Source organism: Cardiobacterium hominis (assembly GCF_900637305.1).
Taxonomy (GTDB): Bacteria; Pseudomonadota; Gammaproteobacteria; order Cardiobacteriales; family Cardiobacteriaceae; genus Cardiobacterium; species Cardiobacterium hominis.
The window spans coordinates 1,598,688-1,824,667 of record NZ_LR134365.1; the positions used below are offsets into that span (position 1 = coordinate 1,598,688).

221 protein-coding genes, 1 other RNA gene and 5 pseudogenes (2 of these 227 cut by a window edge) are annotated in these 225,980 nt (G+C 59.3%); 105 read left to right on the plus strand and 122 right to left on the minus strand.

What is annotated here, in order from left to right; genetic code table 11:
* From EL199_RS12995 to EL199_RS07840, 7 genes are all read right to left on the minus strand, one after another.
* On the minus strand, nt 1-1,653 hold the 5' portion of the coding sequence (locus EL199_RS12995) for a site-specific DNA-methyltransferase (RefSeq protein WP_345921392.1). 168 nt of this gene lie to the left of the window's left edge; only the first 1,653 of its 1,821 coding nucleotides appear in the window; it begins with the start codon at nt 1,651-1,653; the stop codon falls past the left edge of the window.
* Nucleotides 1,592-2,776, minus strand: coding sequence for a hypothetical protein (locus tag EL199_RS13000; RefSeq protein WP_004142556.1), 1,185 nt, complete (start codon nt 2,774-2,776; stop codon nt 1,592-1,594). Before EL199_RS13000 ends, EL199_RS12995 begins: the two co-directional genes overlap by 62 nt.
* Before the next feature lie 98 nt (nt 2,777-2,874).
* Nucleotides 2,875-4,728, minus strand: a complete 1,854-nt coding sequence (gene rpoD / locus EL199_RS07820; protein WP_004142554.1) for an RNA polymerase sigma factor RpoD — start codon at nt 4,726-4,728, stop codon at nt 2,875-2,877.
* Between the two features lie 30 nt (nt 4,729-4,758).
* Nucleotides 4,759-6,453 (minus strand): DNA primase, encoded by a 1,695-nt coding sequence (gene dnaG, locus EL199_RS07825; protein WP_004142552.1) that lies wholly within the window; start codon nt 6,451-6,453, stop codon nt 4,759-4,761.
* A gap of 24 nt (nt 6,454-6,477) precedes the next feature.
* Nucleotides 6,478-6,930, minus strand: coding sequence for a GatB/YqeY domain-containing protein (locus EL199_RS07830; protein WP_004142551.1), 453 nt, complete (start codon nt 6,928-6,930; stop codon nt 6,478-6,480).
* Nucleotides 6,931-6,935: 5 nt separating this feature from the next.
* Nucleotides 6,936-7,151, minus strand: coding sequence for a 30S ribosomal protein S21 (rpsU, locus tag EL199_RS07835; protein WP_004142550.1), 216 nt, complete (start codon nt 7,149-7,151; stop codon nt 6,936-6,938).
* Between the two features lie 67 nt (nt 7,152-7,218).
* Entirely contained in the window at nt 7,219-7,599 is a 381-nt protein-coding gene (locus EL199_RS07840; RefSeq protein ID WP_004142549.1) for a hypothetical protein, read from the minus strand.
* A 73-nt stretch (nt 7,600-7,672) separates the two neighbouring features.
* On the opposite strand from EL199_RS07840, the gene EL199_RS07845 reads away from it, so the two are divergent.
* The 8 genes from EL199_RS07845 to EL199_RS07880 all read left to right on the plus strand — a co-directional run bounded on the left by EL199_RS07845 (nt 7,673) and on the right by EL199_RS07880 (nt 14,489).
* Entirely contained in the window at nt 7,673-7,915 is a 243-nt protein-coding gene (locus EL199_RS07845; RefSeq protein ID WP_004142548.1) for a hypothetical protein, read from the plus strand.
* Nucleotides 7,912-8,361, plus strand: coding sequence for a SoxR reducing system RseC family protein (locus EL199_RS07850; protein ID WP_004142544.1), 450 nt, complete (start codon nt 7,912-7,914; stop codon nt 8,359-8,361). The genes EL199_RS07845 and EL199_RS07850 overlap by 4 nt, the downstream gene beginning before the upstream one ends.
* A gap of 46 nt (nt 8,362-8,407) precedes the next feature.
* Nucleotides 8,408-9,664 (plus strand): NAD(P)/FAD-dependent oxidoreductase, encoded by a 1,257-nt coding sequence (locus EL199_RS07855; RefSeq protein ID WP_004142542.1) that lies wholly within the window; start codon nt 8,408-8,410, stop codon nt 9,662-9,664.
* A gap of 115 nt (nt 9,665-9,779) precedes the next feature.
* A complete protein-coding gene (gene kdsB, locus EL199_RS07860; RefSeq protein ID WP_126316045.1) occupies nt 9,780-10,535 on the plus strand; it encodes a 3-deoxy-manno-octulosonate cytidylyltransferase in 756 nt (251 codons plus the stop codon).
* Nucleotides 10,536-10,809: 274 nt separating this feature from the next.
* A complete protein-coding gene (gene uvrC / locus EL199_RS07865) occupies nt 10,810-12,633 on the plus strand; it encodes an excinuclease ABC subunit UvrC (RefSeq protein ID WP_004142536.1) in 1,824 nt (607 codons plus the stop codon).
* Nucleotides 12,634-13,239 carry a CDP-diacylglycerol--glycerol-3-phosphate 3-phosphatidyltransferase gene (pgsA, locus tag EL199_RS07870; protein WP_004142534.1) on the plus strand — a complete coding sequence of 202 codons (606 nt, stop codon included), beginning with the start codon at nt 12,634-12,636 and terminating at the stop codon, nt 13,237-13,239.
* Between the two features lie 39 nt (nt 13,240-13,278).
* Nucleotides 13,279-13,917 (plus strand): ribonuclease T, encoded by a 639-nt coding sequence (gene rnt, locus EL199_RS07875; protein ID WP_004142532.1) that lies wholly within the window; start codon nt 13,279-13,281, stop codon nt 13,915-13,917.
* A complete protein-coding gene (locus tag EL199_RS07880) occupies nt 13,914-14,489 on the plus strand; it encodes a DUF2167 domain-containing protein (RefSeq protein WP_004142530.1) in 576 nt (191 codons plus the stop codon). The genes rnt and EL199_RS07880 overlap by 4 nt, the downstream gene beginning before the upstream one ends.
* Nucleotides 14,490-14,552: 63 nt before the next feature.
* Here EL199_RS07880 and EL199_RS07885 read toward each other — a convergent pair whose 3' ends face one another.
* Nucleotides 14,553-15,689 carry an acyltransferase family protein gene (locus EL199_RS07885; protein WP_004142528.1) on the minus strand — a complete coding sequence of 379 codons (1,137 nt, stop codon included), beginning with the start codon at nt 15,687-15,689 and terminating at the stop codon, nt 14,553-14,555.
* Nucleotides 15,690-15,810: 121 nt separating this feature from the next.
* On the opposite strand from EL199_RS07885, the gene EL199_RS07890 reads away from it, so the two are divergent.
* Entirely contained in the window at nt 15,811-16,041 is a 231-nt protein-coding gene (locus EL199_RS07890; protein WP_004142526.1) for a YdcH family protein, read from the plus strand.
* A gap of 53 nt (nt 16,042-16,094) precedes the next feature.
* Nucleotides 16,095-17,387: a 23S rRNA (uracil(1939)-C(5))-methyltransferase RlmD gene (gene rlmD, locus EL199_RS07895; protein ID WP_004142524.1), complete on the plus strand. Its 1,293-nt coding sequence runs from the start codon at nt 16,095-16,097 to the stop codon at nt 17,385-17,387.
* Between the two features lie 113 nt (nt 17,388-17,500).
* On the opposite strand, the gene EL199_RS07900 is transcribed toward rlmD, so the two are convergent.
* Nucleotides 17,501-18,418, minus strand: a complete 918-nt coding sequence (locus EL199_RS07900; protein ID WP_126316046.1) for a cupin domain-containing protein — start codon at nt 18,416-18,418, stop codon at nt 17,501-17,503.
* Nucleotides 18,419-18,608: 190 nt separating this feature from the next.
* On the opposite strand from EL199_RS07900, the gene EL199_RS07905 reads away from it, so the two are divergent.
* Nucleotides 18,609-18,944 (plus strand): carboxymuconolactone decarboxylase family protein, encoded by a 336-nt coding sequence (locus tag EL199_RS07905; RefSeq protein WP_004142521.1) that lies wholly within the window; start codon nt 18,609-18,611, stop codon nt 18,942-18,944.
* Nucleotides 18,945-19,062: 118 nt separating this feature from the next.
* On the opposite strand, the gene EL199_RS07910 is transcribed toward EL199_RS07905, so the two are convergent.
* A complete protein-coding gene (locus tag EL199_RS07910; protein WP_004142519.1) occupies nt 19,063-19,773 on the minus strand; it encodes a DUF4198 domain-containing protein in 711 nt (236 codons plus the stop codon).
* Between the two features lie 173 nt (nt 19,774-19,946).
* Nucleotides 19,947-21,512 (minus strand): bifunctional phosphoribosylaminoimidazolecarboxamide formyltransferase/IMP cyclohydrolase, encoded by a 1,566-nt coding sequence (purH, locus tag EL199_RS07915; protein WP_004142517.1) that lies wholly within the window; start codon nt 21,510-21,512, stop codon nt 19,947-19,949.
* Nucleotides 21,513-21,702: 190 nt separating this feature from the next.
* Between purH and EL199_RS07920 the strand changes: the two genes are divergently transcribed.
* The 9 genes and pseudogenes from EL199_RS07920 (at nt 21,703) to EL199_RS07960 (ending at nt 32,845) form a co-directional block, all read left to right on the plus strand.
* Nucleotides 21,703-23,871, plus strand: coding sequence for an LPS-assembly protein LptD (locus tag EL199_RS07920; protein ID WP_232008274.1), 2,169 nt, complete (start codon nt 21,703-21,705; stop codon nt 23,869-23,871).
* Complete coding sequence (locus tag EL199_RS07925; RefSeq protein ID WP_004142512.1) at nt 23,868-25,169, plus strand: peptidylprolyl isomerase; 1,302 nt, start codon at nt 23,868-23,870, stop codon at nt 25,167-25,169. The genes EL199_RS07920 and EL199_RS07925 overlap by 4 nt, the downstream gene beginning before the upstream one ends.
* Entirely contained in the window at nt 25,166-26,239 is a 1,074-nt protein-coding gene (locus EL199_RS07930; protein WP_126316047.1) for a ribosomal RNA small subunit methyltransferase A, read from the plus strand. The genes EL199_RS07925 and EL199_RS07930 overlap by 4 nt, the downstream gene beginning before the upstream one ends.
* Nucleotides 26,236-26,955: an SDR family NAD(P)-dependent oxidoreductase gene (locus EL199_RS07935; protein ID WP_004142506.1), complete on the plus strand. Its 720-nt coding sequence runs from the start codon at nt 26,236-26,238 to the stop codon at nt 26,953-26,955. The genes EL199_RS07930 and EL199_RS07935 overlap by 4 nt, the downstream gene beginning before the upstream one ends.
* 136 nt (nt 26,956-27,091) lie before the next feature.
* A pseudogene (locus EL199_RS07940) lies at nt 27,092-27,331 on the plus strand (hypothetical protein); the annotation flags it as partial.
* Between the two features lie 703 nt (nt 27,332-28,034).
* Complete coding sequence (locus tag EL199_RS07945; protein ID WP_169306939.1) at nt 28,035-29,774, plus strand: ATP-binding protein; 1,740 nt, start codon at nt 28,035-28,037, stop codon at nt 29,772-29,774.
* 274 nt (nt 29,775-30,048) lie between these two features.
* Nucleotides 30,049-30,459: pseudogene (locus EL199_RS07950) on the plus strand (substrate-binding domain-containing protein); the annotation flags it as partial.
* Nucleotides 30,460-30,791: 332 nt separating this feature from the next.
* Nucleotides 30,792-31,709, plus strand: a complete 918-nt coding sequence (gene rbsK, locus EL199_RS07955; protein WP_004142498.1) for a ribokinase — start codon at nt 30,792-30,794, stop codon at nt 31,707-31,709.
* Between the two features lie 92 nt (nt 31,710-31,801).
* Nucleotides 31,802-32,845 carry an NAD(P)H-dependent flavin oxidoreductase gene (locus tag EL199_RS07960; protein ID WP_004142497.1) on the plus strand — a complete coding sequence of 348 codons (1,044 nt, stop codon included), beginning with the start codon at nt 31,802-31,804 and terminating at the stop codon, nt 32,843-32,845.
* Between the two features lie 168 nt (nt 32,846-33,013).
* Here the strand turns inward: EL199_RS07960 and EL199_RS07965 are convergent, their stop codons facing one another.
* Together EL199_RS07965 and EL199_RS07970 are read right to left on the minus strand one after the other, a co-directional pair.
* Nucleotides 33,014-33,925, minus strand: coding sequence for a hypothetical protein (locus tag EL199_RS07965; protein WP_040355659.1), 912 nt, complete (start codon nt 33,923-33,925; stop codon nt 33,014-33,016).
* 188 nt (nt 33,926-34,113) lie between these two features.
* A complete protein-coding gene (locus EL199_RS07970) occupies nt 34,114-37,869 on the minus strand; it encodes an exodeoxyribonuclease V subunit gamma (RefSeq protein WP_004142495.1) in 3,756 nt (1,251 codons plus the stop codon).
* A gap of 95 nt (nt 37,870-37,964) precedes the next feature.
* On the opposite strand from EL199_RS07970, the gene EL199_RS07975 reads away from it, so the two are divergent.
* Nucleotides 37,965-38,900: an AEC family transporter gene (locus tag EL199_RS07975; RefSeq protein WP_004142494.1), complete on the plus strand. Its 936-nt coding sequence runs from the start codon at nt 37,965-37,967 to the stop codon at nt 38,898-38,900.
* A 52-nt stretch (nt 38,901-38,952) separates the two neighbouring features.
* Here the strand turns inward: EL199_RS07975 and EL199_RS07980 are convergent, their stop codons facing one another.
* Both EL199_RS07980 and EL199_RS07985 read right to left on the minus strand, forming a co-directional pair.
* Nucleotides 38,953-40,749, minus strand: coding sequence for an aminopeptidase P family protein (locus EL199_RS07980; RefSeq protein ID WP_004142493.1), 1,797 nt, complete (start codon nt 40,747-40,749; stop codon nt 38,953-38,955).
* A gap of 121 nt (nt 40,750-40,870) precedes the next feature.
* Nucleotides 40,871-42,451 carry a peptide MFS transporter gene (locus tag EL199_RS07985; RefSeq protein ID WP_004142492.1) on the minus strand — a complete coding sequence of 527 codons (1,581 nt, stop codon included), beginning with the start codon at nt 42,449-42,451 and terminating at the stop codon, nt 40,871-40,873.
* A 385-nt stretch (nt 42,452-42,836) separates the two neighbouring features.
* Here EL199_RS07985 and EL199_RS07990 point away from each other — a divergent pair, with 385 nt between their 5' ends.
* The 4 genes from EL199_RS07990 (at nt 42,837) to fbpC (ending at nt 48,398) form a co-directional block, all read left to right on the plus strand.
* Nucleotides 42,837-43,871, plus strand: coding sequence for an ABC transporter substrate-binding protein (locus EL199_RS07990; RefSeq protein WP_004142488.1), 1,035 nt, complete (start codon nt 42,837-42,839; stop codon nt 43,869-43,871).
* A gap of 262 nt (nt 43,872-44,133) precedes the next feature.
* Nucleotides 44,134-45,165, plus strand: a complete 1,032-nt coding sequence (locus EL199_RS07995) for an ABC transporter substrate-binding protein (RefSeq protein WP_004142486.1) — start codon at nt 44,134-44,136, stop codon at nt 45,163-45,165.
* 105 nt (nt 45,166-45,270) lie between these two features.
* On the plus strand, nt 45,271-47,310 hold the full coding sequence (locus tag EL199_RS08000) for an ABC transporter permease (protein WP_004142485.1): 2,040 nt from the start codon (nt 45,271-45,273) through the stop codon (nt 47,308-47,310).
* A 17-nt stretch (nt 47,311-47,327) separates the two neighbouring features.
* Nucleotides 47,328-48,398, plus strand: coding sequence for a ferric ABC transporter ATP-binding protein (gene fbpC / locus EL199_RS08005; protein ID WP_004142484.1), 1,071 nt, complete (start codon nt 47,328-47,330; stop codon nt 48,396-48,398).
* Between the two features lie 63 nt (nt 48,399-48,461).
* Here the strand turns inward: fbpC and EL199_RS08010 are convergent, their stop codons facing one another.
* The 3 genes from EL199_RS08010 to EL199_RS08020 all read right to left on the minus strand — a co-directional run bounded on the left by EL199_RS08010 (nt 48,462) and on the right by EL199_RS08020 (nt 54,591).
* Nucleotides 48,462-49,373, minus strand: a complete 912-nt coding sequence (locus EL199_RS08010; RefSeq protein ID WP_004142483.1) for a peptidylprolyl isomerase — start codon at nt 49,371-49,373, stop codon at nt 48,462-48,464.
* Nucleotides 49,374-49,635: 262 nt separating this feature from the next.
* Complete coding sequence (glnE, locus tag EL199_RS08015; protein ID WP_004142482.1) at nt 49,636-52,440, minus strand: bifunctional [glutamate--ammonia ligase]-adenylyl-L-tyrosine phosphorylase/[glutamate--ammonia-ligase] adenylyltransferase; 2,805 nt, start codon at nt 52,438-52,440, stop codon at nt 49,636-49,638.
* Nucleotides 52,441-52,548: 108 nt separating this feature from the next.
* Complete coding sequence (locus EL199_RS08020) at nt 52,549-54,591, minus strand: OPT family oligopeptide transporter (RefSeq protein WP_004142481.1); 2,043 nt, start codon at nt 54,589-54,591, stop codon at nt 52,549-52,551.
* A gap of 125 nt (nt 54,592-54,716) precedes the next feature.
* Here EL199_RS08020 and EL199_RS08025 point away from each other — a divergent pair, with 125 nt between their 5' ends.
* The 5 genes from EL199_RS08025 to EL199_RS08045 all read left to right on the plus strand — a co-directional run bounded on the left by EL199_RS08025 (nt 54,717) and on the right by EL199_RS08045 (nt 59,031).
* The gene (locus tag EL199_RS08025) at nt 54,717-55,607 is read left to right on the plus strand and encodes a M48 family metallopeptidase (RefSeq protein ID WP_004142479.1); all 891 of its coding nucleotides are present in this window, start codon (nt 54,717-54,719) and stop codon (nt 55,605-55,607) included.
* A 281-nt stretch (nt 55,608-55,888) separates the two neighbouring features.
* Entirely contained in the window at nt 55,889-56,353 is a 465-nt protein-coding gene (bfr, locus tag EL199_RS08030) for a bacterioferritin (RefSeq protein WP_004142476.1), read from the plus strand.
* A gap of 9 nt (nt 56,354-56,362) precedes the next feature.
* On the plus strand, nt 56,363-56,842 hold the full coding sequence (gene bfr / locus EL199_RS08035) for a bacterioferritin (RefSeq protein ID WP_004142475.1): 480 nt from the start codon (nt 56,363-56,365) through the stop codon (nt 56,840-56,842).
* 156 nt (nt 56,843-56,998) lie between these two features.
* Nucleotides 56,999-58,228: a uracil-xanthine permease family protein gene (locus tag EL199_RS08040; RefSeq protein ID WP_004142474.1), complete on the plus strand. Its 1,230-nt coding sequence runs from the start codon at nt 56,999-57,001 to the stop codon at nt 58,226-58,228.
* A gap of 80 nt (nt 58,229-58,308) precedes the next feature.
* The gene (locus EL199_RS08045; RefSeq protein WP_004142472.1) at nt 58,309-59,031 is read left to right on the plus strand and encodes a nitroreductase family protein; all 723 of its coding nucleotides are present in this window, start codon (nt 58,309-58,311) and stop codon (nt 59,029-59,031) included.
* Between the two features lie 136 nt (nt 59,032-59,167).
* Here EL199_RS08045 and EL199_RS08050 read toward each other — a convergent pair whose 3' ends face one another.
* From EL199_RS08050 to EL199_RS08065, 4 genes are all read right to left on the minus strand, one after another.
* Nucleotides 59,168-60,448: an ATP-binding protein gene (locus EL199_RS08050; protein ID WP_004142471.1), complete on the minus strand. Its 1,281-nt coding sequence runs from the start codon at nt 60,446-60,448 to the stop codon at nt 59,168-59,170.
* Nucleotides 60,445-61,122: a response regulator transcription factor gene (locus tag EL199_RS08055; protein WP_004142470.1), complete on the minus strand. Its 678-nt coding sequence runs from the start codon at nt 61,120-61,122 to the stop codon at nt 60,445-60,447. The genes EL199_RS08050 and EL199_RS08055 overlap by 4 nt, the downstream gene beginning before the upstream one ends.
* Nucleotides 61,123-61,352: 230 nt before the next feature.
* The gene (locus EL199_RS08060) at nt 61,353-61,988 is read right to left on the minus strand and encodes a PepSY domain-containing protein (protein WP_004142469.1); all 636 of its coding nucleotides are present in this window, start codon (nt 61,986-61,988) and stop codon (nt 61,353-61,355) included.
* An 89-nt stretch (nt 61,989-62,077) separates the two neighbouring features.
* Nucleotides 62,078-63,445: a chloride channel protein gene (locus EL199_RS08065; protein ID WP_004142461.1), complete on the minus strand. Its 1,368-nt coding sequence runs from the start codon at nt 63,443-63,445 to the stop codon at nt 62,078-62,080.
* Nucleotides 63,446-63,618: 173 nt separating this feature from the next.
* On the opposite strand from EL199_RS08065, the gene EL199_RS08075 reads away from it, so the two are divergent.
* Nucleotides 63,619-71,871, plus strand: coding sequence for a family 16 glycosylhydrolase (locus tag EL199_RS08075; protein ID WP_170166205.1), 8,253 nt, complete (start codon nt 63,619-63,621; stop codon nt 71,869-71,871).
* A gap of 176 nt (nt 71,872-72,047) precedes the next feature.
* On the opposite strand, the gene EL199_RS08080 is transcribed toward EL199_RS08075, so the two are convergent.
* The 5 genes from EL199_RS08080 to arsC form a co-directional block, all read right to left on the minus strand.
* On the minus strand, nt 72,048-72,371 hold the full coding sequence (locus EL199_RS08080) for a hypothetical protein (protein WP_004142446.1): 324 nt from the start codon (nt 72,369-72,371) through the stop codon (nt 72,048-72,050).
* A 393-nt stretch (nt 72,372-72,764) separates the two neighbouring features.
* The gene (locus EL199_RS08085; protein WP_315861902.1) at nt 72,765-73,802 is read right to left on the minus strand and encodes a TonB-dependent siderophore receptor; all 1,038 of its coding nucleotides are present in this window, start codon (nt 73,800-73,802) and stop codon (nt 72,765-72,767) included.
* Between the two features lie 369 nt (nt 73,803-74,171).
* Nucleotides 74,172-74,705: a hypothetical protein gene (locus EL199_RS08090; RefSeq protein ID WP_004142441.1), complete on the minus strand. Its 534-nt coding sequence runs from the start codon at nt 74,703-74,705 to the stop codon at nt 74,172-74,174.
* A gap of 11 nt (nt 74,706-74,716) precedes the next feature.
* The gene (locus tag EL199_RS08095; RefSeq protein ID WP_004142438.1) at nt 74,717-75,256 is read right to left on the minus strand and encodes a DUF924 family protein; all 540 of its coding nucleotides are present in this window, start codon (nt 75,254-75,256) and stop codon (nt 74,717-74,719) included.
* Nucleotides 75,253-75,606, minus strand: a complete 354-nt coding sequence (gene arsC, locus EL199_RS08100; protein WP_004142436.1) for an arsenate reductase (glutaredoxin) — start codon at nt 75,604-75,606, stop codon at nt 75,253-75,255. Before arsC ends, EL199_RS08095 begins: the two co-directional genes overlap by 4 nt.
* A 99-nt stretch (nt 75,607-75,705) precedes the next feature.
* Between arsC and nfsA the strand changes: the two genes are divergently transcribed.
* The 5 genes from nfsA to EL199_RS08125 are packed head-to-tail and all read left to right on the plus strand — an operon-like array spanning nt 75,706 to nt 78,920.
* Complete coding sequence (gene nfsA, locus EL199_RS08105; protein WP_040355874.1) at nt 75,706-76,428, plus strand: oxygen-insensitive NADPH nitroreductase; 723 nt, start codon at nt 75,706-75,708, stop codon at nt 76,426-76,428.
* Nucleotides 76,425-76,700 carry a hypothetical protein gene (locus EL199_RS08110; RefSeq protein ID WP_004142431.1) on the plus strand — a complete coding sequence of 92 codons (276 nt, stop codon included), beginning with the start codon at nt 76,425-76,427 and terminating at the stop codon, nt 76,698-76,700. Before nfsA ends, EL199_RS08110 begins: the two co-directional genes overlap by 4 nt.
* A 53-nt stretch (nt 76,701-76,753) precedes the next feature.
* The gene (dhaK, locus tag EL199_RS08115) at nt 76,754-77,830 is read left to right on the plus strand and encodes a dihydroxyacetone kinase subunit DhaK (RefSeq protein ID WP_004142430.1); all 1,077 of its coding nucleotides are present in this window, start codon (nt 76,754-76,756) and stop codon (nt 77,828-77,830) included.
* Entirely contained in the window at nt 77,827-78,453 is a 627-nt protein-coding gene (dhaL, locus tag EL199_RS08120; protein WP_004142429.1) for a dihydroxyacetone kinase subunit DhaL, read from the plus strand. Before dhaK ends, dhaL begins: the two co-directional genes overlap by 4 nt.
* Nucleotides 78,453-78,920: a hypothetical protein gene (locus tag EL199_RS08125; RefSeq protein WP_004142427.1), complete on the plus strand. Its 468-nt coding sequence runs from the start codon at nt 78,453-78,455 to the stop codon at nt 78,918-78,920. Before dhaL ends, EL199_RS08125 begins: the two co-directional genes overlap by 1 nt.
* A 27-nt stretch (nt 78,921-78,947) precedes the next feature.
* Here EL199_RS08125 and EL199_RS08130 read toward each other — a convergent pair whose 3' ends face one another.
* A complete protein-coding gene (locus EL199_RS08130; RefSeq protein ID WP_004142425.1) occupies nt 78,948-80,561 on the minus strand; it encodes a SulP family inorganic anion transporter in 1,614 nt (537 codons plus the stop codon).
* 109 nt (nt 80,562-80,670) lie between these two features.
* Between EL199_RS08130 and ssrA the strand changes: the two genes are divergently transcribed.
* Nucleotides 80,671-81,019: a transfer-messenger RNA gene (ssrA, locus tag EL199_RS08135) on the plus strand.
* A 157-nt stretch (nt 81,020-81,176) separates the two neighbouring features.
* Complete coding sequence (locus EL199_RS08140) at nt 81,177-82,382, plus strand: tyrosine-type recombinase/integrase (RefSeq protein ID WP_004142423.1); 1,206 nt, start codon at nt 81,177-81,179, stop codon at nt 82,380-82,382.
* On the opposite strand, the gene EL199_RS13005 is transcribed toward EL199_RS08140, so the two are convergent.
* The 11 genes from EL199_RS13005 to EL199_RS08195 all read right to left on the minus strand — a co-directional run bounded on the left by EL199_RS13005 (nt 82,375) and on the right by EL199_RS08195 (nt 88,570).
* On the minus strand, nt 82,375-82,518 hold the full coding sequence (locus EL199_RS13005; RefSeq protein WP_197719323.1) for a helix-turn-helix transcriptional regulator: 144 nt from the start codon (nt 82,516-82,518) through the stop codon (nt 82,375-82,377). The two genes, EL199_RS08140 and EL199_RS13005, sit on opposite strands and share 8 nt — an antisense overlap.
* 120 nt (nt 82,519-82,638) lie before the next feature.
* Nucleotides 82,639-83,181, minus strand: a complete 543-nt coding sequence (locus tag EL199_RS08150) for a hypothetical protein (RefSeq protein ID WP_004142420.1) — start codon at nt 83,179-83,181, stop codon at nt 82,639-82,641.
* Nucleotides 83,182-83,341: 160 nt separating this feature from the next.
* Nucleotides 83,342-83,578 carry a hypothetical protein gene (locus EL199_RS08155; protein WP_004142418.1) on the minus strand — a complete coding sequence of 79 codons (237 nt, stop codon included), beginning with the start codon at nt 83,576-83,578 and terminating at the stop codon, nt 83,342-83,344.
* A gap of 10 nt (nt 83,579-83,588) precedes the next feature.
* Nucleotides 83,589-83,918 carry a hypothetical protein gene (locus EL199_RS08160; protein ID WP_004142415.1) on the minus strand — a complete coding sequence of 110 codons (330 nt, stop codon included), beginning with the start codon at nt 83,916-83,918 and terminating at the stop codon, nt 83,589-83,591.
* A gap of 172 nt (nt 83,919-84,090) precedes the next feature.
* A complete protein-coding gene (locus tag EL199_RS08165) occupies nt 84,091-84,276 on the minus strand; it encodes a hypothetical protein (RefSeq protein ID WP_004142411.1) in 186 nt (61 codons plus the stop codon).
* Nucleotides 84,277-84,292: 16 nt separating this feature from the next.
* Nucleotides 84,293-86,971, minus strand: a complete 2,679-nt coding sequence (locus tag EL199_RS08170; protein ID WP_040355872.1) for a toprim domain-containing protein — start codon at nt 86,969-86,971, stop codon at nt 84,293-84,295.
* 20 nt (nt 86,972-86,991) lie between these two features.
* Entirely contained in the window at nt 86,992-87,549 is a 558-nt protein-coding gene (locus EL199_RS08175) for an ogr/Delta-like zinc finger family protein (protein ID WP_081447848.1), read from the minus strand.
* The gene (locus EL199_RS08180) at nt 87,546-87,833 is read right to left on the minus strand and encodes a hypothetical protein (protein ID WP_004142406.1); all 288 of its coding nucleotides are present in this window, start codon (nt 87,831-87,833) and stop codon (nt 87,546-87,548) included. The genes EL199_RS08175 and EL199_RS08180 overlap by 4 nt, the downstream gene beginning before the upstream one ends.
* Complete coding sequence (locus EL199_RS08185; protein WP_004142403.1) at nt 87,826-88,092, minus strand: hypothetical protein; 267 nt, start codon at nt 88,090-88,092, stop codon at nt 87,826-87,828. Before EL199_RS08185 ends, EL199_RS08180 begins: the two co-directional genes overlap by 8 nt.
* A complete protein-coding gene (locus EL199_RS08190) occupies nt 88,089-88,394 on the minus strand; it encodes a hypothetical protein (RefSeq protein ID WP_004142401.1) in 306 nt (101 codons plus the stop codon). The genes EL199_RS08185 and EL199_RS08190 overlap by 4 nt, the downstream gene beginning before the upstream one ends.
* Nucleotides 88,391-88,570, minus strand: a complete 180-nt coding sequence (locus EL199_RS08195; RefSeq protein WP_004142400.1) for a hypothetical protein — start codon at nt 88,568-88,570, stop codon at nt 88,391-88,393. Before EL199_RS08195 ends, EL199_RS08190 begins: the two co-directional genes overlap by 4 nt.
* 196 nt (nt 88,571-88,766) lie before the next feature.
* On the opposite strand from EL199_RS08195, the gene EL199_RS08200 reads away from it, so the two are divergent.
* Genes EL199_RS08200 through EL199_RS08220 form a run of 5 tightly spaced genes read left to right on the plus strand, consistent with a single transcriptional unit; the run spans nt 88,767 to nt 92,035 of the window.
* On the plus strand, nt 88,767-89,231 hold the full coding sequence (locus EL199_RS08200; RefSeq protein WP_115612106.1) for a helix-turn-helix domain-containing protein: 465 nt from the start codon (nt 88,767-88,769) through the stop codon (nt 89,229-89,231).
* Entirely contained in the window at nt 89,232-89,801 is a 570-nt protein-coding gene (locus EL199_RS08205) for a hypothetical protein (protein ID WP_004142396.1), read from the plus strand.
* 2 nt (nt 89,802-89,803) lie between these two features.
* Nucleotides 89,804-90,553 (plus strand): hypothetical protein, encoded by a 750-nt coding sequence (locus EL199_RS08210; RefSeq protein ID WP_126316053.1) that lies wholly within the window; start codon nt 89,804-89,806, stop codon nt 90,551-90,553.
* A gap of 47 nt (nt 90,554-90,600) precedes the next feature.
* A complete protein-coding gene (locus EL199_RS08215) occupies nt 90,601-91,686 on the plus strand; it encodes a GNAT family N-acetyltransferase (protein ID WP_004142392.1) in 1,086 nt (361 codons plus the stop codon).
* Complete coding sequence (locus tag EL199_RS08220; RefSeq protein WP_081447847.1) at nt 91,664-92,035, plus strand: ASCH domain-containing protein; 372 nt, start codon at nt 91,664-91,666, stop codon at nt 92,033-92,035. The genes EL199_RS08215 and EL199_RS08220 overlap by 23 nt, the downstream gene beginning before the upstream one ends.
* Before the next feature lie 77 nt (nt 92,036-92,112).
* On the opposite strand, the gene EL199_RS08225 is transcribed toward EL199_RS08220, so the two are convergent.
* From EL199_RS08225 to EL199_RS08235, 3 genes are read right to left on the minus strand one after another with little or no spacing between them, the layout of a single operon-like run.
* The gene (locus tag EL199_RS08225) at nt 92,113-93,084 is read right to left on the minus strand and encodes a contractile injection system protein, VgrG/Pvc8 family (RefSeq protein ID WP_004142388.1); all 972 of its coding nucleotides are present in this window, start codon (nt 93,082-93,084) and stop codon (nt 92,113-92,115) included.
* Nucleotides 93,084-93,518 carry a phage tail protein gene (locus EL199_RS08230; RefSeq protein ID WP_004142385.1) on the minus strand — a complete coding sequence of 145 codons (435 nt, stop codon included), beginning with the start codon at nt 93,516-93,518 and terminating at the stop codon, nt 93,084-93,086. Before EL199_RS08230 ends, EL199_RS08225 begins: the two co-directional genes overlap by 1 nt.
* Before the next feature lie 12 nt (nt 93,519-93,530).
* Nucleotides 93,531-96,230, minus strand: a complete 2,700-nt coding sequence (locus tag EL199_RS08235; RefSeq protein ID WP_004142384.1) for a phage tail tape measure protein — start codon at nt 96,228-96,230, stop codon at nt 93,531-93,533.
* A gap of 59 nt (nt 96,231-96,289) precedes the next feature.
* On the opposite strand from EL199_RS08235, the gene EL199_RS08240 reads away from it, so the two are divergent.
* The gene (locus EL199_RS08240; RefSeq protein ID WP_004142383.1) at nt 96,290-96,541 is read left to right on the plus strand and encodes a hypothetical protein; all 252 of its coding nucleotides are present in this window, start codon (nt 96,290-96,292) and stop codon (nt 96,539-96,541) included.
* A gap of 48 nt (nt 96,542-96,589) precedes the next feature.
* Here EL199_RS08240 and EL199_RS13325 read toward each other — a convergent pair whose 3' ends face one another.
* From EL199_RS13325 to EL199_RS08370, 27 genes are all read right to left on the minus strand, one after another.
* A complete protein-coding gene (locus EL199_RS13325; RefSeq protein ID WP_126316054.1) occupies nt 96,590-96,760 on the minus strand; it encodes a GpE family phage tail protein in 171 nt (56 codons plus the stop codon).
* The gene (locus EL199_RS08250) at nt 96,751-97,056 is read right to left on the minus strand and encodes a phage tail assembly protein (RefSeq protein ID WP_004142382.1); all 306 of its coding nucleotides are present in this window, start codon (nt 97,054-97,056) and stop codon (nt 96,751-96,753) included. The genes EL199_RS13325 and EL199_RS08250 overlap by 10 nt, the downstream gene beginning before the upstream one ends.
* 15 nt (nt 97,057-97,071) lie before the next feature.
* Nucleotides 97,072-97,578 carry a phage major tail tube protein gene (locus EL199_RS08255; RefSeq protein WP_004142381.1) on the minus strand — a complete coding sequence of 169 codons (507 nt, stop codon included), beginning with the start codon at nt 97,576-97,578 and terminating at the stop codon, nt 97,072-97,074.
* Between the two features lie 9 nt (nt 97,579-97,587).
* The gene (locus EL199_RS08260) at nt 97,588-98,772 is read right to left on the minus strand and encodes a phage tail sheath protein (RefSeq protein ID WP_004142380.1); all 1,185 of its coding nucleotides are present in this window, start codon (nt 98,770-98,772) and stop codon (nt 97,588-97,590) included.
* Entirely contained in the window at nt 98,769-99,287 is a 519-nt protein-coding gene (locus EL199_RS08265; RefSeq protein WP_004142379.1) for a hypothetical protein, read from the minus strand. The genes EL199_RS08260 and EL199_RS08265 overlap by 4 nt, the downstream gene beginning before the upstream one ends.
* The gene (locus EL199_RS08270; protein ID WP_004142377.1) at nt 99,284-99,808 is read right to left on the minus strand and encodes a hypothetical protein; all 525 of its coding nucleotides are present in this window, start codon (nt 99,806-99,808) and stop codon (nt 99,284-99,286) included. The genes EL199_RS08265 and EL199_RS08270 overlap by 4 nt, the downstream gene beginning before the upstream one ends.
* An 8-nt stretch (nt 99,809-99,816) precedes the next feature.
* On the minus strand, nt 99,817-101,178 hold the full coding sequence (locus EL199_RS08275; RefSeq protein WP_004142376.1) for a hypothetical protein: 1,362 nt from the start codon (nt 101,176-101,178) through the stop codon (nt 99,817-99,819).
* Between the two features lies 1 nt (nt 101,179).
* Entirely contained in the window at nt 101,180-101,449 is a 270-nt protein-coding gene (locus tag EL199_RS08280) for a hypothetical protein (protein WP_004142374.1), read from the minus strand.
* Nucleotides 101,450-101,456: 7 nt separating this feature from the next.
* On the minus strand, nt 101,457-102,641 hold the full coding sequence (locus EL199_RS08285) for a hypothetical protein (RefSeq protein WP_004142372.1): 1,185 nt from the start codon (nt 102,639-102,641) through the stop codon (nt 101,457-101,459).
* Nucleotides 102,638-104,569, minus strand: a complete 1,932-nt coding sequence (locus EL199_RS08290; protein WP_004142370.1) for a DUF4815 domain-containing protein — start codon at nt 104,567-104,569, stop codon at nt 102,638-102,640. Before EL199_RS08290 ends, EL199_RS08285 begins: the two co-directional genes overlap by 4 nt.
* A 5-nt stretch (nt 104,570-104,574) precedes the next feature.
* Complete coding sequence (locus EL199_RS08295) at nt 104,575-105,057, minus strand: hypothetical protein (protein ID WP_004142367.1); 483 nt, start codon at nt 105,055-105,057, stop codon at nt 104,575-104,577.
* On the minus strand, nt 105,057-105,941 hold the full coding sequence (locus tag EL199_RS08300) for a phage tail protein (RefSeq protein WP_004142366.1): 885 nt from the start codon (nt 105,939-105,941) through the stop codon (nt 105,057-105,059). Before EL199_RS08300 ends, EL199_RS08295 begins: the two co-directional genes overlap by 1 nt.
* The gene (locus tag EL199_RS08305) at nt 105,941-106,780 is read right to left on the minus strand and encodes a baseplate assembly protein (protein WP_040355643.1); all 840 of its coding nucleotides are present in this window, start codon (nt 106,778-106,780) and stop codon (nt 105,941-105,943) included. Before EL199_RS08305 ends, EL199_RS08300 begins: the two co-directional genes overlap by 1 nt.
* A 69-nt stretch (nt 106,781-106,849) precedes the next feature.
* Nucleotides 106,850-107,215: a GPW/gp25 family protein gene (locus EL199_RS08310; protein WP_004142364.1), complete on the minus strand. Its 366-nt coding sequence runs from the start codon at nt 107,213-107,215 to the stop codon at nt 106,850-106,852.
* A 35-nt stretch (nt 107,216-107,250) separates the two neighbouring features.
* Nucleotides 107,251-107,763: a phage baseplate assembly protein V gene (locus EL199_RS08315; protein ID WP_004142361.1), complete on the minus strand. Its 513-nt coding sequence runs from the start codon at nt 107,761-107,763 to the stop codon at nt 107,251-107,253.
* Nucleotides 107,760-108,221 carry a phage virion morphogenesis protein gene (locus EL199_RS08320; RefSeq protein ID WP_004142359.1) on the minus strand — a complete coding sequence of 154 codons (462 nt, stop codon included), beginning with the start codon at nt 108,219-108,221 and terminating at the stop codon, nt 107,760-107,762. Before EL199_RS08320 ends, EL199_RS08315 begins: the two co-directional genes overlap by 4 nt.
* Nucleotides 108,218-108,646 carry a phage tail protein gene (locus EL199_RS08325; protein ID WP_081447845.1) on the minus strand — a complete coding sequence of 143 codons (429 nt, stop codon included), beginning with the start codon at nt 108,644-108,646 and terminating at the stop codon, nt 108,218-108,220. Before EL199_RS08325 ends, EL199_RS08320 begins: the two co-directional genes overlap by 4 nt.
* Nucleotides 108,597-108,833, minus strand: a complete 237-nt coding sequence (locus EL199_RS08330) for a TraR/DksA C4-type zinc finger protein (protein ID WP_040355639.1) — start codon at nt 108,831-108,833, stop codon at nt 108,597-108,599. The genes EL199_RS08325 and EL199_RS08330 overlap by 50 nt, the downstream gene beginning before the upstream one ends.
* On the minus strand, nt 108,794-109,009 hold the full coding sequence (locus EL199_RS13745) for a hypothetical protein (protein WP_425594050.1): 216 nt from the start codon (nt 109,007-109,009) through the stop codon (nt 108,794-108,796). Before EL199_RS13745 ends, EL199_RS08330 begins: the two co-directional genes overlap by 40 nt.
* Nucleotides 108,945-109,370: a hypothetical protein gene (locus EL199_RS08335; protein WP_004142355.1), complete on the minus strand. Its 426-nt coding sequence runs from the start codon at nt 109,368-109,370 to the stop codon at nt 108,945-108,947. The genes EL199_RS13745 and EL199_RS08335 overlap by 65 nt, the downstream gene beginning before the upstream one ends.
* Nucleotides 109,360-109,851 carry a lysozyme gene (locus EL199_RS08340; protein WP_004142354.1) on the minus strand — a complete coding sequence of 164 codons (492 nt, stop codon included), beginning with the start codon at nt 109,849-109,851 and terminating at the stop codon, nt 109,360-109,362. Before EL199_RS08340 ends, EL199_RS08335 begins: the two co-directional genes overlap by 11 nt.
* Nucleotides 109,848-110,240, minus strand: a complete 393-nt coding sequence (locus tag EL199_RS08345) for a hypothetical protein (RefSeq protein WP_004142352.1) — start codon at nt 110,238-110,240, stop codon at nt 109,848-109,850. The genes EL199_RS08340 and EL199_RS08345 overlap by 4 nt, the downstream gene beginning before the upstream one ends.
* 2 nt (nt 110,241-110,242) lie before the next feature.
* Nucleotides 110,243-110,452 carry a tail protein X gene (locus tag EL199_RS08350; RefSeq protein ID WP_040355637.1) on the minus strand — a complete coding sequence of 70 codons (210 nt, stop codon included), beginning with the start codon at nt 110,450-110,452 and terminating at the stop codon, nt 110,243-110,245.
* Nucleotides 110,453-110,466: 14 nt separating this feature from the next.
* Nucleotides 110,467-110,901: a head completion/stabilization protein gene (locus EL199_RS08355; RefSeq protein WP_004142350.1), complete on the minus strand. Its 435-nt coding sequence runs from the start codon at nt 110,899-110,901 to the stop codon at nt 110,467-110,469.
* A gap of 167 nt (nt 110,902-111,068) precedes the next feature.
* Nucleotides 111,069-111,740: a phage terminase small subunit gene (gene gpM, locus EL199_RS08360; RefSeq protein ID WP_004142349.1), complete on the minus strand. Its 672-nt coding sequence runs from the start codon at nt 111,738-111,740 to the stop codon at nt 111,069-111,071.
* Between the two features lie 3 nt (nt 111,741-111,743).
* A complete protein-coding gene (locus tag EL199_RS08365; protein WP_004142348.1) occupies nt 111,744-112,760 on the minus strand; it encodes a phage major capsid protein, P2 family in 1,017 nt (338 codons plus the stop codon).
* 12 nt (nt 112,761-112,772) lie between these two features.
* Entirely contained in the window at nt 112,773-113,549 is a 777-nt protein-coding gene (locus EL199_RS08370; protein WP_004142347.1) for a GPO family capsid scaffolding protein, read from the minus strand.
* A 134-nt stretch (nt 113,550-113,683) separates the two neighbouring features.
* Between EL199_RS08370 and EL199_RS08375 the strand changes: the two genes are divergently transcribed.
* Together EL199_RS08375 and EL199_RS08380 are read left to right on the plus strand one after the other, a co-directional pair.
* Nucleotides 113,684-115,471, plus strand: a complete 1,788-nt coding sequence (locus EL199_RS08375; protein WP_004142346.1) for a terminase large subunit domain-containing protein — start codon at nt 113,684-113,686, stop codon at nt 115,469-115,471.
* Between the two features lie 8 nt (nt 115,472-115,479).
* Nucleotides 115,480-116,478, plus strand: coding sequence for a phage portal protein (locus tag EL199_RS08380; RefSeq protein ID WP_004142344.1), 999 nt, complete (start codon nt 115,480-115,482; stop codon nt 116,476-116,478).
* Between the two features lie 27 nt (nt 116,479-116,505).
* Here the strand turns inward: EL199_RS08380 and EL199_RS08385 are convergent, their stop codons facing one another.
* From EL199_RS08385 to trmA, 14 genes and pseudogenes are all read right to left on the minus strand, one after another.
* Entirely contained in the window at nt 116,506-117,363 is an 858-nt protein-coding gene (locus EL199_RS08385; protein WP_004142343.1) for a phage antirepressor N-terminal domain-containing protein, read from the minus strand.
* 13 nt (nt 117,364-117,376) lie between these two features.
* Nucleotides 117,377-117,604, minus strand: coding sequence for a hypothetical protein (locus EL199_RS08390; RefSeq protein WP_040355635.1), 228 nt, complete (start codon nt 117,602-117,604; stop codon nt 117,377-117,379).
* A gap of 1,612 nt (nt 117,605-119,216) precedes the next feature.
* Nucleotides 119,217-120,164: a COG2958 family protein gene (locus EL199_RS08395; RefSeq protein ID WP_004142335.1), complete on the minus strand. Its 948-nt coding sequence runs from the start codon at nt 120,162-120,164 to the stop codon at nt 119,217-119,219.
* Between the two features lie 9 nt (nt 120,165-120,173).
* Nucleotides 120,174-120,950: an SMODS domain-containing nucleotidyltransferase gene (locus EL199_RS08400; RefSeq protein ID WP_004142334.1), complete on the minus strand. Its 777-nt coding sequence runs from the start codon at nt 120,948-120,950 to the stop codon at nt 120,174-120,176.
* A gap of 4 nt (nt 120,951-120,954) precedes the next feature.
* Nucleotides 120,955-121,476 (minus strand): SLATT domain-containing protein, encoded by a 522-nt coding sequence (locus EL199_RS08405; protein ID WP_004142331.1) that lies wholly within the window; start codon nt 121,474-121,476, stop codon nt 120,955-120,957.
* A gap of 25 nt (nt 121,477-121,501) precedes the next feature.
* Nucleotides 121,502-124,573, minus strand: coding sequence for a type I restriction endonuclease subunit R (locus EL199_RS08410; protein ID WP_126316055.1), 3,072 nt, complete (start codon nt 124,571-124,573; stop codon nt 121,502-121,504).
* The gene (locus EL199_RS08415; RefSeq protein WP_004142327.1) at nt 124,560-125,957 is read right to left on the minus strand and encodes a restriction endonuclease subunit S; all 1,398 of its coding nucleotides are present in this window, start codon (nt 125,955-125,957) and stop codon (nt 124,560-124,562) included. Before EL199_RS08415 ends, EL199_RS08410 begins: the two co-directional genes overlap by 14 nt.
* Entirely contained in the window at nt 125,957-128,338 is a 2,382-nt protein-coding gene (locus EL199_RS08420) for a type I restriction-modification system subunit M (protein ID WP_004142325.1), read from the minus strand. The genes EL199_RS08415 and EL199_RS08420 overlap by 1 nt, the downstream gene beginning before the upstream one ends.
* Nucleotides 128,339-128,349: 11 nt before the next feature.
* Entirely contained in the window at nt 128,350-130,083 is a 1,734-nt protein-coding gene (locus tag EL199_RS08425) for a DUF262 domain-containing protein (RefSeq protein WP_004142324.1), read from the minus strand.
* A gap of 15 nt (nt 130,084-130,098) precedes the next feature.
* A pseudogene (locus tag EL199_RS13680) lies at nt 130,099-130,224 on the minus strand (WYL domain-containing protein); the annotation flags it as partial.
* Between the two features lie 20 nt (nt 130,225-130,244).
* Nucleotides 130,245-130,706, minus strand: a pseudogene (locus EL199_RS08435) (aminotransferase class V-fold PLP-dependent enzyme); the annotation flags it as partial.
* Between the two features lie 48 nt (nt 130,707-130,754).
* Nucleotides 130,755-131,390, minus strand: a complete 636-nt coding sequence (locus EL199_RS08440; RefSeq protein ID WP_004142322.1) for an FABP family protein — start codon at nt 131,388-131,390, stop codon at nt 130,755-130,757.
* On the minus strand, nt 131,387-132,169 hold the full coding sequence (locus tag EL199_RS08445; RefSeq protein ID WP_004142321.1) for a BUD32 family EKC/KEOPS complex subunit: 783 nt from the start codon (nt 132,167-132,169) through the stop codon (nt 131,387-131,389). The genes EL199_RS08440 and EL199_RS08445 overlap by 4 nt, the downstream gene beginning before the upstream one ends.
* Nucleotides 132,170-132,188: 19 nt before the next feature.
* Nucleotides 132,189-133,253, minus strand: a complete 1,065-nt coding sequence (trmA, locus tag EL199_RS08450) for a tRNA (uridine(54)-C5)-methyltransferase TrmA (RefSeq protein ID WP_004142320.1) — start codon at nt 133,251-133,253, stop codon at nt 132,189-132,191.
* A gap of 22 nt (nt 133,254-133,275) precedes the next feature.
* Between trmA and EL199_RS08455 the strand changes: the two genes are divergently transcribed.
* A complete protein-coding gene (locus tag EL199_RS08455; protein ID WP_004142319.1) occupies nt 133,276-133,788 on the plus strand; it encodes a hypothetical protein in 513 nt (170 codons plus the stop codon).
* Between the two features lie 48 nt (nt 133,789-133,836).
* Here the strand turns inward: EL199_RS08455 and dapE are convergent, their stop codons facing one another.
* Nucleotides 133,837-134,985: a succinyl-diaminopimelate desuccinylase gene (gene dapE / locus EL199_RS08460; protein ID WP_004142318.1), complete on the minus strand. Its 1,149-nt coding sequence runs from the start codon at nt 134,983-134,985 to the stop codon at nt 133,837-133,839.
* A gap of 120 nt (nt 134,986-135,105) precedes the next feature.
* On the opposite strand from dapE, the gene EL199_RS08465 reads away from it, so the two are divergent.
* The 13 genes from EL199_RS08465 (at nt 135,106) to EL199_RS08525 (ending at nt 145,125) form a co-directional block, all read left to right on the plus strand.
* Nucleotides 135,106-135,882, plus strand: coding sequence for an ABC transporter ATP-binding protein (locus EL199_RS08465; RefSeq protein WP_004142317.1), 777 nt, complete (start codon nt 135,106-135,108; stop codon nt 135,880-135,882).
* Between the two features lie 12 nt (nt 135,883-135,894).
* Nucleotides 135,895-136,662, plus strand: coding sequence for a transporter substrate-binding domain-containing protein (locus EL199_RS08470; protein ID WP_004142316.1), 768 nt, complete (start codon nt 135,895-135,897; stop codon nt 136,660-136,662).
* A gap of 18 nt (nt 136,663-136,680) precedes the next feature.
* On the plus strand, nt 136,681-137,451 hold the full coding sequence (locus EL199_RS08475) for a transporter substrate-binding domain-containing protein (RefSeq protein ID WP_004142314.1): 771 nt from the start codon (nt 136,681-136,683) through the stop codon (nt 137,449-137,451).
* Between the two features lie 3 nt (nt 137,452-137,454).
* Complete coding sequence (locus tag EL199_RS08480; RefSeq protein WP_004142313.1) at nt 137,455-138,171, plus strand: ABC transporter permease; 717 nt, start codon at nt 137,455-137,457, stop codon at nt 138,169-138,171.
* Entirely contained in the window at nt 138,172-138,867 is a 696-nt protein-coding gene (locus tag EL199_RS08485; protein WP_004142310.1) for an ABC transporter permease, read from the plus strand. It begins immediately after the preceding gene.
* 163 nt (nt 138,868-139,030) lie between these two features.
* The gene (guaB, locus tag EL199_RS08490; protein WP_004142309.1) at nt 139,031-140,482 is read left to right on the plus strand and encodes an IMP dehydrogenase; all 1,452 of its coding nucleotides are present in this window, start codon (nt 139,031-139,033) and stop codon (nt 140,480-140,482) included.
* A 235-nt stretch (nt 140,483-140,717) separates the two neighbouring features.
* Nucleotides 140,718-141,116 (plus strand): DUF6404 family protein, encoded by a 399-nt coding sequence (locus tag EL199_RS08495; RefSeq protein WP_004142308.1) that lies wholly within the window; start codon nt 140,718-140,720, stop codon nt 141,114-141,116.
* Between the two features lie 138 nt (nt 141,117-141,254).
* Entirely contained in the window at nt 141,255-141,641 is a 387-nt protein-coding gene (locus EL199_RS08500; protein WP_004142306.1) for a DUF6404 family protein, read from the plus strand.
* On the plus strand, nt 141,634-142,041 hold the full coding sequence (locus EL199_RS08505) for a DUF6404 family protein (protein WP_004142305.1): 408 nt from the start codon (nt 141,634-141,636) through the stop codon (nt 142,039-142,041). The genes EL199_RS08500 and EL199_RS08505 overlap by 8 nt, the downstream gene beginning before the upstream one ends.
* Nucleotides 142,034-142,564: a hypothetical protein gene (locus tag EL199_RS08510; protein ID WP_004142304.1), complete on the plus strand. Its 531-nt coding sequence runs from the start codon at nt 142,034-142,036 to the stop codon at nt 142,562-142,564. Before EL199_RS08505 ends, EL199_RS08510 begins: the two co-directional genes overlap by 8 nt.
* A complete protein-coding gene (locus tag EL199_RS08515) occupies nt 142,551-142,928 on the plus strand; it encodes an MmcQ/YjbR family DNA-binding protein (RefSeq protein ID WP_197719325.1) in 378 nt (125 codons plus the stop codon). The genes EL199_RS08510 and EL199_RS08515 overlap by 14 nt, the downstream gene beginning before the upstream one ends.
* Nucleotides 142,912-144,489, plus strand: coding sequence for a glutamine-hydrolyzing GMP synthase (gene guaA, locus EL199_RS08520; protein ID WP_004142302.1), 1,578 nt, complete (start codon nt 142,912-142,914; stop codon nt 144,487-144,489). Before EL199_RS08515 ends, guaA begins: the two co-directional genes overlap by 17 nt.
* Nucleotides 144,490-144,750: 261 nt before the next feature.
* Nucleotides 144,751-145,125, plus strand: coding sequence for a hypothetical protein (locus EL199_RS08525; RefSeq protein ID WP_040355626.1), 375 nt, complete (start codon nt 144,751-144,753; stop codon nt 145,123-145,125).
* A 109-nt stretch (nt 145,126-145,234) separates the two neighbouring features.
* On the opposite strand, the gene EL199_RS08530 is transcribed toward EL199_RS08525, so the two are convergent.
* Entirely contained in the window at nt 145,235-146,209 is a 975-nt protein-coding gene (locus EL199_RS08530; protein WP_126316056.1) for an IS30 family transposase, read from the minus strand.
* Between the two features lie 277 nt (nt 146,210-146,486).
* On the opposite strand from EL199_RS08530, the gene EL199_RS08535 reads away from it, so the two are divergent.
* Nucleotides 146,487-152,780 (plus strand): transglycosylase SLT domain-containing protein, encoded by a 6,294-nt coding sequence (locus tag EL199_RS08535; protein ID WP_126316057.1) that lies wholly within the window; start codon nt 146,487-146,489, stop codon nt 152,778-152,780.
* Nucleotides 152,781-152,864: 84 nt separating this feature from the next.
* Here the strand turns inward: EL199_RS08535 and EL199_RS08540 are convergent, their stop codons facing one another.
* The 6 genes from EL199_RS08540 to EL199_RS08565 all read right to left on the minus strand — a co-directional run bounded on the left by EL199_RS08540 (nt 152,865) and on the right by EL199_RS08565 (nt 156,944).
* Nucleotides 152,865-153,410, minus strand: coding sequence for an NMCC_0638 family (lipo)protein (locus tag EL199_RS08540; protein WP_004142299.1), 546 nt, complete (start codon nt 153,408-153,410; stop codon nt 152,865-152,867).
* Between the two features lie 27 nt (nt 153,411-153,437).
* Entirely contained in the window at nt 153,438-154,502 is a 1,065-nt protein-coding gene (aroC, locus tag EL199_RS08545; RefSeq protein ID WP_004142298.1) for a chorismate synthase, read from the minus strand.
* A 24-nt stretch (nt 154,503-154,526) separates the two neighbouring features.
* On the minus strand, nt 154,527-154,955 hold the full coding sequence (locus EL199_RS08550; protein WP_004142297.1) for a hypothetical protein: 429 nt from the start codon (nt 154,953-154,955) through the stop codon (nt 154,527-154,529).
* Nucleotides 154,956-154,999: 44 nt separating this feature from the next.
* Nucleotides 155,000-155,977, minus strand: a complete 978-nt coding sequence (locus tag EL199_RS08555; protein WP_004142296.1) for a tetratricopeptide repeat protein — start codon at nt 155,975-155,977, stop codon at nt 155,000-155,002.
* 92 nt (nt 155,978-156,069) lie between these two features.
* Nucleotides 156,070-156,396, minus strand: a complete 327-nt coding sequence (locus EL199_RS08560; RefSeq protein ID WP_004142295.1) for a DUF5713 family protein — start codon at nt 156,394-156,396, stop codon at nt 156,070-156,072.
* An 11-nt stretch (nt 156,397-156,407) separates the two neighbouring features.
* A complete protein-coding gene (locus EL199_RS08565) occupies nt 156,408-156,944 on the minus strand; it encodes an adenylate kinase (protein WP_004142294.1) in 537 nt (178 codons plus the stop codon).
* Between the two features lie 118 nt (nt 156,945-157,062).
* Between EL199_RS08565 and gcvH the strand changes: the two genes are divergently transcribed.
* Both gcvH and gcvP read left to right on the plus strand, forming a co-directional pair.
* On the plus strand, nt 157,063-157,428 hold the full coding sequence (gene gcvH, locus EL199_RS08570; RefSeq protein ID WP_004142293.1) for a glycine cleavage system protein GcvH: 366 nt from the start codon (nt 157,063-157,065) through the stop codon (nt 157,426-157,428).
* Between the two features lie 63 nt (nt 157,429-157,491).
* Nucleotides 157,492-160,332, plus strand: coding sequence for an aminomethyl-transferring glycine dehydrogenase (gcvP, locus tag EL199_RS08575; RefSeq protein ID WP_040355616.1), 2,841 nt, complete (start codon nt 157,492-157,494; stop codon nt 160,330-160,332).
* Between the two features lie 448 nt (nt 160,333-160,780).
* On the opposite strand, the gene EL199_RS08580 is transcribed toward gcvP, so the two are convergent.
* The 5 genes from EL199_RS08580 to EL199_RS08600 form a co-directional block, all read right to left on the minus strand.
* Entirely contained in the window at nt 160,781-161,959 is a 1,179-nt protein-coding gene (locus EL199_RS08580) for an efflux RND transporter periplasmic adaptor subunit (protein WP_004142291.1), read from the minus strand.
* A 3-nt stretch (nt 161,960-161,962) separates the two neighbouring features.
* Entirely contained in the window at nt 161,963-164,323 is a 2,361-nt protein-coding gene (locus EL199_RS08585; RefSeq protein WP_004142289.1) for an ABC transporter permease, read from the minus strand.
* A 1-nt stretch (nt 164,324) separates the two neighbouring features.
* Entirely contained in the window at nt 164,325-165,047 is a 723-nt protein-coding gene (locus EL199_RS08590) for an ABC transporter ATP-binding protein (protein ID WP_004142285.1), read from the minus strand.
* 271 nt (nt 165,048-165,318) lie between these two features.
* Complete coding sequence (ppc, locus tag EL199_RS08595; protein WP_004142282.1) at nt 165,319-168,093, minus strand: phosphoenolpyruvate carboxylase; 2,775 nt, start codon at nt 168,091-168,093, stop codon at nt 165,319-165,321.
* A gap of 97 nt (nt 168,094-168,190) precedes the next feature.
* Nucleotides 168,191-168,622, minus strand: coding sequence for a cytochrome b (locus EL199_RS08600; protein WP_004142280.1), 432 nt, complete (start codon nt 168,620-168,622; stop codon nt 168,191-168,193).
* A 126-nt stretch (nt 168,623-168,748) separates the two neighbouring features.
* Between EL199_RS08600 and EL199_RS08605 the strand changes: the two genes are divergently transcribed.
* Both EL199_RS08605 and EL199_RS08610 read left to right on the plus strand, forming a co-directional pair.
* Complete coding sequence (locus tag EL199_RS08605) at nt 168,749-169,204, plus strand: MarR family winged helix-turn-helix transcriptional regulator (protein WP_004142278.1); 456 nt, start codon at nt 168,749-168,751, stop codon at nt 169,202-169,204.
* Nucleotides 169,201-169,638, plus strand: coding sequence for a tetratricopeptide repeat protein (locus EL199_RS08610; protein WP_004142277.1), 438 nt, complete (start codon nt 169,201-169,203; stop codon nt 169,636-169,638). The genes EL199_RS08605 and EL199_RS08610 overlap by 4 nt, the downstream gene beginning before the upstream one ends.
* Before the next feature lie 219 nt (nt 169,639-169,857).
* On the opposite strand, the gene EL199_RS08615 is transcribed toward EL199_RS08610, so the two are convergent.
* Nucleotides 169,858-170,148, minus strand: coding sequence for a hypothetical protein (locus tag EL199_RS08615; protein ID WP_004142275.1), 291 nt, complete (start codon nt 170,146-170,148; stop codon nt 169,858-169,860).
* Nucleotides 170,149-170,210: 62 nt separating this feature from the next.
* The gene (locus EL199_RS08620) at nt 170,211-171,140 is read right to left on the minus strand and encodes a cation diffusion facilitator family transporter (protein WP_004142273.1); all 930 of its coding nucleotides are present in this window, start codon (nt 171,138-171,140) and stop codon (nt 170,211-170,213) included.
* Nucleotides 171,141-171,265: 125 nt separating this feature from the next.
* Here EL199_RS08620 and EL199_RS08625 point away from each other — a divergent pair, with 125 nt between their 5' ends.
* Nucleotides 171,266-172,315 (plus strand): NAD(P)-dependent alcohol dehydrogenase, encoded by a 1,050-nt coding sequence (locus EL199_RS08625; RefSeq protein WP_004142271.1) that lies wholly within the window; start codon nt 171,266-171,268, stop codon nt 172,313-172,315.
* Nucleotides 172,316-172,570: 255 nt separating this feature from the next.
* Here EL199_RS08625 and EL199_RS08630 read toward each other — a convergent pair whose 3' ends face one another.
* Together EL199_RS08630 and EL199_RS08635 are read right to left on the minus strand one after the other, a co-directional pair.
* On the minus strand, nt 172,571-172,996 hold the full coding sequence (locus EL199_RS08630) for a VOC family protein (RefSeq protein ID WP_004142268.1): 426 nt from the start codon (nt 172,994-172,996) through the stop codon (nt 172,571-172,573).
* 175 nt (nt 172,997-173,171) lie between these two features.
* Nucleotides 173,172-173,522 carry a DUF1801 domain-containing protein gene (locus tag EL199_RS08635; RefSeq protein WP_004142267.1) on the minus strand — a complete coding sequence of 117 codons (351 nt, stop codon included), beginning with the start codon at nt 173,520-173,522 and terminating at the stop codon, nt 173,172-173,174.
* A 243-nt stretch (nt 173,523-173,765) separates the two neighbouring features.
* On the opposite strand from EL199_RS08635, the pseudogene EL199_RS08640 reads away from it, so the two are divergent.
* The 7 genes and pseudogenes from EL199_RS08640 to EL199_RS08670 form a co-directional block, all read left to right on the plus strand.
* Nucleotides 173,766-173,921, plus strand: a pseudogene (locus EL199_RS08640) (SDR family NAD(P)-dependent oxidoreductase); the annotation flags it as partial.
* Nucleotides 173,922-174,198: 277 nt separating this feature from the next.
* A complete protein-coding gene (phnD, locus tag EL199_RS08645; protein ID WP_040355608.1) occupies nt 174,199-175,188 on the plus strand; it encodes a phosphate/phosphite/phosphonate ABC transporter substrate-binding protein in 990 nt (329 codons plus the stop codon).
* Nucleotides 175,189-175,227: 39 nt separating this feature from the next.
* Nucleotides 175,228-175,986, plus strand: coding sequence for a phosphonate ABC transporter ATP-binding protein (gene phnC, locus EL199_RS08650; protein WP_004142261.1), 759 nt, complete (start codon nt 175,228-175,230; stop codon nt 175,984-175,986).
* Nucleotides 175,983-176,795, plus strand: coding sequence for a phosphonate ABC transporter, permease protein PhnE (phnE, locus tag EL199_RS08655; protein WP_004142259.1), 813 nt, complete (start codon nt 175,983-175,985; stop codon nt 176,793-176,795). Before phnC ends, phnE (EL199_RS08655) begins: the two co-directional genes overlap by 4 nt.
* Nucleotides 176,788-177,609, plus strand: a complete 822-nt coding sequence (gene phnE / locus EL199_RS08660; protein WP_004142258.1) for a phosphonate ABC transporter, permease protein PhnE — start codon at nt 176,788-176,790, stop codon at nt 177,607-177,609. Before phnE (EL199_RS08655) ends, phnE (EL199_RS08660) begins: the two co-directional genes overlap by 8 nt.
* A gap of 298 nt (nt 177,610-177,907) precedes the next feature.
* Nucleotides 177,908-178,975, plus strand: coding sequence for an MBL fold metallo-hydrolase (locus tag EL199_RS08665; RefSeq protein WP_004142253.1), 1,068 nt, complete (start codon nt 177,908-177,910; stop codon nt 178,973-178,975).
* Between the two features lie 102 nt (nt 178,976-179,077).
* The gene (locus EL199_RS08670) at nt 179,078-180,826 is read left to right on the plus strand and encodes a potassium/proton antiporter (RefSeq protein ID WP_004142252.1); all 1,749 of its coding nucleotides are present in this window, start codon (nt 179,078-179,080) and stop codon (nt 180,824-180,826) included.
* Between the two features lie 305 nt (nt 180,827-181,131).
* Here the strand turns inward: EL199_RS08670 and EL199_RS08675 are convergent, their stop codons facing one another.
* The 5 genes from EL199_RS08675 to EL199_RS08695 form a co-directional block, all read right to left on the minus strand.
* Complete coding sequence (locus EL199_RS08675) at nt 181,132-182,052, minus strand: transferrin-binding protein-like solute binding protein (RefSeq protein WP_004142251.1); 921 nt, start codon at nt 182,050-182,052, stop codon at nt 181,132-181,134.
* Between the two features lie 162 nt (nt 182,053-182,214).
* The gene (locus tag EL199_RS08680; protein WP_004142250.1) at nt 182,215-182,865 is read right to left on the minus strand and encodes an ABC transporter ATP-binding protein; all 651 of its coding nucleotides are present in this window, start codon (nt 182,863-182,865) and stop codon (nt 182,215-182,217) included.
* A gap of 4 nt (nt 182,866-182,869) precedes the next feature.
* On the minus strand, nt 182,870-184,000 hold the full coding sequence (locus EL199_RS08685) for an ABC transporter permease (RefSeq protein ID WP_004142249.1): 1,131 nt from the start codon (nt 183,998-184,000) through the stop codon (nt 182,870-182,872).
* A complete protein-coding gene (locus EL199_RS08690) occupies nt 183,990-185,270 on the minus strand; it encodes an ABC transporter permease (protein ID WP_004142247.1) in 1,281 nt (426 codons plus the stop codon). Before EL199_RS08690 ends, EL199_RS08685 begins: the two co-directional genes overlap by 11 nt.
* 4 nt (nt 185,271-185,274) lie before the next feature.
* Entirely contained in the window at nt 185,275-186,666 is a 1,392-nt protein-coding gene (locus EL199_RS08695; protein ID WP_004142244.1) for a Fe-S-containing protein, read from the minus strand.
* Between the two features lie 107 nt (nt 186,667-186,773).
* Between EL199_RS08695 and EL199_RS08700 the strand changes: the two genes are divergently transcribed.
* Together EL199_RS08700 and EL199_RS08705 are read left to right on the plus strand one after the other, a co-directional pair.
* Nucleotides 186,774-187,052, plus strand: coding sequence for a type II toxin-antitoxin system RelE/ParE family toxin (locus tag EL199_RS08700; RefSeq protein ID WP_081447840.1), 279 nt, complete (start codon nt 186,774-186,776; stop codon nt 187,050-187,052).
* 9 nt (nt 187,053-187,061) lie between these two features.
* Nucleotides 187,062-187,376, plus strand: a complete 315-nt coding sequence (locus tag EL199_RS08705; RefSeq protein WP_004142238.1) for a HigA family addiction module antitoxin — start codon at nt 187,062-187,064, stop codon at nt 187,374-187,376.
* Nucleotides 187,377-187,427: 51 nt separating this feature from the next.
* On the opposite strand, the gene EL199_RS08710 is transcribed toward EL199_RS08705, so the two are convergent.
* From EL199_RS08710 to EL199_RS08725, 4 genes are read right to left on the minus strand one after another with little or no spacing between them, the layout of a single operon-like run.
* Entirely contained in the window at nt 187,428-188,177 is a 750-nt protein-coding gene (locus EL199_RS08710; RefSeq protein WP_004142236.1) for an SDR family NAD(P)-dependent oxidoreductase, read from the minus strand.
* Entirely contained in the window at nt 188,174-189,118 is a 945-nt protein-coding gene (locus EL199_RS08715) for a biotin--[acetyl-CoA-carboxylase] ligase (protein WP_126316058.1), read from the minus strand. The genes EL199_RS08710 and EL199_RS08715 overlap by 4 nt, the downstream gene beginning before the upstream one ends.
* Before the next feature lie 38 nt (nt 189,119-189,156).
* Entirely contained in the window at nt 189,157-189,429 is a 273-nt protein-coding gene (locus tag EL199_RS08720; protein WP_004142231.1) for a type II toxin-antitoxin system YafQ family toxin, read from the minus strand.
* Nucleotides 189,422-189,721 carry a type II toxin-antitoxin system RelB/DinJ family antitoxin gene (locus EL199_RS08725; RefSeq protein WP_004142230.1) on the minus strand — a complete coding sequence of 100 codons (300 nt, stop codon included), beginning with the start codon at nt 189,719-189,721 and terminating at the stop codon, nt 189,422-189,424. The genes EL199_RS08720 and EL199_RS08725 overlap by 8 nt, the downstream gene beginning before the upstream one ends.
* Before the next feature lie 158 nt (nt 189,722-189,879).
* Between EL199_RS08725 and EL199_RS08730 the strand changes: the two genes are divergently transcribed.
* Nucleotides 189,880-191,175, plus strand: a complete 1,296-nt coding sequence (locus tag EL199_RS08730) for an NCS2 family permease (protein WP_004142227.1) — start codon at nt 189,880-189,882, stop codon at nt 191,173-191,175.
* 12 nt (nt 191,176-191,187) lie between these two features.
* Here EL199_RS08730 and arfA read toward each other — a convergent pair whose 3' ends face one another.
* A complete protein-coding gene (gene arfA / locus EL199_RS08735; protein WP_197719326.1) occupies nt 191,188-191,343 on the minus strand; it encodes an alternative ribosome rescue factor ArfA in 156 nt (51 codons plus the stop codon).
* A 195-nt stretch (nt 191,344-191,538) separates the two neighbouring features.
* On the opposite strand from arfA, the gene rsxA reads away from it, so the two are divergent.
* From rsxA to EL199_RS08770, 7 genes are read left to right on the plus strand one after another with little or no spacing between them, the layout of a single operon-like run.
* Nucleotides 191,539-192,117, plus strand: a complete 579-nt coding sequence (gene rsxA, locus EL199_RS08740) for an electron transport complex subunit RsxA (protein ID WP_040355599.1) — start codon at nt 191,539-191,541, stop codon at nt 192,115-192,117.
* Nucleotides 192,108-192,668 (plus strand): electron transport complex subunit RsxB, encoded by a 561-nt coding sequence (gene rsxB, locus EL199_RS08745; RefSeq protein ID WP_004142224.1) that lies wholly within the window; start codon nt 192,108-192,110, stop codon nt 192,666-192,668. Before rsxA ends, rsxB begins: the two co-directional genes overlap by 10 nt.
* The gene (gene rsxC, locus EL199_RS08750) at nt 192,665-196,738 is read left to right on the plus strand and encodes an electron transport complex subunit RsxC (protein ID WP_170166215.1); all 4,074 of its coding nucleotides are present in this window, start codon (nt 192,665-192,667) and stop codon (nt 196,736-196,738) included. Before rsxB ends, rsxC begins: the two co-directional genes overlap by 4 nt.
* Nucleotides 196,735-197,655 (plus strand): RnfABCDGE type electron transport complex subunit D, encoded by a 921-nt coding sequence (locus EL199_RS08755; RefSeq protein ID WP_040355595.1) that lies wholly within the window; start codon nt 196,735-196,737, stop codon nt 197,653-197,655. Before rsxC ends, EL199_RS08755 begins: the two co-directional genes overlap by 4 nt.
* Nucleotides 197,652-198,200: an RnfABCDGE type electron transport complex subunit G gene (locus EL199_RS08760; RefSeq protein WP_004142220.1), complete on the plus strand. Its 549-nt coding sequence runs from the start codon at nt 197,652-197,654 to the stop codon at nt 198,198-198,200. Before EL199_RS08755 ends, EL199_RS08760 begins: the two co-directional genes overlap by 4 nt.
* A 12-nt stretch (nt 198,201-198,212) precedes the next feature.
* Nucleotides 198,213-198,893: an electron transport complex subunit E gene (locus tag EL199_RS08765; protein WP_004142219.1), complete on the plus strand. Its 681-nt coding sequence runs from the start codon at nt 198,213-198,215 to the stop codon at nt 198,891-198,893.
* Between the two features lie 2 nt (nt 198,894-198,895).
* Complete coding sequence (locus EL199_RS08770) at nt 198,896-199,519, plus strand: alpha-ketoglutarate-dependent dioxygenase AlkB family protein (RefSeq protein WP_004142218.1); 624 nt, start codon at nt 198,896-198,898, stop codon at nt 199,517-199,519.
* Nucleotides 199,520-199,531: 12 nt separating this feature from the next.
* Here EL199_RS08770 and EL199_RS08775 read toward each other — a convergent pair whose 3' ends face one another.
* The 3 genes from EL199_RS08775 to creB form a co-directional block, all read right to left on the minus strand.
* A complete protein-coding gene (locus tag EL199_RS08775) occupies nt 199,532-200,215 on the minus strand; it encodes a DedA family protein (RefSeq protein ID WP_004142217.1) in 684 nt (227 codons plus the stop codon).
* A 90-nt stretch (nt 200,216-200,305) separates the two neighbouring features.
* Nucleotides 200,306-201,271 carry a tRNA dihydrouridine(20/20a) synthase DusA gene (gene dusA, locus EL199_RS08780; protein WP_050768102.1) on the minus strand — a complete coding sequence of 322 codons (966 nt, stop codon included), beginning with the start codon at nt 201,269-201,271 and terminating at the stop codon, nt 200,306-200,308.
* 2 nt (nt 201,272-201,273) lie between these two features.
* On the minus strand, nt 201,274-201,933 hold the full coding sequence (gene creB / locus EL199_RS08785) for a two-component system response regulator CreB (protein ID WP_004142213.1): 660 nt from the start codon (nt 201,931-201,933) through the stop codon (nt 201,274-201,276).
* A gap of 104 nt (nt 201,934-202,037) precedes the next feature.
* Between creB and EL199_RS08790 the strand changes: the two genes are divergently transcribed.
* Nucleotides 202,038-202,544: a hypothetical protein gene (locus EL199_RS08790; RefSeq protein ID WP_004142212.1), complete on the plus strand. Its 507-nt coding sequence runs from the start codon at nt 202,038-202,040 to the stop codon at nt 202,542-202,544.
* 138 nt (nt 202,545-202,682) lie between these two features.
* On the opposite strand, the gene EL199_RS08795 is transcribed toward EL199_RS08790, so the two are convergent.
* The 7 genes from EL199_RS08795 to EL199_RS08825 all read right to left on the minus strand — a co-directional run bounded on the left by EL199_RS08795 (nt 202,683) and on the right by EL199_RS08825 (nt 209,012).
* Nucleotides 202,683-203,036, minus strand: a complete 354-nt coding sequence (locus tag EL199_RS08795; protein ID WP_040355587.1) for a hypothetical protein — start codon at nt 203,034-203,036, stop codon at nt 202,683-202,685.
* Nucleotides 203,037-203,333: 297 nt separating this feature from the next.
* Nucleotides 203,334-203,591 (minus strand): SemiSWEET family transporter, encoded by a 258-nt coding sequence (locus EL199_RS08800; protein ID WP_004142208.1) that lies wholly within the window; start codon nt 203,589-203,591, stop codon nt 203,334-203,336.
* Between the two features lie 123 nt (nt 203,592-203,714).
* Nucleotides 203,715-203,921: a hypothetical protein gene (locus EL199_RS08805; RefSeq protein ID WP_004142206.1), complete on the minus strand. Its 207-nt coding sequence runs from the start codon at nt 203,919-203,921 to the stop codon at nt 203,715-203,717.
* 114 nt (nt 203,922-204,035) lie between these two features.
* Entirely contained in the window at nt 204,036-205,976 is a 1,941-nt protein-coding gene (locus EL199_RS08810; RefSeq protein ID WP_004142205.1) for a sucrose-specific PTS transporter subunit IIBC, read from the minus strand.
* Nucleotides 205,969-206,940, minus strand: coding sequence for a carbohydrate kinase family protein (locus EL199_RS08815; protein ID WP_004142203.1), 972 nt, complete (start codon nt 206,938-206,940; stop codon nt 205,969-205,971). The genes EL199_RS08810 and EL199_RS08815 overlap by 8 nt, the downstream gene beginning before the upstream one ends.
* Nucleotides 206,941-207,081: 141 nt before the next feature.
* Nucleotides 207,082-208,503 (minus strand): glycoside hydrolase family 32 protein, encoded by a 1,422-nt coding sequence (locus tag EL199_RS08820; protein WP_004142202.1) that lies wholly within the window; start codon nt 208,501-208,503, stop codon nt 207,082-207,084.
* Entirely contained in the window at nt 208,500-209,012 is a 513-nt protein-coding gene (locus EL199_RS08825; protein ID WP_004142200.1) for a UPF0149 family protein, read from the minus strand. Before EL199_RS08825 ends, EL199_RS08820 begins: the two co-directional genes overlap by 4 nt.
* Nucleotides 209,013-209,105: 93 nt before the next feature.
* On the opposite strand from EL199_RS08825, the gene EL199_RS08830 reads away from it, so the two are divergent.
* The 5 genes from EL199_RS08830 (at nt 209,106) to gmk (ending at nt 212,378) form a co-directional block, all read left to right on the plus strand.
* The gene (locus EL199_RS08830; protein WP_004142198.1) at nt 209,106-209,528 is read left to right on the plus strand and encodes a hypothetical protein; all 423 of its coding nucleotides are present in this window, start codon (nt 209,106-209,108) and stop codon (nt 209,526-209,528) included.
* Nucleotides 209,525-209,839: a cell division protein ZapA gene (locus EL199_RS08835; RefSeq protein WP_004142196.1), complete on the plus strand. Its 315-nt coding sequence runs from the start codon at nt 209,525-209,527 to the stop codon at nt 209,837-209,839. The genes EL199_RS08830 and EL199_RS08835 overlap by 4 nt, the downstream gene beginning before the upstream one ends.
* Before the next feature lie 53 nt (nt 209,840-209,892).
* Nucleotides 209,893-210,420, plus strand: a complete 528-nt coding sequence (locus EL199_RS08840; protein WP_004142195.1) for a cupin domain-containing protein — start codon at nt 209,893-209,895, stop codon at nt 210,418-210,420.
* Nucleotides 210,421-210,506: 86 nt separating this feature from the next.
* Nucleotides 210,507-211,652 (plus strand): methionine adenosyltransferase, encoded by a 1,146-nt coding sequence (gene metK, locus EL199_RS08845; RefSeq protein ID WP_004142193.1) that lies wholly within the window; start codon nt 210,507-210,509, stop codon nt 211,650-211,652.
* 111 nt (nt 211,653-211,763) lie between these two features.
* Nucleotides 211,764-212,378 (plus strand): guanylate kinase, encoded by a 615-nt coding sequence (gmk, locus tag EL199_RS08850; protein ID WP_004142192.1) that lies wholly within the window; start codon nt 211,764-211,766, stop codon nt 212,376-212,378.
* A gap of 53 nt (nt 212,379-212,431) precedes the next feature.
* Here gmk and dctP read toward each other — a convergent pair whose 3' ends face one another.
* Both dctP and EL199_RS08860 read right to left on the minus strand, forming a co-directional pair.
* The gene (dctP, locus tag EL199_RS08855) at nt 212,432-213,412 is read right to left on the minus strand and encodes a TRAP transporter substrate-binding protein DctP (RefSeq protein ID WP_004142191.1); all 981 of its coding nucleotides are present in this window, start codon (nt 213,410-213,412) and stop codon (nt 212,432-212,434) included.
* Between the two features lie 12 nt (nt 213,413-213,424).
* On the minus strand, nt 213,425-214,621 hold the full coding sequence (locus EL199_RS08860; RefSeq protein WP_004142190.1) for a PstS family phosphate ABC transporter substrate-binding protein: 1,197 nt from the start codon (nt 214,619-214,621) through the stop codon (nt 213,425-213,427).
* 182 nt (nt 214,622-214,803) lie between these two features.
* Between EL199_RS08860 and EL199_RS08865 the strand changes: the two genes are divergently transcribed.
* The 16 genes from EL199_RS08865 to EL199_RS08930 all read left to right on the plus strand — a co-directional run.
* Nucleotides 214,804-215,199, plus strand: coding sequence for a DMT family transporter (locus tag EL199_RS08865; protein WP_004142189.1), 396 nt, complete (start codon nt 214,804-214,806; stop codon nt 215,197-215,199).
* A gap of 27 nt (nt 215,200-215,226) precedes the next feature.
* A complete protein-coding gene (locus EL199_RS13010) occupies nt 215,227-215,385 on the plus strand; it encodes a hypothetical protein (RefSeq protein WP_004142188.1) in 159 nt (52 codons plus the stop codon).
* A gap of 45 nt (nt 215,386-215,430) precedes the next feature.
* On the plus strand, nt 215,431-216,165 hold the full coding sequence (locus tag EL199_RS08870) for a YebC/PmpR family DNA-binding transcriptional regulator (RefSeq protein ID WP_004142187.1): 735 nt from the start codon (nt 215,431-215,433) through the stop codon (nt 216,163-216,165).
* A gap of 4 nt (nt 216,166-216,169) precedes the next feature.
* Entirely contained in the window at nt 216,170-216,694 is a 525-nt protein-coding gene (ruvC, locus tag EL199_RS08875) for a crossover junction endodeoxyribonuclease RuvC (protein ID WP_004142186.1), read from the plus strand.
* On the plus strand, nt 216,695-217,288 hold the full coding sequence (gene ruvA / locus EL199_RS08880; protein ID WP_004142185.1) for a Holliday junction branch migration protein RuvA: 594 nt from the start codon (nt 216,695-216,697) through the stop codon (nt 217,286-217,288).
* Nucleotides 217,285-218,295, plus strand: coding sequence for a Holliday junction branch migration DNA helicase RuvB (gene ruvB / locus EL199_RS08885; RefSeq protein ID WP_004142184.1), 1,011 nt, complete (start codon nt 217,285-217,287; stop codon nt 218,293-218,295). Before ruvA ends, ruvB begins: the two co-directional genes overlap by 4 nt.
* A 61-nt stretch (nt 218,296-218,356) precedes the next feature.
* Nucleotides 218,357-219,088, plus strand: a complete 732-nt coding sequence (tolQ, locus tag EL199_RS08890; protein ID WP_004142182.1) for a protein TolQ — start codon at nt 218,357-218,359, stop codon at nt 219,086-219,088.
* Nucleotides 219,085-219,549, plus strand: a complete 465-nt coding sequence (locus EL199_RS08895) for an ExbD/TolR family protein (RefSeq protein ID WP_004142181.1) — start codon at nt 219,085-219,087, stop codon at nt 219,547-219,549. Before tolQ ends, EL199_RS08895 begins: the two co-directional genes overlap by 4 nt.
* Complete coding sequence (gene tolA / locus EL199_RS08900) at nt 219,546-221,147, plus strand: cell envelope integrity protein TolA (RefSeq protein WP_004142179.1); 1,602 nt, start codon at nt 219,546-219,548, stop codon at nt 221,145-221,147. Before EL199_RS08895 ends, tolA begins: the two co-directional genes overlap by 4 nt.
* 101 nt (nt 221,148-221,248) lie before the next feature.
* Complete coding sequence (gene tolB / locus EL199_RS08905; RefSeq protein WP_004142177.1) at nt 221,249-222,526, plus strand: Tol-Pal system beta propeller repeat protein TolB; 1,278 nt, start codon at nt 221,249-221,251, stop codon at nt 222,524-222,526.
* 44 nt (nt 222,527-222,570) lie between these two features.
* Nucleotides 222,571-223,140 carry a peptidoglycan-associated lipoprotein Pal gene (gene pal / locus EL199_RS08910; protein WP_004142175.1) on the plus strand — a complete coding sequence of 190 codons (570 nt, stop codon included), beginning with the start codon at nt 222,571-222,573 and terminating at the stop codon, nt 223,138-223,140.
* Between the two features lie 9 nt (nt 223,141-223,149).
* Nucleotides 223,150-223,731 carry a tetratricopeptide repeat protein gene (locus EL199_RS08915; RefSeq protein WP_004142174.1) on the plus strand — a complete coding sequence of 194 codons (582 nt, stop codon included), beginning with the start codon at nt 223,150-223,152 and terminating at the stop codon, nt 223,729-223,731.
* Nucleotides 223,732-223,797: 66 nt separating this feature from the next.
* The gene (locus EL199_RS08920; RefSeq protein WP_004142173.1) at nt 223,798-224,547 is read left to right on the plus strand and encodes a TatD family hydrolase; all 750 of its coding nucleotides are present in this window, start codon (nt 223,798-223,800) and stop codon (nt 224,545-224,547) included.
* A gap of 7 nt (nt 224,548-224,554) precedes the next feature.
* On the plus strand, nt 224,555-225,298 hold the full coding sequence (locus EL199_RS08925) for a tRNA threonylcarbamoyladenosine dehydratase (RefSeq protein WP_004142172.1): 744 nt from the start codon (nt 224,555-224,557) through the stop codon (nt 225,296-225,298).
* 257 nt (nt 225,299-225,555) lie between these two features.
* Entirely contained in the window at nt 225,556-225,687 is a 132-nt protein-coding gene (locus EL199_RS13535; RefSeq protein WP_004142171.1) for a hypothetical protein, read from the plus strand.
* A 234-nt stretch (nt 225,688-225,921) separates the two neighbouring features.
* Nucleotides 225,922-225,980, plus strand: partial view of a hypothetical protein gene (locus EL199_RS08930; protein WP_004142170.1) — the 5' portion only. Its footprint extends 652 nt past the window's final position; 59 of the gene's 711 nt are visible here — the first part of the coding sequence; it begins with the start codon at nt 225,922-225,924; the stop codon falls past the right edge of the window.

The window sequence follows — 225,980 nt, forward strand, 5'->3', positions numbered from 1 at the left end:
CTTTTTCTCGAGCAATTGTGGCAGGCTGTCATCATGCCAACGCTCGCAATCGCGCCACACCAGCAATATCCGTTCGCCATCAAGATGCCCTTCGACAAAGACATAACCCTTGTCAAAGCGGCGGTCTTCCACGGCATCTACCCGCAGCCCCAAGAGGTAATTAAAGGTTTCTACCAAATCAATTACCTGTGGCGTGTAAGCCCCGGCGGAATCGCTGGCAATATTGAGGCGGTAATCGAAGGGCTTGCGGAAATCGTCGCTAGAAAGCAGAGAATCGCGGCTTTCAATATCGAGCATATAGTGCAGCAGATAATCCTGCGCGCTTTGGTCATTCAAGGTACGCGCGAGCAAATCCGGTTTTTTCAGTTGCAAGTTGTTGAGCGTGTCTTCATAGCTTTCCAGCTTCAGTACTTTGACGATTTGCGACACGCCATGGAAATTGCCGTCGCTATCCGCCTGCGGTTTGCCGTCTTTCCATTCCTTGCTGTAAATCACCTTCTGCACGCGCGGCTTGAGAACAGTATTAAAGTATTCCGCCTGCTCCACCAGAATATATTTGCGCTTGCCGTCGTCCTCGCGATTAAGGTTAATCACCGCATGGGCGGTAGTGCCGGAACCGGCGAAGTAGTCGAGGATAGTATCGTATTTTTTTGAGGATAATAGGATAGAATCTAATACGGTGTACAATGATTTAGGGAAATCAAACTTTTTAGAACCAATTATGTTGTTTAGAATTTTAGATCCGTAATCGCCTGCTATATATTTACTATCATCCCACACTGTTTTATATCTTTCTTTATCTCTGGTTTTTTTGATTTCGTAGTTTCCATTTTTTAGCTTTTCAACTTTTAATAAATGGGATATATTTTCTACAGACTGGCGAGCGTATGTCCATTTTCTTTCAATTCCATTGCCATCTATAGGATAAATGGCAATTAAATTGTCATCTAGTATTTCGTTATGATTGGGATGTATGTTGTCTGGTAATACATCACCAAATCCAACAATTTCCATATTTTTTATGATAATGGGATAAAAACAATTTTTGGCTGTATTCCTCTCTGATTCTCCTCCCCAGTTTCTAAAATTACTCCATTCTCTATTTTCTTCAGGAATATTTTTCCCTTCCGATTTGCTTCCGAATTTTGATATAACTAGGGCAAACTCATTGTTTATAGATAAGTATCCTCCTTGTATTCCTTTGGTATTATGTCTAACTACAATTGTATTATGTTCATAGTAATCACTACTAAATATTTGTCTAAATAATAGATTTAGTCTTACATGTTCATTCTCATCAATGGCGCAAATTAAACTGCCATCACTTTTCATTAGACGAGCGGCGCAAATTATTCGATTCTCCATTAAAGATAGCCAAGAAGAATGCTTGAAACTATTCTTGTATAGTATCTCACTAGATGGTGAATTATACGGCGGATCTATATAGATACATTTCACCTGCTCACGATAGCGTGCCTGTAGCAGGTTTAATGCCTGGAAATTGTCAGAATGGATAAGTAATCCGTCGGTGGCGGCGTCGAGGCCGTCGGGAAGGTCTACAGATAGGCGGGTGAGCAGGGCGGCCTGGAATTCAGGCGGGTAGAGCGAGGTATCGACGACGAGATAAGGATCTGTTTTTACAAGTGAAAAAATGTCGAGGGGGGGGGGGTAACTGTTTGAAAGAAAATAAGTTTTCCCACGCTGCGAGCTGTTTTTCGTTGGCGGCGACGGCTGGCAGTAACGCTTCGGGGATATGGTTCAGGGTGATTAGCCAGTGGCTGGCGGCGACGAATTTCTTTTTCAGCCACAATTTTTTCTGGAAGTTTTCCAGCTGGGCGAGGAAGTCGATGATTTTATGGGCGATGGCGAGCAGGGTTTGGATGAGGCGCAGGTCGCGCTCCAGCGGGGCAAAATCGGCGGCGCTTTGCAGGTTGTCGAGGTTCATCACTTCGTTTTTGATGTAGAAATCCAACTCGCGCCGCAGGAAGCCGCCGAGGTCTTTATGGATAAAGTAGTCGGCGCTGTTTTTCTGGGTATAGGCGGCAAGGTGTTTTTCCAGCAGGGTGCGCTCAGGCTGTTTTTCGGTCGGTGCGCGGCTGAAGAGTTCCGTCCAGTCTTGCTGAACGCTGTCGGCGGCCGCGACAGCTTTTTTCACGGCGCTCAAATAGGCGTCCTGTTTTTCGCCTTTGGGGCGCGGCTGGTAGCTGAAGTGGATGGTGAGGGTTTGTCCGTCGGCGGCGGTTTCTACTGGGGCAAGGGCAGGGCGGATTTCTGCGCCTTCGTCGTCGTACTGCGCTTCCTGTTTTTCAGCCAGCACAAAGAGGCGGGTGTGGTTCAGGTCTTTTTGGTTGTCCTTGGCGGTGTCGGCGGCGACCAGCTTGAAGTGAACGCGGCGGCCATCGCTGAGGGTAAAGCGATAGTCGCTGAAGTTTTCGCCGGATTTGGTGTAATACTGGTCTTTGTTTGCCCAGTGCAGCATCACTTCTTCGCCGTTGTAGGGGATGGCGTAGGTGTTGCCCTTGTAGCGGCGCTGGCTGATGAAGTCGCCTTCGTCGTAGTAGCGTGCGAAGAAGGTGAGCAGGTGGTTGTAGACGGCGGCTTCTTGCGCTTTGTCAGCAAGCGCCGCCTTGACCTGCGCGGGCAGTTCCCGGCTGAGGTAGTGGTTGATTTCCGCGCTGCGGCTGTTCAGGATGCGGTAGATGCCGAAATCGAGGTCGGCGCGGTCGGTTTGGAAGATTTCTTTGAGTTTGGTGATGAGTTCGTCAAGGCTTGCCATGGTTGCTCCGGGTGGGAAAGGGAAAAGAGGCAGTATTGTAACGTTGCGGGGTTATTTGGGCAGAAAAAAGAACCCCGCCGGAGCGGGGTTCTTGTTTGTCAGTCGTTGAGGAAACTTTTCAGCAGTTCCGAGCGGTTGGGATGGCGCAGTTTGCGCAGCGCTTTCGCCTCTATCTGGCGGATGCGCTCGCGGGTGACGTCAAACTGGCGGCCGACTTCTTCCAGGGTGTGGTCGGTGTTCATGTCGATGCCGAAGCGCATGCGCAGCACGCGCTCTTCGCGCGGGGTGAGCGAGGCCAAGACTTCGTTGGTGGCTTCCGACAGTCCGCGCGTGGTCGCGGCTTCCAGCGGCGACATGACGTTGGAGTCTTCGATGAAGTCGCCCAGATGCGAGTCTTCGTCGTCGCCAATCGGGGTTTCCATCGAGATGGGCTCTTTGGCGATTTTCAGCACTTTGCGGATTTTTTCTTCCGGCATGTCCATCGCTTCTGCCAGTTCTTCCGGCGTCGGTTCGCGTCCGTTTTTTTGTACCAGGGTGCGCGAGATGCGGTTCAGTTTGTTGATGGTTTCGATCATGTGCACCGGGATGCGGATGGTGCGCGCCTGGTCAGCAATGGAACGGGTAATCGCCTGCCGTATCCACCAGGTGGCGTAGGTGGAGAATTTGAAGCCGCGACGGTATTCGAATTTGTCCACCGCTTTCATCAGGCCGATGTTGCCTTCCTGGATGAGGTCGAGGAATTGCAGGCCGCGGTTGGTGTATTTTTTCGCAATGGAGATGACCAGACGCAGGTTGGCCTCGACCATTTCTTCTTTGGCGCGCTTGGCCTGGTTTTTGCCCATGGAGAGGCGTTTCTGGATTTCTTTGAGCTGCAAAATGCTCATGTGGTAGCGTTTTTCGATTTCCAGGTATTTTTCTTGTTCGACCTGGATTTCGGTGATCATCCCTTTCAGTTTTTCGGCGTATTTGCGCCGCTGTTTGCTCTGGCCGACGATCCAGTCCGGGTTGGTTTCGTTACCCGGAAATTCCTGGATGAAGAGTTTGCGCGGCATGCCGGCGCGCTCGATGACGAGGCGCATCAGGCGGCGTTCGATGTCGCGGATTTCTTCGGCGGCGACGTTCAGCTGCGCTTCCATCAGGTCGATGGTTTTTTGCGGGAAGGAGAAGGCGGCGATGTATTCTTTGATTTCGCCGTGGAGTTTCTGGTTTTTTTTGTCGTCCAGGCTTTTGCCTTTGTTGAGCGCGGTCATCAGTTTTTTGTGGATGGCCGCGAGTTCGTGCAATTTTTCTTTGGCTTCGAGCAGGGCGTCCTGGTTGTTCGGCGCTTCTTCCAGCGGGGCGGCGCTGTCGTCGTCTTCGTCGTCATCGCCTGCGCTGATGAGAGTTTCGCTGTCTTCGTCGTCGCTGCTTTCCAGCAGGGTTTCTTCTTCTTTGTTGGCGTAGGGGTCGCCGTAGCCGTTGACGAGGTCGCTCAGACGGCCTTCACCCGCCTCGATTTTGGCAAATTCTTCGAGCAGGGCGGAGACGGCGAACGGGAATTCGGCCAGTGTCTGCTGCACGGTATTCAGCCCCGCTTCGATGCGCTTGGCGATGGCGATTTCGCCTTCGCGGGTGAGGAGATCGACCGCGCCCATTTCGCGCATGTACATGCGTACCGGGTCGGTGGTACGGCCGATTTCGGCTTCGTTCAGCGCGGCCGCGCTGGGGACTTCTTCTTCGTCGTCGGTGGCGATGACGCCGCCGTCTTCTTGCGCGCTTTCGACGACGTCAATGCCCATTTCAACGATGAGCGCGATCATTTCGTCGTATTTGTCGCCTTCCAGGGCGTGTTCCGGCAGCGCTTCGTGGATTTCTTCGTAGGTCAGGAATCCTTGTTCGCGCCCGCGGGCGAGGAGTTCTTTGACTTCGTCCTGGACGTCATATTCTTCTGGCTCTTGCTCAAAATCACTCATGGTTTATCCCGTTGTTGTAAAAGTCGAAAGTTAGTCCTGCTTTATGCGGGCGACGGAGAATTTTTCAAGTCGCGCCTGCTGGCTGACGTAGTTTTTTTGCAGGTTGGCGAGCATGTCGGTGAATTCGTCGCGTTGTTGTTGCGCGTCCAGCCGCGCCAGCAGTTTGGCGGCAGATGCCACCGCTTCGTACACGCCATGCTGGTGCAGGAAAGCCTCGGCGTGGGCGCTGTCGGCACCGCTGCTTTGCAGGGCGTAGCAGTAGAGCCAGAACAGTTGTAGTTCGGCGTCTTCCGGCGGGTATTCCCAACGGCGCAAGGGCAGGGCGCATTGTGGTTGCAGGAGCAGGCGCGCCATCAGCTGGATGCCTTTGTCTTTGGGTTTGACCACGACCATTTCGCGCGGCGGTCGCCAGGCGGGGGAAGCCGTGTGCGTGGCAGTGGCAGCATTGCCGGAAAGCGTCAGCACTGGCAGGTCAAAGCGCTTCATCACTTGCGCACGCAGGATTTCGCGGAAGTCAGCATCGGGCAGGAGTTCCAGCCAGCGCTGGGCTTCGCCCGCCAGTTCTGCCTGTGCCTCGGCGCTGCGTTGCGCGCCTGCGCCGTCGTCCAGCGTTTGTAGGAAGAAGGCCGAGGCGGGCAGGCTGGCGTCCATCACTTGCTGGAAGGCGGCGATACCCGCTTTTTCAACGAGCGAGTCGGGGTCTTCACCTGCGGGCATGAACATGAAGCGCCATTCGTGCTGTTTGTCATGCTGGCTGAAGACGGCTTCCAGCGCCTTGCGTGCTGCTTTTTGTCCGGCGGTGTCGCCATCGAAGGAGAAATAGACTTTCTCCGCGCGCTTTCTCAGTTGGCTGATATGGCTGTCGCCAATGGCGGTGCCGAGGGCGGCAACGGCGTTTTTCACGCCGTGCTGCCACAGTTTGATGACGTCCATATAGCCTTCGGTGACGAGCAAGGTACGTTCGCGCGTCTGCATGGCTTGGTGCAGGCCGTACAGCTCAAAGCGCTTGTTAAACCAGGTTGTCTCCGGCGAGTTCAGGTATTTCGGCTGCGCTTCACCCATTGCCCGCGCACCAAAGGCGATGGTTTTGCCTTTGATGTTGTGGATGGGGAAGATGACGCGCTCACGGAACCAGTCGTAATGGTGGTCGTCTTTGACGCCGACCAATCCCACATCCTGCAACAGTTGCAGCGGGTATTTGCTGCCAAGGTGGGCAAGCAGGGCATTGCCGGGCGGGGCATAGCCGAGCAGGAAGGTATCAACGGTTGCTTTTTTTAGCCGTCGCTGGCGCAGGTAATCGCGCGCCGCCTTGCCGCTCTCGCCGTAAAACGCTTCGTGGAAAAATGCCGCCGCATCGGCAAGGCATTCCAGCCCAAGGTCGTAGCGGTCTTTTTCCTGCGGATCAACCTGCCGTCCGTCGTCTTCGTAGGGAACGCTCAGGCCGTTAAATTCGGCGAGCCGCTCGATGGCTTCCGGGAAGGGCAGGTTGTCGTAATCCATCAGGAAGCGGATGGCATCACCGCTGACACCGCAGCCAAAGCAGTGGTAAAACCCTTTTTGCGTATTGACGCTGAATGATGGCGTTTTTTCGTCATGAAACGGGCAGCAAGCCCAGTGGTTGCTGCCCGATTTCTTGGTGAAGGTGATACGAGACGACAACAGCGCGAGCAAATCGGTTCGCGCTGTCAATTCGTCGATGAAGGGTTTGGGGATGCGTTTTGCCATCGGCAGCCGTCGGCCCGCCTTGGATTAAGAGTTTTGTAACAGGGTGCGCAGATACTGGCTGACAAAAGCCATGTCAGCGCGGCCTTCCAGCGCGGGTTTGAGCGTTGCCATCAGCGGCTTCATGGAAGCCATTTCACGCGGCAGACCGGAGGCGGCCAGCGCTTTTTCGACTTCGGCGCGGATTTCATCTTCGCTCAGCGCCTGCGGCAGGAATTGCTGGATGATGGCAATTTCTGTTTCCTCATGCTCCGCCAGGTCAATGCGGCTGGCGTCGCGGAACTGCCTGGCGGCGTCCTGACGCTGTTTGACCTGGCGCACCAGTTCGCGCAGCGCGATTTCATCGGTAATCTCGATACGCTGATCAACTTCGATTTGCTTGAACGCCGCGCTCACCATGCGCAGCGTCTGCAAAGTCGCTTTTTCTTTGTTGATCATCGCCGCCTTGATGGCGGCATTGACGTTATCGCGGATGCTCATTGTGCTTAGTAGAGACGTTCGAAGCGGCTACGTTCTTTTTTCAGGCGGCGGGTGTTGCGCTTGACGGCAGCAGCGAGCTTGCGCTTGCGCTCCTGGGTCGGTTTTTCGTAGAACTCGCGGCTGCGGACTTCGGCCAGCACGCCGGCTTTTTCCACAGAGCGCTTGAAACGGCGCAGGGCGATATCGAACGGTTCGTTGTCACGTACTTTTACACTTGGCATCAGATTCCTCGTTGGTTAAATAAAGGGTTTAAAGAAGGCGCGCATTATAGTCGCGCAGTCCTAAAAATCAACGGGATTTTTTCGCGGCGCGCGCGGCTTTTCGTGCGGCGCGGCGTGAGCCGTCGTAATTGTGCATGATGGTTCCGGTTTGCAGGAAAACAGAAAGAAAACAAATGGGAATGCCCCACAGCGGATAACCCCACAGCCAAATCACCCCGCCAAAAAACAAATGCAGCGGCGCGAGCAGGGCAAGGGCGGCATAAGGCTTGCCTTGTCGCCGCCAAACGCCGGGGAGGAAATAGAGAAGCGGCATTAGTGTCAGCATAAATCCGAGCGCCATTTGTTTGGGATTGCCGGTCCAATGGAAAACAAATGCCGCCAGATAAATCAGGATAAGCGTCAATTGCGCCACCAGGGTGAGATAGAAGCCTTTTTTCTGCCGTGTCATGCGATTCCCCGCGATAGAAAGCGGCGCATTATAGCGACTATAATGCGCGCCCCGATGTATTCCTTATTTTTTGATGCTTACTGCTCCCGCTCCCGCTGGTTATATTGGCGCGCAACTGCTCTGCCGCCTGAAACCGGCAACGGTTTCCGCGCGCGCCTGGTCGCTTTACGGCATAGCGGGCGGCCTCCTGCCGGATATTGATATGCTCTGGTTCTACCTCGTCGATCACGTTCATCACTACCGCTATCCGACACACTGGCCGCTGCTGTGGCTATTGGCGCTCGTTGGCGCGCTTTATGCGGAGGCAAGCGCATGAGCGATAACGCTATCCGTGTCCGCATCCTTGCCGCTGATGCCGTCACCATTCACATCGTGCCGGTGGACGATGTTCGTGAATGCCGTCGCTGTGCCGAGGGCAACGGCTGCGGCAGTCGCCCGTGGTTTCGCGGATTCTTCCGCCATGGCAGCATCGTCCTGCCCAACCGCGACGGCTGGCGCGCGGGCGAAACCGCCGAACTGCATCTCTCCGCCGCCGGGCTCAATTACAGCGCGCTGCTCACTTACGGCTTGCCGCTTGCCGCCTTTCTCCTCGCGCTTGTCGCCACACAAGCGCTCGCCGAACCGCTGCAACTGCTCATCGCCTGCGCCGCGCTGGCCGCCGCTATCGTCGCCGCGCGCCCGTTATGTCACGCCATTATCCGCCGCCATTTGCGTCTGCAACGCCGCCATGCGCGCGCAGACGTGGTGAAAATCGCGCCATAGCGGGCGTATAATCCGCGCCCGTTTTCCCTACAGCACAAGGACAGACATGAAGAAAGTCGTCATCCTCGGCGGCGGTTTTGCCGGTGTGAATCTCGCGCGCGATCTCGGCCGCAATCCGCAATACAGCATCACCCTGATTGACAAGAACAATTACAACTTTTTCCCGCCGCTGATTTATCAGGTCGCGGCGGGCTTCATGTCGCCCTCGGATATCAGTTACCCTTTCCGCAAGCTGTTCAACCGCCACCCGCGCGCCCGCTACCGCAAAGGCACGGTAACGCGCGTGGATACTGGCGCCAAGCGCGTTTTTCTTGAGCAGGGTGACAGTGTCGCCTACGACATGCTCATCATCGCCCTCGGCGCGCAGCCCAATTATTTTGGCAACCGCGAAGTGGAGCAGAACGCCTATACGATGAAAACGCTCGGCGACGCGCTCGCCATCCGCAACAATATCCTCGCGCAACTGGAAGCCGCCTGCGCCCAGCCGCGCGAAGCGCGCGCGCCGTATTTGCATCTCGTGGTCGCCGGTGGCGGCGCGAGCGGGGTGGAGCTGACCGGCATTCTCGCCGAAATGCGGCGCGATATTTTCGACAAGGACTACCCCGAGCTGGAAGGCGAACACGGCCAGCTCACGCTCGTTACCGCCGACCCGGTGTTGCTGCCGCCGATGCGCGAGGTCTCGCAGCGCTACACCGCCGCCGCCCTGCAAAAACTGGGGGTGGACATTATTTATAACGACCCTGTCACCGCCTACGATGGCCAGACCATTACCCTGAAAAGCGGCACCACCATCGCCGCGAAAAGTCTGATTTGGACGGCGGGGGTGACGGCGGTGAAACTCGCGGGCATTGCCGACAGCAGCTATGGCCGTGGCAACCGCCTGCGTGTGGATCGTCAACTGCGCGTTATCGGTCTGGACGATGTTTATGCCATCGGCGACTGCGCCATCGTCGAAGGCGATTCCGCCTATCCCAACGGCCACCCGCAACTGGGGCAGGTCGCCAAGGCGCAAGGCAAATATCTCGGCAAAGCGCTTGGCCGCAGCGACAAAGCCTTTGTTTATAAACACCGTGGCGACATGGCGATGATTGGCCGTCTTTCGGCGGTGGCCGACATGCCGGGCGGCCGCAGTTTGCAGGGCATGATTGCCTGGTTTATCTGGGTGGTGGTGCATATTCTCGCGCTCGTTACTTTCAAAAACCGCATTGCCGCCACCTACAACTGGAGCATCGCCTTCCTCACCAAAAACCAGGCGATGCGGATGAACATCCAGCCCAGTCCGCCGCGCGGTAGGCGGGAATGAGGGCATATTTTTCTGCCGCCTGTCCGCCGCGCTTCGCCCTAACTTTCTTGCCCTTCATGCGGGCGACCCCGCGCCTGCGCTGCGGGCTTCTTGTTTTTCAACCGGAGCTTTTGTCATGAACACCGTCGTCGTCATTCCCGCTCGTTATGGTTCGACCCGTCTGCCCGCCAAACCGCTGCGGCTGATTGCCGGAGTGCCGATGGTCGTGCGCACCGCGCGGCAGGCGGTCGCCAGCGGTTTTCCGGTGTGGGTCGCCTTTGATGACGCGCGCATTGGCGCATTGTTGGAAGGTGAGGCGGCGGTGCAGGGGATTTTGACCCGCACCGACCACGAGAACGGCACCGAGCGGCTGTGCGAGGTGGTGGAGCGTCTTGGCTGGGCGGATGACACCATCGTCGTCAATGTGCAGGGCGATGAGCCGCTGTTGCCGCCCGCGCTGATTGGCGAGGTGGCGGCGGCGCTGGCGGCGCGACCGGAGGCGGCGGTGGCGACCCTTGCCGCACCGTTTGACGCGCAGCATTCGCCGGCGGCGGCGACCACGGTCAAGGTGGTCTGCGACCAGGGCGGGCTGGCGCTGTATTTCAGCCGCGCGGCGATTCCTTATGTGCGCGATGCCGACGGCGTTTCCGGCGCGTTTCCGTATCTGCGCCATATCGGCATTTATGCTTACCGCGTCGCTGCGCTGAAGCGTTATCCGCAGTTGGCAGCGACGCCGCTGGAGCAGGCGGAGAAACTGGAGCAGTTGCGCTTTTTGGAACATGGCCTGCGCATTGCGGTTGGCGTGGTCAATGAGGCACCGCCGCCGGGGGTGGACTGCGAGGAAGATTTGCAGCGGGTGGAAGCGTTTTTGCGCGGCGCGGGAGCGGTTTGACGATTTACATACAGTTGAGCGCTCGATGTGTATGTAAATGAGGTAGGGCTTGCCCCACCGTGGCGAGAGAGGGGTTGGGGTGAGGGCAGCAATCAATGGAAAAACAGGAATTTTGGTTCATCAATAACATTGCTCACCCCCTCCCCGACCCTCCCCCGCTCTGCGGGGGAGGGATTCAAATGGCAAACACGCCCTAAAACCTCATGCGGTGGCGGTTTCGGTTGTTTGACGGTGGGGCAAGCCCCACCCTACGTTATTTATTCAGTCAATTTTTATGAGTGAGCAGCAATCCCGGCAATTCGACCCGAAGACTTTTTTGAGTCATGTGGCAACGTTGCCGGGGGTTTATCAGATGCGCGATGCCGAGGGCAAGGTGCTTTATGTCGGCAAGGCGAAGAATTTGCGCAACCGCCTGTCCAGTTATTTCCGCGACAGCGGCATGAGCGCCAAGACGCGCGCCTTGATGCGGCAGGTGGTCGATATTGATACGACGATTACCCATACGGAAACGGAAGCGCTGATTCTGGAGAACAATCTCATCAAAGCGCATCTGCCGAAGTTCAATATTCTGCTGCGCGATGACAAGTCCTATCCGTATATCGTGTTGTCGGCGCATGCGTTTCCGCGCCTGTCGCTGCATCGCGGCGCGCGCAAGCAGGGCGAGTTTTTCGGCCCGTTTCCCAATGTGCAGGCGGCGCGCTATTCGCTGGAGGTACTCGCCAAGGTCTTCCGCGTGCGCCAATGCGAGGACAGTTTTTTTGCCGCGCGCAGCCGCCCCTGTTTGCAATATCAGATTGAGCGCTGCTATGCGCCGTGCGTGGGGTTTATTGATGAGAAGGCGTATGCGGAGACGGTTGCCCATACCCGCGATTTTTTGAATGGCCGCAGCGAGGTGCTGTTGCAGGAGCTGACCGCGAAGATGGAAGTGGCGGCGGAGGCGCGCGCGTATGAGCAGGCGGCGCTGTTGCGCGATCAGCTGGTGCAGTTGCGCAAGATTACGGAGAAACAGCATATGGTCGCGGGCGAGGCGGATGCGGATGTGCTGGCGGTGGCAACCGCTTACGGCGAGGCCTGTGTGCAGGTATTGTTTTACCGCGACGGGCATAGCGTGAGTTCGCAGGCGTTTTTCCCACGCCTGCCGGAGGAGACGCCGGAGGCGGAGGTGCTCGCCGCCTTTATTACGCAGTTTTATCATGAGCGCAACGTGCCGCCGCAGCTGGTGATTAGTCATGCGCTGGAAGGGGGCGAGACGATTGCCGCCTGGCTCGGCGAGAAAAGCGGGCGCAAGGTGTCGCTCAATGCGAAACCGCGCGAGGCGCGGCGCAAATGGCTGGAGTTGGCGGAGGAAAACGCGCGCTTGAGCCTCGGGCTGCGCCTCTCTGGCAAATTGACCATGCAGCAGCGCTTTGCCGCGCTGGCGGAAGCCTTTGCCTGGCCGGACGTGCCGGAGCGGCTGGAATGCATCGACATCAGCCACACCCAAGGCGAGGCGACGGTGGCGTCGTGCGTGGTCTTTGACCGCCGTGGCGCGCTGAAAAGCGATTACCGCCGCTATAACATCCGCGAAGTGACGGCGGGCGATGATTATGCCGCCATCCGCCAGACGGTCAGCCGCCGCTTTGAGCGCATCCAGAAAGGCGAAGGCGTGCTGCCCGATGTGCTGTTTATTGACGGCGGCAAGGGGCAGTTGCGGCAGGCGGTGGAAGTGTTCAACGAGCTTAGCATCAGCGGCGTGCATCTCGTCGGCGTCGCCAAGGGGCAGGGGCGCAAGGCGGGGTTGGAGCAGTTCTGGTTTCCGCATGAAGACGCACCGCGCTATCTGCCGTCGGACAGCCAGGCGATGCAGCTCATCGTGCAAATCCGCGACGAGGCGCACCGCTTCGCCATCACCGGACACCGCGCTGGGCGGGCAAAAAACAGCAAGCGCTCCCTCCTCGAACAAATCCCCGGCGTGGGTGCCAAACGCCGGCAGGCGCTGCTAAAATACTTTGGCGGCTTGGCGCAAATCCGCCGCGCCGGAGTCGAGGATCTGGCAAAAGTGCCGGGCGTCAGCGAGACGCTGGCAAAAGAAATTTATGCGGTATTACACGAGGGATAAATGATGAACGCCACACTCAAAAAATTCTTCAGCGGCTGGGCCATGAAGCTCACCATCCTGCGCGTCGCGCTCATCCCCCTCTTCATCATCACCTACTACTTCCACCCGGAAAGCTGGCAGCAATGGCTGTCGCTCTGGGTTTACACCATCGCCTGCATCAGCGACTTCCTCGACGGTTGGCTGGCGCGGCACCTCAAAGAAGAAAGCGCCTTCGGCGCGTTTCTCGATCCGGTGGCGGACAAACTGATGGTTGCCGCCGTGCTGATTGTCCTTGTCCAGCAAAACCCGGAAATCTGGTTGATGCTGTGCGCGCTCATCGTTATCGGTCGCGAAATCTGGATCTCCGCACTGCGCGAATGGATGAGCGGCATCGGTCACCGTGGCGTGGTCGCGGTCGCCAAAATCGGCAAATGGAAAACCACCGTGCAAATGTTCTCCATGGGCTTCCTCATCTTCCGCGAGCCGTGGCTCGGCCTGCCCATCTGGCGCATCGGCCAGGTGCTGATGCTCGTCGCCGCCGTCCTCACCCTCCTTTCCATGTGGCAATACACCGCCGCCGCTTACCGCTACTTCCGCGAAGCGATGACGACAGCGACGCCGCACTGAAACGTGTAGAATGCCGCGCGAATTTCCCCGGAACCCTACATGAACCCCACCCTCATCAGCCAACGCTTCCGTGGCTTCCTGCCGGTCGTCATTGACGTCGAGACCGGCGGCTTTGACGCCAAAAAAGACGCGCTGCTCGAACTCGCCGCCGTGCTGGTCAACTTTGACGAAAACCAGCGCCTTTGCCGCACCCACACCATCCACTACCACATCCACCCCTTTCCCGGCGCCAACATCGACCCCGAAGCGCTGAAAATCACCGGCATCGACCCCTACCACCCGCTGCGCCCGGCCTATCACGAAGACAAGGCGGCAGAGCGCTTCTTCGACGAAATCCGCGCCTACCAAAAACAACAAGAATGCACGCGCTCGATTCTCGTCGGCCACAACGCCACCTTCGACCTCGGCTTCATCAACGCGCTGGCCGAACGCACCGACTACAAACGCAACCCCTTTCACCCCTTCAGCGTCCTTGACACCGTATCCCTAGGCGCGCTCGCCTACGGCCAAACCGTGCTGGCGCGCATCGCCCGCCAGGGCGGCTTCGAATACGACAGCAGCAAAGCGCACGGCGCCAAATACGACGCAGAACTCACCGCCGACATCTTCTGCCACATCGTCAACACCTGGGCAGAAAAAGTCGGCTATAGCTGGCCTGCCAGCGAGGAGCAACCATGAACGACATCGCCACCCTGACCCCGCCGCAAGGCTGGAAACTGCTGAATGGCAGCCAAAAACAGCGCTTCATCAACGAACACCTGAGCGGTGCCGAAGACATCATCGCCATCGCCCTGCCGGATGGCGGCGACGGCAGCGTCTTCGCCCAACTCAGCTACCGCCCGGCGGGCTACGTCGATGAAAACATCCAGATAGACCCGACCCGCGTCCGCCAGGGCATCAGCGAAGACCTCGACATGCTCAACCAGGAAAGCGGACTCTCCGGCAACGACGCCGTGCGCTGGAAAACCTTTTCCCCCGCGCCCAAATACGACAGCGCCAACCACTGCGTCGAATACGGCGTTGAACTCACCATCGGCCAGGACAGCGTACTCAACCGCTACAAAATGTGCCTGGTGCGTAACGGCGCGGTCGTCCTCACCCTCGTCGGCACGCCTGCCGATAACCTCAACCTGCAAGAATGGCGCGTTACCCCGAAAGACAGCCTGCGCTACGAACGCTTCGACCCGCACAGCGACCCGCGCGCCGAAGGCACACTCATCAACCTGCTTTTGATGAACCGCTTTATCTGAAGCCGTCGCAAGCTATAAAAAAAGCCGGATAAACTCCGGCTTTCTTTTTGACATAATGCGGCCTTATTGAGCCTTTAAGCCAAATGCTATCCTTAACCAGCCAACCCGCCGCACACCTTCATAACACAAATAAGAAAAGACAAAGGTCAGCGTCAGCAGCAACAAATAATACTGCGTATTGGAAAGCGCCGGATCATCCAGTATCCAGCCGAGCATAATCACCAGCGGATGATGCACCAAATAAATGACAATCGCGGAATTGATAAGATAGCGCACGGTGCGGCTTGCCTCGCGTTGCACATGATAAAAATACCAGAACAACAAAAAGGCAATCGTGCCGGAAGATATCATTTGGTTGAGTCGCTGCAAAATCATGCCTTCCGTGTCTGCTGGAAAAAAATCATAAAAATACAATCCATTAAAATAACTCAGCGTGGTTGTCATGAGTGCCAACAGCGATAACAAAATTAAAGTGCGACGGCTTACGCGCTCCAGAATATCCTGATGATAATAAAGCAAGGCACCGGCGAAATAGAACGGATAATACTGCACGCCGTGGAGAATAAAAAAGTTGAATAACGTACTGATATCGCCGCCCAAATGCCATGATTCGCCATTCCAGTAAATGAGCGCGGCATAGCCAAGCCAGCCAATTGTCGCTACCAGAATACAAGGCAGCATGCCCATGCGTGCAAAAACACCACGCGGCAGCAGCATATCGACTCCGGCGAAAGTCATTAAACAAATCAGGAACCAGCCATGCATCACCCAGCGCCAAAAATCATAATGCGCCCACTGGTATTCCATGAAAATGCTACCGAATACCTGCAAAATAAAATTCACACCGAGGCAACCCAAAAGCAGCGGCAATAATACCCGCCGCAGGCGCGCCTGCCAGAAGATGCGCTTGTCCTTGCGCGCAAGCGTCATCTGCGCAAGAAAACCGGAGACAAGAAAAAACGCCTCCATACGGAAAAGGTGTTCGGGGTAAATCGTCGCGTAGAGCGGCATACTCTGGTGGTACGGGCTGGCATAGACAAAAGCGGCAAATGGCGACAGTACCGCTGCCGCATGCCAGAACACGCCGATAAGCATCAGTGCCGCGCGCAACTCGTCCAGCCCGTGAAAATAGCGCGGCGGAGGGGCGATTACAGTCTTGATAACAAGCTCCGGTAGCCAGAAAAGGGCGCCATTATTCACAATCGGCAAACAAATGGAAACTTACCTTTTCAAAACCCGCTACGCCGCGCCGTTGCTATATCCAAAGCAGGGCAAATAGGCTAAAATTGCAGCCAGGCCCAACAACATAAAGGAAACCCACATGTTACATGAATACCGCGACTTGATTGCCGAACTGCGCCAGAGTGACAACCACTTTGCCCGCCTGTTCAATGAGCACAACGCGCTCGATGAAGAAATCAACCGCATGGAGAGCGACCCTGCCATCTCGGCGAACAGTCATCAGGACATCGAACGCAAAAAACGGGAAAAACTGGCGCTGAAAGACAAAATCTACGATTACCTGCGCAAAGTAGAAGCCGAACGCGGCTAAACGCGCATGCAGCGAAGCCCCGTGCGAACGGGGCTTTAATTTTGCCCAAACTCATGAAAACCCTCACCTTAACCATCGACGGTTTTGATTACAACGCCCGTGGCGTTGCGCGACATGACGGCAAAACCGTCTTTGTCAGCGGCGCCTTGCCCGGCGAGCGCGTCGTTGCCCGCATCACCGCCGACAAAAAACGCTTCCTCGAAACAGACGCCGTACAAATCCTCGAACCCTCGCCCGCGCGCATCACCCCCGCCTGCGCCTACTACGACGACTGCGGCGGCTGCGCCCTGCAACACGCGGATGACGCCGCGCAACACCGGCTCAAAGAAACCGTCTGGCTGGAACAACTCGCACGCATCGGCAAAATCGCCCCCGAAACCGTCCTGCCTGCAATCAGCGGCGAGCCCTGGCATTACCGCTCGCGCGCCCGCCTCGCCTGGGACGACGCGCAACAAGCCCTCGGTTTCCGTGGTCGCGCCTCATCGCGCGTGGTGAACCTTGAACGCTGTCTCACCCTGCCAGCAGCTATCTCCGCCCGCCTGCCGGACATCCGCGCACTCTGCGCCCGCCTCGCACAACAAACCACCCTCCACGGTGTCGATATCAGCGAAGGCGACAGCGTCACCGTACTGCGCATCCGCCTGCAAAAAGCCGTCGGCGACCGCTTGGCCGCGGAAACCGTCGCCCGCTGGAACGAAAGCGCCGCACAACCGTGGCAAATCTGGCTGCAAAACGGGCGCGAAACCCGCAAACATCCGGCGGACGCACCCGCGCTCGCCTACACCCTGCCCGCTTACGACCTCACCATGCCCTACGCGCCGGACGACTTCACCCAGGTAAACAAGGCGCTCAACCGTGAACTGGTCACGCAGGCGCTCGCCGCCCTGCAAGTGCCGCCGGGCGCGCGCGTTCTCGACTTCTTCTGCGGGCTTGGCAACTTCACCCTGCCGCTGGCGCGTAGCGGTGCGGACGTACTTGGCCTTGAAGGCGTCGAAGAAATGGTGGTGCGCGCGACTGCCAACGCCGCCGCGCACGGCCTCGCTGCGCGCTGCCAATTCCGCCGCGCCGACCTCTTTACCGTCACCGCGAAACAACTGAAAGCCTGGGGCAAAGCGGAGCGCTGGCTGCTGGACCCGCCACGCGCCGGAGCGCAGGCGCTGTGCGAAGCGCTGGACGGCAAACACGCGCCCGCGCGCATCGTGTACGTCTCCTGTAACCCCGGCACCCTCGCCCGTGACGCCGGCATCCTCGCGCAAAAAGGCTACCGCATGGCAAGCGGCCGCCTGCTGCACATGTTCGCGCAGACGGCGCATGTGGAAAGTTTGGCGGTATTCGTGCGGAAATAATGTTGCTTCCCTGGTTTTCATGCGTCCGCAATATGCGATAAAAATCGCCGCAGTCAGTAACTGCGGCGACTTTGTAGGAATAATCCCATTCGGCATGGCGTCGCGCCAATGCATCAAGCATCCATGCTTTCATCGTTTTCACTTTGCCGCCGGTAACGTGCCGGGGTAATGCCAAATTGGGCTTTGAAGGCATTAATAAAAGCGGCTTCGGACTGGTAACCGGTTTCCTCGGCGACGCGGCTCACGGCATGGTTGCTGTCGCGCAGCATTTGCGCCGCCGCCGACATTTTCAGGGTACGGATGAAGGTTTGTACGCCGCTGCCCGCTGCCTGTTGGAATTTGCGCGCAAAGGTGGCGCGCGACATGCAGGCGATTTCCGCCAGCCCTTCAGTCGTGTAGGGCGCGAACGGGTCGGCGAGGATGCGGGCGAGGGCGCGGGCAAGGCCGGGGTCGGAAAAGAGCGCGGTCAGGCGGTGCTTTTCCGGCAATTCGCTGATGTGGCGCAGCGCGAGCAGCAGCAGGATTTCGCAGAGTGCGCGGATGATGGTGAGGCTGCCTTCATGCCGCGTCAGCGCTTCGTGATGAATGAGGGTGCAGAGTGCGGGCAGTTGTGGAATGTCGCCAAGCGAGACAAGTAGCGGCTCGGGCAAGATGCCGAGCAGGCTGACAGCCGCGCGGTTACGCACTTGGTAGAAACCGCAGAGCATCCGCAGCGGTTCGCCGCCGCTGTCGTTGCACAGTTGCAGCAGGCCGTTGCGCGTGTCTTCGCGAAAGCTGCCGTTACCTTCGCCAGCGTAGATGGTGTGCTGGCTGCCCGCAGTGAGCATGAAGAAATCACCGGCTTGCAGCGCGTATTGATGTCCGCCGGTGGCGATGGTGCAACTGCCTTCGAGCAGAAGGTGAAACCAGGCGGTGCCGGGGGTGTCCGGTTCGTGCACCATATGGAAGGGCGCTTGCAGGTGGCAGTACACTTCGATGCGGGTTTGCAGGTCGAGCAGCTCAAGCAGGCGGTCAATGCTGTCCAATGTCATTCTCCGTATTGTGTCCTGCCGCATTATAACGGCGCGTTTTTTGGGCTTTTATGACAACACTCTAAGGCGTTTTCCGGCTATGCGTGGCGAGAATGACGGAGACGGCAGACGATAAAGCAGTTTCTTGCGACGATGCGTCAGTCCATCCGCGCTAAAATTACATCCTCTTTTATGTAACCCGGAGTAAACCATGCTGGACTGGAAAAATTACCGTCTGAAATTAAAGAACCGCATTGGCGCTTTTGGCAAATTGCAGCCGAAAACCTTGCAAGGCTATCAGGCATTAAGCCAGGCGGGGGAAGATAGCCCGCTCGATTTGAAAACGCGCGAATTGATTGCGCTCGCCGTTGCCGTCACGACGCATTGCGATGGCTGTATTACCGTGCATGTGGAAGCGGCAATCAAAGCGGGCTGCACGCGCGAGGAAATTGCCGGGGCATTGGGTGTTGCAGTTGCCATGAATGCCGGTGCGGCAATGGTTTATTCGGCGCGTGTACTTGATGCTTATGAGGCAAGCCAAGATTAAAGAGATTCCTTAAAGAAATTCCTTGATGAGTTGACAGGATTGCCACGGTTCGCCGTGGCTTTTTTATTATTCCATTAAAAAACGCCACGAATGCGTGGCGTTTTTGCGGTATGGCAATTTATTTTTTCTTGGCCGATTTGAAAGAAAGGGTGGCGACGTTGCGTTGCAGATGGGCGTGCGCGTCGTCCGGGGTGGGATGGTTCACCAGCGCGGCGACAACGTTGTGGCCGTTGTTGCGCACGGTGAGTTCGGCCTGGCCTTTGGCATCGGTTTTGACGCGGTTGCCGAAGTCGTTGATGTAATCGGCGGTGATTTCCACGTCTGCCTGTGGCTTACCGGCAACATACACGGTGACGTTCAGCTTGTCGCCCTGCTTCAGGGTGGAAGGGTCAGTCGCCGGAATGATTTGTGCGGGCAGGTCAAAGGGCTTCATCTCGCCCTGGTAGGGTTTCAGCAGGCTGATGTTGTATTTGAGCGAGGTGGAGGTGTCCGCCGGTTTGCTGATGGCGCTTTTTTCCACCGCTTTCCATTTGCCGTTTTCGTCTTTCTCCCAGTAGCCGTTGTCAAAGAAGGCGGTGAGGACGGCGGCATCATCGGCAACTTCCACGCTGCTGTGGTGGTCGTGCGTTTTCACTTCCGCCTTGGTCTCTTTGAAATCAGCGGTGTAGGCCTTGACGAAGCGGACGTTTTCCGGCTTGTAGGAATCGTCGGCATAACCCATGCCATAGACGACGCCAAGTTCGCCATAGTGCGGGGCAATCCAGACGCCGTGGGCGAGGGCAGCGGTTGCGGGCGCCAGTAGGGCGGCGGCGAGTAGCAGTTTTTTCATGTGTACTCCGGTTGGTTTTGCAGGATGCCCGCACAGCGGGTGGCGTGATGGTATCGCAGTTTTACGGACAAGTCTCGTTTTTTATTGGGGTTTATGGAATCTGAAAGGGCGCGTGCGGCATGAAAAAACGCCGCAACGGCGGCGTTTTGATGGGATGCTGAAGGGCAGGGCGCTTAGTGACGGAAATGGCGCATGCCGGTGAAAATCATGGCGATGCCGTGTTCGTTGGCGGCGGTGATGACTTCTTCGTCGCGTACTGAACCGCCGGGCTGGATGATGGCGCGCACGCCCGCGGCAGCGGCAGCGTCCACGCCGTCGCGGAAGGGGAAGAAGGCATCGCTCGCCAGTACGCTGCCGTGGGTGTCCAGGCCTTCGTTTTGGGCTTTTAGGACGGCGATTTGTGAGGCGAAGACGCGGCTGGTCTGCCCGGCGCCGATGCCGATGGTGGCACGGTTTTTGGCAAGCACGATGGCGTTGGACTTGACGGTTTTGGCGATTTTCCAGGCAAAGAGCAGGTCGTGCAGTTCTTCCGGCGCGGGTTCGCGCGCGCTGACGGTTTTCAGGTTTTCGCTGTTGATGATGCCGCTGTCCCATTCCTGGACGAGCAGGCCGCCGTGGATGCTGGTCAGTTGCCATTCCTGGGCGAGGTGGCCGTCGCTTTTGATTTCAAGGACGCGGATGTTCGGTTTTTGCGCGAGCACTTGTAGCGCTTCGTCGTCGTAGGCGGGCGCGAGCAGCACTTCAACGAACTGGCGGCTGATGATTTCGCGCGCGGTCGCGCCGTCCAGGCCGCGGTTGAAGGCGATGATGCCGCCAAAGGCCGAGGTGCTGTCGCAGCGGTGCGCGGCGTCGTAGGCGGCGAGGATGTTGTCGCCCAGCGCGGCGCCGCAGGGGTTGGCATGTTTGACGATGATGCAGGCGGGGTGTTCGGGGAAGCGCAGCACGGTTTGCAGGGCGGCGTCGGCGTCGGCGAGGTTGTTGTAGGAGAGTTCTTTGCCCTGGATTTGTTTGGCGGTGGCGAGCGTCGCGCCTGCCGCCTTGCGGCTGGTGTAGAAGGCCGCCTGTTGGTGCGGGTTTTCGCCGTAGCGCAGGACGCTGTGCAGTTGGTAGTCGGCGTGGTAGTGCTGCGGGAAGCCGTCCGCCTGCGCGCCAAAGCGCGGGGTGAAGTGGTTGGCGATGGCACGGTCGTAGTCGGCGGTGTGGTCGAAGGCTTTGGCCATCAGGCGCTGGCGCAGTTCGAGGTCAAAGGCGCCGCGCTCAATGGCGGTGATGACTTCGGGGTAGTCGGCCGGGCTGACGACGACGCCGACGGATTCGTAGTTTTTCGCCGCCGCGCGCACGAGTGCCGGGCCGCCGATGTCGATGTTTTCCACCGCTTCTTCCAGGGTAACGCCCGGCTTGTCGATGGTTTCGCGGAAGGGGTAGAGGTTGACGATGACGAGGTCAATCGGCGCGATGTCGTGTTCGTGCATCACCGCGTCGTCGGTGCCGCGGCGGCCGAGGATGCCGCCGTGGATTTTCGGATGCAGGGTTTTGACGCGCCCGGCCATGATTTCGGGGAAGGCGGTGTGCTCGCTGACGTCTTTGACGGCAATGCCGGCATCGCGCAGCGCCTGCGCCGTGCCGCCGGTGGAGAGGATTTCGACGCCACAGGCGATGAGGCGGGTGGCAAATTCGACGAGGCCGCTTTTGTCGGATACGCTGATGAGCGCGCGGCGCGGGGTTACGGGATGGGTCATGGCGGGCTCCGGTAAGTTGCAAAACGGCGCTTATGATACCGGAGTTGGCGCGGCTTTGCCGCCTGCGGGCGGCGCGTGTCATTATGGTAACGCCCCCTTTTCGCTTTGCCGTTTTGTTAAAATACGCGCGATTTTTTCAACACGAGCGATGGTTCGCGTGCTGCATTTGCGTTATTTCTGGTGTGTTTTTTTGTGGATTCCGCTGGAAGCGGGGGCGTTGCAATGTGTCGCCGATCCGCTGGCGGTGTTTACCGAACTGGGCGGCGACCCGGACGACAAGGAAGTACACGTGCGTGCCGACAATTCCGCCGGCGATTACCGCCGCGCCGATTTCTCCGGCTCGGTGGAGATGCACCAGGGCGACAAGCACCTGTTCGCGCCGGAGCTCACTTACCGCCATGAAGAAGGCAAGGCGGAGCTGGAACGCGGCGGCGTCATCTCCACTTCCGAAGCGGCGATTGAAGGCATCAAGGGGCATTACGACAGCGAAGCGCAGACCGCTTCCTTTGAAGAAGCGGAATACTATCTGCGCGGCAAACAGCAGGCGGCGGTGGGTTCGGCGAAAAACGCCCGTTTTGACCGCAGCCACAACCGCGACGATTTCGAAAGCGTTACCTGGACGACCTGCGCCCGCCTGCATCCCGCCTGGCACATCAAGGCGCACACCCTGATGCTCGACCACAACCGCGAACGCGGCGTGGCGCGCGACATGACGCTGCGCATCGGCAGCGTGCCGGTGTTCTACCTGCCGTACTTCTCCTTCCCCATCACCTCGGCGCGACAAAGCGGATTCCTCATCCCGTCAGCGGGCAGCAGCGAAGAGCGCGGACTGGAACTCAGCATCCCTTACTACTGGAACATCGCCCCCAACCAGGATGCCACCTTCACCTTCCGCCCGATGCTGAAACGCGGGGTGATGGTAGAAGGCGAATACCGCTTCCTCGGCGAAAAACAAGAAGGCACGCTCTACGGCGCGCTGCTCGCCAACGACCGCAAACGCCCGCACCACGCCCGCTGGAGCGGTCGCCTGACGCACCAATACCACTTCAACGACCAGTGGCACACCGACTACCGCTACCAGCAAGTCTCGGACGTCGATTACGTCAAAGACTTCACCACCGATTTCGAACTCTACGACGACTGGTATCTGGAGCGCCACCTCACCCTCTACGGCAACACCGACTACGGCAACATCATGCTGCGCGGCCAGGACTACCAGCGCATTGACCCCGGCGTCAACGAGGCCGACAAACCCTACAGCCGCGCGCCGCAACTCACCTACAACAAAACCCTGAAAAACGGCAACTGGCGCTTTGATTTCAGCGGCGAAGCCGTGCATTTCCACAAAGACGAACTGGGCGGTGCCAACCGCTTCAGCGGCGACATCAGCGCTGCCTACCGTCTTGAGGCCGCCTACGGCTACATCGAGCCACAAATCAGCGCCAACCTCGCCCATTACGACTTCAGCACGCGCAAAGACAGGCTGCATGGCCGCCACAACACCCGCGTCCTGCCGACCTTCAGCCTGGACAGCAAACTCACCTTCGAGCGCAGCGTCGCCTGGCAGGGCGAAGGCTGGACACAAACCCTGGAGCCGCGCCTCTACTACCTCTACACGCCGTACAAAGACCAAAGCGAAATCCCCGCCTTTGACAGCGACGAGCGCAGCCTCTCCTGGAACTGGCTCTTTGCGCGCAACCGCTTCGTCGGCCAGGACCGCATCGGCGACGCCAACCAGCTCACCACCTCGGTCAGCACCGGCCTCTACCGCGACAGCGACGGCCAAGAAAAACTGCGCCTCTCCCTCGGACAAATCCAGTACTTCAAAGATCGCCGCGTCAACCTCGGCAACAAACCCGTCGAAAAACAGGGACGCTCCCTACTGGTCAGCGAAGGCCTCTACCAAATCGACCAACACTGGCGGCTCTACGGCCTCACCTTCTGGGACACCCAAAAACACCGCCCCGAACGCGACGTCATCAGCCTCGACTACCAACTCGATAACGACCGCTTCATCAAACTCGCGCACCACTACGGTAAAGGCGACTACAACCAGACCACCCTTGCTGCCGTCTGGCGCATCAACCCACAATGGCGGCTGTTTTACCGCCAGGACTACTCCACCCGCCACCACCGCGTCTTCAACAACGTCGCCGGCGTCGAATACAACGACTGCTGCTGGGCATGGCGGCTGGCAGGCAAACACTGGCGCGACAAACCCGAAGACGACAAAAAACACAACGCCATCTACCTCGAATTCGTCCTGAAAGGACTGGGTAACATGGGCAACCGCTCCGGGCGGATGCTCAAAAACGAAATCCACGGCTTTACGCCATTAGCAGAGGAACACGAATTTTGAAAACCCTCCTGATCCCCGCCCTGCTCGCCATGAGCATCACCGGCCTGCAAGCCCCCGCGCAGAACCTCAAATACGGCCCGGCCAGCGCGCCCAAAGGCGCGAGCCAGCCGATAGACGAAATCGGCCTGGTCGTCAATGACGAAGCCATCACCCGCCGCCAGCTGACACAAGAAATAGAAGCAGCGCGGCGCAACCTGCCCAAAGAACTCAAACTGCCCGCGGGCGAACTGGAGCACCAACTGCTCGAACACGTCATCATGAACCACCTGCTCGCGCAAATCGAAAAAAAAGTCGGGCTGGAAATCAGCGAAGACGAACTGAACACCGCCATCGCCCAAATCGCCGGGCGCAACAAAGTCAGCGAACAAAAACTCTACGCCCAGGCCCAACGCGACACCGGCCTCAGCCGCGACGCCTTCCGCGAACAAGTGCGCAAAAGCCTCGCGCAAGAACACATGAAAGAAGGCATGGTCGGCGCTGACATCAACATCACCGAGCGCCAAGTGGACGAATACATCGCCAAACTGGCACGCGAACAAGGCAGTACCATCCACGTACAAGACCTGCTCATCCCGCTGCCGGAAGGCGACGCCCAAAGCCGCGCGGGTGAAGTCGATGCCAAAATCCGCGAAGTCTCACAGGCCCTGCGCGACAGCGGCGGCAACCTCCAACAAGCCAGCGCCCGCGTCGCCGGCGCGCGCTACAACGACCTCGGCGACGTCAACCTCGGCCGCATCCCACCGCGCTTTGCCCGCGCGCTGGCCAAACTGGGCGCAGGCGAAATCGTCGAAAGCCCGGTCGTGGATGACGACGGCATGCACTTCCTCAAAGTCGCAAGCAAACACAGCGCCGAAGGCAACTACACCCTCGCTGAGGCCGACGTCTCGCACATCCTCCTGCGCAACAACGACGGCCGCGACGACAACAGCAAAGCCCGCATAGACGCCATCTACCGCGAACTACAAGCAGGCGCAGACTTCGCCAGCCTGGCACGCCGCTACTCCGAAGACGCGCAGAGCGCGGCCAAAGGCGGCGACCTCGGCTGGGTCAGCGCCGACCAATTCGGCGGCGAACTGGCACAAGCCATCGAGACCCAGGCGGTGGGCAGCATCAGCAAACCCATCAAAACCCCCTACGGCTACCACATCCTCCTCGTGCGCGAACGCCGCCAAAGCGACAAAAGCGAAGCCGTCGTGCGCGAACAAATCAAACGCAACCTCTACGCCAAAGCGCTGGACGAAGCCTGGCAACAACGCCTGCAATCCCTGCGCCGCGAAGCCTACATCGACATCCGATGAACGAAGTCAAAGCCGCCAAACACCTCGGCCAACACTTCCTGCGCGACGAAGCCGTCATCGCCCGCCTGCTCGCCGTCATCAACGCCAAAGCGGGCGAGCGCATCTTGGAAATCGGCCCCGGCCTCGGCGCGCTCACCCTGCCGCTCTTGCGACAAACCGGCGCCATGACGGCGGTCGAATACGACCCGCGCGTCCTGGCACCGCTCGCCAAAAAAGCCGCCACCCTCGGCACGCTCCACCTCATCCACGCCGACATCCTCACCATCGACTTTGGCGAACTGCTCGCCAAACAGCCCCCTCCACCTGTGGGGGAGGGACGGGGTGGGGGCAGCGACCAACCCGCATCAGCGACAAGCACGCCTCCCTCTCCCCGTGCGGGAGGGGCAGGGAGTGGGGTTCATCCGCATACCGCCGCTGCCGAATCGGCCGCCACACATAAGGTGCGCCTTGGCCCACCGCAGGCAGCCGAAATAATAACCGCCCCCCATTCCCCCACCGATTTACCCCCTCCCCCGCAAAGCGGGGGAGGGTTGGGGAGGGGGTGTGAAAACCCGCGCAGCGACAATCCGCAAAAACTCCGCCTCGTCGGCAACCTCCCCTACAACCTCTCCTCGCCCATCCTCTTTCACTGCCTCGCGCAGCGTGAGCACATCCACGACATGCACTACATGCTGCAAAAAGAAGTCGTTGACCGCATCACCGCCGCGCCCGGCAGCAAAACCTACGGCCGCCTCAGCCTGATGGCACAACTGTGGTGCGAAACCACCGCGCTGTTTGACATCCCGCCGGACGCCTTCGACCCGCCGCCGAAAGTCGATAGCGCCGTCGTCCGTCTCGTCCCGCGCCCCGCGCCCGCTTGGCAAATTGACGACCTCGCCACCTTTGAAGAAACCGTGCGCCTCGCCTTCGCGCAACGCCGCAAAATGCTGCGCAAAACCTTCGCCCACTGGATGAACGCCGCCGCGCTCGAAGCGCTCGACATTGACCCCACCGCCCGCGCCGAAACCCTGGACGGCGCCGCCTTTGCCCGCCTTGCCAACGCCCGCTACCAACAGGAATGCCAAAAATGAACCCCACCGTCCTCATCACTGGCCACAGCTACGGCCTTGGCGCAGCCCTTGCCGCCGCCTGGCTACAAACCGGCGCGCGCGTCATCGGCCTTGCCCGCAGCAACAACGCAGCCCTTGCAGCAAACCACCCCGGCCAACTGCACGAAACCGCGATAGATCTGGCCGACCCGCCGGCCGTCCTCGCCTACACCCGCAGCGACGCCTTCCGCCACATCTGCCAAGAAGCCGACACCCTCTGGCTTTTCAACAACGCCGGCACCGTCGCCCCCTCCGCGCCGCTTGGTGCGCAAGCTGACGACGACATCACCCACGCGCTGAACCTCAACATCACCGCCCCCCTGCTCCTTGCCAACGCCACCGTCGCCCACGCACGCGACCGCGAGCGCGTGCGCATCGTCCATATCAGCAGCGGCGCGGCGCGCAAACCCTATCCCGGCTGGAGCATCTACGGCGCGAGCAAAGCGGCGCTTGACCGCCATGCCGCCGACGCTGCCGCCGAAGGCGTGCGCATCGTCAGCCTCGCCCCCGGCGTGGTCGATACCGCGATGCAGGCGGGCATGCGCAACGACGCCTCCTTCCCCCTGCGCGAACAATTCGCAGCCTTACACGCCGACGGCAAACTGCAAAGCGCCAGCGACACCGCCGCACAAATCCTCGCCTACTGCCAAAGCGACCAATTCGCCCGCGAACCCATCGCCGACATCCGCACCCTCTGACCGGAGCTCCCATGAAAAAAGGCACACTACTCAACGCCCCGCTTTCCGCCGCCATCGCCGAAACCGCAGAAAGCCCCGCAGAACCCGCATGAACACCAAACTGAAAACCCACCTCATCCGCCAGCGCTCGCTTCTCGCCCTGCTCGCAGAAGGCAAAAAAACCTACGACATCCAGCGCTACAAAGACCTCGGCGAAATGAATTCCGAAAAACTGTGGGAAACCACACTCGATCCAGCGGTGCGTCGCATGCTGCAAGTACAACTCAAAGACGCGCGCCTGGCCGATGAAATCTTCACCACGCTGATGGGAGAGGAAGTCGAACCGCACCGCGCCTTCATCGAAGACAACGCCAACAGCGCCAACATCGACATCTGACCCACCGCTGGTTCATATCTCATACTACAGCCCGCAGAAGAAGCCGTTCTTCTGCGGAAAACAAAGACGGAATTGCACGGAATACAAACCGGATAGCCATAAACCAGTCGCAACCGTGAACAACACACGGAAACATGTACCAAACAAACAGGAGTAACCGATGCGTGATAACACCAACCCAAAACACCGCCTTGAAAGCATGCAGCAGGAGCTGAACCAGTTTTCCCGTGCTGCCAACGATATTCTCGGCAGGCAATACTTAAATGCAGACACCTTGCGGAAGCTGAATATTGAAGTCCCGCCAAACAGGACAGCTTTTTGGTGCATCTTCATACTGCTCACTATTTTCCTTTCCTTCGTGACGCAGACTTTTATTCCCGGACTTATTGCGACCGCTTACGTTGTTTTCAAAATCGTGAGCGAACAGACAAAGCAAAATGAATTCCTGGCCAATTACTTCATGACACTGTTGTTGGTCAAAGGGGACAGCAGTGAAGAAAGATTCCCTGTTGAATTACATAGCGCATATTGTCTTTATGATAGGGGAAAAATCCATTTTGGCTCTTATCATACTGCTTGCATTCCCGAGGTAAAACATGGTGATATCATTATTTCCATAAACAGTCATGTTGGCAAAGATGAGGAAGACAAAGAAAAATTGGGCAAAGCCTTATGCTATATTGCCTTGCGCAAGGAAGGCAAAATGCCATACATGACATGGGATGGCTCAAGCTTCACGAAACGTGGCGAGCTTGCCCCTGCCAACCATTCCGTAAAAGCGCTTGCTCTGCAATTCGTTGATAAACTCGCCTTATGGCAAGACTATTTGCAGGAAAAGGAAGCCTATGAAGAATGGCAACGCACCGAGGACGCTTTCAATATTCACCAGGGCTTGCCGCAATCCCCGGCAGTCAGCGCACAACAGGAAGCAGAACAGCAGGCTCGCGAAGCGGCAGCAGAAGCCGCCCGCCAAGCCAAAAAAGCAGAAATTGCCGCCCGCTGGGCAAAAGTCTGTCTGCCAGAAGCCCTCAAAGAAAACATCCGCCAACTGGGCGACGCCTTTGTCACGGGCGAAAGCAGCGCCGCGCAAGGCATCCTCCTTTACGGACCGCCCGGAACGGGCAAATCGCTCATCGCCCGCACCCTTGCCGACACCCTCGATTGCGCTTTTATCGCCGTAACCCTGCACGACCTGAAAGGCCGCTACATCGGCGAAAGCGGGCAGAAAGTCAAAGAAGTCTGGGAAAAGGCAAAATCCCACAGCCGTTGCATCCTTTTTATTGACGAATGCGAAAGCATATTCGTCAAACGTGGCAGTACGGGCAGCGACAGTTTCACCGATGACATTGTGCAGGCCTTTATTGCAGAATGGGACGGCTTTGACAAGCAACAAACCGTATTGATACTGGGCGCTACCAACCGCCGCGACATTATGGATGAAGCCGTATTGTCGCGCTTTGCCGAACAAATCGAAATTCCCTTGCCCGATGCGGCGATGCGGCAATCCATTTTTGCCGCTGAGCTCGCCGCCCTCGGCTGGCAGGGCGAATTGCCGGAAACGGCCAGCGATTACCTGCAAGGATTCTCCGGACGGGAAATTGCCAATCTCTCCCGGCAAATGATGCGCAATGGTGGCGACATTAACGAAGAAACACTGGCCGAAGCCACGCGCAGCAAACGTACCATCGGCAACAACGCCATTGATAAAAATGCCACCTGGGACAAACTGGTTCTAAATGACAGCAACAAAAAAATACTGCATTCCGCCAGTGCCATGTTTGCCAATGCTGAAACCTTGCGCAACAAGGGCATCAACATTCCGCGCGGCATACTCCTTTACGGCCCGCCCGGCACCGGCAAAACACAAATTGCCCGTACCATGGCAAACGAAAGCGGCCTGTCCTTTATCGGTGCATCTACCGCAGACATGAAAGCTGGCTATACCGGACAAAGCGGACAATTGGTAAAAGAATTGTTTGCCCGTGCGCGCAGCCAAACACCGTGCATCCTTTTTATCGATGAAATGGATATCATCGCCCCGGCACGCGGCGGTGCGGATGACGCCTTCACCAAAGAAATCGTCGGCCAATTACTGCAAGAACTGGACGGCATCAAAAACCAAAGCGGCGACGTTTTCGTGCTGGCCGCAACCAACCGCCCTGAAGACATTGACAGCGCCCTCCTTTCCCGTTTCAACCGCCGCATCGAAATCGGCCTGCCGGATGCCGCGGCGCGTGCCGCCATCCTGCGCGTCCTGCTGGCCAACAAGCCCGTCGCCTTCGACCTGGAAGAAGGCTGCGCCACGCTTGCCGCGCGCAGCGACGGACAAAGCGGCCGCGATTTGCGTAACCGGGTGGAACGCGCCGAACAAAACGCCATCGTCCGCCACCTCGATGCAGGCGATATTGACGGGCTGCAACTGGAACTCGCCGATTTCGACTGACCGCACTGCAAGAAATATACATACACCTGAGCGCTCAGGTGTATGTCGCGACATACACACCGAGCGCTCAAGCGTATGTAAAAACCTGCGGAAGCGGCGCAGCCACAAAACCCACACATCGACCCCCTTCATGACCCCTGAAGAACTCGCGCGGCGCGCCAACCTCACCCCCTCCACCCTGCACCGCCTGCTTGCCGAATACCAATACGCGATGAGCGACGAAATGAGCGCCGCCATGCACAACGCGCCTGACGACCCCATCGCCGCCCAATTCACCTCCGCCGCGCGCGAACGCGGTGCGGGCTTTGCCAAAGCCGCCCAGGCGCACGACTTCAAAATCCTTGCCAGCCAACCGGCCGACTTTGACCGCAGCAAAGGGCTGAACGTCATGGAAAACCTGCTCACCGCCCAACCCGAAGTACAGGGCGTCTTCGCGCAAAACGACGAAATGGCGCTTGGCGCACTGCGCGCCATCCAGGCCGCGGGCAAAAAAGACCTCGTCCTCGTCGGCTTCGACGGCACCGATGACGGCGTCAAAGCCGTCAAAGGCGGCAAAATGGCCGCGACCATCGCACAACAGCCGGAAAAAATCGGCGAAATCGGCGTACAAACCGCGGACAAAGTGCTGAAAGGCGAAAAAGTCGAAGCCTCCATCCCGGTCGAACTCAAACTCATCAACCAATAACACGGCAAGAACAGCCCTCTCCCATGGAGAGGGCTTAAACCCTGCTACCAGCGCTACCGCCAACTCCCGCGCCTAAGGCGTGTTTACCATTTGAATCACCCTCCACTGCGAAGCGGGGGAGGGTCGGGGCTCCCCTTGAAAAAGGCGAATGCCTTTTTCAAGGGAACCCGGGGAGGGGGTGTGAAAACCGCGTAGCGACCGCATTCAAAACGAAATGCAAACAGCCCCTAGTGGGGAAGGGCTGGGGCAGCAAAACATACGCGCAGCGACAAAATTTTCACCGCCGCCAACCTCCACCCCCAGTACATAAACCACCTATCAAGGAGCCTCGCATGAAACCCCTTCTCGTCCTTGGCAGCAGCAACATCGACCACATCGCGCAAATGGCGGCCTTTCCCCAGGCAGGCGAAACCCTGCACGGCGAGCGCTACCACCGCGCCTACGGCGGCAAAGGTGCCAACCAGGCCGTCGCCGCCGTCAAAAGCGGCGCACCTACCCACTTCATCAGCGCCTTCGGCGACGACAGCGCTGGCGGTGAACTGCGCGCCCACCTCGAAAGCCTGCACATTGACTGCGGCGGTAGCAAAACCGTCGCCGACAGCACCGGCATGGCGATGATCTGGCTGAACCGCGCTGGCGAAAACAGCATCGTCGTCATCGCCGGTGCCAACGCCGCGCTGGACGCCGCCCACGTAGAGGCCGAACAGGCGCGTATCGCCGCCGCCGGTCTCCTGCTGCTACAACTGGAAACCCCGCTGGAGGGCGTCATCCGCGCCGCCGCCATCGCCCGCGCGCACGGCGTGCGCACCATCTTGAACCCCGCACCTGCCGCCGCATTGCCGCCGGAACTGCTCGCCAACCTCGACCTCATAACCCCGAACGAAACAGAAGCCGAACGCCTCACCGGCATCGCCGTGCAAGACGAAAACAGCGCCGCCCGTGCCGCCGCAAACCTGCACGCGCAAGGCGTGCCGACCGTGCTTATCACCCTCGGCAGCCGTGGCGTCTATGCCAGCGCCGACGGCCACGGCACGCTTTACCCCGCCTACCGCGTCCAGCCTGTCGATACCACCGCCGCTGGCGACACCTTCAACGGCGCACTTGCCGCGGCGCTACTGCGCGGCGAACCGCTCGCGCGCGCCATCGCCTGGGGACAGGCCGCCGCTGCGCTTTCCGTGCAAACCCTCGGCGCACAGCCCTCCATTCCCGACGCTGCCGCCACCACCGCCTTTTTACAAGACCATAGCTGATGGCAGCGGCCGGGCGAGGCGCCGTTTACGATTGAGATATCCCCTATCCCTTGGGCTGCCTTCCCCTTTATTACCACCTCTTGAAAAATCGCATGAAAACCCTGCTTTCCCGTCTTCGTTATCCCCTCATTCAGGCGCCGATGGCTGGCGTGCAAAACGAGGCGCTGACCATCGCAGCCTGCCGCGCAGGCGTCCTCGGCTCGCTACCGGCGGCGATGTATAGCGCAGAGGCGCTGGACGCGGCGCTTGCCGCCATTCGCGCTGCGGTGGCTGAGGCGCCATATAACGTCAATTTCTTCGCGCACCGCCCGCCCGGCGTGAGCGAGGCGCAGCGTGCCGCCTGGCAGGCGCTGCTCGCACCGCACCTCGCCCGTTTCGGCCTGACGGCGGCAGATATTCCCGCCGATCCGGGGCGTCGCCCTTTTGATGAAACGGCGCTGTCGTTGTTGCAAAAACACCGCCCGCCGGTGGTCAGCTTTCATTTTGGCCTGCCGCCAGCGCCGCTGCTGGAAGCGGTCAAGGTGACCGGCGCGATGGTGCTGTCAAGCGCGACCAGCGTGGCCGAAGCACGCTGGCTGGAAGCACACGGCGCGGACGGTATCATCGCGCAGGGACTGGAAGCGGGTGGGCATCGCGGCTGGTTTCTCGATGACGACCCGAACGCGCAAAGCGGACTGTTTGCCCTCCTGCCGAACATCCGCCGCGCGGTATCGCTACCGGTGGTGGCTGCGGGCGGCATCAGCGACGCCGCCAGCGTGCGCGCCGCAATGCAGCTTGGCGCGGATGCGGTACAAGTCGGCAGCGCCTTCCTGCTCGCAGATGAGGCGACTACCAGCGCCGCCCACCGCGCTGCCTTGCAAAGCCCGCGCGCTGAAAACACCGCATTGACCAACCTCTTTAGCGGTGGCTGCGCGCGCGGCATCGTCAATGATTTCATGCGCGAGGCGGGGGCGATAAACCCCGCCGCCCTGCCGTTCCCGCTTGCCGGTGCGGCAGCCCTGCGTCTGAAAAACGCCGCCGAAAGCACGGGCAACTACGAATATTCGCCCTTCTGGGCGGGGCAGAACGCGACCCTCGCCCGCCCCGGCAGCGCGGCGGAAATAGTCGCGCGGCTGGCGGCGGGATTTGCGCGCTGACGGGGCGATGGGGATTTCATTTTGAATGCCGCCGTCGCTACGCGGTTTTCACACCCCCTCCCCCGCTGCGCAGGGGCGGGAAATTCAAATTGCAAACACGCCCTAAGTACAGCGGGCATTAAAAATGCCCCTCACCACCGTAGCAGTGAGGGGCAACCCACAGAGAAATCAGATAATCGAGACGCTGATGTCGTCTTCCACGCGCAGGGTGAAGTTGCCGTGGTGATAGGTTCGGTAGTTGTCGTAGTGGCTGTTGTTCGCGTCCTGCGTCCAGCCGCCGCCGCTCAGGTCGAGGTGGTCGCCGTAGTCGCCGTCCAGGGTGAGGCTGGTGGCTTTGGCAAGCAGGTCGCCTGCGTTCAAGGTGAAGTTGTCGTGCTGGTGGTTGCTAGCATCCAGCTTGCCGTTTTGCAGCACGTTGTTGAAGTCCAGGTTTTCGCCGTTCATGTTGAGGGTGTACGGCGTCGGGAGGTTGGTCGCGCTGGCGACGGTGGTTTGCGGCTGCTCAGTAATGGGTTCGGGTTCTGCCGTCGGACGCGGTGCGAAGCTGGTGTCTTCGTCGTGATGGTGACTGCCTCGGCTGCTACCGCCGCTTAGTGCGGCGGACAGTCCGCCGAGCAGTAGGGCACCGCCTCCGGCAAGCAGCATGGAGCCGCCAGAAGGCGCGCCTTCAAAGTCGGCATTGGGCGGTGGTGCGCCGATTTCATCGGCTTGCATGTGCTCAAGGACGTGGCGCGGGGCATCGCTGGCTTCTGCGGGAGGGGCTTCGGCCAGCGCGATGTTTTCTTCTGCTGCAGGTGCGGCCGGTGGCGCGGGTTCGAAGGTCTGTTCGATGCGCGCCGGGGCGGCAGGTTCGTCTGCGCCTTCGTCATGCAGGGTGACCCACGGGAAGGTGTCGCTTCCGTAGATTTGGGTCTGGCCGTGGTTGTTCACGACGCGCATGCCGTCCGGTGTTTGTCCTGTTTGGGTGTCAATCAGGGTGTACTCTGCGCCTTTCGCCATGTTGATGTCGATTTGCTGGCCGTCCATGACGTCCCAGCTCCGTTCGTTGTTGCCTTCTTTTACGGTCAGTTTGATTGCCATTGTGCTTTCCCTGTTCATGGTGGACGGTTCCTCGCGCAAGCAAGGTCCATGACGGGAATATTACGGTTTTATTAGATTAATATCCAGTTATTTTATTTTTGCTTGTTTTTCAATGCGTTGTTTTGATTTTTGCCATTGGTGAGGGTTGTTTTTTGTTATGTTCTGTAAGGTTCGTGGTTTGGCATTCGCTATTTGAGGGTTTCGCCGTGTTCGAGCAGTGGCTGTAAGAGCGGCGCGTGGGTGGCAAGGGCGGCGGCGATGTTCGCGGCAAGTATGTTTTCGTTGCCGCGCCAGAGGTGGCGCCAGAGGTCGCCGTCGTCGTTTTTGTGGCTGTCGTCGTGAATCCAGTCGCGGACGAGCGCGGCTTGTTTGTCGGCGGCTTTGTCGGTTGTGAAGGTTTCGAGGTAGGGCTGCATCAGTTCGAGCGGGGCGAGCCACAGGTTTTTCTGGAGGTGTTCGCGCACCGCGAGCCATTGGTGCAGTTGGCGTTGGGCATCGGCGGCGGGTAGTGGCGCGAGGCGGAGCAGGGTGTCGTCGGCGTAGTGGATGAGGGTTGTGCCGTGTGCGCCGGTCGCGTTCCAGGCGAGGTGTTCGAGCCAGTAGCGTGCGTGGTGTTTGGGTTTGGCGCGGCTGGCGGACAGGCGCGGCCAGGTCGGGCTGTGCGCGGGTAGTAGTGCGGTGAGGCTGCTGTGTTCGCCGAGGTTCAAGGTTTGTTCGCGCAGTGTCGGCCAGGTGGCGAGGTCAGCGCGGTCCAGCAGGGTTTGTTGGCGCGCGCGGTAGGTGGCCAAGCGTTGTTCGAGTTGGATTTGGCCGCTGATACCGCCGGGGTAGGCGGGTAGGCGGGCGATGTGTGTTGCCGGGTCAGGGTGGTTTTGTTCGAGGGCGGCGATGATGTGCTGGTCGGCCTGCCAGTTGTCAAGGCCATATAGGGCGAGGGGTTCGCGGCTTTCGGGCGGGGTTTGTGCGGCGGTGTTGGCGATGTGGTGCGCTCGGGCGTAGGCGCTCGCCGGTTTTTGCAGGTCGCGCACGATCTGGGCAAGGGTGAGGTTTTCGGGGTTTTGCGGGGCGGCGTCGGCGGCAAGGGCGGGCGGGATGTGGAGGGGGAGGAATGTTTTTTGTGGTGCAGGTTGGCTATTCGACAGCCAGGCATGCGGACGAGCCCCTCCCTCACGGGTGGAGGGGGGCATATTGGCAAGGGTTTCGGGGGATGTATTTGTGGACGATGCAACGGTAGCGGTAGTTTTTCGATCGCTACCCCCTCCCCAGCCCTCCCCCGCTGCGGACGCTAATGCGTCCTGCGAGGGAGGGGGCTCATCAGGCGACACAAGTTGGCTATTGGGCAGCGCGGTTTGCGGGCGAACCCCACCCCAACCCTCCCCCACGGGGGGAGGGGATGTTTCGGTGGCGGTGGGCGTGTTTTGTTGTAGTGTCGTGCGGATGTTTTCCCAGAGCGGGGCGGGGCGGGTTTCGTGTGCGTCGGGCTGGAAGGGGTCGGCGGGGTGTTCTGTGTGGTAGTGGCGCGGCAGGGTTTGTCCGGCGTCCAGTCGGCCACTGGCGCGCAGGTGTTGGCTGGCGCGTTCGTGTTGGTCGTCGAGGTATTGCAGGAGTTCTTGGACGGGGCTGGCGGGCGGCTGGGGTTCGTTGTCGTGGTGGCTGTTGTAGTAGAGCCAGAGGGCGTCTCCCGCGCGGTTGATGAGGTCGAGCAGGGCGCCGAGGTCTTCGTGTTCGCGGTTGTTGTCGCCGGGGCGCGGTTTGTCGAGGTGGATGAGGTTGTAGCGTTCGTCGTTTTGTCGCGCCGGGTAGCGGTCGTGGTCGGCATTTAGGAAGATGTGGAGTTTGCCCGGCAGGTTGCGCAGGTTTTTCAGGCTGCCGATGGTGATGACGCCGCTGGGTTCGCTGCTGTTTTGTTGGTCGGCGAGCTGGTTTTCGATGTTTTCGAGGATGAATTCGAGCGGCAGGTAGTGTTGTTCGTTTTGGGGCGCGAGGGCCTGGTGCGCGGCGAGTTGGTTTTGCAGGTCGTCCAGCGCCTGGTCGAGGGTTTGCCAGGCGGGGCTGTTGTGCGCGTGTGTGTAGGCGTCATGCAGGGTGGCGCGCAGGTGCTGGAGCCAGTTTTGTGCCGGGGTGTTTTCGGCTTGTAGGGCGCGCAGGGTGTGCATGTTTTCGGCTAGGGTGGCGAGGGCTTCGAGCGCGGGCAGGTCGGCCAGGGTCAGGCCGTGTTGTGGCACGGCTTCGCGGTAGTGGTCGGCGTCGGGGGTGAGTACGCCGGCGATGAGGCGGTTGAGCGCGTAGGTGTAGGTGTAGCGGTGGTCGTGGTCTTCTGTGTGTAGTGTTGGCTGGAGGTGCGCGCCATCGTAGCCGCGCCGGTATCCGGCGGCGACGAGGGCGGCGGTGATGCGCTGCATGTGTTCGCTGTTGATGCCGAGGCTGTGGCAGGTGTCTTCGTTGTGCAGCCAGTCGAGGACGGTCGGGGCGTCGAAGCGGCCGTTGATGAGGGTGTAGCGGCCGGCGAGGGAGCGCCACAGGTTTTCTGCCGGGTTTTCGGTAACGCCGATGAGGCGCGCGGGCAGGCGGTTGCCGTCGTAGTCGCCACCGGGCGGGAAGGTGGCGCGCAGGGTGGTTTGTGCGGCAGCGGGGTCGGGCAGGTGAATGTAGATGTCGGAGAGGCGGCGGCTGGGGTCGGCGTTCAGCCAGGCGACGATGTCGCTGCGCAGGGTTTCGCATTGGCGTTGCAGGCTGTGGCAGCCGTGGATGCGCAGGCTGTGGTCTTGTGGTGTTTGGTGGTCAGGGTTTGTCGCTGCGCGGTTTTCACACCCCCGCCCCGTCCTTCCCCCGCTTTGCAGGGAAGGGGGAAGGGTGGTTGCGGCAAGGCAGGCGGCAACGTGGTCTTCTTTGAGTTCGCGGATTTCGGCTTGCAGGGCGGTGAGGAGGTTGTGCGGCGGGGCGGGCGTGGCCGGGAGTGGTTCGGGGTCGCTGTCGGCGTGGAGGAGGCGGGAGAGGTCGCGCTGTTGTTTGCCGTAGCGGGAGAGGAGTTCGTGTCCGTGTTCGCGGTGTTCGCCGCTTGGTTTTCCGGCGGCGCGCGCCTTGAGTTCGCGCAACCAGCGGCTATCGACGATGTCGTCGATGTAGCCGTCGCTGGCGGCGAGGTGGTAGTGGGTGAGGTCGGTGTAGTTGCCGAGGCGGCGCATGAAGTCGTGTTCGGCGGCGTGCAGGTGGGTTGGCGCGAAGACGGGGATGTACGGCGGCAGCAGGCGGCGCGCGCTTTCGCGGGTTTTGAGTGTCTGCCAGAAGGTTTCGCGGCGGCGTTCGCGTTCGGCATGGATGGCGGCGAAGCGGTCGTGCCAGAGGCGGCTTTGTTGTTGGTAGAGGGCGCGGTAGTGGTCGGCGATTTGGGGGGGCAGTTGTTGCAGGCTGTCGTTTTTGAGGAGGGCGTCCAGCGGTGGCGGGTCGGCGTTTTGCCAGGCGCTCAGCCATTCGGGGCGCTGGTTGAGGTAGGTGCTGTAGAGGTTGGCGAGTTGGCCGCTGTATACCCAGAGGCGGCGGGTGTGGTCGTGGGTGATTTTGTCGGTGTCGGGGTAGAGGCCGCGCAGCAGGGCGTGCTGTGGGTGGCCGGGGTCGGCGAGGATGGTGTTGCCGTGCTGGTAGAGGTAGCTGAATAGTTCCCAGCGGATGGCAGTGTTGCCAAGCGGCGCCTGGCTGCTGCTGCGGCTTTTGCCGGTGATGCGCTCGACGAGCATCCATTCGTAGTTGTGCCAGAGGCGCAGGGTGATGCCGGCGGCGATGCCGCGCTGGCTGGCGAGGGTCTGGATGAGGATGTTGCCCACCGGCAGGGTCGGCACGATGAGCGGGGTGTCGCCCAGCGGGTCGGCGCGGCTGTAGTGGTCGTAGTCTTGGAGGTAGCGGGCGAGCAGGGCAGGGTAGTCGGTGCTTTCGATGAGGCGGTACATGGCGGGCGGGTAGGGCAGGGCGGGGAAGCGGGTATTTTACGGGATTGGGCGCGGGGGCGTAGAATGGGGCGGTTTTCAACCACCACTGTTCTGTCATGCTTAATATTATTACGGCGCTTCTGCCGATTTTTATTGTTATTGCTTTTGGTTATGCGGCGACGCGCGCCGGGGCTTTTACGCTGGAAGGGCTGACTGCTCTCGGCCGTTTTGTTATCAGTATTGCTTTGCCCGCCCTGATTTTCAAGGCGCTGTCGGAGAAGCGGCTGGATGAGGTTTTTATTCCCGCTTATTTGTTTGGTTATGCGGCGGCGACTTTTCTGTGTTTTATGATTGGTCTGGTGATTTCGCGTTTGTTCGGTCAGGATTTGCGCGGCGCGGCGGTGACGGCGGTCGGGCAGACGTTTTCGAATAGTGCCTTTGTCGGTTATCCGTTGTTGCTCGGTGTTATCGGCGGTAATGCCGGGATTTATTTTTCGCTTAATACGCTGGTAGAGAATGTTTTGCTCGTACCGATGTTTCTTGCTATTGCGGAATCGCATACCAGCGGTCAGGGCAGTTTTATGCAGCGTCTTGGTCGTATTCTGCTGAATATGTTGCGCAAGCCGCTGATTGCCGCGCTCATTCTCGGCATGATTTTTTCCGCCTTTCATTGGAGGTTGCCCGCGCCCATTGATAAGGCGATTAGTCTGCTTGCGGGGGCGGCGGCGCCGGTTGCTATTTTTGTGATTGGTTGTGGCTTGAACGGGATCAAGATTCAGGGGAATGTTATTGCCATTACGCAGATTACTATCGGCAAGTTGTTTTTGATGCCAGCGCTGGCGGCGTTATTTATTTGGCTGTTTGGCGGTAGCGAGGAGGTGATTTTTGCTGGTGCGTTGATGGGCGGGATTTCGATGGCCAATACGGTCGCTATTTTCGCGCATCATTATGGTTATCCGAACCGCGGTACGGTCAGTATGATTACGACTAATGTGCTCTCGGTATTTACGTTATCCGCGATTTTTTTGATTCATCAGGCGATGGCGGGTTAGTTAGCTTTTTAATGATGGATGATAAAAAGCCCGCATGAGCGGGCTTTTTCTTTTAGATGGCTTGGGTGTTGGCCTCCAGCCATTCTCGCGCGGCGCCTGTGGTGTGCGGCGCGAGTTTTTCGCGTACGGTGGCGTGGTAGTCGTTCAGCCATTGGGCTTCCGCGTCGGTCAGCATCGCGCGCTCGATGAGGCGGGTGTCAATCGGGCAGAGGGTGAGGGTTTCGAAGTAGAGGTAGTCGCCGAAGGCGGTTTCTCGCGGACGTTCGACGCGGCGGTTTGCCATCAGGTTTTCGATGCGGATGCCCCATTGGCCGGGGCGGTACAGGCCGGGTTCGTTGGAGGTGATCATGCCTTCTTTCATCGCGCTGTGCGCGTGGATGGGGGCGCGGTAGGAGAGGACTTGCGGGCCTTCGTGCACGTTCATGAAGTAGCCGACGCCGTGTCCGGTGCCGTGGCCGTAGTCGCAGTGTGCCTGCCACATCGGCGCGCGGCAGATGGCATCCAGCAGCGGCGCGGCGATGCCGTCTGGGAAGACGGTTTGCGCGAGGGCGATGTGCGCTTTGAGGACGAGGGTGTAGTCGTGTTTTTGCGCGGCGCTCGGTGTGCCGATGGGGATGACGCGGGTGATGTCGGTGGTGCCGTTTTGGTATTGGCCGCCGGAGTCGATGAGGAGCAGGCCGTCGCCGGTGATGCGGCTGTGGTTTTTTTCGCTGGGGCTGTAGTGCGGCAGGGCGGCGTTGGCGTTGTAACCGGCGATGGTGCCGAAGCTGGCGCTGATGTGGTGCGGCTGCTTGCTGCGGTGTTTTTCGAGGAGCGGGTCGATGTCGAGTTCGGTCAGCGCTTCGCCGGCGGCCAGTTTGGCTTCGAGTTCGGCGAAGAAGGCGCAGAGTGCGGCGCCGTCGGCAATCATCGCGTCGCGGGTGTGCGCCAGTTCGCCGCTGTTTTTGCAGGATTTGTAGAGGAAGGAGGGGTTGATGGCTTCCACCAGGGTAACGCTCGCAGGCAGGTCGGCGAGGGTGCTGATGGCGGTTTTCGCCGGATCGAGCAGCAGGCGGCCGTCGAGGCGGGCAAGGGCGGCGCCAATGGCTTCGTAGGGCGCGGTGGTGATGTTCGCGGCGGCGAGGACGGCGGTCGCGGCGGGGTCGAGTTTTTGTTCGTCGAGGTAGAGGGTGGCGCTTTGCGCGTCTATCAGCAGGAAGGCGAGAAATACGGGGTTGTAGGGGACGTCGCTGCCGCGCAGGTTGGTCAGCCAGGCGATGTCGTCCAGGCTGGAGATGAGGTGGTATTTCGCGCCGTGTTCTTGCATGGCGCTGCGGACGCGGGCGAGTTTCGCGGCGGTCGGCTCACTGATGTAGGCCGGGTCGTGCGGGTAGATGGGCGCTTGTGGTAGCGGCGGGCGGTCTTGCCAGAGGTCGTTAATGAGGTCGCGCTCTGTGTGCAGGGTAATGTTTTTCGCGGCGAAGGCAGCTTCGAGTTGGCGCTGGGCGGCCAGCGAGAGCATGTCGGCGGCGACGCCAACGCGGCTGTTTGGTGCGAGGTTTTCCGCAAGGCTGTCGATGTGGGTTTTGCCGAAGCCGAGTTTTTGCAGGGCGATGCCGCTGCCTTGCAGTTGTTGTTCGGCCTGCTCCCAGTAGCGGCTGTCCGCCCAGAGTTCGGCGCGCTCGGCGGTGATGATGAGGGTGGGCACGGAGCCGTCAAAGCCGGAGAGCCAGCGGCGCGTCTGCCAGTGTTCGGGGATGTATTCGGAGAGGTGCGGGTCGGCAGAGGGCGCTATCCAGGCATCGAGTTTGGCGGCTTTGAGGGCGGCGCGCAGGGTGGCGATGCGTTCGGCGGGGGTGTTGTTGTTCATGGAAGTTCCTTTTGTGTGTGGCGGGCGGGTGTTCGCGCTGAGGTTTTTGGTTTGATTGTTATGTGGCTGTCTGCAAGGCCGCCGGGTGACGGCAGCGTGTAACCCGGCGGCGTGATGCGCTTCAGTCTGCGCCTTTGAGCAGGCGGTTGAGCAGCGGCACGATCAGCATCAGGACGACGCTGGTGGCGATGCTGATACCGCCGACGAGGATGTAGAAGTTGGCGGTGTTGTCGTTTTGCAGCGCCGTCAGCAGGTGGTCAAGCCAGGGTTGCTGCGCGGCATGGGCGGCGAGGCCGGTGAAGTCAAACGGGGTGTTTTCGGCAAGGCTGATGCCGTAGTTTTTTTCGAAGATGATGCCGCCCAAGGTGAAGCCGAGCGAGAGGCCGAGGAAGTTGAGCGCGACCATCTGCGTTTTCACGTGTTCCGGCGCGATTTTGGTGACGAAGGAGAGGGAGATGGGCGAGAGCAGCAGTTCCGCCAAAGTATTGAGGAGGATGGCGAAGGCGAAGACGACAAGCCCCATCACCACGCCGGTTTTGATGAACGGCACGAAGCAGAGGTAGCCGAGGCCAAGGATAAAGAGCGACAGTGCGAATTTGAGCGGGGTTTTTGGCTGCGCCTCGCCCATTTTCGTCCATAGCGTTGCCATGACGCCGGAGAAGAGGATGACCCAGAAACTTTGCAGTGAATCTTTCCAGGAGACGGGGATTTCGTTGAAGATAAAGGTGTGGCCAAAAATATTGAAGGCATACGGACCAATGCTGCGATCCATGGTTTCAGAAAAATAGGCGGTAACGACGGTGTATATCTGGAACCACATCGCCCAGAAAATGCAGATGACAATAAAGAGCGGGATGTAGGCGAGGATGTAGCGGCGGTGGTCGCGGTCCACTTTTGGGTCAAGCAGCAGGCGGGTGAAATAGGCGAGGGTGGCGAGGATGACGACGCCGAGCAGGACGCTGGAGATATTGCCCAGTTGCAGTTTGTCGAAGTGCACCGCGGCAACAATCGCAAGCACGACTGCGATGGCAATGGCGATGGCTGCTTTGCGTTGTTGTGCTGTCAGCGGGTTTGGTGCACCAAGTTGCGGCAGCGCTTTACGTCCGATGGCGTAGCGCCACAGGCCGAATGCCATGCCGACGGCGGCCGCGCCGAAGCCGTAGTGAAAGCCGACGCTGCCTTGCAAGAGGCCGGTAATGAGCGGGCCGAAGAAACCGCCGATGTTGATAGCGATGTAGAAAATGGAGAAGCCAGCGTCGCGCAGTGGGCGCATGTGCTCTTCCTCATAAAGCGCGCCGACCATTGCGCTGGCGGACGCCTTGACGCCACCGCTGCCGAGGGCGATGCAGACCAGACCGGCAATCATGCCGTCCACACCGGGAATAAGGGCAAGGGCGATATGGCCGCACATGACGAGGATGCCCGCGTAAAACAGGGTGCGTTCCGCGCCCCAGAGGCGGTCGGCTAGCCAGCCACCGAGGATGGTGGAGAGGTAAACGCTGCCGCCGTAAGCGCCGACCAGTCCGCCTGCCACTGCTTCGCTAAAGCCGAGGCCGCCTTTGGTCGCGCTGTAATAGAGATAGATAAAGAGGATGCCCTGCATCCCGTAGAAGGAAAAGCGCTCCCACAACTCGATATGAAACAGCGTGGAGAGCTGGCGCGGATGGCCGAAGAAGGTTTTGCTTGAAGTGAGCTCTGACATGGTCGGGTCTCCTGTGTTGGATGAGGGAATGCCGCAGCAGGGCGGGTTAAACGAATGTAACACAGAACAAACAGTCATTCATAGAAAAAATCACCTGCGGTGTTTGTCAGCAGGGGCAAGTATTTCGCGATGGGGGCGTGAATGAATCCACAGCCAAATCACGCGACGGCGCACGGTTTTTTCACATGGCTTGCAGCCCTCGGAATAGCAGGGATTTCGTCCGCTTTTCCTTGAAAATCGGGCTTTTTATCCGCCTGCGCCCGTTTTATAATGCGCATACGTTGTGAAAATCTGTGGGTTTCGCGAGACGTTTCCACACGCTTTCCTCAACGATGTACCTGGCCGCAGGGCGGCGGGCAACATTTTTCATTTTTGGAGTCATGCTATGAAATGGTTGAAATTCACCAAGTTGGCTGCGGCCGTTGCCGCGGGTTCGTTGTTGGCCGCACATGCCCACGCTGCCGGGCGTCTGGTCGTCTATTGCAGCGCGACCAATGCGATGTGCGAGAACGCGGTACAGCAGTTTTCCAAGAAACACGACGTGAAAGCGTCTTTCATCCGCAACGGTTCCGGCAGCACCTTTGCCAAAGTTGAAGCAGAGAAAAACAACCCGCAGGCAGACGTCTGGTACGGCGGCACCTTCGACCCGCAATCACAAGCAGGCGAACTGGGGCTGCTCGAACCCTACCAGTCACCCAACCTGCCGCAAATCACCGAGCGCTTCCGCGATCCGGGCAAAGTGAAAGGCAACGCTACCTCCGCGATTTACATGGGGATTCTTGGTTTTGGGGTGAACACCGAGCGCCTGCAAAAACTTGGCATCAAAGAAGTGCCGAAGTGCTGGAAAGACCTGACCAAGCCGGAATACAAGGGCGAAGTGCAAATCGCCGACCCGCAAAGCGCCGGCACCGCTTACACCGCGCTCGCCACCTTCGTCCAGCTTTGGGGTGAAGACGAAGCCTTCAATTACTTCAAACAGTTGCACCCGAATATCTCGCAATACACCAAGTCCGGCGTAACTCCGTCACGCAACGCCGCCCGCGGTGAAACGGCGATTGGCATCGGCTTCCTCCACGATTACACCCTAGAGAAAAACAAGGGCGCACCGCTGGAACTGGTCGTACCGTGCGAAGGCACCGGCTATGAGCTCGGCGGCGTCAGCATTCTCAAGGGCGCGCGCAACCTCGATAACGCCAAACTGTTCGTCGATTGGGCGCTTTCCAAAGAAGGGCAGGAATCCGCCTGGCAGCATGGCGAATCCTTGCAGATTTTGACCAACACCACCGCCGAACAGGCGCCGAATACGCCCGATCCGGCCAAACTGAAATTGATTGACTACGATTTTGCCAAATACGGCTCTGCCGATGAGCGCAAACGCCTCATTGACAAATGGGTCGAAACGGTAAAACTCGCCAAGTAACGCGATATCTCCCCTCCCCCGTGGGGGAGGGGGCGGGGGTGGGGTTACTGGCAGCGCGCACGGTATTTTTGCAGGCTCTCGTTTACATACATATGGAGCGCTCAGGTGTATGTAAATAGTAAGTGGTGCTTGTTGCTGACGCGGGTTATTCGCTGCCTCACTCCAGCCAATCCCCACGGGGGAGATACATTTTTTTATTCAATGTAGGGTGGGTCAAGCCCCACCCTACAGCGCTGATTGGCCATAGTTAAAGGTAAAACATATGAAGATTTCTCGCACGACTCTCGCCCTCGCCGTATTGGCAGGACTCACTTCTTATACCGCGCACGCCGCGGCCGAAGGCCGTTTGGTGGTGTATTGCAGTGCGCAAAACACCATGTGCGAGCAGGAAACGCTGGCGTTTGAGAAGAAATATGGCATCAAAACCAGTTTTATCCGTGGCGGTACCGGCAGCATTCTCGCCAAGATTGATGCGGAGAAAGACAATCCGCAAGGCGATGTCTGGTATGGCGGCACGCTTGACCCGCATTCTCAAGCGGGCGAAATGGGTTTGCTCGAACCCTATAAATCGCCCAATTTGCAATTTATTCCCGATGCGCTGAAGGACCCCGCCAAGCGCAAAGGCAATTATTCTTCTGCGATTTATTTGGGCATTCTCGGCTTTGGCGTCAATACCGAGCGCCTGGCGAAATTGAATCTGCCCGTGCCGAAATGCTGGAAGGATTTGATTGACCCGAAGTACAAGAATGAAATTCAGGCGGCTGACCCGCAAAGCTCCGGCACCGCTTATACGCAAATCGCCACTTTTATTCAACTTTGGGGCGAGGATGAAGCCTTCAAGTATCTGAAGGAATTGAACAAGAACGTCTCACAATATACCAAGTCCGGCAATACCGCGACCCGCAATACTGCACGCGGCGAGGCTTCCATTGGCATCGGCTTTTTGCATGAGCATTCGCTGGAGCGGGAAAAAGGCGCACCGGTTGAGATTATCGTGCCCTGTGAAGGCACTGGCTATGAAATCGGCGGCGTCAGCGTGATTAAAGGCGCGCGCAATCCGGAAAATGCGAAATTGTTTGTCGATTGGGCGCTTTCCAAGGAAGCGCAGGAATTGTCGTGGAAGAAAGGGGAAACGCACCAAATCCTCACCAATAGCGAGGCGGAAATGTCGCCGTATTCCCTCGATTTTAAATCCGTGAATCTCATCGACTATGATTTTGACAAGTACGGCGCAAGCGATTTGCGCAAGCGCATTATCAAGAAATGGGTGGATGAGGTTAAATTGGCGAAATAGCCCTAATGTAGGGTGGGTCTTGACCCACCATTGCAATAAATTCTGATTTTATGGTGGGGCAAGCCCCACCCTACGACGTATCCTGTTTTCAGCCGGTATCTTTTTATGAAAGTTTTTTTGCGATGGACGAACCAGTCCACTTTTTGGGTGGCAATAGCGCTGCTTTGTTATGCGCTGTTGCCCGCGTTTGCTCTTGATTACGGCATTTTTGAGGCGACTGCGGATGAGCGCCTCGCGGCGATGGGCTGGTCTTCGCTCAATTTGAGCGCGCTCTGGTTCGCGCCGCTGTTGGCGTTTCCCTTTTTTCCTTTGCTCAAGCTGCCAACGGCGACGCGCGCCAAGGGCGAGCTGGCACTCACCGCCGCCATCGCGCTGGTAACGCTGGTCAGCGCCAAGCTGGCGCACGTCTCGCTCGGTTATGCGGTGATTGGCCTCGCGCTGGCGCTGGTTGCCATCGCCACCCTCGCCCTCGCCAAGCTCAAGGTGCTTCAGGGCGACAAGTTCATCATCGCTTCGCTGCTCATCATCATCCTCTTGATTTCGCTCTTTATCGTCTTCCCGACCGGCGCGATTTTCGTCGCGATGTTTTATGAGGACGGCGTTTTTCACCCGCAGCAGGTGCTGCGCATCCTCAGCCAGAGTTACATTCTGCGCGTCATTGGCAATTCGCTGATGCTCTCCGGCTTCGTCGGCCTGATGTCCACCATTTTCGGCCTCGCTTTTGCGCTTTACACCACCCGCATCGCCCGCCGCACCGCTTTCATCGGCAAGATTTTCTCCATTCTGCCGATTGTCACGCCGCCGTTTGTCGTCGGCCTCGGGGTAACGCTGATGCTCGGCCGCTCCGGCTATCTCACCGAATGGCTCGGCATCGCCAACAGCAACTGGCTCTACGGTTTCAACGGCATCGCCATCGCGCAGATTCTCGCCTTCACCCCGCTCGCCTTCATGATTTTGGACGGCGCGCTGAAATCCATCCACCCCTCGATTGAAGAAGCCTCTTATACGCTGCGCGCCAGCCGCTTCAAGACCTTCTTCCAGATTATCTTCCCGCTGCTGCGCCCGGCGCTCGCCAACGCCTTCCTGCTGGTGTTCGTGCAATCGCTCGCCGACTTCAGTAACCCGCTCGTCCTCGGCGGCAGCTTCGACGTCATCGCCACCCAGATTTACTTCTACATCGCCGGTTCGCAGCTCGATTACGCCTCGGCCAGTACCCTCGGCACGCTCCTGCTCCTCTTCTCGCTCGGCATCTTCATCGCGCAATACCTGTGGATTGGCAACCGCTCCTACATCACCGTCTCCGGCAAATCCTACCGCGGCGAAGTGCAGGAACTGCCGACCGCGCTGAAAAACGGCATCATCGCCCTGCTTGCCCTCTGGGTGGCGTTTAACATCCTCCTCTACGGCAGCATCTTCTACGGCAGCTTCACCGTGAACTGGGGCGTGGATTACACCCTCACCCTGAAGAACTACCAAATCCTGTTCGGCCAAGGATTTAACGACGGCGCTTGGCCTTCGCTTATCAACACCCTGATTTACGCAGGCATCGCCGCCATCTTCACCGCGCTGCTCGGCCTGCTGATTGCCTACATCGTGGTGCGCAAAGACTTCCGCGGCAAAAAGACGCTGGAATTTCTCACCATGCTCTGCTTTGCCATCCCCGGCACAGCGGCGGGCGTCTCCTACATCCTAGCCTTTAACGACGCGCCGCTTTACCTCACCGGCACCGGCATCATCGTCATCATCTCGATGGTGATGCGCGACCTGCCGGTCGGCATGCGTGCCGCCATCGCAGGCCTCGGCCAACTCGACAAGTCGCTTGACGAAGCCTCGCTCTCGCTCAAGGGCAGCTCCTTCAAAACCATCCGCTACATCATCCTGCCGCTCCTGAAACCGGCGCTGCTCTCGGCGCTCGTCACCAGCTTCGTCAAAGCGATGACCACCGTCAGCGCCATCATCTTCCTGGTAACAGCCGACACGCGCGTCGCCACCGCCTACATCCTGAACCGCGTTGAAGACGGCGAATACGGCACCGCCATCGCCTACGGCTCCATCCTCATCGTCGTCATGATGAGCATCATCCTCCTCTTCGACTGGATCATCGGCGACACCCGCATCGCCCGCTCCAAAGCCCGCCAACACTGAATCCCCAGAGGCACACCATGCAAAACGAACAAGCCTTCCTCGTCCTGAAAGACGTCACCAAATCCTTCGGCAAAACCGTGGTCATCGACCATCTCGACCTTGCCATCGAGCGCGGCACCATGACCACCCTGCTTGGCCCCTCCGGCTGCGGCAAAACCACCATCCTCCGCCTCGTCGCCGGTCTCGAAAGCCCGACCAGCGGCCAAATCTACATCGACGGCGAAGACGTCACCAAAGCCTCCATCCAGCAGCGCGACATCTGCATCGTCTTCCAGTCCTACGCCCTCTTCCCGCACATGAGCATTGCCGACAACGTCGGCTACGGCCTGAAAATGCTGAACGTGCCGCGCGACGAACGCCGCGTCCGCGTCGAAGAAGCCTTGGCACTCGTTGACCTTGCCGGCTTCGGCGAACGCTACGTTGACCAAATCTCCGGCGGACAACAACAGCGCGTCGCCCTCGCCCGTGCGCTCGTCCTAAAACCGAAAGTGCTGCTTTTCGATGAGCCGCTCTCCAACCTCGACGCCAACCTGCGCCGCAGCATGCGCGAAAAAATCCGCGAACTCCAACAAAGCCTCGGCATCACCTCGCTCTACGTCACCCACGACCAAAGCGAAGCCTTTGCCGTCTCCGACCAGGTCATCGTCATGGACAAAGGCCGCATCGTGCAAAAAGCACCGGCGAAAGAACTCTACCTGCACCCGAACTCGCTCTTTCTCGCCAACTTCATGGGTGAATCCAGCATCTTTGCGGGCGAACTGCACGGCAATAGCGTCAGCACCAACGGCTACCGCTTCGAGCTGCCGGACGCCGCGCAATACGGCCTGGCGGACGGCGCCTGCCTCGTTGGCGTGCGCCCCGAAGCCATTACCCTGCAAAAGAGCGGCGAAGAAGCGCAGCGCTGCCACATCCACAACGCCGTTTACATGGGCAACCACTGGGAAATCATCGCCGACTGGCAAAACCATGAACTGCTGATCAACCTCAAGCCGGAAGCCTTCGACGAAGGACAAAAAGAAGGCTACTTGCACTTCAACCCGACCGGTGTCTTCCTGCTGCCGGCAGACGGGCAGCGCAAGAGCGCGTAGCATTCAGGCTAAAAAACAAAACGCCGCATCATGCGGCGTTTTTTGTGGGCGATAACCCGGCGATCAAGGCGCGCGACGTACCGGCACGGTGATGTTGCAGACGTCGGTATGGCCTGCCGGGCGGACAATCCAGTCGCCGCCGCGGTTGCGCCGTGATTCGACTACGTCGGCAAAACTCTGGCTGTCCGTCTTCATCACTTGCAGCGGCACGCGCTCGGCTTCCGGCACTTCGCTGCCGAGGCGGATGCTCTTGATCGGCGTGTATTCTTTCGGGTCTTGGTAGAAGCCCATGTAGCCACTATTGTTGCCGCCGCCGCGCGGCAGTGAACTGAGCAGTTCAACGCCTTGCAGGACGCGGCCGACGAGGGTGATGTTGCGGTCCAGGTGGCGCGGCGATTGGCCGATGACGACATACAGCTCGGTACCGTTGCTGCTGTCCGGCGCGTTATCGCGACCGGCGCCGAGGATGCCATAGCAATGGGCAATCCAGGCATTGTCTTTTTCGGTGGCGACCGGGAAACCGTCAGCAAAGCCGACTTTTTCTGACCAGCCGTCCGGGTCGGGCAGGGCGGTGAAGTTCAGCTCTTGCAGCGGCCGCTCAAATTCGGCGGGCAGGTGTTTGGTCTCGGCGGGCAGCGGTTTTTGTTTGTCGGTATCGACGTTGGGGTCGCCAAACTGGGTGACGTAGTTGTCTTGCACGCGGTAGATGCTGAGGCCGTCCCAGAAGTGTTTCTGCGCCAGCATGCGGATTTGCGCGACGTGTTCCGGTGCGAAGTCGGGGGCGAGTTCGTAGATGACGGTGCCTTTGTCCAGCTGCATGTAGAGCAGGTTGGCAGGGTCAACGCTGCGCCAGGCGTCCGCCGGAGCGCTGGCGATGATGTCGTCCGTGCTGCGGTAGGGCTTTTTCGCTTCTTCGGCGAGGGCGGGCGCGGTGCAAAGAACGGCACAGGTCAGGGCGAGTACGGTTTTTTTCATGGTTTGAGCCTCAACGGTTGAGCCAGCAAATCGTGGCTTGGGCAAAGCTACGCGATAGGCGCGGGAGCGTCAATAGGGTTTGGGGATTTTTGTGGTTTTTAAGAATAGTTTTAGGGTTTTTGGGTTGTTTATGGTGTTTTTGTGGCGGTATTTGCTGATGAAAAGGGCTCTCTTGGTGTGTTTGTCTTGTGCGCTTGGCGCGTGCGCGTAACCGCCCCGTTTTCAAATTCTGCGGACGGTTACGGCTGTGCCAAGGCGCTTCCTATGACGTCGGGTTTTCGGCAAAGACGTCCTGCCAGATGGCTATCACTTGCTCGCGTAGCGCTTGCCAGTCGCGTAGCGGCGCGTGGTTGCCGGTGTCGTTCAGCTGGCGGTGGTGTACTTCCAGGCGCAGTTTGCGGTAGCTGTCGCGCAGGGTCATTGCCTGTGAGGAGGTGAGGATGCCGGTGGCTTCCAGCGCCGCCAGTTGGCGGATGTTGTCGCTCATGCGGCACAAGACGGGTTCTTCCGCGCCGTGCGCGAGCAGCAGGTATTGCACGATGAATTCGATGTCGATGAGGCCGCCCGCGTCTTGTTTGAGGTGGAAATGGCCTTCGGGCGGCGCGGGCTGGTTGTCGTGCATTTTTTGTCGCATGGCGAGGATGTTTTCGCGCAGGTTCGGCTCCGGCGGGCGGGTGAGGATTTCTTGGCGCAGGGCGGTGTAGCGCGCGGCAAGGGTGGCGCTGCCGGCGACGGGGCGGCTGCGCGTCAGCGCCTGGTGTTCCCAGGTCCAGGCGTTTTCGCGCTGGTAGCGGGCAAAGCCCTGGATGCTGCTGACCGGCAGGCCGCTCGCGCCGCCGGGGCGCAGGCGGGTGTCGATGTCGTAGGTGATGCCGTTGCTGCTCGCGGCGCTTAGGAGGTTGTTGGTGCGCTGCGCGAGGCGGGTGTAGTAGCGCAGGTTGTCGATGGGTTTGGCGCCGTCGGTCATGCCCTGGCTGTCGCCGTCGTCGTAGATATAGACGAGGTCGAGGTCGGAGCTGTAGCCGAGTTCGAGGCCGCCCAGTTTGCCGTAGCCGATGATGGTGATTTCGGCGGGGCTGCCGTCGGCTTTGCGCGGGGTACCGTGTTTGGCGCGCAGGGTGGCTTCGGCGTGGTCGAGCGCGGCTTGCAGGGTGGTTTCGGCGATGTGGCTGAGTTGGTCGCTTACTTGCATCAGCGGCAGTTTGTCGTGGGTGTCCGCCCAGGCGGTTTTGAAGGTTTGGACGTGTTTGTAGTCGCGCAGGGCGTGTTGCCAGGTTTCTTCGTCGTCGATGTTTTGCAGGCGCGCGGCGAGGTCTTGGGCGAGGGCTTCTTTGCCGGGTATCAGGCGGCGTTCGCTGATGATGTCTTCCAGCACAAGCGGGTGCGCGGCGATGTATTGGATGAGCCAGGCGGCGCGGCTGGCGATGTGGTGCAGGTGGCTGATGAGCGCCGGTTGTTCGGCGAGCATGGTGATGTAGCTGCTGCGCCCGCTGACGGCGGTGATGAGGTCGAGCAGGCCGCCGAGGCCGTGCCAGCCGTTGTGTTGGCTGTGTTCGAGCAGGGCGGGCAGGATGTGGTCGAGGTGTTTTTGGGTACTCTGCGGCAGGCGGTGCCAGTTGGTGTCGCGCACGAATTGGGCGAGGCGCGCAGCGACGGGTTCGCGTGCGGCGGCGTCGGGCAGGGTTTGTTCGAGCCAGCGCGCAAGGCGCGGGTCGTCCGGGTCGCGCCAGTCGATGTCGCGCAGGCGGTCGTCGCCGGGTTGGTCGGCGGGGGCGTCGTCGTCTTCGGCAATGGTGCTGTTGTAGTGCTGGTGGATGGTGTCGCGGGCGGCGCGGATTTGTGCTTGCAGGCTGGCAGCGTCCGGCGCGCGGCAGGCCAGCGCCAGGCGTTGCCAGGCGGCTTCGTCCTCCGGCAGTTGGTGGGTTTGTTGTTCGTGGTCGTATTGGAGGGCGTTTTCGACGCGGCGCAGGGTGAGGTAGGCGTCGCGCAGGGCGGCGGTTTGTTCGCCGCGCCACAGGCCGCGTTCGCCAATGCGGGCGAGGGCTTCGAGGTAGTTCGGGGTTTGTAGTGCCGGGTATTGGCCGCCGTAGATCATTTGGATGGCCTGCACGGTGAATTCGGCTTCGCGGATGCCGCCTACGCCGAGTTTGATGTGGCGCTCGATGCCGCCTTCGCGGATTTGCCGGTTGATGCTTTGTTTCATGTCGCTGAGGGCATTGAGCGCGGCGTAGTCGAGGTAGCGGCGGTAGGTGAAGGGGCGCAGGGCGGCGAGGAGTTGGCGGCCGCCTTCGAGGTCGCCGGCGACGGGGCGCGCTTTCATCAGGGCGTAGCGTTCCCAGTCGCGGCCGTGGATGAGGTAGTACTGTTCCATCGCAGCAAACGACAGCGCGAGCGGCCCGGTCTGGCCGAAGGGGCGCAGGCGCATGTCAACGCGATAGACGTTGCCGTCGGCGGTGTTGGTGTCGAGTGTGTGGATGAGGCGCTGGGCGAGTTTGCGGTACCAGCTTTCGTGTTCCTGGGGTTTTTGTTTGCCGGATGTGCGGGTGGTGCCGTTTTCGCGGTAGGCGTAGATGAGGTCGATGTCGGAGGAGAAGTTGAGTTCGCCGCCGCCCAGTTTGCCCATGCCGAGGACGAGCATCGGCATGGGGTTGCCGTCGGCGTCCACGGGTTCGCCGTAGCGCGCGGCCAGCGCCTGGTGCTGCCAGGCGAGCGCGGCGCTGATGAGGGTTTCGGCCAGCGCGCTGGTGCGGGCGAGGAAGGCGGGTTCGTCGATGAGGCCGTTCACCACGGCGTGGATGTGGCGCACTTGGCGGCGGTGTTTGTAGCGCCGCAGTTGTTGCATGAGTTCGTCTTCGCTCGCGGCGTGCGGGTGTTCGGCGGCGTAGGTGTCGCGGTAGTTTTCTGCCGGGCAGGCGGCGGGGTCGAGCGTCGCGTAGATGGCGGGGTCGCGCGCGAGTTGTGCGGCGGCGTAGTCGCTGGCTTGTACGAGGGCGATGAGGTCGGGGCGGTGGGCGAGGTCGGCGGGGGCGGTTTCTTGCCAGCGGGCGAGGCGGTCGGTGAGGGGCATGGTTTTTCGGGGTTTGGGTATGGTTTCGCCCGCAAGGGCGGGCGAGGATTTTGCGGCTATGGCCTCCCCCGCTGCGGGCTGCGCCCGGCGGGGGAGGGGGATTAGGCGCTATTTTTGCCGCGCGGCAATCAGCACGCGGCGGGCAAAGATGCTAACGCAGGCGATAAAGGCCGCAAGGCCAAGCCATTCGGCGGTCGCGCCCCAGTTGGCCGGGGTGATGGCAAGCGGGGCGTCGGAGCCGCCGCTGGTGACGGAGATGACGATGATGAAGGCGAGGATGACGCCAATCAGGCTTTCACCCACAATCAGCCCTGCCGCAAAGAGGGTGCCGACGCGCTCGGCGTTTTTCAGGCGCGGCTCGCTGTCTGGGTAGCGTTTGCGGATGAGGTGGTTGGTGATGGCGGCGAGGAAGGCGCCGACGATGAGCGGCGGGGTAATCATCGGTGGCAGGTAGATGCCCATGCCGATGGCCAGCGGCGGTACGGTCATGCGGCCGTGTGTCGCTTTTTTCAGCCAGAGGTTAAAGAGGATGGCTGCCGCGCCGATGCCCATGCCGGTGAAGATGTAGTTCCATTGCAGGTCGCGCGAGAAGATGCCTTTGGCGATGGTGGTCATGATGGTCGCCTGCGGCGCGTTCATGGCGAGGCTTGGATCCATGCCTTCACGCGGCATCGCACCAGCAAAGCCGTAGGACTGGTAAAGCAGTTCGAGCACCGGCGAGAGGACGAGCGAACCGACGATGGTGCCGATGATGAGCGCGATTTGCTGCCGCCACGGGGTCGCTTTGAGCAGATAACCGGTTTTCAGGTCTTGCAGGTTGTCGTTGGAGATGGTCGCGGCGGCGAGAATGGCGGTGCCGCAGAAGAGCGTCAGCGCCAGCAGGAATTTGCGGTTGCCTTCGTCGGCAAAGAGGCCGCCCGTTTCGCCAATCATCAGCAGGATGAGCGAGATGATGATGGTAGCGATGATGCCGATACCGGAGATGGGGCTGGAGGATGAGCCGATGAGACCTGCCATATAACCGCAGGCGGCGGCGACGATGAAGCCGATGAGGATAGTGAGCAGGGTACAGACGATGACCAGCGTCCACGCCATGCCGCTACCGAGGCTGGCATCGGCGACGAAGTTGTGGAAACAGAAGACGAGGATGACGGCGGAAATGGCAATCCACAGCAGCATGCTGTGCGGCGAGAGGTTCAAGTCTTCGCGGTGTGCCGCCTGTTCGCCCTTGCCGCTGAAGGCGGCGATGGAGAGCTTCATCCCTTCAACCATCGGCTTGAACAGGGTGATGAGCGTCCAGAAGGCGGCGATAGCGATCGTACCCGCGCCGATGAAGCGCACGTTGTTTTTCCACAGGCTCATCGCATAGCCTGCCATATCCATATCCGGCGGCTGCGGCAGGGTGGCGCTGAGGTAGGGAATGATGCCGAACCAGGTCAGCAGCAAACCAATGAGGATGGCAATCCCGCCCGCAAGCCCCACGAGATAACCCGCGCCCAGCAGGGCGAAGGAAAAGCCCATCGGCGCCTGGAAAATCGCCGCGCCCGATTTGAACCAGTAACTGGCACTGTCGGCGGCAAGGCGCAGGCCGTTGGTGCAGAGACTCACGATGCCGGCGAGCGCGCCGCCGGTGATGATTTCCTTGACGCCGCTGCCCCCTTGCTGCGCGCCGCTGTTTTCAATATTGGGGTCATGGCAGCCGACCTTGAGGATTTCCGCGGCGGCGACCCCTTCCGGATACGGCAGATCGCTATGCACGACCATCGCCAGCCGTAGCGGCACGGTGAAAATCACGCCGAGAATACCGCCGGCGGTACAAAGCAGCGTCGTCTGCCAAAACGGAAAACCGCTCCAATAGCCCACCATCAACAGCCCCGGCAGGACGAAAATCACCGAAGAAATCGTACCGGCGGCCGAGGCCTCGGTTTGCACCAGATTGTTTTCCAGAATATTGCTGCCGTGGGCGAACTTGAGCACGGCCATGGAAATCACCGCCGCCGGAATGGTCGAGGCAAACGTCAGCCCGACTTTGAGGCCAAGATAAACGTTGGAAGCGGTAAAAACGACGGTAATCAAGGCACCCAGAACCATACCGCGCAGCGTCAGCTCGCGGTAATTGGCAAACGGGTCGTGATACGAAGGCGATGACATATGAAACTCCTGAAGATGAAGAAGGCTGGCATCTTGAAATTATGTTAATGGGAAGTCAAGAAAATCGGCGCGGTGAACTGTGGAAAAATAGCCGCCCCTGCCCACTCAGATGAGGAAAAATCCCCATGAGAAAGAAAACTCTGCTTTGCCTGACCCTGCTTGCCCTCGGCGGTTGTGCCGATGTTGCCAACATGGCGGGCTACGACTCGCGCACCATCAACCTCAAAGCCGCCGAAGGCTACCAACAAATCCTCGGTGAGGCGCAAAGCCAAAACGCGCTCGACACCCGCTCGCCAACCGCCCAGCGCGTTCATAACATCTTCAACCGCATGGTGCCGGCGGCGAACGCCAACAACCGCACCGGCGTGCCGTTTAACTGGGAAATGCACGTCATCCGCTCCGACGAACTCAACGCCTGGGCGATGCCGGGCGGCAAAATGGCGGTGTACAGCGGCCTCGTCGAAAAACTGAACCTCACAGACGACGAACTCGCCGCCGTCATCGGCCACGAAATGACCCACGCCCTGCGCGAACACAGCAAAGCGCAAGTCGGCCAACAACTGCTGACCGGCATCGGCATGCAGCTTGGCGGCAGCCTGCTTGCCAAAAACAGCAACATCGACCCGCAGACCCTGCAAACCGGCGGCGCGCTCCTCTCCGAATACGGCATCAGCAAACCCTTCAGCCGCCAGCACGAAACCGAAGCGGACATCGGCGGGCTGATGCTGATGGCGTCCGCGGGTTACAACCCGCAGGCGGCAATCAGTGTCTGGCAAAAAATGGCACAGGCGGGCAGCAGCGGCATGCCGTCCTTCCTCTCCACCCACCCGAGCGGTGCCGACCGCATCCAGGTGCTGCAACAATACCTGCCGGAAGCGATGGCCATTTACCAAGGCAGCGGCCGCGCAAATGCCGCACCAATGCCCGCACCGCAGGCAGCTCCCGCGGCGCCGCAAAGCAACTGGGTACCGCAAAACCCCGGCGTCGGCATGCCCGCCGCACAGTGGATGCGGTAGCCGGACAAACGTTAAGCGGTTATAAAAGAAAAGGCAGGGCGAGAACCCTGCCTTTTCTTTGTTATAAAGCGGCCATTTCAATAAGTATTACTATTTGAACCGCGAAAACCTGATTAAAAAATCAAATGATAAAAACTCTACGCCGCAACAAAAAGCTATTACCAGACAACGGACTAAAAAATACCTTCATCCCAACAACGCAAAGCCAAAAATAAAAATTGACGCAACTATAAACCGTAGCAATACTCGCCAGCCCTTAACAATTTAACCGGAGAAAAACCATGCAAGGCAATGCCGAAGTCATCGCATACCTGAACGAACTCACCGCTGGCGAACTCGCCGCCCGCGACCAATACTTCATCCACGCGCGCATGTACGACGAATGGGGTTACAGCAAGCTGTTTGAAGCCAACCACCACGAAATGCAGCACGAAACCGAACACGCGACCTTGATGATCAAGCGCGTCCTCATGCTGGGCGGCACGCCGAACATGGTGCCGGAAGCGCTGCACATCGGCACGGACGTGAAAAGCATGCTGGAGAACGACCTGCAACTGGAATACAAGGTGCGCGACGCCCTGAAAAAAGGCATCGCCCTGTGCGAACAGCATCACGACTACGTCACGCGCAACATGCTGATTGAGCAGCTGAAAGACACCGAAGAAGACCACGCGCACTGGCTGGAACAACAGCTGCGCCACATCGAACAGATGGGACTTGCGAACTACCTGCAAAGCCAGCTCTAAGGGGGCGCCATGCAAATCGCCCCCGAAGTGCATGCCTGCCTGAACCGGCTGCTGCGCCACGAGCTGACCGTCATCAACCAGTATTTCCTGCATGCGCGCATGCTGAACAACTGGGGCTACGACGCGCTCGGCCACACCATCTACAAACAATCCATCCGCGCCATGAAAAACGCGGACAAGCTGATTGCCCGCATCTTCCTGCTGGAAGGCCTGCCCAACCTGCAAGACCTCGGCAAACTGCTGATTGGCGAAACCGTCGCAGAAGCGATCGCCTGCGACCACCGCGCGGCAAGCGCGCAACACGCCGACCTGCGCGATGCCGTCAAACTGCTAGGCGAAAAGCGGGATTACGTCTCGCGCCGCCTGGTGGAAGAACTGCTGGATGACGTCGAAGAATACATCGACTGGCTGGAAACCCAGCAAGACCTCATCGCCAGCCTCGGCGAGCCGAACTACCTGCAACAGGCAGTCGGCAGCGGCGCGCATTGAGCCTTGCGCTTGTCTATAAAGAACCCTGCCCCGGCAGGGTTCTTTCTTTTTGCGGCTTTTTGTAAGCATCTAACGGTACGCGCATTTACCCTTGTCGTCCCCGTGCAGCAGCAAATCTCAAGCGTATAATGCCGCCGCATTTTTTCGGAGAACCCCATGCAAAACCTCAAAGAAATCCTCGTCGGCATCCAGATGCTCTTCGTCGCCTTTGGCGCGCTGGTACTGGTGCCGCTTTTGACCGGCATCAGCCCCGCCGTCGCCCTGCTTTCCGCAGGCATTGGCACGCTCTGCTTCCAGCTCTTTACCGGGCGACAAGTGCCGATTTTCCTCGGCTCGTCCTTTGCCTTCATCGCGCCGCTTATCTACGCCATCGGCCATTGGGGGCTGGCGGCGACGCAGGGCGGCATCATCGCCGTTTCGCTCGTCTATTTCATCCTCGCCCTGCTCATCCGCCTGCTCGGCACCGGTTTCATTGACCGCCTTTTCCCGCCGATAGTTGTCGCGCCGGTCATCATGGTCATCGGCCTTTCGCTCGCCCCGGCGGCCGCCAACATGGCGATGGGGCTGTCCGGCGACGGTGGCACGGTGCTTTATGCCAAAGGCCCGGCGCTGGTGAGCGCGGGCGTGGCGCTCGCCGCGACCATTGCTGTCGCCCTCTACACCCGCGGCCTGACCAAACTGCTCGCCGTGTTCGCCGGCATCATCGCCGGTTACATCGCCGCTTATAGCTTGGGGCTGACCAATTTCAGCGCCGTGCAACAGGCGGACTGGTTCGTCACCCCGCCCGTCACCGCCCCCGCCTTCAATCTGGAAGCCATCCTTTTCCTGCTGCCGGTCGCGCTCGCCCCCGCGATTGAACACATCGGCGACGTTGCCGTCATCAGCCAGGTCTGCGACAAACCCTTCATGAAAACCCCCGGCCTGCACCGCACCCTCGCCGGGGACGGCATCGCCATTGCCATTGCCGGCAGCCTGGGCGGCCCGCCCGTTACCACCTACTCCGAAGTCACTGGCGCGGTTTCCATCACCGGCGCGAAAAACCCGCGCATCATGAGTTACGCCGCCATTGCCGCCATCATCCTCGCCTTCTCCGGCAAACTCGCCGCCTTCCTCAGCAATATGCCGACGCCCATCATGGGCGGCATCATGCTGCTGCTTTTTGGCTCGATTGCGGCGATGGGCGCACGCTCGCTGCTCGCGCCAAATGCCAATGTGCGCAGCGAACGCAGCGTCATTATTATCGCGGTGACGCTGGTTGTCGGTCTGGGGCATCTCTCGGTTGACCTCGGACTCGTCCGCCTTGAAGGCATCGGCCTTTCCGCCATCATCGCCATCATCCTGAACCTCGTCCTGCCGCAACCAGAAGACGACGGCAACGCGAACTGACCCCGCAAGTTCGGAAAACCGCAAAATATATCCAGCGTGCTTTGCTATCCTGCCGCCGCTTTACGACATAAAGGAACAACATGCTTATCGATCTTTTGAACCACCGCCGCGCCGTGCGCCACTACAGCGACCAGCCCATCGACGCCGACACCGTGCGTGCCTGCCTCGAACAAGCCAGCCTCGCGCCGAGCAGCTCCAATATGCAGCTCTACCAGTTCATCCACGTCACCGACGCGGCGACTTTGCAAGCGCTTGCCACCGCCTGCCTCGGTCAGCAATCGGCGACGACCGCGCAGCAAATGGTGGTCTTCGTCACCCGGCAAGACTTGTCCCGCGAGCGTGCCCGCGCGGTCATGGCGCTGGAAGCGGACAACATCCGCCGTACCAGTCCGCCGGAAAAACAGGAAAAGCGTCTTGCCAACAACCGTGCCTATTACGGCAAATTTCTGCCTTTCATGTATGCGCGCTGCTTCGGCCTGCTTGGCGTCCTGCGCAAGCTGCTGTTCGGCGCGGTCAGCCTGTTCCGCCCGCTGTACACCGATTGCAGCGAGGCGGATATGCGCGTCGTCGTGCATAAAAGCTGTGCGCTGGCCGCGCAAACCTTCATGCTGGCGATGAGCGAGGCGGGCTACGATACCTGTCCGCTGGAAGGACTGGACAGCCGCCGCGTCAAACGCACCCTCGGTCTGCCGCGCGGCGCGGAAATCAACATGATCGTCAGCTGTGGCATCCGCAAAGAAGGACACGGCATTTGGGGCGAACGCCACCGCCTGCCGTTTGCAGAGGTTTACCGCCGCGTGTAAAGACGAGGTTCGTCCTGCGACATAAAAGCCCGCGATGCGGGCTTTTTTTATGGACATCTGCGGTGCGCGGTCGCGTTCTCAAAGTGCGTGAGTGTCGTTTTGTGTGGTGCGCCAAGGCGCGCCTTATGGTGGGGAATCAGCGCGGAAAGCGGATTTCTACCCGCAGGCCGTGCGCGTGGTTTTTGGCGTCGCGCAGGCTGAGTGTCGCGCCGTGTTTGTCGCACAGGCTTTTGACGATGGCAAGGCCGAGGCCGGTGCCTTCTTCTTCGCTGCCAAGCTGGCGGTAGAAGGGGTCGAGGACGCGCGCGCGTTCGTCTGCGGCGATGCCGGGGCCGTTGTCTTCGACGATGAGGGTGATGGCGTCGGCGCTGGTTTCGAGGTCAAGGTCGATGCGGCTGCCGGGCGGGCTGTAGCGCAGGGCGTTGTCGGCGAGGTTTTTGCCGAGGGTGTATAGCTCTGCGGCGGGGACGGGCAGGGTCGCGTCTTGTTCGCTGGCGATGCCGAGGTCGCTGTGTTTGCGGTCGGCGAGCGGCAGCAGGGTTTCGATAATTTGGCGGTAGGTGTCCTGCACGCGGCTCGTGGCGGGGGCGGTGGTTTCTGCGTGCTGGCTGCGCGCGAGGAGCAGGAGTTGTTCGAGCAGCGCGGCGGTGCGGCGGATGCCGGTGCGCAGGGTGTCAAGTTGGGCGCGGGCGGCGGGGTCGTTCGTGTATGGCGCGAGGCGTTCGGCTTGCAGGGTGAGCGCGGTCATCGGGGTGCGCAGTTCGTGCGCGGCGTCGGCGATGAAGCGTTTTTCGCGGCGCAGGGTGGCGTCGATGCGCGTGAGCAGGCGGTTGGTGGCGTGGATGATGCCGCGCATTTCTTGTGGCACGCCGTCAGTGGCGAGCAGTGAGAGGTCGTCTTCGGTGCGGGCTTCGATGTCGCGCGTCAGGCGGCGCACCGGCCGCAGGGCGCGGTGGATGGTGTAGAGGCTGGTCAGTGCGAGGATGGGCACGAGCAGGAGCAGCGGCAGGATGGCGTGCCAGGCGCTGGCGCTGGCGATTTGGTCGCGGCTTTCGGTGTCCTGGATGAGGGCTAAGCGCTGGCCGTCGGGGTAGGTGTGGAGGTAGGCGCGGTAGGGGCGGTCGTGGCGGCGCAGGTCGTGGTAGCCGTCGCCGGGTTTTTTGCCGAGGAAGCGGCCGTAGCGGCCGGTTCGGCTGACGGTTTCGATGTCGATGCGGTTGTCGTCGTCCAGGTCGGCGCGCGGTGGCGGGTTGTTCGGGTCGATGAGGAGGGCGGTTTGGCGCAGGATGTCGTCCTGGTAGTCGTGCGCTTCGTCGTGGATGGCGTGGTAGGCGGCGATGCCGGCGACCAGGGCGACGAGCAGGGTGGTGAGGGTGAGGCTGGCGGCAAGGCGCAGGCGTAGGGAGGGGGCGTTCATGGGGTTTTGGCTTCGCGGGCGACGCACCAGCCGACGCCGCGCACGTTGCGGATGCTGTCGGCGCCCAGTTTTTTGCGCAGGGCGTGGATGAGGTAGTCGATGGCGTTGCTTTCGACTTCTTCGCCCCAGCCGTAGGTTTTGTCTTCGAGTTCGGCGCGCGAGAGGATGTGTCCGGGGCGCTGCATCAGCGCGTGCAGGATGGTGTATTCGCGCGCGGTCAGTTGGCGGGTTTCGCCGTTGTCGTGGCGGCGCGCTTCGTGGGTGGCGGGGTTCAGGGTGATGATGCCGTTGTCGAGTTCGTTGTTGGCGCTGTGCTGGCCGTGGCGGCGCAGGACGGCGCGCATCCGCGCCAGCAGTTCGGCCAGTTCGAAGGGTTTGATGAGGTAGTCGTCCGCGCCGCCATCGAGTCCGCGCAGGCGGCTGTCGAGGTCGTCGCGCGCGGTGAGGATGAGTACCGGCGTGGCGGCGTTTTGGCGTAGTTCAGCGAGTACGTCCAGCCCGTCTTTTTTCGGCAGGCCGAGGTCGAGGAGGATGAGGTCGTAGTTTTCGCTTGCGGCGGCACGCAGTGCCATCGCGCCGTCTTTGACCCAATCGACGGCGTAGGCGGCGTCTTTGAGTCCGGCGTGGACGGCTTCGCCTATCATGCGGTCGTCTTCGGCAAGCAGGATGCGCATTGGGGTTCCTGGGGTTGGGGTTGCGGGATGCGCCGGGGCGCGGTGAGGGCAAGGGGTTAAGGTGATGGATGGCGTAGTCGGGTTGTTGTTTGTTCTGCAGCGGTATTTTCGTGGACGCTACTTCCTCCCCAAGCCTCCCCCCGGACCCCATGCAAAATGTATCCGCATTTTGCGTGGGAACCCGCCCGCTGCGGACTTCGTCCTGCGTGGGAGGGTGCTGTTTCGCGGGTTTATTGTGCTGCCGGGGTGTTTGCCGGTGCTTCTGCGGGCGGGGGCGGCGGCGGGTTGTTGCCGTCTTTCATGCCCATGTGCGGCGGGCGTTTTTTTTCGCCGCTGCGCAGTATTTTGCCGTCATCCGCGCTGATGTCGGCGAAGTGGCGGCTGCCGTCGCTGCCAATCAGCTCGATTTCATAGACAAGGCCGCTGCGTTTGCCGTCCAGGTCGGCTTCAACGACTTTGGCGCCTGTTTCGCGCTCGGCGGTTTCTATCGCCTGGGTGATGGTGATGGTGCCACGGCGCGGCAGGTCGTCTTCGTATTCGCTCTGGCGCTTGGTGATTTCGCCGGTGATGGCATCCACGCGGATTTCGTATTCTTGTTTGTCGTCGTGCAGGTCGATTTCATAGACGGCGCTGCCACGGTGCAGTTCGAGGTCCAAGTTGTCGGCGGTGGCGTTGGTGTCTTTTTCGGCGATGGCGATGGCTTGTGCGGCGCTGATTTTGCTCTGCTCCAGCGCGACGACGTCCTGGCGCGGGCCGCCATGTTTGTGGCCTTTATGGCCTTTGTGGTCGTGGTCAGCGAGGGCAAGGCCGCTACTGAGCAGGGCAGCGAGGCCGAGGGCGGCGAGGAAGGTTTTTTGGGTTGTCATTTGGCTAACTCCTAAAGGTTTTGGGTTCATATCGGTGGGCTTGTGCTTTCCGATGGCGCGCATTGTAGCGGCGCTTTTTTAGGGGAAGATTAGGAGGCGTTTTCCGCTTGCAACCGCTGCCGGTAACGCGCGGCGGCCGCGTGATAGAACGGTTTGGGCTGGATTTGCCGCGAGACGGGCGTGGCGATGAGGCAGGCGGTCATCAGCCAGATGAGCAGCGGCTGGCTGCCGGTCATTTCCATGACGACCACGCTGGCCGTTACCGGCGACTGCGTTGCGCCCGCGAGGAAGGCGGCGGTGCAGAGCAACACCAGCAGGTTGTGATCGGCCGCGCCACCGGTCAGCACCCACAGGCCGCTGCCGATGCCCGCGCCGGTCGTCAGCGACGGGGTGAAGATGCCGCCGGCGATGCCGCTCCAGTAGGTGGCGACCGTCGCCAGCAGTTTGGCGGGGCCGAGGTAGTGCGGTTGCAGTATTTCGCCGTCCAGTGCCTGCGCGACGGTGTGATAGCCGGTGCCGTAAGTCTGGCCGTGCGTGTGGTGGCCGATGGCGGCAAGGACGAGGCCGAGCAGCGCGGCAAATATCACCGGATGACGCACCAGCCAGCCGCGAAGGAAAGCGGGGGCGTAGCCGAGCGCGCCCTTGGCGAGCAGGCGGGCGAAAATGCCGCCCGCGATGCCGCAGACCACGCCGCAGAGCGCGACCCAGAAAATCATGTGCGGGATGGTGGTCGCGCCGGTGTAGGCCGGAAAATAAGGATTGTTGCCCTTGATGGCGACGAGGATGAAGCCCGATGCCAGCACGCCGAGCAACAGGCGGCGTTCCCAGCGCAAATGCAGGCCGCGCCCCAGTTCCTCAATGGCGAAGATGATGCCCGCAAGCGGCGCGTTGAAAGCGGCGGCAAGACCACCGGCGGCGCCGGTGGCAATCAGCTCGTTTGCGCTCAAACCGCTGAAGGCGAGACGGTGGCGGCGGCAGTAGGCGCCCCAGGCGAGCATTACCGCAGCACCGACCTGCACCGACGGCCCTTCGCGCCCGACCGAAGCGCCAATCAGCATCGCCAAAAACGTCAGCGGAATTTTCCATAACGTCTGCGGCCAGGCGATGAGGCGCTCCTTGTTCGCGCCATAAGGCAGGCCAAGAGCGGCGATGACCTGCGGAATACCACTGCCCGCCACATACGGCGCGTGATTACGGGTGAACCAGGCAAGCAGCGCCATGCCGGGCGGCAGGATGAACCACGGCGCGAGCGGCCAGGCCGCTGCCCAAAAGCGGTTGGCATCCAGCGCATAATCGGCCAAGGCGGCGAAAGTAAGCGAGGCGAGCGCGACCAGCGTCGCGCCGACGAGCAGGCAGGAAAGTTCCAGCGTTTTGCGTGAAATACGCGAGGACTGGCGCAGTTTTTTATGAATGAAATGGCGCAGTTTGGCGCTGCGCGCGCCGAGAGAGGGGAGCATGATGATTTTCGGAAATGAAGCCGGAAGCGGGAATTTTACCGGGAAACCGCGTGGCAGGGAGCTTTACAAGAGTAGCGCACATAAACCGGAAAACCTCTCACGAATCACGAAGCGACGCCCAACCCCTAACCGCGCTATCATTAACAACTACTAACCCAGAAAGGAATCCCAAAATGAGCAACATCGCCCTCACCCTAAAAACCGCCGAAGGCCACACCATTGCCCGATACGACCTGAACACCGCGCGCGTCGAACAAATCGACGCCATCAACGGCGCGTACTACCAATTCACCGACGCGGCGACCGGCACTGGTCCGGTCCGCATCGACACCGCGCGCAGTGGCGACGACCTGCTTATATCCTTTGACAACAGCAACGGCACCGACCTCATCATCAAAGACTACTTCGCGCGCGGCGAAGGGGCGCTGGTCGGCATGCAGAATAACGGCGAACTCTACCGCTATCCCGTCATCGTCACCCCCGAACACGTGCTCGCCGAGCATATTGAGACCGCCCCCGCTTATGCTAGCGGTGCAGAAGGCGCAGTTGCCGCAGGCAGTAGCGGAGGTCCCTCCACCCTGGGCGTACTTGGCACCATCGGCGCGGTAGGACTCGTTGCCGGTGGCATCGCCATTGCCGCGCACAACCACGACAAACACCACAAAAACGACCATCACGACAACCCGCCGAACCCGCAACCGCCGACGCCACAAAACCCAAGCAATCCCGGCAACACCCCGACCCCGCCGAACCAAAATCCGGGCAACAACACCAACCCGCTGTTCCCACCCGGCCCGAACAATCCCAACAACCCGAATCCGAATAATCCCAATCCACAACCCAACCCGAACCCACAACCCAACCCCAACCCACAACCCAACCCCAACCCGCAACCCAACCCCAACCCGAATCCGCAACCGAACCCGAACCCGAACCCGAACCCGAACCCGAACCCGAACCCGAACCCGAACCCGAACCCACAACCCGCGCCAAACAAAGCGGGTACCGTCACCATCAGCGGCACACCGAAAGTAGGCGAGACGCTGACCGCGACCGTCAAGGACGACGACGGCTTTGACAGCGCCAAAGTGAAATACCAATGGCTGGCTGACGGCAAACCGATAGCGGGCGCGACCGATGCCACCTTCACCCCGACTGCGGCACAAAAAGGCGCGAAAATCACGGTGCAGGCGACCTACGACGACCAGGCCAACCACCACGAAGCCCCCATCAGCACCGCAACACAGCCGGTCAGTGACAGCGGCAGCACCCCGCCGCCGCAGCCACAAAACCAGGCGCCGACGGACATCCAGCTTTCCGAAACCCAAATTATCGAAGGCAAAGACGGCGCGACGGTGGGCAAACTGACGACGACCGACCCGGACGCAGGTGATCAACACACCTACAAAGTAAGCGACGACCGCTTTGAAGTAACCGCCGACGGCACGCTGAAGCTCAAAGACGGCAAACATCTCGACTACGCGACCGAAAAAACCGTCACCCTGCAAATCACCAGCGACGACGGCTACGGCGGCAGCTACAACAAAACCTTCACCCTGAACGTACAGGACGACCCGAACTACCCGACGCCGAACCCGCAGCCGCCGACTCCTCCTGGAACCAACCACGAAGGCACCGTCAGCATCACGGGCGAGGCGAAAGTGGGCGAAACCCTGACCGCGACCGTTAACGACGATGACGGCGTCCCGGCAAACGTTACCTACCAATGGCTGGCGAATGGTGTTGCCATTGCCGGCGCAACCGGCAGCAGCTACCAGCTGACCGCCGCAGAAGCAGGCAAAACCATCAGCGTGCGCGCGACCTACACCGACAACGCGCAGCACTCTGAAGCGCCGACCAGCGCCGCGACCACACCAGTGGTTGACCCCGCCAATCCGAACCCGCAGCCGCCACAACCGCAACCGAACCACGAAGGTGACGTTGCCATCAGCGGCAACGCCAAAGTAGGCGAAACCCTGACCGCGCAAGTGCACGACGCCGACCAGTTTGACGAAGCCAAAGTCAACTACCAATGGCAGCGCGACGGGCAGCCAATTGCTAACGCGAACAGCAAAACCTACACCCTGACCGCCGAAGACGAAGGGCACAAAATCAGCGTCAAAGCCGAATACACCGACAACGCGGGTAACAAAGAAAGCCACGATGCCGAAAGCGGCATCGTCCAACCGCAGAGCTCAACCAACCAGGCGCCGACCGACATCACCCTCGACAATGACAAAGTCGCGGAAGGCAAAGACGGCGCGACGGTGGGCAAACTGACCACGACCGACCCGGATACAGGCGATAAACACACCTACAAAGTGAGCGACGACCGCTTTGAAGTGACCGCCGACGGCACGCTGAAGCTCAAAGATGGCAAACACCTCGACTACGCGAACGAAAAAACCGTCACCCTGCAAATCACAACCGATGACGGCCACGGCGGCAGCTACAACAAAACCTTCACCCTGAACGTGCAGGACGACCCGAACTACCCGCCGGTCAACCCGCCACAACCGCAACCGAACCACGAAGGCGACGTCGCCATCAGCGGCAACGCCAAAGTAGGCGAAACCCTGACCGCGCAAGTGCACGACGCCGACCAGTTTGACGAAGCCAAAGTCAACTACCAATGGCAGCGCGACGGGCAGCCAATTGCTAACGCGAACAGCAAAACCTACACCCTGACCGCCGAAGACGAAGGACACAAAATCAGCGTCAAAGCCGAATACACCGACAACGCGGGCAACAAAGAAAGCCACGACGCCGAAAGCGGCGTGGTGCAGCCGCAGAGCTCGACCAACCAGGCGCCGACCGACATCAGCCTCGACAATGACAAAGTCGCAGAAGGCAAAGACGGCGCGGCAATCGGCAAACTGACCACGACCGACCCGGACGCGGGTGATCAACACACCTACAAAGTGAGCGACGACCGCTTTGAAGTGACCGCCGACGGCACCCTCAAACTCAAAGCCGGACAGCACCTCGACTACGCGACCGAAAAAACCGTCAACCTGCAAATCACCAGCGACGACGGCCACGACGGTACCTACAACAAGACCTTCACCCTGAACGTGCAGGATGACCCGAACTACCCGCCGGTCAACCCGCCGCAACCGCAGCCGAACCACGAAGGCGACGTTGCCATCAGCGGCAACGCCAAAGTAGGCGAAACCCTGACCGCGCAAGTGCACGACGCTGACAACTTTGACGAAGCCAAAGTCAACTACCAATGGCAGCGCGACGGGCAGCCAATTGCTAACGCGAACGGCAAAACCTACACCCTTACCGCCGAAGACGAAGGGCACAAAATCAGCGTCAAAGCCGAATACACCGACAACGCGGGCAACAAAGAAAGCCACGACGCCGAAAGTGGCGTGGTGCAGCCGCAGAGCTCAACCAACCAGGCGCCGACCGACATCACCCTCGACAATGACAAAGTCGCAGAAGGCAAAGACGGCGCAGAAATCGGCAAGCTGACGACGACCGACCCGGATGCCGGTGATCAACACACCTACAAAGTGAGCGACGACCGCTTTGAAGTGACCGCCGACGGCACACTGAAGCTCAAAGACGGCAAACATCTCGACTTTGCAACCGAGCCGAAAGTCACGCTACAAGTCAGCAGCGATGACGGTCACGGCGGCACGACCAGCAAAGAATTTACCTTGCAGGTACAAGACGATCCCAACTACCCGACGCCGAACCCGCAACCGCCGCAGCCGCCACAACCGCAACCGAACCACGCCGGCACGGTCAGCATCACGGGCGAAGCGAAGGTCGGCAGCGAGTTGAAAGCGGCGGTCAAAGACGACGACGGTTTTGACAGCGCCAACGTCAAATATCAGTGGCTGCGCGATGGGCAGAAGATCAGCGGCGCGGAGGGCGACACCTACAAGCTGACCGCCGATGATGTCGGCCACAAGATCAGCGTGCAGGCGACCTACGACGACAACGCCAAAAACCACGAATCCCCGACCAGCGCGCAAACGGATGCGGTGGTTGATAACCAAACCCCGCCCAATCCTCAGCCGCCGCAACCGCAGCCGAATCATGCTGGCACGGTCAGCATCACGGGCGAGGCAAAGGTCGGCAGCGAGTTGAAAGCGGCGGTCAAAGACGACGACGGTTTTGACAGTGCCAGCGTCAAGTATCAGTGGCTGCGCGATGGGCAGAAGATCAGCGGCGCGGAGGGCGACACCTACAAGCTGACCGCCGATGATGTCGGTCACAAGATCAGCGTGCAGGCGACTTACGACGATAACGCCAAAAACCACGAATCCCCGACCAGCGCGCAAACGGATGCGGTGGTTGATAACCAAACCCCGCCGAACCCGCAACCGCAACCCAACCACGCCGGCACGGTCAGTATCACCGGTGAGGCGAAGGTCGGTAGCGAGTTGAAAGCGGCGGTCAAAGACGATGACGGTTTCGACAGCGCCAACGTCAAATATCAGTGGCTGCGCGATGGGCAGAAGATCAGCGGCGCGGAGGGCGACACCTACAAGCTGACCGCCGATGATGTCGGTCACAAGATCAGCGTGCAGGCGACCTACGACGACAACGCCAAAAACTACGAATCCCCGACCAGCGCGCAAACGGATGCGGTGGTTGATAACCAAACCCCGCCCAATCCTCAGCCGCCGCAACCGCAGCCCAATCATGATGGCGCGGTCAGCATCACGGGCGAGGCGAAGGTTGGCGAGACCCTCTCCGCCACGGTGAAAGACGACGACGGTTTTGACAGTGCCAGCGTCAAGTATCAGTGGCTGCGCGATGGGCAGAAGATCAGCGGCGCGGAGGACGACACCTACAAGCTGACCGCCGCTGATGTCGGTCACAAGATCAGCGTGCAGGCGACCTACGACGACAACGCCAAAAACCACGAATCCCCGACCAGCGCGCAAACGGATGCGGTTGTTGATAGCCAAACACCGCCCAAACCGCAGCCGAACCACGCCGGCGCGGTCAGCATCACGGGCGAGGCGAAGGTTGGCGAGATCCTCTCCGCCACGGTCAAAGACGACGACGGTTTTGACAGTGCCAGCGTCAAGTATCAGTGGCTGCGCGATGGGCAGAAGATCAGCGGGGCGGAGGGCGACACCTACAAGCTGACCGCCGCTGATGTCGGCCACAAGATCAGCGTGCAGGCGACCTACGACGACAACGCCAAAAACCACGAATCCCCGACCAGCGCGCAAACGGATGCGGTGGTTGATAACCAAACCCCGCCCAATCCTCAGCCGCCGCAACCGCAGCCGAATCATGCTGGCACGGTCAGCATCACCGGCGAGGCGAAAGTCGGCGGCGAACTTACCGCCACCGTCAGCGACAGCGACGGCTTTACCGCTGACAACGTGCAGTATCAGTGGCTGCGCGACGGCAATCCCATCGCCAATGCCAACGGCAAGACCTACACGCTCACCAGCGACGACGCCGGGCACAAAATCACCGTGCGCGCCAGCTACAAAGACAACGCCGGACACGACGAAAACCCGCTCAGTAGCCCGCTGGATATCGACAGCGGCACACCGAACCACAGCCCGACCGCCATCACCCTGAACGCAGGCGACAGCGCCTCGTACTGGGTCAAAGCCGAGAGCGGCGGCGCCACCGTGGGCAAACTGGGCGTCAGCGATCCCGACAGCGGCGATACCCACACTTACACCGTCAGCGACAGCCGCTTTGAAATCACCGCCGACGGCACCCTCAAACTCAAAGACGGGCAGAGCGTGCACTACGGCGAAGAAAAACGCATCCAGCTCACCGTGACGGCGACCGACAACCACGGCGCGGCGTACAGCCGGGACATCGCCGTGCAAGTCAAAGACGAAGGCAACAAAGGCGCGGCTAGCCCGTTGCCCGCCGCCCCCGCGCATGACCCGCAAGCGGGCATCACCGTGCCCGATGCGCCGAACATTGCCCGCGACGACGCGCAGCGCGGCGGCATCACCATCACCCCCGCCCATGGCGCGGACAGCCTGCACCTGCGCTACCGCGACGAAAGCGGACGGACGCACGACATCGACCTCGTCAAACACAATGACCGCTGGCAGGCGTCCGACAGCAGCCTGAGCGTTGACCCGCAAAGCGGCGTCATCACCCTCGCGCCCGGACAAGTACAAGACGGCAGCACCGTCATGGCGGGCAACGCCGCGCGCGGCATCCATGCCGACCGCGTCGCCACCCTGACCGCCGACAGCGACAGTGGCCGTATCGGCGTGCCGACCCTCGCGCATGACCCCGCCCACAGCGGCGGCATCACCCTCACCCCCGCCGCCGACAACGACAGCCTGAGCATGGCCTACACCGACAACAACGGCATCGCCAGAACCCTCAGCGCCGCCAAAGAAAACGGCGAATGGCGTATCACCGCCGCCGGAACCAGCGCCAGCATTGACCCGGCAAGCGGCACCATCACCCTGCCGCCAGAGCGCATCCTCGACAACAGCACCGTCCGCGCCAGCGGCGGACAAAATGGCGCACAAAGCGCAGAAACCACCCTGCGCAGCGGTGCCGATACCCCCCCGCTCGAAGCCTACCTCTTTGCCGCGGGCGATGCCCCCGTCAACGAAGGCGACAGCGCACACTACCTGATCCGCCTGAACCGCCCCGCCGAACGCGACCTCACCTTTAACGTCCGCGTCAGCCACAAAGACACCGACGCCGGTGACCTTGATGACAGCACCCAGACCGTCACCATCCGCGCTGGCGAAAGCCACGCCACCTTCCGCATCGACACCCGCGACGACACAAACGCCGAGCACATCGAAACCTACAAAGTCAGCATCACGAGCGCCGATGGCGGTGCGACCGTGCCGGACTGGAAGGCCTCGCTTACCGGCGAAATCCGCGATAACGACGGCACCATCGCCGCGCCGAACGTGCACGAAGGTGCCGATAGCACCACCATCACCCCGGCCGCAGGCGCACAGCACATCCACATCACCTACCAGGACAACCAGTTCGGCAACGTCACCCTGAACGCCTGGCGTGATAACAACAACCGCTGGCACCTCAGCGAAGTCAACCCGGACAAACGCACGACCGCGCCCAGCATCGACCCGGATAGCGGCAGCGTTACCCTGCCATCCAGCATTCTTGCCGCCGGCGGCCGCGTACACGCGCACAACAACGACAGCCAAAACAGCGGCGCAGGCGGACGCAACAGCGCCGTCGCCGAATACGACGGCTGGAAACCCGACTGGCACGACACCTTCGACAAACCCGTCGAAGAAAGCGGCTGGACACGCTACGGCTGGGACTGGCAAACCCCCGAACACGGCAGCATGGGGCGCTACCAGCAAAGCAACGCCTACACTGCCGACGGCGTCCTCAACATCCAGAACCAATACCACAACGGCGCCTGGACCAGCGCTGGCATCAGCAGCGGCAACACCTTCGCGGCGAGCGGCGGACGCTGGGAAATCCGCGCCAAATTCTCCGACGCCAAAGGCATCGGCTACGTCTTCCTGCTCTGGCCGAAAAGCGAAAACTGGCCGCCGGAAGTCGACTTTGCCGAAGGCCGTGCGCGCGACCCGAACATCATGGGCACCTACCACTGGGGTACGGCAGCCGATCACCAGCAGGACAACCAGTACCTCCGCAACGCCGACCTGACCGGCTGGCACACCTACGGCGCCATCATTGACCCTGATGCGGGCACCATCACCTACACCTTTGACGGCAAACCGTGGTACACCCTGAAAAACGTCCCCGCCACCAGCGAAATGATGTGGCTGGGCATGCAGACCGGCTCGCAAGACCCTAACGGCAGCGCGGCACAGAGCGAAAGCATCGATAACGCCATCCCCGGCGCGCACACCCCTGCCACCTCAAACATCCAGATCGACTGGGTCGCGCACTACACCCCAAGCGCTAGCGGCAACCTCGAACACCACGCCACACCGCATCAGCATCACGACAGCACCGGCGAACAGCCCGCGGCACAAGAAAACCGCGGAGATGAGGACAGCGCACAGCCCTACCACCTTGCCGCCGCCGAAACCCCGCTGCACTACCCCGCGAAAGCAGCCACAGACAGCAGCGGCGAACAACACGGCAGCGCGGGCGCAGACACCTTCGCCTACCTGCTGGACAGCCACGACAGCGCCAGCTGGCAAAACAGCCACATCACCGACTTCGACCCGCAAGGCGGCGACCGCATCGTGCTGACCGGCGACCAGCTTGCCGACGCCCGCCTGGAAATCAGCCAAGAAGCGAACGGCCAACAACACCTCAACGTCACAGACCGCGAAGGCCACACGCGCACCATCGACATCACGGGACACGACGGCAAAACACTCACCGCGGAAGACATCCTGACGCACGTGGAAATCCACAGTGCGCAACACTACGACCCGTCGCACCACAGCGTCCCGCCCGCCCCGCCGCTACCGCAGGAGGACAACAGCCACATCCTCTAAACCTAAACCACAGGGTGCGCCTCGGCGCACCCTTTGATCAGGTAGGGTGGGGCTTGCCCCACCGTAAAGTCTTATCGCTATCCTAGGGGATGTCTAGCAGACTCAAACAGGTTATAAAGACAGCCATCACAAACGCGCGCCGCATCAGCGGCGCGTTTGGTGTACGGCTTATGGGTTTATTGCAGCTGTTGGGTTTGGTCGCGCAGTACGCCGCTAACGTTTGGCAGTTGGCTGAAGTAGGCTTCGGCGTCGTTCAGGCTTTTGTCGGCAGGGATGCGGATGGCGAAGCCGTGCAGGATGGGATAGTGGTAGAGAATTTCTGCGCCGTAAGCGGCGATGTGCTGACGCAATGCGCTGTCGGCATGGTCGCCGTGGTAGTAGAGGATGAGGTTGTGCGGCGCCGCCGTCGCAACGGGGGTGGTGTTGTCGGGCGGCAGGGCGCTTTGGCAGGCGGAAAGGATTAACGCGCTGATGAGTATGGGGAGCAGTTTGTGGGTCATGGCTTTCGGGAGCGGTGGCGATTTTTGTAACAGGCGGTAAGGGAGGTTAGGGGCTATTGGCAATTTGAGCCCCGCCTCCCCCGCGGAGCGGGGGAGGCGGGGCTCTCCATGAAAAAGGCAGACGCCTTTTTCATGAGAACCCGGGGAGGGGGTGTGAAAAGTCGCGTAGCGACGGCATTATTCAAAACGAGGGAGTCCTCAAACGTAGGTTGTCATGCGAAGTTTGTTTATCCCTGCCCTCACCCCAACCCCTCTCTTGCTGCGCAAGCAATGCTTGTCCCACTGGGAGAGGGGCTTATCCGCTGAAATGCAAACAGCTCCCAGGACGATGTCGCTAACCGACCCCCCGGTTTTTTTGGGCAGCAGTCTGAGCCAACGGGTGCGCTCAGCCGTTTATTTCAGCTCCCATTTGACGTTGAGCATGACGTTGCGCGGTTCGCCGTAGAAGTTGCCCCAGCCGTGCGCACGGATGCCGTGGTTTTCGTAGTAGCGCTTGTCGGTGAGGTTATTGACGGCAACGCCGACGCTGAGGTCTTGCGTCGGTTTGTATTGCACGTTGGCGTTCCAGAGGGTGTGGCCGCCGTTTTTCACGTCCCAACCGCTGCTGGTGCCGCTTTGCGTGCTCATGCCGAGGCCGACCGTCCATTTTTCTGCCGCGCCCGGCAGGCGGTAGCTGGTGTAGAGGCGCAGCATGTGTTTCGGCGTCTGTTTGTTGAAGTCGCTGCCCTTGAGGGTGCTGCCGATGGTTTCGGTGTATTTGCGGGTGTTGTAGGTGTAGCCCGCGAACATTTGCCATTGGTCGGTCAGTTTGCCGCTGATTTCGGCGTCCAGCCCGCGGCTCTGCAGGGTCATCGGCTCAAAGTAGAAGCGGTTTGTGCCGTCGGTCAGGCGCTGGCAGCTGTTGATGGCAGTGTTTTTCTGGTCAATCTGGAAGAGCGCGACGCTCGCGTTCAGGTCGCCGTTGTACCATTCGCCTTTCCAGCCGACTTCGTAGTTGTTGCCCAGGGTTGCGGGCAGCGGTTGGCCGTTTTTGCCGGGGTTGGTGTTGTATTTGAAGATGCTGGTGTAGCTGGCATAGAGGCTGTTGTTGGGGTCAAGGTCGTAGGTGACGCCGAGGTACGGCACGAAGCGGCTTTTTTCGGTGCGTTGCTCGCGATCGGCGCGGGTGTCGGGTTTGCCGTCGCTCAGGTCGTAGTCCCAGCTCCAGTCGCGTTTCCAGTGGCTGTAGCGGGTGCCGGTGAGGATGTGCAGGTTGTCGGTGGGGTTCACGCGCACGCCGCCGGCAATGGCGTGGGTGGTGTAGTCGTTGCCGCTGTAGTTGCGGCTGTCCGGGGTTGTTCCAGTCAGGCCGGTGGTGGTGCGCATCGCCGAGATGGTGTAGGAATTGACGTCCTCGGTGCGGGTGTTGTCGCGGTCACTCTTGACGGTGATGGCTTGCGGGTCTTCGCCGTTTTGTGCGTGGGCATGGCAGGCGAGGAGGACGGCCGCAGCAAGCGCGGCGGGTTTTCAAGGGTACATGGCGGATTCTCCAGATAGGGATGACAGGAGCCGAGATGTCCTTTTGGCAAGGTGTTTTTTGTCTTTCGCCTTAAGAGGTTCACCGCTTTTTGCTTAAGGGTGTAACGCGCATTTCAGCGCGCGGATTTTAGCATCGGCATCTATGGAAAATGCGATTGATATATGTAAACGGGCGGGTGTCGTGCGTCTTGAATTTACAAGCCCGGCGCAATACATAGCCGAAGAAGCGCCCAACGCCGCCGAAGGCTGTACGCCTTGGCACGGCGGCGTGGTTTATTGCGGCTACGCGCTATCCTTTTTAGCCGCCGCCTTGATGGCGAGGATTTGCCGCACGAAGTCGGCGAGTTTGCCGGCAAAAGCGGCGTCGTCCAGCGCGGCGATGCGGGCGAAATCATCCGGCTTGCCGCCGTCGTCGGCACTGACCGTTTCGCCGTGGTAATGGCGGAAAAACAGCGCCTTGCCGCCGCGGATTTTGCCGCGGTGCAGGACGAAAACGCGGTCGTTTTCATCGCGCGCAAAGACGCCGGAAAGGGCGCGGTTCAATCCTTCTGCCGGGAAATTGATTTCTGCGGCAAGCGCGACTTTTTTGCCCGCGATAGGCGCACCAATGCCAAAACCATTCCAGCATTTTTTGTCCTGTATTTGTTGCGCGTACCATAAATCCCATTCCGGCGCGTAGGCAACTTCGGTGGAAAAACCGCCGCCAACACCGGACACGGTGCAGGTAATGCGTTGCGGCATTGCTGCCAATAAGTTTTCCCGGAAGGTTTGTTGTGCGGCTGCGAGTGCCGCAGCATCTGTTATTACGGTGAGCATCAATCCTCCATTCAGAATGCCGAGCCCGGCTGTTGTAAGAAGGTAATTTCTTCCGCGCTGCTTTTTCGTCCCAATATTTCATTGCGGTGTGGATAGCGGCCGAAGCGGTCAATGATGGCTTTGTGTTTCGCCTCAAAGTCGATGGTAAGCGCATCGGTATATTGCGCAAATAATGCAGTCGCCCATTCGTGCATGGCGGCGCTTTCGCTGTGCATGAAGGGCATCAGCATGAATTTTCGCTGTATCATTTCCATTTGGGCAAAGTCTTTTTGCTGAATGGCTTCTTGCGCCAATATCAATGCCATGCCGTCTTGCGCAAAGGCAAGCGGATTGTCGCGGTACAGATTGCGCGAGAATTGGTCAAGAATAATGATTTCGGCGAGGCGGCCTGGGAGGTTGTCACGCCAATGGTAAAGTTCGCCAGCCGCCGCTTGTTGCCACACGGCGAGAAATTGCGCGTGAATTTTTGCATCAAAGGCATCGCTTTTGGCAAACCAATAAGGCTCCGTTTCCGGAGAAAACCAGAAATCGAGTATTTGTTGCGCATTCATTTTTCTTCTTCCAGCAATTCCAAAACGCGCTCTGCCGGACGGCCGATGCGTACGTCTTGTTCGCTGCTTGCGACCGGGCGATTGAACAGTTGCGGATGGGCGGCCAGCGCGTCCAGCAGTGCTTCGTCGTCCTGCGTGTCCAGTTGCAGTTCGCTGTAGAGCGCTTCTTTGCGGCGCAGGAAATCGCGCACCGGCAGGCCGCTGCGGGCGATGAGCGCGGCGAGGGCGTCGCGGCTCAAGGGGGTTTGCAGGTAGTCGATGATGTGCGGCTCGACGCCGTGTTCGCGCAAGAGGGCGAGGGCGCTGCGCGAGGTGGAGCAGCGCGGGTTGTGATAGAGGGTGATGGTCATGAGGGGCTCCGGTTAAAGCGGTAAGTATAGCGGATTGCGGCGGCTGGCATGGCGGTGCTTTTGCGCGTATATTGCCGCTTCTTTTTCTACGGAGGCTTTATGAACAGCAATCCTGCTGTGGCGACTGCCCTGGCGCATCGCTCCATTCGCAAATTTACGCAGCAACCCATTGCGCCGGAGATTCTGGAATCCCTGATGGATGCCGGGCGCATGGCTTCGACTTCCAATAATCTGCAATGTGTTTCGATTATCCGCATTACGGATGCGACCATTCGTGCCGGTATTCGTCGCGCGGCAAGCGATATGGCATACGTGACTGACTGCGCCGAGTTTTTGTTATTCTGCATGGACTTTTACAAGGCAAAAACGATTTTGCCGGAAGCGCAAGTGGATTGGGCGGAGGTTTCTATTATTGGCGCGCTCGATACTGGCATTATGGCGCAGAATGTTTTGCTTGCCGCCGAGTCTTTGGGTTTGGGCGGCGTTTTTATTGGCGCTTTGCGCAATGATATTGAAGCGGTCGCGGCGCTCGTCGGTTTGCCGGAATATTGCGTGCCGCTGGTGGGTTTGTGTTTGGGTTATCCCGATCAGGAGCCGCCCTTAAAACCGCGCCTGCCGCGTGAATTGATGTTTTTTGAAAACCGCTATGCCGCGCCAAATCCGGATGTGGTCGCGCAATATGATGCGCAGTTGCGCGATTATTATCTGGCGCGCAGCGGCAAGGATTTGGATTGGTCTTACAGCATTCGCAAGGCATTGAATGAACCGGTGCGCCCGCATATGTTGCCGTTTTTGCAAAAACAGGGGTTACTCAAGCAATGAAATTCTGGATTTTGGGCGCGCTCGCTTTGGCGTTGGTGAGTTGTCAATCGCGTAAACCTTTCGACGGGCCGCTGGCGCTTTCCCCGGAAAAGCCCTTAAGCCTGCGCGATTGTGCCGCGCGCATTTGTCCGGCGGTGCATGATCCGGTCTGCATTACTTATGATTATGGCGGCCACCGCTTTCGCCAGAGCTTTAGTAATGAATGCGAGGTGTGCATTGCGTCGGAGCATATTGTCAGCCGTCAGCCAGGGGCGTGCGACAGCGGGCGATGAGGGTATAATGTGTTCAATTTTGTGAATCCGGCTTTTATAAATGGGAGAAAGTGATGAAAAAGCTCATTAACCAAGTGGAAACGGTCTTGAATGAACAGTTGCAAGGCTTCGTCGCCGCGCATCCGGCGCTGCGCCTGCACCGCGATCCGGTCTTTATTGCCCGCAGCGACGCGCCGCTTGCCGGCAAGGTCGCGCTGATTTCCGGCGGCGGTAGCGGGCATGAGCCGATGCACAGCGGTTTTGTTGGCGACGGCATGCTTGACGGCGCGGTGCCGGGCGAAATTTTTACCTCGCCGACGCCCGATCAGGTTGTTGCCTGCGCGCAGGCGGTAGATGGCGGTAAGGGCGTGCTGCTGCTGGTCAAAAATTACACCGGCGACGTTCTCAATTTTGAAACTGCCGCCGAACTGCTGCATGACATGGGCACGGAAGTCGCTTTCGTCCTCACCGATGACGACGTCGCGGTGAAAGACAGCCTCTACACCGCCGGGCGGCGCGGTGTCGCCGGCACCGTATTGCTGGAAAAACTGCTGGGCGCGGCGGCGCGGCGCGGCGATGACCTCGCCAGCCTTGCCGCATTGGGACGCCGCCTCAACGACCAATGCCATAGCATCGGCATCGCCCTCGGCGCCTGCACCGTACCCGCCGCAGGCAAGCCGTCCTTCACCCTTGCCGATGACGAAATGGAATTTGGCGTGGGCATCCACGGCGAACCGGGCATCGAACGTCGCGCCTTCAAAGGGTTGGACGACACCGTCACGCAAATGTTCGCCACCCTGATTGAACACGGCGCCTATCACCGCACCCTGCGCCTGTGGAATGGCGCGACGGCCAGTTGGGATGAAGTCAATCAGGAAAAACAGCCGCTGGCCAAAGGCGACCGCGTCATTGCGCTGGTCAATAATCTCGGCAGCGTGCCGCTTTCCGAATGCTACGGCGTCTATCACGCGCTCGCCCGCTGCTGCGCCGACTTCGGCCTTACCATCGCCCGCAGTCTGGTCGGCTCGTACTGCACCTCGCTTGACATGCAGGGCATCTCCATCACCCTGCTCAAGGCGGACGACGCCGTACTCGAACTCTTTGACGCGCCGGTAAGCACGCCGGGCTGGAGCAACGGAGGCCGCGCATGAGTTTTACCAACAGCCAATACATCAACTGGATAGACCGCTGCGCCGCCGCGCTTGCCGCCGCGCAGGACGAACTGACCGCGCTCGATACCGCCATCGGCGACGGCGACCACGGCCTGAACATGCACCGCGGCTTCAGCAAGGTGCAGGAAAAACTGGCGGCAGAGGCAGGCAAAGACCTCGGCAGTCTCAGCAAAAGCGTCGGCATGACGCTGCTTTCTACCGTCGGCGGCGCCAGCGGCCCGCTTTACGGCACCTTCTTCATCAAGGCCGCGCCTGCGCTCAACGGTAAAAACGAAGCCGATTTGGCAACGCTCGCGCAAGCCATCGCCGACGGCAGTGCCGGCTTGGTTGCGCGCGGACAGGCGGCCGCGGGCGACAAAACCATGGTGGACGTCTGGCTGCCGGTGGCGGAAGTGCTCAAACAGGCGGCCGCCAGCGGTGTGAGCCTTAAGGACGCGCTGCAAGCAGCAGCCAGAACCGCGCAGGAACAGGCAGAAGCGACCATCCCGTTGGTCGCGAAAAAAGGCCGCGCCAGCTATCTCGGCGAACGCAGCGCCGGCCATAAAGACCCGGGCGCGGCATCCAGCGCCTTGCTGTTGCAATGCCTGGCTGAGGCTGTCTAATGGGAAAACCTGTTTTGCTGGGTATCTTGCTGGTATTGAGCGGCATTTTGGGCTGGCGGTATTACGAAAACAGCCAAAAATCATCGACCAAAGCATCGCTGCGGATTTATATCGAAAGCTTTAACCAATACCGGAAAACAGAAAACGAGATGCTCGCGCATATTATTGCGCAGGGGCATTATGGCGGCACGATTCCGCAAACACTAACCGAACCGCTTGTTCGTGAAGTGCAACATATGCGGGAAAAAAATGGCTGTCCGCGTATTCCCGATAAAGCATTACAACAAAAATGCGACGGCCTCTTTGCACAGTACCAGAAATCGTTGAGCGATTTGCAAACACAGGGATTCAGTCGGAGCGTCGGCGAACCGCTGAAAGACATTATCTCCAGCGTGCATCGCTTTACCTCTGAGGACGTCACGAACAAATACCCGGACATTATCAAGAAAACGGAAATGACACCGTGAAAAAAGCCCCTCGATGAGGGGCTTTTCTTATTGCCGTAACGTTTCTACCGCGGCGGCAAAATCGCGGACAAAATTCCCTTCCCCAAGCAAATCCAGCACACCGCTGCGGCTTAATCCCGCGCGCACCTGCTCATTCGCACCGGAAACCATAACGCGGATACCGCGCTTCTGAAAATCACCGATAACCCGTTCCAGCGTCAAAATGCCGGTCATATCAATATAAGGCACCCACCGCATCCGCAAAATAACGGCGCGCGGTTGCGTATTGATATCTGCCAAAGTCTGCTCGAATTTCTCCATCGCGCCAAAAAAGAATGGGCCATTGACAACGAACATCTGTACATCATCCGGCAAGGCTTCCGCATCGCTGCTTTGCTCACCTTTTTTGACCTCGACTGCTTTCGCCATCTGTCCCAAAAAATGCAAGGTGGCGAGAATAACCCCAATATTAACCGCGACCACCAAATCAACCAGCACCGTCAAAAAGAAAGTAATCAAGAACAGCGCATTATCCGCACGCGGCGCACGGCGCAGCATATTGATGCAGCGCTTTGGTTCACTCATATTCCAGGCAACCTGAAAAAGAATCGCCGCCAAAGCCGCCAGCGGAATATTGGCGGCAAGCGGGGCTGCAACTAACAACACCAAAGCCAGCGTAATGGCATGAATAATTCCGGCAAGCGGGCTGTTACCGCCTTGACGGATATTGGTCGCGGTACGCGCAATCGCTCCCGTCGCGGCAAAACCGCCGAATAACGGCGACAGCATATTGGCAAGCCCCTGCCCGACCAATTCCTGATTGGAATGGTGGCGCGTGCCTGCCATGCCATCGGCGACAACCGCAGAAAGCAGCGATTCAATCGCGCCCAACATGGCAATAGTAAAGGCGGGCAACATTAAAGTCGCCATATCTGTCCAGGCAAAACGCGGCAGGGCGAAATGCGGCAAACCGGTGGGAATACCGCCGAATGCCGTACCAATGGTTTTTACCCCGTCAAACTGAAAAACAGCTTGCAAAGTGGTGGCGACAATCAAGACCCACATGGGCGATGGAATGCGGCGTAACAGTGCAACCTTGGGGACGATAATCAGCAAGGCGAGTGAAAGTAGCGCCAAGGCAGTCGTTGCCGGATGCAAATGTGGCAAATTGCGCAGGAGCGACCATAATTGCTCATAAAAATGTGCGCCTTCCGCTTTGGGCAGTCCAAAAAAGGCCGACCATTGCCCAACCCAAATGACCACACCAATGCCCGCGGTAAAACCAAGAATGACCGGCATCGGAATAAAACGAATCATCGCGCCGAGACGGAATAAACCCATCAACAGCAACATGACGCCCGCCAAAAAAGTCGCCACCTGTAAACCATTGATACCATAGGTTGCGGTAATGCCGGCAAGAATGGCAATAAAAGCGCCCGTCGGCCCGGCAATCTGCACGCGCGAACCGCCGCAGACAGAAACCACTATCCCGGCAATAATCGCCGTATAAATGCCTTGTTCCGGCTTGACGCCGGTGGCAATGGCAAAAGCCATCGACAGTGGCAACGCGACCACGCCGACAATAATTCCCGCAATCACGTTGCGTAACCAGTATTGGCGGGCGAACAGCCCCGCCCGCTGTGCATCAATCCAGGCAATCATGTCAAACTTCCATTGCAAAAATGCAAATTTTACGCCTCTCGCCGACAAAAAACGATGGTGAATTGTGGCTGGATTTTTCGGGCGACAGCCGATATAATGCGCGGCACTTGGGGGCGTTCCTGGATTCGACGGGGATGACAAGGCTCCAGGTGCATGTCGAGGATGAAAGAACCTCGTAAAACCCTTTCAACCTAATAGTTGCAAACGACGACAACTACGCTTTAGCGGCTTAATTCCCGCTGACGCTCACTTGAATGTGTCTGTACGTTCAAATTGAGTGGCATTTTTACAGAACCGCTGTTTAGCGCGTCCGCCGCTAGGCAGTCAAATTTAGCGGAATCGTGTGCGGGTTGCCTGGCCGTTGGCTGCACGCCCATTAAATTAAAAACGAGCCTAAACATGTAGTACCGAAAGTTGCGTGTTCGCGGACGGGGGTTCAAATCCCCCCGCCTCCACCATTTTTTGTATCCACAAGGCTCCAGAAGTTACCAAACCACCAGTATTGGCCTGGCTTCTGGGGCTTTTTTATGCGCCAGATGTATCCATGTGTATCCACGTTATACCAAGCCTTTTGTAGTACTATCTGTAGGACTGAAAAACCGTGTAGTACTTAATGTGGCACTAACTGAAACTCAATGCCGGACTGCCGCCGCGCCGGACAAGAACGTGAGAAAGTATTTTGACGGCGGCGGCCTGTGCCTGCAGGTGACGTCAGACGGGAAAAAGTACTGGCGGCTGTACTACCGCATGCCCGGCAGTAAGAAACAACAGACTGTGTCCTTCGGCGTGTATCCAAAGGTCAGCCTGAAACAGGCGCGGCAGCGACGTGATGAAGTGAAATTACTGATTGCGCGTGGAATTGATCCGAAGCTGGCCGCGAAACAGCTACGGCAAGACAGGACAGTGGCGCTGGAAAATACCTTTGCCGATGTTGCCAAGCGGTGGCTCGAGCATCGGGCTGAGGTGAAGAAATGGGGCAAGCAACATCAGCGGGCTACAAGAAGCATGCTGGAGCGGTACATGTATCCCCGCATCGGTGATTATCCGGTGACGGAAATTGAGCCGACGCAAATCCTGCGTGTACTGCAAGAATTACAGGCGGCCGGTAAAATTGAGACGTCGCACAAGCTATTGAGCGCGACGACGCAGGTGTTTCGCTACGCGATGATCACCATCCGGATCTGCAAATACAATCCTGCAGCGGATTTGTCGGAATTGCTGGTAACCGGGAAATCTGTCCCTTTCCGCCATATCACAGACCCTGGCGAGATTGGCCGCCTACTGGTCGCACTGGACGAATACACCGGCAGTCCGCAAGCGAGAGGGTTGGCGCGTCTGCATCCCCTTATTTTCACGCGCCCGACGGAAATCCGGCTGATGCGCTGGGACGAAATAGACTTTGAACAGCGCCTTTGGCGGCGCAGTGATGATGAGACAGTGCGGCGGAAAAATGTCAACGCGGTACCGTTTTCTCGCCAAGCGTGGGAAATTATTGCCGGTCTGCGCTTGGTCACAGGGCGGACGGATTACGTCTTTTGCAACATCCACCGCAACAAGCCATTCAGCGCCGGTGCCGAGGGCAAGGTGTTAAAGAGTATTGGCTATCACGAAAAAATTGTGCCGCACGGTTGGCGGCATACGGCGTCGACCCTGCTGCATAACCAGGACTACGACAGCATATGGGTCGAGAAACAGCTAGGCCATACAGACAAGAATGAAGTCCGGGGAACCTACAATCACGCGGACTACCTCGAACAGCGGCGAAAAATGCTGCAAGAGTGGGCTGATTATTTGGACATGTTGAAAGCCAACGTCAAGTGACGTCGGCTTTGTTTTGTTGCGCGAGCCAGTCCAGTACCTCGCCGAGGATGTAGTAGCGCCCTCTGGTGTCGGAGTACCTGCGTGAAGCGGGGAACAGGCCCTTGCGCTCCAAGCGGCGGATGGTTTGTGGTGACAAGGGGATTAGTCCCCGATGCTCCCGCCCCCGAGTCTTGGAAGTGGAAATATCGGCTATGGTGACATGAGCTTCACGCGGCATTTCTGAGTAATTCATTTTTATCCTCTAAAAGCAAAAGAGTCATAGCTTCAGCTTCATCAAACTGTCTTCCGGCTTCACGGGTGGCGAAATGACACACGCCACGGTCAGCGATAACCTACCTTCGCACCAATGTCCATCCAACCAGTCCGGTTGTAATTCGTACGCTACCAGCGGATAAACTTTTTCGCCTTCCTCCCTGATTTGTGGTTGCAGTGCGAGATACCCTGCCCATTGGGGCACCTCCACTTTCCGGCCATACCACTCGATAAGCCGCGCGGGTGGCACTTGGTAATCCGATACCTGAAAAGGCTCAAAGGTTAGGTTTGAAACATGGAAGCACCAGTGCGTCCGTATATACTCACGGAATTTGTTGTGCCCCCCGAAGTCGAATCCTAAATCCGGCCTGATTATCGGGCGCCATCCTGCTTTCCCCTGACTTCCCCCGCTGCGCCATTCGCCCAGCAAATAATCTGGTCGTATCTCCCAGCATTCCACATCTCCGATTTCGTCAAGTGTGATGTAGTTGGTTTCGTCGGTCACGACCAAATCAGCACCAAAAAAATTCTTGATAAGTTTTGCCATTGTTTCCTCTTTTGTCTTTTGTTGAATCCGGTAGCCGCTAACGGCGGCAAGTCGGCGTCCACTCAGGCCGATATCTGCGGATGCGGCGGCGGTTGTTTCAAGCCGCAGACACTCGCCGCTTGTCTGCTTCCCTCTTCCCCAGCTGAGGTGAGTTTGTTTTTCACCAGTGTTCCGGCAGATCTGTTTCGAAGATGTCGCGGATGGTATAAACGGCTATTTCGTATGCGCGGTGTGCGCCTTCGTAATAGTCTTTGTAACGGTTGTGCGGGTCGATTTTGTCTCTGGCTTCGTCCGATTCTTTGGCTAAATACGCTTGCAGTTCCTTTATCTTGGCGATGAGTTGCTCCTTAGTAAGCCGCTGTATTTTCTCGGTCTTGTATGGTGTTTTGAGTTTCATGTTTCCTCCGTTATTCGCTGTCGGCAAGGCTTCGTATCCAGGCATCGTCAGGTGCGTTTACGATCAGGCGGTTGCGGTACGCTGCTTCTTCGTTCTGCTCAAAGCTGATTTGCCATGCTGCTTTGTCCAGCGGTTTGTCTTCGTTCAACAGGGACATGCCGATGTGCCACATTCCAGCCCTGTTGTATTGGCCGGTAATCAGCATACCTTCTCCGTTTGGCCGCGATACGATGAATTCCCTTATCGAACGTTCCCCGTTGTCGCAGTGGTCTATTTGGCTGATGCCGTATTCGCCGAAGGTGTCATCCGAGTAGCCTTCGAATATGTATTTTTTGCTCATTTTTTCTCCTCGTTAAAAACAAAAATGTCAAAGAATTCGTCAATGGCCGCCATATCGCCTTTATCGGTACGCTCTTTCAGTTCTTTCAGATTGCGAACCAACTCTTCCAAGACCCATTGCAATTCCCCTTTCTTACCAAAGACGATGGCGTTTTCTATGTTTAGTTACATGCTCATGCTCCTTTCTCCTGCACTTCGGTTTTATCAACAATTTCCAGCGAGAGTCTGATTTCCTTGCCATTAGCCAAGTGCAATTTCGGCGCCAGGAGTTCTATTCCCTCTTGTTCCATTACCTTTGCCAATACCAAAGACACCTCTACCCATTTCCGCATTGTCACCATTAGAAGGTTGTTACTCATAGTTTTCTCCTGTGTGTTAAGAAGTCTGTTCCCCGCGCGCGCGTTGAAATATCCAGCATCGCGGGGTTTTGGGTTGACCGTTGCTGTTGCACGCGATGGCCGATGACACCGTGCGGCTCGCATCAACAAACTTGCGGTGTTTGCTGGAGCGCAGGTGGCGTTTCAAATCGCGCAAGAGCGGCACCTGTTGGCGGGCATTGCCGGCCATTTCGATAAATTCGTTGAGATTGACGGCTATTAGGTTTGGATCGCGGCTGTGGTTGAGCGCGGGTTGTGGCGCACCGAAGCCATCGCTCTTGCCTGCGCTGTCGAGGTAGTCGAAGATTTCCCAGAATTCCGCGACCACCGGATGGTCGGCAGCGATGGCCGTTTGCCGTTCGATGCAGGCATCCTTCAGCGCAGCGCAGGTCGCTTTTTTCTGTTCGTCGCTCAACCCGAAAATGGCCGCAAACTGTTCGGCGAAGGCAATCAGCTGGGCGTGGTTTTTGGCAAGCCGTGCGTGATGGATGCCGTCAATGTTGAGCAGCATTTCTTGATACTTCGGCATCTTCTCGGTGACGTAGGAAACCACCTCTTTTTCACGTATCGTGGCGAGCAGTACGAAATAACTCAGTTCCTCGATGCCGAGGCGCACCATTTCATCTGTCGCGGCCTTGGAATCGGCGCTGTGTCCCGCTTTGGTGAAGCGCAGTTGGACAATCCGCTCAAGCACTGCGTCGCTGGCGTTGACCTGGTCGTTCTGGGCAATAACCAGTGTGCCGCGAAAAGGTGGCTCGTAGGTCTCGTTGCCGCTGTTTTTCAAGCCGCGCACTCGCATCCCGCGTCCGTTGTAAAAGGGTTTGAGTTCGTCCCAGTCAAATTTTCGCGCGTGTGAATCTTCGGCGCGGTCAGCTTCGATGAAGACGTTGGGCATGTTGGAATGCTGCGCCAGCGAGCGGTCGAGGCCGGCGCGCGTGCCCTTGTTTGGATCGATGCCTTCACGATCCTGACCGAGCAACCGCCAGAGGAATTCGATCAGCGTCGTTTTGCCGGAACCGGGTTCGCCGATGACTTCCAAAAACGGGAAGGACGACTGGCATTTGCGCACCTGCTCGGCGAAGAGCGAAGCGAACCAGTACACCGCCGCAATCATGCCGTCGGTGCCAAAAGCGCGCCACACCAGCTGCGGCCAGTCCTGGCGATAATGGCGCGGGGTCGTTTCGATGTGCATCTGCCGCTCGCGTGACAACGACTTGATGGATTTCTTCGGCAGATCGAAAAAATCCTCTTCGTTGATGTCGTAAGTCTTACCGCCCTGCACAGCGATGCGGGGGAAGATGTAGCAATCGTGCTCGCGGCTGTAGCCGATATACTCGATCGTTTCCACGGTTTTCAGCCCCTGCAGCCAGCGGGTACCTATCCAGTCGAGGTGTTTCGCTTCGCCCGACCACCACGCGCCTTGCGCGCTGGCCAGCCGCTTTTTGAATTCGGCACTGGCGGTGATTTGCCCCGGCGTGAAAGTCATGTTCATCGCCGGGCGGCTGTCGGGGAAATGGATGCGGGCGTAAAACCAGCTTTCATCCGTCACTTCCGCACGCTGGAAATAGAGAAATTCGGGACGGGCGTTGGCGATACGCTGCATCTTGCCGACCTTCATGACCGCATTGAGCGTCGTTTCATCGTTGGTGCGGCCATAGTCAAAGTCGCCTGACTCTATTAGGTCTTCCAAGTCTTTCTGTTCAACTGTCCACCAATGGAGCTGATTGTCATAATCAACGACAAAACCGTGCAATTTGGTATGGATAAACAGTAGCGCTGCCTTCTCACCCACCGAGCGCGCAATCAGCAGCGCACCGTGATAGCGGTATTCGTCAAGGTCTTCAACGTTCAGCCTGCCCAAGCGGTGCAGGTCATTCCAGTCACACTTACTTTTCGCTGGCGAAATGGCGGCGGCACAATCCAGTCCAGCCTTGCGCATCCGGGCAACGAATTTGCGGATAGCGGCTTTGCCCGCCTTGTCGTTGTCGAGTGCCCATACCCACCGCACTCCTGTTGCTACACAGTTATCCAGTGCAGTTTGTGGATAATTTGAACAGGACAGCACCGCAACCGCCTTGATACCGTTTTGCCACAGCGAGATGGCGTCAATAATGCCCTCGGTAATCCACACCTCGTCACCATCCTGGATAATCATCTCCGGTGGCTGCCACCAAAGTCCGGCGTGCGGCCCGCTGAAATTCTGCTTGCGTACCTCACGACTGCCGTCGGCGTTGACGATTTCGACCGGGTCAACAAAACGCTCCATGTAGGACGTACTGTTGGGCAGATAAAAACGCACCGTGGCCGTGCCGCTTTGTGCCTGCCCGCTCCACCATTTTTCCTGTGTGTAGTAGGACTTCATGCGCATGGTGTTGAGGCCGCGCGCCTCACGCATGTAGGCATCGGCGGTGGCATTCGGGTTTTGCGGCGTGCTGGGGAAGCGCTTGTTGTACTGGCCGAATTCCTCCGGATACAAGTCGCGGACGGAGTACTCCATGCCGCACTTGTTCTCGCGGCCACAGCGCAGCACCCACGGCGATTGCGCCGAAGTAAAGAGCGATTTTTTGCCACAAGCAGGACATTTGCCCTGGTTCAGCCAGCGCCCGTCATCACTTTTCTTAAAGGCAAACTCGCTGAGTATCCGGGGCACAATGCGCCCGGCTAGCTCTTCATTCATCTCGGCCATATGTCCCTCGCTTACAGCAGCGCGCTTTGTTGCTCGCGCGCTGTGCGGGCGCGGACAAATTCAACCAGCTCGCGCAGCGATACCGCGTGCTGTTGCCCACCGTCGTTGATGATGGCGCAAGCGATGGATGAATCGTCAATGGACAATCCCCAACCCTCTTTGGCCAGCCCTGCGGATTCATGCTCGGCGATGGCACGGGCTGCCGTCAGTTCGGCGCGGTGGGTATCAATTTTGACCAGCTCTTGCAGATAGTCACGGCAAGCGGCAAGGCGTTCGTCGCGGCTGTAACCGGGCTGCCAAGGACGGGCGACAAACTCGCGCGCCAGGTCAAGAGCACGGTCTTGCACCGCGTCACAGACGGGGATGGCCGTGATTTGGGGTTGGAAAAGACCGCTTGCCGGCGATATTTGCCGAACCACTTCGGAGCGAATGAGGTAGGTCGCGCCGCAGTGCGGGTTTTGACATGCTGCGTATTGTTCGCGCATGGCATCATGCTGCTGGTGGCTGCCTTGAATGCGCATCGGCGCACCGCACGCCGGGCAAGGGAAATGGCGTAAGGGTTGACTCATAGCGCACCCTCCTTTTTGCCGCATTTTTCGACCAACGACCAGAATTCAAGCAAGGCTTCACCGACGGTGTCAAAAAACTGGGTGGGGTGGACTTTGTCCGGGTTCGTGTACATACGGACACTGGGACCAACCTCGTCACATGACAAGTAGATACTGGATACAGCAAATCGCGCTGAGAGCTGCGTTGTTCCGTTTTCAAAAAACGAGACATAGCAAGTGATGCCCCGCTCAATCAAACGAGCGGCGACAGCAGAGAAAATCAGTTTCAAAGTGTCTTTATCCACGGCGTCCTCCTTGTCGTAGCCAGGCGAGGCATTCCGGCTGTTCATTGGCCGGCAGGTGTGGGCAGAGGTCGGCGATGCGCTGATAGTGCGCGTCGCTGTCTGTGCGGTAAAACGGGTCGTCCTCGGCGAGTGCCTTGGCGAACATCACGGTAGCCATCGCCATGATGGCGAGGCAGGCGAGGATTTCGCAGACGTTGCGGATAGCATCGAGGCGTGTCGCGTGCGGGTCGCGGTAGTAGCGGATGGGCGGCTGTCTCATGCGGCACCGTCCTCGCTCATCATATTGAGCGAATCGCGGGCGAGGTCACGCAGAGCGCGGAACAGTTCGGGGGTGATGATGATGGCTTTGGCCGGGGCGAGTGCCAGCCCTTGTGGTTGCGCCGGGCTGGGAAGCGCAATCAAGGTGCAGAACTCTTTGAAAGAAATGCGGCGGTCGCCGGTTTTTATGCGGCTGACGCTGCTATCGTCGAGGGAGAGCGCATCACGGATTGCGGCAACAGGGATTGCACACAAATGGCTTTCCAGCAAGCTGACGGTGCTGCAAACAGGTTTGATGGTCATGACTGGCCACCTTTGCCAAACTCGGCGTCAAGGTATTGCTTAACGCATTGGTAGGCGATGGTTGCCATTGGTAGTTTCAACTTGCGCGCGGCGCGTTGCAGGCGCTGGCGGTCTTGTTGAGATAGCCGGACGAGAACCGGCTTGTCTTTGCGGGTTTCGGGCGGTTTGATGTTCATGTATCATTACAGACGGCTAAGCCTAAGCGTAAGCGCGGCGAAGCCATAAGCCTCCTGATTTGTTGGGGGAATAGGAGAGCAACCGTAGTCGCCAAACTGTAGGGTTGCTCTCCGCCTTGTGTAGCTAAGCGCCTTGCTTAGCTTTGAGCTTACTATACGGCTACTTACGTAGCCTGTAAACAGGTATTAGCTAAAAATGCTTCAACTACATGAAAGATTAAGAAAAATAGTCGAGGCTTCAGGACTATCTCAAACCGCTTTTGCAGAGAAAATGGGTATCTCTCTCGCATCGCAAAAAAACTATGAAAAGGGGTTACGTTCGCCGGATAGTAAATATATCGAACGCCTACACTTGGCCGGCTACGATGCCATGTATGTCATAACCGGCGAAGCGAACACTATGCGTCTATCGCGCGAAGATAGCGAGTTGCTTGCCGTTTGGCACGCTGCCGATTTGGCTCGCAAAACAGCCGCGTATAACGCGCTGGTCGGCAACGTGCCGTTGCCGGGCGTAGAAATTAAAAAAGAGTATAAATTTGAGGGCGATTTTGCCGTTGGCGAAAATCACGGGGTAATTCTCAATAATGATGAGAAAAATAGTGGTAATAAAATTGGCAACATAACTGGCTCAATTATTGGGAACATCAAACAAGGAAAGTAAATGGAAAATAAAGACGAGGATGTTGAATTATATCTATACAATCAGATTGGCGATATTAAAGATAGTAGAATAAATAAAATTGAACAGGTTCTTAATATATCACCAAATATCCCTGATGATTTAAAAGAAGCGTTTGAGCTTTATCTTAACCTTATGAATGAGGATTTATTATGGAAAAAAGAGCAGCGTGCTCGGTTGCAAAAAATAGAAGAAATTACACGTAAAACTGAACTAGAAAACATAAAGAAAAAAATTCTTGCAGATAGAACCAATGTTTGGATGAAAGTAATTTTTTTATTTGAAATTACTTTGGTAATTTTATTCTATCTTTATAGAATATATCAAAAAACAAATGTTTTTAATGTTAAAAACTATATTAATATCCTTTGGCGTGATTTTTTGTATTTAACAGGTAACCCTACGGTTGTAACAAGCTTTTTATTATACTCTATTGCTATATCAATATTATTTATCTTTATTGCTGCATTTTTTAGTAGAAGAATTGCATATCGTGCCGTTCATAGATTTGAAAGAAATGAGAAAATAAAAAACAGCAAAATACCAACATAAAAATGCTAAAGAAAATATTTCTAGGAATACTGATATTGTGGTCGCTATTTATCTTTGCCGGTTTTGCGACTTCGCCGCGTCAAGCGGAAGATGTTTCATTATTGCTGATAGTGGGTATTTTTCCTTGGGCCCCGACAACGTTAGTATTGTGGCAACAAAACGCACGTAGACGGCGCGTTCCGCCATCATCTGCGCCACCCGAACCCACAGGGATGAACGCCTCGGATTATGCCGATTTTTGCCAATTGGTGAGGATGACGTTAAGCGACAACGTCGTTGAGCAGGCGGAAGCTGAATATCTTTACCGCTATTTGCGCGAACATGATGGTTTGCAGGATAGTCGGGTGCGGCATATCGCTATTGTTCTCGCAGCAACGCTGGCAGATGGGCAACTGGACGAAGAAGAAGCAGAAGAATTGCGGGTGTTGCTGGGTGAGTTTCTTGACGCTGATTTGCCGTCTCCACCACGTCCACGACAAAGAAGCCGGGACCGCCGCAGACAAAATGCACCTCCGCCCGTTTCCGACAATCCCTACGGCATGATTCTGCCGGGCAATACTTACGATATTTCATATTGCGACAGCGGGGGCAACATTAGCGAGCGCCGCGTGCATGTGCGGGAAATTGCGTTTAACAAATCCGGCAATGAAATTATCAAGGGCAGATGTCAGCTGGTCAAGGCCACGCGCAGTTTCCGTCGCGACCGGATTATTTGTGCCATTGATGTTGCAACTGGTGAGGTTTGTGCGTAAGTGGATGTTGTTTGCAGTACTACCCAAAGGAACATAAAGGAGAAAAAATGGGAAATTTACAATACAGATTTTTTGCTGATGTGGACTTAAATGACCCATTTTTTGATTCATTAAAAAATTCCTACCAGGAATTTACAGACTGGTTCAGGCGTAAGGCGCAAGAGTCTGCTTATGTATTTTACGGAGAAAAAGGTTTAATTGATGGTTTCTTATATCTGAAAGAAGAACCGATAATCATCAATGACTGCCAGCCAAATCTGATTGCCTCGAATCCGCGTGGTTGGCTGAAAATCGGTACGCTTAAGATTAATGCTCATGGGACAAAGCTAGGTGAACGTTTTCTCAAAAAGATTTTTGACTATGCGATCACCTGTGGTTTCGATGATATTTATGTAACTGTGTTTGCCCAGCACACTTCGCTGATTTCACTGTTTGAACGCTATGGGTTTAGGCAGGAAGCAACAAAAGAAACTTCGAATGGCATCGAGCTGGTTTTGACTAAGCGGCTACGTCTTCTATATCCAGGTATTGCAAATATCATCAAGAACTATCCAATTGTGAACTTCAGAGGAGATGAAACGTTTAAGCCGAAAAGTTATCTATTAGCTATCTATCCTCAATGGCATTCCCGTTTATTGCCGGATTCCATATTGACGAATGAAGATACTTCAATTATTCAGGATGTTTCACCAACGAATAGTATCCATAAAGTATACTTGGCAGGGATGTCTGGTATGGAAAGACTGAGAAGAGGAGATATTTTATTTATTTATCGAACCAGTGACAATAAGGCGCCAGCATATTACCGCGCTTTAATTAGCTCAGTATGTGTGGTGGAAGAATATCGTCATATTGAAACATTCCAAAACTATTCGGAGTTCGAACAGTACTGTGCACCATATAGCATCTTTACACCTTATGAATTGCAAAAATTTTGGGCAGAAAAACGCTACCCTCATATACTAAAATTTTCGTATAATATTGCCCTGCCCAAGCGAGTTATTAGGAAAGACTTGCTTGAGCAAGTAGGGCTATATGAAAATGACTATTTCGGATTTATGCCACTTACATCACAACAAGCAACTAATATTCTACGATTGGGGTCGGTCAATGCAAGTTTTGTTGTCTATTAAGCCGGAATATGCTGAAAAAATTTTGAACGGTGAAAAGAAATATGAATTTAGAAAAGTACTTCCCAAAAATAAGAGTATTACTAAAGTAATCATTTATGCCACTATGCCTATTGGGAAAGTCATAGGAGAGTTTGAAATAGCGGAACTTATCTCAGATTCTCCTTCACGCCTTTGGGAAAGGACTGCAGAATTTTCTGGCATTACACCGGATTTTTTTCAATCTTATTTTGAAGGCAAGAAAACTGCACACGCAATAAGAGTGGGGCGAATTCGGAAATATAAAAAAATGAAAAACTTGTCTGATATCCTTCCCAGCGGAACGCCCCCTCAATCATTTTGTTATGTTTAGTTTTATTTTTAAAAAGGATGGCGTATTTTCTCTAAATATTAAAACTCATAATATTATGAGTTTTTTAACAATCGAACTCAGGTAACCATCTCCTCACACGCGATCCGGCAAGTGTAGCCGTTATCCCCCAGCGAGTGGGTAATCTCTTTGATGAACCAACGCACCGCGTCGATTTGCGGTTTAAAGCCCTGGGTGATGAGCGGTTGTTCGGCGAAGAGTTCAGCGCGGCCCACGGCGAGGTTGAGGGTCAGGGTGCGCGAGCGGGTTTTGATGCGCTTCATTTCCGCTTCCGCTGCCGCTTTTGCCTCTTTTTCGCTGTTGTAGGTTTGTTTCAAGTGGCGTCGGTAGCCGTCTGCGCCAACCTCAGCTTTTTTCCGTTTCGCGCCTTTTTTGTCGTGCCAGTAAGCGACGACCCCAGTCACCCGGTCATCACGGTCGGCATCGGTAAAGTCGTGGCTGTCGCCCTCACTGCGGTGGACAGTGACGGTTGGCAAATCTTGGCCAGATGAGGTTTTACCCGCTGCACGCACCGTAAAGAGCAAACGGCCGTCCTTGACGGTGCCAACGGCGTCATGCTCCTGCGCCAGCCGGGTTACAAGGTGGGCGTCGCTCTCATTGGTCTGGTCAATATGCGGGATGGCAATACCGGCGAGGTCGGGCGCAACTGCCGGAATCAGCCCGTGGCGTTTGGCGATGGTACCGATGATGTCACCGAGGGTGGTGGCGTGGTAGCTGGTTTCGCGCTCCTCCAACAGCGTCTGGCGAAAATCCGCCGAGCGGGCACGGATAGTGATGACATCCGGCGGGCCGTGGTGGCCGATTTCATCGACGATGTAGCTGCCCCGGTTTTGTTCGCGCCCGGCAAAACCGAAGACAGCGGTCAGCTTCTTGCCCTTGCTCGGCAGTTCCACCATGCCGTCGCTGTCGTCGATTTCTACAGTCAGCTCGTCCACCTCCATGCCGTTTTTATCGATGAGGGAGAGCGAGATGAGGCGGCCGCGCAATTCCAGCGGACGGCCTTCCAGGATGAGTTGATAAATCGGTGTCATCAGAACAACCTCGTAATCAGCGGCAGCAGCGGCGCGAGTTTGCCGTACTCGCTATAGCGGCCGTCGTAGCGTTTCAACGCCAGCTGGAATTCGATGCGCTGCGCGTTACCATCAAAGATGAGTTCGCTCGCAGTTTCGTTGAGCGAGGCGATCAGCCAGTAGCCCAATACCTTGCCGTCGCCGCGCATCAGCAAATATGGCTCACCGCGCTCGGCCATTTCGCGCAGCATGTTGAGGCTGGATGGCCCGCCGGTGTAGGCGGGCATCAGCACTCCATTCAGGGAGATTTGGTCTTCACCGCGCCCGACAAATTGATAAGCGGGTTCGCCGCCGGTGCGGTTGTTGGATGGCCAGCGCCACTCCGTGCTGCGTTGCACACTGTCAAAAGGGGCTGTGTGGACGCTGAAAACAAAAAGCCCGTAACACATCAGCATGGTTTCCTCCTATCAAGCCGGGGCTGCGTCGTACATTGCGCTGCGCATACCCGCCGCCTGTTTGCGGCGTTCGGCGGCCAGGGCGCTGCCGACTTCTTTTTTGACATTGGCCGCCAGTTCCTTGCTGTCCATCCCTTGGGCGTTGATGTTGACGTTGACCGTCGGCGCGTAATTGCTGGATAACGGCTGGCCACGGGTGACGGGGGTCAGCGGCTTGGCCGCCGGTGGCCTGGGTACGCTGCTATTGCCGAGGACGCCGGCGTTGCGCATGGCGTTGAGCGTCTCCTCGCGCTTCTTGTCTAATGCTTGTGCGGCCGCCAGGGAGCCGCGCGGCAGCCGCTCCGCTTGCGCCGCGACGGTCTTGTTTGCGAGGATGCTGCCTTCCTCCGCCGCACCGACCAACCCTTTCAGCGATTCCCACGCCCCTTTGATTTTGTCGATGAGCCAGTTGATTTTGTTGGTGGCCCAGTCAATCGCGGGGCCGAAAATGTCCATGATCGCCTGCATCACCGACCAGTTGCGGATGGCTTCGATGGCGCGGGTGCCGGCGCCGGTGAGCAAATCCCACAGCCGCCCCGGCAGATTGACGCAGAATTCGATTGCGGCAGAGAAGGCGCCGATAATGGCCGAGGAAACGGGATTGGTCAGCCACCAGTTTTTCAGCGCCGCCCAGCGATCTTTCAGGAAGCCGATCACGTTGCCCCAGTTTTTATAGAGCCACCAGCCGGCGGCAACGACAGCGGCAATGACGAGGACAATGGGGTTGGCCAGCATAAAGCGTCCGGCAATAAGAAAGGCACGCCCCAGCCACATGACGGCAGTTGCCAGTCCCGATAGTGCCGCTTTTCCGGCTACCGCAGCAAAACCGGCAAAACTCGTGAATAGACGACCGAGTAAACCGAGGTTTGCCAACAAGCCGCCTATGGCGAATCGGCCCATGACCCACATCGCATTCAGGCCGGCAAACACCAGCAGCAGCGTACCGCCAACTGCCGCCAGGGCAATCAGCCCGGCGGCGCCAACCATGAGCCATTTCACTAGCTCTTTGTTGTTATTGACGAAGGGCTGCAGCGTGTTCTCGATGAAGTCTTGCAGGTTGGTACTCAGCCACAACAGGCTGTCGCGCAGGGTTTCTCCGATGGTACCGGAGAGCAGGGTGGCAACCCCTTCAAGCTGCTCAAAGGCGGCAGACAAAGTCGAGGTCTTTTCGGTAATGCGCATGGTTTTGTCGGCCTGCTCGTCCATATCGGCCAGCGCCTGAGTCAGCCCTTCCACCCCCTGCTGCGCGAGGATTTTGGCGACACGTCCGCCCTGTTCGCCGAACATCTGCCGCATCGCCAGCAGCGCTTCTTCATCGCCCAGTTTCTTGCGGACAACGTCAAATTTCTCCAGTTCCTTGACGATGCTCTCGATGTCTTTCAGGGTGCCGTCTTTGTTGTAGAAATTGAATTTGACCCCGGCTTTTTTCAGGACATCGCGTGCTTCCCCTTTCATCCCTTTTTTCGCCATCTCTAGAGCCTTCGGTCCTTCGCCGAGTTTGGACAGCATCATCGAGAAGTTGGTGCCAAACATCGAGCCTTCCAGACCCTGCCGTGCCGCCAACCCTTGCAGGGCAAGCAGCTTGCGGTAGTTGGCCTCGCCGGTCAGTCCGAGCGAGTTGACGTTAGGGGCGTAGTATTTCATCGCCTCGCCCATGTCCTCTTTTTTCAGGCCGAATGCAAAGTAGGCGCGCTGGGTCATGTCAGCGGCTTTATTCAAGTCGTCGGGATTGAGGCCGTGCGCTTCAATCATGCGCGCGGTGAAAGTACCGCCTTCCTCTTGCCCCATGTTCATCAGCACCGCCAGCTCTGCCGCTGCTTTCAGGCCGCCGCTGGTGAGTACTTCGTCTTTGACCCCCTGTTCTTTCAGCGATTTGGCGAGGTTGATGAAGTCCTGGGTGGTGCCGGGCAATACGTTGCCGAGCTGCTTCGCCTGCTTGTTGATTTCTTCAAAAGCGCCAAATGTGCCGTCGGCGCGCATCATCGTCACCTTGAGGTCGGTCGACGCCTGCTCTTGCCCCATATATTCACGCACCGGCGCACTGAGCAGGTGTGCGCCGCGCTGCGCAGCATTGATGCCGACATAGCCGGCCATTGAGGCGTTGGCCGAAACCGCCAGTCCGGCATCACGACGGGCGAGGCGCGCCTCCGCCTGACGCTGTCTCTCGGCCAACCGGCGTAGCCGGTCGGCTTGTCGGTTGAGCGCGTCGTTGGTCTGTCCGGCCTCGCGACGCAGGCGTGCTTCTGCCGACGCAAGGTTGCGTGTATCAATGCCTGCCGCGCGCAAGCGCTGACTGAGCTGGGCAAGGCGCTGCTGTTCACGGCTGCGCGTTTGCTCCAACTGACTGACCGATTGCCGGGCGCGGTTGTACTCGTCGCGCAGGCGGCGCATGGCGGCGGTACTCTGCCCCATTGCCGCGCCGTTGCGCAGCTGGTTGTGCAGGTCACGCACCCGCTGCCGCATTTGCGTCAGATCCTGGCTGTTTTGCCGGATAGCCTGCTGCTGGCGGCGGTAGGCGCCAATATCACGCAACTGGGCATCAAAGCGATGCAGCGTGTTGCGGTTTTGGTCAAATTGCCGTAGCAGCCGCTGCCCGGCACGCCCCACGTTGGCAAAGGTGCGACTCATTTGGTCAAAGGCACGCAGGCGCACCTGTAAATTGAGTTCGGCCATAAGATTTCCTTGGTTTGTTCTGCTACAATGCAGTTATCGAAAGAGAAAAGGAGCGTGTCATGGAATTATGGGTACTGCTTTGGATCGTGGTAATTCTCACGGTGTTGGGCGTCATCGGCGTCTTCTTTTCCTTCCTCAACGAAGTGCTTTTTGAACCGCTCTATCTATGGTTGACTGACGTTTTCTGGGCCTGGCAGGCAAAACGGGATCGCCGCCGGATTGAAACCGAAAGCCGCTTGGAAAAAGAGCGCATGGACGCTGCACAAAAAGCATCCGGACGCCATCCGTTATCGCGACATCTTCCACTGTAATCTTCTTTACACGCCGCCCTTTTCGGGCGGCTTTTTCGTGCCCGGCATCTAGCGCCGGGCATCGTTGATGGCGGCCTGCTCGCGCGCGTTGCGCTCGCGGGCGATGGTGTGCCAGCGCAGCAACTCGCGAATGCTCATCCTGTCCATCTCGCTCGGCGGCCAGCCGCCGCCGAAAACAATGTTGATGTCTGCCCATGCTTCTTCGACGCTTAGGGGGATGGCTTCCCCGCGTCATCGTTGCCGTCAGCCCCTTCTCCTCCCGTAATCATGGTGGCGACCAGATTGAGGGCGAGCATCGTGTCGCGCAGACTGAGGCCGAGCGCCTCCTGTTTGGTCAGCGCCGGGGTGCTGATGCGCGGCAGCAACTCAACCAGGGCGCCGGTGTCACCTTGGACCAGATCGAATAGTTTGATGCCACGCAGCTCGCCGGCGCTCGGTTCGCGCAGGGTGATGGCGGTGACGGGTTTGCCGTCGCGAGTGACGGCTTTGCTGAGGGTCAGGGTGTTGTTGTTCATAGGGGGGCTCCTAAATTACATTTTCAGATTGGCGCGGCGCTTTTCCAGCATGTCCGTGCCGTCGATGATGCAGATGTTGTTGGGGAAGTCGATGTCAAAGAGGACGCGGCCATCGATGCTGTACTTAAACGTGGCGAGGCTTGCAGTGTATTTGGTCTTTTGCAGCTCGCCCGGCTTGCTCGTGCCAAGGTCGATTTCTTTCAGGCGGCCAGTCATCACCGCTTCGATGCCGTGGCCGCTGCAATCCATTTCGGATTCTGCCGAAGCGTTGATGCGGAATTTGACACCGGCAAGGCCACAGGTGCCGTAGATGGCGATCATTTCTGCGGTCTGTTCGCTGGCCTCAAAAGTCAGCTCCATTTTTTCCTGGCCGAGGTCGATGTCCACCGGCCCGAACATGCCGCCGGCGCGATATTCGTCGGTCTTGCGGGTGATTTTCGGCCATTCGATGTTGTCGATGATGCCGGCATAGCCGCGCCCTTCGACGGTGAGGATGGCGTCTTTAATAATCTTGGGTAGCATGTTGACTCCTTAGTTGGCGGCTTCGACGCGGCGGGCGAAGTCGATGAGGTAGATGTCGGTAATGGATTGCCGCAGGTTGAGGTTTTCCAGCGGCGGAACCGGCGTGAAGTTGTAGCTGATGCTGAGTTGCCCGGCTTTGAGGGTGTCTTTGCTGTTGACTTTGTCGTCGTACCAAGACTCACCGCCGAGCAGATAGCCGCCGCTGGTGAGTGTGCGCAGCTCGGCATTGATGCCCGCAATGATGTCGCTGGCCAAGCCGGGCGATAGCGGTTTGTCGATTGCCCACAGGTGGCCGCGTGCCACCGTTTCGGCGATGACTTGCGCGGTGCGGGTGTAGTTCTCAAAGGCAAAGAGCGCATCATCACTACATGTGCGGCTGCCCCACAGGCGGAAGCCCTGCTCACGCACCAGCGTTGTTACCTCCTTGCTGTTGAGGTAATTGGCATCGGTGGCGGTGCTGGTAATGTCAAAGTCCACGTCGATAGTGAGGCCGGTGACGCCGTTGATGCCGACGTTGGAAATGGTCTTGTGCCAGCCGGTGTCATGGTCGAGCTTGGCGCGCAGGCCGAGAGCGACGGCAACGGCGTTGATGGTGGCCGTTTTCTTGGCCGCCTCGTCGAAGCCGGTGAAGTCCGGCCACACCAGCATCAATTCGCGCGCATGGAAGTTATTGCGGTAAGTGGCCGCCTCTTCCTTGGTGTTGCCGACGGCGCGGGCATAGACAAAGCCGCGCAGCTTTTGCGCGATGCTGACCAACTCAGTGGTGACCTCCTGCGTGTCCAGCCCCGGCGCGCCAATTATGCGCGGCACGACGCCAAGCTCGGCCTTGGCCGAGAGGAGTGCCTTGGCACCGCTGCGGCGACCGTTTTCAAAGGTGCCGATGGTCTTGGCATTTTGATCGGCGCCGTTGTCGTTTTTCTCCTTGCTGGTCGGCACGCGGACAACGACGGTCAGGGCATTGGCCTGTTTGTAGATGGCATTCAGCGCGGGGGCAAGTGTGCCTTTCGTGCCTGCCTTGCCGATAGCTTCGGGCAGGTTGCTGATGAGGACGGCCTGATTTTCCGGGAATACGGTCGCGTCGGCGTCTTCGCCGGTCGCCACCAAGCCGATGACGGCGGTCGAGGCGGTACGCAGCGGGCGGCTGCCGTTGTTGATTTCGATGACGCGGACGCCATGTAAATACTCTGTGCTCATATTGTGCTTACTCCATAAAGGTGCTGATAGATATCTTGAGGGGATTGTTTGGCGGGGTTGTCCATGCCGAGGACGCAGGCGACAAACTCGCTGCAAAACCAGCGCGCCTCGGATTGGCGTAGCCACGGGAAAACAAAGCGCAGGACGCCGAGCCAGTCGTAACGCTGCCCCTGATGGCGGCGCAGCCAGTCGCTGACCGTATCAGCGGGCAAGGTGCGCAGGGCGCGGTCGTAATGTTCGGGATTGCGCAGGTATTCGGGGTCGATGGCGGGTAATAAGTCCCAGCGGTCGCCGGGCAACGCCATGAATTTGCCGCGCACGCCGCCATCGCGGACCGATGCCGACACACAGAAATAGACGCCGGGGCGGGTGGTGTCCGGGATGGCCAGCTCGCAATGCGAGTAGGGCGAGCGGGTAATGACACGGATGGCGCCGTCAAAGAGGTATTTGACGCGCTCGCGCAATGATGCGCCGGGGCGTGGGCGACCTTTGTAAAAGGCGACGTAAACGCTCATGCGTCACCTCCAGCAGGTGCTGCAGGCATCATCGGCATCATCGGCGGCTTGTAGGCGATAGCGATGGCATCGAGGGCGGCCATATCGGCGGCTGCATGGACGCGGTCTTCTATCGCCTGTCTTTGCCCGGCCACAGACGCGGTGAGCGCGGTGTAGGCATTGCTCTTCGCCAGTGCCCGCTCACGCAAGATGTCAAGCGGCACGCCGCGCGCTTTGGCGATACCGGCGAGGATGGGCGTGGGTGCGTTGTGGTCGGCGGCCCAGGCTTGCGCTTCTATGGCTTGCGACGCCCAGCTATCCCGTTCAAATTGCGGCACGCCGTCCAGCCCAGCAACCACGTCAATGAAACGCTGCGCGGCCTCGGCGGCAGCGTGCAATTTGGCGGTTTTGGCGGCGGCAAGCGCTGCCTGCGGGTTGGGGTGGTAATCGTCTTTGGCAATCAGGCGCAGGCCGTCGGCGGGGGTAAATGCGTCGAGGGATTCGCCGCAGATTTCGCCTTTAGCGTTGATGATGTAATACATGTGCTACCTCACACTTTGGGAATCCAAACTTCGGCGTAGGAGCCACCGATTTGCACGGTTTGTTTGATTTTCGCGCCGGCAAAACTGACGCCATCAACCGCCTGCATGGTTGAGGGTTGATTACGATAGCCACCCAGTGCAGCAACGCTGCCATCCGGATGCTCCAGCTGGTGACGGCCGTATTGAAAAGCGGTTGAGAAGCTGCCAAGGCAGACAAATATCAGCGCGTTGTTTGGCTCGGCCAAGGCGCTATTGCCGCTTTCATAGCGGACGCCTCCTTGCCCATCAATGAGTCTGATACTGCGCGCATTTGTCCAATGCTGTTTAACCATGCTGTAGAGCGCGTCTTTGTGTGACTGCAAGATTTGGTTTTCTGCTATCAGTATTCTTTTACCGGTTTCAGATGCTGCAATTGCGGCCATTGCAACGCTGCTGGCGATAACGATGCGCATAAATTTCTCATCGCCTGCGACGGCTCGCATCGCGACCTCGCTACCGGCTACGGCTCGCATCGCGACCTCGCTACCGACTACTGCTGTCATCGCAGTTTGGCTGGCGGCTACTGCTGTCATCGCAGTTTGGCTGGCGGCTACTGCTGTCATCGCGGTTTGGCTGGCGGCGACTGCCGTCATAGTCGTCTGCGACGCAGCGACTGCCGTCATCGCGGTTTGGCTGGCGGCTACTGCTGTCATCGCCACCTCGGAATCCACCCAAACACGGCGGGCGGTAGCCGATGCGATCAATGGTTGCATGGCGTTGTCAGATGCGACGACCGCTGCCAGCGCCGCCGGTGTGTCGATGATGTACTGGGTAAGTTCCGCCGATTTTGCGACCACCGCCATGCCGGTGCGGTGTTGTGGCCAGATGTCCCACAGGGCAGGCGCGTTTTTCCACAGCGCCAGCGCTTCCTCGCGGGTAAGGATGGCGGTCGCAGCGGTCACACTTTGTGCGATGTAGCCCAGCGCCAAACGGTTGCCCAGGCACTTGTTGAGGATGTCGGGTTGTCCTGCGAGCCAGGCGGCGACCTCGGCGTTGTCAATGCTCGCGCGGAAGAGCGCTTCGTTGTCGGTAAACCAGATGTCCCGGTTGATGGTGCCGGTCATTTCCAAGAGTTTCAGGTGGAAGTAAGGGATGGCGGATTGGAATTGGTTGCTCATGTGTTGCAGCACGCCGAAATTCACGTCTTCGCTCGCGATGACCTCACTGCTGTAACGGCGTTCGAGTTCGGCCTTGAGGGCGGCGGGGAAGGTGTCCAGGGCATCGGGGGCAGCACGGTAGATGACGCAAAGCTCGATGAGCCGGTCACTGTCAAGCGTGCTGAGGTCGGTATTGAGGATGGCGGCAACAGCCGCCTTTTGTGCGGGGGTCATATCAAAGTCCTGCCAAGGCTAGGGTTCGAGTTTTTTTCAGACGGGCTTCCAGTGCCGCCTTGTCTTCGCCGCGCGCGGTTTCCTCGGCGGTGATGGCCGCAGCGCGGGCCGCGCTTTCTGCGTCAACTGCTGCCTCGCGCGCAGTTTTTTCGTCATGGAGGGCGGTATCGATACCGCTCAGGCTGTCACGGATGCGACCGACATCTTCCGAGAGCAGGTTCTCTGCGCTCGGCAGCGGCAATTTGTAGTGGGTGGTTTTGTCGTCAGCCATAAGCACCTCAGGTGGTAATCATGCGCAGGGCGCGGGCGCGAGGGCGGGCGTTGATGTTGCCGGTCAGGGTGATGCGGCAGCGGACGGTGTCGCCGCCGGTGATGGCTTTTTTGTATTCGTTGCGCACCCAGCCGTCACCGAGGGGCTCGCCGTTTTCCGGGGTGCATTCCTGCCAGTGGCTGTCAATTTCGATTTCGACCTTGAGGGCGCTTCCGGCGGGGACATTGCTTTCCAGCGTCACGATGGCCTGGCCACGACCAGCAACAACGGCGCGGCTGATGTAGGTGGCGCTCTCTTGCAGGTCGCCGAGCGCGAGCAGCGCGCCGGGGTAAAGGATGGGCGAGCGGGTACGGCTGCCGCGCAGGGTGACGGCGGTTTTCAATTCGCCGTCGGTGCGCGCGTCTAGCCGTCCGGTTTGCTTGTCTTGCAGGTGATAGCGGTGGTCGTCGTTTTTGACGGTAAATGTGACGTCGGTCTCGGTGCCGGTGCGCTCGACATCGGCCATGAGGTAGAGGTCAGAGGCATGGTTGGCGGTGACGGTGCTCAGTTCGGCAGTGTGTTCGTTGGCGGTAAATTCGGCGGCGTAAATGCGGAAGGCAAGGTCGGCGTTGTTGTGCGGTGTCCAGGTACTAGCATTGCTGGAGGAGAGCAAGACGCCGACGCTGTAGCCCTGCTCGGTCACATAGCGCTGGGCGCGGCGGTCGTATTGGCCGACTTCGGCGATGGCGAGGCTGTGGCGGTTGTCATCGGTGAGGATGACAATGGCGGATTCCTGCAAAGCCTCGATGTAAACCGGCGTGGCGAAGTCCACCACAGTTTCTTCCCCGTCAGGACGGATAGCATCGGCCGTGATACGGGTTTCGGCCAGTACGGCGCCCGTCGGCAGGCCGGTCGCTGTCTCACGGATTTGCACCGTGACCGGCAGCGTGCCGATGTCCTCAAACCACAGGCCGATGGCGGCAATGTGGCGGCCTTCGGTAAGCAGGGTAAAGGTTTGCGCCAGCGGGTCGTAACGCTGCACAGTGATGACGCGGCGGCGTTCCTCGATGGTGATTTCGCCGCGCCCGATAAATTGCGCAAGGCCGCGTGTGCCACGCTCGCCGATAAACTCGACGCTTTTGGTGCCGGCAGGGATGCCCGACGGCAGGGTGAATTTACCCCGGGCGATGCCGCTGTGATCTGCTGTAATCATAGGTTTTCTACCTCAATTTCGATGCCGTCGAAGATGACACGCCGCAGCGGTTCGTCCGGCAAAAATCCCTCAATACGGAAGGTGATGGTGATGGGACGCAGGTGTTCGGCCTGTCGTGTGCCAATGGTGCGACGTTCGGTGTTTTCGGTGGTGCGTGTCAGGTTGCCGCCGCCAATCAGACGGGTCACGGCGGCGCCGTTGACGGTTTCGGTTTGTGTCCAGGTATCAACCGGCGGCATCAGGGTGACAGTCGCCGGAATGGGGTCAAAGGCGCTATACGGGTTGATTTTCATACCCCCGGTGCGCGCCGTCTGTTCCACCAGCACCACTTTTTTGTAAGGCAGGGTCAGCGGCCGGTCATGCGCAGAGAGCGGCGCAACATCGGCACGGATAGGCAGCATCAGCTCACCGTCCACGATGGCGGCGGTCTGGTTTTGCCCGAGGTCGCGCATGGCATCGTCCAAAAATGGGTCAACAAAGACACCACGGGTGGCTGCCGGGGCTGTCGCGATGGCGCGGGTTTGCAGACGCAAGATGGCGACTAGGTCGTAGAGGTCAAAGATGTCGGCGCGCATGTCTTGCAGGGTGCCCATACTGACTGCCGCGATCGCGGTGTTTTTCACCGCCGTTGGCGCATCCTTAAACCAAGTGTGCTGTAACTGCGCCAACTCCAGTTGCCCGCTCACGGCGGGAGTCGCTTTAGGGTTAAAGCGGCGCGGCATCCCCTTGATGCGGGTCAGTGCGCCGTTGCGGTCGATGGTGAGGGTATCGGTGCGCGGCAGACGCCATTGGTAGTCGATCAATATCAGCGAGCCTTCGACCGCACCTTCTACGGTAAAACCACGCTCGTCCGGATCAATGGGGGTGATCTGGGTGATGTGTTTATAGGTCACTTCGTAACTGGAGCCCGGTGCGGGTTCGGCGCCGGCGGGCGACCAGTCGATCATGCCGCCAGAGAACACATAGTCCTGCGTCTCCTTGTAGGTGGTGCCGCCCTGTTTGACCTCGACAATCTCGATCACAGCAGGATCGGGCAACGCGTCGGCCACCCCGGCATAACTGCCGTGCAGTACGGTGGCGGTAGCCTGTTTGGTGATGTCCACCTTGCGGATATCGTGGATAGGCGCGCGGTCCACATTGACCCGCATTTTTCCGCTGCCGCCGCTGGAAAACTGGTGCGGCTCGGAGAGGATGGTTTGCAGGTCAGGATCGAATGGGAAACGCAGACGCAGCGCGGTGGGCAGTTCGATTTCGTGCCCGTACACATGCGCTTTTCCTTCAAGCAGCGAATAGGTTTCTTCGCGATCATCATGCGACAGCCACACCAGTGACAGGCCGTGGATGACGTAGTGGCCGCCATTGTTGTCACGATCATACCTGGCCAGTGCCGAAGCAAAGCCGGAGAGGTCTGGCGGGGCGGACTTGATTTTGAGGACACCGTTTTCTACGTCATAGACACGATAAAAATTGCCGGTACCACCATCGGTGGACAATCCCCATACGGCGCTAATGCGCAGCCGTGCCGCGCCCGGTTCGTCGTAATTGCGTGTCCCTTCACACGGATCGCGCAGGGTGGGATCTTGCAGTTCAGTGACGACGGCCTCGGTCAGCCAGACGCCGATTTCCACGACACCGGTGAGCGGAATATTGAGTTTGGCTTCCGGCACATCACGGATGCGGCCGCGCAGGTAGATTTCCGAAGCGGCGCAGGTGGTCTCGCCAGTGTCGGGATTGATAACAACTGCGCCGCCGCTCTGTATCGAGCCGTCGCTCATGAAGCGGTCGGCGATACGTCTGAGGCGCGTGTCGTTGATGTCCTGCAATTCGTTCAGTTCGGGCGATTGCAGGCCCAAACCAGCCCGAAAGAGGATGGCCTCTTCGGCGTGGCTGTCTCGGCAGTAGTAATTGGCAAGGTCGATATCTTTCATGGCGGTCAGAAGGTAATGACAAAATCGAAGCTGATACGTGCGCCGACGCCACGTTGCATGGCGGTGATGTAATCAATGGCGAGGAGGGTGCCGGGCGAGGCTATATCACCCGGCGGGAAATAGGTTTGCCCGGCGGGCAAGCCGGCACGGGTCGTTGTACCGACAAAGACACCGAGCTCGCGGATGGTCTTGCCGAGGCCGTCGTTAAAGTCAAAGTCGGTACGCAGGTGCAGATTGGCGGTCGGTGTGTCACTCTTTGCGAAACGGGCACCGAGCATGACGATATCGCCGTCGCCCTGCGGGGTGCAGTACTCGACGAGGTTGACTTTGCGCCGCCCGATTTCATTGGTGAGCGCGATGGCGCTGCGCGGTTCGCGGGGCTGGGTGGTATCCCATTCCGCCTCGCCGCTCCCCCAGGCAAGATGCAGGGTGCTGCCCTTGATAGCGGTGGCAAGGGCGATACGTCCGGAGGTTGTAAGGATGGCCATTAGTCGGGGTCCTCGCAGTTGTTGATGATGACATTGGTATTGGTCCAGGTTGACGACGGCCACGGGGCATCCGCCCATACTTGTCCAAAGTAGAGGGCGACAGCACGCGGTGTACTGCTGCCCGCTTGGATGGTGTAGATCTCAAACGGCTGCGGCAGGTCGTCGAGATAGAGGATGTGCGCTTCGACGCTGCTGATGACGTGGGCGATGGTGATGGTGATTGCCACGGACAAGGAGGCGCCTTCGTACATTGCCCACGAGCCATGCGCGGTGCCAAAAGAGATTTTGGGCTGACTGCCAGCCGGCAGACACGGCAGTTGTGCATGGTCGATGCGGATGCCGGAGTCGTCATCCAGCAGGGCATCATCCAGCAGGCTGTCGTCCAGTCTAAATACACCCCGGTCGTAGCCGTACACTAAACGCCACAGCCGCGAGCGTACCGGCTGCGACAACAAGGCGAGGTTGACCAGCTGGCAGATTTGCGCGGGGGTAGGTGTCCCGTGTGGGCGCAGGTCGTATTCGGCGAAATGGCGGTGTGGCCGGTAGGTAATACCGGGCTCGTTGCGCTCGATGGAGGGCGGTGACTCGATAATGTCAGCATCTAAACCGACCCACGAAAAAGCGATATGCAGTGAGGCCGGTGTGCCGCGCAGACGTGTCCAGCGGATGCCCTCGCTGATGAGACGCCGCTTATCGCTGATGTAGGGGGTGATTTCGCCGAGGGCGTACTCCCAGATGAGCGCGTCCAGCCAGTTGTCAGGCGGGTCAAATTTGCGCCCCCGGATGGCGGCATCGTCACCTAGATCGAGAATGGCGGGCGCACCGGCTTGCGCCAGTTTGCGCTCAAGATCAGTGCTGTTGGGCGGCAGTAAATCGGGGCGCATCAGTAATCCCTGCCACCGAGATTGAGAGTGACGGTTCCGATGGCGGCGGTCTCGTCGGCGGCAATAACGACGTCACGCGCAGGCGCAGTTAAAACGACGCGCTGCACCCCGGCGGCGTGCAGCGTGTGGATGAGCCAGGAGCGGGTGAGGTCGCGCCCCAAACCAAGCTGACTGCCGACGGCACGACGCAGTGTAGCCGGTAGGGTATTGAGCAGGTCGGCGTTGCCGTCGGGCAGAAGCCACAGGGTGGCGGCGATGTCGATGGTTTTGACGGTGGCAGCGCGGACTTCGAGGGTGTCGGTGAGGACGCGGATGTCCGTGCGGTTGAGGTAGTCGCGGGTATGGGCAAGCAGGGCATCATCCACCGCGCCGTCGTGGCCGGTGATGGAGACGCGCACCAGCCCCGGACGGGGGCTGTCCACATGGGCATCGCGGATGGCGGGCGAGGCGGAGAGGGCGTGCCAGCGGTAATGCGCCGCTGGCCCGGCGGTGGACGAGCCCCGCACCCGCTCACGGATACGAGCGCGGAAAGCCTCGTCGCTTTCGCCGGGGTTGCGGCTCAGGCCGTAAAAGTCGGCAAGACGGTCGAGGTCGCGGTCAGTAGCAAAGGCGAGCAGGTTGGCGCGGGCGGCGTGATTGATACGCGTGCGCAGGAGCAGTTCGAGGTAAGCGGATTCTTCGAGGACTTTGGTGACGGGCTCGGATTCGAGGTCAAGGGTGTTACGCCAGTAGTCGCGTTTTTCTTCCGGCCACAACGCCACGAAGGCGGCTTTGCGCCGCGCGAGGATGGTTTCGTAGTCAAGCTCTTCGATGACGTTTGGCAGGGATGTATCGCTCATGCGGGCATTGTGGATGTGCCCGCGCGCGCAGACGAGTGACGGTTTTCCGCAGGGCGCGGCTGTGGAAAATCAGTGGCGCAAGGTGGCTTGGCCGCGCAGTTCGGCATCATCTAAGGTGCGCGCGGTGTAGCTGATCTCGGTTTTGCCGTCCATCGTGATGTCGATGACGGCAGTTTCGAGGACAACGCGCGGCTCCCAGCGGCTGGCTGCATCAACCAGGGCGGCGGCAAGACGCAATCGGTTGGCCGGATTCATCGGCGCATCAATCAGGTCAAAGAGGTGGCTGCCGTATTCGCGGCGCTGGATGCGCGAGCCGATGGGGGTGGTAAAGATGTCAGCCAGCGACTGGCGGATGTGTTCAAGTTTGTGTGCGGTGTTGCGGCCATTGTCGCGCCGCATTCCGCCGGTGGCATAGGCACCGTTACCTGTAGTCATGGCTGTTTCCTGTTTTTCGCGGTCATTTGAGGAGGTCACTGTGGTGTGCCGGTGACCGATGGGCCGGACATGACGCCGGGGTGTACATGGGTGTCGCCGACGTTGACGCCGTTGTGGGTAAGGCTTGACGACTCAAACCTGATAGCCTTGGCGCGCAAGGTGATTTCGCCGGGGGTGTCAACCAGCAGCTTTTTCCGCTTGCTGTCGTACTCAACGATGGTGCCATCATCAAATTCGAGGCGGTCGATGGTCGGGCGGTCGTCCACGGGGATGTCCGGAGCAGGGACTTCTTCCGACCAGATCATGCCGATCACGGTGGCGGTGTTGTAGTCGCCGCCATCCACACTGAGGATGATTTGCGCCTGTTTGCGCAGCGGTATCCAGTGGCGGTAGTTATGGGTGATAAAGGCCGGAAACGGCAGCCAGTTGGTGAGGATGTCGCCGCTTTTGGCGCGAAACTCGCGCTTCTCCCAGTCGATTTCTTCGACGGTGGCGATGCGGGTGGCGTTGTGCGTCTGGCGCAGGTGGTCGGAAAAGCCGAAACTCATGATGTCATCCCCTGCAAATGACGCAACAGACTCTCTTGGATCATCGCCGCGTCGCCCTCGGTGATGCCGAGTAGCGGCCGTTCCGGGTAATGCGCCATCCCGAATTGTAGGCGCTGGGTCAGGCCAAAGTGGTGGACACTGGCAAGGTAGCTGTCATGACCGCGCCAGCCGATGCGGATCAGGCTGTCGCCGACCTCGACGCGCAAGCGCTTTGCCTGGCGTAGTTTGCGCATCATCTGTTTCGGGCGCCCGCGTCGGGTGCGGCCATACTCTTTGCGCGGTTCCCATGCTGTGCCGTCCGGGTCGGTCTGCGCCGCCATCCGCTCCCGGTTGACCCGGCGCAAATCCTGGCCGATTTTACGCAGCAGTTTGCGCTGTTCGGCAGGGGTGAGGCGGTCAATGGACAGCTGTATCCAGCTTGCGAGTTCGCCCAGGTTGTGTTCGAGTGAGGCAGTCATGGCGTCAGGGCAGGCGGGTATAGTCGGCGGTCGATGTGTACCGCCGGGCAGTTGTTGAGGCGGGTACCATCCTGCTCAACTTGGACGTGGTAGGTGTCGGTCAAGCCCTCGATAGTGAGCAGCAAGTCGACGTGGTTGTTGTCAAGGATGTCGGCACGAAAAGAGATGGCGGTTGCCGCGTGTCCCGGCTGCTCCGCAGATAGCCATTGCCCGGCGAGGTAACACAATGCTTCCGGCGGGCCGCTGTAATCGAGTACCAGCACCTCGGCTGTGTACTCAAGGCGCAGGTTGTGGTTGCCGGGTTGGTCAGGGTGCTGATAGTGGTGGCGTACTTTGCCCGAGGTAGCACGCACAATGAGGTCTTCCGGCTGGATATTAAGCCCGCCGGTAAGTAGCTTTTGCCGCAGTGTGTCGAGTTTTTTCATGGTATTGCTGGCATTCAGTGCAGCGTTGCGCGTAGGGATTGGCACGACGACGCGCTGCGGGGATTTCATCGCCGCAGTCAATACAATAAGTGCTGCCGGTTGCTGTTTCTCCGCGTTGTTGTGCTGCCGCCAGGGCAGCAGCGCGGCTTATTTCTTCGAGCTCGCTGGCTTTGTCGGCGTTGTCCATTGTGTTCTTGCGGTTTTAATCCAGCGGGTGGTGTAGTTGTGCTTGCTGCGGCAGTCGGCATACTGCTTGGAGGCTTTACGCACCCAGTCGACCAAGTCGCCGAGGCTGCCGTCATTTAGTAGCGGCAGGTCGGGGCACGGGCGTAGCGCGCTTGCCTCCACTGGCGGTGGGGGCATTTTTGCGGGCACTATTACCGCCGGGGCGGATGGCTTTGTTGAGCAGGCTGACGCCAGTATCGTCCAGACAAGGACGGCTGCGGTCAATCGTAGCGAGGTAGGCATTGAGGGTGTCCTCCGTCTTCTTCATTTGTTTCTGCGTTGCTTCATGGTTGGCGGCAAATTCGACGGCTAGGTGTTCGTAGGCGCTGAGTTGTTCGCCATACTTGCCGACAGCGTTGTTTAGTTCGTTCGCGAGCGTCTCAAATTGCTCGCGTAATACGGACTGCTGCCCGGCACGATAAGCAAGACCCACAGAGGTGATGTTGTAGGCAATCAGCACCCCGGCGCAGATGATGGTGAGCGGTTTACTAAGCAGCATAGGGGGTCATCCATTGCCGGACTTCTTCTTCGCGGCGGTTGCGCAGTACTGGCTGCCCGGCAGCATAAATCCAGCGGCGCAGCTGATCGGGGACGACGGCGTAATCGCCGGCATTAAGCAGCCGGCGCAAAGAGCTACGCCGTAAGGCATCAACGCCGACGTTAAAAGTAAAAGAGGCCAGCGCATCAAACTGGTGATCGGCAAGCTCTACTTTTATTAACGAGTCGACGGCGGTTTCCGCCACATCGTTGTCATGGTCAAAGAGATGGACAATCTGGTCATTACTGAGGCCATCGCGCCAGCGTACCGCGATACCGTTGATGTAGAGCTTGCCGCTGCTGAGTTCGCTACGCGTGAGCAGGTGACCGACACCAATGGTCGGCAGACCAGCGCTGTCGAGGTACATTTTGCTGCGGCTGCCCTCGCGGGCAATCAACAATTCCGTGCCGCGCTTGGTCATTTGTCTGGTAGGTTTAGTCATTTGTCCCCCCTGCGGATTTTTTCAAGGATTTCGATGATGTTCATTTGCTGGTATTTCTCCATTGTGTAAAACAGGGCACGCACCAAGAACCAGCCTGGTAGCCCACATAAAAAATAGATGGCACCAGCCTGCATCCCGGCCAGCTCATCGCCGACGGGGTGGATGTTGAGGTAGTGGGTGATGACGTAGCTGCCGAGACCAATCGAGCACATGACGGTACTGATAATCGCGGAAAACCATTCGCGCGCACTGCGCGGCTGGGTCATTGACATCACCACGACACTCGCCGCTACTGGGCCTATGATGTACACGAGGAGTTTGAGTAATGCCGCCCCAAGCGCGGGTTGGGCGGCGCTGGCTGCGGTGCTGCTGGTAATCGGGTCGGGCATAGTTAGTCCCAAAGTCTGAGGGTGGCGGGCGTTGTCTGTGCGGGTTGCAACGGGATATGGACCGGCGTACCTGCCACCAGCCGTGGCGTAGACAAAGCGTGCGGGTTGGCATCCATCACGGCGGCTATTCCACGGGTGGTACCGATAGTGCGGTAGCAGACGTCGTCCAGGGTTTCGTGCTGGTGTGCGATGACGGTCGTGGGGTTTGGCATGGGTCATGGCTCCCTCATATCAGGGCGATGGTGGCGCGAGATTTACCGAGGACGAGGCGCAGCGCCTCACGTGAGCGTTGTAGTGCTGTGCGGATGCGGCGCTCCAGTCCATCGGCACGCTCGCTGCCTTTTGCGGTAGTGTCCACATCGCGATACTGCTCAAGTTCAAATGCCTTGGCGCGTTGATAGACAGCTTGCCGGTAGTGGTGCTGTTTGCTGTTAGGCAAAGGGGTTTGCTGTGCCTCACGCCAGACGGCGAGTTCGTCGTTGACGAGCAGCACCGCCGTGCTGAGGATTTCGTGGCTGCGCGCGTCGCTGACCGTGTCATCGACCCGCATCCGTTCACGCCAAACAGAGACCCTGATGGCGGGGTAGTAGTCATCCGTCTGCAGGTCGTCGTTGTAGCGCGGGTCGGTTGTGGCTCGGTGCGGGATAAATGCGCTGCTCATGGGGCGTCCTTCTAACTTCTAAAAAGGCCGCCGTGGGAAAACCGGAGAAAAACCAGCGGCGGCAAGTGTGACGAGGTACAAGGTGCGCGGTTGCGGCGGACAGGGTGAAACTAACTAAAGCCCTGTACCGCCGCGCCCCGCGCGGGCTGAGTTGTCGGGTGTGTGGGTTATTCGTTTTTGTCTTGCGCGGTCTGCTCTTTTTCCAGCTGCGCAAGCAGGGCTTTGCTGCCCACTTTGGGGTTGAGTTCAATGGCGTGGCGCAGATGCGTGATGGCGGCTTCGTCATTGCCTTCGCTGTGCAGGGCTTCGCCGAGGGCTCGGTGCAGCTTAGCGCGTATCTCATCGACCATATCGTGATCAGCGGTCGCGTCCAGGACTTCGCCGAGCTGTTCGGCACTGATGGCGGGGATGGTACCGGTCGGGGTACTCAGCCAGCTTTCTGCTGCCATTTCGGCATAGAGCGACGGCAGGTCGCGGGTAAATTGCTCCGGTGCCGGCAGCTTATGGCGCAGCAGGTAATCGCCAACGGCCAGGGCGCGGTCAATGTCGCCGACATCAAACGCCCAGGGCATCATCTGACTGATGACAGGGTCGGGCACTCCGGCATCGGCGGCCAAAACGCCGTCGATGTAGCCGTGCCACTCTTGCATCAGTTCTGCCTTTTTCGCCTGCCGTGCCTGCATGGACTGGATGGCAGACAGCTGCCGTTTGTGCGCGGCCAACTGCGCCAGCGCCAGTTCGTATTCGCTGCCCTGGATGGTTTCTTGCCGTTCGGCAGCACGCTCAGAGGCGATGCGGGCTTCTTCGCGCTGCTTGTGTAATCTTGCGGGGCTGGCCATGTCTTACTCCCAACCACTACCGTCCGCTTTCGGGACAAGGATGCCTTCGACAAGGCAGCAGGCATCGTAGTCTTCGATAACGTAGGCTTCGTTCAGGCTGCGGTATTCTTCGATGCGGTCTTTGCGCGGGTTGTCGAGATAGGCAAGGCGCGTGGTGTTGCGCTGGGTGTAGATGGACAGATTGGAGAGCGGCGTAATCAAAAAGGCATCGTCCGGGAAAAACGGCACGGACAAGGTGCGCAGGCCGCCGAAGAGCTGACTGACCATCAGTTTCTCCAGGGCATTACGCTCGGTTGGTGCGCTGCTGTCCCCTATCAAGGCGAGGTATTTGTCGGTGATCAGCTTGCGCCCAGCGATGAGGACGAGATCACCGTCCTGATACCACGGTTCAATCAGTTCATGCGCAGCGTCATAGACGGCAGCGTCAATGTTTTTGTAATCGTGGCCGGTGATGCCACCGATTTTTTTGCCGGACATCACAGCACTGGCCTTATGGTCGCGCAGTTGTTGCAGCCAGCCTTTGTTGACGTCTTGCAAGAGAGGGTTGGTGGTGCGGTTGGTCGTCGCTGCCGCACTGGTGCCGTTAAAGCCGATCATCAGGCGGTCACGTGCAATCTGCTTGCTGGTTGCCGCGCGCAGAAGCGCCTGGAATTCGGGGCGGTGCCGCCAAGAGTCGAGAGTGGCGTAACGGATGTGGGTATCGTAGTTGGTTTGTTCGCAGCGGTATTTGTCCGCGGACAATGCTTTGATGTCACTCGTCTGCCGCTCGGCTGTGCCGCTGGTATCGGTACGACCGGCGATGGTGCTGTTGACGCCGATATGGACTTTTTCCCCTTCCATCGCATCCACGATGTGGCTGTTGATGAGGCTCAAAAAGGCGCTGCTTTCCTGAACCTTTTCGACCAGTCTTTGTTCGACGGACGGTTCGACGGCAAATTTTTGCGTGGCGTCGGCAACGCCGTTGAGCTGGGCGATGCGGCTCAAGAATTGATTGTAGGCAAGGCGGGTCTGATTATGCATGGTGGTGTGTCCTTAGCAATCGGTTTGCGGCTGGCTGCTGCCGGTCGCCATAGGTCGCGTAGAGGTAAAGTGCTGTTCGGGCGTGGCCGCAAGGGTGGCCGGGGTGCCATCCAGCACAGTGCGAAGAGCGGCGATGTCGGTACTCAGTTTTTGCAGCGTCTGCTGCGTGGCGGCATGGTTTTGGATGATGCCCTCAGCAAGAGAAACGGTTGCCTCATCCAGTGTGTTCAGACGGGTGTTGGTGTCGGCGGCGGCTTTGCCCGTTTTCGCAAAGAGACCTTTGATGCGGCCTAGCAAGCCTTGCTCGTTATCGCCGGTGGCAGGGGGCTCGTTTTGCGGGGCGGATTCGCAGTAGTCAGAAAAGATGTGGGTTCGTTCGCGCTGCTGGGCGGCAGCGAATTTGAGACGGCTGGTACCGACACTGGCCGGACTGTCGGTGACGCCGAGGCCGACAAGATAGGCCTCACCGCTACCGGCAAAATTCGGGTCAATCTCAACCGATGTAAATACTTTTTGCCCGGATTGGTTGATCTTGACCAATTCAGGGGTAGGCGCAAGTTGAGCCAGCAGTATGGTTTTACCTTCGGCGTTCTTGTCAGTTTTGAGGTCGGTGACATCACCGAGAGGGGCAAAGCCGCTGTCGGCGAAGAGACCGCGCATGTGTTCGAGCCAGATGCGCGCCCCGTATTTTTTAGGGTCGTAGTTCTTCGCCATTTGCTCCAGGTGGATAGCGCTGATGTTGCGCCCGTCAACGGTGGCGCCTTCGGTGGCGACAATGTGGTAAGTCATGTGTTCTCCATGCGGTACAGTTGCATCCATGATGGGCGGGCATTCGCAGCGGTTCAACGGGCGGATTTCCACAGGGGCGGGCTGCGGAAAATCCGTCTTTGCGCACGCGGAGAGCCCTGCGCACACTGTGCGGCATGAATGAATCCCGCTACCTACCCCATGATGCCACCACCAAACTCAACGCCAAGCTGATGTATTGGCGCGGCTACGGCTGCGCGGAAATCAGCCGCCAGCTGGATGTGCCCATCTCTACCGTGGTGTCTTGGCGTGATCGTGACAAATGGGATAAAACCAGCGTTGCCCGGCGTATTAACGAGCAGGTGGATATGCGTCTCAGCATGCTGGTCGCCAAAGAAGGCAAGACCGCCGAGGATTACAACGAAATCGAATCCCTCAGCAAACTACTTGAGCGCACCGCACGCATCCAGCGCTACGAGTCGGGCGGCAACGAGGCAGATTTGAACCCCAATGTCGAACGCCGCTCGAAAAAACACCGTGAGCGTGCGAAGGAACAAAGCAATGCACCCAAAATCAGCACAGACGAGGTCGAGGAATTACGCCGTGCCTTTTTGGCCAATATTTATCCCCACCAGCGCGCGTGGTACGAACACTCGAAACGCTATGAAATGCGGCAATACGTCAAATCGCGGCAAATCGGCGCGACGTACTATTTCGCGCAAGAGGCTTTGATTACTGCGCTGACCACCGGCAAAAACCAGATTTTTATTTCCGCGTCCAAATCACAGGCGCATGTGTTCAAATCCAACATTGTCGCCTTCGTCGAAAAGACCATTGGCAAGACCCTGCGCGGAGAACACATCAAACTGGGTCCCGAAACTACCCTCTATTTCCTCGGTACCAATTCCAACACCGCGCAATCGTATTCCGGCGATTTGTATGTGGACGAGTATTTTTGGATTCCGCAATTCGCCAAGATCCAGCATGTGGCCAGCGGCATGACCGTGCATGATGACCGCCGCATCACCTATTTTTCCACCCCCTCAACGACGACCCACGAAGCCTATCCATTGTGGACGGGGCAGCATTTCAACAAGGGCCGACCAAAATCTGAGCATATCAATTTGGATGTGTCGCATGCGGCATTGAAAGAGGGGCGTTTGTGCGAGGATGGCTATTTCCGCCAGCTGATTACCATCGAGGACGCCATCAACAGCGGCTTTGACCGCGTCACCTTGGAAAAACTGCGCATCAAGTTCCCGCCCGGCCAATTTGAAAATCTGCTGATGTGCCAATTCGTCAACGACGGCGATAGCATCTTCAAAATGGCCGAATTGCAGCGCTGCATGGTCGATGCCTGGACGGTGTGGCAGGACTACACCCCGCTCGCCGCCCGACCACTCGGCGATGTGCCGGTGTGGATTGGCTACGATCCCAGCCGCTCGCAAGATGACGCCTCGCTGGTGGTTATTGCCCCGCCGCAGGTGGAGGGCGGCGTGTTCCGCATTATCGACAAGCAGAGCTTTAACGGCCTCGATTTCGACGCACAGGCGCGCAAAATCCGCGATTTTTGCCGCATGTACAACGTCGTCCACATTGCCATTGATGCCACCGGCATCGGCCAGGCCGTTTATGACCTGGTGCGCCAATTCTTCCCGCGTGTGCGCAAGATTTTGTATTCCGTTGAGGCCAAAAACGAGATGGTTCTCAAGGCCAAGCAGCTCATCGCCCACGCGCGCCTGCAATGGGACAACGGCTGGACGGACATCGCTCATGCTTTTCTGACCATTCACCAAGCGCAGACCGGTTCGGGACGGCAGGTAACGTACAAGGCCAGCCGCACCGCCACCACCGGCCACGCCGACCTCGCCTGGGCAACGATGCACGCCCTCATCAATGATCCGCTTGGCCAGATTGACGAGGCGGGGTTCAGCGGCCGGCGCGGTTTTGCCCGTTCTTTTTAGGAGATTTTATGACTGACAAGCATTTTTTTACATGGAGTGACCCAATTCCGGTCACGGGGCCGATGTTGTTGGAGTTTTTGGAATGCGCCTATAACGGCCAATATTATGAATTTCCGTTTTCCATTGACGCGCATGCCAAATATTATTATTCGCTACTCTATATCCGCAGCGCATTACAAGCAAAAGTCAATATTCTTTCCAGCTGCTATCAGCCACATCCATTATTCCCGCGTCAAGCATTTGCGCAGTTGGCAATGGATTATTTGTGGTTTGGCAATGCTTATCTGGAAAAATCGGTTGCGCGTACCGGAAAATTACTTGCCCTGCGCCCCAGCCCGGCCAAATTCACCCGCCGCGATAAAGACAACCGCTATAAATTTATCAGTAATGGCGACGGTATTCTGCATGGTTACACCGTGCATGATTTCCCACCCGGTGCGGTATTGCATTTATTGGAACCGGATGTGAATCAGGAATTGTACGGCGTGCCGGAATGGTTACCGGCCATTCAAGCGGCCTTGCTCAATGAGGCCGCAACCAAATTCAGGCTGCGTTATTATCAAAACGGTTCACATGCGGGCTATATCCTCTATCTGACCGACGCCAATATCAATGAAGACGACATTAAGAATTTAGAGGATGAATTGAAGGCATCAAAAGGGCCAGGGAATTTCCGCAACTTGCTCCTGTATTCCCCCAATGGCAACAAGGATGGGATTCAGTTGTTACCGATTTCAGAGGTGGCCGCCAAGGATGAATTCATGAACATCAAGGCTGTCTCCCGCGACGACCAGCTCGCCGCCTGCCGCGTCCCCCCCAACCTGATCGGCATCGTCCCGACAAACAGCAGCGGCTTCGGCAGTATCACCGATGCCGCCAAGATTTTTGCCCGCAACGAGGTACAGCCATTGCAGGAGCGCTTTACGCAGATCAACGCCTGGCTGGGTGAGGAGATTGTGCGCTTTGTGCCCTACGACATCGGCGAAGTTGCAGACAGCAAAGCATAAAAAAAGCCCCCGCGAGGGGCTTTTCTTTTAGGTGAATTTGAACAGGTAACAGCGGACGTAGCGCGGTTTGTCCGGTGTGGCCAAAGCGCTATTCACCGTAACCGAGGCGCCGATGAAGCGGGGCGCCCGGCTTTGCGGTAGGGCACGCAACAAGGCACTGCGGTGCGGCAGCGGTACGCCACTGGCTTCGGCGACACGCATGACTTCGTTAAGGTTGAGAGCGAGCACGCCCACCTCGCGGTGGTGGTTCAGATGGTAGCCGACTGCCGCATCTTCCAGGGTCGCCACCGCCTGAAAAAATTGTGCTAGCGTCGCCCGGGTCAGATCGTCCAGCAAGTCATTGTCGTCCGGCGGCTGGAATGCGCTCAGCGCCGGCACGGCAAAGCCCAACCGCTCGCTGACGTGTCGGTACTGGTCGTAAATTTCCTGCCGCATCACCGCATCGCGACTGCGCTGCAAGGCCTGCAACAGGCTGAGGCGTTGGTTGAGGTAACGGATTTCGTCGGCTGGAGTCAGGGTGCCGTAGCTGCCTTTACCGTGCCAATAGTTATAAAGGACAACGTAGCATTCCCGCTGATAGGCAAGAACACGCGCGCGGATGTCTTCTTTGACGCGGCTGGCATCAATCCCAAAAAGCCAGCCATTGATCATGTCCAGGGGCAGGCAGACCATTTCCCGGCTTTTGCCGTCGGTGGCAACTACCTTTATCACACAGGCAGTTGAATTGAGCGTTTCGTCACGGCTGACACGTTGCCTTTGTCCTTCCCAATCCAGCCCCATTTGCTCACACAGCGCCTTCATGCCGACATGCGGCTTGCCGTTGTGCAGTACGGTCGGTACGGGATTGCCGTGAATATTGACATAGACGATTTCGTTTCTATTCATGACGGTTTTCTCCTCACCCCTGCGCCTGACCACTGCGGTTTGCGGCATCGATCGCTTTCAGCTCGGCCACGCAGCGTTCCAGGCGGTCGTTCAGGTAATGCAGCAGCATGGCGGTGTTGTCCGGCGCAAGATTGTCGGCGGAATTAAACAGGGTGGCGATGTCGTCGTAGGCGCGGCAGAGATGATCAAGGTTGCCGTAGTCGTAGATAACGTCGAAAAGACGGGCGGTAGGGGTGCGCATGTTGGGCTCCTGTTATTTAGTGGCAGCCGCCAAGAGGGCGGCGGGTCTCAACTACCGTAACAGACGGCTGGCGGTATTCCCCGCAGGTGTTGTATTTCCGCCTATCGACCCGCCCTGTATGCGTCCCGGATATGGGCATAAAAAATCCGCTGTCTGACGGGTGCGGATTGCCGCTGTTATTTAGTAGTACGCGCACTGTATGCCCGTAGGCAGGGCTTGTCAAGCAACGTAATGCCGCCTAGCGTCGAGATGGGGTGGTGATTCACCATCCCCTTCATCCCTCCACTTCCTGCGCTCTACATTTGGCCAAAAGGGGGGCGAATCGCCACCCTCCTTTCATCCTTCCTGTTTCGACACAGTCCGTGACGTTTTGCTGTACCTATCGTTTCCCCATTTTCGGCAGAAAAATCAATCGACGTTCTGCCCCCGGCCTGCGCGCACAACTCCGCCCCACGCCCGCGCGCTTTTGCCAGGGGGAGTTGCATCTTTTTACCAGCCGAAAAATCCGCACCGTTAATAGGCGGACTGGCCGATTACCTCTCCCCAATATCTGCGCAAACCACCACAGCATTGTGACTCCTATTTTGTCCGTACACCCCAGGGATGACAGGGAGAAATTTCTAAAAGTGCATGGGGGTAGTGGGAAAAGTGCAACATCCGCAATATGCCCTTTTTTCTAGGCTTAACCCAATGTTTTATAAAGGATTGCCATGTGGCAAAAAAGTGCAATTTTTTGCCACAAAAAGTGCAATATTTTTTAACGCGCTGTTTTTAATACATTTATTTTTTCGAGTTTGTGGCAAAAAAAAGTGCAACATGATTGCACTTATATTGCACTTTTATTGCACTTTGAGGGTTCTCAATTTCTCTTTCTGTTTCATTGTGTTAAGCGTATTTTTTCGGTCATGTTGCACATGTTGCACTTTTCCCGATACCCCCCACGACTTTTGAGCGCGGTTGCCTCGCGTGTGCGTACGCGCGCACATGTTACGTGGGACTGTCTGTAGCGCTAAAAGTAGTGCTTTTTTGCTCACCCACTTATAACCTACTGTTTTTATGCCTATAAATAAGAAAGATTTAATCCCCCCGCCTCCACCAATACCCAAAATCCCAACCACTCATCGGTTGGGATTTTTTTTGCCCGTTCCCCCAGTGTTGGCGCGGTTTCCGGGCCTTGCCTCGCGAGCGCCGCCCCCGCGAAGTCGGCGTTTTTGCCCCCCACCGACGCCTCTCTGTTCTCCGTTTTCTCTGGTGGCCACGCGATCGTTCCCAAGGTCATTTCCTTTGCTAACGCAGGTTTAGAGGCGGTCGTTTGTGGCTAGCAACTCCTGTAGCGGTGGCGACTGAGTGCCAAGCGGCCACAAAAAAACCGTCCGCAGGCGGTTGCTGGCGCTGGGTGCAACGCGCTCACCCGGGTAGCTGGATGCGTTGCAGACTGAGGGACATACGGGTGCTGTGGCTTCCACCCTATAGCCCGGATTTCAACCCGATAGAGAAGACATGAGCATGGATCAAACGGTTGAGGAAACAATGGCGGTTGGCTGATGTGAATGCCCTGCTGTTTTGGTTCTTTACTCTCGTTACTCTTTATTAGCAATTTGACTATAGATGATCAATCGTCCAGTTTCGGAACGTCCCAGTCAGCCGGGCGCGCTTCGCCGGTCTGGTAGAACTGCTTCACCAGCTTCACGTATTCCAGAAAATCCCGGTTCTCTGTGGCCAGCCGATTGGCCATGTCCCAATCGATTTCGTCACGCTCGCGGGCCGGTATCAGGACCTGACTGTCGGCAGGGTTGTCCACGTCCAGCTTGATGAAACCGATGCCGTGGGCGGCGAACAGCATCCGCAGTTCCTTCAGCGTATCGGTGCCGCCGATTTCCGCCGTCACCAGATAGCCAAAGTTGGCCCACGAAGAATTCGACACTGCCTGAAAAAAACACTCGCGCACGTTCGAACGGTTGATCAACAGCTTGGCCTCGAACGACCACAACTTGGTGCGCTTGTCGGAATACTGGTTGACGCAGTCCCGTACCTCCTGATGCCAGTCCGCACCCAAGTCTTCCATGCCAACCACGTCCGGGTAAAGCCAGCGGTTCCCGTTCGGGCCGCGCTTATTCGATGAACGCTTCTCATCGATGCGCTTGGAGAATACGCCAAACTCCTCCCACAGGTATTGCGACAGCAGCGGGTACAGCGCGTGCTCGTCAATTTTCAAAATACTCGCATCTGCAGTCGTCGATGTCCCCTCGCTTTCGGCAGCCGCCACTTCGGCGCTGTCCGAGCGCTCCGAAAAGTAATAACGGCGCGGCCGTCCTTCTGTCGTTTTGAGTCCCGGATGCTTCGTTTGCATACGCGGGCGCTGCGAGCTGATTTCTGCAACTAGCTGCTGCACCAAATCCGCATCGGACTTTATGTAGTCGCCACGGCTGTTAGCACGCTTTTCCTGGCACTCATCCGGGTATGAAGCGAACACCCACTCGGCGATCTGCCGTGCAGTGAATTTCTGCTCGGGCCGATCCTTCAGGTAGCCAATGACGGCCTTTGCAAGATTGAGTGCCATGTCTCCCCCTCAGAGCCGGAAAAGTTTCTTGATTTCGTTCTCAGCCGTTACCGGCATCTGGTCTTTCTCGCATTGCCTGACCTTGGTCACAATAGTTTTTGCACGCGTGATTTCATTATTGACTCGTTGCGAGTAAGACGAGTCGGTGCTCAGATTGTCGATTACCGAAAACAGGTAGTCCTTTTGATTCGACTGGAACCAAAAGCCCTGGCCACAAATCCACTTCTCCATCGCAAATGAATCGAATGGAAATCCGCTGGCCGCATTCCAATATTTCATCAGACGAATAGTTGGCTTGATCAAAGAGTTGTTGTCCTTGTTCTTTGCTTCAAGTGTGGCGTTGAAGTCGTTCGGATTCGTGGTCATCCAACCACCTGACCCGTTGGGAATCTGCAGCTCGCCGAGCCAGGTCGTAGTTGCGGGAACGAGGTCGAACTTGATGTGGTTCAGCTCCAGGACAATGGTCGGACTGGACTGGCGGATATCCGAAGATTTGTAGTACTTCTCGACAAAAGCCTTCAGCCGATTCAGATAAGTCTGAGGCGTGGCGTTGTTCTCGCTAAACACGATCATGTAATCAATATCCGAACGCTCATCCATAGAGCGCGGAAGAATCGTGCCTCGAGTCGACGAACCGAAGCGGAAGTGCTGCTTGATTACGCCACTGCTGAAATGCTGGCCAAGCCGGGTTTGCAATGTGGAGATCGATGTCGTGATCAACGACTGCTCAGCTGTGGAGAGCACGGCACTACTGGCCGTGTCCGTCAGAAAACTCAATACCGACATTCTGTCATTTCTCCTTATCTACTTTGTGGGTGGCTTCGCCTTCTTTGATCCCTTTGCGAGCTGCGACAAATGCGCGCCTTGGAATACTCGGGCTCTTCTGGTTCAGCTCATTGCGTGCAGAGGAAAGCGCCTTCAATCTCTCAGGAAGCTCGTCCAGCCGATCTGTCTCAAGCAGTTCGATCTCGCGAAAAAAGCGGGCTTCATTTCGAAGAGCCAAGAACTGTCCGGCAGCTGCCCGGTGCATTGCAGCGCGCTCGTTCGGCTTGAGAAAGGTCATCAACCCCGTCAGCAGCGACGCCAGCAAGGTGAAGGCACTGGCCCACTCGGGTTGGCTTTTAACCAGAGCTGCACCTGCAATCGCACCAAGAGCGGTTGCAGGCACACCCAGCCAGTAGTTGCGCCGAACCCATGTATCTTCGGCGTTGAAATGCCCCTTGCTCGAATACAGGGCGTCTTCTTCCAGTCGCTCAGCCTCTCTGCAAAGCGCAGAAATCTTGGCTTGATCCTCTGGCGATGTCCCAGTCATCACGTCCTCCCGCACCAATTCGTTCTCATGCTGACGCTCCAGTCTGTGGCGGAGCCTTCGGCGGAATCGCGCCCTGCTGATAGGTCGCATCGAAAACGGTGTCCGTCAGCCAGCGCTTGAAGTTGGGGTTGTCGCTGAACTGCTTGAACAGCTCGGTGTGATCGGACAGCAGCTCCAGCACCACGCGGTTTAACGCCTTGTCGTGCTCCAACCTGGCGTTTTGCCTGTCGGAGTTCGCCTGCGCGTTCTGGTAGGCCTTGTCCTGCGCCACCCTTGCCGGGATTTCCTCGGCGATGACCTTGCGAATCTTGTCCTCGTCCTTCCATTCGATATTGCCGAACAGGTCGTTGAAGGTTTGGATGATGTTGGAAAGACGGTCAATATCAGGCTCACCTTGGCCGCCTGCACCGCCAGAAGGCACCGGATCGACGGTAGCGTCGGCATCGTCCATCGCCATCTTCAGCGCTGCTTTGGCCTCAACCCGATAGCTGTCCATGTCGATGGTCTCCAGCACCCCCTTGGAGAGGTCTTCTTCCTTGGGCGCGGGCAACTTCGGGATGAGGAAGTTCAGGAAGATCGACAGCTTCTCCCACATCGGGTGACCGTAACTCAGGATCGCGGCGAGGAAACCGTAGCTGCGCACAAAGGCCTTCGCCTTCCCCTTGAACTTGACCTGATCGTCCTCGCCGAGCTGGTCGGTGTACTCGACCACGCACGCATCGAGGATCGGATCGAGTTTGTCCCGGTCTGCGCCGCTCAAGTAAAGCGTCACCAAGTCTTCCACCTGCTGCCAGCTATACACCTGCTGCCCGTCGAGTTCAGCCTTCAGGTCGTGCAGTTTGTTGGCGTCGGTTTCACCGGTCTGTATGGTGGCGCGGTAGTAATCCTGGAACGCCGCCTTCACTGCCTCGGCGTTGTCGGCGAAGTCGAGCACGAAGGTGTCGTGCTTCTGTGGATGCGCCCGGTTCAGGCGTGACAGGGTCTGCACCGCCAGCACGCCCGCCAGCGGCTTGTCCACGTACATCGTGTGCAGCAAGGGTTCATCAAAGCCGGTGACGAACTTGTTGGCAACGATCAGGAATCGATACGGGTCTTGCTTGAGATTGGCCGGAATGTCCTTGCTCGGAAACCCGTTGAGATCGGCCTCGGTCTTCTTCTGCCCGCCAATCTCGAAGTCGCCCGAGTACGCCACGATCGCCTTGTACGGGCTCTTGATCTGGGTGAGATAGTCCGACACCTCGCGCCAGTAGTCAATGGCCCGCGCGATGCCGTTGCACACGATCATCGCCCGCGCCTTGCCACCGATTTTCTGTTTGCCCGCCACCTGCGCGATGAAGTGATCGACCATGATCTCGGCCTTGCGGCGGATGGCCTTGTCGTGCGATTCGACGTAGTGGCGAATCTTCTTCAGCGCCTTCACCTTGTCGAACTCCGGGTCGTCCGCCACCGTCTTGGCCACTTGGTAGAAGCTGTCGTAGGTGGTGTAGTTCTCCACTACATCGAGGATGAACTTCTCCTGGATGGCCTGCTTGGTGGTGTAGGTCAGTTCTTCGGGCGAGCGGAACTGCACCTTATCGCCGACAAGGGTCTTCTCGCCGAACAACTCCAGAGTCTTATTCTTGGGCGTGGCAGTGAACGCAAAGTAGCTGGCGTTGGCCAGAAGTTTGCGCGAGGCGATGCGTTTCTCGATTTCGGCATTGACCGCATCCTGCGTGCCGTCCTCTTCGAACGCCTCCTCGACAGCCTTGCCGCCGAGGGCTTCGTGCATCCGCGCTGTGGTCTTGCCGCCTTGGCTGGAATGCGCTTCGTCGATCAACAGCGCGAAGCTCTTGCCGGAGAGGTCGCCCAGCTCATCAAGGATGAACGGGAATTTCTGCACCGTCGTGACGATGATCTTCTTGCCACGGCGCAGGTACTCACGCAGCTCCTGCGCGTTATCGGAGTGACCGAAGATCGCCGCCACGTGGTCGTACCCCTTGATGGTGCGGGCGATCTGCGTGTCCAGCGCGCGCCGGTCGGTGATGACGATGATGGAATCGAACTGCGCCGTCATCGGGTCATCCTTGCGGCGCAGCTCCACCAACTGGTGCGCCAGCCAAGCAATCGTGTTGCTCTTGCCGCTGCCTGCCGAATGCTGGATCAGGTAGCGCTTGCCCACCCCATCGGTATGGGCACGGCGCAGCAGCGCACGCACCGTGCGCAACTGATGGAAGCGCGGGAAGATCTGCTTGCGCCTCTTGCGTTTCTTGCCGCTGGCGTCTGCTTCTTCCTCCACCACCACCTGCGCGTAGCTCTCGATGATGTTGGCCAGCGACTCGCGGGTCAGCACCTGCTTCCACAGGTAATCGGTCTTCAGACCATCCGGGGTGGGCGGGTTGCCTGCGCCGCTGTTCCAGCCCTGGTTGAACGGCAAAAACCACGAGGCCTTACCCTTCAACTCAGTGCAGAACGCGGCCTCCGCGTCATCGACTGCGATGTGCGCCACGCAACGCCCCAACTGGAACAACAGCTCCTGTGGGTTGCGCGTGGTTTGGTACTGGACGATGGCGTCGGCCAGGGTTTGCTTGGTCAACGAATTCTTCAACTCAAACGTCAGTACCGGCAGACCGTTGATGAAGATCACCAAATCCAGTTCGTTGCCGGAATCGTTGCTGTAGCGCACCTGCCGGGTGACGCTGAAGATGTTCTTGCCGAAGGCATCCGCTGCGGCGGCATTGCCCGGCGTGGGCAGCAGCTTGTAGAGATCGACGTGTACCGGCCCGTGGCTCACGCCCTTGCGCAGCACGTCCACCACGCCGCGCTTGGTGATCTCGCCCTGCAGCCGGTGCAGGAACTGGGTGCGCTTAATGCCCTCCGCCGTCAGCTCCAGCGTTTCTACCGCCTCGGGGCTTGTAGCCTGCAAGAAGGCCAGCAACTGCGCCACATCCAGCGCCACGTCGCGGTTGTATTCGGTGGGCTTGCCCTGCACGTAGCCGTTGTGGGTGGCGGCGAAGTCCGTGGGCGCCAGCTCATGGCTGTACTCGGGCTGCGGCACACCGGTCAAGCCGCGTACCACGCGCGCCTCGAACCAGCGCTCGCTGGTGTCAGTCTTCGCCATCGTCATCCTCCTCTTCGGTCACATCTTCGTTTTCATCGCCCAGCGCGGAAAGCAGAGCGTCGTCCACCATGTCGTCCGGGCCGGGTTGCCAGCCGCGCACGTCCACTTGACCGGTGACCACATCGGCAATCAGGCGGTCGCGGTATTCGCGGATCAGCTTGATTTCCTCTTCAGCGCGGGCAATAGCGTCATCCAGCGGCTGGCACTCTTCGGTGATCCAGCGGCAGATGGCTTTTTGTTCTTCGATGGGAGGGACGGTGAACGGAACCGTCACGAGCTTTTCGCGCGTCAGGTGCGCGATGCTGACGCGGTTCACGATAGCATTGAAACGGCCACGCTTGCCATAGGTGAAAAACTGGTGGAACAGGAATTCCGGCAACATCATCGGCTTGGCCGCAACCCGATGCACAGAGTTCTGGATGTAGCACTCCGGCAGTTCATCGTTCCACATGCAGGCCCGACCAACTTCTCCGCCTTCGCTGACCAGCAAGTCACCCTTGCGAATGCGGAGTTGCGCCATCTCAGCTTTGGCCACCCACATTTCCTTCACGTCGCGCACATCTGGCTTAATCCACTGCACATTCGTGGAGCGCAGGTAGGGCTTAAAATCGCCATCGCCAGCCTTGGCTTCCGTGGTCAGCATCTTGCCCAAGACCATGTTGGCCACGTTCTTCAGCCTTTGCACTTCCCAGTGCTCCGGCACCTCGCCCAGCCATTCGATGCCGGACGGCCTCAACGCTACCGATGAATCAAGGCCGCGCGTGACTGCGTGGTCGATGATGCGCAGCTTTTGTTCGGTGAGCAGCTTGATCAGATCCCGTTTGGCCTTGATGAAGCGGGCGATGTACGCGTCCTGCGCGCGCAGGTAGGCAACGATCTGGTCTTGTTCGGAGCGCGAGGGGACAGGAATTGGAATTTGCCCAAACTGGTCAAAATATAGCCGGAGGCGCATATCCATTATGCCCCTCGACCTAATTTTGAACTGCTGGAGATACTTCTTCGTTCTAAATAGGAAATGATAGTAATCAGTGTTGCATGGCTTGACTGGCCTCAAAATATCATAGGCTGGACTGGTAACGCCTTGATAGTGGGAGGCGCCAATAGCACCCATCCAAGCGAGAAGCTTGTTGCAAATTATGTCCCCCTCTTTTACAACCCAATATCCATCGGTTGTAGAAGCTTTATTGCCGCGTTGCTCAAGGCTTTTTCGCGGTCTTACGCCAATATGGGTGTAAACAGATAGCAACTCCATCTGGTTATTTGCTGGCGCTTTTTCAATAACCAAGCGGAACATTTGCTTAGCACGCAGGATTCCCCACGATTCAGGCAAATATTCAAACCACTTCAAATCAGTTCGTCTGTAATCCGGATAGGGGCCAAACATTATTTTTCTACCCCCACGATCTTGTGCAACAAACCCTCGCTTTGCTGCTCCAGCGCGAGAATGTCGGCGCGGATTTCGGCCAGCGTGCGCAGTGGCACGGGCTTGTAGAAATAGCGGGCGAAGGAAATCTCGTAGCCGATCTGGGTCTTGTCCGTGGCGATCCAGGCGTCCGGTGCGTGCGGCAGCACTTCGCGGGCGAAGAAGGCGTCAATGCCGCCTGGTTCCTTCAACGGCACCTGCTCGGTGTCGCGCAGCTCACTGTCGGGTTCGTACTCGACCATGAAGCGATCCTTGCCCACGGTTTCCAGGTACGCACCGTCGAAGCCGGGCTCGAAGTGTTCCCCTGCCTTGAGCTTGCTGCGCTTAGCGATGACCGGCGGCGCGGCTTCGTCGCGCCAACTCACTGCCTTGTAGATGGCCTTCTTCTCCGGCGCGCCGAGCTTGTCGCCCTGCGCCTTGAGCGCCGCATCGAAGCGGGCGCGGAATTCGTTGTGGTCGTCGAACACGGCGCTGCCCAGTGCCTTTTGCGCCCGTTGTGCCACCTCCATCAGCCCCTTGTCGCGCTGCCATGTCGAGGCATCGAGCAACTTCTTGCGGCGCTTGGCGGGCACGGACTTGCGGCTGGTGGTGGCTTCACCGTCATCGCCACTGTCTTCGCCGTCGTCGTCTTCATTTTCGTCCTCATCTCTCAGCCACGCCTCGATGGCCTGTTTGCGCTTGGCGAACTCGCTGTAGAGCGCCTCGCCATGGGTGGCATAGATTTCGGCGCGTAGTGCCTCATCGCCGGAGGCAAAACGCAGGGGCTCAATGCGTTCGTCGGAGAGCTGGCTTTTCAGGCGCAGCGGGCGCTCGACGGTGATCTTCCAGTAGCCGAAGTCCTCGGTGTCGAACCATTTCGACTCGGCGGTTTCCTGCGCCTCGCCGAGGTAGAGGTCGAGGATTCGCTGGATGTCACCAGCCGAGAGTTCGCAGTTCTTCTTGCCGAGGTTGCGGCGCAGCGGCTGGAACCACTGCGATGCGTCGATCAACTGCACCTTGCCACGCCGCGCTTCGGCCTTCTTGTTGGCCAGCATCCAGATGTAGGTGGCGATGCCGGTGTTGTAGAAGATGTTGAGCGGCAGGGCGATAATGGCCTCACACCAGTCGTTCTCCAGCACCCAGCGGCGGATGTTGCTCTCGCCCTGGCCTGCGTCGCCGGTAAACAGCGCGGAGCCGTTGTGCACCAGCGCAATTCGGCTGCCCAGCGGCGTGTTGTGCTTCATCTTTTGCAGCTTGTTCACCTGGAACATGAGCTGTCCGTCGCTTGAGCGGGTGATGAGCTTGAATTCGTTGTTGCCCGCGTGGCTGACAATGAAACGCGGGTCATTGAATTCCTTCTTGCCGCCCATGCGCTCCAGATCGGTCTTCCAACTCTTGCCGTAGGGCGGGTTGGAGATCATGAAGTCGAATTCGCGGCTCCTGAACTGGTCGTTGGACAGGGTGGATTTGTCTGCGCCACCGACGATGTTCTCGGCCTCCGCGCCTTCGCCCTTCAAGAGCAGGTCGGCCTTGCAAATAGCGTAGGTTTCGTCGCTGATCTCCTGCCCGAACAGGTGGATCGACACTTCCTTGCCGTGCTGCTCAGCCAATTCGTGTAGCGCTTCCTCGGCCACGGTGAGCATGCCGCCAGTGCCGCAGGTGCCGTCGTAGAGCGAATAGGTGCTGGACTCGATCCGGTCGGCCACCGGCAGAAATAACAACTTGGCCATGAGCTGCACCACGTCGCGCGGGGTGAAGTGTTCGCCTGCCTCTTCGTTGTTGTCTTCGTTGAAGCGGCGGATCAGCTCCTCGAACACTGTGCCCATGCCGTGGTTGTCCAGCGCGGGCAGCTTGATGCGGCCGTCGACATCCTTTACTGGCAGCGGCGCGAGATTGACCTCGGGGTCGAGGAAGTCGTCGATCAAGTAACCAAGGACGTGGGAATCCACCAGCTTCTGGATCTGGTTGCGGAAGTTGAACTTGGTGAGGATCTCCTGCACGTTGGGTGAGAAGCCGTCCAGGTATGCAATGAAGTCATCGCGCAAGCGCTGGCCCTGGCTGCTTCCCTTGAGCTTGGCCAGCGTGAATTCTGAGACGTTGTAGAAGGCTTGGCCTGCCGCCATGCGCAGCGCGCCGTCCTGCTCGGCCACTTTGTGGGTGTCCAGGAACCTCTTGCGCTCGAGCACCACGTCTTTCGTCGCTTCGAGCACGGCGTCGAGCCGCCGCAGCACGGTGAAAGGCAGGATCACGTCACGGTACTTGCCGCGCACGTAGACGTCGCGAAGACGGTTGTCAGCAATGTTCCAGATGAAGTCGGAAATCCACTTGATCTGGCTTTGGTCTTGTTGTCGCTTCTTCTGCATCAATACATTCCTCAGCTCGCCTCCGTGTCTGTGGAGACGGCGAGATTCCAATGTTCTGCGAGGACACCCACAAGACGTTTCTGGCGTTCGGCCAGAAGCGTGGGCGTCCACTCGTTTTCTGCTCTGACTTCCTGCGTCAACACGAAGGGCGAGGCCTTACCTTTGCCCTTAAAGTAGGCGTCCTTCTTCTTGGCAAAGTCGTAGTTGCTGGCGGACGAGTTCTTGTTCCTATCCAGCGGAACCAGATTGGCCAGACGGTGCGTCCAGCCGTCGCGCTCGTCTTCATCCGGAAACCACTTGATCCAGTCCGAACCGTCGGGCGGGGTTTGCGGCAGAACGTGCTCCAGAGACACGGCATCTTGAAGCTGCACGCCGGGGGCGCGCACCAAGGACTCAAGGCGCAAGACCAGCGCCATCCGTGCCTTGGGCAGATCGTCGTACACGTCTCCATCGAGTGCCACGACAAACTTGCGCTTTTGCGCGTCTGTCAGTGTCAGCGTGGTGAGCGCAGCCAGATCTCCCTTGAAGGCCTCCGGTTCAATTTCCTTGGTGAGCGCAGCGTAGGTTTCTATGCGCTCGTTGATGCCCACCTTTGTGACCAACAGGAAATAGGTCAGGCGTTCCAGTGACTGGAAAAACTCTGCGAGCCGTTTGGGTTGCTGCCGGAAACGCTTGAAGTAGACCAGTGCCGGGGGCACCCAGTCCTTGAAATCCACGCGGTTGAGCCAAGACAGGTGTTCGTTGATCGTCTCGGCGTGTTCGGTGGCCTCGAAGTCTGCATCGCGCACGAAGTCCCACACTTCAGCATAGGGTTTGATGACCTTGTCGACGAGGTCGATGGGAGCCTTGTACTCGGTGACGTGCTCCTGAAACTCCTTGACCAGTGTGGCCCGCTGCTTCTGCTTGGCGTAGATGGTACGGATGTGAGCGAACAGGTCGCCAAAGGCGTCGCGGCCCAGCTGGCTTTCGATCTCGCTCCACTTTTTCGAGTAGGTGCGCGCCTTGTCTTCGCCGCCCATGCGGCGAATCGAGCCAAGCACTTCGGCCTTGAGGATGTCGATAGGCGCAAGGTCGAGCCCACGGTTGTTGAGCACGGAGAAAATGCGGTAGGCGGCTTCGAGGTCGGGCGTGGAGATAACGACCAGCGAGCAGTCGTTGGCGAGGAATTTCCAAAGGGCGTTACGGTCATCTGGCGACAGCGCCTTGGCCTTTTCAAGCAGCAGCGTGGCGTTTTCGCGGTAGCGTAGACGGCTGTCTTCCAACTTATCGGTACTGGCAACCAGCTGGGCGATGCCACCCGGCTCCTGAATATTGGTGCGGAAGAAGTCGGCGTCTTCCTCGCGGGCAATAAATCGGTAGCCGGTGGCTTTGCCGAGCATCTCGTCCCCCTCTTCGTAGAGGAAAGGGGTCACGCTCCTCACGCCTTGCGGGTAGCCTGCGGCCTCCCACGCCGCGCGCAAGGCCGCGAAAAGGATGGTAAGCGTGGTAAGCCGCTGCTGGCCGTCAACCACCATCGCCTTGGGGTCGCGGTCGTTCTTGATCAGAACGATGCTGCCGAGGAAGTATTGGCTGCTGGCCCCCGAAGCACGCGCGTCCTGCATCGCCGAGTACAGATCATCGAACAGCTCTGTGGCCTGCTCGGTTGTCCAGGCGTAAGGGCGCTGGTAGTCCGGAATCTCGAACTGGTAGCTGCCTTCGAAAATCGCCCTGATCAGTTTGTCGTGGGCTTCAAGTGTCTTGGCCATTGGTTTTCTTCTTTCCTATCTTTTCTTTGGGCTGCTTGGGGCTTGGTAGCCCGGAGCCAGCTTGGCGTTCTCGACGCCGTACAGCGCCAGCGGATCGCTGAGCCACAGGCGGTACTGTTCTTCCTTGAGACGGTGGTCGGGTAGTCGCGGTATTGCACGCCGCTGATGGTTTCGTTGCTGGTGAGGTAGAGGTAGCGGCAATCGGCGGACAGCGGCGGCAGGGCATCCGGCAGGGTGGTGAAGCCGCTATCGCGCCCCGTCCAGATTTCGCGGGCATCGCCAACACGTTGTGCTTCTTTCAATGCTTTTTCCGCCCAGATGCCGCTGTTGATGTAGGCGGCGCTGCCACCGTCGGCGAGCAGGTTGAGCGGGATCATGTCGAATTGTTGGTGCGCGCCGCCAGCAAGCAGGAGCGGCTGGAAGTCGGCGGGTGCGGCAATGAGTTCTTGCGCGAGCGCCAGGGTTTCTTCGTGCACGGCTTCGAAGCGTTTGCTGCGGTGGCTGATTTCCAGCACGGACATGCCGCAGCCCTGGAAGTCGAGCAGTTCAGCCTGGGCGGATTCGAGGACGGCAAGCGGCAGGGTGCAGGGTCCGGCGGTGAAGTTGTAGATGCGGTGGGTCATGGATGCCTCTCTTGGGGTTTTAGGGGATGGTTCAATGTTTGCGACGGTTTATTTTATCGCCGCGCGGGCGGTCGGATTGGGGGTGGGTTCGGCGATTTTGTAGAGGGTGTTGCGGTCAGTGTGATGGAAGGGTTGTGCCCGGTCGGGAATGATGAGCACGGTGTCCTGTTCATAGCTCCAGCTACCGTCGGGATGGTGGGTGACGGTGATGGTATAGCTCTCGGTTTTGAAGGCGTGTTCGAGGAAGGGGTTGGAAAGGATGCCGTTTTCAAGGCTGCCGCGCCCGGCACGCAGGGTGAAGGTGGTGGCGTCGGCAGCAGCATTGCCGACAGCCATCGCGGTTTGCCCGCGCGGAATGGCCAAGGTAAGGATAACGTTGCCAGTGGCGGGTTCCCACAGCCAGTAACCGACCTGATCGTGGAAGGTTTCGACGCCGCCCGGCTGGAGGATATGGGTGTGATAGCGCAGGCCGTAGTAGAGCTGCGGGCCGTTGGTCTGGGCATCAATGGGCTGGAGTTCGTAGTGTTCGATGTAGGGGTCATGGTGCGCGCCGTCGGCTTTGGGATTGGTGTCCATGCCTTTTTCGCCGCGCCAGATGCCCGCCATGCGGGCAAGCGGGCCGAGATGGGCAAGGGTGTCAGGATCAACGGCAGCTTCGGTATAGACGTCTGTGGGGTATTTCATGCGTATGTTCGGTGTTCGAGGTGAATCAGTTCGGCAAGGGCAGCGAGACGCAACGGGTCTTTGCCCCAGCGGGGGTGATGCAGGCAGCGCATCCACAGCAGCGGACGCACGGCGGCCTGAATGTCGTGCACGACGGTGGGCGACAAGGTGCGAGTGTGGGCGTGCCACAGACGGACGGCAGCATCAAGGTGGCCGCGCTGTTTGAGGATGATGGCGGTGGATTGCAGGTAGCAGAGGTAGTCGCGGCTCTCGCAGGCGGTAAAGGACATATACTGCCCGGGGTCTTCTTCGAAATCAATGAATCCCGTACTGCCGTCGGGGCAGGCGATGATGTTGCGCGCGAAGGGCTCGCTCAGGTATTGCCCGTGTTCATGCACGGCGCGGATGGCATCAAGGCCCTGTTGCCAGCGGGTGAGGTCGTCAGTTTCGTGCTCGATGCACTCAAGCAGGGTGTGTTCACCAAGATGAGTAAACATGATGCCGTCCGCGCTGCGCGCGAGCAGGTGCGGCACATGGACGCCGTGCGCTTCCAGGATTTGCAGGCGCTCGGCCTTGGTCGCGATGACGGCGCGGTCGCCGTGGTTGGGCACGGGTTTGAGCGCATTGAGGTGGAAAATGGCGGCGAAGTAGCCGATTAGGGTATAGCGCCACTGCGGGATGCTTTTCCCTGCTTTACGTACCCAAACGGTTTCACCGCTGGCGAGGGTATGACGAGCGATATTGGTGGCTTGTCGGGGCAGGATAGCGGCGAGCGCCACCTGATAGGGGTTGTTGTTCATGATCATGATGGCGGTTTTTTTATTTACGCACCAACACCACGCCGCTTTCGATGTGTGGCGTAAACGGAAATTGGTCAAAGAGCGCGCAGGCGCGGATGCGGTGCGTCTGGCTGAGGGTGTGCAGGTTGTCGGCGAGTGTTTCCGGGTTGCAGGAGATGTAGAGGATGCGCGGGTAGCGGGCGATGAGGGCGAGTGTTGCCGCGTCAATGCCCGCGCGCGGCGGATCGACGAAGACGGTGTCGAAATCGTAGGTGGCGAGGTCGATGCCGTCTTGTTGCAGGCGGCGGAAGGGGCGCACGCCACGTAGCGCTTCGCCCAGTTCTTCGGCGGAGAGGCGGGCGACGGCGATGTTTTCTATGCCGTTTTCCGCGAGGTTGGCGCGCAGCGCACGGATGCCGTTTTTGCTGACTTCGGTCGCCAGCACCCGGCGGTAGCGCGCGGCGAGCGGCAGGGTGAAGTTGCCGTTGCCGCAGTAGAGTTCGAGCAGATCGGCTCGGCTGCCCGCCTGCGCTGTCGCCCAGTCGAGCATGTGCTGACAGACGGTGGCGTTGGGCTGGCTGAAGCTGTTTTCGTATTGGCGGTAGTGGTAGTCGCGTCCGCCAACGCAGAAGGTTTCTGTAATGTGGTCTTGGCCGATGATGCGTTTTTCGCGGCGCGCGCGGCCGATGAGATGCACGCCCCGTTCGGCGGCAAGCGCTTCGGCGGCTTCTTGCCAGGCGTCATCAAGCGGGCGGTGGTAGATGAGGCTGAGCATGGTCTCGCCCGCCTGCGTCGTCTGGAATTCTGCCTGAAAGAGGCGGTGGCGTAGGGCAGGGCGGTCGTGCAGGGCGGTAATCACTCGCGGCATCAGGCGGTTAATCGCTGCGTGCGCGGGCGGGAAGGTGTCGATGCGCAGCGGTTTGCCGTCGGCGCCGGTCATGGCGAAATGGCAATTGTCGCCGTCGTGCCAGACGCGGAATTCGGCGCGCATGCGGTAACCTTCAGGCGGTGAAGGGAAAATTTCTGCCTCCGGCGCGGCGAATGGTGCCAGCAGCGCGCGCAGGCGGCGGGTTTTGTCGTCCAGTTGGCTTTGGTATGCTGTCATCGGTTTTTAACAGGAGCAATGGATGAAGATGGACATTGTATGCTTTGTAGGGCTTTTTGGCCTGATTACCGGTTGCGGCAGTCCGGTGCGTCCGCCGCTGACCGCGGAAGCCTCGGCGCAGCAGGCGCTGATTGTAAATGCCGAGGCGAGGGCGCAACCGCCCGCGCGCCAGGCGCTCTCAACGCTGCGGCAGATGGTGAATCGTGGTGAAATTATCCCCGGCGGCTGTTGGGATTATTTGAATGCCGGTTTTGATCGCGCCGGGATTCCCGAAGCGCGGCGGCAGATGGTGTTCTCTGGTGATGCGAAAGCAGGTCCTTATGCTGATCCGGCGACTTTTTTGCCGGGCGACTGGCTTTATTATGTGAACCATTCTTACGGCGATATTGAGCATAGCGGTGTTTTTGTGGATTGGACGGATTATGCGCGTAGCGAGGGTTTGGTGCTGAGTTATGCGGGTGAGCAGCGCAATGAGCCGGGGCGCTATAAGGTTTATGATTTGTCGCACGTTTATCGTATTACGCGCGCGCAGTAGGGACTTTGTTATAGAAACCGCCCGTTAGGGCGGTTTTTTTTGTGCTTTTCAGCTGGTCGGGCATTCCCGCCACAGGTTGCGCACGGTGTCTTCGTAGATAGCGGCAAGCGGCGCGAGGTCGGCGACGGGGACGTGTTCGTCGATTTGGTGCAGTGTGGCGCTGTCCGGGCCGAATTCGATGGTCGCCGCGCCGTATTGGGCGAGGAAGCGAGCGTCGGAGGTGCCGCCGCCGGTGTCCAGTTGCAGGGTTTCGCCGGTGTGGGTGGCAACGGCGGCGCGCAGGGCGGCAATCAGCGCGGCGTTTTCGGTGAGGAAGGGTTCGCCCGACAGTTTCCATTGGTATTCGGCGTGGATGCCGCTCTCTTGCAGGGTTTCTTCGATAAGTGCGGTCGCTTGTGCTTGCAGGCTGGCCTGGTTGTGTTCGGTGTTGTAGCGCCAGTTGGCTTTGCAGCTGGCGGTGGCGGGGACGACGTTTTCCGCGCCGCTGCCCGCCGCGAGGTTGCTTACCTGGAAGCTGGTTGGCGGGAAGTGGGCGTTGCCATCGTCCCAACGGGTCGCCGCGAGGCGGGCGATAACCGCACCAAGGGCGTGGATGGGGTTGCGCACGTTGGCCGGATAGGCGACGTGTCCTTGTTTGCCGTGCAGGGTGAGGTGCAGGTGCAGCGAGCCACGGCGGCCGTGGCGGGCGCGGTCGCCCAGGCGGGCGGCGGTTGAGGGTTCGCCGACGAGGCTGTAGTCAATGTGGATGCCTTCGGCGGCGAGTTGGGCAAGGACGGCTTTGCTGCCGTGGGTGCCGTCGCCTTCTTCGTCGCTGGTGAGGAGCAGGGCGAGGGTGCCGGGATGCGGCGTGGCGGCAAGGCGCTCCAGGGCGACGGTCATCGCGGCGACGCCCGCTTTCATGTCGGCGGCGCCACGTCCGTAGAGTTTGCCGTCGCGGAGGGTGGGCGTGAATGGCGGCGAGGTCCAGGCGGCAAGCTCGCCGGGCGGGACGACGTCGGTATGGCCGGCGAAGGCGATGAGCGGCGCGCCGCTGCCGTGCGTCGCCCAGAGGTTGTCGGTGTCGCCGAGGCGGAGGTGGCGGATGGTAAAGCCTGCCGCGTGCAGGCGGGCGGCGATGAGCGCCTGGCAACCGGCATCATCCGGGGTGATGGAGGGGCGGCGGATGAGCGCTTGCAGGAGGTCGAGGGTGGGGTTCATGAGGGCCCTTTTTGTTACGGGAGAGGTGAGCGGACGATAATGTGGAACGCGCTATTTTATCGGCTCGCCGCCACGACGGTGGTGTAGAATTACGCGCTTTCTTCTTTTGGAGTTGTCCCGGTGGATGCTGTTCCTGCGCTGCAAGCGGTAGATATTCATAAATCCTTTGGCGAGATTGAGGTGTTGAAAGGAATTTCCCTGACGGCGCACAAGGGCGACGTGGTCTCGATTCTCGGCTCGTCCGGCTCGGGCAAGAGTACCTTTTTGCGTTGCCTCAATTTTCTCGAAATGCCGGATCGCGGCGAGGTGCACGTTGCCGGTGAAGTGGTGCAAATCAAGGAAAGGCGCCACGGACGCCGTGAGGCGGGCAGTTTGCGCCAGATTCAGCGGGTGCGCTCGAAACTGTCGATGGTCTTCCAGAATTTCAATTTGTGGCAACACATGTCGGTCATGCAGAATCTGATTGAAGCGCCGACCCAGGTGCTGAAAGTGCCCAAAGCCGAGGCGATGGAACGCGCGGCGGCGCTGTTGCACAAGGTTGGGCTGTATGAGCGGCGCGATTACTATCCGAACCAGCTTTCGGGCGGCCAGCAGCAGCGGGTGGCGATTGCCCGCGCGCTGGCGATGGAACCCGACGCCCTGCTGTTCGATGAACCGACTTCGGCGCTTGACCCGGAACTGGTCGGCGATGTGCTGCGGCTGATGCAGGAGCTAGCGGCCGAGGGGCGAACGATGGTCGTGGTTACACACGAGTTGGGGTTTGCCCGCGAGGTCTCTTCGCATGTGATGTTCCTGCATCAGGGGCAGATCGAAGAAGAAGGGCGACCGGAAAAGCTGTTTTACCACAGCGATTCAGAGCGGGTTCGCCAGTTTTTGTCCAACAGCCTGAAAGGGTAAGGGGTGATAGTGATGAAGAAATTATTCGTCATGATGTTCGGGGCGGCACTCGCCGCCCATGCGTTTGCCGACGGCAAGCCGCTGGTGATTTCCACCGACGGCACCTATCCGCCGTTTTCCGAAATGGCGAGCGACGGCCAGATGACCGGCTTTGACATCGACATCGGCAAGGCGCTGTGCGAACAGATGAAGCGCGAATGCCGCTTCGAGCAGCTGGACTGGGAAGGCCTGATTCCGGCGCTGAAGACGAACAAGGTGGACGTCATCCTCGCTTCCATGAACGACACGCCGGAGCGCCGCGAAAGCATCGCCTTCACCGACCCGTACTACAGCAACCCCGGCCTGTTTGTCCGCGCGGCGGGCAGCAAGGTTGAGCCGACGGCAGAAGGCGTCAAGGGCAAAGTCGTTGGCGTCTTGCGCGCCTCCATCTTTGATAACTACGTGACCGCCAAATTCCCCGACGCCGACATCCAGCGCTTTACCTCGCAGGAAGACGCCAACGCCGCAGCCGTCGCCGGGCGCGTTGATTTGCTTTTCGCCGACAAAATCGTGATGGACGGCTTCCTGCAACACGACGAAGGCAAGAACTTTGAAGCCGTGGGCGAGACCGACGATCCCGAATACTTCGGCGCGGGCATCGCCATCGGCGTGCGCAAAGAGGACAACGCCCTGCGCGAAGACTTGAACGCCGCGCTCAAAGCCATCAAAGAAAACGGCGCGTACAAAAAAGTAAACGACAAATACTTCAAGTACGACATCTCCGGTGGCACGACCCAATAAACAGAGAGGTTGAACAACATGAAAAAACTACTTGCCATAGCCCTGTGTGCCGGCTTTGCCGGCAACGCCCTTGCAGCCGATAAACCGCTGATATTTTCCACCGACGGCACCTATCCGCCGTTCTCCGAAATGGGGAGCGATGGCCAGATGACCGGCTTTGACATCGATATCGGCAAGGCACTGTGCGAACAAATGAAGCGCGAGTGCCGCTTCGAGCCCATCGACTGGGAAGGCCTGATTCCGGCATTACAAACCAAAAAAATAGACGTCATCCTCGCCTCCATGAACGACACGCCGGAGCGCCGCGAAAGCATCGCCTTCACCGACCCGTACTACAGCAACCCCGGCCTGTTCGTGCGTGCCGAAGGCAGCAAAATCGAGCCGACACCGGAAGGCGTCAAGGGCAAAGTCGTCGGCGTCTTGCGCGCCTCCATTTTCGACAACTACGTCACCGCCAAATTCCCCGATGCCAACATCCAGCGCTACACCTCGCAAGAAGAAGCCAACCAGGATGCGCTTGCCGGGCGGGTTGATTTGCTCTTTGCCGACAAAATCGTGATGGAAGATGGCTTCCTGCAACGCGACGAAGGCAAAGGCTTTGAAATCGCGGGAGAGACTAATGACCCCGAATACTTTGGTGCGGGCATCTCCATCGGCGTGCGCAAAGACGACAACGCCCTGCGCGAAGAACTGAACGCCGCGCTCAAAGCCATCAAAGAAAACGGCGCGTACAAAAAAGTAAACGACAAATACTTCAAGTACGACATCTCCGGCGGCACGGCGAAATAAAACATGAACGGCTTTTCCACCCTGCTGGAATACCGGGAAGTACTGCTCAAGGGTGCATGGGTCACCCTTGAGCTTTCCATTTTCGGCCTGCTCGTCTCGCTTGCCTTCGGCTTGCTCGCCTGCCTGGGCAAAATGAGCAAAAACCCGTGGCTGCGCGTCCCGGCGTACACCTACACCACTCTGGTGCGCGGCGTGCCCGACCTCATCCAGCTCTTCCTCATCTACTACGGCGGCCAATACCTGTTAAACGCGCTGGCAGAAAAACTCGGCTGGCCGCATCTCGACATGAACCCGCTCGGCACCGGCATCTTCGTCATCGGCTTCGTCATGGGCGCCTACATGGCCGAATCCTTCCGCGGCGGCTTCCTTGCCATCCCCAAAGGCCAAATCGAAGCGGCGCGCGCCTACGGCCTCTCGCGCAAAAGCATCTTCTGGCGCATCTCCTGGCCGCAAATGCTGCGCTACGCCTTGCCATCACTTGGCAACAACTGGCTGGTACTGATGAAAAACACCGCGCTGGTCTCCATCATCGGCCTGCAGGACATCGTGCGCATCGCCAACGCCGCCGCGCGCAGCGCACAAAAAAAAGACCTGTTTGCCGGCTTCTGGTTCTACGGCGCGATGGCTGCGTGGTTCCTTATCCTCACCACCTTCTCCATCGCCATCCTCTGGTGGCTGCGCCGCCGTTACTCCGCCGGATACCAAATCGAAGGCACCTGAATGCACTGGACACAAATCCTCACCGACAACCTGCCGCTCTGGCTCAGCGGTCTCTGGCAGACCCTGTGGCTGGTCGCGCTCTCGCTCCTCATCGGCCTCACCATCGCCATACCCTGCGGCATGCTGCTCTCCTCGCGTTGCGCCATCTGGTGGAAACTGCCCGTGATGGCATTCAGCTACATCTTCCGCGGCACGCCGATGCTGGTACAACTCTACATCTTCTACTACGGCATCGGCCTCGTCATCGGCCGCATCCCCGGCGTGCGCGAACTCGCCCTGTGGCCGCTGTTGCGCCAGGCGTGGCCGTGGGTCATGCTCTCCTTCATCCTGAACACCGCCGCCTACACCGCGGAAATCGTGCGCGGCGCCATCGAAACCACGCCCAAAGGCGAGATTGAGGCGGCAAAAGCCCTCGGCATGAACCGCCGCCAAATCCAGTGGCGCATCATCCTGCCCGGTGCGGCACGCCGCGCGCTGCCCGCCTACGGCAACGAAATCATCTTCATGCTGCACGGCTCGGCAATCGCCAGCACCGCGACCCTGCTTGACATCACCGGCGTTGCCAACACCCTCTATACCCGCACTTACGAACCCTTCGCGCCGTTTCTCACCGCGGCCGTCATCTACCTTGCCATCACCCTGTGCATCGTCGGCATCTTCCGCCGCATCGAAAAGCGGCTGAACCGCCATCTATAGAACCCCTATTACCGACCACAAAAAAACCGGCGAGCGATTGCCGGTTTTTTCTTTAACCGCCAATGGGCGCAGGCGGCCTCCGAATTGCGCACCGAACAACCCCAAGCGCCGTGCCGCATTCTGCTAAAATACGCCGCCATTGAAAATCAGGAGGCTCACACCCATGCGTATCATCGAAGAAGCACTGACGTTTGACGACGTCCTGCTCGTCCCCGACTATTCCGACATCCTGCCGCGCGACGTGGATTTATCCGTGCAACTCGCGCGCGACATCCGGCTCAACATCCCCCTCTTTGCTGCGGCGATGGACACCGTCTCCGAAGCGCGGCTTGCTATTGCGCTCGCCCAACTGGGCGGCATCGCCATCATCCACAAAAACATGACGCCCGAACAACAGGCGGCAGAAGTGCGCAAAGTCAAACGCTTTGAGTCTGGCGTCATCCGCGACCCGCTCACCACCACGCCAAACACCACCGTCGGCGAAGTGCGCGCCATCACCCAGGAGCACAAATTCTCCGGCCTGCCCGTGCTGGAAAACGGCAAAGTCGTTGGCATCGTTACCCGCCGCGACCTGCGCTACATGGAAGACGACGTCCTCGTGCGCGAAGTCATGACGCCGCAAGCGCGCCTCGTTACCGCCCAAGAAAACGCCAGCACCGAAGAAATCAAAGGATTACTGCACAAACACCGCATCGAAAAAGTGCTGCTGGTTGATGACGGCTTCACCCTGAAAGGGCTCGTCACCGTCAAAGACTTGCGCAGCGCGCGCGACTATCCGCTCGCCTGCAAAGACCAGAACGAAAGCCTGCGCGTCGGCGCGGCCATCGGCCCCGGAGGTGACAGCGAACGCCGCATCGAACTCCTGACCGCCGCCGGCGTGGACATTATCGTCGTCGATACCGCGCACGGTCACTCCAAAGGCGTGCTTGACCGCGTGCGCGACCTGCGCCGCCAGCATCCCGACCTCGTCATCGTCGGCGGCAATATCGCCACCGCCGACGCCGCCATTGCTCTGGCTGATGCGGGTGCAGACGTGGTCAAAGTCGGCATCGGCCCCGGCTCCATCTGCACCACCCGCATCGTCGCCGGTGTCGGCGTGCCGCAAATCTCGGCGGTCAGCAACGTCGCCCAGGCGATGAAAGGCCGCCCCGTTACCGTCATCGCCGACGGCGGCCTGCGCTACTCCGGCGACATCGCCAAAGCCATCGCCGCCGGTGCGCATGCCGTCATGGTCGGCGGCCTGCTCGCCGGTACCGAAGAATCGCCGGGCGAAGTCGAACTCTACGAAGGCCGCTCCTACAAAGCCTACCGCGGCATGGGCTCGCTCGGCGCGATGAGCGCGGGCTCCGCCGACCGCTACTTCCAGGGCGGACAAAAAGCGGAAAAATTCGTGCCGGAAGGCATCGAAGGCCGCGTGCCGTACAAAGGCGCGGTTTCCGCCGTCATCGAACAACTGATGGGCGGCCTGCGCTCCAGCATGGGCTACACCGGCTGCCGCAACCTCGCGGAAATGCGGGAAAAACCGCGCTTCGTCCGCATCAGCAACGCCGGCATGCAAGAATCGCACGTCCACGACGTCACCATCACCAAAGAACCACCGAACTACCGGCGTTAAACCGCGATGCCCGCCCTGTCATGGGCGGGCATTCGTTTTCCAGTACCGTTTGCCATTTACATACACGTAGAGCTCAAGTGTCTGTAAATTTATCCTTCTCGCCGAGCGAAGAACCGGCGGTTAGCGTCGGCATAACCGTCCTATTTTTTATAGGGTGCGCCTTGGCGCACCGGATTTTCAAAACAATCTGCTATCTTCCGCACCCTATAATTCACTAAAGCAAAAGGAATTCGCCATGTCATATCCACCTTCCATTGAAAAAGCGCTGGCGTATCTGAAAGCAGCAGACATTCCAAATTATTTGAAGAATGAAAAAATGTGGTTTGTGCATAGAGTTTTCTGGAAACTAGGCATCTCCTTTCCTCCTGCTATATTGGCAAGTTTTCCTGTTAATTTCATCTATTTTGGCATCATCGGCACAATAATATTACTCTCTGTTCCTTTGCTGTTTATTTATGGGTTGTACTGGCACAATAAATTAACCGCTTTAGAATGGACAGCGTACTTAATGCTTAATTTTGTCATTCATGGCACCATGATGGCGCGCTCTATACAGCATCGGCGTCGCAATCTGGGCTTGCGCTCATGGCAAGAAATCCAAAACCTGCCCGACAATAGCGAAGAAAACCCGTAGGAGCAGTTAGCGTCAGCGTAACCGCCTAACTTTTATAAGGTGTGCTTTGGCGTACCGAATTTTCAAAACAATCTGCTATCTTCCGCATGGTGCGTCAAGGCGCACCTTATCATTCAGTAAGGACGAAAGGAGTGCATCATGTCTTATCCCGCTTCGATTGAGAAAGCGTTAGCCTATCTGCAAACAAAGGATATTCCTAAAGGCTACCGAAAACATCCCTGGTTTTACAGATGGCTCTGGAAAAAAGGCATAGAGATTCCACCGCCATTATTATCAGGATTTTTCACTAACATGCTCATTTTTGGGCTGATATGTGGTTTTGTTACGGCTTTAGCCATATTTTTGCTGATAGAACGCAATACATGGAGTTTCCCCGCTGATTTCTTGCTCCGCTGGGCTACTTTGGGCATTGCTACTGGGTTGGGTGGTGCATTTGGCATCAGAAGAACCCAGAAAGAATTGAAACTGTTTTCATGGCAGGAAGTACAAAATCTCCCTATAAAAACGGATAACCCTGATGTCTAAGCCGCAAAAGCCGATTATTTACCGACCCGCCAAAGTAAAGGCGCAAAACAGCGCCTATCCGCCTGCGATTAACCGCACCTTGGCACTGTTGCAATCGCTCAAGCTACCCGCCTGGTGTCAGGCAACGCCATTGCATCGTTTTTTCTGGCAGCGTGGCATATTGTTATCGCCACCGCTGTTGGCGGGTTTTATCAGTAATCTTTGTGGCTACGGTATCTTTTTTGCCCTGCTCGCAGCATTAGCGTTATCGTTTTTTTCTGCCGGGTCGCCTTGGGCGATTGGTTGCAGCAGCGTTAGCGCGGGAATTATTGGCGGGCTGATTGTCGCTTGCCGCTTTCGGGAATGGCGGGCGGAATATAATCTGCCATCGTGGCAAGAAATCTGGAGAACGCATGAGTAAGTTAAAGCAAAAACCGCTGCTGCCTTTCTGGCTGCGCATTCCGCTCGGTCTTGCCTGTTGGGCATTGGCGAGCTGGGTTTTTTTTCTTTGTCTGGCGAAAAAGCAGGATATCCCCGATGAGCTGTTTGCAGTTTGTGTTTTAGATGATGGGCGTCCAATATTGGCACGTTTGGCATCGCCGGAGCAGTGGCAAGACAAGCCGCTTTGCCGCGAGTCGCTGTATTTTGAAGATCATGAAGGTATTCGCCGTATTTATGTTGAACGCAATGGCGATAGGTTTTATGTCAGTGAATTTTTTGACAGTCCGAGCGATCCGCTGGAGTTTTCTTATCGTCTGGATGACAGCACCCATCCGCCAACGATTACGCCGTTATGGTGGCGACGAGGTACTCTGATGATAAAACCAATATCGGCATTTATCGCCATTCCTTTTGCCGTCATGCTTTACTGGATTTTGCGCAGAATGATTGTCCGCCGTTTTTATCGTGATAGAAAAAATGATTCCGCAAATGCTACTTACTGAAATTGAGCGCCGCTATGGCGTTGTGCCAGAGTATTTGTGGCGCGATGCGCCGGATTATGCGGTGTTTCGTCATGCGGAGAACCGCAAGTGGTTCGCGGTGTTGTTGAACCCGCCCGGCGTCAGGCTAGGTCTGGCGCAGACGGAGGCGGTGTGGGTGTTGAATGTGAAGGCGCTGCCGGAAAATCTGGTAATATTGCGCGGTATGGATGGCGTGTTGCCCGCTTATCATATGAACAAGTCGCATTGGCTCAGTTTGCATCTTGCTGCTTTGCCCGATGCGGTTATTTTGGATTTGCTGGATGACAGTTTCCAGCTTACCCGCAAGAAATTCAAACCAAGGATTCTCCATGACGCCCCCGCCTGATGCCGATAAAATTTTGATTCTCGATTTTGGCTCGCAAGTGACGCAACTTATTGCCCGCCGCGTGCGCGAGGCGCATGTGTATTGTGAATTGCATCCTTATGATATGCCGCTTGTCGAGATTCGCGCTTTCAAGCCAAAGGGCATTATTCTTTCCGGCGGGCCCAATTCGGTTTATGATTCGGACTATCAGGCCGATACGGGTATTTTTGCTTTGGGTGTGCCGGTGCTGGGTATTTGTTATGGCATGCAATTCATGGCGCATCATTTGGGCGGCGCGGTTTCGCCTGGGGACCAGCGCGAGTTTGGCTATGCGCAGGTGAAAACGATAGACAGCGATTTTACCCGCGGCATTCAGGATGAGGCACCGCATACGTTGGATGTGTGGATGAGTCATGGCGACAAGGTTTCGCAATTGCCGGAGGGTTTCCGCATTATTGGCGAGACGCCTTCTTGTCCGATTGCGATGATGGAAAATACGGCCAAGCATTTTTATGGCATTCAGTTTCATCCGGAGGTTACGCATACCAAGCAGGGCAGGGCGCTGATTAACCGCTTTGTCCTGGATATTTGCGGTGCGCGCCCCAGCTGGACGATGCCGAATTATATTGAGGAAGCGGTCGAGAAGATTCGCGCGCAGGTCGGCAATGATGAGGTGATTCTGGGTCTTTCCGGCGGCGTGGATTCGTCGGTTGCCGCCGCGCTCATTCACCGCGCCATTGGCGATCAGCTCACCTGCGTGTTTGTCGATCACGGCCTGCTGCGCCTCAATGAGGCGAAGAGCGTTATGCAGATGTTCGCGCGAAATCTCGGCGTGAATGTCATTCATGTGGATGCCAGCGCCGATTTTATGGCGAAGCTGGCGGGCGTTACCGATCCGGAGCAGAAGCGCAAGATTATCGGCGCCGAGTTCGTCGAGGTCTTCCAGCGCGAGGCGGGCAAGCGGGCGAATGCGCGCTGGCTGGCGCAGGGGACGATTTATCCGGATGTCATCGAATCTGCCGGCGCGAAGACGAAAAAGGCGCATGCCATCAAGAGTCACCACAATGTCGGCGGTCTGCCGGAAACGCTCAATCTCAAGTTGCTGGAGCCGCTGCGTGATCTTTTTAAGGACGAGGTACGCGAGCTGGGCGTTGCCCTCGGTCTGCCGCATGACATGGTTTATCGTCACCCGTTCCCCGGCCCCGGCCTCGGCGTGCGCATCCTCGGCGAGGTGCGGCGCGATTATGCCGACCTGCTGCGCCGCGCCGATGCGATTTTCATCGAGGAGCTGCGGCAGACGCGCGATGAAAACGGCGTGTCGTGGTATGACCGCACCAGTCAGGCGTTCGCCGTCTTCCTGCCGGTGAAATCGGTGGGGGTGATGGGCGACGGCCGTACTTATGATTATGTGGTCGCGCTGCGCGCGGTGATTACCAGCGACTTCATGACCGCGCATTGGGCGGAGCTGCCCTACAGCCTGCTCGGGCGCGTTTCCAACCGCATCATCAACGAGGTGCGCGGCATCAACCGCGTCGTGTATGACGTGAGCGGCAAACCGCCGGCGACAATTGAGTGGGAATGACGGAAGCAAAGTTGTTACCGTTATAAAGCCGTTGAAAATAGTGAGTATTAGCGATTCGTGGGAACAAAAAACGCTTGAGAGATACTATTTTGATGCTCAAAAGCTGAAAGAGTAGGTTCCAAAGATAGTTGTTGAATTTAGGTAAAAAGTTTAGAAAGCCTTTCATCATTTTGGTGGGAGGCTTTTGCGGAAAATAGAGAATGGTAAATTAGAATTTGCAACTGAAATTTTTTGTGTTTCGCGAAGGGGGAATATTGATTTATGTTTTCAATATTAGGTGCAGTATTATTTGGAGTTATAGCAATTATGACAGTTCTTGTTGCTTGCGGTTTGCCTTTGGGCGAATTTACAATGGGTGGGCAACATAAAATCTTACCTAAGAAATTTAGAGTTATGACAGCTATTTCGGTGGCTATCCAATTTTTTGCAATGATAATTATTCTGCAAGCTGGAGGTTTTATTCCCTTGTGGTTATCTTTTAAGGTTACTAAATATATTTGTTTCTTCTTTGCCGCTTACCTATCTTTGAATACTATTATGAACATGCTTTCAAAAAGCAGGAAAGAAAAATATGTTATGACTCCGTTTTCACTTATAGCCGGAATATGTTTTTGGATAACGGCATTTCAGATGTAGTATGTAAAATAAGAAATAATCTGCAGTGCGTTAAATTGGAAGTTGCAGAGGTGACTTTAATGAAAAGAATAAGCGGCAGGAATGCAGCAGGGCAGGGCGGGGCGAATTGTCAAACCAAGTGCAACGCCTTGTCAAAATGTACTTCATAAGGTGTCCTCCACTGCAAACATTTGCGCGGGCGGTTATTCAATGCCAGCACCGCCTTTTCAAGGTAATCATCTGGATATTGCGCAATATCCTGATGCTTCGGAAAATATTCACGCAACAGGCCGTTGGTGTTCTCGTTCGTGCCGCGTTGCCACGGCTGGTACGGCGGCGGAATGTATATTTTTATCCCCAACGCCTCCGCCACCACCGCATGCCGCGCAAATTCCTTGCCCCGGTCCGGCGTGATGCTGTGTACCGTCTGCTCGCGCAAGGCTTCAATCATCGCCGCATTCACGCCGTCCGCCGTCTTCTTCTCCAGCCGGACGCACCGCAGATAGCGGCTTTTGCGGTCAACCAACGTCAGCAACACCGCACCACCCACCACGCCTGCAACGGTATCAGCTTCCCAGTCGCCCATGCGCTCCCGCGCCTGTGCCTCTGGCGGACGCGCCGACAGCGCATGCTCAACCGGGAAGTTATCACGTGTCGGCTCGCCCTTGCGCCGCCGCTTCTTGCCACGGTGGCGCAGCCTTTGCTTGCCGCTTATCACCCAGTCGGGGTCATTGAAACGCTTGGCGTAGATACCGCGGTAGATAGTCGCGTAGCTGATGGCGTGCGGACGGCCTTCGTGGCGCAAGCGGTACTGAATCTGCTCCGGCGACCAGTGCAGTTTCAGAAACCTCTCCTTGACCAGGGCAAAAAGTTCCGGGTCATCAAGTTTACGCTTGCGGCGGCAGAGCTTACGCCTGCTGTCGTATTTCTCCTGCGCCTTGTTGGCGTCGTAGCTTTCGCCATCGCTATTGCGCTTCAGTTCGCGCAAGATGGTGCATCTGTGACGCTTCAACATGGTGGCAATAGCGGCGGGGCAATGACCTTGGTTGAACAAGGTCATTATGCAACCCCGCTCAATGGGCGTAATATGACTGTAGGCATCCATTTTCGGTCTCCTGCAATGTTTTGATGTTTTTTGCAGTATCGCTTATGGATGTCTTTTTTGTGGCTGTTGCACTTGAATTGTAAATTCGCCAATGCTTGTCCCAGAGGGAGAGGGGCTTGTTAAGTGAATTGTCAGCACGCCCTAAGAATCCTGCGTTGGCAGGATTTTTTATGCGCGGCGGCGGGGCAAAAAGCTAACCTATTACAAAAACATTACCCTTTTATCATGGCAAGGAAATTGCTAGTAGCCAACAGTAAAAACCTAACCGGGAAGCCCCATGAACCGCTCCATCGCCCTTGAAATCCATGACACCGCTGGCAACACCATCGCCCAATACCATCTCGAAAGCGCGGGCGGTGCGCAACACATTGATGCGGTTAGTGGTGCCTACTATCAGTTCACTGATCTGACTACGGGGCTTGGCCCGGAAGGCCTCTCGACTGCGCGCGCGGGCGATGACTTGCTCGTCCACCTTGATGGCGACAAGCAACCCGAGCTTGTCATCGAAAATTACTACAGCCAGGGACAGGGCGCGCTGGTCGGCATGCAAGAAAACGGCGGGCTTGCCAGTTATCCGGTTGCCAGCGCGCCGGAGCATACGCTCGCCAGCGAAATCATTACCGAGCAGCCGCTGGGCGCTGATCAGCCAGCGCTTGCCCCGCTCGGCGTGTTGGGCGCGGTCGGTCTGGTCGCCGGTAGCATCGCCTTCGCCCGCGACCACGGTTACAAGGGTGATAGCGGTAATAACCCGCAGCCACAGCCAAACTCGCAACCGCAGCCGAATCCGCAACCGCAGCCGAATCCACAACCACAGCCGAATCCGCAACCGCAGCCAAATCCGCAACCGCAGCCAAATCCGCAACCGCAGCCGAACCCGCAACCACAGCCGAATCCGCAGCCGCAGCCAAATCCGCAACCACAGCCAAATCCGCAACCACAGCCAAATCCGCAACCACAGCCAAATCCGCAACCACAGCCAAATCCGCAACCACAGCCAAACCCGCAACCGCAGCCAAACCCGCAACCGCAGCCAAACCCGCAACCGCAGCCAAACCCGCAACCGCAGCCAAACCCGCAACCGAATCATCCGCCGACGGGCAAAGTTACCATTACAGGTGTGGCGAAAGTCGGGCAGACGCTCACTGCCGCGAACGATCTCCAAGACGAAGACGGCCTTGGCACCATTACCTATCGCTGGTTTGCGGATAACCAAGAAATAGGGCAGGGCGCCACTTACCAAATCCGTGCCGCTGACAAAGGCAAAACCCTCACCGTCAAAGCCGAATACACCGATGGCAAAGGGCACGCGGAAATAGTGGAAAGTGCGAAAACCGCGCCAGTAAGCGAAGACAATACGCCGCAGCCGCCGCAAAACCACGCGCCGACCGATATTGCGCTTTCCGCAAGTGATATTGCCGAGGGCAAAGACGGCGCGAGCGTGGGCAAACTGACCACCACCGACCCCGATGCGGGCGACACGCACACTTATAAAGTCAGCGACGACCGCTTTGAAGTCGCCGCCGATGGCACGTTGAAGCTGAAAGCAGGGCAGCATCTCGACTACGCGGCGGAAAAAACCATCAACCTTACCGTCACCGCGACCGACGCGGGTGGGCTCTCCACGCAAAAAACGTTCACCCTGCAAGTGCAGGACGACCCGAATTACCTAACGCCGCAGCCGCAACCGCCGCAGAATCACGCGCCGACGGACATTGCCCTTTCTGAAAGCCAAATCGCCGAGGGCAAAGACGGCGCGACCGTGGGCAAACTGACCACCACCGACCCCGACGCGGGCGACCGCCACACGTATACCGTCAACGACAGCCGCTTTGAAGTAGCGAGCGACGGCACGCTGAAGCTGAAAGCGGGGCAGCATCTTGACTATGCGACGGAAAAAACCGTCGCACTCACCGTCACCGCCACCGACGCGGGCGGACTCTCCACGCAAAAAACCTTTACCTTGAGCGTACAGGACGACCCAAATTACCCCACGCCGCAACCGCAGCCGCCGCAAAACCATGCGCCGACGGACATCGCCCTTTCCGCAAGCAACATCGCCGAGGGTAAAGATGGTGCGACTGTGGGCAAACTGACGACGACCGACCCCGACACGGGCGACCGCCACACGTATACCGTCAGCGACAGCCGTTTTGAAGTGGCAAGCGACGGCACGTTGAAGCTGAAAGCGGGGCAGCATCTCGATTACGCGAGCGAAAAAACCGTCAACCTTACCGTCACCGCGACCGACGCGGGCGGACTCTCCACGCAAAAAACCTTCACCCTGAGCGTTCAGGACGACCCGAACTACCCGACGCCACAGCCGCAACCGCAGCCGAATCGACTCGGCACGGTGGAAATCAGCGGCGTGGCGAAGGTCGGCGAGACGCTGCTCGCGACCGTCAGCGATGCCGACGGCGTGCCGAACGATGTGGCGTATAAATGGTTCGCCGATGGGCAGGAAATTGCCGGTGCCGCGGCCGCGACCTTCAAGCTGACCAATGCCGAGAAAGACAAGAGCATCACCGTACAGGCGCTTTATACCGACGCGCGCGGCACGGCAGAGCAGCCGTTGAGCGCAGCCACCGACAAAGTCGCTGATACCACCGCGCCGGGCGCAAACGGCGCGGGCAAAGTCGCCATTGCTGGCACGGCGAAAGTCGGGCAGACGCTAACAGCCGCGGTTACCGACCCGGATGGCGTGCCGGACAAGGTGGAATATCAATGGTTTGCCGATGGCGCCGCCATCCGTGGCGCGACCGGCAGCAGCTACATCCTCACCGATGCCGAGAAATACAAAGTTATCAGCGTCAGCGCGCGCTACACCGACCTCGCCGGACACGCGGAAAGCGTCAAGGGCGACATCGCCCCCGGCGACATCAATACCAGCATCAGCCCGGACTTCCTCGCCCGTCAGGCGCAGTACAAAGACCTCATCAACAGCGTCGCGCACAAATACGACATCGACAAGGCGCTCATCCACGCCATCATCAGCGTAGAAAGCGCCTACCGGCAGGAACACGTCGCCCCGACCAACGGCGCCGTCGGCCTGATGCAGCTCGCGCCCGCCACCGCCCAAATGCTCGGCGTCAACCCGCACAACGCCGCGGAGAACGTCGATGGCGGCGTGCGTTACTTCAAAACACAGCTCGACCGCTTCCACGACGTCAACCTCGCGCTCGCCGCCTACTACGACGGCCCGCAAACCGTAGAAAAACACGGCAACCAGGTGCCGCCGTTTGCCAGCACCAAGCGCTACCTGGACCGCGTCCACGGCTATCAGGACATCTACCAGAACGAGCGCCCGGAACTCATCAACGACCTCGGCACCCTGCGCGTCAGCGGCGAAGCGAAAATAGGCGCGAACCTCGCCGCGGAAATCAGCGACTACGACGGCGTTGACCCGGCAAAAGTACAGTACCAATGGCAGCGCGACGGCAAAGCCATCGACGGCGCCACCGGCAAAACCTACCCCCTGCAAGCCGCCGACGCAGGCAAAACCATCACCCTGCACGCCGAATACCAAGACGGCCGCGGCGTCAAAGAAACCCTGGACAGCAGCGCCATCACCCCGCCGCCCGCGAACAACCACGCGCCGACCGGCAGCGTCATCATCAGCGGCACGGCAAAAGTCGGCCAAACCCTCACCGCCTCGAACGACCTGCAAGACGCCGACGGCATCGGCGCCATCACCTACCGCTGGTTTGCCGACGGCACAGAAATCGGGCAGGGCGCGACCTACCAAATCCGCGCGGCGGACAAAGGCAAGAGCATCACCGTCAAAGCCGAATACACCGACGGCCAGGCGCACGCCGAAAGCGTCGCCAGCCAGCCGACCGCCGCCGTCAGCGAAGACGCGCCCAACCAGCCGGGCAGCGTCAACATCACCGGTGAAGCCAAAATCGGCGGCATACTGACCGCGCAAGTCGCCGACGGCGACGGCGTTGACCCGGCGCAAGTCCAATACCAATGGCAGCGCGACGGCCAGCCCATCGACGGCGCGACCGCAAAAACCTACCAGCTCACCGCCGCCGACGCTGGCCACAAAATCAGCGTACAGGCGACCTACGACGACCAAGCGGCGCACCACGAAACCCCGACCAGCCCGGCAAGCGACATCGCCGCCGCCGACCCGCACGCGGGCGCGATAACCGTCAGCGGCGCGGCAAAAGTCGGCGCGGTGCTGACCACCGCCATCACCGATGCCGACGGCGTGCCGAAAACCGGCATCCATTACCAATGGTATGCCGACGGCAAAGCCATCGACGGCGCCACACACGAGGTGTACCGCATCCGCCCCGATGACATCGGCAAGCACATCAGCGTGCAGGCAAACTACACCGACAACGGCGGCCATGCAGAAACCACCAACACCGCCGCTGTTGCGCAAAATGTAGCCGACAACCCGGCGACACAAAGCGCACACGGCCACAAACTCTACGCGCATGAGGAGTTTGGCAAATACATCGACGCGCGCGACTTCGGCGTCAACCCGGCAAACGCCGACAACACCGCCGCGCTCAAAGCGGCGCTCAAAGCGGCGGACGACGAAGGCGCGGCGCTCTACCTCGGCGCGGGAACCCTCAAACTGCACGAACAAATCCGCATCGGCGCCGACGTACACGACAAAAGCGGCAAACTCATCCAGGAAGGCTACGAAAACGTGCGCGCCATCTTCGGCGCGGGTGCGGGCGAGACCCACCTCACCTTTGACTGGCAGCAAACCGAAGGCGAGCGCTTCTACCCGCGGGCGAAAGACGACCGCTTCAACCCCTGGAACAACCGTACCAACGTCAACCCCTATGCGGCAATCCTGATAGACGGCGTCAACGGCAAAAGCGTGGCCGACCTCAGCCTCGAATACCAGCACAAAACCGCGGAGGACTTCTACCAAAAAACCAAAAGCTACTTCGGCCTGATTAACGGCATCATCGTCAATGACGCCGACCACACCAAAATCGACACCGTAGAAATATCAGGCATGAACCGTGCCGGCGTTTACTTCACCTCAACCCTGGCAGAAAGCAGCGGCGCGCGCGACAAACTGAAAACCCACCAAATCAGCGAAGCGGACGCTCCCACCGGCGACAACAACCAGCTCATCTACAGCAACCTGCACCATAACCGCGTGGCAGGCGCGCTCGTCGCCTTCCAGAAAAACTTCACCGCTGACAGCAACCATCTCGCCTGGAACGGCCACGAAGCCGACGGCGGCACCGGCTACGGCATCGCCAGTATGGCGGGCAGCTACGGCTTTGGCATCACCTACAGCCGCAACACCACCGACCACAACTACCGCAAAGGGCTGGACATCCACGACGGCAACCACATCACCATCGAAAACAACACCCTAAACGGCGACCGCCTGTACGGCATTGGCGTCTATAACCGCCAGTTCACCATGGATGACGTCACCATCCGTAACAACCACATCACCGCAGACCCCAAATTCCGGCTTGCCACCGACGACGGCGATGAAATAGCAGGAGGCACACCCAACTACCACCTCTACAGCGGCATACAAATACAGACCAACACCCAGCCCCTAATCCAAGACCTGCAAAGCAAAGGGCCGGGCAAATTCGACATCAGCGACAACACCATCAGCGGCCTCGAAATCTACCAGAACGGCGTCCAGACCTACGGCATCGAATTCCGCAACCACGAGCCGACGATGAACTACGCGCTCAACATCCGCGGCAACCACATCAGCGGCGAATCGAGCAAATATCTCATCGGCATCCTGAACCAGACACAGCACAAAAACGGCAGCGTTGGCGCAGGAAGCGGCGACATCACCATCGAAAACAACACTATGGAACTCGCCCGCAGCGGACGCGACACCGCACCGATCTACCTCGAAGAAAAAGGCCAAATCAGCACCCTGCGCGGTAGCGTCAAAATTAACCACAATGCGCTCACCCTCCGCGAAGCCAGCGAGGGCGCCACCGAAGCCATTGCCATGCACGGCAACGCCAAAACCTACGACGTCGGGCATAACACCTTCGAACTGCATGGCAACGTGCATGACCGCCCGGTTGTCCGCATCAACGGCTCCAGCAGCAGCGCCAAACCGCATCTGAACCTGCACGACAACACCTTCCAGACAGAAGACCATTTTGACGCGAGCTGGCTCAAATATGGCAACGCCAGCGTCGAGACGCACAACAACACCCTAAACGGCAAAGCGCTTGTCACCGCTGGCTCGCCCTATCAACACGAAACCCCGCAACTGCTGCACGACCACGACGGCTACCACCTTAACGCCGAAACCGCGCTGCATTACCCGTTGCCTGCGGCGCAACCCGCCAAACACGCCCCCTACGACAGCCTGGAAACAGACAAACTGCATGAGCTGCTGGAAACCCACGGCAACGAACACCATGCAGCCCCCGCGCACGCGCCCTACGACAGCCTGGAAGCAAACAAACTGCATGAGCTGCTGGGAGCCCACGGCGGCGCAAACCACGAACACGGCGCGACGGCAAAAACAGCGGCCCCGCACTACGACGCGACCCACCAACACAACCCGGTTCCACACCTGCCGCAAGAAGATCCCTACACCATTCTCTAAAAGCCCGTTTGCGGCAATGCCAATGCGTTAGCCCGCATGAAAAACGGTGCGCCCAAGCGCACCGTTTTCGCAGGATGAGAGGCCTCAATCTTTGGCGAGAATGGCGACGCTGATCATCGCCTGGATTTTGCTTTGCGGGTCGGTAGAGGTGGTGAGCATGAAGGTCGGTTTGTCTTCGCTGTCGGATGCTTTCCACTGGTAGGTAATGGTGTGGGTTTTGATGCCGTCGATGGTGTCGTGCGTGTCTTCGTAGGGTTCGGCGGTAAAGCCTTCCGGCGGTTTTTTGACGAAATCGAGGTACTGTTTTTCGACGCGCGCGGCGTCAGCGTGATAGGCGTAGAGCGCGCAGTGTTCGTGCTCCGGCATGACGGCGATGACGTAATTCTCGGGTTCGTGCGGCACGATCCACGCCTTGCCGTTGTAGCCGCGCAGGAAGTTCTGCGCGTCTTCTGCCGGGACGGGCGGGAAGTCGGCCAGCTTTTCGGTCAGCTTGTCCAGTTCGGGCAGGTAGGCGAAGCAGGTGCTGCTGTAGAGTTTGGTGAAATCGTCGGCCTGTTTTTGTCCGTCGCTGGCCGCGAGTGCGGTTTGGCAGGCGAGGACGGCGAGCAGGGGGAGGAGGGTTTTGTGCATGGTTGGTTCCAGTTGGGGTGGGAATGTTTAGCGGCCGTTCTGCCCGCGTTGGCGCAGGTAGTGGTCGGCCAGGGTCAGCGCCAGCATCGCCTCGACAATGGGGCAGGCGCGCAGGGCGACGCAGGGGTCGTGTCGCCCTTTGGTAACGACTTCCACGTCCGCGCCGTGCACGTCCGTGCTGTGGCCGGGGATGAGGATGCTGCTGGTCGGTTTGAAGGCGGCGCGGGCGAGGATGGTCTGGCCGCTACTGATACCGCCGAGGATGCCGCCCGCGTGGTTGCTGGCAAAGCCGCTTGCGGCGCGGCGCTCGTCGCGGTTCTCGCTGCCGCGTTTTTGGATGACCGCAAAGCCGTCGCCGATTTCTACGCCTTTGACGGCGTTGATGCTCATCAGGGCTTTGGCGATGTCGGCGTCAAGGCGGTCGAAGACGGGTTCGCCGAGGCCGGCGGGGACGTTTTCGGCGATGACGGTGATTTCTGCGCCGATGCTGTCGCCATCGCGGCGGATGTCGGCGAGGTAGCGGTCGAGCAGCGCGGTCTGGTGATCGTTCGGGCAGTTAAACGGGTTTTCGCTGACGTGTTTCCAGTCCGCGAAGTCGAGGCGGTGTTCGCCGATTTGCGAGACGTAGCTGCGGATGCGAGTGCTGGCGAGGTGGGCGAGGATTTGTTTGGCGATTGCGCCGCCGGCGACGCGGATGGCGGTTTCGCGCGCCGATGCGCGTCCGCCGCCGCGGTAGTCGCGGATGCCGTATTTGGCGTGGTAGGTGTAGTCGGCGTGGCCGGGGCGGTATTGGTCTTTGATGGCGCCGTAGTCGCGGCTGCGCTGGTCTTCGTTGTGGATGAGCAGGCCGATGGGCGTGCCGGTGGTCTTGCCTGCAAAGATGCCGGAGAGGAGGCGGAGGCGGTCGTCTTCCTGGCGCGGGGTAACGTGGCGCGAGGTGCCGGGTTTGCGCCGGTCGAGTTCGGCCTGGATGGCGGCTTCGTCCAGCGGGATGCCCGCCGGAGCGCCATCGAGAACGCCGCCGATGGCCGCGCCGTGGCTTTCGCCGTAGGTGGTGAGGATGAGGTTTTGTCCGATGCTGTTTCCGCTCATGGGTGGGGTCCTTGCCTGGGTGCGTTAGTTTTCATCTTCGTCTTCGTCTGCTGCGCCAGGCAGCGCAATAGCGGCGGTGATGGTGCCGTTGGCAATGCCCAGGGCGAGGTCGAGCCAAAGCAACGCTAGTTTGCTGTCGGGTTCGTTGAAATAACCGGTGCGGGTCATTACGGCGGTACAAAAGAAAGCAGCGAGGAAGGAAATCAGCGTTGCGACGACAAAGCCCGCTAAGGTTTTGCGCAGGCGGAAAGCGGCGATGAAATTTCCGCCCGCGATGACGGCAGCCGCCGGCGCAATGAGCAGCAAAATGGTGGTGAACGTCGGATTGTCGGTTGGCATTTGCAGGCGGGGCAGGGCGAAATACACGGCGACTGCCACCGCAATACTCAAGGGAATGCCGCAAAGGGCAAAGCGACGGAAAGTAGCGGTTTTGGGATAACGATTGGCGGACATGATTTACTCCGTGGGTTTTATGGTGCAGACAAATCGCAATAAATTTAGAACGTTTGTAAAGCATTCTTGGCCTTTTCATTGCCAAGAGCGGCGGCTTTTTCTAGCCATTCACGGGCTTTTTCTATATCTTTGGCGACGAAATCGCCGGAATAGTATCTTCCGGCAAGTACCAATTGCGCATCGGCATTCCCCAGCACAGCAGAACGCTCCAGATACGCCATTCCTTTGTCAGCATCTTTTTCCACACCGTTGCCATTGAGATAGATAAGGGCAACGATATAGAGGGCGTATATATCATCTTGTGCTGCCGCCATTTCGTAATATTCGCATGCTTTGGTTGCATCTTCTTCACCTCCCAAGCCCTCGGTGTAGTAATCACCCAAGTATTTTTGTGCGAGGCTTTCACCTGCTGCTGCCGATTTTTCCAACCATTCTCGCGCTTGTTGGTAATCCTGTTTGACGCCTGTACCATTCAAGTACATGATGCCCAGCATTCCTTGTGCCCTTGCATCATTCATGGCTGCCGCTCTTTCAAACCATGTCTTGGCTTTTTGATAATCTTGTCTGCCATATTCTTCTTGGTAATACATCAACCCGAGATCAAATCGTGCCGATACATCTCCGGCAATTGCGCCTTTTTCGAACCATACAAATGCTTGGTTGTAATCTTTTGTTACCCCCAATCCTTCATGATAAAGGTGTGCTAATTGTCCATATGCCATTTCCATTTCTTGCGCTGCCGCTTTTTTGAGCCATTCGTAGGCTTTATCGTATTCTTTGGCGCCTAGATATTTTGAAGCATAATTAAATTGGGCAACGGCATCGCCTTGTTCTGCTAATTTTTTCAGTTGAAGCATGCCTTTTTCATGGTTGCCATGATGAATTTCCCAAAGAATTTGTCCCATTTCACCGGTGGACTTAGCTTCCACATAATCTATTTTTTCTCCTAAAAGAGGTGTGTCCGCTATAGGACGATAACCAAAGCGGCGGGCCATATTAAGCAGAAGGGATTTGAATTTCATGTTAACTCCGGTGGATAGTGATAAATCGGTGCTACAGCGCCATGCGTTTTTTAATAAAAATCCCGCAACATGGCGGGATTTTTTAGCACGATTTACCATTCACGCTCGCGCAAGGCTTCTTCAAGGTCAATAGCAATGCGGTATTTTTGCAGGAGGTAATCCACGGCTTCGGCAATGGAGTCGCGGGCGACGGTTTCTATTTCGCTGTCGTTTTCGTCGAATTCGCTTTCCAGATCGTTAATTGCCCGTGTCATTGTGTCCAGATGGCTTTGGATGACGGCGGTATTGGTTTCGCCAGCGGTTAGCACGGTTTCGACTTTGTCGATTTCCGCCTTGATTTTATCGACGAGGAAATTGGGGAAGTATTCGTCGTCGTACATTTCATAAAGCGGCTGGTAATCGGCGTCAAATGCGCTCATGCTGTCCCGCTTTATGCCAATGCTGCTTCAATGCGTGCGCGGATGGCGTCCAGTTCGCCGCTGCCGTCAATGCTGCGCAGTTTGCCCTGTGTTTCGTAATAGGCAATCAGCGGTTTGGTTTGTGCTTCAAAGACGGCAAGGCGGTTGCGGATGGTTTCTTCGTTGTCGTCGCTTCTGCCGCGGGCGAGCATGCGTTTGACGATTTCTTCGTTATCTACTTGCAGCTCGATCACGCGGTCGATTTGGCTGCCGCGGCCGGCGAGGAGTTTGTCCAGCGCTTCGGCTTGCGCGATGGTGCGCGGGAAGCCGTCGAAAAGTGCGCCTTTTTCGCTGAGGCGCGCGGCTATCATCGCAATCACGATGTCGTCAGAGACCAGCGCGCCGCTTTCCATGATGCTTTTCGCCTGGCGGCCGAGGTCGCTGTCGGCGGCGATTTCGGCGCGCAGCATGTCGCCGGTGGAGAGGTGGGTGAGTCCGTGTTGTTCGATGAGGAATGCCGCTTGTGTGCCTTTGCCTGAGCCGGGTGCGCCGAGCAGGATGATGTTCATGTTTTTTCCTGTGTTTTGTGGTGTGTGGGAGCGCGCAGGTTATCACATTGTCGCGGCTTTTTCTTGTGTTAGAATGTTGTGGCTTTCTGCACTTTCTTTATTTTTATGAGGTGTTTTTATGTTGAAGTTTACTGATGATCATGAGTGGATTCGCGTCGAGGGTTCGATTGGCACTGTCGGGATTACGGATTTTGCCCAGGATGCGTTGGGCGATATTGTTTTTGTGGAATTGCCGGAGGTCGGCCGTCAGCTGGCTGTCGGCGATGAGGCCGCGGTGATTGAGTCGGTGAAGGCCGCCGGCGAGGTGAAAAGTCCGGTGTCCGGTGAGGTGATTGAGGTCAATCAGGCGCTGGTCGATCAGCCAAATTTGCTTAATTCTGCCGCGGAATCGGAGGGTTGGGTGTATAAGGTGCAGCTTGCCGATATTGCCGAGCTGGATGGTTTGATGGATGAGGCCGCCTACCGCGATTTCGCCCAGAAGTAATTGCTTTTTTGTGTAGCGCCACGCGAGTGGCGCTTTTTCGCTTTTTTTATTGAGGATTTTGTCGTGTCTGCTCATGCGCCTTTTGTCTCCCGTCATATTGGTCCTTCTCCCGCCGAGCAGGAGAAGATGCTGAAGCTGTTGGGTTTTAGCCGTCTGGATGATTTTGTTGATGCGGTGGTGCCGCAGGATATTCGTCGCAAGGAGATGCGTTTGCCCGCGCCGCTTTCGGAGCGCGAGGCGCTGGCAGCGTTGCAGAAGATTGCCAACAAGAACCAGGTGTTCCGCTCGCTGATTGGTCAGGGGTATTACGGCACGGTGGTGCCGCCGGTGATTCTGCGCAATGTGCTGGAGAATCCGGCGTGGTACACCTCTTACACGCCGTACCAGCCGGAGATTTCGCAGGGGCGTCTGGAAGCGCTGCTGAATTTCCAGACGATGGTCTGCGATTTGACCGGCATGGAAATCGCCAACGCCTCGTTGCTTGATGAAGCGACAGCGGCGGCAGAAGCGATGATGCTGGCGCGGCGGCAGAGCAAGGCAAAGTCCAATGTATTTCTCGTCGATCAGCGCGTGCATCCGCAGACGATTGACGTCCTTCTCACCCGCGCCGGTTATCAGGACATTGAAATCGCGGTGGTTGATTGCAAAAACGAACTGCCGCAGACGGAATACTTCGGCGTGCTGGTGCAATATCCGGACACGCACGGCCATGTTGCCGATTACCGCGGTCTCGCGGAAATCGCCCATGCCAACGGCGCGGTGCTGGTAGTGGCGACCGACCTCCTCGCGCTGACCATCCTCACCCCGCCCGGCGAATGGAACGCCGACATCGTCGTCGGCAACGCGCAGCGCTTCGGCGTGCCGCTCGGCTTCGGCGGGCCGCACGCGGCATTCATGGCAACGCGCGACAGCTTCAAGCGCGCCATGCCCGGCCGCCTCGTCGGCATTTCTGTGGATAGCCACGGCAAACCCGCCTACCGCCTCGCCCTGCAAACGCGCGAACAGCACATCCGCCGCGAAAAAGCGACCAGTAACGTCTGCACCGCGCAAGCGCTGCTCGCCATCATGGCGGGCTGCTACGCCGTCTGGCACGGCGCCGAAGGCCTGCGCGAAATCGGCGTGCGCGTACACCGCCTCGCCACCCAGCTGGCACTCACCCTGGAAAAACACCACTTCAAATTTACCTACGAAAACTTCTTCGACACCCTGCACATTGACGTTGGCTCACGTGCCGACCTCATCATGCAGCGCGCGCTTGACGCGGGCTACAACCTGCGCCGCATTGACGCCAGCAGCATCGGCGTCTCGCTGGACGAACTGAGTAGTGAAGCCGAAGTCAAACTGCTCGTCGCCATCTTCACCGGACGCAACGAAGAAATCCCGCTGGAAAAACCGCAGGCAATGCTGCCCGCCTTCGCCGTGCGCAGCAGCCAGTACCTCGACCACCCCGTATTCAAGGAACACCGCAGCGAGACCGAAATGATGCGCTACCTGCGCAAACTCTCCGACTGGGATTTGGCGCTTGACCGCACCATGATTCCGCTCGGCTCCTGCACGATGAAACTGAACGCCGCCAGCGAAATGATGCCCGTCACCTGGCGTCAATTCAGCGACATCCACCCCTTCGCCCCGCTCGAACAAGCCGAAGGCTACCGCGAAATGTTCGACGAACTCGAAGCCATGCTGGCAGAAGCCACCGGCTACGACGCCGTTTCGCTCCAGCCCAACTCCGGCGCACAAGGCGAATACGCCGGTCTGCTCGCCATCCGCGCCTACCACGAAAGCCGCGGCGACAGCCAGCGCAACATCTGCCTCATCCCGCAGTCTGCGCACGGCACCAACCCGGCATCGGCGGCGCTCGCCGGCATGGAAGTCGTCATCGTCGCCTGCGACGAAGACGGCGACATCGACATCGCCGACCTCGTCCTCAAAGCCGAAGAACACGCCGACCGCCTCGCCGCCATCATGGTCACCTACCCCTCAACGCACGGCATCTTCGAGCGCAACATCCGCGAACTCTGCGCCATCATCCACGGCTACGGCGGCCAGGTGTACCTCGATGGCGCCAACTTCAACGCCCAGGTCGGCCTCGCCGCGCCCGGTCACTACGGCTCCGACGTCTCCCACCTGAACCTGCACAAAACCTTCGCCATCCCGCACGGCGGCGGCGGCCCCGGCGTTGGCCCCATCGCCGTCAAAGAACACCTCAAACCCTTCCTGCCCGGCCACAGTGTCGTGCCGCTCGAACACCGCGGCGGACTGGCGGTCAGTGCCGCGCCGTGGGGCAGCGCGCTGGTGGACGTCATCCCGTGGATGTACCTGCGCATGATGGGGGCGGACGGCCTGAAAAAAGCGAGCCAGGTTGCCATCCTGAACGCCAACTACATCGCCGCCCGCCTCAAAGGCGCGTACGACGTGCTTTACAGCGATGCCGACGGCCACGTCGCGCACGAATGCATCATCGACGTCCGCCCGTACAAAGACAGCGCTGGCGTCAGCGTTGATGACATCGCCAAACGCCTGATGGACTACGGCTTCCACGCGCCGACCATGAGCTTCCCCGTCCCCGGCACACTGATGATAGAGCCGACCGAAAGCGAAACCCTGGCCGAACTCGACCGCTTCTGCGACGCCATGCTCGCCATTCGCGAAGAAATCCGCCGCATCGAAAACGGCGAATGGACGCACGAAGACAACCCGCTGGTAAACGCGCCGCATACCCTGGCCGACCTCACCGGCGACTGGAACCGCGGCTATGACCGCAAGACGGCGGTCTTCCCGCTCGACGGCATGAATCCGGGCAAATACCTGACCCCGGTGAACCGCATCGACAACGCCTACGGCGACCGCCACCTCATCTGTACCTGCCCGTCGCCCATCGACTGGGAACCGCCGAAGGCCTGACACCCGGCAATCTCAAAACCATCGGGCGGCCAAGGCACGCCCGACAAACCAAACGCGCTACCTTTGGGGTAGCGCGTTTTGCTTATATCAGCGCCGAGGCGCACCATTGATAAGAAAGAAATATTTCCGCGACGGTGCGCCGAGGCGCCCCCTTGTATTATCAAAACGCCCCTGACGGAATTGCTACCCGTCAGGGGCGGCCGGAGCAGAGTCGTGCGCACCCTATGGTGTTGTTTTCAGCGGCGCGCCTTGTCTGAGGCTTTCGGGGGATTGCTATAACTCCTCCTCTGTCTTGCGCACTCCACCGGCATCCGCAAAAAGTCGTCAGGCACATGGTGGGGCAAGCCCCACCCTACGAGACTGGCAGTAGAGAATCTTTCTCCCCGCAAAGCGGGGGAGGATGATTCAAATTGCAAACAGCCCCTAACCGCCCCTACGGCGCCGTTATTCATTCCGGCGGAGTTTGTACCCGGCTGCCGTCGTGGATGCTTTCGTCCGGTTGGAGGATAACGCGGTCGCCGTTGGCGAGGCCAGCCGTGATTTCGACGTCGGTCGCGGTGCGCAGGCCGGTTTGTACTGCTGTGTGGCGGGCGCGGGCGTCGTTGATGCGGTACACCGCCCAGCCGTCGCCGTCGCGGTAGAGTGCGCTCAGCGGGATGGTGAGCGCACCGTTTTTTTCGGCAAGGATGAATTCGATATCGACGCGGTAGGCGTCGCCGAGGGTTTGCCATTGGGCGTGCGGGCTGGTGAGGTCGAGGATGACGCGGGTGCGTTGTTCTTCTACGCCCAGCGCCGAGGTTTTGGTGAAGCCGCCTGGTTCGATGCGGCGCACGCTGGCGTCGAGGTCGTCGCCGCCCCAATGGCGGATGCGCGCGCGGGTGCCGGGGGCGAGGCGCACGGCGTCGGCGGAGAGGATGTCGGCTTCGATTTCGAGTTGTGCCGGGTCGCCCATTTCCATCAGGAGTTCGCCAGCTGCGATGGGGGTGCGGCTTTGGTGTTGGCGTTTGGTGATGACGCCAGCGATGGGTGCGGTGACGGCAACGGCGGCGGCGCCCGCTTCGTTATGGCTCGCCAGCAGGGCGCGCGCGGATTGGACGCGGGCGGCGGCGATTTTTTCTTCGGCCTGGGCGGCGGCGAGGTTGGCGCTCGCGCTGTCGCGTTGGGCGCGTGCCTGGTCGAGTTGTTCGCGGCTCGCTGCCTGGGCTTTGACCAGCGGCACGAGGCGCTGGTGTTCTTTTTGGGCGAGGGTGTGCGCGCTTTTGGCGGCGGCGATGTGTTGGCGTGCGGCTTCCAGCGCGGCTTCTGCACCGCGCAGGTCGGCTTCGGCTTGTTCGCGGCTGCGTGCATCCAGCGGGTTGGCGCTGGCGGGTTCGATTTCGGCCAGCGTTTGTCCGGCGCGCACGTTGTCGCCGGCCTGCAGGGTGATGCGGCGCAGGGTGCCGGAGACGGGTGCGTGGATGTGGTAGCGGTTTTTCAGGCGGGTGCGGCCTTCTTCGTTGTAGGTTTGTTGGAGGTCGTGCGGGCTGGCGGTGGCGCTGGCGATGAGGGTTTGTTCTTCGCGCAGGGCGAGGTAGGTCAGGTAGGCGACGGCGGCGGCAAGGGCGAGCCAGGTGAGGGTTTTGCGCATGGGTTACTCCCTTGTTTTCAGGACTTCGATGAGGTCAAGGCGGCGCAGTTGGCGCGCGATGATGAGGGCGGAGAGGGCGGCGCTCGCGAGTGTGGTCAGGGTGGCGATGGCGTAGGCGGCAGGGGCGATGATGACGGGCATGCGGTAGATGTCGTTTTGGAGTCCCTGGACGAGGCTGTAGATGAGGCTGTAGCCGCAGGCGACGCCCAGCGGCAGGGAGGCGAGGACGAGGATGTGCATTTCACCAAGGAGGATGTAGCGCACTTCGCCGTGGCTGAAGCCGAGGACGCGCAGGCTGGCGAGTTCGCGGCTGCGCTCGGAGAGTGCCATGCGCATGGTGTTGTAGACGACGCCGATGTTTACGATCATGCCCATGAAGACGGCGATGATGCTGAAGGTGCCGCCGACGCGGGCAATCATGTCGCGGAAGGCGGTGATGGCGCCACGGCGGGTGCTGGCGGCCATGACGCGCGGGCGGTCGTTGAGTTCGCGCTGGATGCGGTTCACGGCTTCGGTGTCGGCGGTGAGCAGCGCGCTGTTGATGCGTTCGTCGCCAAGGAGGCGGTTCAGGGTGGGCAGGGTCATGTAGGCGCTGTTGCCGGAGAGGGCGTAAACGGTCTGTACTACCGGCACTTGCAGGGCTTTGCCGCGGCCGTCGAGGATTTCTACCCAGACGCGGTCGCCGACGCGCACGCCGAGCCAGTCAGCAAAGTAGTCGCCGAGGATGATGCCGCCGGGTTGCAGGGTTTGCGGGCGCAGGTCGGCGCGCATGAGGTGGCGCATTTGGCTGTGTTCGCTGATGCCTTCGAGGATGAGGCGCTTTTGCCGGTTGTCGTGGGCGACGCGCACGGCCACGCTGCGCTGGCCTTCGACGGCACGCACGCCACGCATGGCGGCGAGTTCGTAGAGGGCGCGCGGCGGCGCGTCTTCGATGAAGCTGACGCTGATGTCGTGCTGCTGCGCGAGGTAGTTCTCGACGCCAATCATGTAATTCACCGAGCCGCGCTGGAAGTTGCCGACGACGACGATGCCGCCCGCCGCCGCCAGCGCGATGATGGCGAATAGTGCCTTGCCGGGACGGCGCTCCAGTTGGCGCCAGATCATGCGCGTCGGTTGGCTGAAATGGCGGGCGATGCCGAGGCGCTCCAGCAGGGTGCGGCGAAAGCGGTCCGGTGCGGGCGGGCGCATGGCCTGGGCGACGGGTTCGCGCGCAGCGGTATAGACGGCGCGGCCGCTGCCGAGGAGCGCGGCGAGCAGGCTGACCGCAGCGCCTACGGCGACGGTTTGCGGGGCGAGGCGGAATTGCAGGTAGGGGAAGTGGAAGTTGATTTGGTAGAGCGCGGCGAGGTGCTGCCCCATCCATACGCCCGCCGCCGTGCCGAGGATGACGCCGACAAGGCAAATCAGGCTGACGATGAGGCCGTAATGCGCCGCCACCTGCGCCGTGCGGTAGCCAAAGGCTTTGAGTATGGCGACCTGGTCGCGCTGCATGCTGATCAGGCGCTTGAATACCATGTTGAGCAGGAAGGCGGCGACGGCGAGGAAGATGGTCGGGAACATCCAGGTCAGGATCGCCAGTTGGCGGAATTCTTCGTACAGCATGCGGTGCGATACTTGCTCCATGCGGTCGGTCGCGCCGGTAGTGCCATAGCGGGCGAGGAGGCGGTCGATGGCGGCGATGACTGTCTGCGCGTCCGCGCCGGGGGCGAGGCGGAACGTCGCTTCGTTGAATGCGCCTTTCATGTTGAGCGCGGCGGCGAGCGCCCGCTCCGGCAGCCACAGCACGGTGTAGCGCAGGTCATCCGGGAACATCGCGCCGGGGCTGATGAGGTAAAGGTGTTCGGCGGAGGTCGCCGTGCCGACGATGGTGAAGCGTTGCTGTCGCCCGTAAATAATGGCTTGCAGCGTGTCGCCCGTTTGCAGGCCGTGCGCTTTGGCAAACACCGTGCCGATGACGATTTCGCGCGTCGTCCCCGGCGCGGGCAGGCGGCCGCTTTGTAGAAACAGGCGGTTTTGCCGCGGGATGCCATCATCCGGCAGCGATTGCACCCGCGCTTCCGCCGGTTCGGCAAAGCCCTCTAGCGACAATTTCGCGCCGGTTACCAGCCGCGCCTCAACTTCGGCAACGCCGGGTATTTCGGCGAGCCGCGCCAGCATGGTCTGCGGTACGCGCTTCGCCTGCACCCAGACTTCGGAAAAGCGCGCCTCGCGGTAGAAGGCATCGCGGGTATCGCGCAGCGACAAGAGCGTCGCCTGCGCCACCACCAACATGGCGATGCCGGAGGCTATCACCAGGGCAATGGCAAGCGCCTGGCCGCGCATCCGCCATAAATCACGCAGGGCTTTGCGGTGCAGGGCTTTCATCTCACCATTCCAGTTCGCTCGCAGCAAGCGGGCGTTCGTTCACCGCCTCGCGCACGATTTGCCCGTCCTGCATCCACAACACCCGCTGCGCCATCTTCGCGATATCGGCGTTGTGGGTGATGATGACCGTGGTCGTGCCCATCTCGCGATTGACGGTGGCGAGCGCTTCCAGCACCCGCACCCCGGTCGCAGAATCCAGCGCGCCGGTCGGCTCATCGCAGAGCATCACCACCGGCCGCTTGGCAATGGCGCGGGCAATCGCCACCCGCTGCTGTTCGCCGCCAGAAAGCTGCGCCGGAAAATGATCCAGCCGCCCCTCCAGCCCGACCAGCGCCAGCGCTTCGGCAGGCGGCAGCGGGTCAGGCGCGATTTCGGTGACAATCGCCACATTCTCGCGCGCGGTCAGGCTGGGAATGAGGTTATAGAACTGGAAAACAAAGCCGACATGCTCGCGGCGGAAACGGGTCAGGCGGGCGTCGTCGGCGTGGCTCAAGTCCTCGCCGTGATACCAGACTTCGCCCGCAGTCGGCGTATCCAGCCCGCCGAGGATGTTGAGCAGCGTCGATTTGCCGCTGCCGGACGGGCCGAGCATCACCACAAACTCGCCCTGAAACAGCTCCAGATCAATGCCGCGCAACGCCCGCACTTCAACATCGCCCATGCGGTACACCTTGGTCAGCCCGCGTGCGCGGAAAATCACCTCAGTCGCCCTGGTTTCGGACATGTGTACTCCTTCACAAAAACCGTAGCGGCATTGTAGCGGTAAAAGGTGGTATGGCAAGCCTCCGAAAACCCCATACGGTGTTTCGTTGCTGGGGGTTATAGGGTGCGCCTCGGTGCACCATTTTTTAAGAATCAAATGTTTACGCGACGGTGCGCCGAGGCGCCCCCTATGGCGTTGTTTTCAGTGGCGGCCTTGTCTGCGGCTTTCGGTGTATCGCTATAGAAACGGGCATCTTGCGATGCCCGTTTGTGTTTTGCCGATTTGCTCCGCTTTAGCCGGTATTGCGCAAGCCGGCGGCAAGCGCGTTGATGGAGCGGATGAGCGGGTCGTTGATTTCCGCGTCTTCGCTGTTTTTCGCGCGGCTGCGGCGCAGCAGCTCAATCTGGATGTGGTTGATCGGGTCAAGGTAGGGGTCGCGCCAGCGCAGCGATTCGGCGAGGCGCGGCTGGTGTTCCAGCAGGTGGTTCTGCTTGAGGATGGTGTTGAGGCCGGCGAGCGTTTTTTGGTATTCGTCGCGGATGGCGCGCATTACGGTCTGGCGCAGCGGTTCGTCGGCGCAGAGGTGGCTGTAGGCTTCGGCGGTCGCGGGTTCGGTTTTGGCAAATGCCATTTCGATGTTGCTGATGAAGGCGTCGAAGAACGGCCATTGTTCACGCATGTCGTCAATGAGCGGCTGGTCTTCGGGGCGGATGGCGGCAAGCGCGCTGCCGACGCCGTACCAGGCGGGCAGGGTGAAGCGGGCGAGCGACCAGCCAAATACCCACGGGATGGCGCGGATGGTTTGTTTGGTCGGCGTGCCTTTGCGGCGGTGCGCCGGGCGCGAGCCGATGTTGAGCAGGCTGATTTCGCGTACCGGGGTGGCGTCGGCGAAGAATTGGTAGAGGCCTTCGGTGCGGTCGGTGAGGTCGCGGTAGCGGTTTTCGCAGGCGTCCGCCAGGCGTTCGACCAGTTGTTCGTATTGGGCGAGTTTGGCCGGGGTTTTGGCAAAGCGGGTGCTGCTCGCCTTGAGCGCGCCGGTGATGCCCATGGTGAGTTCGTACACCGCGGTTTCGGGATTGGCGTATTTGGCGTAGAGGACTTCGCCCTGTTCGGTGAATTTGATTTCGCCTTGCAGGGTGCCGGGCGGTTGCGCGGCGATGGCGTGGTGGGTGGAGCCGCCGCCACGGCTGACCGAGCCGCCGCGCCCGTGGAAGAGGCGGGTTTTGATGTGGTAGCGGCGGGCGATGTCGAGGATGGTTTGTTGGGCGCGGTAGAGTTGCCAGGCGCTGGTGAGGATGCCGCCGTCTTTGCTGCTGTCGGAGTAGCCGAGCATGATTTCCTGGGTGTCGTGCTGGTTGGTAAGCAGGGCGCGGTAGGTGGGGTTGTCCAGCAGTTGCGGCAGGATGGTGTCGATGTTTTTCAGGTCTTCGATGGTTTCAAAGAGCGGCGCTATCGGCAGGGCGGCGTAGGGACGGCCTTGTTCGTCCTGACCGGAGAGTCCGGCGAAGCGCATCAGGAACAGCACTTCGAGGATGTGGCTCGTGCGGTTGGTCATGGAGATGATGTAGCTGCCGAAGGTGCGCGCGCCGACGAGTTCGCGCAGGCGGGCGACGGTGCGCATCAGTGCCAGTTGTTCTTGGGTTTCGGGCGAGAGATTTTGTTCGAAAAGGAGCGGCGTACCGGGGGCGGCGATGAGCTGGCTCAGCGCTTGTTGGCGGCCGGCTTCGTCGAGGGCGTGGTAGTCGGGCAGGTTGGGCGCGTGCGCAAAGAGGTCAGCGACGACGTTGGTGTGCCAGGTGGATTCTTGGCGGATGTCGAGCGAGGCCATGTGGAAGCCGCAGCTGCGCACGAGGCGGATGAGGTCCTGGATGTCGCCGCGCGCCTGTTCGGGGTCGTGCTGTTTGAGTGCGTTGCGGATGAGGATGAGGTCGTCGAGGAAGGCTTCGGCGTTGGGGTAGGCGTGTTCGGCGGCGGCCTGGTCTTCTCCCATGCTCTGGATGTAGCGGTTGGTATGCTGGATTTTGGCGCGCATCAGGGCGAGCAGGCGGCGGTAGGGTTCGTTGTTGTAGTCTTCGGGGTTGTAGTCGAAGACGGTGACGCCAAGGCGGGCGTAGTGTTCGTTGCGTGCGTCTATGGCGGGGTCGATGGCGATGATGCTGGCGCAATGCAGCAGACGCTTGCGCAAGTGTTTTAATTGTTTGCTGTAGTAGCGCAGCACGTTGTCGGCGTGCATCAGTACCGCCTGTTCGGTGGTTTGGTGGGTGACAAACGGGTTGCCGTCGCGGTCGCCGCCAATCCACGAGCCAAAGCGCAACAGCGGCGGTAGCACCATTTTTTCCAGTTCGGGGTAGATGTCGTTCAGCGCGCTGCGCAGGTTGCGATAAACCTGCGGGATGGCCTGAAAGAGGCTGACGTTAAAGTAGTGCAGGCCGTTGTTGATTTCGTCGTAAACCAGCGTTTTGCGCGAGCGCACTTCGTCGGATGACCACAAGAGGTCGATGAGGTCGGCCGTCTCGGCGACGGCATGATTCCAGGCGGGGCTGTTTTCCGGCGCGTGGTCAAGCGTCGCGCAATGGCGGTAGATTTCCTGCAAGACGCTCATCGTCGTGCGGCGGCGCGCTTCGGTCGGGTGCGCGGTGAAGACGGGGATGAAGCGCAGTTGGCCGATGAGTTCGGCGAGCTGTTCCGGGCTTAAGTCGTTGTCGCGGCATTGTTGCAGGGTGTGGCGGAACGAGCCTTCCCACAACTCGCCGCCACGCGCGCGCAGGTCGGCACGTTTCTGCCGCAGCAAGTCTTCCTCGGCGAGGTTGGCAAGCGCGAAATAAAGGCTGAAACCACGGATGACGTGCTTCAGGCGGTCGTTATCCAGCGCGGCGATGGTGCGCATCAGCGCCGCGCGGCGTTCCGGGTCGGGGTTGTTGCGCTCTTCGATAAAGCCCTGACGCAGGTATTCAATCGTTTGCAGGGTCTCCGCGCCCGCCTGGCGTTCGATGACTTTGCCCAGCAGTCCGGCAAGCAGGCGGATGCGGGTACGCAGCAGTTCGGGATTGGGGGCGGTGGGCATCATGATGTTTCTCCTGTGTTTGTGAATGTCTGGCGCGCGATAATAAACTTTTTTTAGAAAACGCTCACGGATTTTTAATTTCTGCGAGATGGATAACGCTTCAAAGCATCCGCTGCAGAATAGCCTCGCCACGGCGCTGGTGGAGAACCGTCATTGCAATATGCCCCGCGATGAGGAGGAAAAAGACGAAGGCCAGCGCGCCGTGCGCGTTGCCAAAAGCGCCATGAAACTGCCGCGCCATGCCGGAAGCGGGGACGGCAAACATCAGCGCATACAGCGCCAGATGCCCCGCTTTCACCGCGACGCCGCCTGCCGGACGCCGCTGGAAATGGACAAGCGCCCAGACAAAGCGGACGAGCGCGAGCAAAAGCAGCAACAATCCGGCCGCCTTGTGCAGCTTGATGAGCGGCTTGAGCGCATCATTGAGATTCCAGGCGAGGGCAGTGGCGAACATCAGCAGATAGCAGGCGGCCATCGCCCAGTGCAGCGTGCGGGAAACCGTGCCATAGCGGGTGGCGGTATCGGTTTGCATAAAAGCTCCTTTGAATAGTTGGCTAATGACTCATTAAAGCATAGCTGGCTAAGAAATAAAACAGCAAGCTATATTTCTGTTAAAATTCACAACCCTATTATTTACAAAGGAATTTAAGGAAAGCCCATGCCCCTGCCACGCGAACAGTCTGCCGGATACCTGGTCAACCATCTGGGTCGCCAGTTTGCCGTCCTCCTCGCCAACCGCCTGAAACCGCTCGGTCTTGCCCCGGCGCAGCACGCGGTGTTGCTCGCCCTGTGGCAAGAAGACGGCCTGAGCCAGCGCGAACTGGTGAACATTCTGGAAATCCGGCAGGCGACCGCCGCCAACACCCTTGACCGCATGGAGCGCGACGGCCTGATTACCCGCGAAGTGCACCCGCAGGATGCGCGCAGCAAGCGGATTTGCCTCACCGCCAAGGCGCGGGCGCTGGAAGACGAAGTGACGGGCATCGCACGCGAGATCAACGCGAACGCGCTTGCCGCGCTGGACGAACACGAACGCGGACAGTTTCTGGAAATGCTGAAACGCCTCATCGAGCAACAGCGAACGCTGACAGGCGGCGAGGAAGACGCGCCATGAAACGCCTGCTACGCTGCGCCCTGCTTGCCGCGCAACTTGCCGCTTGCCATCACGAAAGCGCCGGACAAGCGCAGGCGAAAGCGCTGCTTGATCGCGGCGTCGCCGCTTACCAAAAAGCCGATTATGCCGCCGCCTGGCCGCTGTTTGAAGAGGCGGCGCAGGCGGGACACATGAAAGCGCCGCGCTATCTCGGCCTGATGTATTTGCATGGCAATGGCATCGCTGCCGATGCGGCACAAGCGTTCGCCCAGTTTCAAATAGCGGCGGATAAAGGCGATATCACCGCGCAATATTGGCTCGGCTATCTCTATGAAAACGGCATCGGCACGGCGCAGGATTTGGCGCAGGCGCGGCACTGGTACGAGATTTCCGCGCAACGCGGCGACCATATCGCCGCACCGGCGATGACCGCGCTCGGCCGTTTGTATGAATAGGGCAAGGGCGTTACCGCGAACCGCGCGACGGCCGTCGCTTGGTATGAAAAAGCGGCGGCGACGGGCGATAGTGAGGCGCAGGCGGCATTGGTGCGGTTGAAGGCGGGGGAATAAGTCTGCTTGCCGCCAGGGGCTGTTTGCAATTTATTTTGAATGCCGTCGCTACGCGACTTTTTACACCCCCTCCCCGGGTTCCCATGAAAAAGGCGGACGCCTTTTTCATGGGAACCCCGACCCGCCCCCGCTTCGCAGGGGCGGGTAATTCAAATTGCAAAAAGGTAGGCGTTGGTGGATGTGGCGCCCGGCGACGTGGTAGGCGCTTTTATCGACGCTGCTGAGCGCTTCGCGGTATTCGACGGCAACAGCGACGAGACGCATGCCGTCGCCAAAGACGCGGGTGATGGCGGTGGCATTTTGTACGGCGTTGGCGGCGGCAAGCGCGGTGCCGCTCAAGGTGAGCAGGGCAGCCGCGCCTGCGGTCTGGATGAGGATTTGTCTGCGGGTGGGCATGGGGTTCTCCGGTTGGTTAGCAGGCGGCGAGTGTAGCACGCACGTTTTAGGCGGGAATGAGGTCAGTGGTGGTGATGCTCGTGCGCGTCTTCCGCCTCGCAGGCACAGACGAGGCTGTCGCTGTGGCCATGCGCTTCGCTTTCGGTTTGGATGGTGCTGTGCTGGATGCCGTGCTGCGCGAGTTCGTGCGCCAGTTTCTGCACGATGCGTTCAGCGTCGTGCACGCGCAGGTCGCCGGCGACGACGATGTGGCAGGAGAGCGCGTTGAGGCCGCTGGTAATCGTCCACAGGTGCAGGTCGTGTACGGCGATGACGCCGTCGGCAGCGCGCAGGGTGGTGAGGAGGCGCTCGTGGTCGATGTGCGTGGGCGCGCCTTCCATCAGGATGTGCAGCGCGCTTTTCAGCACGCCGACGCTGCTTTTGCCGATGAGTGCGGCGATAAGTAGGCTGACCAGCGGGTCGGCCCAGCGCCAGCCAAAGGCGAGCATTAGCAACGCGGCGAGGATGGCGCCGACCGAGCCGAGCAGGTCGCCCAAGACGTGCAGGTAGGCGCTTTTCATGTTGAGGTTGTGGTGGATGTCGCTGCCACGGTGCATCCACACGGCGATGAGGATGTTCACCGCAAGACCCGTCACGGCGACGGCAAGCATGCCGAGCGAGGCGACTTCCGGCGGATGCAGCAGGCGGCCGATGGCTTCGATGACAATCCAGAGGACGATGGCGGCGAGCGTCAGCCCGTTCAGCGCGGCGGCGATGATTTCGCCACGGCGGTAACCGAAGGTGTTTTTGAGCGTGGTCGGGCGGTCGCTCCAGTGAAAGGCGGCGAGCGAGAGGGCGAGGGCAATGGCGTCGGAAAGCATATGCCCGGCGTCGGAAAGGAGGGCGAGGCTGTTGGTCAGCAGGCCGCCGGCGATTTCGACCAGCATGAAGGCGGCGATGAGCAGCAAGGCGCGTTTGAGGACGGATTTGTGATGGTGGTGTATGTGGGACATGGGGCGCTCCGGTGGGTTGGGGCGATTGTAGCGGATTGCCGCGCGGGCGCCGTTATGGGGTACGAGTGCACCGGAGGGCATCGCTTATACTGCCGCCTCCCCCAACCACCACTAAGGAGCTATCCATGAGCCAAACCGTCCGCGCCTACGCCGCCGCATCTGCCACCAGCCCGCTTGCGCCGTTTACTTTCCAGTACCGTGACCCGCGCGCCGATGACGTCGTCATTGACATTCTCTACACCGGCGTCTGTCACAGCGACCTACACACCGCCCGCAACGACTGGGGCGGCACGATTTATCCCGTCGTCCCCGGCCATGAAATTGTCGGCCGCGTGCGCAGCGTCGGCAGCGCCGTGCAGAAATTCCGCCCCGGCGACCTCGTCGGCGTCGGCTGCATGGTCGATAGTTGCCGCGAGTGCGCGCCCTGCCAGCATCATCTGGAGCAATACTGCGAGCGCGGCGCGACTTTTACCTATAACAGCCACGACCGCCACGATGGCCAGCCCACCTACGGCGGCTACGCGCAAAGCATCACCGTCAGCGAGGCTTTCGTCCTGAAAGTGCCGGAAAACCTCGACATCAAAGCCGTGCCACCACTGCTCTGCGCCGGCATCACCACCTGGTCGCCGCTGCGCCACTGGAACATCGGCGCGGGCAGCCGCGTTGGCGTGGTTGGCCTCGGCGGCCTCGGCCACATGGCGATCAAACTGGCGCACGCGCTTGGCGCGGAAGTCGCGCTCTTTACCCGCTCGCTGCACAAGGCCGACGACGCGCGCCGCCTCGGTGCCGACCGCATCATCCACTCCGGCGATAGCGCACAGATGCAGGCCGCCGCCAACCAGTTCGACCTCATCATTGACACCGTACCTTACACGCACGACGCCAATCCCTACCTGCCGACGCTGAAGCTGGACGGCACGCTGGTCTTCGTCGGCCTGATCGGGCAAACCGAAACGGCGCTCAACACCGTGCCGCTCGTCATGCAACGCCGCACCGTCGCCGGTTCGCTCATCGGCGGCATCGCGGAAACACAAGAAATGCTGGATTTCTGCGGCAAACACAACATCACCGCCGACGTTGAACTCATCAACATGGCAGACATCAACGCCGCCTACGAACGCATGCTGAAAAGCGACGTCAAATACCGCTTCGTCATCGACATGGCGACGCTGTAAAACCCGCCGATATGCACCCTCTCCCGGTGGGGGAGGGTAGAAAACCGGGGTGGGGGCAGCAAACAACCCGCCGCGCGACAAAACGCTCTCATCCATTTACATACACGATAGTCGCTACCCTGTATGTATATTTGCCGAGAATTTCGTTTGGGGCGTGTTGCTACGCGATGCTTATCCCTGCCCTCACCTCACTCGCTGAATCGCAAACAGCCCCTAGCTTCGACAAAGAGAGACATCATAGAACATGCGAGCGCTTCAACGCGCTGCGGGTTGCGCGAACCCAAGCACGTATCCGTTGAGATCCTTAACGTAGAACTCCTTCATGCCGTAGAAGGTATCGTGCAAGTCGCGTACAACTTCACATTGCGTCTTCAGTCGAGCAGCGAGCGTTTCCAAATCGTCGACCTCGAAATACAGCACGGCACTGCTGCTGATGTCGGCGGAATCCGCAAAGGCGGGGATGTTCTCGCGCAGGCTCTTTTGCTCCTGCAACATAAGCTCGATATCGCCGTTCTTGATCAGTGCGTAGACCAGAACCTTGTTGCGATCATGCTGGAAGAGAACTTCCTCGGCCCCCATCGGAACACTCATCACATGCTGGAAGCCCAGCACGTCGGCATAGAATTCGATGGCCTTGTTGACGTCCGCAACCATCATGTTACACCACAGTTTTTTCAGCATAATTTGCTCCTTTTCTGAACATTGAAAGAAATGCGCCGTCAGGCGCGCGATTGGAATCAGGAACGAATATACGGTTCGGGCAAGCGCTCAGCACCGATTCGCCCGACTGAAACTTTCGGTATTCGGATGCCAGATTCAATAATCCGACCTACAGCTTGCTCTTTTAGACTGCATTTTATTCTGCTGCTTTTTGCGCCAATCGTAAGTAATCCGTCAAATGCTTATTTTCTATATCTTCAAGCGTATGTAATTTCAAATGACGACGGCCTTTACCTTTGCCTTCCAATAAACCGTGCGGGTCTGCCATCTCGGCACCATGACCAAATTCCACAGTTACATGGTGCTTATAAACAAAAATGCCGCAAAACGGTTCGGGTGCAGCAAACAAAATACCGCCATATTTCACTTCTTCGCCTACTGTATCTGCCAGTTGCCCTATTTTCGTGCGCACACTATTGGCGATTTCATACAAGGCAGGATTACTAATTTGCCAATCATTCAGCAGATTTTTTACTTTTGGGTTCATGGTCTCCTCCTAATTTGAGCTTGTAGGTTGGACATTGATGTCCGACAAAGCATTCTAAACCGTTATCGTCGGGCATCAATGCCCGACCTACGCTTTTTTCAGACGGCCTTTATCTTAACTCGGCCATCATCCGCGGCGATTATGTCGCGCCGGGCAAAACACCTTGAACCGCCGCCGGGCTAAACAAACCCGTGCGCACCGCCTACACTGCGCGCCCCAACCCACAAACCCCAAGGAACCCCCATGGAAAACATCGCCAACAAAACCGTCATCATCACCGGCGCCTCCTCCGGCCTCGGTGCCGAAACCGCACGCCACCTTGTGCAAAACGGCGCGCACGTCATCCTCGGCGCGCGCCGCCTCGACCGCCTGCAGCAGCTCGCCGACGAACTCGGCATCAGTTCAGTCACGACCACTGCGTACAAACCGACGTCGCCGCCAGCTGCAGTGCTGTGAATTCCCCGCTTTATTTCTGCAATTATCTGTGACTATAATGTGCATATGGCGTTGGAATATGTTAATTTGCCGCTGGTGAATGCTCATGTTTCGACGCTACCGTTTGTTTTTCAGACGGTTATCCCCTTGCAGGAATCAACAGCTTTTTTGTCCTGAAGGTTTGCCTATCCCCAAAATAAAAATGGAGCACATGATGCAATCTCATGCCAAGCAAAGTGTTATGCCGATTTTCCGTCTCAGCCTGTTAGCGACTGCAGGGCTGGCTTTTTCCAGCGCCGCGCTGGCAGAAGAAGACGCCTGTCCGCACCGTGGCGATCTCGATGCGATTTATTGCGATGCCGACAAGGATATGGTCGCCGACCCGCCATCTGATCCGAAGAAATTCCGCGATCCGAAGACGCTGATTTTTGCTTTCACGCCGGTGGAGGATCCGACCGTTTATGAAAAGCTCTTCCAGCCGTTCATGGGTCATTTGTCGCAATGTGTGGGACGCAAGACGGTGTTCTTCGCCGTACAGTCAAACTCGGCAGAAATTGAGGCGATGCGTTCTGGTCGCCTGCACATCGCCGCGTTTTCCACGGGCCCGACCAATTTCGCGGTCAATATCGCCGGTGCCGTGCCGTTTGCCATCCGTGGCACGGAAAATGGCCCGGAAGGCGCCGCCATCAAGATGATTGTGCGCAAAGACAGCCCCTATAAAGCGCTGGCTGATCTGAAAGGCAAGCGCATCGCGCACACTTCGCCTTCTTCCAACACTGGCAACCTTGCGCCGCGCGCCCTGTTTTCAGAGCTCGGCCTCACGCCGGACAAGGATTACAAGGTGGTCTATTCCGGCAAACACGACCAGTCCATTCTCGGCGTGAAATCCGGCGACTATGACGCTGCCCCGGTCGCGAGCGACGTGCTGCAACACATGACGGAACGCGGCGTGGTCGGTGCTGATGATTTCAATGTCCTCTACACCAGCGAGCTTTTCCCGACCGATGCCTATGCTTATGCGCACGATCTGGATCCGAAACTGGTGGAAAAAATCAAAGAGTGTTTCTTTGAGTACCGCATTCCGCCGGAAATGGCGAAAGGCTTGGGCGGCGATCGCTTCCTCCCCGCCAATTATCAGAAAGACTGGGAATTGGTGCGCAAGGTTGCCATTGCCGCCGGGCAGAGCCTGAGCCGCAGCGGCTATGAAGCCGAAAACGCCAAGAAGAAATAAGCGATAAACGGACGGGATTATGAATAAACGGGTAGAACTATGAGCGCCGTGTTGCAAATCAGCGGCCTGACCAAGGCCTACAAGCCCGGTGCGCCGGTGCTGAAAGGCATCGACCTGACGTTTGCGGGCAGCGGCCTGACGGCGATTATCGGCCCTTCCGGGACGGGGAAATCGACGCTGATCCGCATCATCAACCGCCTGATCGAACCCAGCGACGGCTCGATCCTCTTCAAGGGGGAAGAGCTTTCCCATATAAGAGGGCGCGCGCTGCGCGAAGCACGGCGGCGCATCGGCATGGTCTTTCAGGAATATAACCTCGTTGAACGCCTGTCCGTCATGGAAAACCTGCTCACCGGCCGCTTGGGCTATGTATCGCCGCTCAACGCCTGGCTGCGCCGCTTCCCCGCTGAAGATATTGCCTACGCTTACCGCCTGCTCGACATTGTCGGGCTGGCGGCTTTTGCCAATCAGCGCGCCGACAGTCTCTCCGGCGGGCAACGGCAGCGCGTCGGCATTGCCCGCGCCCTGATGCAGCGTCCGGAAATCCTGCTCGCCGACGAGCCGACTTCCTCGCTTGACCCGAAAACTTCGGTGGAAATCATGGAGTTGCTCAAATCGCAGGGCATTGATAACCAGATTCCGGTGCTGGTCAATATTCACGATGTCAATTTGGCGCGCCGCTACGCCGACCGCATCGTCGGCATGACGGGCGGTAAAGTTGTCTTCGACGGCCCTCCCGCCGACCTGACCGATGCCGACCTGAACACGATTTACGGCGGCAAGGACTGGTTGCAATGAACGCGCCAGCCAAACCCACATACGCGCCACCGCCTGCCGACGTTCGCCCCTTCCACACCTCCTGGGGCGCGCGCCTGCTCGCGCTGGCACTCGTCATTTATGCCTTCTACGCGCTGGGGCAGCTCGATTTCTCTGCCGAACGCTTTATTAAGGGTATCGACAATGGTGGCCGCTTCCTCGCGCGCATGTTCCCGCCCAACTTCAAAGACTGGCAGCAACTGCTCACCGGTCTGGTGGAAAGCCTGCAAATCGCGGTGCTGGCGACCTTCTTCGGCGTGCTGCTTTCCCTGCCTATCGCCATCCTCGGCGCGCGCAACCTGATGCCCGCCTGGGCGACCTGGCCGGCGCGTTTCGTCGTTACCTTCTGCCGCGCCTTCAACCCGGTCATCGTCGCCATCATCTTCATCAAGGCGGTCGGCTTCGGCCCGCTCGCCGGTATCCTTGCGCTGATCGTTGCCTCCATCGGCTTCGTCGGCAAACTATTCATGGAAACCATCGAAGAAATTTCGATGAAGCAGATTGAGGCCGTGCGCGCGACCGGCGCCCCCTTCATCTCCGTCGTCACCTATGGCGTGCTGCCGCAAGTGATGGCGCGCCTCGTCGGCTTCTGTACCTACCAGCTCGACGCCAACCTGCGCAACTCGACGATGGTCGGCATCGTCGGCGCCGGCGGTATCGGCGGCACCCTCTTCGCCGCCTTCCAGCGCTTCGAATACGATTTTGTCCTCGCCATATTGCTTACCATCATCGCGGTCGTCCTCCTCGGCGAACTGGCCGCCAACGCGGTAAAACGGATCTTCAATGTCTGAAATGAACACCCCCAACCCCGCGCTTGCCGAACGCCTGTGGCAGCGGCACACCCTCGGGCAAAAACTCGCCCGCACCGCCTTCTGGCTGGGCATCGGCATCGCTGTGCTGCTGTCTTTGCGTAACATCAACGTCATCTGGGAATTTCTCTGGGACGCGCCGGAACAAATGCTCGACATGGTGCGGCGCATGTTCCCACCGGATTACGCCTACTACCGCGTCGCGGTGCATACGGCGCTGATGGAAACCTTCCACATCGCTACACTGGGCACCATCTTCGCCCTCGTCGCCGCCCTGCCGCTCTCCATCCTGGCCGCGCACAACCTCACGCCCAACCGGGGGCTGAATTTCCTTGCCAAGACGCTGCTCGTCGCCAGCCGTTCCGTGAACTCGCTCGTCTGGGCGCTGCTCTTTATCGCTGTCTTCGGCCCCGGCCCGCTGGCGGGTACTGCCGCTATCGCCTGCCGCTCCGTCGGTTTTGTCGGCAAACTGCTCGGTGAAGCGCTGGAAGAAGTGCCACGCGGCGCCATCGAAGCGCTGAAAGCAGCGGGCGCGACCCAAAGCAGCCAAATCCTTTACGGCTACTGGCCCGCCGTCAAACCCGCCTTCTGGTCAATCATGCTGCTGCGCTGGGACATCAACGTGCGCGAATCCTCGGTGCTCGGCCTGGTCGGCGCGGGCGGTATCGGCATGATCATGAACTCGGCCATCGACCTCTTCGAGTGGGACCGCGTTGCCGTCATCCTGCTGACCATCTTCGCCGTCGTCGTCATCGCCGAAATCGTCATCACCTACTTCCGCCGCCGCTTGCTCTAAAGAGAAAACGCGCACGGGCTTGCCGCATCAATCCGGGAGACTTGCAATACAGCACGCTATGAAAACCACCAGAAATGGTTTAGCAGATAAAATGCGCGCCTACAAAGCGGGGGGAGTTCGTACCGGAACAACGAAATTTTTGCGAGCTGTCGCCGCGGCAGATTACGAAACCTTGCCCTGAACCACTTTATCGCCAGAAAGCCGCCTGTATCGCAGGCGGCATCTCTTTTTTTATCACGTCTCCATATCCAAAGATGACTATTATTTTAAAACCTGCAAGTGGCTCATCATTATCGCCTTGCTTTTACTTATCGTGGGCTTTGCTTACGTCCGCTTCAATCCTGTTTTGGGCGGCAAGCCTGATGCGGAAAGTCTGAAGCGGATTCAGGCATCGCCGCATTTCAATGGCGAGATTTTTGAGAATCTGGAGCCGACTGAGATTGCTACCGACAGCGCGCGCAATAGCAATCTGGCGACATTCCTTGCCAGTTTTTTCTTCCCGCCCGCAGGCAAATTACCTGCTGAACCTTTGCCCAGTAAAAAACTGGCAATAGAAAAATTGCAAGATGGCGCGATTGCCTGGTTTGGGCATTCAACAGTATTGTTTCAGACTTCAGGTAAACGTTTTCTGCTGGACCCCGTTTTTTATCGCGCTTCCCCTTTGCCGTTTGGCGGTAATCCTTTTGCACAAAAACAGCCAACATTACCTGCTGATTTTCCACCGCTGGATGCTGTGCTGATTTCTCATGACCATTATGACCACCTTGACTATCGCGCCATTCAGGAACTAAAAGATAAAACCGGACATTTTTATGTGCCGCTGGGCGTCAAAGCGCATTTGCAACGTTGGGGCATTGCAGATGCCAAAATTACCGAAATGGATTGGTATGAAACGGCCGCATTGGGTGATGTCAATATAATGCTTGTACCCGCCCGCTATTTTAGCGGGCGCAATTTCAATAACCGCTTTACGACATTATGGGGCTCGTGGGTAGTGAAGTCGCCCGGTTTTTCCCTTTTCTTTAATGGTGACAGCGGTCATGACAAACATTTCGCCGAAATCGGAGAGCGCTTCGGGCCTTTCGACGTCGTATTGATGGAAAATGGCGCTTACAATTCCAGTTGGGCGCAAATTCATATGCAATCGGAGCAATCGGTTCAAGCAGCGCTGGATGTGCGCGCCCGCATGGTATTACCCATTCATTGGGCGAAATATGATTTGGCATTACATGAATGGCGCGAACCGATTGAGCGCTTTATGGCGGCTGCCAAAAATAAACCCTTGCAGGTTGCCACCCCGCACCTCGGCGAAGTTTTTGATTATCGCGCGCCGCCGCAACGGGATTGGTGGAAAACGGCAAAATAGCGGGATGAACATCCTGAAAAGCGGCACAATTTCTGCCGGATGCGGCTGGTTTTTCGCTTACAATGACGGGCAACGCCACTTTTTATCTAAGGAAACCCGCTTATGGAAAGCATGAACCTGATGTTCCTGATTTTTGCCTTTCTCTTTTTTATCAGCATAGTAGCCACGCGGCTTTCGGCGCATCTGGGGATGCCGCTGTTGCTCGTGTTTCTTGGCGTGGGCATGCTGGCAGGCGAAGAAGGCATCGGCGGCATCCAGTTCAGCAATTTCCTCGCCGCCAATATGGTCGGACAGTTGGCGCTTGCCATCATCCTGCTTGACGGCGGCCTGCGCACCAGTACCGCCAGCTTTCGCATTTCGCTCAAGCCTGCGGTGGTGCTTGCCAGTTGGGGCGTGTTGGCAACGGTTTTAGTTTTGGGGGCATTCGCTACTTATTTCTTTGATGTGAATTGGCGCCTGGGCTTTTTAATGGCGGCGATTGTCGGCTCGACCGATGCCGCGGCCGTTTTTTCTTTATTGCGCAGTAGCGGTGTGCGCCTCAATTCGCGTATTCTTTCTACATTGGAATTGGAAAGCGGCGCGAACGATCCGATGGCGATTTTTTTGGTGACGGCGACGATTACCATGCTGAATCAGCCGGAGAATGCCGGCGCGTTTTCATTTATCGTGATGCTGTTGCAGCAACTTCTGCTCGGTTTGTTATTCGGTTGGGGTGCGGGCAAGGGATTGGCCTGGCTATTGCAGCGCATTATTCTGGCAGAGGGCTTATATGCGCTGCTCATTGCTTCCGGCGGCTTGATGCTGTTTGCCTTTACCAATCTTTTTGGCGGCAGCGGTTTTCTTGCCGCCTATCTCGCCGGTATTCTCATCGGGAATTCACGCAGCCGCGCCAATGAACCGCTGCTAAATGTCATGGATGGCCTTGCCTGGTTAGCGCAGGCGTCCATGTTCCTTGTATTGGGATTATTGGTCACGCCCAGCCGTTTATTTGAGCAGGGTTTTGATGCGATAGTGATTGCCGGTTGCCTGATTCTGGTCGCCCGCCCCATTGCCGTTTTCAGTTCGCTCATTTGGTTTCCATACAGCAAACGGGAAATGGCTTATATTAGCTGGGTCGGTTTGCGCGGCGCGGTGCCGATTACGTTGGCGATGATGCCGCTGATGGAGGGCATTCCCAATTCCCGCCTGATTTTTGATGTGATTTTTTCCGTCGTTATCGTCTCGCTGTTGATTCAGGGAACGACGATTGGTTTTATGGCGCGTAAATTGAAAGTCGTCTTGCCGCCGCAACCGGAGCCGCTTTTCAGCGATGAAATCTGGCTGACAGAAAAGCTGACTCTGCAATTGCAGGCTTTCCGCGTCGCCGAGTATTCCAAGGCGGAGCGCAGCCACCCTTATGCGCTGACTCGCCTCAAGCAGTTTGCCAATGCGCGCCTTTTTGCCTTGATTCGTGATGGCGCGATTATGAAAGTCGGCATGAATACGCAGATGAGAAAGGGCGATGTCGCCTGGTATGTTTTCCCGGAAGATCGCGGCAATGAATTTGCCGAGCAGTTTGCCAGCAACAAGCAAAGCGAAAGCGAGCAGGAATTTTATGGCGAGATTGAGGTTAAACCTTATGTGCGCATTGGCGAATTGGCGAAAGCGCACCAATTGAATTTGCGCGAGGAAGATGCGGACCGCACATTGGGGGAATTATTCCGCGAGCGTTTCGGCGATGTGCCGGTTGCGGGCGACAAACTGGATTTGGACGGCTATGAGATTACGATTAAGGAGCTGGATGAGCGCGGCTATATGAAATGGCTGGCGCTGAAAATGCCACCGAAACCGCCCGCCGTGGAAGCGCTTTAATATGCACGCATAAAAAACCGCCCTTCGGGGCGGTTTCTTTATGATTTATTTATAGCCCCCTCGAAAGCCTCATACGGTGTTGCGTCGGCGACCGAGCATCCATAAAAATGGCGAAACCATTTTTATGGGAAACCCGTGCCGTACAACCGCGCGCTATCTTCAGCGACGCGCCTCGTCTGCTGAAATTCGAGGATGGTTTGTTGTAGTTTTTATAAAATAATAGGATTGAATGCGGGGTATTCAATCCTATTCGGCAAGAAGTAATATTTCAGTTTGAGATGAATTTCACTCAGTTAACTGTAGTTTTATTGTGGCACAGCGCCAAATGAGCCAATAAATTCTTTTCTGTCTCCGGTTCCTTTGCCATAGATACCAGACATATCATGTCCTTCCGGTCCATAGAAGCGTCCTTCTACTGTGACATTATCGCTGGAAGAACCGCTAAATCTTTCCCCTGAAATGGTTGCAGATATAGGGATTCGGGCTGAACCCGCAATAATACCGCCTTCTATCTTACGATTCGGGAAATTGACATCAAAGAGTGCCGTTCCTTCCACAAGGGTTCTATTGGCAACATCATAATGTATGACGTGGCCTTGATAGAAGACTTCTTTTTGCGGTAAGACAACACCACGAGTGGATTCGTCTTGGCTGTCTCTATAGAAGGCATGGGCGGTATTGCCGTCTGTTTTATCTATAATGACGCCGTATAGGGCATATTTTAAATCGTTACCGATCAGCTTTTTATATGAGCTATCTTCGCTTTTATAAGTTTTATTAGTACCTTGGTTTGAACCTGGCTGGACGTTAGACGGCAATAAATCTATGGTTTTATAGTTGTTATTACTGTCTTTAATCGCTATTTGATTGTAAGATTTTGGATTGGGAGGATTGGTGCCGGGTGGATTCGTTCCAGGGGGATTGGTTCCGGGGGGATTTGTGCCAGGTGGGTTGGTTCCGGGAGGATTTGTTCCGCCATTATTATTGCCACTGTTATTATTGCCGCCGTTATTGTTTCCATTGCCGTTGCTATCAATAATACCGTGGCTACCATCTGTATCTAAGGGATCCACACGATGCTGGTATTGCAGGCCGGGAGAGGGGCCTTGTAGAGGCGGGGGATTGTTTTTCGGATCAGCCGGGTTGTTGCTGTCATCATCGCTGCCGCCGCAGGCGGTAAGCATCCCGGACAAAATGGCGAGTGCCAGTAAATTCCTGTTTTTCATTGAGAACTCCGTGTGTTCGCTAAGACTGGTGGATTCAGGATGAACCGTTTATTACGGAACGTGCACATTCTAGCATCGCTGACTTTTTTTGGGGGCTTTTTCACGTCGGATGGCAAGAGAAATCCCTTGCAAAATCTGGCAAGCCCGCTTTTTAAGGGTAGCTCACTCCTGAATCTTGCCGTGTTGCAGGCGAATGATGCGGTCGGTTTGGGCGCCGAGGTCGGGGTTGTGCGTCACCATGACGATGGTGCGGTTCTGCGCGTGCAGTTCGGCAAAGATGCGCAGCACGGTTTGTTCGTTTTCGGCGTCAAGGTTGCCGGTGGGCTCGTCGGCAAAGAGGATTTCCGGCTCGTTGATGAGCGCGCGGGCGATGCAGACGCGCTGCTGTTCACCGCCGGAAAGCTGCTTCGGCAGGTGGTCGCTGCGGTGCGCGAGGCCGACCCGTTCGAGGGCGGCGAGCGCCGCCGCTTTGTCGGTCACGCTGTGGTAGTACTGCGCCAGCATGACGTTTTCGCAGGCGGTGAGGTAGGGCAGGAGATGGAATTGTTGGAAGACGAGGCCGATGGTGCGCGCGCGGAAGGCGCGGCGCGCTTCTTCGTCGAGCGCGGCGGCGTCGGTGCCGTTTAAGAGCACTTTGCCTTCCGTGGGCGTGTCGAGGCAGGAGAGGATGTTCATCAGCGTGGTTTTGCCGGAGCCGCTGGAGCCCATGATGGCGACGAATTCGCCGCGCGCGACGGCGATGTTCACATCGTCCAGCGCGGTGACGGTGCCGAAGCGTTTGTAGAGGTGGACGGTTTCGATGACAGGTTGCATGGGTTCAGGCTCCTTTGAGGATGTCGGCGGCTTGCAGGGCAAGGACGCGCTTGAGCGGCAGGGCGACAGCGGCGGCAGCGACGGCGGTGGAGAGGATGATGGCGAGCGGGAAGACCGGCAGGCGCGGCGCGATGCTGGCGTGGAAGACGACTTCGCCGAGGATTTGCGCGAGGACGAGTCCCAGCGCGATGCCGATGACGACGGCAACGGCGGCCATCAGCGCGGTTTCGCGAATCATCTGCGCGGTGATGGCTTTGCGGCTGGCGCCGAGCGCGCTTTGCAGGGCGAACTCGCGGCGGCGTTCGTGAGTCATCGCGGTGAGCGAGGTGTTCACGCACAGGCTGGAGAGCAGCAGGATAACGATGCAGACTACGCCCATCAATCCTTTGATTTTGTGTAGTATTTGTCCTTCGGCGGCGCTGACTTTGCGGATGGGGTGGATGTCCAGCTGCGGGTACTCGCGCGAGAGGGTTTCTGCGTAGGCGGTGACGGCGTCGTTGTCGTTGGCGAGACTCGCCAGCGCGTAGCTGATGCCGCCCGCGGCGCCAAGCCAGTCCTGCGCGACGCGGATGTTGAGCAGCATGACGTTGTCCATCGCGTCGCCGCTTTCGATGATTCCCTTGATGCGGAAGTTTTTTTTCTGGCCGTTGTTCTTGACGAGGGTGATGTTGTCGCCGACGTTCAGCTCCAGCTGCGCGGCGAGCGCCTTGCCGAGCATGGTGTTGCGGTCGTCAAAGGCGACGCTGACCCAGCCACCCTGCACCTGCCAGTAAGGTACGAGCGCGGGCAGCGCCGGGAAATCAACGCCAACCAGCGCGACGGGTTCGCGTTCGCTGCGCGCCACCGCGTAGAAGTAGGGGCTGGAAGCGTGGTACAAATCCTTCGGCATGGCAGCGATGATGGTTTCGTATTGCTCAAGGGTAAACGGCGTTTCGTTTTTCGCGCCGAGGTAGAAGTTGGCTCCGAAGGAGCGCAGCTCGCGGCTCATTTTTTCGTTGATGTCGAAGTACACCGCCGCCATTGCCGTCACCATTGCCGCGCCGATGGACAAGGCAGCGACGATGACCAGCGTGCGCCGCCATTTGAGGCGCAGCGCCTTGAAAATCAGTAGCCATTTCATACTGTTAGCGTTCATAAAGCACCTCAATCGGGATTTGGCGGGCGATGCTGCGCACCGGGAACCAGGTGCCAATCAGCGCAATGAGGACGGCGGCGAAGACCACCACCGGCACCACAATCCAGGTAAAGCCGAGCGCCGCGCCAAAGAGCGCCGCGCCGATACCCCAGCCGATGAGCGCACCACCGGCGCAGCCGAGCAGGCCGCCAAGCGCGCCGACCAGCAGCGATTCGGCGTAAAAGAGCAGCGCGATTTGCCACGGTTTGGCGCCCAGCGCGCGCATCAGCCCGATTTCCTTGGCGCGCGCCATGATGCCGCTGCCGGTGAGTGAGGCAATGCCCATCCCGGCGGAAATCAGCGCGGCGATGCTACAGACAATCAGCAGTAACTGGATTTTCTCGATGACGACGCCTTCGGACGCCGCCACCTGCCACACCGGGCGCACCACCGAGCCGGAAACGGTTTCCTCCAACTGATGCGCGATGGTGGAAACGTAGGCGGTGCAATACCATTGGTCGTACTGCTTGGCGTCCAGCGCCGAGGGGTTTTCGTGCGCCTTGCGCGAGAGGTCATTCTCCGGCACGGTCATCGCCGCGACCTGAATTGCGCTGATTTTGCCCGAAAGCCCCAGCAAATCCTGCAATGCGGCCAGCGGCAGTACCAATTGCCCATCCTGCGCCGCGCCGCTGGTGAGAATGCCGACGATGCGCGCACGCCGCACCGGGCTGTCCGGCGCGGTGGACGAGAGCGACAACACCTTGCCCGTCTGCCAGCCCTGTTCGCTGGCGAGCTTGACGCCGGCGAGCAGCGGGAATTCGTCCGGCAGCGCGCCGCTGTCGTCCGGCCAGTCGCCCGCGACCTGCCAGAACGGGCTGACCGCCTTCTGTCCGGTGTGGAAATTCGTTTCATCGGCAACGTCCAGCGGGTGATCGAAAAACGTGCCGAGCGCGGCGACTTCCACCCCATCGGCGCGCAGCCGCCCGGAAAGCAGCGGCGCGAAGCCGTAGATGTTGTTGCGCCAAAAAATATCCATCACCGACGGCAGCACCTTCTCGTCCAAAAAATACTGCTGCCCGGCGACATCGTCCGGCAGGAGCGCGCCGCCCGCCGGTTCAATCAAAATATTGGCGCCGTAGGACTTCAACTCGCGCGACATCTTGTCGCCAATATCCACCGACACCGCGAGCAGGCCCGCAATCAGGGCGGACGCCAAAAAAATCGTCAAAAACGCCAGCGACTTGCGCGGCAAATCATGCCGCCAAAGCTGAAAAATCATCCGCCAAAACATCGCTTTACTCCTTCACAAAATCTTCGGGTTTATCGACAAAACGCTGATAATTTTCCTCGGTGCGGAAAAAGTACGTTTTCGTGCCGTAGCTGTAGCGGTGCGGCGCGGTGGTGTTCTTCACCCTGCTGCCATCGACCGGGTCAACCACCTCCAGCTCAACCACCGCCTTGAAAAAATTCAGCCCCGCTTCCAGCGACTTGCGCGGCACGACAATCTCGCCGCCCGTCTGCGACCAGCCCTCAATCGGCACCGGATTACAGCCGCCACTCTTGCCGACATTGGGACGGAACAGACGCACGCCACAGGCAATGCACACCACCTGGTCGCCCTGCATCGCATAACCCGTATCGCCGCAGAGCAGGCAGGCATCGAACACCACCGCCGGCGACCACTCGCCGGGAAAGCGGTCAATCACAAAAAAGCGCACCACCTTGCCCTCGCCGGATACCCAGGCGAAGCGGTGCAAATCGCCGTCCTTGAGCCTTAAATCGTCAATCGGCAAATGCACCACATCATCGGCGGCAAGCTCGACCGGCGTCGCCGCCGACAACGCCGGCGGACGGGACGCCACCAAATCCCAGAAAAGCGCGGTGGCAAGGGCAAAAACCACGGCAAACGCGCCCTGCCACACCGCACGCCGCCCGCGTCGCGCCTCGGCAATCAGCAAACGGCGCTCAACCGCAGCAACCTGCGCCGTCGCCAGGCGTTTACGTCGCGGCAACCAGCCGGAAGCAAGCGCCGCCAGCGTTGCCACGGCCAGCACCACAAGCGCCACATAACCAAACCAGGCGCGGACAAACTCCGCCCGCGCCAACCAGCGCAGGCGCGTGCTGGAAATCTCCAGCCATTGCAGCTTCACCGCCGCCAGCCCCATATCCGCGCCGAGCCACACCGCCGCAACTGCCAGCCAAGTGAAAACGACCAGCACAACCAGCGCGCGCCATACGCGGCGCGAAACCAGCGCGCGCAGCACGACGAACCACAGCGCGAGCAGCGCCGACAGCCCCGCCGCCGCCAGCACCGCCGCAAAATGCAAAATAAAAGACGTATTCACCACCGACGTCGTCGAAAACGCGCTCATCACCGGAGCGGCAAAAAACGGCGCGGCGCCAAGCAAGCCGGCGGCAAACCACAGCGCGTCCACGGCAAACGCGCGCCGCGTCAGCAATAACAACAGCGCCAGCACGAGCAGCGCGCCGCGCACGGCGGCAAACCAAAAAAGCGTCGCCGACGACTCGGGCAACCACGCCACCGCCGCCGCTCCTGCCAGCCCCCCGCCGACAAACCAGGCGAACCAGCGCCCCGGCTGCCGCGGCAGGCGTCCGGCAGACAAAACCACTGCCGCAAACAGCGGCAGCCAAAAACAACGCACGAACAACGAAAAAAACAGACTCATAACGCAACTCGCAACAGGAAACGCCCGCATTCTACCGCGCGGCGCAGGAGAAGGCGAGGCAGGAAGCGGCGCTTGTCGCGGTAAAAACAGCGCGCTATCATCATCGTATGATTAGCAATTTCTCCTGCAAAGATACTGAAGCGCTTTTTCGAGGACGCCAGGTGCGGCGTTTTATTGCGATAGAGCGAATAGCATTGCGCAAATTGCAGCAATTACACGCGGCGAGCAATCTCCAATTCTTGCGTGTGCCGCCAGGAAACCGGCTGGAAGCGCTGCAAGGGAATCGTGCCGGACAATACAGTATTCATATTAACGACCAATGGCACATTTGTTTTTGTTGGGAAGACGGCAATGCCAATCATGTCGAAATTGTTGATTATCATTGAGGAGAAAATATGACACGAGAGATTCCTCTGATTCACCCCGGCGAAATATTGCTGGAAGACTGGTTGAAGCCTTTGGGCATTAGTCAGACGGCATTGGCAAAGGCCATTGCTGTCCCGCCGCGGCGTATTCATGAAATTATTGCGGGCAAGCGTGCGATTAGCGCCGATACCGCGTTGCGCCTTGCGGTTTTTTTTCAAACAGATGCCCAAAGCTGGCTCAATTTGCAAAGCCATTATGATGCGGAACAGACGCGGGAAAAACTTGCGGGAACGCTGGCGCATATTCCTGCATACGATACGCTTGCCTTGTCGGAAAATATTTGAATGATGGCAAAATAAAAGCGGGCTTTTTGCCCGCTTTTTTCTTTCCGTTTTTCAGTTTTTCTTTTTCACCGCCAGACCGCCGGAGGCTTGCGCCACCGGCATGATTTCGATGCGGTTGATGTTCATATGCGCCGGGCGCTCGGCTATCCAAAGGACGGTTTCGGCGATGTCTTCCGGCGTCAGGTAATCAACGTTTTCGTATAGCGCGGCGGCTTTGGCGTTATCGCCGTGGTAGCGGATGTTGGAAAATTCGGTGCCACCGCAAAGGCCGGGCTCGACGTTGGAGACGCGCACGTTGGTGCCCAGCAGATCGGCGCGCAGGTTGAGGCTGAATTGTTTGACGAAGGCTTTGGTCGCGCCGTAGATGTTGCCGCCCGCGTACTGGTAGCTGCCCGCGGTGGAGCCGAGGTTGATGATGTGGCCGCGGTTGCGCGCCACCATGCCTTTGAGGACGGCGTAGGTGACGGTGACGAGGCCGCCGACGTTGGTCGCGATCATTTGTTTCCAGTCGGCGAGTTCGCAGTCGGGGAAGGGCGCGGCGCCCAGCGCCAGTCCGGCGTTGTTCACCAGCAGCTCGATTTCTTGCCATGCGGGCGGGAGTTTTGCCAGCGCCGCCAGGGTTGCCGCTTCGTCGCTGATGTCAAAGGCGAGCGGCAGGCAGGCGTCGCCGAGTTCGGCGTGCAGCGCCTGCAGGCGTTCGGCACGGCGGCCGGTGGCGATGACTTTGTGCCCGCGGGCGATGAGCAGGCGGGTGATGGCAGTGCCGAATCCGGCGGTCGCGCCGGTAACGAGGGCGATCATGGTTGCTCCTGTGTTGGGGGGGAAAGCAGTTGCGGCCGCAGGCGGGTCTCGCCTTCGCTGTAAGCGCTGATGCCGTCAGCGGTTTCAAGCAGCAGGCGGCCTTGTTCGTCTATGCCGCGGTTGGTGCCGCAGAGGGTGTCGTGGGCGCGGTGCAGGCAGACGGCGCGGTCGGCGTAGGTATCGAGCGCGTGCCAGCGGGCGGGCAGGGCAGGGCGGTCAGCGGGGTGGCGGGCGAAGGCCTCGCGCCAGCGGTTGATGAGCGCAGCGGTCAGCGGGTTGCGCGCGATAGTGCCGCATTCGCTGAGGCTGGCTACGGGCTGGCCGGGGTTGGGCGGCGGCAAGAGGTTGATGCCGATACCGGCGATGGTGTGGGCGCCGCTGCTGTTCAGGGCGGTTTCGAGGAGGATGCCGCCCAGTTTGCGTCCGTGCAGGTAGAGGTCGTTCGGCCATTTGAGTTGTACCGGGTAGTCCGCCGCACGCAGTGCTTCGGCAGCGGCGATGCCCAGCGCGATGCTGAGTGCGGCGGTGTCGTGCGGCTCGGGGTAGTGCCAGCTCATGCTGAGGATGATTTGTCCGGCGAAGGGCGACTGCCAGGTGCGACCGCGGCGGCCGCGTCCGGCGCTTTGGTATTCAGCAAGGATGGCGTCGCCGTTTTCACGCGGGCTTTGCCGGGCGAGGGCGCTGTTGGTGGAATCGGTGATGGTCAGCACTTGTACCGCGGCGGCCGAGCAGGCGCGGGCGAGCCAGGCGGCGTCAAGCAGGTCAAGCGCCGGGCGTATTTGCCAGCCAGCGGCGGTTTCCTCAAGGGGGACGATGCCGCGCGTTTGTAGCTCGGCGAGTTGGGCGCGGATGGTGCTTTCGTCGCAGGCAAGCGCGCGGGCAAGGGCGGCGAGTGGCCAAGGGCGCAGGTCGGCAAGGGTGGAGAGGAGGGCGTCGGGCATGGTCTTTATGTGATGAATGTGGGCAGGCGGATGCGCATTTAGCCGAACAGTTCTGAATGTGAGCCGAGGCGGACGAGCTGCAATGTGTCACCTGCATTGCTATAGATCAGTAATAAATCAGGTTTTATATGGCATTCCCTGAATCCTGCCCAATCGCCGGAAAGGAAATGATCAGAATATTTGGCGGGTAGTTCCGCACGCCGGGTCAGGCAATAAAGGATTTCCGCCCATTCTGCCGTGGCAAGCAGTAAAAACTGCTTTTTTAAATCGCGTTTGAACTGGCTGCCAAAGACGATTTTTAACTCAGGCATCCGCGATTTCCCGCATGAGCTGCAAGGCTTCTTCCAGGGTGTAACGTTGGGCGGTCGGGTTTTCCTGCTCCGCCTTGGCTTCTAGCAGCGCTTGTCGGGTAAGCGCATTGGGTATGTGTTCCGCGCGTCCGGCGTGGTGGTTGAACGATAGCGGTATGCTCTGGGTATCGGCGACCTGATTCAAAAACAGCTTGATCGCCTGGGAAGGCGCCAGGCCGTAGCGTTCAAAAACGGCGAAGGCGCGGTCGCGCAATTCCTGTTCGAGGCGGATGTTGTAGTTTGTAGTGGTCATGCTGTGCTTCTCTTACGTGATTTGTGTGGTGAATGTACTGCGTTCGTCATGCGTAAGCAAGTCATACAGGCGATGGTGGACGTTCCGGCGCGTCGGAAGCATGGCGCAACGGTAATCTCGCTATAATACGCGCCCCTTTCTCACCTTCAGGATTTTCCATGCTCGAAAAAATCTTCAAGTTGCAGGCGCACGGCACCACGGTTCGCACCGAAGTGCTGGCGGGCATCACCACCTTCCTCACCATGGCCTACATTATCTTCGTCAATCCCAATGTGCTGGCGAAAACGGGCATGGATCACGGCGCGGTATTCGTCGCCACCTGTATCGCCGCCGCCATCGGCTCGTTCATTATGGGCTTTTATGCCAACCTGCCGGTCGCGCTCGCCCCGGGCATGGGTCTGAACGCCTTTTTCACCTATACCGTCGTCATGCAACTCGGTCACACCTGGCAGACGGCGCTTGCCTGCGTCTTCTTCTCCGGCGTGCTCTTTATCATCGTCAGCCTGTTGCGCATCCGCGAATGGCTGATTAACGCCATCCCCGATGCGCTGAAAAAATCCATCGCCGCCGGCATCGGCGGTTTTCTCGCCTTCATCGCCCTGCAAAGCGCGGGCATCATCGTCGATGCCGATGGCGTCCTGGTGCGGATGGGCAGCATCATCTCCTTCGCGCCGCTGATGACCGCGCTCTGCCTCTTTCTCATCATCGCCTTTGTTCATTACCGCGTGCCGGGCAGCGTCATGCTCGCCATCCTGATCGTCTCGGTGCTGGGCATCCTGTTTGGCCACAACAGCATGCCGGAAAGCCTCGTCGCCGCGCCGCCCTCGCTCGCCCCAACCTTCATGCAGCTTGATTTCAAAAGTGCGCTGGAACCGGCGATGTTCAGCATCATCTTCGCCTTCTTCTTCGTCGATCTCTTTGACACCGCCGGCACGCTGATTGGCGTTACCGAACGTGGCGGACTGGTCAAAGACGGCAAAATTCCCAACCTGAAAAAAGCCTTGCTTGCGGACAGCGGCGCGACCGTCGTCGGCGCGATGCTCGGCACCTCCAACACCACCAGCTTCATCGAAAGCGCTTCCGGCGTCGCCATGGGCGGGCGCACCGGACTGATGGCCGTCGTCACCGGCGTGCTGTTCCTGCTTGCCACCTTCTTCTCGCCGCTCGCCGGGATGGTGCCAAGCTACGCCACCGCGGGCGCGATTCTCTACGTATCAGTGCTGATGATGTACACCGTGGGCGAGATTGACTGGCACGACATTACCGAAGCCGCACCCGTCGCCATCACCTTCCTTGCCATCCCGCTCACCTACTCCATCGCCGACGGCATCACCCTCGGCTTCATCAGCTACACCCTCGTCAAACTGATCTGCGGCCGCTGGCGCGAGCTCAATATCGGCGTTATCGTCCTCGCCGCCATCCTGCTGGCGCGGCTGATTTGGGTGCATGGCTGAGCGCTACCGCAGCTACGCCCATAAAAAAACACCGCCTGATTCATCATGGCGGTGTTTTTTGTGCTTGTCGTGACGGCTAAAAGCGCCTTTGCCTTTCTTCGCCTTAACGACCTGTTGACGGTACTTGCCGCTATGCAGCAAATCCTGATGCAGACTGCGTCGGTTCATTATCATCTCCAGTTAAAAGGGCGGCGGATTATACGCCGCTTTTTCGTTCCGGGCAGCAGGGCACAATATTGTCCCTGTCGCAGTAACGGCCATCAGAAAACCTGCATCCGTGATTGCCCCTTATCAACTGAAAAACCGCCCCCATTCCCTTACAATACCGCCATCCGCCAAACCCGCAACTATGCGCCCAAAACCGTGCAACACAGCTACTTCTACATCATCCTCTCGACCGTCCTGGTCAACAACTTCGTCCTCTCCCAATTCCTCGGCCTCTGCCCGTTCATGGGCGTATCGCGCAAAATCGACACCGCCCTCGGCATGGGACTTGCCACCGCCTTCGTCCTCACCCTCTCCGCCGTCAGCGCCTACCTGCTCGACACCTACATATTAGAACCCTTCGGCCTGCGCTATCTGCGCACCATCGGCTTCATCGTCGCCATCGCCGTGCTGGTCGGCCTCACCGAAATGTTCATCGCCAAGACCAGCCCGGTACTGCACCGCCTGCTCGGCGTGTACCTGCCGCTGATAACCACCAACTGCGCCGTCCTCGGCGTGGCGCTCCTAAACGCCAACCAGCAGCACAACCTGCTCCAGTCCGCGCTTTACGGCTTCGGCGCTGCCGTCGGCTTCACCCTCGTCCTCATCATCTTCGCCGCCCTGCGCGAACGCCTGGACGCCGCTGACGTCCCCGCGCCCTTCAAAGGCACACCTGCCGCGCTGATGACCGCGGGCATCCTCGCCATCGCCTTCATGGGATTCGGCGGATGGGCATGACCGCGCTGGCGCTCACCGGCGCCCTGCTGATGCTGCTCGGCATCGTCGCCCTCTGCGGCCTGCTGCTCGGCTACTTCGCGCAAAAATACAAAATCGAAGGCGACCCGCTCGTCGAAAAAATCGACGCCATCCTGCCACAAACCCAATGCGGCCAATGCGGCTTCCCCGGCTGCAAACCCTATGCCCAGGCCATCGCCAAAGGCGAAGCGGACATCAACCAATGCCCGCCGGGCGGCCAAGAAGGCGTCGAAAAACTGGCCGAACTGCTCGGCGTCGAGCCCAAACCACTCAACGCCGACAACGGCGCCGAAACCCCGCCGCAAGTCGCCTTCATCATCGAAGACTGGTGCATCGGCTGCACCAAATGCATCAAAGCCTGCCCGGTCGACGCCATCCTCGGCAGCAACCAAAAAATGCACACCATCATCAGCGACGAATGCACCGGCTGCCGCCTCTGCGTAGACCCCTGCCCGGTGAACTGCATCATCATGAAACCGCGCGACCAAAAATGGAACTGGGACAAACCGCAAGACCCCAACCACCCCACATGATCAAAAAACTCCTAGCCCGCCTGCTGCCGTCCAAAAACCACTTTCATGGCGGCCTGCACATCACCCCGCCGCGCCACAAAAGCATGAGCACCGGCGCGCCCAGCCGCGAAGCCGCCTTGAGCGCCGAATACGCTATCAGCCTGCGCCAGCGCGACGGCAGCGCCTACCTCGCCAAAGTCGCGCCCGGCGAGCGCGTACTGCGCGGCCAACTCCTCGCCGAACCCGTAAACAGCCAAGACGCGCCCGTCCACGCCCCCACCTCCGGCACCATCCGCGCCATCGAACCGCGCCCGGAAATGCACCCGGCAAACCAGCCCGTGCCGCACCTCATCCTCGCAAGCGACGGCAAAGACGAAAGCGTACCGCCGCTAACCGCACTAGACCCCGCAACCACCGACGCCGACGCCCTGCGCGAACGCATCGCCGCCTGCGGCATCGTCGGCCTTGGCGGCGCAGGATTCCCCACCGCGCGCAAACTCGGCCATCCGGCAAACACCCTCGTCATCAACGCCGCCGAATGCGAGCCCTACATCACCTGCGACGACCTACAAATCCGCGAAAACGCCGCTGACATCATCCACGGCGCACAAATCGCCGCCAAAATCCTCGGTGCCGAACACATCCACTTCGGCATCGAAGACGACAAACCCCAAGCCATCGCCGCCTTGGAGCGCGCCGCCGCCGACATCAACGACCCGCGCCTCAAAATCAGCAGCGTCCCCACCCGCTACCCCTCCGGCAACACGCGCCAACTCTTCGAACTCCTCCTCGGCGTGCGCGTCCCCGCTGACCAACACGCCAGCGACTACGGCCTCATCTGCCACAACAGCGGCACCATGAAAGCCGTGTACGACGCCGTCATCCGCGGCGAACCCCTGACCGAACGCTACACCACCATCAGCGGCGAAGGCGTGAACCAGCCACAAGTCCTGCGCATCCGCACCGGCGCGCCCGTGCGCGACCTCATAGCCCAGGCGGGCGGCGAAAAAGGCGACAACCGCTACATCATCGGCGGGCCAATGATGGGCTACCAAATCATAAGCGCCGACACCCCGCTCCAAAAAACCGGCAACAGCCTGCTCCTCCTGCCCGCAATAGCACCCGCCGAAGAAAGCCCGTGCATCCGCTGCTCACGCTGTGCGGACGCCTGCCCGATGGAACTCCTGCCACAACAACTCCTCTGGTACAGCCAAAGCGACGAACACAAACGCCTCAAACAATACCGCCTCTACGACTGCATCGAATGCGGCATCTGCGCCGCCGTCTGCCCGTCGGCCATACCGCTCGTCCAATACTACCGCCACAGCAAAGGCGCCATCCGCGCCGCCGACGAAAAAGCCCGCGCCGCCGAACACGCGCGCACCCGCCACGAAGCACGCACCGCCCGCCTCGAACGCGAAGCCGCCGAAAGACAGGCGCAAATGGACGCGCGCCGCGCCAAACTCCAACAAAACCCCGCCGCTGACAAACCGGAGCGCTACACGCCTGCCAAAGAAACCACCGCTTCCCCCGCCGACTTTCCCCCTCCCCCCATGGAGGAGGGGCAGGGGTGGGGTTCGTCCGCAAACCTCGCTGCCGAATCGTCCACTGACGCCAAAACCGCCGCCATCGAAGCGGCAAAAGCCCGCGCTGCCGCGCGCCGCGCCGAACGACTCGCCCAAAACGGCGAAGCCAAAACACCCACCGCCGTTATGCCCCCTCCCCTGCAGGGCGCGTTAGCGCCCGCAGCGGGGGAGGGTTGGGGAGGGGGTAACGTTCCCGCTTCCAGCGCCAACATCGAAACAACCACCGACACAGCGCCCGCCCCGCACCAACTCCTGCCCGACGACGCCAAAACCGCCGCCATCGAAGCGGCAAAAGCCCGCGCCTCCGCGCGCAAAGCGGCACGTCTTGCGCAAAATAGCGAAGCCGAAACGCCAGCCGCTGCCGCTTCCCCCGCTGAACAGCCCCTCTCCCCTTGGGAGAGGGGTTGGGGTGAGGGCGAAAAGAACGAAGACAAAGAGCCCGCCCCGCACCAACTCCCGCCCGACGACGCCAAAACCGCCGCTATCGAAGCGGCAAAAGCCCGCGCTGCCGCACGCAAAGCTGCACGTCTTGCGCAAAACAGCGAAGCCGAAACGCCAGCCGCTGTCGCTTCCCCTGCGGAACAGCCCCTCTCCCCTTGGGAGAGGGGTTGGGGTGAGGGCGAAAAGAACGAAGACAAAGAACCCGCCCCGCATCAACTCCCGCCCGACGACGCCAAAACCGCCGCCATCGAAGCGGCGAAAGCGCGCGCCGCCGCGCGCAAAGCCGCACGTCTCGCTAACCAGTCGCCAAACAACGATAGCCCGCTACAAAATCCGCTAACCCCACCCCACCCCTCCCCCGCAGGGGGAGGGAGTGCATCCATGGCAGAAGCGCCAACCGTCGCCGAAACACCCTCCGAACCGCCCCCTCCCCCGCAGCGAAGCGCAGCGGGGGAGGGCAGGGGAGGGGGTAGCGTTCCCGCTTTCAGCGCCAACATCGAAACGACCACCGACACAGCGCCCGCCCCGCACCAACTCCTGCCCGACGACGCCAAAACCGCCGCCATCGAAGCGGCAAAAGCCCGCGCCGCAGCGCGCAAAGCCGCACGTTTTGCGCAAAATAGCGAAGCCGAAACGCCAACTGCTGCCGCTTCCCCCGCGGAACAGCCCCTCTCCCCTTGGGAGAGGGGTTGGGGTGAGGGCGAAAAGAACGAGGACAAAGAGCCCGCCCCGCACCAACTCCCGCCCGACGACGCCAAAACCGCCGCCATCGAAGCAGCAAAAGCCCGTGCGGCAGCACGTAAAGCCGCGCGTCTTGCGCAAAATAGCGAAGCCGAAACGCCAGCCGCTGCCGCTTCTCCCGCGGAACAGCCCCTCTCCCCTTGGGAGAGGGGTTGGGGTGAGGGCGAAAAGAACGAGGACACAGCACCCGCCTCGCACCAACTCCCGCCCGACGACGCCAAAACCGCCGCCATCGAAGCCGCGAAAGCGCGCGCTGCCGCGCGCAAAGCGGCACGCCTCACCCAACAGCCGTTAAACAAAGAAGCATCGGCGCAAAATGTACCAACCCCACCCCACCCCTCCCCCGCAGGGGGAGGGAGTGCATCCATGGCAGAAGCGCCAACCGTCGCCGAAAGACCCGCCGAACTGCCCCCTCCCCTGCAGGGCGCGTCAGCGCCCGCAGCGGGGGAGGGTTGGGGAGGGGGTAACGTTCCCGATTCCAGCGCCAACATCGAAACGACCACCGACACAGCACCCGCCCCGCATCAACTCCCGCCCGACGACGCCAAAACCGCCGCCATCGAAGCAGCAAAAGCCCGTGCGGCAGCACGTAAAGCCGCGCGTCTTGCGCAAAATAGCGAAGCCGAAACGCCAGCCGCTGCCGCTTCCCCTGCGGAACAGCCCCTCTCCCCTTGGGAGAGGGGTTGGGGTGAGGGCGAAAAGAACGAGGACAAAGAGCCCGCCCCACACCAACTCCCGCCCGACGACGCCAAAACCGCCGCCATCGAAGCCGCGAAAGCGCGCGCCGCCGCGCGCAAAGCGGCACGTCTAGCGCAAAACGGCGAAGCCGACACAGCCGCCATCGAAGCGGCAAAAGCGCGCGCCGCCGCGCGCAAAGCGGCACGTATTGCGCAAAATAGCGAAGCCGAAACGCCAACTGCTGCCGCTTCCCCCGCTGAACAGCCCCTCTCCCCTTGGGAGAGGGGTTGGGGTGAGGGCGAAAAGAACGAGGACAAAGAGCCCGCCCCGCACCAACTCCCGCCCGACGACGCCAAAACTGCCGCCATCGAAGCGGCGAAAGTGCGCGCCGCCGCGCGCAAAACCGCGCGTCTTGCCCAAAACGGCGAAGCGCCAACCGGACAACCCATAACCCTCCCACAAACCGAAGCACAAGCCGAGACCTCCATGACCCCGCCAGACAACGACGACAAAACCGCCCGCGACGCCAAACTCGCCGCCGCCCGTGCCAAAAGCGAAGAGCGCCGCATCGCCCACGCCAAACTCAAACAACACATGCGCGACACCGCCATCCCCATCCGTCCGCAGCCGGACGAGCACAAATGACCCCGTCCACCTCGCCCTATCTCCACACCGCGCCACCCTTGCGCCGCGTCATGCTGCAAGTGGCGGCTGCGACCCTGCCCGGCGTCCTCGTCCTCCTCTACTGGCAGGGCAGCCGCTGGCTCGGCCAACTGGTGCTGACCATTGCCGCCGCCTACGCGCTTGAAGCCGCCGTCCTCTGGCTACGGCGCAAGCCCTACGCCCCGCTGCGCGACGGCAGCGTCCTCGTGACCGCCGTGCTGCTCGCCCTGTCGCTGCCGGTACTCGCGCCGTGGTGGATACCGCTCGTCGGCATCGCCTTCGCCGTCCTCCTCGGCAAACACCTCTACGGCGGCCTCGGGCAAAACCCGTTCAACCCGGCAATGGTCGGCTTTGCCGTGCTGCTCATCAGCTTTCCCGCGCAAATGAGCGGCATGCCCGCCGCGCCCGTCTCCCTGTTCAGCGTGGACGCCACCAGCGCCGCCACCCTGCTCGACCACAGCCGCATCCTGCGCATCGCGGGCGAGCCGCTTGCTGCCCTCTACCCGCCGTGGCAACAACAACTGCTCAACCTCGCCTGGCTCACCGGTGGCATCTGGCTGACCACCACCCGCGCCGCCGACTGGCGCCTGCTCGTCTCGACCCTCATCGGCGCCACCGCCGCCGCCCTCACCTTTTGGCTGGCGATGCCGTTTGCGCTCAACCCCTACAGCCAGCTGATGAGCGGCGCCATCATCTTCGGCGCCTGCTTTATCGCAACAGACCCGGTTACCGCCGCAACCACGCCGCGCGGCCGCTTTCTCTACGGCATCCTCGTCGGCGCGCTCGCCATTGCCATCCGCAACCTTGGCAACTTTCCCGATGGCGTCGCCTTCGCCATCCTCATCGCCAACGGCCTCGTGCCGCTAATAGACCCGCTCACCCAACCGCGTTACCGATGAAAACCCCGCTTACCGCCGCCCTGCGCCTCGCCGCCTACGCCGCCATCACCTTCGCCGCCGTCAGCATCGCCTGGTTTGCTGCGAAAAGCCGCATCGAAACCCAGGAGCGCAACGCCAAAATCGCCCAGTTCCGCGAAATCAGCCCCGACATAGACCCCGCGCTGCTCGACCACCCCGAAACCATAACCATCGAAGGCCAACCGGCACAGCGCTACACCGCCGCCGACGGCAGCAGCTACTACCAAACCAGCACCTACAAAGGCTACAACGGCGAAATCAAACTGCTCATCGGCATCGCCCCCGACCACAAAACCCTGCTCGGCGTGCGCGTCCTCGCCCACAAAGAAACCCCCGGCTTGGGCGACAAAATCGAGGCGCGCATACACCCGTGGATACTGCAATTCGCGGGAAAAACACTGGAAAACACCCGCTTTGCCGTGAAAAAAGACGGCGGCGACATCGACAGCTTCACCGGCGCGACCATCACCCCGCGCGCCGTCACCAACCAAATCGGCAGCGTGCTGCGCGCCGCACAAGAACCATAACCCCGCCCCGCCATGACCCCCGAAACCCGCAAAACCCTCGCCAACGGCCTCTGGCACAACAACCCCGCCCTGGTGCAAATCCTCGGCCTTTGCCCGCTGCTCGCCACCTCGACCGACACCATCAACGCCCTTGGTCTCGGCATGGCGACCATCTTCGTCCTGACGCTTTCCAACACCCTCGTTGCCGCCACCCGCCGCTGGCTGCGTCCGGAAATCCGCATTCCGGTGTTCGTGCTGCTCATCGCGGGCGCGGTTACCGTTGTTGAAATCCTCATCCAGGCGCTCGCCTACCCGCTCTACCAGTCGCTCGGCATCTACCTCGCGCTGATTGTCACCAACTGCGTCATCATCGCCCGCGCCGAAGCCTACGCCGCGAAAAACGCCGTCCTGCCCGCCGCCATTGACGGTGCGGCGATGGGCACAGGCTTTGCGCTTGTCCTCATCGCCCTTGGCGCTATGCGGGAAATACTCGCCAACGGCACCCTGCTTGCCGGTGCCGACCGCATCTTTGGCCACGGCATCAACTGGACGATTCAGCTCTACCACAGCGACAACCACATCATCCTCGCCGCCCTGCCGCCCGGCGCCTTTCTTTGCTACGGCCTGCTGATTGCCGCGAAAAACCTCATCAACGCGCGGCTGCAAAAACGGCGAACCGCGCCCGCGGCCAGCGCCGACCCCGTCCAATCCTGACCATGCCAACCCCTGATCTGTTTCCAACCGCACCCGATCCCGCCGCCAATCTCCTGCCCCGCGACGGCGTGCTGCACGATTACGGCATCTGCTTTTCCGCTGTGGATGCCGACCGCTATTTGCAGCAGTTACTGACGCAGATTCCCTGGCAACACGACCGTTTGCTGATTTACGGCAAGCCCGTGACCACCGCGCGCGAAATCGCCTGGTATGGCGACCGCCCCTTCAATTACCGCTACTCCGGCAGCGACCACCGCGCCCGTCCGTGGGATGATACGCTGCGCGCGCTGAAAACGGCGGTTGAGCGCATCAGCGGCAGCCATTACAACGCCTGCCTGCTCAACCTCTACCACGATGGCAATGAAGGCATGGGCTGGCACAGCGACGATGAAGCGGTGCTGGGCGATAACCCCGACATTGCCTCGCTCAGCTTCGGCGCGACGCGCAAATTCGCCTTCCGCCATAAAGCAGGCGGCGAGAAGGTGGCGCTGTTTTTGCAGCATGGACAGCTAATCGTGATGCGCGGTGCCACGCAGGCGCACTGGCAGCACGCCCTTCTGAAAAGCAAAAAAATACACGCGCCGCGCGTCAATCTGACCTTTCGCAGCATCGTGGATGCGCCATAAAAAAACGCCGGATTATCCGGCGTTTTTGTTGAGACTGATGCTGGCGGCGCGTTTGCGTTCGGCGCGCAGGCGAGCGCGGGTGGTGCGGAAATAGGCGCGGCGGCGGCGGCGGCGCCAAACGTAATAGGCGATAACCCCGGCGATGACGAGAAAGAGCGCGATGGTCGCGTATTTGAATTCGTGCATTTTTTTCAGCATCCATTCGTGGTTTTCCGCGCCGTAGTAGCCGATATAGACAAAAACCGGGATGGAGAGAAGGGCGGCGAGGCCGTCCATCAGGGTGAAGCGCCAGAAGCTGACGCGGCGAGTGATGCCGGTCATGACGTATATGGGCGCGCGCAGGCCAGGCAGAAAGCGGGCGAAGAAGACGAGGCGGCTGCCGTAGCGGTGAAAGAGGGTCTCGGTTTGAATCATCCGCTCTGGTGTCAGCAGTTTAGAAAACCAGCGCGACTGGCGCAGATGCGGGCCAAATCTCCAGCCGATGAGGTACATCATCCAGTCGCCGCAGAGGACGCCGAAGTACGCAACCACCAGCATGACGTGGACGTTTTGCTCGCCTAGCTGCGAGATGATGCCAGCGGCGATGAGGGTGATATCTTCCGGCAGGGGCAATCCCATGCCACAGAGGACAAGGACACCGAAAACGGCGTAATAGCCGTAGTCAAAAAAGAAGGCTTGCAGCAGCGAGAGGGTCATGAGGGTCTGTTATATAGGGGGGCGGTGAAAGGCGCGCATGATACCAAAATGGTAAAGTTTTTGTCGTTTTGTCGGTCATTTACGTTTTTTTCAGATATGCCCGACCGCCGCCAGCGCGCGCTCGAAAACGGCGATACCGGCATCCGGCGAGCGCGCGTCCTCGCTCAAAATACGGCGGTATATTTTGGCGCCGCGCACGCCGGGGAAAAGGCCGAGCAGGTGGCGGGTGTAATGCGAAAGCACTTCGCCGCGCGCCAGACGTTCTGCGATGAGGGCGCGGATACGCGGCAGCACGGCATCCAGCGTTTGCGCGGCCTCGCCGTAGAGGGTATCGGCGAGAAGCAGCAGTTCCGGATTCTGGTAGGCAGCGCGGCCGAGCATGACGCCATCGACGTGTTGCAAATGCGCCTGGCATTGCGCGAGATCGCCGATACCGCCGTTGATGACGATGGTAAGCTCCGGAAAACGCCGCTTGACCTCGTAAACCAGCGGATAGTTGAGCGGCGGCACATCGCGGTTTGCCTTCGGGCTAAGCCCCTGCAACCACGCCTTGCGCGCGTGAATGATGAAAACGCGGCAGGGGCTGCGGCTGGCGACGGTTTCAACGAAATGAAATACCTCGCGCTCGTCCTGCTCGTCAATGGCGAGGCGGTGCTTGACGGTAACGGGTACCGCGCCCGCCGCTGCCTGCATCGCACTCACGCATTCGGCGACCAGCGCGGCGTCGTCCATCAGGCAGGCGCCGATGCGGTTGTTCTGCACGCGGTCGCTGGGGCAGCCGACGTTTAAATTGATTTCTTGATAGCCGTAGGGCAGGGCGATGGCGCAGGCGTGTGCCAGCGCTTCCGGCTCGCCGCCGCCCAGTTGCAAGGCGCAGGGCGCGTCGCCGTGGTGCTGCAAATGGCGCTCGGCGTCGCCGTAAATCAGCGCGCCGGTGGTCACCATTTCCGTGTACAGCAGGGCGCGGCGGGTAAAAAGACGATGCAGCGCGCGACATTCTGGCGTCGTCCAATCCAGCATCGGCGCCACGCAAAAACGGTGGGAATCGTTGGGCATGGTCAGAGTTCCAGATGATAGCCGTAGCCACGGCGGGTGCGGATGGGGTCGGCGTCGGGCGCAATCGCGCGCAGTTTTTGCCGCAGGGTTTTGATGTGGCTGTCCACGGTGCGGTTGTCGATGTGGTCGGGGTGGTCCCAGAGGGTGTTCACCAATTGGTCGCGGTCAAACGTTTGTCCGGGATGGGCGAGCAGGTGGCGCAGCAGGCGGTATTCGTAGCGGGTGAGATCCAGCGTCGTGCCGTGGTAGCTGATGGTTTGCGCGCTGTCGTTGTGCTGCCAGACGCTGGCGGTTTCCGTCTCGTTGCTGCGGCGGCAGACGGCTTTGATGCGCGAGATGAGTTCGCGGTTGCTGAAGGGCTTGCCGCAGTAATCGTCCGCGCCCAGTTCAAGGCCGACGATGCGGTCGATTTCCTCGTTGCGCGCGCTCAGGAAAATGAGCGGCGTCGTCCATTGCTGGCGGATGCGGCGGCAGAGTTCAAAGCCGTCGGTATCGGGCAGGCCGACGTCCAGCACGATGCAATCAAAGCGTTGTGCCTGCAGGGCGGCGAGCGCGGCGATGCCGGTGTCGTGCCACACCACTTGCCACTGTTCGCGCGCAAGGGCGTAGCTGAGCGGGTCGGCGATGGCGGGGTCGTCTTCGATGAGCAGGATGTGTTTCATGCGGTCATTATAATGAGTAATGTGGCGTTAAGCTGACGTTCACGAAGGCGTGCTAAGGTTGCCGCGTCTGAATTTCCTCAGGCGCACACTAAATGAGGTGAACCATGAAAAAATCACTTGTTTTGACACTGATGATTCTCGGCACGCCCGCGCTGGCAGACGGCAACGCCGTCGATCGCGCCCAGCCGCAACCGCCGTCCAAGGTAACGACCACGACTACCGTTATCACCGAGCGTACTGTCAACGGGCAAACCAGCACCGAAACCTCGCAGCCGGTGGCCAACGTGCAGGAATGGCAGGACACCAGCAAGCGCGGCGGGCGGGCAGATCCCGCTCCGGCAGACAGCGGCGCGCGTGCTTCACAGCTGCAGGACAGCTTCGCCGCCTTACAGGCGGCAGATACGCCGGAAGCGATGGACGCTCCATTGCGCCGCTTCAAAGCCGCCGGAGAACGCGCGCTGTCGCGCAAGGGGCTGAAAGCGCAACGGGTGCAGTTCCGCGAAGACATCGCCGCCCTGCGCGAAGCGGTCAATGCGGGCGACCTCAATGGCGCCAAGGCACAACTGGACGCCATCGCGCAAATTCCCGCCATTGCCGACCGCCTGCAATAAGCGCTCCGGCAAAGAAAAAGCCCCGCAGGACGGGGCTTTTTTATCGCCCTCCCTTGCAGGGCGAAGCCCGCAGCGGGGGAGGGGAGGGGGTGAGCAATATGGAAATTTGGAACAAACGAGGCGTTTGCACCAGAATTTTCAATAAAACACCAAGAAATTGGCGTCATCGCCTTCGCCTTCCTGAATAATCATCAGCCAGTCCACATCGCCTTTTTCTGCAATGTAAACATCACGATGGATAGACTGCTGGATGGGCGAGCTGTGGCTGATGGCGACTTTTGCCTGCTCGACCAGTTCGGCATAAGTCTTCGGCGGCAGGCTCTCGGCGGTATAGGCGATGATGCGGCTGCGCGGACATTTGTTGATGAGCGACAGTACGGTAATCAGCGCCGCGTTGGATTTCAGCAGTTTGCCAATGCCGCTGAACAGCTCCTGTTTGTCGTAAATGGCGTCGCTGCGGATGGATTTAAGAAAATTTTCCAGATTTTTCATAATGATTCCTTGTGACGTAAAAAGGTGAAAATTTTTAACAATTATAGCCTTATTTCGCGAACGCACGGCGAAATTTTCTGGAAAATCCATAACTAAGACAGGGTTAATATTGCGCTGGCAGGGGAAAAGAAAATCCGCCACTGCTTACATCAGACGGAGCACGATTCTCCCAAGAAAAGTCAGTAGCGGATTTGGCGTCAGTATAGCAGGACAATGTCGGCAAGTGCTTGATGATAACCGCGCGCGCCGCAAGAGCCGTCGGTTTTCTTTTAAGCCTTGCGCGTGTCTTGTGGCGGCTTAAAAACTGGTGATGCAGGTGATGATGCCGAGGACGATGCCGGGCGCGTTGGCGATGGCGACGGGCAAATCGCGCGGCGTTTTGAACAGTCCGTAAGCCACCCACAGCGTGCAGTTAATCGCGGCGCAAAGCGGCTGGATGGGGCTGGCTTTATGTCCGGCGAGATTCTCCTGAATCTGGAAAATATAGGATGTGTACATACAGATTGCGGCAATGGTGGCAACTATGGCCAGAATACGGATGTGTTTGTCGTGCATAAATACTTCTCTTGCAAATGGTGTTTTAGGGTGATTTTTCTGTTCATGGATGTTTGTGGGGTTCAAAATGCAATGGGATTTTTTAATCTTATTTTGCATGGTTTTTTGCCAGATATGGCATCGCTATTTCATCTGGACATTCCCCGCCATTTCTGAACAGGAGAATGTCATTCTAGCACGGGCGCGCTGTTCTTCCCGTAACAGGGTTGCAAAAACGCCTGGTTTTTCAATGAGGGTTAATTCGCTGTCAGGGTGCGCGGTTGTGGGGCTGCTTGGGGTTTTGTTGTTATCGTTTTTTATGCGGTTTTTTTGTCGTTTTTTTGCGGTCATTTTTACGCTTAATTAACAGGAAATGGCCGTGAGTTTTTATTTGTTTTGGCTGCTGAATGTATGAAAAAGAAAAGCCCGCGATGCGGGCTTTTCTATAGATATTGAGCGGCAGTCTTAATGCACAATTTTCGGCCTGCCGTTTTCAATTTCTACCGTCTGTCCTTCGTCGTAGGCGGTGAAGATGACGGGCGTAACGAGGCTCGGCACTTTGTCGGCGATGGCGGCGAGATCGACTTTCACCAGTTCCTGCCCGACGGTGATGCGCTCGCCTTCTTTGACCAGCACGGTGAAGCCTTCGCCGCTCAGTTTGACGGTGTCGATGCCGATATGGATGAGGATTTCCAGGCCGTTGTCGGTTTCCAGTCCTATCGCGTGGCGGGTGGGGAAGATGGTGGCGACGCTGCCGTTGGCGGGCGCGCGGACGATGCCGTCGCCGCCCGTCGGGTCAATGGCGAAGCTCGCGCCTAAGGCGTTCGCGGCGAAGGCGGGGTCGGGGATGTCGCTGGCGGCAAGAACGCGGCCTTGCAGCGGCATTTGCCATTCGGCGGGAATGGGGTCGGCATCCGGCGCGGGCGCGGGTTTTTCCGCAGGCGTGGCGGGCGCAACCGGGGCAGGTGCTACCGGCGCGAGGCGTTCCGGGTTGTAGCGGCTGCGTGAGAAGACAAGGGTAAGGCTGAAGGTGATGGCGAAGGCGATCACCATCCCGACGATGTACGGCGTCAGGTATTGCGCGCCGATAGAGATGATGCCGGGGATGCCCGCTGCGCCGAGGGCGACGGCTTTGGTGTGGTAGAGGGTGATGTAGGCGCTGGCGCAGGCGGTGCCGATGAGGGCGGCGTAGAAGGGGTAGCGCAGGCGCAGGTTTACGCCGAACATCGCCGGTTCGGTGATGCCGAGCACGGCGGAGATGCCGGAGGCGGAGGCGACGCCTTTCAGTTTGGCGTCTTTGGTGCAGAAAAGCGCGCCGAAGGCGGCCGCGCCTTGCGAGATGTTGTTCATCGCGGCGATGGGGAAGATGAAGGTGCCGCCGGTGTTGGCGATGTCGGCGATGAGCTGGGTTTCGACCGGGATGAAGCTGTTGTGCATGCCGGTGATGACGACCGGCGCGTAGAGGCCGCCGAGGATGGCGCCGCCCAAGACGCCGGCGGTGTTGTACAGCCACTGGATGGCGTCGGTGAAGGCGATACCGGCGTCGCGCGTCGCAGGCCCGACGATGGTGAAGGTGAGCAGCGCGGTGATGAAGATGGCCAAGAGCGGCGTCAGCAGCAAATCGACGCTTGCCGGGATGACGCGGCGCAGGCTGCGTTCCAGTTTGGCGAGTATCCAGCTACAGACGAGGATGGGCAGCACCGTACCCTGGTAGCCGACTTTGGCGACGCTGAAGCCAAGAATATTCCAGTATTGCAGCGTGCCGTCGGCGGTCGCTTGCGCGAGGGCATAGTTGTTGGTGAGGTCGGGGTGCACCATGATCATGCCGAGCACCGCGCCGAGGTAGGGGTTGCCGCCGAAAATGCGGGTGGCGGAGAAGGCGATGAGGATGGGGAGGAAGACGAAGGGCGCGTTGGCGAAGGTGTTGATCATCTCCGCCAGTCCTGCCCACTGCGGGTAGGCCTCTATCAGCGTTTTGCCCTTGATGACGAGGTCATGCGCGGTGAGGACGTTGTTCAGCCCCATCAGCAAACCGCCGGCGACGATGGCGGGGATGATGGGGACGAAGATGTCCGATAGGGTTTTGACGAAGCGTTGCAGCAGGTTGCCCTTCGCCGCGCCGAGGTCTTTCGCCTCCTGCGTGCTGACTTGTTTGACGCCGGTGAGGTCAAGCAGCTCAGCGGTAACTTTATTGACCGTGCCGGTGCCGAGGATGATCTGGAATTGTCCGGCGGTGAGGAAGTTGCCTTTGGCGAGCGGGATGGCGTCCACGGCGGCCTTGTCGATTTTGCTCTCGTCTTTCAAGACCATGCGCAGGCGGGTGGCGCAGTGCGTCGCGGCGGCGATGTTGTCGCGGCCGCCGACGGCGGCGATGATGGCTTCAGCGGTCTGGCGGTATTCACTCATGGTGGTTCTCCTTTTGGAATTGTTGCAGGCGGGCGCGGTCGGGCATGCTGTTAATCGCGCCGCGTTGCAGGGTGGTAATCGCGCCGACGGCAGCGGCGTGGCGCAGCAGGGCGGCGATGTGTTCGTCAGCAAGTGCCTGTTGCAGGTCAAGGTTGAGGCGGCTCATTTCCGCGAGCAGGCCGCCGATGAAGGCATCGCCCGCGCCGGTGGCGTCCAGCGCCTGCACTTTGTAAGCATCGACCGCGCCGCGCTGGCCGCTGGCGTCGTACCACGCCGCGCCCTGTGCGCCACGGGTGTAGATGACGTGCTTGACCGCGCCACGGTGCAACTGCCCGATGCCGCGCGCCGGGTCGCGTTCGCCGGTGACAAATTCCAGTTCATCGTCGGAAATCTTGATGATGTCCGCCAGCGGCAGATATTCCTGCACGGCGGCATGGAGGTCGGCGGGATTTTTCCACAGCGGCAGACGCAGGTTGATGTCGAAGCTAATCAGCGCGCCTGCTGCGCGGAAGCGCTCGATGGCAACGCGGTGCGCCTCACGCATCGGGCAGGGGGTGAGCGACACCGAGCAATAGTGGAGGATGTCGCCCGGCTGCGGCGCAATCGCGGCGAGGTTGTCGGCGGCGTAGAGCATATCGGCGGACGGGTCGCGGTAGAAGGCAAACTCGCGCTCGCCGTTGTCATGCAGGGTAACGAAGGCCAGCGCCGTTTTCGCCTCACGGCTGCGCTTCAGGTAACGGGTATCGACGCCCGCCGCCTGCGCGGTGGCGGCAATCTGCTCGCCGAAAGCATCCTCGCCGACCTGGCTCAGAATGTAACTTTTGCCGCCGAGGCGGGCATAAGCGGCGGCAACGTTGAGCGGCGCGCCGCCGACCGCCGGGGTGTAGCGGATGTCGGCGTCGGGCTTGCCCGGGCGGCTGGGGACGAAGTCAATCAGGGCTTCGCCGATGGCGTAGAGGGACATGATGTTCTCCGGTGGTGGATAAATGCGCGGTGGGTGTGAGTTTTTGGATTTTTTAGTGATTATAAGGGAATGGCGGCGGGGGCGCTGTTTTCCCCGCCGCTTTGAATAGGAATTGGCCGGTCGCGCTAAACGCGGCGGGGTTTAGAGAATCGGGTAAATCGTCACCGTCGCATCGTCAGCCGCAGCGACGTGCAGGCCGGTGGCGTCGGCGGGCGGGTAGATGGCGCCGGTCATCACCGCTTCGCCGTCGTTGATGAAGATTTCCAGCGAGGAGGTGTCCGCGTAGATGCGCAAGCTGTGCAGCTGCGTCAGCGCCAGACGGCGGATATGGCCACCTTTGCCGGGCGCGTCTTTTTCCGGTTCGGGCAGCGCGCCGCTTTGGCTGCGGTCGAAGATGAGCGCTTCGCCGTTGTAGGTCAGCACGGTCTTGGCGCTCGCGCCCGCGCGCAGGGTGAGGATGAAGGGGTGGTTCTGCGGGTTGGCGAGGTTGAGCTCGTAGTGGATGCCGTCGTGCGCGCCTTCGCCGCGCAGGCGGTCAAGCGCGGGCAGCGGGCGCTGGCGCAGTTGGCCGTCTTCTATGGTCAGCACGCGCGGCAGGGTGAGGCAATGCGCCCAGCCGTCGCGCGCGCTGGGGCAAGTGGTGTCGGGCAATCCCATCCAGCCGATGAGCAGGCGCTCGCCGTCCGCGCCGAGGGTGCTTTGCGGTGCGTAGTAGTCAAAACCGTGGTCGAGTTCGCGGAAGCCGTCGTGGTTAAAGCGGCAGGCGGCTTTGTCAAACGTGCCGAGGAAGTAGCCGGACTGGTAAATGTTGCGGTAGCGGTCGCCGTCGGCAGGCAGGCCTTGCGGGCAGCAGAGGAAGACGTCGCGCCCGGCGAGCGGGAAGTAGTCCGGGCATTCCCACATGTAGCCGAAACCAGGCAGGGCGAAGTCGATTTCGCCGCGCAGTTGCCAGGTTTGGGCGTCGGTGGAGGTGAGGTAGAGGGCGGTGCCGCTTTCGTTGTCGCGCTGCGCGCCGAGGACGATGCCGTAACTGCCATCCGCCTCGCGCCAGATTTTCGGGTCGCGCACGTGTTCGCTGTAGCCTGCGGGCGCGCCTTTGAGGAAGGGTTCGTGTTTGTGCAGTCCGTGCGCATCAAGGCGGGCAGTGAGCTGGTAGGGGATGCGTTCCCAGGCGGCGGTGCGGTGGTTGCCGGTGTAGGCGATGAGCAGACCGTCGCCGTCGGCGAGCGCGCTGCCGGAGTAGGCGCCGTGGCTGTCCCATTTAGTATCCGGTGCGATGCCGATGCCGCGCGTTTGGTAGTGGACGAGATCGGCGCTGCTCAGGTGTTGCCAGTATTTGAGGCCGTGTACCGGGCCGAGCGGAAACCATTGGTAAAAGAGATGATATTCGCGCCCGTCGTGGCAGAAACCGTTGGGGTCATTCAAAAGCCCGGCAGGCGGCTGCACGTGGTAGCGCTGTCGCCACGGGCTAGCGGCGGCTTGCGCACAGAGGGCTTCGTAACGTTCGCGGCTGTCGGCATTGAGTGCGGTGTAACGCGCTTCGCGGGTCCAATGAGTATTCATGCGGGTCGCTCCGGTTTTTGGTGGCATTCGGCGTAGATGAGCAGTGCGCCCATGCGGCAATGTTCTTCGAGGCTGATGAGCTGGCGGCGGTTGTCTTCGTTGTCTTCAAGGTCGTAATCGAGTTTGCCGATTTCTTCAAGATCGGCGAGGAAGGCGCGGGCGTCCTCATCCAGCGCGGGATGCAGCCAGTGCACGGCGACGGTAAAGCCCTGCGCCCAGGCAGCCAGCGCTTCAGCACGCGCGGCGAGGGCGCCGTCTTCCGGCAAGAGCAGCTGATAGGCGAGGGCATCGGCGGCCAGCGTTTCTTCGATTTGCAGCGAGAGGCGGTCAAAGGCTTCATGCGCGATGGCGTCCACTTCACCCTGCGCAAAGAGGATTTCCGGCCAGCGCCCGCCGTGGTTGCAGGCGATAAGCGCGCTCAGGATGCCATGCGCCTCACTCGCGGCAAACCACCATTCGCGGGCGGCAATGAGGTCGGCAAGGGCGTCGTAACGGGGTTGTGCGGTCATGGTTTTTGTCCGGATGATGTAAAGATGGTAGTATAAATGAAACCGTGGTAATGGCTTGCCATTATCGTCATTTAAGCCTAGGCAGGAATCAGCATGAAGCCAGTTCAGGAACGTTTACATATAGACGAATTAAAACGTGTTGAAAAGCAGACCAATACTTTGCTCAAGGCATGGCGCACCCTCAACAAGAATTATCGCCAGTTGCAGGAAGATTATGAAAAATTGAATATCCGCCATAATCTCACCGTGCAAGAGCATCAGGAAACCCTCTCCCAACGCGCCGAAGAATACCGGGCCGCATTGGAGCAAGCCGACCAACGTTGGCGCAATCGTTACGACGATGACAAAGCGGCATGGGCGGCAGAAAGAGAAGCATTGATTACCGCCAATGCGCAAGCGCTGCAAAAGCAGGCGGAAGAATATCAGGAAGCCATGGATGCCTTGCAGGCAGAACTGGATCAGGCGAATCGCCGCAAGCAGGCCATGATTGATCGCATTCGCGGGGTGGAACAATGAGCAGAGAACCCATGAAAGTAAGCGTGCAGATTCTGGAGAATACCTATTCTTTAGGCTGTGAACCGCATGAGCGCAATATGCTGATTGAAGCGGCAGATCAATTAAATGCGGCATTGTCCGATATGCGCCGCGAGAATCCGAAAGTCCCGACCGACCGCCTGATTGTCCTTTGCGCCCTGAAAATGACCTATGACCTTTTACTGGAGCGACAAACGATTGCGCGTGAAGTCAGCATGGTCAATCAGGTCAGCGAACGACTGATTAGTGCTTTGAGTCAGGCGATTGCCGAAGAAAATTTGAGCGACAGTTAAACGCTTGCACGCATCCCCGCATTGGCGGGGATTTTTTATTTAAGGAGGCTTTTATGAAAATCCTTTTTTTAACTATGGCATTATTGGCAATGACTACCGCGCAAGCGCAATCTGCCACGCCAACGGCGAATGACGCGCAGTATCAGCAGAAAATTGAACAAGTCTTTCGCGGCGCGGAATTGGATCGTTCCATTCAGGTTTATCCGAAAGCAGAACTTGCCACCTGGGATCGGGAAAAGGCCGCAGGCGGGGAGGGCGCATTGCTCGGCCAATTCGCTTATACGCGCAAACAGACGAATGAAAAAGATGCTTTTCGTGAAATCGGCTGGCTGACATTACCTCCGGGGGCGTCGATTGGCTTACATAAGCACGACAATAATGAAGACGTCTATATCATCATTTCCGGCCAGGGCATTTTTACCGATAGCAACGGCAAAGAAACGGAAGTCAAAGCGGGCGATATCACCATTGCCCGGCCGGGGCAAAGTCATGCGCTGAAAAACGCAGGCGAGGAGCCGCTAGTATTTCTCGATTTGATCGCGCAGACCGTACCGCCTGCGGCAAATCCGGCGGCACAGTAAGCGCGTTTTTTGGTAGGATAGCCGCCGCTTTCGCGTAGGGGTTGAACGCGGCGGCGCTTCCATCAACATATTGCAAGGAGAACGGCATGAGCCACTATCTATTTACATCCGAATCGGTATCCGAAGGGCATCCTGACAAAATCGCCGACCAGATTTCCGATGCAGTCTTGGACGCCATCATCGCCCAGGACAAACACGCGCGCGTCGCCTGCGAAACGCTGATTAAAACCGGCATGGTCGTCCTCGCCGGCGAGGTGACAACCTCCGCCTGGGTCGATCTGGAAGATCTGGTGCGCAAGACCGTGGTCGATATCGGCTACAACAGCTCCGACATTGGTTTTGACGGCTCCACCTGCGGCGTCTTCAACGCCATCGGCAAGCAGTCTTCCGACATCGCGCAAGGCGTTGACCGCGAAGAAAAACGCAAACAGGGGGCAGGCGACCAGGGACTGATGTTCGGCTACGCCTGCGACGAAACGCCGACGCTGATGCCAGCGCCTATCATGTACGCACACCGCCTCGTCGAGCGGCAGGCGCAAGTGCGCCGCGATGGCGTGCTGCCGTGGCTGCGTCCGGACGCGAAATCACAAGTCACCTTCCGCTATGAAGACGACAAAATCACCGGCATTGACGCCGTCGTCCTCTCCACCCAGCACGACCCGGACATCTCGCTGAAAGACCTGCAAGAAGCGGTACGCGAGCTGATTATCGACAAAGTCCTGCCCGCCGAGTGGCTGGACAGCAAAACCAAATTCCACATCAACCCCACCGGCAAATTCGTCATCGGCGGTCCGGTAGGCGACTGCGGCCTCACCGGGCGCAAAATCATCGTCGATACCTACGGCGGTTCGGCGCACCACGGCGGCGGCGCGTTCTCCGGCAAGGATCCGTCCAAAGTGGATCGCAGCGCTGCTTACGCCGGGCGTTATGTGGCGAAAAACATCGTCGCCGCCGGTCTTGCCAAACGTTGCGAAATCCAGGTGTCTTACGCCATTGGCGTCGCTGAGCCGACTTCGGTCATGGTCAATACCTTCGGCACCGGCACCATTGCCGACGAGGAAATCGTCAAGCGCGTGCGGGCGGTGTTTGACCTCACCCCTTACGGCATTATCGAAATGCTTGACCTCATCCGCCCGATTTACCGCCAAACCGCCGCTTACGGCCACTTTGGCCGCGAACTGCCGGACTTTACCTGGGAAAAAACCGACCGCGCTGCCGCGCTGAAAGGATAATCCCGGAATTCACCACCGACCGCCGAAGAAACCCTTCGGCGGTTTTTGATTAAGCCGCCTGCGGCGCCAGCGGAAAAATGCGCGCCATCTATCAAACGTCAGGAGTTCATCATGCAGGGTCAATTGTGGATTGTTGCGGCGCCGTCCGGAGGCGGTAAGACCAGCCTCATCGCCGAAGCGGTGCGGACGCTGGATAACGTCGTCGAAAGCGTGTCGCACACCACGCGCGCCGCAAGACCGGGCGAAGTCGAAGGCGTGCATTACTACTTCGTCGAACCGGCGCAGTTCCAGGCGATGATTGACGCCGATGGCTTCCTTGAATACGCGCAGGTCTTCCATAACGCCTACGGCACGGCGGCGGCATCCGTTGATGCGCTCTTGGCGGCGGGCAAGGACGTTATCTTGAGCATTGACTGGCAAGGCGCGCAGCAAGTCATGGCGCGACGGCCGGATACGCGCTCCGTGTTTCTCCTGCCGCCATCGCTGGAAGCGCTGCGCGAACGCCTGACCGCGCGCGGCCAGGACAATCCGGACATCGTCGCGCAACGCATGGCGGAAGCGGAAGAACAAATCAGCCATTACCGGGCGTTTGAATTTGTTATTGTCAACGAAGACTTCCAGCGCGCGGCAGGCGAATTGCAGGCGTTGATACTATACGACCGTCTGCGCCGCACGCGCCGCGAAGCGGATTTACAACCGCTACTGAGACAATTGGGGCAGGAGTAGTTGCAGGTTGGGTTAGGGCAACAGATAGCCTTTCAGTCTTTCCAGCACCGCTTTTACGTTGGCGGTGCCGTTTTTTCTTGTTCTTCCGCCCATCTGTCAAGCATGGCGCGATAGTCGCTCGCTTTTGCCCAGGCAGCAACTTCTGCCGCGCTCAGTTCGCGCAGGGTTACGCCTTTTTCTTGCGCGGTTTTGAGGATTTGCGCGTAGTTTTCGTCCATGATTTTGCCCAGCTCGGCATAGGATTTGTCGGCGGCGCGGGCAATGGCGGCTTTGTCTTCTTCGCTTAGGCTCGCCCATTTTGGGTTGCTGATGACCACCGGGTAGATGTGTCCCAGCCAAAAGTCGCGCGAGACCAGCGCGTAGGGCGCGTGTTCGTAGGCTTTGATGTCGATGGCGCTGTCGATATTGACCATCAGGCCGTGGATTTCGCCGTTCTTCAGTTTGGCGTAGGTTTCTTCGCCCCAGCGGCTGTTGGTCGGGGTTGCACCCGCGTTTTTCAGGAATTCGCGGTACCAGAAGCTGGCGGTGCGCCAGGTCTGGCCTTTGATGTCGTCCAGGCTTTGCAGCGGTTTGACGCTGAAGAAGGCGACGGGGTAGCCGGTGGCAATCAGCAGCGGGGTTACGCCGTTTTTCTGGTATTCGGCGGTGAGTTCGGGGATGTCGGCGTAGATGCGGCGCAGGGTTTGCACTTGGGCGTCGCCGCTGGGGCCTGTCATGAAGCCTTTGAACAGTTGGTGCAGCGGCAGTTGTTGCAGGCTGTATTCGGGGACGGCGACGATGAGGTCGGTTTTGTGGTCGGCGATGGCTTGCAGTTCGTCGTGTGCTTTGGCGATGCTGCCGCCCCAATGCGGCTCGATTTTGATGCGCCCCTGGCTTTCGCTTTCGATGTTTTTGAAGAAGACGTCGTTGATGAAGCGGGTGCGCATGTTGCCGTAGGGCTCGTGGTCGCTGTAGCACAGCACGGTTTCTGCCTGCGCCGCGCCAAGTAATCCGGCGGCAAGGCAGAGGGCGGTGAGGGTTTGTTTGAGGGTCATGGTTGGCTCTTTTTAAGGGTTGGTTGCGGGTTCGGTGAACGGTATGTAGCCGGTTTTTTGCACCAGCTCCTGCCCCTGCGGCGATTGTACCCAGGCGAGCAGTTTGCGTACGTTGTCGTTTTCCCGGCCGATGACGGTGACGGCGTAGAAGTCGTTGGTGAAGGGGTAGTTGCCCGCGCGGATGTTGGCGTGGTTGGGGGCGATGCCGTCGATTTGCAGCAGTTTGATTTCTTTTTTTGCGGTCATCTGCGTGCTGTAGAAGAGGAAGGAGTAGCCGATGGCGTCGCTGAAGTTGTAGTAGTCGGAGACGCGGTCGATGATGCCGCCCATGTCGCCCGCGACGTCTTCGCGCGGTGCGGCTTGCAGCGGTGTGTCGCCCATGATTTTTTGCAGGGCGGTTTGTGAGCCGGAGTTTTCCGGGCGCTGGAAGGCGCGGATGCGCTGGTCGTGTCCGCCGACTTCGCGCCAGTTGGTGAGGCTGCCGGAGTAGATTTGCCGGATTTGCGCGACGCTGAGGCCGTCCACTGGGTTTTGGGCGTTCACGAAGAAGACGAAGGCTTCTTTGCCAATCGGCGTGAGATGCAGCTCGATGCCCAGTTCTTGGGCTTTTGCCTGATGCGCTTTGGAGGGCGCCGGGACGAAGATGATGTCCACTTGTCCGGCGAACAGCCGCTCGTAGGCCTCGCCGGTTTTGCTCAAGTTCACATAGTCAGAATAGTATTCGCCCGCTTTGAGCGGGTAGGTGGCTTGGGCGAAGGCGGCATAGATGGGGTAAAGCGCGGTCGAGCCGTCCAGCTTCGGGTAGGGCGCTTGCAGGGTGAGCGTGGCGGGGACGTCGAGTTTGGCGAGTTTGTTGTCGGCGTCCTGCGGGTTGTATTGCCATTGGTTGATTTCGGCGGGGACGCTGATGCTGCTCAGGTATTCGCGGTAAAGCTCGTGGCCAAGCGGATACAGCACGGCGACGCCCGCGCCGGACAGGATGGCGAGCCATGCCAGGCACGTTTTGCGGCCAAACAGCGGGTGTTTGTAACCGCGTACCCATAAGGTGATGTAACCGCCGATCAGCACAGGAAGTCCGAATACTGCCCACATGGGGATGCCGATAAAGAGCAGCAGGATAGCGCCGTAAAAACTGCCCGCCAGCAAGGCGAGCAGACCGAGAATGAAGAAGAAGGTGTACCAGCCGCTGCGTTTTGGGGTTTGGCTCATGGGGGCTCCGAGTGATGTGAAAAGCGCAAGGATAGGGAAAAAACTGCGATGACGCCACGATAAAACGGCATGCGGCGCGCCGTTTGGCGTGCAATACGCTAAACTCTCGCACCGCACATCCGTTATTTTTTCCTAATCCCACGAAATTTCTCCAAGCCAACGGTCTGCCGCATCCTTATGTGATGCTTTTTCTCGCGCCGCTTTTTTGGGCGACCAGCAATGTTACCGGCAAGCTCGGCAAGGCGTGGTTGTCGCCGTATGCGTTCACGTTTTGGCGCTGGCTGTTGGCAACGGCGCTGCTTTCGTTGCTGTTCCGCCGCCAGATTCGCGCCGACTGGCCACAGTTGAAGGCGCGGGCGGGGTGGCTGTTCGTCGTCGGCGGCAGCGGTTTTGCGCTGTTCAATGTGGTGCTGTATGGCGCTTTTGCCCGTGGCGCGAGTGTGGTCAATGTGTCGATGATTACCGCGCTGATTCCGCTCGCGGTGTTGTTGGTGGATGTAGGTTTTTTGCGCGGGCGGGCGCATCCGCTGCAATGGCTGGGGGGGCGCTGTCGTTTGTCGGCGTGCTGTGGCTGGTGAGCAGGGGCGAGCCGCGCGGCGCTGACGATGAACCTGCTACCGGTGTTCGGCGCGCTGGTTGGCGTCGCGGTGTTTGCCGATGAGCGTTTGGGCGGTTATGTGTTGGTCGCGCTGGCGTTGGTCGCGGCGGGGATTGGGCTTTCGGAATGGGGCGCCATGCGTCTGGCATTCAGGCGGGGGGCGTAATAGAATGCGCGCCTTTTCGTAAGTCAATCAATTCAAGAGGAATCTATGGCCGGTCACAGTAAATGGGCAAATATCAAACACAAGAAAGCAAAGGAAGACGCCAAGCGCGGCAAGGTGTTCACCCGCCTGATCCGCGAGCTGACGATTGCCGCGCGCCACGGCGGCTCGGATGCCAGCAGCAACCCGCGGCTGCGTCTCGCCATTGCCAAGGCGCAGGCGGAAAACATGACCAAGGACACGATGGAGCGCGCCATCAAGCGCGGCGCGGGCGAGCTGGAAGGCGCGCAGATGGAGGAAATCCGCTACGAGGGCTACGGCCCGGGCGGGGTCGCGGTGATGGTGGATTGTCTCACCGACAATAAAAACCGCACTGTCGGCGAGGTGCGCCATGCGTTCACGAAAGCGGGCGGCAACCTCGGCACCTCCGGCTCGGTCGCGTTTCAGTTCACCGAGCGCGGCGTGCTGTTCTTTGAAAAAGTCGCCAATGAAGATGCCTTTATGGAAGTCGCGCTCGATGCAGGCGCCGCCGATTTGGAAATTGACGAGAACGGCGCCGAGGTACTGACCGCGCCGGAAGATTACGCCGCCGTTTACGACGCGCTGGTCGCCGCCGGATTCACTCCGGACGAGAGCGAGGTAACGATGCGCGCCGACAATCTCTCGCCCGTCTCCGCCGATGATGCCGACAAGGTGATGCGCCTGATTGAGCGGCTGGAGGAGCTGGACGACGTGCAGAGCGTCTATACCAACGCTGATTTCCCGGAAGATTTCGCCGGCTGATACGATGGCGCTTTCCCGCCGTGTGCTTGCCATTGACCCCGGCTCGCGCGTGACCGGCTACGGCATTATTGATGTCCTCGGGCAGGAAGTGCGCTACGTCGATAGCGGCTGCATCCGCCTCGCCGACGAAGAAATGCCGCTGCGCCTGATGATGATTCACCAGGGCATCACCGAGCTGATTCGCAGCTACCGCCCACAGGAGTTCGCGATAGAGGCCATCTTCGTCCACAAAAACCCGGCGTCGGCGCTGAAACTGGGGCAGGCGCGCGGCGTCGCCATTTGCGCGGCGGTGCTGGCGCAGTTGCCCGTCGCCGAATATGCGGCGAAAAGCATCAAGCAGGCGGTGGTCGGCAAGGGCGGCGCGGAAAAAACGCAGGTGCAACACATGGTGAAAATTCTCTTGAACCGCAGCGGCGTCATCCAAAGCGACGCCGCCGACGCGCTCGCCGTCGCGCTGACCCACGCGCACCACCTGCAAACGCAAAGACGGCAACAACTGGCGGGGCTTGCCACCGCCTGGGAGCAATAAATGATCGCCTATCTGCGCGGCACGGTGCTGGTCAAACAGGCCGGGCAAATCATCCTTGAAACCGGCGGCGTCGGCTACGAACTGGCGGTGCCGCTGTCCGTGCTGGAGCGCGTGCATGAGGGGCAGGAAGCGGCGCTGTTTGTCCATCATGCGGTGCGCGACGACGGCCATTACCTCTACGGTTTTCACACCCTGGAACAGCGCAGCTGGTTCCGCGAACTCATCCGCGTCAGCGGTATCGGCCCAAAAATCGCCCTGCTCATCCTCTCCGGTTTCGACGTGGAAATGCTAGCGCAGACCGTGCGCGCGCAAGACAGCGCCGCGCTGGTAAAACTGCCCGGCGTCGGCAAGAAAACCGCCGAGCGCCTTTTGGTGGAATTAAATGACCGCGTCGGCAGATTGCCCACCGCGGGCGGGGCAGGGCAGGGCAGTATCCTGCGCCCGGCTTCCGCGCGGCTGGACGCCGAAGAAGCGCTGGTCGCGCTGGGCTACAAACCGGCAGAAGCGGCGCAACTCATCGAGCGCGTCGGCGATGATGACGCCGACACCGACACCCTTATCCGTCGCGCCCTGCAACTCAAATTCAAAACATGATCGAATCCGACCGCCTCATTCACGGCAACAGCCTCGGCAACGACGAACAAGCCGTTGAGCGCGCCGTGCGCCCGAAACGCCTCGCCGAATACATCGGACAAAGCGCGCTGAAAGCGCAGATGGAAATCTTCATCCAGGCAGCGCTCGCGCGGCAGGAAGCACTGGATCACGTCCTGCTCTTTGGCCCGCCGGGGCTGGGCAAAACCACGATGGCGAACATCATCGCCGCCGAGCTGGGGGTGAACCTGCGCCAGACCTCCGGCCCCATCCTCGACAAAGGCGGCGACCTCGCAGCGATGCTGACCAATTTGGAGGCGCATGACGTCCTCTTTATTGACGAAATCCATCGCCTCTCGCCCGCCGTGGAAGAAGTGCTGTATTCGGCGATGGAAGACTACCGCATCGACATCATGATCGGCGAAGGCCCGGCCGCGCGCTCCATCATCCTGCCCATCAAGCCCTTCACCCTCGTTGGCGCGACCACGCGCAGCGGCCTCTTGAGCGCACCGCTGCGTGACCGCTTCGGCATCAGCCAACATTTACAGTTCTACAGCGAAAGCGAGCTGACCGCCGTCGTCCTGCGCGTGGGCGAACTGCTCGGCGTGCAGATGGAACGCGACGGCGCAATCGAAATCGGCAAACGCGCGCGCGGCACGCCGCGCATCGCCAACCGCCTCCTGCGCCGCGTGCGCGACTACGCCGACGTGCGCGGCAGCGGCATCATCACCCGCGCCATCGCCGATGAAGCACTTGAACTGCTCGCCATCGACCACTGCGGCTTTGACAACCTCGACCGCCGCCTGCTCCACATCATCATCGAACACTTCGGCGGCGGGCCGGTCGGCCTCGATACCCTGGCTGCCAGCGTTGGCGAAGAACGCGGCACCCTCGAAGACGTCGTCGAACCCTACCTCATCCAGCAGGGCTACCTGCAACGCACCCCGCGCGGCCGCGTCGCTACGGCTCGCGCCTACGCGCATCTCGGCATCGAAATGCCCAAACCGTAACCTTGCCCGGACGCGCCAACGTTACACTACCGCAACCCCGCAAACACAAAGGAGACTGACCTTGCAACCGACCGCAGAAACCGGACTGTCCGTATCGCGCCTCATCGGCGACGCCAGCATCCCGGTCAAAGTCATCATGCTCATCCTCTTCATGATGTTCCTCACCACCCTCTTTATCACCGGCAAAAAATACGTCCAGTTCCTGCGACTGCGCCACAAAATCAAACAATTCGACCGCACCTTCTGGTCGGGCAACGACCTTGAAGTCCTCTACGCCGGTTACGAAAAACGCCATCCGGAAAGCATAGAGCGCGTCTTCACCGACGGCTTCCGCGAATTCATGCAATTCCAGGGCAACAGCCTCGACAACCCGGACGTCATCGTCCACAACTGCCGCCGCGCCATGACCGCCGCACTCAACCGCGAAAGCTCGCGCCAGGAACGCGGCCTGAACCTGCTCGCCACCATCGGTTCCTCCGCGCCCTACATCGGCCTGCTCGGCACCGTGTACGGCATCATGAACTCCTTCATCGCCATCGGCGGCGCACAAAGCGCCAGCATCTCCAGCGTCGCGCCGGGCATCGCCGAAGCGCTGATTGCCACCGCCATCGGCCTGCTCGCGGCGATACCGTCCGTGCTGTCGTACAACTACTTCGTCGCCCACTCCGAAAGCCTCACCGTTGAGTACGACGCCTTCATCGAAGAATTCTCCAACCTCCTGCAACGACAAATCATCCTCGCCCGCGACTACCAACGCCGCCAGCAACAAGCCCAGCCGAGAAAACCCGCATGATCCGTCGCCGCCGACACAAACTCAAAGCCGAGATGAACGTCGTGCCCTACATCGACGTCATGCTCGTCCTGCTCGTCATCTTCATGATCGCCGCCCCGCTCATCCACCAACAATCCATCGAAATCGACCTGCCCGACAGCAGCGCCGAAGTCCTCGACATGCCGGAAGACGCGGGCAACGACCTCATGCCACTGGTACTCACCGTAGATGCCCAGGGCAACTACTACCTGAACCGCAACGATAGCAGCCGCGCCCTCCAGCCCGAAGAAATCGTCGATATCGTCAACCGGGAAACGACTGTGCACCCTGACCTGCCCGTACTTGTCCAGGGCGACACCGCCGCCAACTACAACCAGGTCATCGACGGCATCGTCCTCCTGCAACAAGGCGGTGCGTCGAAAGTCGGCCTCGTCACCGAACAGCCCCCGGAAGAAACAGGCACGGCGGAGGCCAAGCCGTGAACGAATACCAACCGCCGAAACGCGTCGTCATCGAAGAAAACCTCGGTGGCGCGGCAGGCATCGGCATCGGCATCCTCCTGCTCGCCCTCATCTTCTACCTGAACCGCGAGCACGCCATCGACCTCAGCAAAGAAAAACCACCGGGACAAAAAAGCGAACAAATCCAGCCGGTCATCAACACCCAAATCGTTGACGCCGCGACCCTGCAAAACACCCTGGACCAAATCGAGGCGCGCCAACAGGCACAAGCCAAAGCGCAAGCCGACGCCATCCGCAAAATCGAAGAACAAAAACGGCGCGAAGAAGCCGCCCTCCGCCGTGCCGAAGAAGAAAAACGCCGCCAGGCCGCCGAAGCCGCGCGCAAAGCAGCAGAAGAAAAAGCGCGCGCCGAGGCCGCCGCCAAAGCCGCGCAAGAAGCCACAGAAAAAGCCAAAACCGAAGCAGCACAACGCGCTGCCGCCGAGAAAAAAGCCGCAGCAGAAAAAGCGGCAAAAGCCGCCGCCGAAAAAGAAGCCGCCGCTGCCGCCAAAGCCGAAGCGGCAGAAAAAGCGCGCGCAGAAGCTGCGGCAAAAGCCAAAGCAGAAAAAGCCGAAGCAGCGGCCAAAGCCAAACAAGAAGCTGCCGAAAAAGCCAAGGCAGAAAAAGCCGAAGCGGCGGCCAAAGCCAAAGCAGAAGCCGCAGCAAAGGCCAAAGCCGAAAAAGCAGCCGAGAAAAAAGCCGCCGAAAAACGCGCCAAAGAAATCGCTGCCCAGGAAGCCGCCGAACAGGCCGCAGCAGCCAAAGCCGAGGCCGCCGCCAAAGCCAAGGCAGAAAAAGCGGCAAAAGCCAAAGCCGAAAAAGAAGCCAAAGCCGTCGCCGAAAAAGCCGAAAAAGCAGCAGCGGCGAAAGCGGCGAAAGAAGCCGCAGCCAAAGAAGCTGCGGAAGCAGCAGTAAAGGCCAAAGCTGAAGCCGCCGCCAAGGCAAAAGCCGAAAAAGCCGCAGCAGCGAGAGCGGCCAAAGAAGCTGCAGCAAAAGAAGCTGCTGAAGCTGCCGTAAAAGCTAAAGCCGAAGCGGCAGAAAAAGCTGCTGCCGAAAAAGCAGCAAAAGCCAAAGCTGAAAAAGAAGCGGCCGCCAAGGCCGCCTCTGAAAAAGCACGTTCCGAAAAAGAAGCGGCAGAGGCGAAAGCCAAAGCCGATGCCGCCGCCGCCAAAGCCAAAGCAGAGGCGGATAAAAAAAGAGCCGACGCTGATAGAAAAGCTTTTGCAGCACAGATGGCCGCAGAACTTGACAGCGATGCCGAAAAAGCCGCCGGCAAAGAAAGCGCCGAAGCCGTTGCCGCACTCAAAGACTTTGGCGTCAATACCTTGGGCGCCCGCATGAAAAAATTCTGGCGTCTGCCGCCGAACATCCCGGAAAACCTCTCCGTCAAAATCTTCGTCAAACTCGACCGCAGCGGCAACGTCGTCAAGGCCAGCATCAAACAAGGCAGCGGCTACAAACTGTTTGACGACGCCGCACTGCGTGCCGTCCACGACGCCTCGCCGTTGCCCATGCCCAAACACCCCGGCGCAGTCGATGCACTCGTCTCAGACGGCATCATTACCAAATTTGACCCATGACCCTGTTCCCGCGCGACATTCTGGCGGAAACACCCGCAACCCTGCGGCAAAACTGCTAAAATGCCGCGCTCCTCGCATTAACAACCAAAAGGTGAACCCACATGAAAACAAACCAAAAATGGAAAGTGCTTGGCCTTTGCCTCCTGCTGCCGTGGACGGCGGCACACGCACAGGTAGAAGTAAACGTCTCCGGTGCACAAGTGGCGGCACGACCGATCGCCATCCTGCCGGTACAGGGCGACCCGGGCGTGAAGATGGACTACATCATCGCCAGCGACCTGCACAAAACCGGACTGTTCCAGCCGCTTGACCCCAAATCCTTCCCGGAAAACCCCGCATCACCCGCCGCCCTCCAATATCCCGCATGGAAACAGGCGGGCGCCGACTACGTCGTTATGGGCATGATGCAGGGCGGTAACGCCGGCCAATTCGTCCTGAACGACGTCAACAGCGCTTCCCAGCTCGCCAACGAAAACCTGCACGATGCGGACGCCCGCCAACTGGCGCACCAGGCAGCCGACTGGATTCTCTACCGCCTCACCGGCAAACGCGGCGTCTTCGGCACCCAACTTGCCTACGTCCTCGAACAGGGCGGTGCCAAAGGCGCGCGCCGCTACTCGCTGCTCGTCTCCGACGTCGATGGCGCCAACCGCCGCGAAATCTACAGCTCCAACGAGCCCATCCTCTCGCCCTCCTGGGCGCCGAACGGCCAGGCAGTCGCCTTCGTCACCTACGCCAACCACCACGCACAAGTCGTCATCCAGAACATCGGTGGCGGCAGCCGCGTCGTTGCCCAAGGTGACGGCATCAGCAGTGCCCCGGCCTTCTCGCCCGATGGCAACTACCTCGCCTTCGTCCAGTCCGAAAACAACAACCCGGACATCTATCTGCTAAACCTCGCCAGCGGTGCCAAAAGCCGCCTTACCGACCACGCGGCGATTGACACCGAACCGGCCTTCTCGCCGGACGGCAACTACATCTACTTCACCTCCGACCGCTCCGGCAGCCCGCAAATCTACCGCATGAGCCGCAATGGCGGTGGCGCCGAGCGCGTCGTCTCCGGCAGCGGATACAGCGCCAACAGCGACCTCTCGCCGGACGGCAGCTCACTCGTCCTCACCCGCCAAAGCGGCGGCGGCTACCAAATCGGCACCTACGATCTCGCCAGCAAACGCTTCGATGCGCTCACCAGCGGCCGCCTCGACGAAGGCGCGAGCTTTGCTCCGAACGGCCAACTCATCATCTACGCCACCAAAGAAGGCGGCAGATCCGTGCTGAAAGTCATCAACAGCAAAGGCGGCGTCGCCCAGACCCTCTCCGACAGCAACGGCCGCCTGCGCGATCCGGCCTGGGGCCCGGACACCCGCCCGCAACCCTGAACTCACACCCCTAACGAACAAAAATAGAAAGGAACAAATACCCTATGAAACGTAAACAAGCTCTTGGACTTATCCTTTTCAGCATCCTGGCATTCGGCTGCTCCAGCCCTTACGGCCTCGAAGAAGGCGAGGGCGCAGCCCCCGGTCAGGACGGCGGCTTCAACGGCTACGGCGACGGCGCCACCTACGGCAACAACAACAGCTTTGGTCGCGGCGGCGCTGGTACCGGCGACTACTACAACGACCCGCAATACGGCGTGAACGTCGTCGGCGGCCCGCAATCAGCGGACAAAGACCGCATCATCTACTTCTCCTACGACAGCAGCGCCATCGACAGCCGCTCCGAAGCCGTCATCCGCGAACACGCCAAATACCTGCGCGCCCACCCGCAGACCAGAGTCGTGCTGGAAGGGCATACCGACGAACGCGGTACCCGCGAATACAACATCGGCCTCGGCGAACGCCGCGCCTACTCCGTCAAAGAACGCTTCGTCGCCGCCGGCATCTCGCCGCAACAAATGCGCGTCTTGAGCTACGGCGAAGAACGTCCCGCCGCTTTCGGTTCCAGCGAAGAAGACTACGCGAAGAACCGCCGCGCCGTTATCGTTTACTAAGGAGCCCCCATGAAGCGCCAAACCCTCACGCTCATCGCCTTCGCCTTGCTGGCAAGCGGCTGCGCCACTATTGACCCGGAGCAATACGCCGCGACGCAGCGCCAGGTCAATGACCTGAGCGCCCGCCTGAAAAAAGTCGAAGCCGACCAAGTTGCGCTACAAACCCGCCTCGAAGAAGTCGGCAAAGGCGCGCGCATGCCGAGCGGTGTCTCTGCCGTCATCACCCCGCGCCGTGGCGACGCCGCGCCTGCCGCACAAAGCGGCGGCGAAAGCGGTAGCGGTTTCGAAGAAGGCCTGGCCCAATACCGCGCCGGCAACCTCAACGGCGCCATCGGCACCTTCGAACAATACCTGAACAGCGGTGCCAGCGGCCCTGAAGCGGCGCAGGCCCAATACTGGCTGGGCGACGCCTACTACATGCAGCGCAACTACGACATGGCGAGCCGCTACCTCGGCGCCTACCTCAAGGCACAACCGAACGGCGACCGCGCCCAGGCAGCACTCAGCCGCCTCGTCGAATCCTTGCGCGCGATGGGGCGCACCGAAGACGCCAACACCCTGGAAAGCCAGGGCGTCAGCGCACTGCAATAACCCTCGCTCTGGCGATAAAAACGCGGCAATGCCGCGTTTTTCGCGTTGTGCCGCAGCCAAAGTCCCATGACCCTCACCTACACCGACAGCCATTGCCACCTCGACTGGTTTGCCGACCCGGCAGCAGTTACCGCCGAAGCCGCAGCTGCTGGCGTCGCCCGCATCGTCATCGCCGCGACCACGCGCGCGCACTGGGCGGACGTCGCCCGTTGCGCCGCCTTGCCCGGCGTTTACGCCAGCTACGGCCTGCACCCGCTCTACCAAAACGCGCACCAGGACGACGACCTGCACGCGCTGGAAAACCAAATCCGGACGCAGCCGAGCGTGGCCATTGGTGAATGCGGCCTCGATTTCCAAAACGGCGACAGCGCCGCACAACGTGCCACCTTCGCCGCCCAAATCGACATCGCCCGCCGCCACCGCCTGCCGCTGATGCTGCACGCGCGCAAATCGCTGGATGCCGTGCTGCACCTCCTGCAACGCGGCGGCAATCCGCGCTTTGTCATCCACAGCTTCACCGGCTCGGACGTACAACTGGCGCGCATCTTCGCGCAAGGTGGCTACATCGGCATCGGCGGCACCTCGACCTACCCGCGTGCCGCGCGCCTGCAACGCCAACTGGCGACCGTCCCCGCCGGGCGTTACCTGCTCGAAACCGACGCCCCCGACCAACCGCTCTGCGGCAGACAGGGCGCGCCGAACCGCCCGGCATACACCGCCGACGTCGCCGCCCACCTTGCCCGCCTGCGCGGCGAAACCCCCGCCACCATCAGCGCACAAAGCGAAAACAACGCCAACACCTTCTTCAACTGGTAACCCGAACATGCCCACAGCCCACGCCCGCAGCCAAATCCTCATCGGCGACGACGGCCTCGACCGCCTGCGCCACAAAACCGTCCTCATCGCCGGCCTCGGCGGTGTCGGCGGCTACTGCGCCGAAGCCGTCGCCCGCGCCGGCGTCGGCCAGATGATTATCCTCGACCACGACACCGTCTCGCCGTCCAACCTCAACCGCCAACTGCTGGCACTGCACAGCACCCTCGGCCGCAAAAAAACCGAAGTCATGCGCGAGCGCCTGCTGGACATCAACCCCGAGCTCGCGCTCACCGTCTGCGACCGCTTCATCCACCCCAGCGACGCGGGCGAATGGCTTGCGGCTTATACGCCGGACATGCTCGCCGACTGCATCGACTCCATCGCCTGCAAAGCCGCGCTGATAGCCGCCGCACAGGCGCGCGGCATCGCCGTCATCTCGGCGATGGGCGCCGGTAACCGCCTGGACGTCAGCCGCGCGCGCATCCGCAGCCTGAACCAAACCAGCGGCTGCCCGCTGGCGCGCGAACTGCGCCGCACCCTGAAAGCCCATGGCGCGAACCTCGGCTACCCGGTCGTCTATAGCGACGAACCGCGCCGCCAACCACTGCCGCACCAACCCATCGGCGGCGACGTCCCCGGCCGCGCCCGCGCAGTAAACGGCACCATCTCCTACCTGCCCGCCCTGTTCGGCATCATGATGGCAGGCCACATCATCCAGACCCTGCTCGGCGAAACCGCGTCAGCCTCCTAAACGTGTTTACAATTCGACGAACGTGCCCCTCTCCCTCTGGGACTGGAACAGCTCACGCAGTGAGAGAGGGGTTGGGGTGAGGGCTAAAACTATATGTTTTTACAACTTGATATCCTGAAATCGTACAAAACCTCGTAGCAGCCACATCTAAAATGAATTGTAAACAACCCCTAAATCCGCCCATCGCCAAAGCGGTGGGCGAAAAAACGCGCCTTCCTGCGCATCAAACCAAAACCCGAAACAACCGGAGAAAAACCATGAAAGAACAAAACGCACAACCTGCCCGCGTCCGTATCCGCATCAGCGGCGAACACGGGCGCATCACCCGCATGAGCATCAGCGGCCGCAGCGCGCCCGTGCAAAACAAGGCGCCGCAAGCGGCACAATGAGCCCCTGCAACAGAGCCTGCCGCTACTGGGCGGCAGGCGCCGCATCTCGCCAAGCAAAACTGCCGCACGGATAACCCTCGAAAAAAACCGTCCTTCGGAGCGGTTTCTTGCTGCGAGCGGCCATAAAAGGCTCGAATCGCGTTCAAATCCGACCGCTTTGCAGCAGCGGCAGTTTCCCCGCAAAGCATGAGCGCGTATCATAGACGCCCGCATTGACCACACCGGAAACCTCCAATGAAAACAAACTACATCCTCCTGCCGCTCCTCGCCCTCACCCTCGCAGCCTGCGACCA

Coding starts and splice junctions, on each gene's coding strand:
- EL199_RS13000 (WP_004142556.1), bottom strand. CDS start 2,776: ATGGCAAGCCTTGACGAACTCATCACCAAACTCAAAGAAATCTTCCAA.
- rpoD (WP_004142554.1), bottom strand. CDS start 4,728: ATGAGTGATTTTGAGCAAGAGCCAGAAGAATATGACGTCCAGGACGAA.
- dnaG (WP_004142552.1), bottom strand. CDS start 6,453: ATGGCAAAACGCATCCCCAAACCCTTCATCGACGAATTGACAGCGCGA.
- EL199_RS07830 (WP_004142551.1), bottom strand. CDS start 6,930: ATGAGCATCCGCGATAACGTCAATGCCGCCATCAAGGCGGCGATGATC.
- rpsU (WP_004142550.1), bottom strand. CDS start 7,151: ATGCCAAGTGTAAAAGTACGTGACAACGAACCGTTCGATATCGCCCTG.
- EL199_RS07840 (WP_004142549.1), bottom strand. CDS start 7,599: ATGACACGGCAGAAAAAAGGCTTCTATCTCACCCTGGTGGCGCAATTG.
- EL199_RS07845 (WP_004142548.1), top strand. CDS start 7,673: ATGCTTACTGCTCCCGCTCCCGCTGGTTATATTGGCGCGCAACTGCTC.
- EL199_RS07850 (WP_004142544.1), top strand. CDS start 7,912: ATGAGCGATAACGCTATCCGTGTCCGCATCCTTGCCGCTGATGCCGTC.
- EL199_RS07855 (WP_004142542.1), top strand. CDS start 8,408: ATGAAGAAAGTCGTCATCCTCGGCGGCGGTTTTGCCGGTGTGAATCTC.
- kdsB (WP_126316045.1), top strand. CDS start 9,780: ATGAACACCGTCGTCGTCATTCCCGCTCGTTATGGTTCGACCCGTCTG.
- uvrC (WP_004142536.1), top strand. CDS start 10,810: ATGAGTGAGCAGCAATCCCGGCAATTCGACCCGAAGACTTTTTTGAGT.
- pgsA (WP_004142534.1), top strand. CDS start 12,634: ATGATGAACGCCACACTCAAAAAATTCTTCAGCGGCTGGGCCATGAAG.
- rnt (WP_004142532.1), top strand. CDS start 13,279: ATGAACCCCACCCTCATCAGCCAACGCTTCCGTGGCTTCCTGCCGGTC.
- EL199_RS07880 (WP_004142530.1), top strand. CDS start 13,914: ATGAACGACATCGCCACCCTGACCCCGCCGCAAGGCTGGAAACTGCTG.
- EL199_RS07890 (WP_004142526.1), top strand. CDS start 15,811: ATGTTACATGAATACCGCGACTTGATTGCCGAACTGCGCCAGAGTGAC.
- rlmD (WP_004142524.1), top strand. CDS start 16,095: ATGAAAACCCTCACCTTAACCATCGACGGTTTTGATTACAACGCCCGT.
- EL199_RS07900 (WP_126316046.1), bottom strand. CDS start 18,418: ATGACATTGGACAGCATTGACCGCCTGCTTGAGCTGCTCGACCTGCAA.
- EL199_RS07905 (WP_004142521.1), top strand. CDS start 18,609: ATGCTGGACTGGAAAAATTACCGTCTGAAATTAAAGAACCGCATTGGC.
- EL199_RS07910 (WP_004142519.1), bottom strand. CDS start 19,773: ATGAAAAAACTGCTACTCGCCGCCGCCCTACTGGCGCCCGCAACCGCT.
- purH (WP_004142517.1), bottom strand. CDS start 21,512: ATGACCCATCCCGTAACCCCGCGCCGCGCGCTCATCAGCGTATCCGAC.
- EL199_RS07930 (WP_126316047.1), top strand. CDS start 25,166: ATGAACGAAGTCAAAGCCGCCAAACACCTCGGCCAACACTTCCTGCGC.
- EL199_RS07935 (WP_004142506.1), top strand. CDS start 26,236: ATGAACCCCACCGTCCTCATCACTGGCCACAGCTACGGCCTTGGCGCA.
- EL199_RS07945 (WP_169306939.1), top strand. CDS start 28,035: ATGCCATACATGACATGGGATGGCTCAAGCTTCACGAAACGTGGCGAG.
- rbsK (WP_004142498.1), top strand. CDS start 30,792: ATGAAACCCCTTCTCGTCCTTGGCAGCAGCAACATCGACCACATCGCG.
- EL199_RS07960 (WP_004142497.1), top strand. CDS start 31,802: ATGAAAACCCTGCTTTCCCGTCTTCGTTATCCCCTCATTCAGGCGCCG.
- EL199_RS07965 (WP_040355659.1), bottom strand. CDS start 33,925: ATGGCAATCAAACTGACCGTAAAAGAAGGCAACAACGAACGGAGCTGG.
- EL199_RS07970 (WP_004142495.1), bottom strand. CDS start 37,869: ATGTACCGCCTCATCGAAAGCACCGACTACCCTGCCCTGCTCGCCCGC.
- EL199_RS07975 (WP_004142494.1), top strand. CDS start 37,965: ATGCTTAATATTATTACGGCGCTTCTGCCGATTTTTATTGTTATTGCT.
- EL199_RS07980 (WP_004142493.1), bottom strand. CDS start 40,749: ATGAACAACAACACCCCCGCCGAACGCATCGCCACCCTGCGCGCCGCC.
- EL199_RS07985 (WP_004142492.1), bottom strand. CDS start 42,451: ATGTCAGAGCTCACTTCAAGCAAAACCTTCTTCGGCCATCCGCGCCAG.
- EL199_RS07990 (WP_004142488.1), top strand. CDS start 42,837: ATGAAATGGTTGAAATTCACCAAGTTGGCTGCGGCCGTTGCCGCGGGT.
- EL199_RS07995 (WP_004142486.1), top strand. CDS start 44,134: ATGAAGATTTCTCGCACGACTCTCGCCCTCGCCGTATTGGCAGGACTC.
- EL199_RS08000 (WP_004142485.1), top strand. CDS start 45,271: ATGAAAGTTTTTTTGCGATGGACGAACCAGTCCACTTTTTGGGTGGCA.
- fbpC (WP_004142484.1), top strand. CDS start 47,328: ATGCAAAACGAACAAGCCTTCCTCGTCCTGAAAGACGTCACCAAATCC.
- EL199_RS08010 (WP_004142483.1), bottom strand. CDS start 49,373: ATGAAAAAAACCGTACTCGCCCTGACCTGTGCCGTTCTTTGCACCGCG.
- glnE (WP_004142482.1), bottom strand. CDS start 52,440: ATGCCCCTCACCGACCGCCTCGCCCGCTGGCAAGAAACCGCCCCCGCC.
- EL199_RS08020 (WP_004142481.1), bottom strand. CDS start 54,591: ATGTCATCGCCTTCGTATCACGACCCGTTTGCCAATTACCGCGAGCTG.
- EL199_RS08025 (WP_004142479.1), top strand. CDS start 54,717: ATGAGAAAGAAAACTCTGCTTTGCCTGACCCTGCTTGCCCTCGGCGGT.
- bfr (WP_004142476.1), top strand. CDS start 55,889: ATGCAAGGCAATGCCGAAGTCATCGCATACCTGAACGAACTCACCGCT.
- bfr (WP_004142475.1), top strand. CDS start 56,363: ATGCAAATCGCCCCCGAAGTGCATGCCTGCCTGAACCGGCTGCTGCGC.
- EL199_RS08040 (WP_004142474.1), top strand. CDS start 56,999: ATGCAAAACCTCAAAGAAATCCTCGTCGGCATCCAGATGCTCTTCGTC.
- EL199_RS08045 (WP_004142472.1), top strand. CDS start 58,309: ATGCTTATCGATCTTTTGAACCACCGCCGCGCCGTGCGCCACTACAGC.
- EL199_RS08050 (WP_004142471.1), bottom strand. CDS start 60,448: ATGAACGCCCCCTCCCTACGCCTGCGCCTTGCCGCCAGCCTCACCCTC.
- EL199_RS08055 (WP_004142470.1), bottom strand. CDS start 61,122: ATGCGCATCCTGCTTGCCGAAGACGACCGCATGATAGGCGAAGCCGTC.
- EL199_RS08060 (WP_004142469.1), bottom strand. CDS start 61,988: ATGACAACCCAAAAAACCTTCCTCGCCGCCCTCGGCCTCGCTGCCCTG.
- EL199_RS08065 (WP_004142461.1), bottom strand. CDS start 63,445: ATGCTCCCCTCTCTCGGCGCGCGCAGCGCCAAACTGCGCCATTTCATT.
- EL199_RS08075 (WP_170166205.1), top strand. CDS start 63,619: ATGAGCAACATCGCCCTCACCCTAAAAACCGCCGAAGGCCACACCATT.
- EL199_RS08080 (WP_004142446.1), bottom strand. CDS start 72,371: ATGACCCACAAACTGCTCCCCATACTCATCAGCGCGTTAATCCTTTCC.
- EL199_RS08090 (WP_004142441.1), bottom strand. CDS start 74,705: ATGCTCACCGTAATAACAGATGCTGCGGCACTCGCAGCCGCACAACAA.
- EL199_RS08095 (WP_004142438.1), bottom strand. CDS start 75,256: ATGAATGCGCAACAAATACTCGATTTCTGGTTTTCTCCGGAAACGGAG.
- arsC (WP_004142436.1), bottom strand. CDS start 75,606: ATGACCATCACCCTCTATCACAACCCGCGCTGCTCCACCTCGCGCAGC.
- nfsA (WP_040355874.1), top strand. CDS start 75,706: ATGAACAGCAATCCTGCTGTGGCGACTGCCCTGGCGCATCGCTCCATT.
- EL199_RS08110 (WP_004142431.1), top strand. CDS start 76,425: ATGAAATTCTGGATTTTGGGCGCGCTCGCTTTGGCGTTGGTGAGTTGT.
- dhaK (WP_004142430.1), top strand. CDS start 76,754: ATGAAAAAGCTCATTAACCAAGTGGAAACGGTCTTGAATGAACAGTTG.
- dhaL (WP_004142429.1), top strand. CDS start 77,827: ATGAGTTTTACCAACAGCCAATACATCAACTGGATAGACCGCTGCGCC.
- EL199_RS08125 (WP_004142427.1), top strand. CDS start 78,453: ATGGGAAAACCTGTTTTGCTGGGTATCTTGCTGGTATTGAGCGGCATT.
- EL199_RS08130 (WP_004142425.1), bottom strand. CDS start 80,561: ATGATTGCCTGGATTGATGCACAGCGGGCGGGGCTGTTCGCCCGCCAA.
- EL199_RS08150 (WP_004142420.1), bottom strand. CDS start 83,181: ATGGCAAAACTTATCAAGAATTTTTTTGGTGCTGATTTGGTCGTGACC.
- EL199_RS08155 (WP_004142418.1), bottom strand. CDS start 83,578: ATGAAACTCAAAACACCATACAAGACCGAGAAAATACAGCGGCTTACT.
- EL199_RS08160 (WP_004142415.1), bottom strand. CDS start 83,918: ATGAGCAAAAAATACATATTCGAAGGCTACTCGGATGACACCTTCGGC.
- EL199_RS08165 (WP_004142411.1), bottom strand. CDS start 84,276: ATGAGTAACAACCTTCTAATGGTGACAATGCGGAAATGGGTAGAGGTG.
- EL199_RS08170 (WP_040355872.1), bottom strand. CDS start 86,971: ATGAATGAAGAGCTAGCCGGGCGCATTGTGCCCCGGATACTCAGCGAG.
- EL199_RS08175 (WP_081447848.1), bottom strand. CDS start 87,549: ATGAGTCAACCCTTACGCCATTTCCCTTGCCCGGCGTGCGGTGCGCCG.
- EL199_RS08185 (WP_004142403.1), bottom strand. CDS start 88,092: ATGAGACAGCCGCCCATCCGCTACTACCGCGACCCGCACGCGACACGC.
- EL199_RS08190 (WP_004142401.1), bottom strand. CDS start 88,394: ATGACCATCAAACCTGTTTGCAGCACCGTCAGCTTGCTGGAAAGCCAT.
- EL199_RS08195 (WP_004142400.1), bottom strand. CDS start 88,570: ATGAACATCAAACCGCCCGAAACCCGCAAAGACAAGCCGGTTCTCGTC.
- EL199_RS08200 (WP_115612106.1), top strand. CDS start 88,767: ATGCTTCAACTACATGAAAGATTAAGAAAAATAGTCGAGGCTTCAGGA.
- EL199_RS08205 (WP_004142396.1), top strand. CDS start 89,232: ATGGAAAATAAAGACGAGGATGTTGAATTATATCTATACAATCAGATT.
- EL199_RS08210 (WP_126316053.1), top strand. CDS start 89,804: ATGCTAAAGAAAATATTTCTAGGAATACTGATATTGTGGTCGCTATTT.
- EL199_RS08215 (WP_004142392.1), top strand. CDS start 90,601: ATGGGAAATTTACAATACAGATTTTTTGCTGATGTGGACTTAAATGAC.
- EL199_RS08220 (WP_081447847.1), top strand. CDS start 91,664: ATGCAAGTTTTGTTGTCTATTAAGCCGGAATATGCTGAAAAAATTTTG.
- EL199_RS08225 (WP_004142388.1), bottom strand. CDS start 93,084: ATGACACCGATTTATCAACTCATCCTGGAAGGCCGTCCGCTGGAATTG.
- EL199_RS08230 (WP_004142385.1), bottom strand. CDS start 93,518: ATGCTGATGTGTTACGGGCTTTTTGTTTTCAGCGTCCACACAGCCCCT.
- EL199_RS08235 (WP_004142384.1), bottom strand. CDS start 96,230: ATGGCCGAACTCAATTTACAGGTGCGCCTGCGTGCCTTTGACCAAATG.
- EL199_RS08240 (WP_004142383.1), top strand. CDS start 96,290: ATGGAATTATGGGTACTGCTTTGGATCGTGGTAATTCTCACGGTGTTG.
- EL199_RS08250 (WP_004142382.1), bottom strand. CDS start 97,056: ATGAACAACAACACCCTGACCCTCAGCAAAGCCGTCACTCGCGACGGC.
- EL199_RS08255 (WP_004142381.1), bottom strand. CDS start 97,578: ATGCTACCCAAGATTATTAAAGACGCCATCCTCACCGTCGAAGGGCGC.
- EL199_RS08260 (WP_004142380.1), bottom strand. CDS start 98,772: ATGAGCACAGAGTATTTACATGGCGTCCGCGTCATCGAAATCAACAAC.
- EL199_RS08265 (WP_004142379.1), bottom strand. CDS start 99,287: ATGAGCGTTTACGTCGCCTTTTACAAAGGTCGCCCACGCCCCGGCGCA.
- EL199_RS08270 (WP_004142377.1), bottom strand. CDS start 99,808: ATGTATTACATCATCAACGCTAAAGGCGAAATCTGCGGCGAATCCCTC.
- EL199_RS08275 (WP_004142376.1), bottom strand. CDS start 101,178: ATGACCCCCGCACAAAAGGCGGCTGTTGCCGCCATCCTCAATACCGAC.
- EL199_RS08280 (WP_004142374.1), bottom strand. CDS start 101,449: ATGGCTGACGACAAAACCACCCACTACAAATTGCCGCTGCCGAGCGCA.
- EL199_RS08285 (WP_004142372.1), bottom strand. CDS start 102,641: ATGATTACAGCAGATCACAGCGGCATCGCCCGGGGTAAATTCACCCTG.
- EL199_RS08290 (WP_004142370.1), bottom strand. CDS start 104,569: ATGAAAGATATCGACCTTGCCAATTACTACTGCCGAGACAGCCACGCC.
- EL199_RS08295 (WP_004142367.1), bottom strand. CDS start 105,057: ATGGCCATCCTTACAACCTCCGGACGTATCGCCCTTGCCACCGCTATC.
- EL199_RS08300 (WP_004142366.1), bottom strand. CDS start 105,941: ATGCGCCCCGATTTACTGCCGCCCAACAGCACTGATCTTGAGCGCAAA.
- EL199_RS08305 (WP_040355643.1), bottom strand. CDS start 106,780: ATGAGCGATACATCCCTGCCAAACGTCATCGAAGAGCTTGACTACGAA.
- EL199_RS08310 (WP_004142364.1), bottom strand. CDS start 107,215: ATGACTACAGGTAACGGTGCCTATGCCACCGGCGGAATGCGGCGCGAC.
- EL199_RS08315 (WP_004142361.1), bottom strand. CDS start 107,763: ATGAGTTTCGGCTTTTCCGACCACCTGCGCCAGACGCACAACGCCACC.
- EL199_RS08320 (WP_004142359.1), bottom strand. CDS start 108,221: ATGACTGCCTCACTCGAACACAACCTGGGCGAACTCGCAAGCTGGATA.
- EL199_RS08325 (WP_081447845.1), bottom strand. CDS start 108,646: ATGAAAAAACTCGACACACTGCGGCAAAAGCTACTTACCGGCGGGCTT.
- EL199_RS08330 (WP_040355639.1), bottom strand. CDS start 108,833: ATGGACAACGCCGACAAAGCCAGCGAGCTCGAAGAAATAAGCCGCGCT.
- EL199_RS13745 (WP_425594050.1), bottom strand. CDS start 109,009: ATGCCCCCACCGCCAGTGGAGGCAAGCGCGCTACGCCCGTGCCCCGAC.
- EL199_RS08335 (WP_004142355.1), bottom strand. CDS start 109,370: ATGCTGCTTAGTAAACCGCTCACCATCATCTGCGCCGGGGTGCTGATT.
- EL199_RS08340 (WP_004142354.1), bottom strand. CDS start 109,851: ATGACTAAACCTACCAGACAAATGACCAAGCGCGGCACGGAATTGTTG.
- EL199_RS08345 (WP_004142352.1), bottom strand. CDS start 110,240: ATGCCCGACCCGATTACCAGCAGCACCGCAGCCAGCGCCGCCCAACCC.
- EL199_RS08350 (WP_040355637.1), bottom strand. CDS start 110,452: ATGCCAAACCCCACGACCGTCATCGCACACCAGCACGAAACCCTGGAC.
- EL199_RS08355 (WP_004142350.1), bottom strand. CDS start 110,901: ATGAGCAGCGCATTTATCCCGCACCGAGCCACAACCGACCCGCGCTAC.
- gpM (WP_004142349.1), bottom strand. CDS start 111,740: ATGGCCAGCCCCGCAAGATTACACAAGCAGCGCGAAGAAGCCCGCATC.
- EL199_RS08365 (WP_004142348.1), bottom strand. CDS start 112,760: ATGCATAATCAGACCCGCCTTGCCTACAATCAATTCTTGAGCCGCATC.
- EL199_RS08370 (WP_004142347.1), bottom strand. CDS start 113,549: ATGACTTACCACATTGTCGCCACCGAAGGCGCCACCGTTGACGGGCGC.
- EL199_RS08375 (WP_004142346.1), top strand. CDS start 113,684: ATGAATGAATCCCGCTACCTACCCCATGATGCCACCACCAAACTCAAC.
- EL199_RS08380 (WP_004142344.1), top strand. CDS start 115,480: ATGACTGACAAGCATTTTTTTACATGGAGTGACCCAATTCCGGTCACG.
- EL199_RS08385 (WP_004142343.1), bottom strand. CDS start 117,363: ATGAATAGAAACGAAATCGTCTATGTCAATATTCACGGCAATCCCGTA.
- EL199_RS08390 (WP_040355635.1), bottom strand. CDS start 117,604: ATGCGCACCCCTACCGCCCGTCTTTTCGACGTTATCTACGACTACGGC.
- EL199_RS08395 (WP_004142335.1), bottom strand. CDS start 120,164: ATGGCACTCAATCTTGCAAAGGCCGTCATTGGCTACCTGAAGGATCGG.
- EL199_RS08400 (WP_004142334.1), bottom strand. CDS start 120,950: ATGTCGGTATTGAGTTTTCTGACGGACACGGCCAGTAGTGCCGTGCTC.
- EL199_RS08405 (WP_004142331.1), bottom strand. CDS start 121,476: ATGACTGGGACATCGCCAGAGGATCAAGCCAAGATTTCTGCGCTTTGC.
- EL199_RS08410 (WP_126316055.1), bottom strand. CDS start 124,573: ATGGCGAAGACTGACACCAGCGAGCGCTGGTTCGAGGCGCGCGTGGTA.
- EL199_RS08415 (WP_004142327.1), bottom strand. CDS start 125,957: ATGTTTGGCCCCTATCCGGATTACAGACGAACTGATTTGAAGTGGTTT.
- EL199_RS08420 (WP_004142325.1), bottom strand. CDS start 128,338: ATGCAGAAGAAGCGACAACAAGACCAAAGCCAGATCAAGTGGATTTCC.
- EL199_RS08425 (WP_004142324.1), bottom strand. CDS start 130,083: ATGGCCAAGACACTTGAAGCCCACGACAAACTGATCAGGGCGATTTTC.
- EL199_RS08440 (WP_004142322.1), bottom strand. CDS start 131,390: ATGAAATACCCCACAGACGTCTATACCGAAGCTGCCGTTGATCCTGAC.
- EL199_RS08445 (WP_004142321.1), bottom strand. CDS start 132,169: ATGAACAACAACCCCTATCAGGTGGCGCTCGCCGCTATCCTGCCCCGA.
- trmA (WP_004142320.1), bottom strand. CDS start 133,253: ATGACAGCATACCAAAGCCAACTGGACGACAAAACCCGCCGCCTGCGC.
- EL199_RS08455 (WP_004142319.1), top strand. CDS start 133,276: ATGAAGATGGACATTGTATGCTTTGTAGGGCTTTTTGGCCTGATTACC.
- dapE (WP_004142318.1), bottom strand. CDS start 134,985: ATGAACCCCACCCTCGACCTCCTGCAAGCGCTCATCCGCCGCCCCTCC.
- EL199_RS08470 (WP_004142316.1), top strand. CDS start 135,895: ATGAAGAAATTATTCGTCATGATGTTCGGGGCGGCACTCGCCGCCCAT.
- EL199_RS08475 (WP_004142314.1), top strand. CDS start 136,681: ATGAAAAAACTACTTGCCATAGCCCTGTGTGCCGGCTTTGCCGGCAAC.
- EL199_RS08480 (WP_004142313.1), top strand. CDS start 137,455: ATGAACGGCTTTTCCACCCTGCTGGAATACCGGGAAGTACTGCTCAAG.
- EL199_RS08485 (WP_004142310.1), top strand. CDS start 138,172: ATGCACTGGACACAAATCCTCACCGACAACCTGCCGCTCTGGCTCAGC.
- guaB (WP_004142309.1), top strand. CDS start 139,031: ATGCGTATCATCGAAGAAGCACTGACGTTTGACGACGTCCTGCTCGTC.
- EL199_RS08495 (WP_004142308.1), top strand. CDS start 140,718: ATGTCATATCCACCTTCCATTGAAAAAGCGCTGGCGTATCTGAAAGCA.
- EL199_RS08500 (WP_004142306.1), top strand. CDS start 141,255: ATGTCTTATCCCGCTTCGATTGAGAAAGCGTTAGCCTATCTGCAAACA.
- EL199_RS08505 (WP_004142305.1), top strand. CDS start 141,634: ATGTCTAAGCCGCAAAAGCCGATTATTTACCGACCCGCCAAAGTAAAG.
- EL199_RS08510 (WP_004142304.1), top strand. CDS start 142,034: ATGAGTAAGTTAAAGCAAAAACCGCTGCTGCCTTTCTGGCTGCGCATT.
- EL199_RS08515 (WP_197719325.1), top strand. CDS start 142,551: ATGCTACTTACTGAAATTGAGCGCCGCTATGGCGTTGTGCCAGAGTAT.
- guaA (WP_004142302.1), top strand. CDS start 142,912: ATGACGCCCCCGCCTGATGCCGATAAAATTTTGATTCTCGATTTTGGC.
- EL199_RS08525 (WP_040355626.1), top strand. CDS start 144,751: ATGTTTTCAATATTAGGTGCAGTATTATTTGGAGTTATAGCAATTATG.
- EL199_RS08530 (WP_126316056.1), bottom strand. CDS start 146,209: ATGGATGCCTACAGTCATATTACGCCCATTGAGCGGGGTTGCATAATG.
- EL199_RS08535 (WP_126316057.1), top strand. CDS start 146,487: ATGAACCGCTCCATCGCCCTTGAAATCCATGACACCGCTGGCAACACC.
- EL199_RS08540 (WP_004142299.1), bottom strand. CDS start 153,410: ATGCACAAAACCCTCCTCCCCCTGCTCGCCGTCCTCGCCTGCCAAACC.
- aroC (WP_004142298.1), bottom strand. CDS start 154,502: ATGAGCGGAAACAGCATCGGACAAAACCTCATCCTCACCACCTACGGC.
- EL199_RS08550 (WP_004142297.1), bottom strand. CDS start 154,955: ATGTCCGCCAATCGTTATCCCAAAACCGCTACTTTCCGTCGCTTTGCC.
- EL199_RS08555 (WP_004142296.1), bottom strand. CDS start 155,977: ATGAAATTCAAATCCCTTCTGCTTAATATGGCCCGCCGCTTTGGTTAT.
- EL199_RS08560 (WP_004142295.1), bottom strand. CDS start 156,396: ATGAGCGCATTTGACGCCGATTACCAGCCGCTTTATGAAATGTACGAC.
- EL199_RS08565 (WP_004142294.1), bottom strand. CDS start 156,944: ATGAACATCATCCTGCTCGGCGCACCCGGCTCAGGCAAAGGCACACAA.
- gcvH (WP_004142293.1), top strand. CDS start 157,063: ATGTTGAAGTTTACTGATGATCATGAGTGGATTCGCGTCGAGGGTTCG.
- EL199_RS08580 (WP_004142291.1), bottom strand. CDS start 161,959: ATGCGCAAAACCCTCACCTGGCTCGCCCTTGCCGCCGCCGTCGCCTAC.
- EL199_RS08585 (WP_004142289.1), bottom strand. CDS start 164,323: ATGAAAGCCCTGCACCGCAAAGCCCTGCGTGATTTATGGCGGATGCGC.
- EL199_RS08590 (WP_004142285.1), bottom strand. CDS start 165,047: ATGTCCGAAACCAGGGCGACTGAGGTGATTTTCCGCGCACGCGGGCTG.
- ppc (WP_004142282.1), bottom strand. CDS start 168,093: ATGATGCCCACCGCCCCCAATCCCGAACTGCTGCGTACCCGCATCCGC.
- EL199_RS08600 (WP_004142280.1), bottom strand. CDS start 168,622: ATGCAAACCGATACCGCCACCCGCTATGGCACGGTTTCCCGCACGCTG.
- EL199_RS08605 (WP_004142278.1), top strand. CDS start 168,749: ATGCCCCTGCCACGCGAACAGTCTGCCGGATACCTGGTCAACCATCTG.
- EL199_RS08610 (WP_004142277.1), top strand. CDS start 169,201: ATGAAACGCCTGCTACGCTGCGCCCTGCTTGCCGCGCAACTTGCCGCT.
- EL199_RS08615 (WP_004142275.1), bottom strand. CDS start 170,148: ATGCCCACCCGCAGACAAATCCTCATCCAGACCGCAGGCGCGGCTGCC.
- EL199_RS08620 (WP_004142273.1), bottom strand. CDS start 171,140: ATGTCCCACATACACCACCATCACAAATCCGTCCTCAAACGCGCCTTG.
- EL199_RS08625 (WP_004142271.1), top strand. CDS start 171,266: ATGAGCCAAACCGTCCGCGCCTACGCCGCCGCATCTGCCACCAGCCCG.
- EL199_RS08630 (WP_004142268.1), bottom strand. CDS start 172,996: ATGCTGAAAAAACTGTGGTGTAACATGATGGTTGCGGACGTCAACAAG.
- EL199_RS08635 (WP_004142267.1), bottom strand. CDS start 173,522: ATGAACCCAAAAGTAAAAAATCTGCTGAATGATTGGCAAATTAGTAAT.
- phnD (WP_040355608.1), top strand. CDS start 174,199: ATGCCGATTTTCCGTCTCAGCCTGTTAGCGACTGCAGGGCTGGCTTTT.
- phnC (WP_004142261.1), top strand. CDS start 175,228: ATGAGCGCCGTGTTGCAAATCAGCGGCCTGACCAAGGCCTACAAGCCC.
- phnE (WP_004142259.1), top strand. CDS start 175,983: ATGAACGCGCCAGCCAAACCCACATACGCGCCACCGCCTGCCGACGTT.
- phnE (WP_004142258.1), top strand. CDS start 176,788: ATGTCTGAAATGAACACCCCCAACCCCGCGCTTGCCGAACGCCTGTGG.
- EL199_RS08670 (WP_004142252.1), top strand. CDS start 179,078: ATGGAAAGCATGAACCTGATGTTCCTGATTTTTGCCTTTCTCTTTTTT.
- EL199_RS08675 (WP_004142251.1), bottom strand. CDS start 182,052: ATGAAAAACAGGAATTTACTGGCACTCGCCATTTTGTCCGGGATGCTT.
- EL199_RS08680 (WP_004142250.1), bottom strand. CDS start 182,865: ATGCAACCTGTCATCGAAACCGTCCACCTCTACAAACGCTTCGGCACC.
- EL199_RS08685 (WP_004142249.1), bottom strand. CDS start 184,000: ATGAACGCTAACAGTATGAAATGGCTACTGATTTTCAAGGCGCTGCGC.
- EL199_RS08690 (WP_004142247.1), bottom strand. CDS start 185,270: ATGTTTTGGCGGATGATTTTTCAGCTTTGGCGGCATGATTTGCCGCGC.
- EL199_RS08695 (WP_004142244.1), bottom strand. CDS start 186,666: ATGAGTCTGTTTTTTTCGTTGTTCGTGCGTTGTTTTTGGCTGCCGCTG.
- EL199_RS08700 (WP_081447840.1), top strand. CDS start 186,774: ATGATTAGCAATTTCTCCTGCAAAGATACTGAAGCGCTTTTTCGAGGA.
- EL199_RS08705 (WP_004142238.1), top strand. CDS start 187,062: ATGACACGAGAGATTCCTCTGATTCACCCCGGCGAAATATTGCTGGAA.
- EL199_RS08710 (WP_004142236.1), bottom strand. CDS start 188,177: ATGATCGCCCTCGTTACCGGCGCGACCGCCGGATTCGGCACTGCCATC.
- EL199_RS08715 (WP_126316058.1), bottom strand. CDS start 189,118: ATGCCCGACGCCCTCCTCTCCACCCTTGCCGACCTGCGCCCTTGGCCA.
- EL199_RS08720 (WP_004142231.1), bottom strand. CDS start 189,429: ATGCCTGAGTTAAAAATCGTCTTTGGCAGCCAGTTCAAACGCGATTTA.
- EL199_RS08725 (WP_004142230.1), bottom strand. CDS start 189,721: ATGACCACTACAAACTACAACATCCGCCTCGAACAGGAATTGCGCGAC.
- EL199_RS08730 (WP_004142227.1), top strand. CDS start 189,880: ATGCTCGAAAAAATCTTCAAGTTGCAGGCGCACGGCACCACGGTTCGC.
- arfA (WP_197719326.1), bottom strand. CDS start 191,343: ATGAACCGACGCAGTCTGCATCAGGATTTGCTGCATAGCGGCAAGTAC.
- rsxB (WP_004142224.1), top strand. CDS start 192,108: ATGGGCATGACCGCGCTGGCGCTCACCGGCGCCCTGCTGATGCTGCTC.
- rsxC (WP_170166215.1), top strand. CDS start 192,665: ATGATCAAAAAACTCCTAGCCCGCCTGCTGCCGTCCAAAAACCACTTT.
- EL199_RS08755 (WP_040355595.1), top strand. CDS start 196,735: ATGACCCCGTCCACCTCGCCCTATCTCCACACCGCGCCACCCTTGCGC.
- EL199_RS08760 (WP_004142220.1), top strand. CDS start 197,652: ATGAAAACCCCGCTTACCGCCGCCCTGCGCCTCGCCGCCTACGCCGCC.
- EL199_RS08765 (WP_004142219.1), top strand. CDS start 198,213: ATGACCCCCGAAACCCGCAAAACCCTCGCCAACGGCCTCTGGCACAAC.
- EL199_RS08770 (WP_004142218.1), top strand. CDS start 198,896: ATGCCAACCCCTGATCTGTTTCCAACCGCACCCGATCCCGCCGCCAAT.
- EL199_RS08775 (WP_004142217.1), bottom strand. CDS start 200,215: ATGACCCTCTCGCTGCTGCAAGCCTTCTTTTTTGACTACGGCTATTAC.
- dusA (WP_050768102.1), bottom strand. CDS start 201,271: ATGCCCAACGATTCCCACCGTTTTTGCGTGGCGCCGATGCTGGATTGG.
- creB (WP_004142213.1), bottom strand. CDS start 201,933: ATGAAACACATCCTGCTCATCGAAGACGACCCCGCCATCGCCGACCCG.
- EL199_RS08790 (WP_004142212.1), top strand. CDS start 202,038: ATGAAAAAATCACTTGTTTTGACACTGATGATTCTCGGCACGCCCGCG.
- EL199_RS08795 (WP_040355587.1), bottom strand. CDS start 203,036: ATGAAAAATCTGGAAAATTTTCTTAAATCCATCCGCAGCGACGCCATT.
- EL199_RS08800 (WP_004142208.1), bottom strand. CDS start 203,591: ATGCACGACAAACACATCCGTATTCTGGCCATAGTTGCCACCATTGCC.
- EL199_RS08805 (WP_004142206.1), bottom strand. CDS start 203,921: ATGACCGCAAAAAAACGACAAAAAAACCGCATAAAAAACGATAACAAC.
- EL199_RS08810 (WP_004142205.1), bottom strand. CDS start 205,976: ATGAGTGAATACCGCCAGACCGCTGAAGCCATCATCGCCGCCGTCGGC.
- EL199_RS08815 (WP_004142203.1), bottom strand. CDS start 206,940: ATGTCCCTCTACGCCATCGGCGAAGCCCTGATTGACTTCGTCCCCAGC.
- EL199_RS08820 (WP_004142202.1), bottom strand. CDS start 208,503: ATGAATACTCATTGGACCCGCGAAGCGCGTTACACCGCACTCAATGCC.
- EL199_RS08825 (WP_004142200.1), bottom strand. CDS start 209,012: ATGACCGCACAACCCCGTTACGACGCCCTTGCCGACCTCATTGCCGCC.
- EL199_RS08830 (WP_004142198.1), top strand. CDS start 209,106: ATGAAGCCAGTTCAGGAACGTTTACATATAGACGAATTAAAACGTGTT.
- EL199_RS08835 (WP_004142196.1), top strand. CDS start 209,525: ATGAGCAGAGAACCCATGAAAGTAAGCGTGCAGATTCTGGAGAATACC.
- EL199_RS08840 (WP_004142195.1), top strand. CDS start 209,893: ATGAAAATCCTTTTTTTAACTATGGCATTATTGGCAATGACTACCGCG.
- metK (WP_004142193.1), top strand. CDS start 210,507: ATGAGCCACTATCTATTTACATCCGAATCGGTATCCGAAGGGCATCCT.
- gmk (WP_004142192.1), top strand. CDS start 211,764: ATGCAGGGTCAATTGTGGATTGTTGCGGCGCCGTCCGGAGGCGGTAAG.
- dctP (WP_004142191.1), bottom strand. CDS start 213,412: ATGACCCTCAAACAAACCCTCACCGCCCTCTGCCTTGCCGCCGGATTA.
- EL199_RS08860 (WP_004142190.1), bottom strand. CDS start 214,621: ATGAGCCAAACCCCAAAACGCAGCGGCTGGTACACCTTCTTCTTCATT.
- EL199_RS08865 (WP_004142189.1), top strand. CDS start 214,804: ATGCTTTTTCTCGCGCCGCTTTTTTGGGCGACCAGCAATGTTACCGGC.
- EL199_RS13010 (WP_004142188.1), top strand. CDS start 215,227: ATGAACCTGCTACCGGTGTTCGGCGCGCTGGTTGGCGTCGCGGTGTTT.
- EL199_RS08870 (WP_004142187.1), top strand. CDS start 215,431: ATGGCCGGTCACAGTAAATGGGCAAATATCAAACACAAGAAAGCAAAG.
- ruvC (WP_004142186.1), top strand. CDS start 216,170: ATGGCGCTTTCCCGCCGTGTGCTTGCCATTGACCCCGGCTCGCGCGTG.
- ruvA (WP_004142185.1), top strand. CDS start 216,695: ATGATCGCCTATCTGCGCGGCACGGTGCTGGTCAAACAGGCCGGGCAA.
- ruvB (WP_004142184.1), top strand. CDS start 217,285: ATGATCGAATCCGACCGCCTCATTCACGGCAACAGCCTCGGCAACGAC.
- EL199_RS08895 (WP_004142181.1), top strand. CDS start 219,085: ATGATCCGTCGCCGCCGACACAAACTCAAAGCCGAGATGAACGTCGTG.
- tolB (WP_004142177.1), top strand. CDS start 221,249: ATGAAAACAAACCAAAAATGGAAAGTGCTTGGCCTTTGCCTCCTGCTG.
- pal (WP_004142175.1), top strand. CDS start 222,571: ATGAAACGTAAACAAGCTCTTGGACTTATCCTTTTCAGCATCCTGGCA.
- EL199_RS08915 (WP_004142174.1), top strand. CDS start 223,150: ATGAAGCGCCAAACCCTCACGCTCATCGCCTTCGCCTTGCTGGCAAGC.
- EL199_RS08920 (WP_004142173.1), top strand. CDS start 223,798: ATGACCCTCACCTACACCGACAGCCATTGCCACCTCGACTGGTTTGCC.
- EL199_RS08925 (WP_004142172.1), top strand. CDS start 224,555: ATGCCCACAGCCCACGCCCGCAGCCAAATCCTCATCGGCGACGACGGC.
- EL199_RS13535 (WP_004142171.1), top strand. CDS start 225,556: ATGAAAGAACAAAACGCACAACCTGCCCGCGTCCGTATCCGCATCAGC.